Source organism: Bradyrhizobium sp. AZCC 1678 (assembly GCF_036924765.1).
GTDB lineage: Bacteria > Pseudomonadota > Alphaproteobacteria > Rhizobiales > Xanthobacteraceae > Bradyrhizobium > Bradyrhizobium algeriense.
Genome location: NZ_JAZHSE010000001.1, coordinates 1,701,923 through 1,924,598 on the forward strand (window position 1 = coordinate 1,701,923; position 222,676 = coordinate 1,924,598).

221 protein-coding genes, 3 tRNA genes, 4 pseudogenes and 2 riboswitches (2 of these 230 cut by a window edge) are annotated in these 222,676 nt (G+C 63.0%); of the genes and pseudogenes, 134 read left to right on the forward strand and 94 right to left on the reverse strand.

What is annotated here, in order from left to right; all coding sequences use genetic code 11:
* From V1294_RS08050 to V1294_RS08120, 16 genes and pseudogenes are all read left to right on the forward strand, one after another.
* Positions 1 to 86, forward strand: the 3' end of a protein-coding gene (locus V1294_RS08050) for a YebC/PmpR family DNA-binding transcriptional regulator (protein WP_334496237.1). It extends 661 nt beyond the left edge of the window; only the last 86 of its 747 coding nucleotides appear in the window; its start codon lies off the left edge, out of view; the stop codon is at positions 84 to 86.
* 490 nt (positions 87 to 576) lie between these two features.
* A complete protein-coding gene (ruvC, locus tag V1294_RS08055) occupies positions 577 to 1,104 on the forward strand; it encodes a crossover junction endodeoxyribonuclease RuvC (RefSeq protein WP_108514208.1) in 528 nt (175 codons plus the stop codon).
* A complete protein-coding gene (gene ruvA / locus V1294_RS08060; RefSeq protein ID WP_334496238.1) occupies positions 1,101 to 1,718 on the forward strand; it encodes a Holliday junction branch migration protein RuvA in 618 nt (205 codons plus the stop codon). Before ruvC ends, ruvA begins: the two co-directional genes overlap by 4 nt.
* A 53-nt stretch (positions 1,719 to 1,771) precedes the next feature.
* Positions 1,772 to 2,209 (forward strand): hypothetical protein, encoded by a 438-nt coding sequence (locus V1294_RS08065; protein ID WP_334496239.1) that lies wholly within the window; start codon positions 1,772 to 1,774, stop codon positions 2,207 to 2,209.
* A gap of 47 nt (positions 2,210 to 2,256) precedes the next feature.
* Positions 2,257 to 2,325, forward strand: a pseudogene (locus V1294_RS37915) (Holliday junction branch migration protein RuvA); the annotation flags it as partial.
* A gap of 65 nt (positions 2,326 to 2,390) precedes the next feature.
* Positions 2,391 to 2,933 carry a hypothetical protein gene (locus V1294_RS08070; protein WP_334496240.1) on the forward strand — a complete coding sequence of 181 codons (543 nt, stop codon included), beginning with the start codon at positions 2,391 to 2,393 and terminating at the stop codon, positions 2,931 to 2,933.
* Positions 2,934 to 3,061: 128 nt separating this feature from the next.
* Positions 3,062 to 3,481, forward strand: coding sequence for a cytidine deaminase (locus V1294_RS08075; RefSeq protein ID WP_334496241.1), 420 nt, complete (start codon positions 3,062 to 3,064; stop codon positions 3,479 to 3,481).
* On the forward strand, positions 3,478 to 4,032 hold the full coding sequence (locus tag V1294_RS08080; RefSeq protein ID WP_334496243.1) for a hypothetical protein: 555 nt from the start codon (positions 3,478 to 3,480) through the stop codon (positions 4,030 to 4,032). The genes V1294_RS08075 and V1294_RS08080 overlap by 4 nt, the downstream gene beginning before the upstream one ends.
* Positions 4,029 to 5,075, forward strand: coding sequence for a Holliday junction branch migration DNA helicase RuvB (gene ruvB / locus V1294_RS08085; protein ID WP_334496245.1), 1,047 nt, complete (start codon positions 4,029 to 4,031; stop codon positions 5,073 to 5,075). The genes V1294_RS08080 and ruvB overlap by 4 nt, the downstream gene beginning before the upstream one ends.
* Positions 5,076 to 5,492, forward strand: a complete 417-nt coding sequence (locus tag V1294_RS08090) for an NUDIX hydrolase (RefSeq protein ID WP_334496247.1) — start codon at positions 5,076 to 5,078, stop codon at positions 5,490 to 5,492. It begins immediately after the preceding gene.
* An 84-nt stretch (positions 5,493 to 5,576) separates the two neighbouring features.
* Entirely contained in the window at positions 5,577 to 6,446 is an 870-nt protein-coding gene (locus V1294_RS08095; RefSeq protein ID WP_334496249.1) for a DUF6869 domain-containing protein, read from the forward strand.
* 94 nt (positions 6,447 to 6,540) lie between these two features.
* On the forward strand, positions 6,541 to 7,452 hold the full coding sequence (locus tag V1294_RS08100; protein WP_334496251.1) for a metallophosphoesterase: 912 nt from the start codon (positions 6,541 to 6,543) through the stop codon (positions 7,450 to 7,452).
* 56 nt (positions 7,453 to 7,508) lie between these two features.
* On the forward strand, positions 7,509 to 7,661 hold the full coding sequence (locus tag V1294_RS08105; protein WP_334496253.1) for a hypothetical protein: 153 nt from the start codon (positions 7,509 to 7,511) through the stop codon (positions 7,659 to 7,661).
* Positions 7,658 to 8,110, forward strand: coding sequence for a tol-pal system-associated acyl-CoA thioesterase (ybgC, locus tag V1294_RS08110; RefSeq protein ID WP_334496255.1), 453 nt, complete (start codon positions 7,658 to 7,660; stop codon positions 8,108 to 8,110). Before V1294_RS08105 ends, ybgC begins: the two co-directional genes overlap by 4 nt.
* 68 nt (positions 8,111 to 8,178) lie before the next feature.
* Positions 8,179 to 8,646, forward strand: a complete 468-nt coding sequence (locus tag V1294_RS08115; protein WP_334496257.1) for a nuclear transport factor 2 family protein — start codon at positions 8,179 to 8,181, stop codon at positions 8,644 to 8,646.
* 4 nt (positions 8,647 to 8,650) lie between these two features.
* Positions 8,651 to 9,217 carry a TetR/AcrR family transcriptional regulator gene (locus tag V1294_RS08120; RefSeq protein WP_334477054.1) on the forward strand — a complete coding sequence of 189 codons (567 nt, stop codon included), beginning with the start codon at positions 8,651 to 8,653 and terminating at the stop codon, positions 9,215 to 9,217.
* A 104-nt stretch (positions 9,218 to 9,321) separates the two neighbouring features.
* Here the strand turns inward: V1294_RS08120 and V1294_RS08125 are convergent, their stop codons facing one another.
* Positions 9,322 to 9,966 (reverse strand): glutathione binding-like protein, encoded by a 645-nt coding sequence (locus V1294_RS08125; RefSeq protein ID WP_334496259.1) that lies wholly within the window; start codon positions 9,964 to 9,966, stop codon positions 9,322 to 9,324.
* Between the two features lie 109 nt (positions 9,967 to 10,075).
* Here V1294_RS08125 and V1294_RS08130 point away from each other — a divergent pair, with 109 nt between their 5' ends.
* A complete protein-coding gene (locus V1294_RS08130) occupies positions 10,076 to 10,729 on the forward strand; it encodes a TetR/AcrR family transcriptional regulator (protein WP_334496261.1) in 654 nt (217 codons plus the stop codon).
* A 320-nt stretch (positions 10,730 to 11,049) separates the two neighbouring features.
* Here the strand turns inward: V1294_RS08130 and V1294_RS08135 are convergent, their stop codons facing one another.
* The gene (locus V1294_RS08135; protein ID WP_334496263.1) at positions 11,050 to 12,201 is read right to left on the reverse strand and encodes a LysR family transcriptional regulator; all 1,152 of its coding nucleotides are present in this window, start codon (positions 12,199 to 12,201) and stop codon (positions 11,050 to 11,052) included.
* Between V1294_RS08135 and V1294_RS08140 the strand changes: the two genes are divergently transcribed.
* Positions 12,142 to 13,239, forward strand: coding sequence for a mandelate racemase/muconate lactonizing enzyme family protein (locus V1294_RS08140; protein WP_334477059.1), 1,098 nt, complete (start codon positions 12,142 to 12,144; stop codon positions 13,237 to 13,239). The two genes, V1294_RS08135 and V1294_RS08140, sit on opposite strands and share 60 nt — an antisense overlap.
* A gap of 29 nt (positions 13,240 to 13,268) precedes the next feature.
* Positions 13,269 to 14,252 (forward strand): Bug family tripartite tricarboxylate transporter substrate binding protein, encoded by a 984-nt coding sequence (locus V1294_RS08145; RefSeq protein WP_334496265.1) that lies wholly within the window; start codon positions 13,269 to 13,271, stop codon positions 14,250 to 14,252.
* Positions 14,253 to 14,299: 47 nt separating this feature from the next.
* On the opposite strand, the gene V1294_RS08150 is transcribed toward V1294_RS08145, so the two are convergent.
* On the reverse strand, positions 14,300 to 15,265 hold the full coding sequence (locus V1294_RS08150) for a 2-hydroxyacid dehydrogenase (RefSeq protein WP_334504552.1): 966 nt from the start codon (positions 15,263 to 15,265) through the stop codon (positions 14,300 to 14,302).
* A 108-nt stretch (positions 15,266 to 15,373) separates the two neighbouring features.
* On the opposite strand from V1294_RS08150, the gene V1294_RS08155 reads away from it, so the two are divergent.
* From V1294_RS08155 to V1294_RS08185, 7 genes are all read left to right on the forward strand, one after another.
* Entirely contained in the window at positions 15,374 to 15,673 is a 300-nt protein-coding gene (locus V1294_RS08155) for a hypothetical protein (protein ID WP_334496267.1), read from the forward strand.
* Positions 15,670 to 15,885, forward strand: a complete 216-nt coding sequence (locus V1294_RS08160) for a hypothetical protein (RefSeq protein WP_334496269.1) — start codon at positions 15,670 to 15,672, stop codon at positions 15,883 to 15,885. The genes V1294_RS08155 and V1294_RS08160 overlap by 4 nt, the downstream gene beginning before the upstream one ends.
* 92 nt (positions 15,886 to 15,977) lie before the next feature.
* Entirely contained in the window at positions 15,978 to 16,346 is a 369-nt protein-coding gene (locus V1294_RS08165) for a YciI family protein (RefSeq protein ID WP_108514193.1), read from the forward strand.
* The gene (locus V1294_RS08170) at positions 16,343 to 17,614 is read left to right on the forward strand and encodes an RNA polymerase sigma factor (RefSeq protein WP_334496271.1); all 1,272 of its coding nucleotides are present in this window, start codon (positions 16,343 to 16,345) and stop codon (positions 17,612 to 17,614) included. Before V1294_RS08165 ends, V1294_RS08170 begins: the two co-directional genes overlap by 4 nt.
* Before the next feature lie 261 nt (positions 17,615 to 17,875).
* Positions 17,876 to 18,289, forward strand: a complete 414-nt coding sequence (locus V1294_RS08175) for a DoxX family protein (protein WP_334496273.1) — start codon at positions 17,876 to 17,878, stop codon at positions 18,287 to 18,289.
* A gap of 28 nt (positions 18,290 to 18,317) precedes the next feature.
* Positions 18,318 to 18,854 (forward strand): SRPBCC family protein, encoded by a 537-nt coding sequence (locus V1294_RS08180; RefSeq protein ID WP_334496275.1) that lies wholly within the window; start codon positions 18,318 to 18,320, stop codon positions 18,852 to 18,854.
* 37 nt (positions 18,855 to 18,891) lie between these two features.
* Entirely contained in the window at positions 18,892 to 19,305 is a 414-nt protein-coding gene (locus V1294_RS08185; protein WP_108514189.1) for a VOC family protein, read from the forward strand.
* A gap of 136 nt (positions 19,306 to 19,441) precedes the next feature.
* Here V1294_RS08185 and V1294_RS08190 read toward each other — a convergent pair whose 3' ends face one another.
* Both V1294_RS08190 and cobT read right to left on the reverse strand, forming a co-directional pair.
* On the reverse strand, positions 19,442 to 19,879 hold the full coding sequence (locus tag V1294_RS08190) for a hypothetical protein (protein ID WP_334477070.1): 438 nt from the start codon (positions 19,877 to 19,879) through the stop codon (positions 19,442 to 19,444).
* Between the two features lie 66 nt (positions 19,880 to 19,945).
* The gene (gene cobT / locus V1294_RS08195; RefSeq protein ID WP_334496277.1) at positions 19,946 to 20,962 is read right to left on the reverse strand and encodes a nicotinate-nucleotide--dimethylbenzimidazole phosphoribosyltransferase; all 1,017 of its coding nucleotides are present in this window, start codon (positions 20,960 to 20,962) and stop codon (positions 19,946 to 19,948) included.
* A gap of 60 nt (positions 20,963 to 21,022) precedes the next feature.
* Between cobT and cobS the strand changes: the two genes are divergently transcribed.
* Both cobS and V1294_RS08205 read left to right on the forward strand, forming a co-directional pair.
* Positions 21,023 to 21,781 (forward strand): adenosylcobinamide-GDP ribazoletransferase, encoded by a 759-nt coding sequence (gene cobS / locus V1294_RS08200; RefSeq protein ID WP_334496279.1) that lies wholly within the window; start codon positions 21,023 to 21,025, stop codon positions 21,779 to 21,781.
* Complete coding sequence (locus V1294_RS08205) at positions 21,778 to 22,356, forward strand: histidine phosphatase family protein (protein WP_334496281.1); 579 nt, start codon at positions 21,778 to 21,780, stop codon at positions 22,354 to 22,356. The genes cobS and V1294_RS08205 overlap by 4 nt, the downstream gene beginning before the upstream one ends.
* A gap of 74 nt (positions 22,357 to 22,430) precedes the next feature.
* Here the strand turns inward: V1294_RS08205 and V1294_RS08210 are convergent, their stop codons facing one another.
* The 4 genes from V1294_RS08210 to V1294_RS08225 all read right to left on the reverse strand — a co-directional run bounded on the left by V1294_RS08210 (position 22,431) and on the right by V1294_RS08225 (position 26,340).
* Complete coding sequence (locus V1294_RS08210) at positions 22,431 to 22,721, reverse strand: hypothetical protein (protein ID WP_334477076.1); 291 nt, start codon at positions 22,719 to 22,721, stop codon at positions 22,431 to 22,433.
* Positions 22,722 to 23,001: 280 nt separating this feature from the next.
* The gene (locus V1294_RS08215; protein WP_334496282.1) at positions 23,002 to 23,790 is read right to left on the reverse strand and encodes an SDR family NAD(P)-dependent oxidoreductase; all 789 of its coding nucleotides are present in this window, start codon (positions 23,788 to 23,790) and stop codon (positions 23,002 to 23,004) included.
* 163 nt (positions 23,791 to 23,953) lie between these two features.
* Complete coding sequence (locus V1294_RS08220) at positions 23,954 to 25,630, reverse strand: methyl-accepting chemotaxis protein (RefSeq protein ID WP_442895325.1); 1,677 nt, start codon at positions 25,628 to 25,630, stop codon at positions 23,954 to 23,956.
* Between the two features lie 212 nt (positions 25,631 to 25,842).
* On the reverse strand, positions 25,843 to 26,340 hold the full coding sequence (locus V1294_RS08225; RefSeq protein WP_334496285.1) for a winged helix-turn-helix transcriptional regulator: 498 nt from the start codon (positions 26,338 to 26,340) through the stop codon (positions 25,843 to 25,845).
* Positions 26,341 to 26,451: 111 nt separating this feature from the next.
* Between V1294_RS08225 and V1294_RS08230 the strand changes: the two genes are divergently transcribed.
* From V1294_RS08230 to coaA, 11 genes are all read left to right on the forward strand, one after another.
* Positions 26,452 to 26,997 (forward strand): dihydrofolate reductase family protein, encoded by a 546-nt coding sequence (locus V1294_RS08230; protein ID WP_334496286.1) that lies wholly within the window; start codon positions 26,452 to 26,454, stop codon positions 26,995 to 26,997.
* A 64-nt stretch (positions 26,998 to 27,061) separates the two neighbouring features.
* The gene (locus tag V1294_RS08235; protein WP_334496288.1) at positions 27,062 to 27,715 is read left to right on the forward strand and encodes a glutathione S-transferase family protein; all 654 of its coding nucleotides are present in this window, start codon (positions 27,062 to 27,064) and stop codon (positions 27,713 to 27,715) included.
* 13 nt (positions 27,716 to 27,728) lie between these two features.
* A complete protein-coding gene (locus V1294_RS08240) occupies positions 27,729 to 28,103 on the forward strand; it encodes a nuclear transport factor 2 family protein (RefSeq protein ID WP_334496290.1) in 375 nt (124 codons plus the stop codon).
* 75 nt (positions 28,104 to 28,178) lie between these two features.
* The gene (locus V1294_RS08245; protein WP_334496292.1) at positions 28,179 to 29,372 is read left to right on the forward strand and encodes a serine hydrolase domain-containing protein; all 1,194 of its coding nucleotides are present in this window, start codon (positions 28,179 to 28,181) and stop codon (positions 29,370 to 29,372) included.
* A 128-nt stretch (positions 29,373 to 29,500) separates the two neighbouring features.
* Positions 29,501 to 29,914, forward strand: a complete 414-nt coding sequence (locus V1294_RS08250; RefSeq protein WP_334496293.1) for a YciI family protein — start codon at positions 29,501 to 29,503, stop codon at positions 29,912 to 29,914.
* Between the two features lie 72 nt (positions 29,915 to 29,986).
* Entirely contained in the window at positions 29,987 to 30,412 is a 426-nt protein-coding gene (locus tag V1294_RS08255) for a YciI family protein (protein ID WP_334496294.1), read from the forward strand.
* A 61-nt stretch (positions 30,413 to 30,473) separates the two neighbouring features.
* On the forward strand, positions 30,474 to 31,121 hold the full coding sequence (locus tag V1294_RS08260) for a glutathione S-transferase family protein (RefSeq protein ID WP_334496296.1): 648 nt from the start codon (positions 30,474 to 30,476) through the stop codon (positions 31,119 to 31,121).
* 90 nt (positions 31,122 to 31,211) lie between these two features.
* Complete coding sequence (locus tag V1294_RS08265; protein WP_334496297.1) at positions 31,212 to 31,577, forward strand: hypothetical protein; 366 nt, start codon at positions 31,212 to 31,214, stop codon at positions 31,575 to 31,577.
* A 114-nt stretch (positions 31,578 to 31,691) separates the two neighbouring features.
* Positions 31,692 to 32,417: a TetR/AcrR family transcriptional regulator gene (locus V1294_RS08270; protein WP_334496299.1), complete on the forward strand. Its 726-nt coding sequence runs from the start codon at positions 31,692 to 31,694 to the stop codon at positions 32,415 to 32,417.
* 108 nt (positions 32,418 to 32,525) lie between these two features.
* Positions 32,526 to 33,011: a DUF2852 domain-containing protein gene (locus V1294_RS08275; protein WP_334496300.1), complete on the forward strand. Its 486-nt coding sequence runs from the start codon at positions 32,526 to 32,528 to the stop codon at positions 33,009 to 33,011.
* Positions 33,012 to 33,400: 389 nt separating this feature from the next.
* Positions 33,401 to 34,357 carry a type I pantothenate kinase gene (gene coaA, locus V1294_RS08280; protein ID WP_334496302.1) on the forward strand — a complete coding sequence of 319 codons (957 nt, stop codon included), beginning with the start codon at positions 33,401 to 33,403 and terminating at the stop codon, positions 34,355 to 34,357.
* A gap of 40 nt (positions 34,358 to 34,397) precedes the next feature.
* Here the strand turns inward: coaA and V1294_RS08285 are convergent, their stop codons facing one another.
* Positions 34,398 to 35,321: a LysR substrate-binding domain-containing protein gene (locus V1294_RS08285; RefSeq protein ID WP_334496303.1), complete on the reverse strand. Its 924-nt coding sequence runs from the start codon at positions 35,319 to 35,321 to the stop codon at positions 34,398 to 34,400.
* 105 nt (positions 35,322 to 35,426) lie between these two features.
* Between V1294_RS08285 and V1294_RS08290 the strand changes: the two genes are divergently transcribed.
* The 9 genes from V1294_RS08290 to pal all read left to right on the forward strand — a co-directional run bounded on the left by V1294_RS08290 (position 35,427) and on the right by pal (position 45,895).
* Positions 35,427 to 36,812 carry an MFS transporter gene (locus V1294_RS08290; RefSeq protein WP_334496305.1) on the forward strand — a complete coding sequence of 462 codons (1,386 nt, stop codon included), beginning with the start codon at positions 35,427 to 35,429 and terminating at the stop codon, positions 36,810 to 36,812.
* A gap of 96 nt (positions 36,813 to 36,908) precedes the next feature.
* Positions 36,909 to 37,658 carry a serine O-acetyltransferase gene (locus V1294_RS08295; protein WP_334496306.1) on the forward strand — a complete coding sequence of 250 codons (750 nt, stop codon included), beginning with the start codon at positions 36,909 to 36,911 and terminating at the stop codon, positions 37,656 to 37,658.
* A gap of 390 nt (positions 37,659 to 38,048) precedes the next feature.
* Positions 38,049 to 38,762: a protein TolQ gene (gene tolQ, locus V1294_RS08300; RefSeq protein ID WP_108514169.1), complete on the forward strand. Its 714-nt coding sequence runs from the start codon at positions 38,049 to 38,051 to the stop codon at positions 38,760 to 38,762.
* 37 nt (positions 38,763 to 38,799) lie between these two features.
* Complete coding sequence (locus tag V1294_RS08305) at positions 38,800 to 39,273, forward strand: biopolymer transporter ExbD (protein WP_334496308.1); 474 nt, start codon at positions 38,800 to 38,802, stop codon at positions 39,271 to 39,273.
* A gap of 47 nt (positions 39,274 to 39,320) precedes the next feature.
* On the forward strand, positions 39,321 to 40,259 hold the full coding sequence (locus V1294_RS08310; RefSeq protein WP_334477098.1) for a protein TolA: 939 nt from the start codon (positions 39,321 to 39,323) through the stop codon (positions 40,257 to 40,259).
* Between the two features lie 87 nt (positions 40,260 to 40,346).
* The gene (gene tolB / locus V1294_RS08315) at positions 40,347 to 41,678 is read left to right on the forward strand and encodes a Tol-Pal system beta propeller repeat protein TolB (protein ID WP_334504554.1); all 1,332 of its coding nucleotides are present in this window, start codon (positions 40,347 to 40,349) and stop codon (positions 41,676 to 41,678) included.
* A 181-nt stretch (positions 41,679 to 41,859) separates the two neighbouring features.
* On the forward strand, positions 41,860 to 44,190 hold the full coding sequence (locus tag V1294_RS08320; RefSeq protein WP_334496309.1) for a putative bifunctional diguanylate cyclase/phosphodiesterase: 2,331 nt from the start codon (positions 41,860 to 41,862) through the stop codon (positions 44,188 to 44,190).
* A gap of 140 nt (positions 44,191 to 44,330) precedes the next feature.
* Positions 44,331 to 45,071: an N-acyl amino acid synthase FeeM domain-containing protein gene (locus tag V1294_RS08325; protein WP_334496310.1), complete on the forward strand. Its 741-nt coding sequence runs from the start codon at positions 44,331 to 44,333 to the stop codon at positions 45,069 to 45,071.
* A 332-nt stretch (positions 45,072 to 45,403) separates the two neighbouring features.
* Positions 45,404 to 45,895: a peptidoglycan-associated lipoprotein Pal gene (gene pal, locus V1294_RS08330; RefSeq protein ID WP_108514164.1), complete on the forward strand. Its 492-nt coding sequence runs from the start codon at positions 45,404 to 45,406 to the stop codon at positions 45,893 to 45,895.
* Positions 45,896 to 45,941: 46 nt separating this feature from the next.
* On the opposite strand, the gene V1294_RS08335 is transcribed toward pal, so the two are convergent.
* A complete protein-coding gene (locus V1294_RS08335; protein ID WP_334496312.1) occupies positions 45,942 to 46,814 on the reverse strand; it encodes an alpha/beta fold hydrolase in 873 nt (290 codons plus the stop codon).
* A 181-nt stretch (positions 46,815 to 46,995) separates the two neighbouring features.
* On the opposite strand from V1294_RS08335, the gene ybgF reads away from it, so the two are divergent.
* The 4 genes from ybgF to V1294_RS08355 all read left to right on the forward strand — a co-directional run bounded on the left by ybgF (position 46,996) and on the right by V1294_RS08355 (position 52,807).
* Positions 46,996 to 48,144: a tol-pal system protein YbgF gene (gene ybgF / locus V1294_RS08340; protein ID WP_334496314.1), complete on the forward strand. Its 1,149-nt coding sequence runs from the start codon at positions 46,996 to 46,998 to the stop codon at positions 48,142 to 48,144.
* A 50-nt stretch (positions 48,145 to 48,194) separates the two neighbouring features.
* Positions 48,195 to 49,229 (forward strand): tRNA lysidine(34) synthetase TilS, encoded by a 1,035-nt coding sequence (tilS, locus tag V1294_RS08345; RefSeq protein ID WP_334496315.1) that lies wholly within the window; start codon positions 48,195 to 48,197, stop codon positions 49,227 to 49,229.
* A 266-nt stretch (positions 49,230 to 49,495) separates the two neighbouring features.
* Positions 49,496 to 51,418 (forward strand): ATP-dependent zinc metalloprotease FtsH, encoded by a 1,923-nt coding sequence (gene ftsH / locus V1294_RS08350; RefSeq protein WP_108514160.1) that lies wholly within the window; start codon positions 49,496 to 49,498, stop codon positions 51,416 to 51,418.
* 183 nt (positions 51,419 to 51,601) lie between these two features.
* On the forward strand, positions 51,602 to 52,807 hold the full coding sequence (locus V1294_RS08355) for an ABC transporter substrate-binding protein (RefSeq protein WP_334496317.1): 1,206 nt from the start codon (positions 51,602 to 51,604) through the stop codon (positions 52,805 to 52,807).
* Positions 52,808 to 52,827: 20 nt separating this feature from the next.
* On the opposite strand, the gene V1294_RS08360 is transcribed toward V1294_RS08355, so the two are convergent.
* The 6 genes from V1294_RS08360 to V1294_RS08385 form a co-directional block, all read right to left on the reverse strand.
* Positions 52,828 to 53,025, reverse strand: coding sequence for a hypothetical protein (locus V1294_RS08360; RefSeq protein WP_108514159.1), 198 nt, complete (start codon positions 53,023 to 53,025; stop codon positions 52,828 to 52,830).
* Between the two features lie 196 nt (positions 53,026 to 53,221).
* Positions 53,222 to 55,606 carry a 5-methyltetrahydropteroyltriglutamate--homocysteine S-methyltransferase gene (gene metE, locus V1294_RS08365; RefSeq protein WP_334496319.1) on the reverse strand — a complete coding sequence of 795 codons (2,385 nt, stop codon included), beginning with the start codon at positions 55,604 to 55,606 and terminating at the stop codon, positions 53,222 to 53,224.
* A 110-nt stretch (positions 55,607 to 55,716) separates the two neighbouring features.
* Positions 55,717 to 55,931: riboswitch (cobalamin riboswitch) on the reverse strand.
* Positions 55,932 to 56,034: 103 nt separating this feature from the next.
* Positions 56,035 to 56,955 carry a methylisocitrate lyase gene (prpB, locus tag V1294_RS08370; protein ID WP_334496321.1) on the reverse strand — a complete coding sequence of 307 codons (921 nt, stop codon included), beginning with the start codon at positions 56,953 to 56,955 and terminating at the stop codon, positions 56,035 to 56,037.
* Between the two features lie 10 nt (positions 56,956 to 56,965).
* The gene (gene prpC / locus V1294_RS08375; RefSeq protein WP_334496322.1) at positions 56,966 to 58,138 is read right to left on the reverse strand and encodes a bifunctional 2-methylcitrate synthase/citrate synthase; all 1,173 of its coding nucleotides are present in this window, start codon (positions 58,136 to 58,138) and stop codon (positions 56,966 to 56,968) included.
* A gap of 11 nt (positions 58,139 to 58,149) precedes the next feature.
* Complete coding sequence (locus tag V1294_RS08380) at positions 58,150 to 59,703, reverse strand: MmgE/PrpD family protein (protein ID WP_334496324.1); 1,554 nt, start codon at positions 59,701 to 59,703, stop codon at positions 58,150 to 58,152.
* Positions 59,700 to 60,131: an acyl-CoA thioesterase gene (locus V1294_RS08385; RefSeq protein ID WP_334496326.1), complete on the reverse strand. Its 432-nt coding sequence runs from the start codon at positions 60,129 to 60,131 to the stop codon at positions 59,700 to 59,702. Before V1294_RS08385 ends, V1294_RS08380 begins: the two co-directional genes overlap by 4 nt.
* 134 nt (positions 60,132 to 60,265) lie before the next feature.
* Between V1294_RS08385 and V1294_RS08390 the strand changes: the two genes are divergently transcribed.
* The 6 genes from V1294_RS08390 (at position 60,266) to V1294_RS08415 (ending at position 69,150) form a co-directional block, all read left to right on the forward strand.
* Entirely contained in the window at positions 60,266 to 61,687 is a 1,422-nt protein-coding gene (locus tag V1294_RS08390) for a short-chain fatty acyl-CoA regulator family protein (protein WP_334496328.1), read from the forward strand.
* A gap of 138 nt (positions 61,688 to 61,825) precedes the next feature.
* Positions 61,826 to 62,041, forward strand: a riboswitch (cobalamin riboswitch).
* A gap of 116 nt (positions 62,042 to 62,157) precedes the next feature.
* On the forward strand, positions 62,158 to 65,061 hold the full coding sequence (locus tag V1294_RS08395) for a ribonucleoside-diphosphate reductase subunit alpha (RefSeq protein ID WP_334496330.1): 2,904 nt from the start codon (positions 62,158 to 62,160) through the stop codon (positions 65,059 to 65,061).
* A gap of 26 nt (positions 65,062 to 65,087) precedes the next feature.
* Positions 65,088 to 66,218 (forward strand): ribonucleotide-diphosphate reductase subunit beta, encoded by a 1,131-nt coding sequence (locus tag V1294_RS08400; protein WP_334496331.1) that lies wholly within the window; start codon positions 65,088 to 65,090, stop codon positions 66,216 to 66,218.
* A gap of 251 nt (positions 66,219 to 66,469) precedes the next feature.
* The gene (locus tag V1294_RS08405; protein WP_334496333.1) at positions 66,470 to 67,693 is read left to right on the forward strand and encodes a glycosyltransferase family 87 protein; all 1,224 of its coding nucleotides are present in this window, start codon (positions 66,470 to 66,472) and stop codon (positions 67,691 to 67,693) included.
* Between the two features lie 272 nt (positions 67,694 to 67,965).
* Positions 67,966 to 68,640 (forward strand): TetR/AcrR family transcriptional regulator, encoded by a 675-nt coding sequence (locus V1294_RS08410; RefSeq protein ID WP_108514149.1) that lies wholly within the window; start codon positions 67,966 to 67,968, stop codon positions 68,638 to 68,640.
* Positions 68,641 to 68,724: 84 nt separating this feature from the next.
* On the forward strand, positions 68,725 to 69,150 hold the full coding sequence (locus V1294_RS08415; protein WP_334496335.1) for an OsmC family protein: 426 nt from the start codon (positions 68,725 to 68,727) through the stop codon (positions 69,148 to 69,150).
* A gap of 54 nt (positions 69,151 to 69,204) precedes the next feature.
* Here the strand turns inward: V1294_RS08415 and pyk are convergent, their stop codons facing one another.
* Positions 69,205 to 70,641 carry a pyruvate kinase gene (gene pyk, locus V1294_RS08420; protein ID WP_334496337.1) on the reverse strand — a complete coding sequence of 479 codons (1,437 nt, stop codon included), beginning with the start codon at positions 70,639 to 70,641 and terminating at the stop codon, positions 69,205 to 69,207.
* Positions 70,638 to 71,219, reverse strand: a complete 582-nt coding sequence (locus tag V1294_RS08425) for a DUF1036 domain-containing protein (RefSeq protein ID WP_108514147.1) — start codon at positions 71,217 to 71,219, stop codon at positions 70,638 to 70,640. The genes pyk and V1294_RS08425 overlap by 4 nt, the downstream gene beginning before the upstream one ends.
* A 207-nt stretch (positions 71,220 to 71,426) precedes the next feature.
* Between V1294_RS08425 and V1294_RS08430 the strand changes: the two genes are divergently transcribed.
* The 3 genes from V1294_RS08430 (at position 71,427) to V1294_RS08440 (ending at position 74,169) form a co-directional block, all read left to right on the forward strand.
* On the forward strand, positions 71,427 to 71,729 hold the full coding sequence (locus V1294_RS08430; RefSeq protein WP_334496340.1) for a DUF1244 domain-containing protein: 303 nt from the start codon (positions 71,427 to 71,429) through the stop codon (positions 71,727 to 71,729).
* 538 nt (positions 71,730 to 72,267) lie between these two features.
* The gene (gene ltrA / locus V1294_RS08435) at positions 72,268 to 73,788 is read left to right on the forward strand and encodes a group II intron reverse transcriptase/maturase (RefSeq protein ID WP_334496342.1); all 1,521 of its coding nucleotides are present in this window, start codon (positions 72,268 to 72,270) and stop codon (positions 73,786 to 73,788) included.
* A 108-nt stretch (positions 73,789 to 73,896) separates the two neighbouring features.
* Entirely contained in the window at positions 73,897 to 74,169 is a 273-nt protein-coding gene (locus V1294_RS08440; protein ID WP_108514145.1) for a DUF2312 domain-containing protein, read from the forward strand.
* Positions 74,170 to 74,280: 111 nt separating this feature from the next.
* Here V1294_RS08440 and V1294_RS08445 read toward each other — a convergent pair whose 3' ends face one another.
* From V1294_RS08445 to V1294_RS08465, 5 genes are all read right to left on the reverse strand, one after another.
* Entirely contained in the window at positions 74,281 to 75,903 is a 1,623-nt protein-coding gene (locus V1294_RS08445) for a DUF882 domain-containing protein (RefSeq protein WP_442895326.1), read from the reverse strand.
* A 254-nt stretch (positions 75,904 to 76,157) separates the two neighbouring features.
* The gene (locus V1294_RS08450; protein WP_334496346.1) at positions 76,158 to 78,287 is read right to left on the reverse strand and encodes a L,D-transpeptidase family protein; all 2,130 of its coding nucleotides are present in this window, start codon (positions 78,285 to 78,287) and stop codon (positions 76,158 to 76,160) included.
* 354 nt (positions 78,288 to 78,641) lie between these two features.
* Entirely contained in the window at positions 78,642 to 80,141 is a 1,500-nt protein-coding gene (locus V1294_RS08455; RefSeq protein WP_334496348.1) for a sigma-54-dependent transcriptional regulator, read from the reverse strand.
* A gap of 104 nt (positions 80,142 to 80,245) precedes the next feature.
* Positions 80,246 to 80,890, reverse strand: a complete 645-nt coding sequence (locus tag V1294_RS08460; protein ID WP_108514141.1) for a TerC family protein — start codon at positions 80,888 to 80,890, stop codon at positions 80,246 to 80,248.
* A gap of 119 nt (positions 80,891 to 81,009) precedes the next feature.
* Positions 81,010 to 81,351, reverse strand: a complete 342-nt coding sequence (locus V1294_RS08465; RefSeq protein WP_334477128.1) for a hypothetical protein — start codon at positions 81,349 to 81,351, stop codon at positions 81,010 to 81,012.
* Between the two features lie 78 nt (positions 81,352 to 81,429).
* Here V1294_RS08465 and V1294_RS08470 point away from each other — a divergent pair, with 78 nt between their 5' ends.
* From V1294_RS08470 to V1294_RS08535, 14 genes are all read left to right on the forward strand, one after another.
* Entirely contained in the window at positions 81,430 to 81,762 is a 333-nt protein-coding gene (locus V1294_RS08470) for a helix-turn-helix domain-containing protein (RefSeq protein ID WP_334477129.1), read from the forward strand.
* Positions 81,759 to 82,202, forward strand: coding sequence for a hypothetical protein (locus tag V1294_RS08475; RefSeq protein ID WP_334496350.1), 444 nt, complete (start codon positions 81,759 to 81,761; stop codon positions 82,200 to 82,202). The genes V1294_RS08470 and V1294_RS08475 overlap by 4 nt, the downstream gene beginning before the upstream one ends.
* 45 nt (positions 82,203 to 82,247) lie before the next feature.
* Entirely contained in the window at positions 82,248 to 84,110 is a 1,863-nt protein-coding gene (locus V1294_RS08480; protein ID WP_334496352.1) for a M3 family oligoendopeptidase, read from the forward strand.
* Positions 84,111 to 84,211: 101 nt separating this feature from the next.
* Positions 84,212 to 84,799, forward strand: a complete 588-nt coding sequence (locus V1294_RS08485) for a dioxygenase family protein (RefSeq protein ID WP_334496354.1) — start codon at positions 84,212 to 84,214, stop codon at positions 84,797 to 84,799.
* A gap of 83 nt (positions 84,800 to 84,882) precedes the next feature.
* Complete coding sequence (locus tag V1294_RS08490; protein WP_334477136.1) at positions 84,883 to 85,155, forward strand: AbrB/MazE/SpoVT family DNA-binding domain-containing protein; 273 nt, start codon at positions 84,883 to 84,885, stop codon at positions 85,153 to 85,155.
* On the forward strand, positions 85,152 to 85,538 hold the full coding sequence (locus tag V1294_RS08495; RefSeq protein WP_334496356.1) for a type II toxin-antitoxin system death-on-curing family toxin: 387 nt from the start codon (positions 85,152 to 85,154) through the stop codon (positions 85,536 to 85,538). The genes V1294_RS08490 and V1294_RS08495 overlap by 4 nt, the downstream gene beginning before the upstream one ends.
* Positions 85,539 to 85,621: 83 nt before the next feature.
* Positions 85,622 to 85,774, forward strand: coding sequence for an aa3-type cytochrome c oxidase subunit IV (locus V1294_RS08500; RefSeq protein ID WP_108514134.1), 153 nt, complete (start codon positions 85,622 to 85,624; stop codon positions 85,772 to 85,774).
* A gap of 132 nt (positions 85,775 to 85,906) precedes the next feature.
* Positions 85,907 to 87,034 (forward strand): Re/Si-specific NAD(P)(+) transhydrogenase subunit alpha, encoded by a 1,128-nt coding sequence (locus V1294_RS08505; RefSeq protein WP_334477140.1) that lies wholly within the window; start codon positions 85,907 to 85,909, stop codon positions 87,032 to 87,034.
* 11 nt (positions 87,035 to 87,045) lie between these two features.
* Positions 87,046 to 87,363 carry a proton-translocating transhydrogenase family protein gene (locus tag V1294_RS08510; RefSeq protein ID WP_212419221.1) on the forward strand — a complete coding sequence of 106 codons (318 nt, stop codon included), beginning with the start codon at positions 87,046 to 87,048 and terminating at the stop codon, positions 87,361 to 87,363.
* A gap of 42 nt (positions 87,364 to 87,405) precedes the next feature.
* A complete protein-coding gene (locus V1294_RS08515) occupies positions 87,406 to 88,803 on the forward strand; it encodes an NAD(P)(+) transhydrogenase (Re/Si-specific) subunit beta (protein ID WP_334496358.1) in 1,398 nt (465 codons plus the stop codon).
* Between the two features lie 18 nt (positions 88,804 to 88,821).
* A complete protein-coding gene (locus V1294_RS08520) occupies positions 88,822 to 89,628 on the forward strand; it encodes an alpha/beta hydrolase (protein WP_334496360.1) in 807 nt (268 codons plus the stop codon).
* Between the two features lie 54 nt (positions 89,629 to 89,682).
* Positions 89,683 to 90,780, forward strand: coding sequence for a calcium:proton antiporter (locus V1294_RS08525; protein WP_334496362.1), 1,098 nt, complete (start codon positions 89,683 to 89,685; stop codon positions 90,778 to 90,780).
* A gap of 21 nt (positions 90,781 to 90,801) precedes the next feature.
* Complete coding sequence (locus V1294_RS08530; RefSeq protein WP_334477147.1) at positions 90,802 to 91,086, forward strand: cupin domain-containing protein; 285 nt, start codon at positions 90,802 to 90,804, stop codon at positions 91,084 to 91,086.
* A gap of 209 nt (positions 91,087 to 91,295) precedes the next feature.
* Positions 91,296 to 92,375, forward strand: a complete 1,080-nt coding sequence (locus V1294_RS08535; RefSeq protein ID WP_334496364.1) for a hypothetical protein — start codon at positions 91,296 to 91,298, stop codon at positions 92,373 to 92,375.
* Between the two features lie 110 nt (positions 92,376 to 92,485).
* Here the strand turns inward: V1294_RS08535 and V1294_RS08540 are convergent, their stop codons facing one another.
* Both V1294_RS08540 and rpsU read right to left on the reverse strand, forming a co-directional pair.
* Entirely contained in the window at positions 92,486 to 93,151 is a 666-nt protein-coding gene (locus V1294_RS08540; RefSeq protein WP_334496366.1) for a tetratricopeptide repeat protein, read from the reverse strand.
* A 227-nt stretch (positions 93,152 to 93,378) separates the two neighbouring features.
* Positions 93,379 to 93,684 carry a 30S ribosomal protein S21 gene (rpsU, locus tag V1294_RS08545; RefSeq protein ID WP_057838472.1) on the reverse strand — a complete coding sequence of 102 codons (306 nt, stop codon included), beginning with the start codon at positions 93,682 to 93,684 and terminating at the stop codon, positions 93,379 to 93,381.
* Between the two features lie 251 nt (positions 93,685 to 93,935).
* On the opposite strand from rpsU, the gene aqpZ reads away from it, so the two are divergent.
* Positions 93,936 to 94,658, forward strand: coding sequence for an aquaporin Z (gene aqpZ / locus V1294_RS08550; RefSeq protein WP_334477156.1), 723 nt, complete (start codon positions 93,936 to 93,938; stop codon positions 94,656 to 94,658).
* Between the two features lie 35 nt (positions 94,659 to 94,693).
* On the opposite strand, the gene V1294_RS08555 is transcribed toward aqpZ, so the two are convergent.
* Together V1294_RS08555 and purE are read right to left on the reverse strand one after the other, a co-directional pair.
* Entirely contained in the window at positions 94,694 to 95,797 is a 1,104-nt protein-coding gene (locus V1294_RS08555) for a 5-(carboxyamino)imidazole ribonucleotide synthase (RefSeq protein WP_334496368.1), read from the reverse strand.
* Positions 95,794 to 96,282 (reverse strand): 5-(carboxyamino)imidazole ribonucleotide mutase, encoded by a 489-nt coding sequence (gene purE, locus V1294_RS08560; RefSeq protein ID WP_334477158.1) that lies wholly within the window; start codon positions 96,280 to 96,282, stop codon positions 95,794 to 95,796. Before purE ends, V1294_RS08555 begins: the two co-directional genes overlap by 4 nt.
* A gap of 151 nt (positions 96,283 to 96,433) precedes the next feature.
* Between purE and V1294_RS08565 the strand changes: the two genes are divergently transcribed.
* A complete protein-coding gene (locus V1294_RS08565) occupies positions 96,434 to 97,117 on the forward strand; it encodes a GGDEF domain-containing protein (RefSeq protein ID WP_334477160.1) in 684 nt (227 codons plus the stop codon).
* 116 nt (positions 97,118 to 97,233) lie between these two features.
* Here V1294_RS08565 and V1294_RS08570 read toward each other — a convergent pair whose 3' ends face one another.
* The 3 genes from V1294_RS08570 to V1294_RS08580 all read right to left on the reverse strand — a co-directional run bounded on the left by V1294_RS08570 (position 97,234) and on the right by V1294_RS08580 (position 98,160).
* Positions 97,234 to 97,485, reverse strand: coding sequence for a hypothetical protein (locus V1294_RS08570; protein WP_108514122.1), 252 nt, complete (start codon positions 97,483 to 97,485; stop codon positions 97,234 to 97,236).
* A 23-nt stretch (positions 97,486 to 97,508) separates the two neighbouring features.
* A complete protein-coding gene (locus V1294_RS08575; RefSeq protein WP_334504556.1) occupies positions 97,509 to 97,721 on the reverse strand; it encodes a hypothetical protein in 213 nt (70 codons plus the stop codon).
* A 232-nt stretch (positions 97,722 to 97,953) separates the two neighbouring features.
* Positions 97,954 to 98,160, reverse strand: coding sequence for a YdcH family protein (locus V1294_RS08580; RefSeq protein WP_057851906.1), 207 nt, complete (start codon positions 98,158 to 98,160; stop codon positions 97,954 to 97,956).
* Positions 98,161 to 98,504: 344 nt separating this feature from the next.
* On the opposite strand from V1294_RS08580, the gene V1294_RS08585 reads away from it, so the two are divergent.
* On the forward strand, positions 98,505 to 98,690 hold the full coding sequence (locus V1294_RS08585) for a YdcH family protein (protein WP_108514121.1): 186 nt from the start codon (positions 98,505 to 98,507) through the stop codon (positions 98,688 to 98,690).
* 76 nt (positions 98,691 to 98,766) lie between these two features.
* Here the strand turns inward: V1294_RS08585 and V1294_RS08590 are convergent, their stop codons facing one another.
* Complete coding sequence (locus V1294_RS08590) at positions 98,767 to 99,870, reverse strand: NAD(P)/FAD-dependent oxidoreductase (RefSeq protein WP_334496370.1); 1,104 nt, start codon at positions 99,868 to 99,870, stop codon at positions 98,767 to 98,769.
* A 258-nt stretch (positions 99,871 to 100,128) separates the two neighbouring features.
* On the opposite strand from V1294_RS08590, the gene V1294_RS08595 reads away from it, so the two are divergent.
* The 4 genes from V1294_RS08595 (at position 100,129) to V1294_RS08610 (ending at position 107,386) form a co-directional block, all read left to right on the forward strand.
* Positions 100,129 to 102,834, forward strand: coding sequence for a sensor domain-containing protein (locus tag V1294_RS08595; RefSeq protein ID WP_334496372.1), 2,706 nt, complete (start codon positions 100,129 to 100,131; stop codon positions 102,832 to 102,834).
* Between the two features lie 411 nt (positions 102,835 to 103,245).
* Entirely contained in the window at positions 103,246 to 104,772 is a 1,527-nt protein-coding gene (locus tag V1294_RS08600; RefSeq protein WP_334496374.1) for an ABC-F family ATP-binding cassette domain-containing protein, read from the forward strand.
* 113 nt (positions 104,773 to 104,885) lie between these two features.
* The gene (locus V1294_RS08605; protein ID WP_334496376.1) at positions 104,886 to 106,355 is read left to right on the forward strand and encodes a glycerol-3-phosphate dehydrogenase; all 1,470 of its coding nucleotides are present in this window, start codon (positions 104,886 to 104,888) and stop codon (positions 106,353 to 106,355) included.
* Positions 106,356 to 106,369: 14 nt separating this feature from the next.
* Positions 106,370 to 107,386, forward strand: coding sequence for an adenylate/guanylate cyclase domain-containing protein (locus V1294_RS08610; RefSeq protein WP_334496378.1), 1,017 nt, complete (start codon positions 106,370 to 106,372; stop codon positions 107,384 to 107,386).
* A gap of 14 nt (positions 107,387 to 107,400) precedes the next feature.
* Here the strand turns inward: V1294_RS08610 and V1294_RS08615 are convergent, their stop codons facing one another.
* Together V1294_RS08615 and V1294_RS08620 are read right to left on the reverse strand one after the other, a co-directional pair.
* A complete protein-coding gene (locus V1294_RS08615; protein ID WP_334496381.1) occupies positions 107,401 to 108,711 on the reverse strand; it encodes a tetratricopeptide repeat protein in 1,311 nt (436 codons plus the stop codon).
* Positions 108,712 to 108,744: 33 nt separating this feature from the next.
* Positions 108,745 to 109,245 carry a GlcG/HbpS family heme-binding protein gene (locus V1294_RS08620; RefSeq protein WP_334496383.1) on the reverse strand — a complete coding sequence of 167 codons (501 nt, stop codon included), beginning with the start codon at positions 109,243 to 109,245 and terminating at the stop codon, positions 108,745 to 108,747.
* A gap of 168 nt (positions 109,246 to 109,413) precedes the next feature.
* Between V1294_RS08620 and V1294_RS08625 the strand changes: the two genes are divergently transcribed.
* Genes V1294_RS08625 through V1294_RS08635 form a run of 3 tightly spaced genes read left to right on the forward strand, consistent with a single transcriptional unit; the run spans position 109,414 to position 112,333 of the window.
* On the forward strand, positions 109,414 to 110,607 hold the full coding sequence (locus tag V1294_RS08625) for an ABC transporter ATP-binding protein (protein WP_417021091.1): 1,194 nt from the start codon (positions 109,414 to 109,416) through the stop codon (positions 110,605 to 110,607).
* Entirely contained in the window at positions 110,604 to 111,518 is a 915-nt protein-coding gene (locus V1294_RS08630; protein ID WP_334496385.1) for an ABC transporter permease, read from the forward strand. Before V1294_RS08625 ends, V1294_RS08630 begins: the two co-directional genes overlap by 4 nt.
* Complete coding sequence (locus V1294_RS08635) at positions 111,518 to 112,333, forward strand: ABC transporter permease (RefSeq protein WP_334496387.1); 816 nt, start codon at positions 111,518 to 111,520, stop codon at positions 112,331 to 112,333. The genes V1294_RS08630 and V1294_RS08635 overlap by 1 nt, the downstream gene beginning before the upstream one ends.
* A 118-nt stretch (positions 112,334 to 112,451) precedes the next feature.
* Here the strand turns inward: V1294_RS08635 and V1294_RS08640 are convergent, their stop codons facing one another.
* The 5 genes from V1294_RS08640 to V1294_RS08660 form a co-directional block, all read right to left on the reverse strand.
* Positions 112,452 to 113,303, reverse strand: coding sequence for a carbohydrate ABC transporter permease (locus V1294_RS08640; RefSeq protein ID WP_334496389.1), 852 nt, complete (start codon positions 113,301 to 113,303; stop codon positions 112,452 to 112,454).
* Complete coding sequence (locus tag V1294_RS08645; protein WP_334477177.1) at positions 113,300 to 114,172, reverse strand: carbohydrate ABC transporter permease; 873 nt, start codon at positions 114,170 to 114,172, stop codon at positions 113,300 to 113,302. The genes V1294_RS08640 and V1294_RS08645 overlap by 4 nt, the downstream gene beginning before the upstream one ends.
* A 172-nt stretch (positions 114,173 to 114,344) precedes the next feature.
* On the reverse strand, positions 114,345 to 115,730 hold the full coding sequence (locus tag V1294_RS08650) for an ABC transporter substrate-binding protein (protein ID WP_334477179.1): 1,386 nt from the start codon (positions 115,728 to 115,730) through the stop codon (positions 114,345 to 114,347).
* Between the two features lie 632 nt (positions 115,731 to 116,362).
* Complete coding sequence (locus V1294_RS08655) at positions 116,363 to 116,488, reverse strand: helix-turn-helix domain-containing protein (RefSeq protein WP_334489488.1); 126 nt, start codon at positions 116,486 to 116,488, stop codon at positions 116,363 to 116,365.
* A gap of 438 nt (positions 116,489 to 116,926) precedes the next feature.
* Positions 116,927 to 117,106 (reverse strand): DUF3072 domain-containing protein, encoded by a 180-nt coding sequence (locus tag V1294_RS08660; RefSeq protein ID WP_334477181.1) that lies wholly within the window; start codon positions 117,104 to 117,106, stop codon positions 116,927 to 116,929.
* A 97-nt stretch (positions 117,107 to 117,203) separates the two neighbouring features.
* Here V1294_RS08660 and V1294_RS08665 point away from each other — a divergent pair, with 97 nt between their 5' ends.
* From V1294_RS08665 to V1294_RS08675, 3 genes are all read left to right on the forward strand, one after another.
* Positions 117,204 to 117,614, forward strand: coding sequence for a hypothetical protein (locus tag V1294_RS08665; RefSeq protein ID WP_334477182.1), 411 nt, complete (start codon positions 117,204 to 117,206; stop codon positions 117,612 to 117,614).
* A gap of 147 nt (positions 117,615 to 117,761) precedes the next feature.
* Entirely contained in the window at positions 117,762 to 117,989 is a 228-nt protein-coding gene (locus tag V1294_RS08670) for a hypothetical protein (RefSeq protein WP_334477183.1), read from the forward strand.
* A 48-nt stretch (positions 117,990 to 118,037) separates the two neighbouring features.
* A complete protein-coding gene (locus V1294_RS08675) occupies positions 118,038 to 118,328 on the forward strand; it encodes a hypothetical protein (protein ID WP_334477185.1) in 291 nt (96 codons plus the stop codon).
* A 44-nt stretch (positions 118,329 to 118,372) separates the two neighbouring features.
* Here V1294_RS08675 and V1294_RS08680 read toward each other — a convergent pair whose 3' ends face one another.
* Both V1294_RS08680 and V1294_RS08685 read right to left on the reverse strand, forming a co-directional pair.
* Entirely contained in the window at positions 118,373 to 118,591 is a 219-nt protein-coding gene (locus V1294_RS08680; RefSeq protein WP_334496391.1) for a hypothetical protein, read from the reverse strand.
* Between the two features lie 218 nt (positions 118,592 to 118,809).
* On the reverse strand, positions 118,810 to 120,735 hold the full coding sequence (locus V1294_RS08685) for an AsmA family protein (protein WP_334504558.1): 1,926 nt from the start codon (positions 120,733 to 120,735) through the stop codon (positions 118,810 to 118,812).
* A gap of 280 nt (positions 120,736 to 121,015) precedes the next feature.
* Here V1294_RS08685 and V1294_RS08690 point away from each other — a divergent pair, with 280 nt between their 5' ends.
* From V1294_RS08690 to V1294_RS08700, 3 genes are read left to right on the forward strand one after another with little or no spacing between them, the layout of a single operon-like run.
* Positions 121,016 to 121,723 (forward strand): CoA transferase subunit A, encoded by a 708-nt coding sequence (locus V1294_RS08690; RefSeq protein ID WP_334477189.1) that lies wholly within the window; start codon positions 121,016 to 121,018, stop codon positions 121,721 to 121,723.
* Positions 121,724 to 121,744: 21 nt separating this feature from the next.
* Positions 121,745 to 122,395, forward strand: coding sequence for a 3-oxoacid CoA-transferase subunit B (locus tag V1294_RS08695; RefSeq protein WP_334496393.1), 651 nt, complete (start codon positions 121,745 to 121,747; stop codon positions 122,393 to 122,395).
* Positions 122,396 to 122,399: 4 nt separating this feature from the next.
* Complete coding sequence (locus V1294_RS08700; protein ID WP_334496396.1) at positions 122,400 to 123,056, forward strand: GNAT family N-acetyltransferase; 657 nt, start codon at positions 122,400 to 122,402, stop codon at positions 123,054 to 123,056.
* 103 nt (positions 123,057 to 123,159) lie between these two features.
* On the opposite strand, the gene V1294_RS08705 is transcribed toward V1294_RS08700, so the two are convergent.
* From V1294_RS08705 to V1294_RS08715, 3 genes are all read right to left on the reverse strand, one after another.
* Positions 123,160 to 124,806, reverse strand: coding sequence for an ABC transporter permease (locus V1294_RS08705; RefSeq protein WP_334496398.1), 1,647 nt, complete (start codon positions 124,804 to 124,806; stop codon positions 123,160 to 123,162).
* Between the two features lie 103 nt (positions 124,807 to 124,909).
* Positions 124,910 to 125,935 carry a Fe(3+) ABC transporter substrate-binding protein gene (locus tag V1294_RS08710; protein ID WP_334496400.1) on the reverse strand — a complete coding sequence of 342 codons (1,026 nt, stop codon included), beginning with the start codon at positions 125,933 to 125,935 and terminating at the stop codon, positions 124,910 to 124,912.
* 180 nt (positions 125,936 to 126,115) lie between these two features.
* Positions 126,116 to 127,072: a threonine/serine dehydratase gene (locus V1294_RS08715; protein ID WP_334496402.1), complete on the reverse strand. Its 957-nt coding sequence runs from the start codon at positions 127,070 to 127,072 to the stop codon at positions 126,116 to 126,118.
* Positions 127,073 to 127,146: 74 nt separating this feature from the next.
* On the opposite strand from V1294_RS08715, the gene V1294_RS08720 reads away from it, so the two are divergent.
* Complete coding sequence (locus tag V1294_RS08720; protein ID WP_334496404.1) at positions 127,147 to 127,464, forward strand: ArsR/SmtB family transcription factor; 318 nt, start codon at positions 127,147 to 127,149, stop codon at positions 127,462 to 127,464.
* Between the two features lie 281 nt (positions 127,465 to 127,745).
* Here the strand turns inward: V1294_RS08720 and V1294_RS08725 are convergent, their stop codons facing one another.
* The 3 genes from V1294_RS08725 to V1294_RS08735 form a co-directional block, all read right to left on the reverse strand.
* Positions 127,746 to 129,134, reverse strand: coding sequence for an MFS transporter (locus tag V1294_RS08725; RefSeq protein ID WP_334496406.1), 1,389 nt, complete (start codon positions 129,132 to 129,134; stop codon positions 127,746 to 127,748).
* A gap of 72 nt (positions 129,135 to 129,206) precedes the next feature.
* Complete coding sequence (locus V1294_RS08730) at positions 129,207 to 130,736, reverse strand: aldehyde dehydrogenase (RefSeq protein ID WP_334496408.1); 1,530 nt, start codon at positions 130,734 to 130,736, stop codon at positions 129,207 to 129,209.
* Positions 130,733 to 131,383 (reverse strand): GntR family transcriptional regulator, encoded by a 651-nt coding sequence (locus V1294_RS08735; RefSeq protein ID WP_334496410.1) that lies wholly within the window; start codon positions 131,381 to 131,383, stop codon positions 130,733 to 130,735. Before V1294_RS08735 ends, V1294_RS08730 begins: the two co-directional genes overlap by 4 nt.
* 201 nt (positions 131,384 to 131,584) lie before the next feature.
* Here V1294_RS08735 and V1294_RS08740 point away from each other — a divergent pair, with 201 nt between their 5' ends.
* Together V1294_RS08740 and V1294_RS08745 are read left to right on the forward strand one after the other, a co-directional pair.
* On the forward strand, positions 131,585 to 132,385 hold the full coding sequence (locus V1294_RS08740) for an alpha/beta fold hydrolase (RefSeq protein WP_334496412.1): 801 nt from the start codon (positions 131,585 to 131,587) through the stop codon (positions 132,383 to 132,385).
* A 112-nt stretch (positions 132,386 to 132,497) separates the two neighbouring features.
* Positions 132,498 to 132,983, forward strand: coding sequence for a Crp/Fnr family transcriptional regulator (locus tag V1294_RS08745; protein WP_334496414.1), 486 nt, complete (start codon positions 132,498 to 132,500; stop codon positions 132,981 to 132,983).
* Here V1294_RS08745 and V1294_RS08750 read toward each other — a convergent pair.
* Positions 132,922 to 133,758 carry a metallophosphoesterase family protein gene (locus V1294_RS08750; RefSeq protein WP_334504560.1) on the reverse strand — a complete coding sequence of 279 codons (837 nt, stop codon included), beginning with the start codon at positions 133,756 to 133,758 and terminating at the stop codon, positions 132,922 to 132,924. The genes V1294_RS08745 and V1294_RS08750 overlap by 62 nt on opposite strands.
* Before the next feature lie 488 nt (positions 133,759 to 134,246).
* Between V1294_RS08750 and V1294_RS08755 the strand changes: the two genes are divergently transcribed.
* From V1294_RS08755 to V1294_RS08765, 3 genes are read left to right on the forward strand one after another with little or no spacing between them, the layout of a single operon-like run.
* A complete protein-coding gene (locus tag V1294_RS08755; protein ID WP_334496416.1) occupies positions 134,247 to 135,269 on the forward strand; it encodes a catalase in 1,023 nt (340 codons plus the stop codon).
* Positions 135,270 to 135,273: 4 nt separating this feature from the next.
* Entirely contained in the window at positions 135,274 to 135,999 is a 726-nt protein-coding gene (locus V1294_RS08760; RefSeq protein ID WP_334496418.1) for a hypothetical protein, read from the forward strand.
* Positions 136,000 to 136,004: 5 nt separating this feature from the next.
* Positions 136,005 to 137,417 (forward strand): Dyp-type peroxidase, encoded by a 1,413-nt coding sequence (locus V1294_RS08765; protein WP_334496420.1) that lies wholly within the window; start codon positions 136,005 to 136,007, stop codon positions 137,415 to 137,417.
* Between the two features lie 48 nt (positions 137,418 to 137,465).
* Here the strand turns inward: V1294_RS08765 and V1294_RS08770 are convergent, their stop codons facing one another.
* The 4 genes from V1294_RS08770 to V1294_RS08785 form a co-directional block, all read right to left on the reverse strand.
* Positions 137,466 to 140,687 (reverse strand): ATP-binding protein, encoded by a 3,222-nt coding sequence (locus tag V1294_RS08770; protein WP_334496422.1) that lies wholly within the window; start codon positions 140,685 to 140,687, stop codon positions 137,466 to 137,468.
* Positions 140,688 to 141,196: 509 nt separating this feature from the next.
* Positions 141,197 to 142,696: a tripartite tricarboxylate transporter permease gene (locus V1294_RS08775; protein WP_334496424.1), complete on the reverse strand. Its 1,500-nt coding sequence runs from the start codon at positions 142,694 to 142,696 to the stop codon at positions 141,197 to 141,199.
* A complete protein-coding gene (locus V1294_RS08780; RefSeq protein WP_334496426.1) occupies positions 142,696 to 143,181 on the reverse strand; it encodes a tripartite tricarboxylate transporter TctB family protein in 486 nt (161 codons plus the stop codon). Before V1294_RS08780 ends, V1294_RS08775 begins: the two co-directional genes overlap by 1 nt.
* Positions 143,178 to 144,146: a Bug family tripartite tricarboxylate transporter substrate binding protein gene (locus V1294_RS08785; RefSeq protein ID WP_334496428.1), complete on the reverse strand. Its 969-nt coding sequence runs from the start codon at positions 144,144 to 144,146 to the stop codon at positions 143,178 to 143,180. Before V1294_RS08785 ends, V1294_RS08780 begins: the two co-directional genes overlap by 4 nt.
* Positions 144,147 to 144,304: 158 nt before the next feature.
* On the opposite strand from V1294_RS08785, the gene V1294_RS08790 reads away from it, so the two are divergent.
* The gene (locus V1294_RS08790; protein WP_334496430.1) at positions 144,305 to 145,024 is read left to right on the forward strand and encodes a glutathione S-transferase family protein; all 720 of its coding nucleotides are present in this window, start codon (positions 144,305 to 144,307) and stop codon (positions 145,022 to 145,024) included.
* A gap of 35 nt (positions 145,025 to 145,059) precedes the next feature.
* Here V1294_RS08790 and V1294_RS08795 read toward each other — a convergent pair whose 3' ends face one another.
* Entirely contained in the window at positions 145,060 to 148,182 is a 3,123-nt protein-coding gene (locus tag V1294_RS08795) for a PAS domain-containing protein (protein ID WP_334496433.1), read from the reverse strand.
* Positions 148,183 to 148,472: 290 nt separating this feature from the next.
* Here V1294_RS08795 and V1294_RS08800 point away from each other — a divergent pair, with 290 nt between their 5' ends.
* The 3 genes from V1294_RS08800 to V1294_RS08810 all read left to right on the forward strand — a co-directional run bounded on the left by V1294_RS08800 (position 148,473) and on the right by V1294_RS08810 (position 149,867).
* Positions 148,473 to 148,856 (forward strand): phasin family protein, encoded by a 384-nt coding sequence (locus V1294_RS08800; protein WP_334477215.1) that lies wholly within the window; start codon positions 148,473 to 148,475, stop codon positions 148,854 to 148,856.
* A 253-nt stretch (positions 148,857 to 149,109) separates the two neighbouring features.
* Positions 149,110 to 149,544 carry a phasin gene (locus V1294_RS08805; protein WP_108522595.1) on the forward strand — a complete coding sequence of 145 codons (435 nt, stop codon included), beginning with the start codon at positions 149,110 to 149,112 and terminating at the stop codon, positions 149,542 to 149,544.
* 246 nt (positions 149,545 to 149,790) lie between these two features.
* Positions 149,791 to 149,867, forward strand: a tRNA-His gene (locus tag V1294_RS08810).
* 47 nt (positions 149,868 to 149,914) lie between these two features.
* Here V1294_RS08810 and V1294_RS08815 read toward each other — a convergent pair.
* Complete coding sequence (locus V1294_RS08815; protein ID WP_334496435.1) at positions 149,915 to 150,679, reverse strand: hypothetical protein; 765 nt, start codon at positions 150,677 to 150,679, stop codon at positions 149,915 to 149,917.
* A 214-nt stretch (positions 150,680 to 150,893) separates the two neighbouring features.
* Here V1294_RS08815 and V1294_RS08820 point away from each other — a divergent pair, with 214 nt between their 5' ends.
* The 3 genes from V1294_RS08820 to V1294_RS08830 all read left to right on the forward strand — a co-directional run bounded on the left by V1294_RS08820 (position 150,894) and on the right by V1294_RS08830 (position 152,521).
* A complete protein-coding gene (locus V1294_RS08820; RefSeq protein WP_334496437.1) occupies positions 150,894 to 151,220 on the forward strand; it encodes a hypothetical protein in 327 nt (108 codons plus the stop codon).
* A 99-nt stretch (positions 151,221 to 151,319) separates the two neighbouring features.
* Positions 151,320 to 151,649, forward strand: a complete 330-nt coding sequence (locus tag V1294_RS08825; RefSeq protein WP_334477219.1) for a hypothetical protein — start codon at positions 151,320 to 151,322, stop codon at positions 151,647 to 151,649.
* A 191-nt stretch (positions 151,650 to 151,840) separates the two neighbouring features.
* Positions 151,841 to 152,521, forward strand: a complete 681-nt coding sequence (locus V1294_RS08830; protein WP_108522570.1) for a ParA family protein — start codon at positions 151,841 to 151,843, stop codon at positions 152,519 to 152,521.
* A gap of 73 nt (positions 152,522 to 152,594) precedes the next feature.
* On the opposite strand, the gene V1294_RS08835 is transcribed toward V1294_RS08830, so the two are convergent.
* From V1294_RS08835 to V1294_RS08845, 3 genes are all read right to left on the reverse strand, one after another.
* Positions 152,595 to 152,735: a hypothetical protein gene (locus V1294_RS08835; RefSeq protein ID WP_334496439.1), complete on the reverse strand. Its 141-nt coding sequence runs from the start codon at positions 152,733 to 152,735 to the stop codon at positions 152,595 to 152,597.
* Between the two features lie 88 nt (positions 152,736 to 152,823).
* A complete protein-coding gene (locus tag V1294_RS08840) occupies positions 152,824 to 153,492 on the reverse strand; it encodes a hypothetical protein (protein WP_334496441.1) in 669 nt (222 codons plus the stop codon).
* Positions 153,493 to 153,738: 246 nt separating this feature from the next.
* Positions 153,739 to 153,876: a hypothetical protein gene (locus V1294_RS08845; protein ID WP_190242140.1), complete on the reverse strand. Its 138-nt coding sequence runs from the start codon at positions 153,874 to 153,876 to the stop codon at positions 153,739 to 153,741.
* 233 nt (positions 153,877 to 154,109) lie between these two features.
* Between V1294_RS08845 and V1294_RS08850 the strand changes: the two genes are divergently transcribed.
* Positions 154,110 to 154,250 (forward strand): hypothetical protein, encoded by a 141-nt coding sequence (locus tag V1294_RS08850; RefSeq protein ID WP_334477220.1) that lies wholly within the window; start codon positions 154,110 to 154,112, stop codon positions 154,248 to 154,250.
* Between the two features lie 63 nt (positions 154,251 to 154,313).
* On the opposite strand, the gene dapA is transcribed toward V1294_RS08850, so the two are convergent.
* The 3 genes from dapA to trxB all read right to left on the reverse strand — a co-directional run bounded on the left by dapA (position 154,314) and on the right by trxB (position 157,807).
* On the reverse strand, positions 154,314 to 155,243 hold the full coding sequence (dapA, locus tag V1294_RS08855) for a 4-hydroxy-tetrahydrodipicolinate synthase (protein ID WP_334496443.1): 930 nt from the start codon (positions 155,241 to 155,243) through the stop codon (positions 154,314 to 154,316).
* A gap of 672 nt (positions 155,244 to 155,915) precedes the next feature.
* The gene (locus V1294_RS08860; protein WP_190242137.1) at positions 155,916 to 156,839 is read right to left on the reverse strand and encodes a LysR family transcriptional regulator; all 924 of its coding nucleotides are present in this window, start codon (positions 156,837 to 156,839) and stop codon (positions 155,916 to 155,918) included.
* A gap of 2 nt (positions 156,840 to 156,841) precedes the next feature.
* Positions 156,842 to 157,807: a thioredoxin-disulfide reductase gene (gene trxB / locus V1294_RS08865; RefSeq protein WP_334496445.1), complete on the reverse strand. Its 966-nt coding sequence runs from the start codon at positions 157,805 to 157,807 to the stop codon at positions 156,842 to 156,844.
* A 278-nt stretch (positions 157,808 to 158,085) separates the two neighbouring features.
* Here trxB and V1294_RS08870 point away from each other — a divergent pair, with 278 nt between their 5' ends.
* Positions 158,086 to 158,565, forward strand: coding sequence for an Lrp/AsnC family transcriptional regulator (locus tag V1294_RS08870; RefSeq protein ID WP_028350193.1), 480 nt, complete (start codon positions 158,086 to 158,088; stop codon positions 158,563 to 158,565).
* A 102-nt stretch (positions 158,566 to 158,667) separates the two neighbouring features.
* Here V1294_RS08870 and V1294_RS08875 read toward each other — a convergent pair whose 3' ends face one another.
* The 5 genes from V1294_RS08875 to V1294_RS08895 form a co-directional block, all read right to left on the reverse strand.
* Positions 158,668 to 159,078: a DoxX family protein gene (locus V1294_RS08875; RefSeq protein WP_334496447.1), complete on the reverse strand. Its 411-nt coding sequence runs from the start codon at positions 159,076 to 159,078 to the stop codon at positions 158,668 to 158,670.
* A 376-nt stretch (positions 159,079 to 159,454) separates the two neighbouring features.
* Complete coding sequence (gene greA / locus V1294_RS08880) at positions 159,455 to 159,928, reverse strand: transcription elongation factor GreA (protein WP_212419807.1); 474 nt, start codon at positions 159,926 to 159,928, stop codon at positions 159,455 to 159,457.
* Positions 159,929 to 160,147: 219 nt separating this feature from the next.
* Positions 160,148 to 163,612 (reverse strand): carbamoyl-phosphate synthase large subunit, encoded by a 3,465-nt coding sequence (gene carB / locus V1294_RS08885; protein ID WP_334496450.1) that lies wholly within the window; start codon positions 163,610 to 163,612, stop codon positions 160,148 to 160,150.
* Positions 163,613 to 163,855: 243 nt separating this feature from the next.
* Positions 163,856 to 163,931, reverse strand: a tRNA-OTHER gene (locus V1294_RS08890).
* A gap of 82 nt (positions 163,932 to 164,013) precedes the next feature.
* Positions 164,014 to 164,718: a class I SAM-dependent methyltransferase gene (locus V1294_RS08895; RefSeq protein WP_334496452.1), complete on the reverse strand. Its 705-nt coding sequence runs from the start codon at positions 164,716 to 164,718 to the stop codon at positions 164,014 to 164,016.
* 123 nt (positions 164,719 to 164,841) lie between these two features.
* Here V1294_RS08895 and V1294_RS08900 point away from each other — a divergent pair, with 123 nt between their 5' ends.
* Complete coding sequence (locus V1294_RS08900; RefSeq protein WP_334477228.1) at positions 164,842 to 165,375, forward strand: Dps family protein; 534 nt, start codon at positions 164,842 to 164,844, stop codon at positions 165,373 to 165,375.
* A 235-nt stretch (positions 165,376 to 165,610) separates the two neighbouring features.
* Positions 165,611 to 165,910: a hypothetical protein gene (locus V1294_RS08905; protein WP_334496454.1), complete on the forward strand. Its 300-nt coding sequence runs from the start codon at positions 165,611 to 165,613 to the stop codon at positions 165,908 to 165,910.
* Between the two features lie 13 nt (positions 165,911 to 165,923).
* On the opposite strand, the gene V1294_RS08910 is transcribed toward V1294_RS08905, so the two are convergent.
* The 7 genes and pseudogenes from V1294_RS08910 to V1294_RS08940 form a co-directional block, all read right to left on the reverse strand.
* A complete protein-coding gene (locus tag V1294_RS08910; protein ID WP_334477230.1) occupies positions 165,924 to 166,625 on the reverse strand; it encodes a Crp/Fnr family transcriptional regulator in 702 nt (233 codons plus the stop codon).
* A gap of 706 nt (positions 166,626 to 167,331) precedes the next feature.
* Positions 167,332 to 168,774, reverse strand: a complete 1,443-nt coding sequence (locus tag V1294_RS08915) for a DUF1254 domain-containing protein (protein ID WP_334496455.1) — start codon at positions 168,772 to 168,774, stop codon at positions 167,332 to 167,334.
* Positions 168,775 to 168,863: 89 nt separating this feature from the next.
* Positions 168,864 to 170,327 (reverse strand): DUF1254 domain-containing protein, encoded by a 1,464-nt coding sequence (locus V1294_RS08920; RefSeq protein ID WP_334496456.1) that lies wholly within the window; start codon positions 170,325 to 170,327, stop codon positions 168,864 to 168,866.
* A gap of 346 nt (positions 170,328 to 170,673) precedes the next feature.
* A pseudogene (locus V1294_RS08925) lies at positions 170,674 to 171,196 on the reverse strand (hypothetical protein).
* Between the two features lie 158 nt (positions 171,197 to 171,354).
* The gene (locus V1294_RS08930) at positions 171,355 to 171,855 is read right to left on the reverse strand and encodes a PaaI family thioesterase (RefSeq protein WP_334496457.1); all 501 of its coding nucleotides are present in this window, start codon (positions 171,853 to 171,855) and stop codon (positions 171,355 to 171,357) included.
* A gap of 193 nt (positions 171,856 to 172,048) precedes the next feature.
* Positions 172,049 to 173,239: a glutamine-hydrolyzing carbamoyl-phosphate synthase small subunit gene (gene carA / locus V1294_RS08935; protein WP_334496459.1), complete on the reverse strand. Its 1,191-nt coding sequence runs from the start codon at positions 173,237 to 173,239 to the stop codon at positions 172,049 to 172,051.
* Positions 173,240 to 173,473: 234 nt separating this feature from the next.
* The gene (locus V1294_RS08940) at positions 173,474 to 173,854 is read right to left on the reverse strand and encodes a hypothetical protein (protein ID WP_334496461.1); all 381 of its coding nucleotides are present in this window, start codon (positions 173,852 to 173,854) and stop codon (positions 173,474 to 173,476) included.
* Positions 173,855 to 173,934: 80 nt separating this feature from the next.
* Between V1294_RS08940 and V1294_RS08945 the strand changes: the two genes are divergently transcribed.
* Positions 173,935 to 174,390 carry a GatB/YqeY domain-containing protein gene (locus V1294_RS08945; protein ID WP_334496463.1) on the forward strand — a complete coding sequence of 152 codons (456 nt, stop codon included), beginning with the start codon at positions 173,935 to 173,937 and terminating at the stop codon, positions 174,388 to 174,390.
* Positions 174,391 to 174,573: 183 nt separating this feature from the next.
* Here V1294_RS08945 and V1294_RS08950 read toward each other — a convergent pair whose 3' ends face one another.
* Positions 174,574 to 174,885: a hypothetical protein gene (locus tag V1294_RS08950; protein ID WP_334496465.1), complete on the reverse strand. Its 312-nt coding sequence runs from the start codon at positions 174,883 to 174,885 to the stop codon at positions 174,574 to 174,576.
* Between the two features lie 98 nt (positions 174,886 to 174,983).
* Positions 174,984 to 175,721 (reverse strand): protein-L-isoaspartate(D-aspartate) O-methyltransferase, encoded by a 738-nt coding sequence (locus tag V1294_RS08955; RefSeq protein ID WP_334496466.1) that lies wholly within the window; start codon positions 175,719 to 175,721, stop codon positions 174,984 to 174,986.
* 289 nt (positions 175,722 to 176,010) lie between these two features.
* Between V1294_RS08955 and V1294_RS08960 the strand changes: the two genes are divergently transcribed.
* Together V1294_RS08960 and V1294_RS08965 are read left to right on the forward strand one after the other, a co-directional pair.
* Entirely contained in the window at positions 176,011 to 177,549 is a 1,539-nt protein-coding gene (locus V1294_RS08960; protein WP_334496468.1) for an FAD-dependent oxidoreductase, read from the forward strand.
* A gap of 140 nt (positions 177,550 to 177,689) precedes the next feature.
* Positions 177,690 to 179,300: an acyl-CoA synthetase gene (locus V1294_RS08965; protein WP_334496469.1), complete on the forward strand. Its 1,611-nt coding sequence runs from the start codon at positions 177,690 to 177,692 to the stop codon at positions 179,298 to 179,300.
* Positions 179,301 to 179,551: 251 nt separating this feature from the next.
* Here V1294_RS08965 and V1294_RS08970 read toward each other — a convergent pair whose 3' ends face one another.
* The 3 genes from V1294_RS08970 to V1294_RS08980 are packed head-to-tail and all read right to left on the reverse strand — an operon-like array spanning position 179,552 to position 180,871.
* Positions 179,552 to 180,064 (reverse strand): SRPBCC family protein, encoded by a 513-nt coding sequence (locus V1294_RS08970; protein WP_334504562.1) that lies wholly within the window; start codon positions 180,062 to 180,064, stop codon positions 179,552 to 179,554.
* 26 nt (positions 180,065 to 180,090) lie between these two features.
* Entirely contained in the window at positions 180,091 to 180,564 is a 474-nt protein-coding gene (locus tag V1294_RS08975) for an SRPBCC family protein (RefSeq protein ID WP_334496470.1), read from the reverse strand.
* Positions 180,557 to 180,871: an ArsR/SmtB family transcription factor gene (locus V1294_RS08980; protein ID WP_108522591.1), complete on the reverse strand. Its 315-nt coding sequence runs from the start codon at positions 180,869 to 180,871 to the stop codon at positions 180,557 to 180,559. The genes V1294_RS08975 and V1294_RS08980 overlap by 8 nt, the downstream gene beginning before the upstream one ends.
* Positions 180,872 to 180,990: 119 nt before the next feature.
* On the opposite strand from V1294_RS08980, the gene V1294_RS08985 reads away from it, so the two are divergent.
* The 4 genes from V1294_RS08985 to V1294_RS09000 all read left to right on the forward strand — a co-directional run bounded on the left by V1294_RS08985 (position 180,991) and on the right by V1294_RS09000 (position 184,911).
* Complete coding sequence (locus V1294_RS08985; protein ID WP_334496471.1) at positions 180,991 to 182,436, forward strand: LVIVD repeat-containing protein; 1,446 nt, start codon at positions 180,991 to 180,993, stop codon at positions 182,434 to 182,436.
* Positions 182,437 to 182,447: 11 nt separating this feature from the next.
* On the forward strand, positions 182,448 to 183,002 hold the full coding sequence (locus V1294_RS08990; RefSeq protein WP_334496472.1) for a hypothetical protein: 555 nt from the start codon (positions 182,448 to 182,450) through the stop codon (positions 183,000 to 183,002).
* Between the two features lie 246 nt (positions 183,003 to 183,248).
* Complete coding sequence (locus tag V1294_RS08995) at positions 183,249 to 183,866, forward strand: LysE family translocator (protein ID WP_108522592.1); 618 nt, start codon at positions 183,249 to 183,251, stop codon at positions 183,864 to 183,866.
* Between the two features lie 67 nt (positions 183,867 to 183,933).
* Positions 183,934 to 184,911: a DUF3592 domain-containing protein gene (locus V1294_RS09000; protein WP_334477251.1), complete on the forward strand. Its 978-nt coding sequence runs from the start codon at positions 183,934 to 183,936 to the stop codon at positions 184,909 to 184,911.
* Here the strand turns inward: V1294_RS09000 and V1294_RS09005 are convergent.
* Positions 184,908 to 185,657, reverse strand: coding sequence for an N-formylglutamate amidohydrolase (locus V1294_RS09005; RefSeq protein WP_417021092.1), 750 nt, complete (start codon positions 185,655 to 185,657; stop codon positions 184,908 to 184,910). The two genes, V1294_RS09000 and V1294_RS09005, sit on opposite strands and share 4 nt — an antisense overlap.
* Before the next feature lie 153 nt (positions 185,658 to 185,810).
* Between V1294_RS09005 and V1294_RS09010 the strand changes: the two genes are divergently transcribed.
* The 3 genes from V1294_RS09010 to V1294_RS09020 all read left to right on the forward strand — a co-directional run bounded on the left by V1294_RS09010 (position 185,811) and on the right by V1294_RS09020 (position 188,038).
* Positions 185,811 to 186,722: a transglutaminase family protein gene (locus tag V1294_RS09010; protein ID WP_334489494.1), complete on the forward strand. Its 912-nt coding sequence runs from the start codon at positions 185,811 to 185,813 to the stop codon at positions 186,720 to 186,722.
* A 2-nt stretch (positions 186,723 to 186,724) separates the two neighbouring features.
* A complete protein-coding gene (locus V1294_RS09015) occupies positions 186,725 to 187,537 on the forward strand; it encodes a transglutaminase-like domain-containing protein (RefSeq protein WP_334496473.1) in 813 nt (270 codons plus the stop codon).
* A gap of 102 nt (positions 187,538 to 187,639) precedes the next feature.
* Complete coding sequence (locus tag V1294_RS09020; RefSeq protein WP_334496474.1) at positions 187,640 to 188,038, forward strand: gamma-glutamylcyclotransferase family protein; 399 nt, start codon at positions 187,640 to 187,642, stop codon at positions 188,036 to 188,038.
* Between the two features lie 60 nt (positions 188,039 to 188,098).
* Here the strand turns inward: V1294_RS09020 and V1294_RS09025 are convergent, their stop codons facing one another.
* Complete coding sequence (locus V1294_RS09025; protein ID WP_334489496.1) at positions 188,099 to 188,665, reverse strand: chlorite dismutase family protein; 567 nt, start codon at positions 188,663 to 188,665, stop codon at positions 188,099 to 188,101.
* Between the two features lie 242 nt (positions 188,666 to 188,907).
* Here V1294_RS09025 and dnaG point away from each other — a divergent pair, with 242 nt between their 5' ends.
* Together dnaG and rpoD are read left to right on the forward strand one after the other, a co-directional pair.
* Entirely contained in the window at positions 188,908 to 190,917 is a 2,010-nt protein-coding gene (gene dnaG / locus V1294_RS09030; protein ID WP_334496475.1) for a DNA primase, read from the forward strand.
* Positions 190,918 to 191,310: 393 nt separating this feature from the next.
* The gene (gene rpoD / locus V1294_RS09035) at positions 191,311 to 193,419 is read left to right on the forward strand and encodes an RNA polymerase sigma factor RpoD (protein WP_334477256.1); all 2,109 of its coding nucleotides are present in this window, start codon (positions 191,311 to 191,313) and stop codon (positions 193,417 to 193,419) included.
* Positions 193,420 to 193,599: 180 nt separating this feature from the next.
* Here rpoD and V1294_RS09040 read toward each other — a convergent pair whose 3' ends face one another.
* Entirely contained in the window at positions 193,600 to 193,836 is a 237-nt protein-coding gene (locus tag V1294_RS09040) for a hypothetical protein (protein WP_057849867.1), read from the reverse strand.
* 131 nt (positions 193,837 to 193,967) lie between these two features.
* Here V1294_RS09040 and V1294_RS09045 point away from each other — a divergent pair, with 131 nt between their 5' ends.
* Positions 193,968 to 194,936: a DUF817 domain-containing protein gene (locus tag V1294_RS09045; protein ID WP_334504564.1), complete on the forward strand. Its 969-nt coding sequence runs from the start codon at positions 193,968 to 193,970 to the stop codon at positions 194,934 to 194,936.
* Here the strand turns inward: V1294_RS09045 and V1294_RS09050 are convergent.
* Complete coding sequence (locus V1294_RS09050) at positions 194,899 to 195,462, reverse strand: hypothetical protein (RefSeq protein ID WP_334496476.1); 564 nt, start codon at positions 195,460 to 195,462, stop codon at positions 194,899 to 194,901. The two genes, V1294_RS09045 and V1294_RS09050, sit on opposite strands and share 38 nt — an antisense overlap.
* Before the next feature lie 7 nt (positions 195,463 to 195,469).
* Positions 195,470 to 196,468, reverse strand: coding sequence for a hypothetical protein (locus tag V1294_RS09055; protein WP_334496477.1), 999 nt, complete (start codon positions 196,466 to 196,468; stop codon positions 195,470 to 195,472).
* 297 nt (positions 196,469 to 196,765) lie between these two features.
* Between V1294_RS09055 and V1294_RS09060 the strand changes: the two genes are divergently transcribed.
* From V1294_RS09060 to V1294_RS09070, 3 genes are all read left to right on the forward strand, one after another.
* A complete protein-coding gene (locus V1294_RS09060) occupies positions 196,766 to 197,716 on the forward strand; it encodes a dienelactone hydrolase family protein (RefSeq protein ID WP_334496478.1) in 951 nt (316 codons plus the stop codon).
* A gap of 94 nt (positions 197,717 to 197,810) precedes the next feature.
* Positions 197,811 to 198,608, forward strand: a complete 798-nt coding sequence (locus V1294_RS09065) for a lytic murein transglycosylase (protein WP_334496480.1) — start codon at positions 197,811 to 197,813, stop codon at positions 198,606 to 198,608.
* 204 nt (positions 198,609 to 198,812) lie between these two features.
* Complete coding sequence (locus V1294_RS09070; protein ID WP_334496482.1) at positions 198,813 to 199,619, forward strand: lytic murein transglycosylase; 807 nt, start codon at positions 198,813 to 198,815, stop codon at positions 199,617 to 199,619.
* A gap of 223 nt (positions 199,620 to 199,842) precedes the next feature.
* Here the strand turns inward: V1294_RS09070 and V1294_RS09075 are convergent, their stop codons facing one another.
* Positions 199,843 to 201,102, reverse strand: a complete 1,260-nt coding sequence (locus tag V1294_RS09075; RefSeq protein ID WP_334494766.1) for an IS110 family transposase — start codon at positions 201,100 to 201,102, stop codon at positions 199,843 to 199,845.
* 327 nt (positions 201,103 to 201,429) lie between these two features.
* Positions 201,430 to 202,275 carry an SDR family NAD(P)-dependent oxidoreductase gene (locus V1294_RS09080; protein ID WP_334496483.1) on the reverse strand — a complete coding sequence of 282 codons (846 nt, stop codon included), beginning with the start codon at positions 202,273 to 202,275 and terminating at the stop codon, positions 201,430 to 201,432.
* A gap of 167 nt (positions 202,276 to 202,442) precedes the next feature.
* Here V1294_RS09080 and V1294_RS09085 point away from each other — a divergent pair, with 167 nt between their 5' ends.
* The 4 genes from V1294_RS09085 to V1294_RS09100 all read left to right on the forward strand — a co-directional run bounded on the left by V1294_RS09085 (position 202,443) and on the right by V1294_RS09100 (position 206,065).
* Positions 202,443 to 202,856 (forward strand): response regulator, encoded by a 414-nt coding sequence (locus V1294_RS09085; protein ID WP_334496485.1) that lies wholly within the window; start codon positions 202,443 to 202,445, stop codon positions 202,854 to 202,856.
* 55 nt (positions 202,857 to 202,911) lie between these two features.
* Complete coding sequence (locus V1294_RS09090) at positions 202,912 to 203,529, forward strand: LysE family translocator (RefSeq protein WP_334496486.1); 618 nt, start codon at positions 202,912 to 202,914, stop codon at positions 203,527 to 203,529.
* Between the two features lie 647 nt (positions 203,530 to 204,176).
* Positions 204,177 to 205,406: a GGDEF domain-containing protein gene (locus V1294_RS09095; RefSeq protein WP_334496487.1), complete on the forward strand. Its 1,230-nt coding sequence runs from the start codon at positions 204,177 to 204,179 to the stop codon at positions 205,404 to 205,406.
* Positions 205,407 to 205,438: 32 nt separating this feature from the next.
* Positions 205,439 to 206,065, forward strand: coding sequence for a peptidoglycan recognition protein family protein (locus V1294_RS09100; RefSeq protein WP_442895434.1), 627 nt, complete (start codon positions 205,439 to 205,441; stop codon positions 206,063 to 206,065).
* 298 nt (positions 206,066 to 206,363) lie between these two features.
* Here the strand turns inward: V1294_RS09100 and rpoH are convergent, their stop codons facing one another.
* Entirely contained in the window at positions 206,364 to 207,263 is a 900-nt protein-coding gene (gene rpoH / locus V1294_RS09105; RefSeq protein ID WP_334477275.1) for an RNA polymerase sigma factor RpoH, read from the reverse strand.
* A gap of 215 nt (positions 207,264 to 207,478) precedes the next feature.
* Positions 207,479 to 208,507, reverse strand: coding sequence for an RluA family pseudouridine synthase (locus tag V1294_RS09110; protein WP_334496489.1), 1,029 nt, complete (start codon positions 208,505 to 208,507; stop codon positions 207,479 to 207,481).
* Here V1294_RS09110 and V1294_RS09115 point away from each other — a divergent pair.
* From V1294_RS09115 to V1294_RS09125, 3 genes and pseudogenes are all read left to right on the forward strand, one after another.
* Positions 208,506 to 208,845 (forward strand): annotated as a pseudogene (locus tag V1294_RS09115) (hypothetical protein). The gene V1294_RS09110 and the pseudogene V1294_RS09115 overlap by 2 nt on opposite strands.
* A gap of 133 nt (positions 208,846 to 208,978) precedes the next feature.
* Positions 208,979 to 209,053, forward strand: a tRNA-Glu gene (locus tag V1294_RS09120).
* Between the two features lie 176 nt (positions 209,054 to 209,229).
* On the forward strand, positions 209,230 to 211,047 hold the full coding sequence (locus V1294_RS09125; protein ID WP_334496490.1) for a DEAD/DEAH box helicase: 1,818 nt from the start codon (positions 209,230 to 209,232) through the stop codon (positions 211,045 to 211,047).
* Between the two features lie 113 nt (positions 211,048 to 211,160).
* Here the strand turns inward: V1294_RS09125 and V1294_RS09130 are convergent, their stop codons facing one another.
* The 3 genes from V1294_RS09130 to V1294_RS09140 all read right to left on the reverse strand — a co-directional run bounded on the left by V1294_RS09130 (position 211,161) and on the right by V1294_RS09140 (position 214,151).
* Complete coding sequence (locus V1294_RS09130; protein ID WP_334496491.1) at positions 211,161 to 212,477, reverse strand: carboxymuconolactone decarboxylase family protein; 1,317 nt, start codon at positions 212,475 to 212,477, stop codon at positions 211,161 to 211,163.
* A gap of 136 nt (positions 212,478 to 212,613) precedes the next feature.
* Entirely contained in the window at positions 212,614 to 212,841 is a 228-nt protein-coding gene (locus tag V1294_RS09135; RefSeq protein ID WP_442895327.1) for an integrase core domain-containing protein, read from the reverse strand.
* Positions 212,842 to 212,972: 131 nt separating this feature from the next.
* Positions 212,973 to 214,151, reverse strand: coding sequence for a hypothetical protein (locus tag V1294_RS09140; protein ID WP_334496492.1), 1,179 nt, complete (start codon positions 214,149 to 214,151; stop codon positions 212,973 to 212,975).
* A gap of 353 nt (positions 214,152 to 214,504) precedes the next feature.
* Between V1294_RS09140 and V1294_RS09145 the strand changes: the two genes are divergently transcribed.
* Positions 214,505 to 215,041 (forward strand): addiction module antidote protein, encoded by a 537-nt coding sequence (locus V1294_RS09145; protein ID WP_334496494.1) that lies wholly within the window; start codon positions 214,505 to 214,507, stop codon positions 215,039 to 215,041.
* Positions 215,042 to 215,067: 26 nt separating this feature from the next.
* Here the strand turns inward: V1294_RS09145 and V1294_RS09150 are convergent, their stop codons facing one another.
* The 3 genes and pseudogenes from V1294_RS09150 to V1294_RS09160 form a co-directional block, all read right to left on the reverse strand.
* Positions 215,068 to 215,334, reverse strand: coding sequence for an HGGxSTG domain-containing protein (locus V1294_RS09150; RefSeq protein WP_334496496.1), 267 nt, complete (start codon positions 215,332 to 215,334; stop codon positions 215,068 to 215,070).
* Positions 215,331 to 215,993: a hypothetical protein gene (locus tag V1294_RS09155; RefSeq protein WP_334496497.1), complete on the reverse strand. Its 663-nt coding sequence runs from the start codon at positions 215,991 to 215,993 to the stop codon at positions 215,331 to 215,333. Before V1294_RS09155 ends, V1294_RS09150 begins: the two co-directional genes overlap by 4 nt.
* Positions 215,994 to 216,292: 299 nt before the next feature.
* Positions 216,293 to 217,202: pseudogene (locus tag V1294_RS09160) on the reverse strand (PaaI family thioesterase).
* Between the two features lie 800 nt (positions 217,203 to 218,002).
* On the opposite strand from V1294_RS09160, the gene V1294_RS09165 reads away from it, so the two are divergent.
* Both V1294_RS09165 and V1294_RS09170 read left to right on the forward strand, forming a co-directional pair.
* On the forward strand, positions 218,003 to 219,493 hold the full coding sequence (locus tag V1294_RS09165; protein WP_334496498.1) for an amidohydrolase family protein: 1,491 nt from the start codon (positions 218,003 to 218,005) through the stop codon (positions 219,491 to 219,493).
* Between the two features lie 2 nt (positions 219,494 to 219,495).
* Positions 219,496 to 220,440: a CobW family GTP-binding protein gene (locus tag V1294_RS09170; RefSeq protein ID WP_334496499.1), complete on the forward strand. Its 945-nt coding sequence runs from the start codon at positions 219,496 to 219,498 to the stop codon at positions 220,438 to 220,440.
* A gap of 54 nt (positions 220,441 to 220,494) precedes the next feature.
* On the opposite strand, the gene V1294_RS09175 is transcribed toward V1294_RS09170, so the two are convergent.
* Positions 220,495 to 221,457 (reverse strand): TRAP transporter substrate-binding protein, encoded by a 963-nt coding sequence (locus V1294_RS09175; RefSeq protein WP_334489499.1) that lies wholly within the window; start codon positions 221,455 to 221,457, stop codon positions 220,495 to 220,497.
* 41 nt (positions 221,458 to 221,498) lie between these two features.
* Positions 221,499 to 222,676, reverse strand: partial view of a TRAP transporter large permease gene (locus tag V1294_RS09180; RefSeq protein ID WP_334496500.1) — the 3' portion only. Its footprint extends 130 nt past the window's final position; the window shows 1,178 of its 1,308 coding nt (coding positions 131-1,308); its start codon lies beyond the right edge, outside the window; the stop codon is at positions 221,499 to 221,501.

Genomic DNA, 222,676 nt, shown 5'->3' on the forward strand with positions numbered 1-222,676 from the left:
ACCTGTTGAACGAGCACGACGATGTCCAGAACGTCTACGCCAATTTCGAGATTTCCGACGCGCTGGTCGCGAAGATGGGCGGGTGATCTGTCGTCCCTGCGAACGCAGGGCCCCATACCGCGTGATCTATCAATCATGGCACGGCGGCAAAGAACTTTCGCCCAACAGAGGCCGCCAACTGAGGCGGCCTTACTTTTTTGGGAGGAGCCCCAAGACCATCCACTGAACAGGAAAGAGCGGAAAGAACAGGGCGCCCCAGAGGAACCAAGCGCGTGTAGAGCGCCCCTTCTCTGCCGCGTATTTGGCAGTGAAGCGTCCGCTCAAGAACGCTACGGTGAGAACGGGAATCGTGATGAAAACGACCCAGGAGAACATGACGGCTCCTATCGATGCTTCTCTTTGAGCATATAGGATTGGGCTCACGGACGCGACAGAGACAATTCGGACCAAAATCGAATTGGGACGCTCCGAAACTCTACTTGGGACACTTGGGGTTAAATACGGACAGTACGGTTTCGCGGGGATTTCCGTTCTCTTTATGTTTCGTTCACCCGGCTCTGGCGTTATCACTACGCCATGACACCCCCACCGATTCGCCAACCCGTCCGGATCATCGGCATCGACCCCGGCCTGCGCCGCACCGGCTGGGGCGTGATCGAGACCGAGGGCAACCGGCTTGTCTTCATCGGCTGCGGCTCGGTGGAGCCGCCGGACGATCTGCCGCTGGCCAGCCGCCTCTTGGCGATCCATGAGGGGCTCGCCACAGTCCTCGGCGATTTCAGGCCGGCGGAGGCCGCGGTGGAGCAGACCTTTGTCAACAAGGACGGCGTCGCCACGCTGAAACTCGGCCAGGCCCGCGGCGTCGCCATGCTGGCGCCCGCGATGTTCGGCATATCGGTCGCGGAATATGCGCCCAACCAGGTCAAGAAGACCGTGGTCGGCGCGGGACATGCCGACAAGAACCAGATCGCCGTGATGCTGAAGATTTTGCTGCCCAAGGCCGAGCCGAAATCCCCCGACGCCGCCGACGCGCTGGCAATCGCCATCACGCACGCCCATCACCGCCAGGGCGCCGCGCTGCGGCTGAAGGTAGCCAGCCTATGATCGGCAAGCTCAAAGGCCTGATCGATTCCTACGGCGAGGATTACGTGATCCTCGACGTCGGCGGCGTCGGCTATCAGGTGCACTGCTCCTCGCGCACGCTGCAGGCGCTGCCGTCGCCCGGCGATGCGGCGGTGCTTTCCATCGAAACCTATGTCCGCGAGGATCAGATCAAGCTGTTCGGTTTTCGCACCGATACTGAGCGCGAATGGTTTCGCCTGCTGCAGACCGTGCAAGGTGTCGGCGCCAAGGTCGCACTCGCGGTGCTGTCGACCTTGCCGCCGGCCGAACTCGCCAACGCGATCGCACTGCGCGACAAGGCTGCGGTGTCGCGCACGCCCGGGGTCGGTCCGAAAGTCGCCGAACGCATCGTCTCTGAATTGAAGGACAAGGCGCCGGCGTTTGCCAATGTCGATTCGACCGTGGTGCATCTTGCTGGCGCGATCGACAACGACCGCGCGCCGCGACCGGTGACCGATGCGATCTCGGCGCTGGTCAATCTCGGCTACGGCCCGCCGCAAGCGGCGGCCGCCATCGCCGCCGCCTCGCGCAGTGCGGGTGAGAACGCGGAGACGGCGCAGCTTATTCGGTTGGGGCTGAAGGAGCTCGCGAAGTGAGCGACGCGGCGGACAATGTGAGCGATGCGGTGGGGTTTACGCCGAAGACGGCGTTGGCGTTCCTGATCTTTCTCGCAGCCGGCCCGCCGCTCGGCTTCCTGTTGATATGGGCAACGGGAATGATGTTCGGGTATGGCCAGCCTGCCGCAAGCTACGGTCTCTCGGCTTATTTGTGGACGTTCGGCTTCTTTGCGATCGCTTCCTATATTGCCGGCGGTGCGCAGGCGCTGTTTCTGGCCTTCGTGGCTTCGATTGCCCAGGCCGTATCGCGAACCGGATTGGTGCCCTTCCGCCCGGTCTTTCTTGGATCGCTGTTCGTAACCGTGGCATACGCCGTCTTCGTGATGGTAAAAAGCGCGAGTCCGCCGGCCTGGGAAAGGTTGTCGATATTCATCGTCCTGCATGTTGGCAGCACGATATGGTGCTGGCTGATCTGTAACACGGTGCTGTGGCCGTTTCGCCGCCGCTCAGACCAGCAGGTTCTGGCATGAACGCAATGCTACGCCTGAGCGCCGCTCCGACGACGTTGGCGACACAGCACAGCGCGGGAGAGAATGCCGAGACCGCGCAACTGATCCGGCTAGGCTTGAAGGAATTGGCGAAGTGAGTGTGGATACCGTAGGGTGGGCAAAGCGACTTGTCCGCCGTAGCTCCACGAGCGAAGGCGGAAGCGTGCCCACCATTCAGTGGCGCAACCGGATAGACGGTGGGCACGGCGCAAAAGCGCGCCTTTGCCCACCCTACGATCTCAAAGGAGCCGGCGAAGTGAGCGGAGCCACATTCTTCCGTGATGAAGCGGGAATGCTGTCGCCGTTCTGGCGTTCCGTGCTCATTGTCGCGATTTTTCTACTGGTCTGGCCGCCCATCTTCGGCAACGTGGGTTGGTGGATGAAGTTTGACCACGGCCCACTGCTCCTTGTTGGGGTGGCAATCATAGCGATGTGGTCCTATTTCTTCGCCCCCGCAGCACTATTCGTAGGCATCATTCATGCCGTTGCAGCTATCAGGTTTCACCATAATTCGGTATGGGTGCCTATGCTGGCAGCGGGGTGTGCAGCAATCCTGATCATGTTCTCGATCTCAGCGATGGCGCCTGAACCAACGCACAACCTGCTCAATATACCGCTCGAAGGCTACTTCATTTTTGTTGTTCCCTCACTGATTGCGTCGCTCATCTGCTGGCGTCTGACGCGGCGGTTCGCGAGGCCCGCATGACCATCCTCTCCCGCATCGTCACTCCAGGGCGACGTTCCGACGATGTCTGCGACACTGCGCAGGGCCTGAAGAAACTGACGAAATAGACTATGTTCGCCACTGGCTGACGAAGGAACGTATTCTCCACCATGCTGAGCAACAAGGACGAAGAGCTGATCGCCGCCGCCACTGACGCGATCAGCCGGCGTTATCGCAACGACTGGCAGGAGGTCGGCGCCGCCTTGCGCACCCGCGACGGCCGCATCGTCACCGGCGTGAATATCGACGCCTATATAGGCCGGATCGCGGTCTGCGCCGAAGCGATCGCCATCGGCCGCGCCATCACCGAAACCGGCGACCACGGCATCGAAACCATCGTCGCCGTGCGTCACCCCAAGCCCGGGGAGCCCGGCAAGATCGCGGTGGTCTCGCCCTGCGGCATCTGTCGCGAGCTGATCCACGACTATGACGCCAACGCGCGGGTCATCGTCCCCGACAACGGCCGTGCGCCGAAGGTCGTGAGCATCGGCGAACTCCTGCCCAACAAGTACAAGCGGGGCAATGAGTGAATACGCCCTCCCGCATCGTCACCCCGGACCGACGCGACTATTCAGCCGGCGCCATAGTCGGCCGTTTCGCGCGTGCGATCGGCATCGTCCTGATTTTCTCCATTGCGGGACCGTTTTCGATCGCGGCGCTGATTTCGCTGATCGTGGTGGCGTTCGGCGCAGCGCTGCTGCAGATGTTTCTCGCACTTCTCGACCTCGACGCGCTGCGCACCATGGTCTCGGTTGCGCTAGGGCTGCTTGCATTCGTGACGGCGCTCGCGGCGTTCCTGCCGTCGGTCGCGGCCGGACTGATATTCGCGCTGGCTGCGGTCTATGGCGGCATCAACATGATCTGGATGGCGTGGCTGGCCGCCGCCGTTGCCATCGCCGGCTTCGTCGTGCTCGGCATGTTCGTCATGCCCTCGGAATCATCGGCCGTGATTTTGCCGGATGTCCGGTCGGCGCGCGCCGCCCTTACGCTCTCGGCGATGCTCGCCGTTCTTGCGATCGTGCCGACGTCCCTGTGCTGGTGGCTCGCGAAACCGCTGCATCGTGGTAGCATCGCCGCATGAACCCGCCCTCCCGCATCGTCACGCCCGAGCGCCGTTCCGACGATGTCGGCGACACCGCGCTGCGTCCGCAACTGCTGTCCGAATTCGTCGGGCAGGCGCAGGCGCGCAAGAATCTCTCGATCTTCATTGAGGCCGCGCGCAAGCGGGGCGAGGCGCTGGATCACGTGCTGTTTGTCGGCCCTCCCGGCCTCGGCAAGACCACGCTGGCGCAGATTGTTGCGCGCGAGCTCGGCGTCGGCTTTCGCGCCACCTCAGGCCCGGTGATAGCAAAAGCCGGCGATCTCGCCGCGCTGCTCACCAATCTCGAAGAGCGCGATGTGCTCTTCATCGACGAAATTCATCGTCTCAGCCCGGCGGTCGAGGAAGTGCTCTATCCGGCGATGGAGGACTTCCAGCTCGACCTGATCATCGGCGAGGGGCCCGCAGCGCGTTCGGTCAAGATCGATCTGGCAAAATTCACGCTCGTCGGCGCCACCACGCGCGCCGGCCTCTTGACCAATCCGCTGCGCGACCGCTTCGGCATTCCGGTGCGGTTGAATTTCTACACCGTGGAAGAGCTGGAGAAGATCGTCACCCGCGGCGCCCGCGTGCTCAACATCGGCATGACGCCTGATGGCGCCAACGAGATCGCGCGCCGCGCCCGCGGCACGCCCCGCATTGCCGGACGACTGCTGCGCCGCGTGCGCGACTTTGCATCCGCCGCGGATGCAAGCTCCGTCGACCGCGCCATCGCTGACCACGCGCTGAGCGCGCTGGAGGTCGATGCCGCGGGCTTGGATGCCATGGACCGGCGCTATCTCACGACGATTGCGCTGAACTACGGCGGCGGCCCGGTCGGCGTCGAGACCATGGCGGCGGCGCTGTCGGAGCCGCGCGACGCCATCGAGGACATCATAGAGCCGTTCCTGATCCAGTGCGGCTACCTGCAGCGCACCCCGCGTGGCAGGCTTTTGACCTCGCATGCCTTCCGCCACCTCGGCCTCGCCGAGCCTTCGCGCGATCCCGCGCAATTCGGGTTGTTCGGGCAGACTGAGGAGGAGTGATTGACCGATACGATTGAGATCGTCGCGGCGCTGATCCGGGATGGAGCCGGTCGGGTGCTTCTGGTCCGCAAACGCGGGACCGTGGCGTTCATGCAGCCGGGCGGCAAACGCGATTGCCGAGAGGACGACGTCACGGCGCTGGCGCGCGAAATCGACGAGGAGCTTGGCTGTCGCCTGGTTGCGGATTCGATCCGTCCTCTCGGCTCGTTCGATGCGATCTCGGCCAATGAGCCCGGTTTCCGGGTGCGCGCCGCGCTCTACGAGGTCGAGGTGACCGGCGAGATCGCGCCGAAAGCCGAGATCGAGGCAATGATGTGGATCGACCCGGCGGCGCCTGCTGACATCGCGCTGGCGCCGTTGACCCGCGACCATGTGTTGCCGCTGGCGTCGCGGAACAGCGTCGCGGACAACGCCTGAACCGGATGAGCACCATCCTCCACTAAGGGCAGATACCGCGCCAGCCGCGACGACGGCCGGCGTCCTGCCGTGGAGTGCAACAAAATGAGTGAGACCGAAGACGCGGATATGCTGGCCCTCATTGCGGCGGCGCCGGAACTGGCGACGCCCGATGACACCGAAATCTTCCTCGACGCCATGCCGATAGCAGAACTGGCTTCGGTATGGGGGACGTTGCAGCGCCTGAGCCGGCGCGACAAGACGGGCGCCGCCTGGTCGGCGTTCCTCTATTTCGATCATCTGCCGCACAAGCAGCCGGATCGCGCGTTCGATCTTGCGCTGGAAGTGTTGCGCTCTGAGTCCGACAAGGCGACCGTGATGCAGCTCAACGACAAGTTCATGCTGTCGCTGCTCTATGCGCATGGCGCGGCCGTGATCGACCGCATCGAATCCGAGGCAAAACAGAATGCCGGGCTGCGCTGGCTGCTCGGCGGGATTTACTTCGGGCCCGATGAGCCCTTCAAACGTCGAATCGAGGCGATTGCCGACAGCAAGGGCTGGCGCGCCGACGATCTCGCGCGCCGAAGGCCGAAGCGTCCGCTTGAGTGCGCGGTGATGTCGGTGCCGGAGCTGGCGCGCGCCTGGGTTGAGCAATATTCGAAATCCGATCGCGACCGCGATGACAATTTCTTCGCGATGATGGATTACGAGCGCGATCTGCGGGAGGAGTACCCCGATAAGGCAATCGACCTCATCGTCGAGATCCTTAAGATCGAGACCAACCCGGTGATGCTGTCGCTGCTCGCCGCCGGTCCGCTCGAGGACGTCATCAGCATGGAGACCATCGACCGCATCGAGCGCGAGGCGTCTGCCGACAAGCGTTTCCACGATCTGCTCGGCGGCGTATGGTATTACCGCGCGCCCGATGAGCTGAAGGCGCGGCTGGATGCGCTGGTGGGGCAGAACCGCTGGTGAGAAGCTGCTTGAGCTCTGCTGACCATCTGCACAAACGTACCGCAATTCAGGCTCAATCCGCCACCATGTTTGCACTGCATCACGATTGGATCACATGTTAACTCGCCGTCATTTTCTGAAAGCCATGGGTGGATTGGGCGCGCTGGGCGTCTCGACCACCGCTTACGGGTTCAGTGCGCCGGTCGTCCGGCTTCGCGTCGTGCGGTACAACATCTCACCGCCGCAATGGCCGGCAGGTCTCAAGCTCAGGATCGCTGTGATCGCCGACCTCCACGCCTGCGATCCCTGGATGTCGCTCGATCACATCGAGGAGATCGTCGAGCGTACCAATGCGCTCAAGCCTGACATCGTCGTCATGCTCGGCGACTATGTGGCCGGACATCGCAAAGTGACGCGCTTCATTCCCGATGCCGAATGGGCGGCCGTGCTGGCCGGCCTGAAGGCGCCGCTCGGCGTGCACGCCGTGCTCGGCAATCACGATTGGTGGGAAGACAAAGAAGTGCAGCGCCACGGGCAGGGATTGCCGTCCGCAGGCCGAGCGCTGGAGGCTGCCGGCATTCCGGTTTACGAGAACGACGCCAAGAAACTCAGCAAGAACGGCCATTCGTTCTGGCTGGCAGGTCTCGGCGACCAGCTCGCCTATATGCCGGCGCGCCGCTTCAGGCCGCTCAAGCGCATCGGTGTCGACGATCTCGGCGCGACACTGGCAAAGGTCACCGACGACGCACCGGTGGTGCTGATGGCGCATGAGCCTGACGTCGCCCGGCGCGTGCCTTCGCGCGTCGCGCTGCAGCTCTCCGGGCATACGCATGGCGGCCAGGTGCGGATGCTCGGCTGGTCGCCGATTTCGCCGTCCGGACAGCAGCTCGCCTACGGCCACATCCGCATGAACTGCGACGTCGTGGTCTCCGGCGGCCTCGGCTGCAGCATCATGCCGTTTCGTCTCGGGGTGCCGCCGGAAATTGTGCTGGTGACGCTGGGCGCGGCGAGGCCGGCGGTGGCGTAGGTTGTTGCTCTGCGCCGTGGTTGTGCATTCGGCGCCAAAGCTGTTAGTCTGCCTTCATGGATTTACCCGCCGAACAAGCTGAGAAGCTCGCTGCCCTCAAGCGCCTTATTGAAGAGGGATTGGCTGACGAGGAAGCGGGCCGCGTTGTGCCTTGGGACTTCAAAGAATTTCTCAAGCGCGCTCACGAGCGATCAAATCAATCAAAATGACTTTTCCCCTCGACGGCGAGATCCGCGACGGCCGCCATCACATGCAGGTCCGTGTCTACTACGAGGACACCGATTTCTCCGGCATCGTCTACCATGCCAACTACCTGCGCTTCATGGAGCGCGGGCGCACCAATCATCTCCGTCTCATGGGCGCGTCGCAGCATGCGCTGTTCGAACAGGCGCAGGAGGAGACGCCGGGCTTTGCCTTCGTGGTGCGCTCGATGCAGCTCGATTTCCTGCGCCCCGCGCGCATGGACGACGTGCTCGACGTCGTGACATGGCCGATCGCGGTGAAGGGCGCCTCGATCACGCTGGCGCAGGAGGTGCGGCGCGGCGACGAGGTGCTGATCAAGGCCGCGGTGCGCGTTGCCTTCATCAGCGAGGGCCGGGCGAAGCCGATCCCGAAATCGCTGCGGCAATTGATGAAGGCCGATCTCGCGCCGGATTGATCTTTCCGGATTGACTCTGTGTACCGATCGGTACAATGATCTCAGGATCGCCAATCCGGAGAAGCCTCATGTCGCGTCCGCCGCTGCCGCCCTTCACCCGCGAAACCGCCGCCCAGAAGGCGCGCATGGCGGAAGACGCCTGGAATTCGCGCGATCCGGTCAAGGTGTCGCTCGCCTATACCGAGGACAGCCGCTGGCGTAACCGCGCCGAATTCTTTGAAGGACGCGATGCGATCGTCGAATTCCTCACCCGCAAATGGGCTAGGGAATACGACTATCGCCTGATCAAGGATCTCTGGGCGTTCGATCAAAACCGCATTGCCGTGCGCTTCCAGTATGAGTGGCACGACGAGGCCGGGCAGTGGCATCGCTCCTACGGCAACGAGCAATGGGAGTTCGACGAACACGGCCTGATGCGGCGGCGCGAGGCCAGCATCAACGATATCGCCATCAAGGAAAGCGAGCGCCGCTTCCACTGGCCGGCCCCGGGACCGCGCCCGGCCGATGTCGCGGGCTTAGGCGAGAACCCGCTGTGACGCCATGCTGAAGAAGGGCGTCGAGCGCAGGCAAGTGTTGCGCGCGCTCGGCGAGGTGTTTCGCGCGCATGGCTATGAAGGCGCCTCGCTGACGCTGATCACAGAGGCCACCGGGCTCGGCAAGGGCAGCCTCTATCACCTGTTCTCCGGCGGCAAGGAGCAGATGGCCACCGAGGTGCTGGCCGACATCGACGGCTGGTTCGAGCTCAACATCTATGCGCCGTTGCGCGAAGCTGACGACCCCGCGCGCGCGATCGCCGCGATGATCGCGGGCGTCGACCAGTATTTTCATTCCGGCGATCGCGTCTGTCTGGTCGGCCTGGTCGCGCTCGGGGCGGCGCGCGATACGTTTGCCGAAGCGGTCGATAGCTATTTTGCCCGCTGGCAGGTCGCGCTGGCGCAGCTCTTGCGGCGATCCGGATTGAGCAGGAGCCAGGCGCAGCGCCGCGCGGAGGATGCGCTGCTCACCATTCAGGGTGCGCTCGTGCTGGCGCGGGCGCGCAATGACGCCGGCATATTTCGCCGTGCGCTGAGCGATCTGACGGCGCGGTTGCTCGCGCCGCCAGTCTGACGTTTCGTAACCCGGATGAAGCGCAGCGCAAATCCGGGAACTGTCGCGCAAAATGTGCCGCGCCGTCCCCGGATTGCGCTTCGCTACATCCGGGCTACGCTTGCTTACGCCGCCGCCTTATGCCGCGCGAGTTCGGCCTTATACAATTCGAACTCCTCGGCGGACGCTTTCGCGATGCTGGGGCGGGCGCGCAGCCGTTCGTAATAGGCCTTCACGTTGGGCCATTTCGCCAGCTCGATCGGTGGCGTTGCCATCGTCCAGTTGATGATGGTGACGAGATAGGCATCGGCCACGCTGAAATGATCGAGCAGGAATTCGCGGCCCTTCAGGTAGTTATCGAGATAGTCGAGCCGCGAGAGGTTCTTGGTCAGCGCGTAGGTCTTGGCGTCCTGCGGCGCCGTCTTGTCGAGCAGCGGCACGAACAGCGCCTTGTGCAGTTCGGTGCCGATGAAGCAGAGCCATTGATGCAGGCGGCTGCGCTCCTCTGCAGATGCCGCCGAGATGCCGGCGCTGGGAAAACGATCGGCGACATATTGCAGGATCGCGGCGTTCTCGGTCAGCACCGTCCCATCGTCGGTGCGCAGCGTCGGCACCAGCCCGAGCGGGTTGACCGCGCGGAAGTCCGAGCCGTCCTTCTGCACCACCTTGGTCTTGGGATCGACCTCGAGATAGTTGGCCTCTGCGCCGGCTTCATACAGCGCAATCCGTGTCGCCAGTGAGCAGGCGAGCGGCGAAAAATACAGATCCATGGTTTGCCTCCTTGGCGGTTGATCAATCGGGCCGGCGCTCAGGGCGGGCGGGGATTGATTTTTATACTGTTCCGCATAATATAAGCATGGTCAAGGAATTTATTGCGAAATGGTACAAAAAAGTAAAAAGCCGCCCGTGACGAAGATCGATGATCCCGTGGCGCCCAGGCGCCGCGGCCGGCCGCGCGCCTACCAGCCGGACATCGCGCTCGGCAAGGCGCTCGATCTGTTCCGCAAGGATGGCTTCGCGGCGACCTCGCTGGACGATCTCTCTGCCGCCACCGGCATGAACCGGCCGAGCCTTTACGGCGCGTTCGGCGACAAGCGCGAACTATTCATCAAGAGCTACCGCCGCTATCGCGAGGACGCGCGCGCGGCCATGGGCGACGTCTTCCGCGACGAGCTGCCGGTCCGCCGGCGGCTGGAGCGGATCTATGCGGTGGCGCTCGACATTTATCTTTCCGGGGAATCCGGTCCGCGCGGCTGCTTCACGGTGATGACCGCGGCCTCCGAGGCGGTGCACGATCCTGATATTCGCGCCATGGTGCTGGAAGGCTTTACCGAACTCGACAAGGCCTTTGCGGCCTGTTTCCGGCTCGCCAAGGAGAAGGGCGAGCTATCCAACAGCGCCGATCCGGTCGTGCTGGCGCAACTCGCCTCCGCCACCATTCACACCATCGCGATCCGCGCCCGCGCCAGGACGCAGCGCAAGGAGCTGGAGGCGATCGTGAACGGCGCGCTCGATGTGATGCTCGGGGCCTAGTTCCGCTTGCTCCCCTTTCGTGTCCCGGCCTTGAGCCGAGGCCCAAGCCCCCCGCGATTTCACTTTAGCGAAGTGGCAGTCCCCTTCCAAAGCGATCATGTCCGGTTGGCTATAGGTCTCGGCTCAAGGCCGGGACACGATCTTTTCGGGACGATCTTTCTTTTCTGATCGCTGTCGGTTTCCGGTTTCCTCGCTCGTCTTCATGACGTTGTCCTAAATCAGGAGCTTAGACATGGCCGACCCCGTCCAGATCGTCACCCCTCATCTCGTCGTCCGCGACGCGTCCTCCAGCGTTGTGTCCGGGCTGGGAAGCGCCAACCTTACGAATTCTTTTCGCTGACGGCCCGGGATATCGTGACGCTTTCGGCGGTATCGGCGCAACTATCCTGGGTTTTTATGACGTCACTCAGAGTGTCGATAAAATCGCGGGTCAACCGAGACTGCAGCAGGTGGCGCGGTCGGACGAGCCTGCCCATTACCTTGACGGAAGGATGGAACGGCCGCATGACCAGATCTGCTGCCGGCATCCCCATCGTTCCGAGCCCGTCCAATAACGCCAGACCTGCACCGGCTCGCACCAGCGCGCATGCGACTGTGGACTGTGATACCTCGATTGCAGTCTTCAACGGGACGTCTGCATCTGCAAAAACGCGTACGGCGAGGATTCCCAAAGGGAGCTGCCTGCTCAGACATATCAACCTTTCATGCTCGAGATCAGCGGGCACGACATGAAGCGTTGACGCCAACGGATGCGTGCGCGGCATGACGCATCCGAAGTCGGTGGCCCAGAGATCGCTCACAGACACGCCCGGCGCCGCGATGGAATCGATGACGAACCCCAGATCTGCCTGGTGATTGGCGACGTGCGTGGCGACTTGCAGCGCGCTCATCGACTGAAGCGTGACAACGACATCAGGCCGCGATTTGCAGAATGTTGCGACGGCCTTCGGAAGCAACGCATTTGCGAAGGCCGAAATCGCCGCGATATTGAGCCCGCCCGCGCGCCCCGCTCCGAGGTCGGCAGCGCGCTTCTGGACGACATCGAGGGCAGCGAACGCCCTGACTGTTTCCGAAAACAACGACTGGGCCTCCGGCGTTGCCAGCAATCGCTTCCTCCGGCGCAAAAATAGCGAGAATCCGAGCCGTCGTTCCGCCTGCTGGAGGGTCCGGCTGACGGCCGGTTGGGAAATATGAAGTGCCTCGGCGGCCGCGGTAACGGTGCCCAGCTCCATAACGCGGCGAAAGACCTCCAACTCCCGAACGCTCAACATCATAACCCCAAGACATGATTGGTGCAGCTTTTGGTATTTTGAACACATGCATCTTGCGGCGACAATCGCTTCGGACGGCCAACCAGGCCGTATTTGCCGGCCTCGTCGAAGGGCAAGCCGGATCGTCGAAGGTTCCATTCCATGAGCGCACCAACGATCGCGGCAATCACGGCATTCGCGCTGCGAATTCCATTTGACCATTGGGGGCCCTCACCGGCCTTCGCAGGCCAGCCACGCACCACGCTCGATACCGTTCTGGTACGGGTCACGACCGATCGTGGCACGGTGGGCTGGGGCGAAGCCTATGGCGGCTTTTGGTCGGCGGTCGTTCCGGCGATCGACCAATGGGTCGCTCCACTGGCGATTGGCCAGAAAGTCGACGATGTGGAGTTGCCGGCGCGGATTGAGCGAACTCTGCATAATCTGGGTCGCGCGGGCGCCACCATTCACGCCATCAGCGGTCTCGACATCGCTCTATGGGACATCCGAGGCAAACTTGCCGGAGTGCCGGTTGCGACTTTGCTTGGCGGTCGCAGGCGCGATCGCATTGGGGTTTATGCGTCCCTGCTGCAGTACAATGGCGACCTGGATCGGGTTCGGCGCATCGTCGACCGCGCGCTCGGTGACGGTTTTCAACAGATCAAATTGCACGAGCGCACGGCCGAAGCGGTCGCAGCGGCCCGCGACGTCGCGGGGCCGAACGTGCCGTTGATGGTCGATACCAATTGTGCGTGGTTGCCCGCGGATGCAGCCGATGCTGTTACCGAAATGGCGCCTTCCGATCTTCTGTGGATCGAAGAACCGATCTGGCCGCCGGAAGATTTCGCATCGCTAGCCGCGCTGAGGCATACGACTGGCGTTGCGACCGCCATCGGAGAGAACGCCGGCAATGCTCTCGATTTCAAAAAAATGCTCGCAGATGATTGCGTCGACTATGTTCAACCCAGCGTGATCAAGATCGGCGGCCTTACACCGCTCTGGCGGATCTGCACCGAGTCGGAAGCGGCCGGAGCAACTTGCGTCCCCCACTCGCCATTCTTCGGCCCGGGCTATCTCGCGACGATCCAGGTGCTGGCAGCCAAGGAGCAAGCGAGCGCCCTGGAACGATTTTATTGCGATCTTGCCTTCGATCCCTGCGGCAGCTTCGCGCCGATTGCGGACGGTTTTATCGATATTCCCGATGGGCCGGGTCTCGGCGGCGATCCGGATATGGACCTCATCGATCAATATCGCGCCTGACGACTGACCAGAAACCGGGACACGAAATCATGATCCGTATAGATCGACGCTCTCTTTTGACCGGCTTGACATCCGTCGCGGCGACATCGCTCGCTGGACGACTCGCACAGGCGCAACAATATCCGCAGCGTCCCATCCGTGTCGTCGTCCCTTACGCCGCCGGCGGCGCATCGGACATCGTCGCACGCCTCGTCGCCGGTGCGATGGGCGAGAAGCTCGGCCAATCGCTCTTTATCGACAACCGGGGAGGCGGTGCGAGCATCATCGGTACCCAGGCGATTGCGACTGCCGCGCCCGACGGCTACACGATCGGCGTCGTCGACAGCGCATTCACGATCAATCCCAGCCTATTCGGGAACAAACTGCCGTACGATACGAAAAAGAATTTCACGCCGGTATCTCTGCTGGCCCGCACCTCTTTGCTGCTGGTGGTTTCGGAATCTCTTCCAGTCAGCAACGTAAAGGAGCTGATCGCACTCGCCAAGTCGAAGCCCGGCACGCTGAGCATGGCGACCGCCGGCCTCGGCACGGCTGTTCATCTCGGCTGTGAACAATTCCGGCAGGAAACCGGCATCGACGTTGTCCCGGTGCCTTATCGCGGCGGAGGCCCATCCATTATTGATCTGCTCGGCGGGAAGGTTGATTTCACTTTCAGTACGATCCCCGCCGTTCTCGAGCATGTTCGAGACGGCAAGTTGCGGGCGTTGGGAAGCACGACGGGACGGATCCCGCAACTGCCCGACGTGCCCAGCATGGCAGAGGCCGGTCTGCCGAAGATAGACGCAGCGCCCGACTTTGGAATCGTTGCACCTGCCAGTTTGCCGGAAGCCATCGTCACTCGACTCGGCACGGTGGCACAGGCCGCACTAAAATCCGGCGACCTGCGCCGGCGTCTCGACGAGATCGGCTACGAACCGATCGGTTCCACACCGCAGCAATACATGGCCCATATCGATACTTCGATTGAGAAATGGCGCCACGTCGTCACTGCTGGCAACATCAAACCTGAATGAGGCTGGGCTCCAGGCGCCATGCAGCACCGGCAGAGACGACCAAATCATCAATACCCCCGGTTGCGATCCACCACATTCTCCAGCGCGTCGCCCGCCTCGAAGCGCGCGATCTGCTGCGCGACGTATTTGGATATCTCGTCGGCATCGGTATCGGCGGCGTTGTGCGGGGTCAGCACCACTTTTGGGTGGGTCCAGAACGGGCTGTCCACGGGCAGCGGCTCGGTGGCGTAGACGTCGAGCGAGGCGCCACCGAGCGTTCCGTCATCGAGGCATTGCAGGATGTCGGCCTCGTTCTGCAAGCCCCCGCGGCCGGCATTGATCAGCACCGGCGCGCCGAGCGGGCTCGTGCGGTTCAGCTTTTCAAACAGCGCGCGGTTGAGAATGTGCCGCGTCTCCGGCGTCAGCGGCAGCAGGCAGACCAGGATGTCGGTCTGTCGCAGGAACGCGTCGAACTGCGCTTCGCCGTGAAAGCAATCGATGCCGTTGATCGCCCTGGGACTGCGGCTCCAGCCGGAAACGCGAAAACCGAGACGCTTGAGCGCATTGGCCGCATCAGCCCCGAGCATGCCCAGCCCCATGACGCCGACCGAGATCGCGCTCGCCGCCCATTGCAATTTCGGCGCCCAGCGCTTGGCGCGCTGCGACTCCCGCAAGTAAAGCTCCTGCCGGTGGTGCATCAGTACGTGCAGCACGACATATTCCGTCATCCGCGCGGTGAGATCGGTGACGGCCACGCGCACCAGCGTTACGTCGGGCAATGAGCGGTCCGCCATCAGAGCATCGACACCGGCGCCCAGGTTGAAGATGACACGCAGATTGGGGAAGGCGGCAAGCTCGCCCGGACGCGGCTTCCACACCGCGGCGTAATGCACCTCGGCCGGATCGAACGAGGTATCCGGCACCAGCAGCACGCGGCGGTCCGGGCAGACGTCGTCGAACCGGCTTTTCCAGCGTCGCGGCGACCAGTTTTCAGTCCCGCCATGCACCAGGATAGCGAGCGCACCTTTGTTCACTGTCATTCTCTCAGTCGTCCCTTTCGCATCGTCACCGGCGTGACTTCCATCACTTAATCGATCGAACCGCTTCTCTAGCCTCCTTTCATCCAACAAGGGAGACTTCAAGTGCGCAAACTGGTCCTCATCGCTGCTTTCGCTCTCGCTTCCGTCTCGGCGCAGGCCGCTGAACGCATCGATCGGGTGCCAGCCGGCGACGATGCGCCGGCGGTATCTGCGACGCCCGTTGCCGCGCCGCCCGCCGCGCCATCTGCCACCGTTGACGTCGCGAAGCCGCAAGCCTCCAGGAAGCTGGCCTCCGGGAAGCAAGCCTTCAGGAAGCAGACCTCCCGCTCCGGGACGACCCGGCGCCAGACCGACGAGCAAAAGGCGCGCCAAATCGCCGCGCAGTATGGCATCTCCTGGTGATTCAGGCGGTCATCATCGCGGTGGTGGTGCTTTCGCTGGTGCTTTGCTGGCGAAACTGTCACCGCGACGCTGGCATGACGAGGTTCGAGGCCCTCAGGACCAGGATGAAGATCATCCTTCTGGTCCTCGCCGTATGCGGCCTTTGTTCCAAGGCGGTCGTCCACACCTACCGGCACTTCAATCCGCCACCGCCGCCGATCATCGGTCCCTGACCGGCGACGGAACATTTCCAAAATTTCTTCGACGCACCTGTCGGCTAAAGGCATAATCGTTCGTCATCAAGACAACGGAGATGCTTGGTCCCATGCTTTACGCCATCCTTTGCTATCACGACGAGGACACCGTCGGTTCCTGGACCAAGGAACAGGACGCCGCGGTCATGAAGAAGCTTGCCGTCGTGCAGGACAAACTGACCAAACAGGGCCGGCTCGGCCCGGTGGCGCGGCTGCTGCCGACCACATCGGCGGCCACGCTGCGCAAGGACGATCCGCCGCTGGTGCTGGACGGCCCCTATGCCGAAACCAAGGAACAGTTGCTCGGCTTCTATCTCGTCGACTGCAAGAATCTCGATGAGGCGCTCGATGTCGCCCGCGACCTCGGCGCGGCCAATCCCGGCGGCGCTTACGAGATCCGCCCCGTCGGCCAGTTTGTGCCGGGGAGCGTGCAGCCATGACCGACGCCGCCTGGATCGATGCCGCGCTGACCTCGGCTCGCCCCCAGGCGGTCGGCGCGTTGCTGCGCTATTTCCGCAATCTCGACACCGCCGAGGAGGCGTTTCAGAACGCCTGCCTCCGTGCGCTGAAGAGCTGGCCGCAGAACGGCCCGCCGCGCGATCCCGCGGCGTGGCTGATCATGGTCGGGCGCAATGTCGCGATCGACGATATCAGGCGGAGCAAGAAGCAGGAGGCGTTGCCCGAGGACGAGGCGATCTCCGATCTCGATGACGCCGAGGAACAGCTTGCCGAGCGTCTCGATGGGTCGCACTACCGCGACGACATCCTGCGGCTGTTGTTCATCTGCTGCCATCCGGACCTGCCGGCGACCCAGCAGATCGCGCTCGCGCTGCGCATCGTCTCGGGCCTGACAGTCAAGCAGATCGCGCGCGCCTTCCTGGTTTCGGAAGCCGCGATGGAGCAGCGCATCACGCGGGCCAAGGCGCGGGTCGCCGACGCCAACGTGCCGTTCGAAACGCCGGGCGCGGTGGAGCGCTCTGAACGCCTCACCTCCGTCGCCGCCATGATCTACCTGATCTTCAACGAGGGCTATTCGGCCTCGGGCGATACCGCCGAGATCCGCGCGCCCTTGTGCGAGGAAGCCATTCGTCTGGCCCGGCTGTTGCTGCGGCTGTTCCAGAGCGAGCCCGAGATCATGGGGCTGACCGCGTTGCTGCTGATACAGCATGCGCGCGCTGCAGCTCGCTTCGATGCGGACGGCGCGGTGATCCTGCTCGACGATCAGGATCGCTCGCTATGGAACAAGTCGCTGATCGCCGAGGGGCTGGCGCTGATCGACAAGGCGATGCGCCATCGCCGCAGCGGGCCTTATCAAGTGCAGGCCGCGATCGCGGCGCTGCATGCCCGCGCCGAAAAGCCCGAAGATACCGACTGGACCCAGATCGACCTGCTGTATGGCGCGCTCGAAATCATGCAGCCGTCGCCGGTGGTGACGCTGAACCGCGCGGTCGCCGTATCCAAGGTGAAGGGACCGCAGGCCGGGCTCGACATGATCGAACCGCTGGCGGCGCGGCTGTCGAACTATTTTCATTTCTTCGGCGTGCGCGGCGCCTTCCTGATGCAGCTCGGCCGCAACGACGAAGCCCGCACCGCCTTCGACCGCGCCATTGCGCTCGCGAACACCTCGGCCGAAGCCGCCCACATCCGCATGCATCTCGACCGCCTCCAGCGCGACAGCCAGCCCCGCGGCAAAAAAGCGGGGAAGTAGCTTCTCCCTTCTCCCCTTGCTTCCTTCTCCCCTTGTGGGAGAAGGTGGCGCGAAGCGCCGGATGAGGGGTTCTCCCCGCGGATGCAAACCCCTCATCCGTCTCGAATGAGCTGACGCTCATTCGATCCACCTTCTCCCACAAGGGGAGAAGGGAAGAAGGCCGAACGCCACAAAAAAATTCACTCCCTCTGTCGGCTTCCGCCTCCCGTCGTTCGTCTTGAATTCGAGCAGCCATTCAAGACGACACGACAGGAGCAAGCCATGACAACGATCACCGAGACTACGCCAGTCTCAAATCCCGCGCGCTGGACCGGCCGCATCCTCAGCGCACTCGTCATCGTGTTCCTGATGTTCGACGGCGCCATCAAGCTGGTGCCGTGGCCGATCGTCACCGAAACCATGGACAGGATGGGCTATGGTTCGAGCGAGACGATGGCGCGCAGTCTCGGCCTCATCACCATCGTCTGCACCGTGCTCTATTCGATTCCGCCGACCTCGATCCTCGGTGCGATCCTGCTCACCGGCTATCTCGGCGGCGCCATGGCCTCGCATGTACGGATCGGCAGTCCTCTGTTCACGCACACGCTGTTCGGACTCTATCTAGGCTTGATGGTATGGGGTGGGCTGTGGCTGCGCGACCGGAATTTGCAAACCTTGATCCCGTTCCGCCGTTGATCAGCGGCAATATCTTGTGGAGCCAGACATGTCTGAAGTTCTTGTCATCATCGCTGTCATATTGGCGATCGCCATCGCCGCGGTCCTTATTCTCGCTGCGACCAAGCCGAGCACGCTGCGCGTGCAGCGCTCGACCAGCATCAAGGCGCCGCCGGAAGGGATCTTTCCGCTGATCTCCGACTTTCATCAGTGGCTGAGCTGGTCGCCCTACGAGCAGAAGGATCCGGCGATGAAGCGCACCTATAGCGGCGCGGAGCGCGGCAAGGGCGCGGTCTATGCCTGGGCCGGCGACAAGAATGTCGGTTCCGGCCGCATGGAAATTCTGGAAGCCTCCGCGCCGCAAAAGATCGTCATCAAGCTCGATTTCTTCACGCCGTTCGAAGGCCACAACACCGCCGAGTTCACAATGCTGCCGCAGGGCGATGGCACCCATGTCACATGGCTGATGCATGGTCCCGCGAATTTCATGTCCAGGCTGATTCAGGTGTTCATGAATCTGGACAGCATGATCGGAAAGGATTTCGAAGCCGGTCTTGCCAATTTGAAGAAGCTCACCGAGAAATAACTCGTCACTCGAATTCCAGTTACCCAAGGAGACCGCGATGCAAGTCAATCCCTATCTGTTCTACAACGGCAATTGCGAGGAAGCGCTAAAATACTATCAGAAGGCGCTGGGTGCGCAGATCGAGGCAATGATGCCGTACGGTGACGGTCCCGCCGACATGCCGATGCCGCCGGACTGGAAGACCAAGATCATGCATGCCCGCATCACCGTCGACGGCGAGGTGTTGATGGCGTCCGACGCCACGCCCGGCGATTACCATCAGCCGCAGGGCATCTCCGTCGCACTCGCGGTCGAGGATCCCGCGGACGCCGAGCGTCGGTTCAACGCGCTCGCCGAGGGCGGCACGGTGCGGATGCCGTTCGGCAAGACCTTCTTCTCCAACGGCTTTGGCATGTGCGTCGACAAGTTCGGCATTCCCTGGATGGTGAACTGCCCGAAGGAAGACATGTGATGCGAGACAAGGGTGGGCAAAGCGACTTGTCTGCCGTAGCTCAGCGAGCGAAGGCGGAAGCGTGCCCACCATTTTCGGGCGAGCTAGAAATGGTGGGCACGGCGCCAAGGGGCGCCTTTGCCCGCCCTACGAAGCCCTACTTGCACCGCGGATAGATTGCGGCGAGTTCGCGCCCACGCAACAGCAGCAGCCGCGACGTCAATCCGCCGCGGCGGCCGATCCAGTCCCGCACCGGCGCCGGATAGGCTGCCTCCACATCCCGCGAGGCTTCCGGTTCGGCGTAAATTCGCCCGCGGCCGTCGATCGACCGTGCGGCGTGAAAGCCGAGCACCGCACGGCGCGTCACGCAGATGCGCTCAGTCGGCACCATCATCAGCACCAGTGTGCACGCCGACAGGCATGGCCCGTCGATTACGACCCGCTCGCCGGAGGCGTTCACGCGATCGAACAGCGCGATAAACGGGCCGACCTGTCCGCCCGGGCTCGCGAGAATGCGAACCTCGGCCCGCGCAGGGGCGATCGCCGCGAACAGCGCGGCGGCGACAACGACTACCTTGACGACCGCTGTTCGCATGCGCGGCTCCTCCGTCAGCATTGTCTGCCCTGAGGCAGTTACGCAGACATATGTGGCAAGGTTTCGTCAATCCCCCGCGCCGGAGACGCCAGCCTCCGTGAATGTCGCCATCCCAGCATGGCAAGCCAGCGCGGCGCGTGCCAGCAGGATCGCAACGCCCGCACCGGACGCCTCGCCGAGCCGCATGTCGAGGTCGAGCAGCGGAAGCAGCCTCATTTCGCGCAAGAGGTCGCGGTGGCCGGATTCGGCCGAGACGTGCCCGGCGCGGCAATGATCGAGCGCGGATGCATCGAGACGCGCGAGCGGCAGCACCGCCGCTGTTGCCACGAAACCGTCGAGCAGCACCGGAACGTTATGTTGCCTTGCGGCGAGCCCGGCGCCGGCGATCGCCGCGAGTTCGCGGCCGCCGAGCGCTGCCGCCACCGCCAGCGGATCGCCCAAAATGCCGCGATGGAAATTCAGCGCGGTCTCGATCGCCGCGCGCTTGCGCGCCAGCCCGTCATCGTCGACGCCGGTGCCGCGGCCGGCCCAGCGCGCCGCGCCGCCGCCGAGCAAGGCCGCACACAGCATTGCCGCCGCCGTCGTGTTCGCGATGCCCATCTCGCCGACCGCCAGCAGATCGCAATCGTCAGGCACGGTGCGATATCCGGCGTCGACCGCTTCGAGATATTCCTCCGGGCTCATCGCCGCCGCTTCGGTGAAATCGTGCGTGGGACGTTCGAGTTCGATCGGCACCACGCAGAGCTCGGCGGCAGCCGCTTTTGCGATCTGGTTGATGGCCGCGCCTCCCGCGGCAAAATTCGCCACCATCTGCGCGGTGACGGCCTGCGGATAGGCCGAGACGCCGCGCGAAGCGACGCCGTGATTGCCGACGAACACGGCAATGGTGACGCGCTCCAGTCGCGGCTTCTCGCGGCCCTGCCATTGCGCCAGCCATATCGCGAGTTCTTCGAGACGGCCGAGGCTGCCCGGCGGCTTTGTCAGATTCTGTTGGTGGTGTGCGGCCATGTCAGCGAATCGCTGGTCGCCGCCGGGCAAGTCGCGACAGAAGGCGCGGATGTCGTCTAGACTGTCGAAGGGCATGCGATTCTCTCGGGACGTCGGGGCGGGGCCGCACGCTAAAACGATTCTCCGGACACCGCCATGAATGAATGGTTCGACGATTTCAAAACCGCCGTCGCGTTCCTGACGCGGTTGCCGATGCCGCATCCCGATGGCGCTATCCCTGCGAATTTCGTGCGCGCGCACCGGATGTTCCCGGTGGTCGGCGCGCTGATCGGGGCCGTCGTGGGATTGCTGTGCCTCGGCCTGCGATCCGTCGGCGTGCCTGATTTGGCCGCCGCCGCGTTGGCGCTGGGCGCAAGCGCCATCATGACAGGCGCGCTGCATGAGGATGGCCTTGCCGACGTTGCCGACGGATTCGGAGGCGGCCGCAATCTCGAATCGAAGTTGGAGATCATGCGCGACAGCCGGCTCGGCACCTATGGCGCCATGATCCTGCTGGTGAGTTTTGCCGCAAAACTGTCGGCGCTGGCGGCGATTGCGGACGGCTATGTCATCCCGAGCCTGATCGCCGCGCACGCGCTGGGGCGCGGCATCTTGCCTGCGATGTCGCTGAACCTGCCTTATGCGCGCAAGGATGGGCTGGCCCGCAATGCCGGCCAGCCCGATGCGGCGACGGCGGCCATCGCCGGCGGGCTGGCGCTGCTGATCGCGCTGTTGTCGTTGTCATGGAGCAACGGGTTCTACGCGGCGGCGATGGCGGGCCTGAGCGGGCTCGGCATCGCGTGGCTGGCGCTGCGGCAGGTCGGCGGCCAGACCGGCGACGTGCTCGGCGGCGCCGAGCAGGTGGCCGAGACCGCGATCCTTGTCCTGCTCGCCGCACGGTTGGCGCAGCCGTGAATGCCCAGACAAATCTCTGGCTGATCCGCCACGCGCCGGTCGACGGACCGCGCGGGGTGATTCACGGACCCGACGCGCCGGCCGATCTCGGTGATGCCGCAGCCTTTGCCGCGCTGAAGGCAAGATTGCCGGGAGGCGCATTTGCGGTGTGCAGTCCGGCGCGCCGCACGCGGGAGACGGCCGAGCGACTGGGTCTCGTTGCGGTCGAACAGGCGGCCTTTCGCGAACAGGATTTTGGCGCGTGGACCGGACGGCGTCACAACGAACTCGAACGCGAACTCGGCCCGGCCTATCGCGAATTCTGGAAATCGGCCGCGAGCAACCGGCCGCCCGGCGGTGAAAGTTTTGTCGACCAGATCGCGCGCGCCGGCTCTGGGCTTGCGGCGCTCCCCGCAGGCGATGCGATCCTCGTCGTGCATTCCGGCACCATCCGCGCCGTGCTCGCGATCGCGCTCGATCTCGTGCCCGAGCAGGCGCTGCGCTTCGTGATCGATCCTCTGTCGCTGACGCGGATCGATCGGCTCGAGGAAGGTTGGCGCGTGGTTGCGGTCAACCAGCGCTCGAAAGACCAATAGCGTTTTCAAGCGGACAAATGCGATTTTTTGCAGATGTCCGCCGCCAAATATGCAGGCGTGTGGTCGCGGACCGCTCAGGCCGCCCGGTTCTTGATGGCGCCGACGATCGCGGTGAGAACGGCGCCGGCGACGCCGCCGCCGGCGATCTGGCCGACGATGCTGCCGATATCGGGCGTCGAGGCGCTATTGGCCAGCAGTGGAATCAGCATGCCCAGAAGCTGCCCTCCGGCACCACCGCCGATGGCGCCCGCGATGGTGTTTCCAACCATGCCGAGATCGATGTTCTTGGCAGCGCTCCCTGCGACATTGCCGCCGATGGCGCCGCTGACGATCTGGATGATCAGGTTGATGAGTATTCCCGACATGACACGACACTCCCGCGATCCGGTGTGAAGTTTTTTCCATGGGCAGGGCGCCGGACCATCGCCGGCACAACCTAAGCGTTTGCGACGTGAAGGTCACGCTGCGCCAGCGAAGGGCGCTTTGGCGTTTCGAGTGAAGCGGATTCCGGTTCGCATGGAGAAAACGCGTCAAATCAAGAACCTGGAGCTTCGGTTCTGATTCAATCGGAACCGGTTATGCACCAGCATTTTTTGTTTGCCGCGTTTCCGTCGCCCCACTCACGGGGAGCGGGAAGAAGCAGGCTTACCCGTTCCGCCGCGCGCCGCGCAGCGTCGGCAGGCCGATGCCGGCGGCATCAAAACCGCCGTCGACGGCGAGGACCTGCCCGGTGATGTAGCTTGCGCGATCGCTGCACAGGAAGAAGATCGCTTCCGCCAGTTCCTCCTCGAGGCCGTACCGATTCAGCGGAATGGCGTCGTGATAGTCGGCGCGGATCTCCGGCGTGTGGACCTGCTTTGCCATCGCGGTTTCGACCGGGCCGGGCGCTACCGCATTGACGCGGATGCCGAGCGAAGCCAGTTCGACCGCGAGCTGCTTTGTCAGATGCGCCAGCCCGGCTTTGCTGGTGCCATAGGCCGAGCGCAGCGTGGAGGCGCGCACCGCCGAGATCGAGGTGATGTTGACGATCGCGCCGCCGCCATGTTCGCGCATCAGGGGCGCCGCCGCCTTGGTGCAGATAAACGGCCCGGTGAGGTTGACTTGCAGGATGCGGCTCCAGTCTTCATCCGAGGTGTCGAGCAGAGGTGCGAACACCGCGATGCCGGCATTGTTGACCAGCGCGTCGAGGCGGCCGAAGCACTCGCTCACCGTCGCCATGGCGTTCGCCACCGCGCCCGCATCGGAAACATCGCAATGCAGCGCCAGCGTGTTGTCAGCGTTCGCAAGGTCAGCGACCGCGCCGCGCAGCAATTCACCCTCGATGTCGAGCATCGCCACCCGCCAGCCCTCGGCGAGAAAGCGTTTGGCCGTCGCCAGCCCGATCCCGCGCGCGGCGCCGGTGACGAGAGCAACTTTTTGCGGGGAGGGGGGCATGGGCGGGTCCGTTTCCGAGCGATGAATTTCCCGCTCGTATAACCCATGCCCCGTTCCGTGTCCTGCCCTGCGGTGCAGTGAAATTCAATGCAGATTCGGGCAGGCCCAATGCGATACGGGAAACGTCCCCTATCGGGTCAATGCGCCTGCCGATGGCGAAGCGTTACCGCTGCGAGATCGCCTTCGCTTCCGCGGCGGCGCGCTGCATGCTGGAGGACATCTCGCTGGTGACGGTGCTTTGTTCCTCGACCGCGGCTGCGGTGGCCGTGACATATTCGCTGACGCCCTGGATCGCCTGCCTGATGCTGTCGAGCGCGCCGACGACGTCGCCGGAGATGCCGTTGAGATTTCCGATCTCCGCCCCGATCTTGTCGGTCGCCTGCTTGGCCTGGGTGGCGAGGTTCTTGACCTCGGAAGCCACCACGGCAAAGCCGCGCCCGGCCTCGCCGGCACGTGCCGATTCGATCGTCGCATTCAGCGCCAACAGGTTGATCTGGCCGGTGATGTTGCCGATCAGTTCCACGATGCCGCTCATGGCCTGCGCCGCTTCGTTCAGGCGCTTGGCCTGGGCGTCGGCCGCCTCGACCCGCCCGACCGCGGTCGCCGCCGTCTCGCGCGACTTGGTCATGGCTTCGGAGATTTCCCGAACCGAGGCGTTCAGTTCCTCCGCGCCCGCTGCCACCGTTTCCATCATGCCACGCACGCGCTCGTTGCCCATGCGCACCAGCACCTGCGCGGTGGTGTCGGTGGCGTATTTGACGACCTTGAACGGCTTGCCGTTGAGATCGAGGATCGGATTGTAGGACGCCTGGATCCAGACTTCCTTAGCCCCCTTGCCGATCCGCTTGTATTCGGCGGCCTGATATTCGCCGCGGTTGAGCGCCGCCCAGAATTCACGATAGGCCGCGCCCTCGCGCTCGGACGGATCGACGAACATGCTGTGGTGTCGGCCGCGGATCTCGTCCAGCATGTAACCGACCGTCCTGAGGAAATTCTGGTTGGCGCCGATGATGGTGCCGTCCATGTTGAATTCGATCACGGCTTGCGCTTTGCCGATGGCTGCGATCTGGCCGGCGAGGTCTGCGGTCGAAAGCTTCTGGCTGGTGACGTCGGTGGCGAACTTCACCACCCGGAACGGCTTGCCCTTCTCGTCGAGCACCGGGTTATAGGAGGCGAGGATCCAGACTTCCTTACCGCCCTTGCCGATCCGCTTGTACTCGGCCGACTGGGTTTCGCCGCGGTTAAGCTTTGCCCAGAACTCGCGATAGGCCGCGCTGTTGCGCTCGGCCTGTTCGACGAACATGCTGTGATGCTTGCCCTGGATTTCGGCGAGCGTGTAGCCGAGTGCCTTCAGGAAGTTTTCATTGGCGGTGACGATGGTGCCGTCCATCTCGAACGCAATGACCGCCTGCGCGCGGCTGATTGCGGCGATCTGGCTGGCATCCTCCATGCTCTTGATCTTGCGCGCGGTAATGTCAGTCGCAAACTTCACCACCTTGATGGGCTTGCCGCCGCCGTCAAGCACCGGGTTGTAGGTCGCCTGGATCCAGACTTCCTTGGCCCCCTTGCCGATCCGCTTGTATTCGGCGGCCTGGTATTCGCCGCGCCTGAGCGCCGCCCAGAAGTCACGATAGGCCGCGCCGTCGCGCTCCGACGGATCGACGAACATGCTGTGATGCTTGCCCTGGATTTCGCCGAGCGAGTAGCCGAGGGCTTTGAGGAAATTGTCGTTGGCGGTGAGGATGGTGCCGTCCATGCCGAACTCGATCACGGCCTGTGAGCGCCCGAGCGCATCAGCCAGCGCCTTGTCTGCAGAGGAGTTCTTGAGAAACTGAAACACGGAAAGCCTCATCCGGATCGAGGTGAAATAATGAGGCTGTCGACCAAACGCTTTCGAGCCTCGCTGCCAGGGGCAACGTTTGACCAAAGGAAAAAAGAATGCGTTAACGCTGTTCTCCGTAATATGCCGGATAGCATCGCAAGATAACGCGGACCTTAAGGATATATCTGCGCGTCCCGACCGCTGCGCGAGCAGGGCGGGCGCGATTCGGGCTACCTTCCGTTCACGACGCTTTCGTAAGCCGCCTGCAAGCGTTCGCCGACTGATGGGTCCGTTCGCTTGCGCCGCTTCACGCCGAGATGGCTCTCGCGCAACTCATCCATGAATTCGGCCCACATTTTCGGTCCGCCCTCGCTGAGCAGCCGCGCGCGGATGCCGAGCTCCTCGCTGACGGGAAGATATTTGTAACCCCAGGCCGCCATCTGCGCGAGAACCGGCAGCAGCTCGATGCCCTGTTCGGTGAGCGAATAGATTCCCTTCTGCTTGTGCGTGGGATCGTCCTGGCGGGTGATGATCTTTTCGTCGAGCAGGGTTTTTAGCCGGTCGGCGAGGATATTGGAGGAGATGCCTTCCTCTGACTTTGTCAACAGCTCGCGAAAATGCCGCCGGTTGCCGAACATCATGTCGCGGATGATGAGCAGGCTCCATTTATCGCCGAGCACTTCCAGCGAGAGATTGATCGGGCAGCCCGAGCGGCTGATGTCGGTCATGTTCGGTTCCATACGGGCGGGCAGGCGGCCCAAAAAACTGCTTGCAATATTGCACCGGTTGTCTCACGATACAACCAGTTGCAAACTGCAATCGGTTTAAAGGAGGAAATGATGGCCAAGTTGATCATGTGGAACCTGATGACGCTGGATGGCTTCGTCGAAGGCCCGAACCGCGACATCTCCTGGCATTCCGACGTCTGGGGCGAGGAACTGGAGCAATTGTCGATCGAGCAGTTGACCGCCGCCGGCGGACTGCTGTTCGGCCGGGTCACCTACGAACTGATGGCCAATCACTGGCCGAGCGCGACCGGCGAGGTCGCCGATTTCATGAATGCCGCGCCGAAATACGTCTTCTCGCGCACGGTGAAGAAATCCGACTGGAACAACACGCAAATGTTCAGCGCTGACGTCCCCGAGACTGTCGCCAGGCTGAAGCGCGACAGCGCCAAGGATCTCTTCCTGTTCGGCAGCGCCGATCTCGCTGCCAGTCTGATCCCGCACGGATTGATCGACGAGTTCCGCATCGCGGTGAATCCGATCATTCTCGGCGGCGGAACGCCGCTGTTCAAGCCGGGCGAAAAGCGCAAGCTGAAGCTGATCGACAGTCGGCCATTGTCGACCGGCATCGTGATTCTGCGCTACGTGCCGGCAAGCTGATCGTCTTGCGGGCAAGGCCCGTCAATACCTTGCGGGCAAGGCCCGTCAATACCGGGAGATTTCCATGTCGCTGACGCTGCATTTCCACCCGCTGGCCTCGTTCTGCTGGAAGGCGCTGATTGCGCTGTACGAGAACGACACGCCATTCACGCCGAACCTGGTCGATCTCGGCAATCCCGCCGAGCGCGCAGCGCTGGTGAAGCTGTGGGGAATAGGAAAATTTCCGGTGCTGCGCGACGACGCGCGGAACGAGACCGTGCCGGAGTCCAGCATCATCATCGAATATCTCGACAGGAACTATGGCGGCCGGACGCGGTTCATTCCTGACGATGCCGGCCGCGCCCTGCAGACGCGGCTGCGCGAGCGCTTCTACGATCTCTATGTGCATCTGCCGATGCAGAAGATCATGCTTGACCGGCTGCGGCCTCAAGGGAAACAGGATCCGCGCGGCGTCGAGGAAGCCCGGGCGCAGTTGCGCACGTCCTACGCCATGATCGAGCAGCAGATGGCAAACGGCGGCTGGGCGATGGGCGAGGATTTCAGCCTCGCCGATTGCGCCGCCGCGCCGTCGTTGTTCTACGGCAGCATGGTGGTGCCGTTCGGCGACGCGAACAGGAACCTCGCTGCCTATTTCGAGCGGCTGAAGGCGCGTCGCTCGTTCGCGCGCGTATTGCAGGAGGCGGAGCCGTATTTCCAGATGGTACCCAGGGAGCCGTGAGAAGGAGCGTTGAATGGCGTCCACCAGCAGGGCGGATATGATCCGTGCCATCTTTGCGGCCTATCTGTCTGATGACCGCAAATTCGTCGAGGAAGCGTTCAGCGAGGGGTTTCGCTTCACCAGTCCCTACGACGACAATATCGACAAGCCGACCTATTTCGAGCGGTGCTGGAACAACAGCGACTGGATCGAACGGCATGAGCTGGAGAGGATTTTCGTCGAAGGCGATGAAGCCTTTGTCACCTACCGCTGCGTGGCCAGGGATGGCCGGACGTTTCGCAATACCGAGTTCTTCGGCTTCGAGGGCGACAAGGTGAAGCGCATCGACGTCTATTTCGGCGCGGCTTACCAGAATGGCGCGTTCGTCAGGCAGCAACCCTCGGCATGACGAGTTGTCGGTTCGACGCAGGCCGGTTCGTCCTGCGTGAGATACCGTATTTGAATCAAGGGAAGGAACCGCAGAATGAGCGACGCTCTCTCGCGGCCGCGCCTCGCGCGCATGCATAATGTCATGGCCGGCCATGTCGCCAGCGGCGATATGCCGGGCCTGGTGACGCTGGTCAGCCGCCGTGGCGAAATTCACGTCGATGCCATTGGAAAAATGGCAATCGGCGGCGCGCCGGTGCAGCGCGACACCATCTTCCGCATCGCCTCCATGACCAAGCCGGTCACGGCGGTCGCCGCGATGATCCTGGTCGAGGAATGCAAGTTGCGGCTCGATGACCCCATCGATCCCTTTCTGCCTGAACTGGCCGGCCGCAAGGTGCTGCGCGCCGTCGATGGGCCGCTCGATGATACCGTGCCCGCCCGCCGCGCGATCACGCTGCGCGATCTCCTGACGTTCCGACTTGGTCTCGGCATGCTGATGGTGTTTCCCGATCGCTATCCAATCCAGAAGGCGATCGCCGAAGCCGGCTTTGCGCCGGGGCCGGTATTCCCTTCGTTTCCGCCGGATGAATTGATGCGGCGCTACGGCACGCTGCCGCTGATCTATCAGCCGGGCGAACGCTGGCTCTACAACAGCGGCACCGACATTCTCTCCGTGCTGATCGCGCGCGCGGCGGGCGTGACATTTGCTAAATTTCTTGAAGATCGCATCTTCGCGCCGCTCGGCATGAAGGATACCGGCTTTTACGTGCCCGAAGCCAGTCGCGCGCGTTTCGCGACCGCCTATGCGCGGGACCCCGCAACCAGCGAATTGAAGGTGTTCGATGATCCCGCCACCGGCAAATGGGCAAAACCGCCGGTGTTCGAGAACGGCAGCGCCGGACTTGTATCGACCGCCGATGATTTCAATGCCTTTGCGCAGATGATGTTGAACGGCGGAAGGTTAGGCAGCGAGCGCATCCTGTCGCGGCCGTCGGTCGAACTGATGACGGCCGATCAGCTCACGCCCGCGCAGAAGCAGGGCTCCGAGCTTTTCTTCGGCGACGTCAAGGGTTGGGGCTTTGGGCTCTCTGTGTACACCGGGCGAGACGATCTCTGCAGCGTGCCGGGCCGCTTCGGCTGGTTCGGCGGCTACGGAACCTCGTGGTATTCCGACCCCCGGGAGAGTTTCACCGGCATTCTGTTGACGCAGCGGATGATGGAATCGCCGCAACCGCCGCGTGTGATGACCGACTTCTGGACCTCCGCCTATCAGGCGATCGGCGATTGACGGCCGGCAGTCAAATTAGATCAAAATTAATTTCCACTGACATGTCGGAGGCGTAAAAGCCCGCTCGTCTTGTTGACGAAGGCCGACACGACAGTAGCCGGCCGAAAAGATCACAACGGAGAATAGCGATGCGATTCATGGTGATTGTGAAGGCCAGCAAGGATACGGAAGCCGGTGTGATGCCGAGCACGGAACTGCTCACCGCGATGGGCAAGTTCAACGAGGAGCTGGTGAAGGCCGGCGTGATGGAGGCGGGCGAGGGCCTGCATCCGACCTCGAAGGGCGCACGGATCAAGTATGGCAGCGGGCAGGGCGGCGTCAGCCGCGGGCCGTTCGCTCTCTCGGGCGATCTCGTCGCCGGCTTCTGGCTGATCAACACCAAATCGCTGGATGACGCGATCGATTGGATGAAGCGCGCGCCGTTCCTCGATGGCGACGAGATCGAGATCCGCCAGGTGTTTGCCGCGGAAGATTTCGGCGAAGCGCTCACCCCCGAACTGCGCGAGCAGGAAGAGCGGCTGCGCGCCTCCGCGAAGAAATAACTCTCCTCGTCATTTCGGGTCTGGTCCCTCGGACCATCCCGGAATGACGCCAAACAACAAAGGACACCCACCATGCGATTCATGATGCTGATGATCCCCCTGGGCTATGAGACCGCGCCGCCGGACGTCCAACTCGATCCCGAACGGGTCAAGGCGATGATGAAATACAACGAGGCGCTCAAGGACGCCGGCGTACTGATCGCGCTCGATGGGCTGCATCCGCCGTCGACGGGCGCACGGGTTTCCTTCGCCACCGGCAAGCCTGTCGTCACCGACGGCCCCTTCACCGAGGCCAAGGAAGTGCTCGGCGGCTACTGGATGATCAATGTGAAGTCGCGCGAGGAGGCGATCGCCTGGGCCAAGAAATGCCCGGCCTCCGAGAACGAGATCATCGAAATCCGCCAGGTGCAGGAGATATCCGATTTCTCCGAAGAGGTGCAGCAGGCAGCCAAAGGCTTCGACGAGTTGCAGAAGGGAAATGCGCACAAGGCGCGGTGAGTTTGCCTTGACAGCTTGCCAGCCTCGCAGCTGATGATTCTGGCCAAGGAGGAGCCTCACGATGACCATCACCATTACCGCCTTTGAACGGTCACCCGATGGCGGCAAGGGACTGGCGCGTGATACGCGCGTTCGCTGGGCGCTGGAGGAAGTGGGCCAACCTTACGAGGTTCGTCTTGTTTCGTTCGGGGCGATGAAGGAACCCGCACATCTGGCGCTTCATCCTTTCGGGCAGATTCCGACCTTTGAGGAAGGCGATCTCGGCTTGTTCGAGACGGGCGCGATCGTGTTCCACATCGCGGAGCGCCATGCGGGCCTGTTGCCGGACGATGCGAATGCAAGGGCGCGCGCGATCACATGGATGTTCGCCGCGCTCAGCACGGTGGAGCCGCCGATCCTTGAACTCGTAACCGCCAGGATCCTTGAGGGCGACAAGTCCTGGACCGCGCAATGCATGCCTCTCGTCGAGGATCGCGTCCGTCACCGGCTGGGGCAACTTTCCCGTCGCCTTGGCGATGCCGACTGGCTCGATGGCGCGTTCAGCGCGGGCGACCTGATGATGGTGTCGGTGCTGCTCAGGTTGAAAGCGTCGGGTTTGCTGGGCGAATATTCGAACCTCTCCGCCTATGTGGCCCGCGGCGAAGCGCGGCCCGCCTACAAGCGTGCCTTCGACGCTCAATTGGCGGTCAACAAGCCACCGGCCGGCTGATTGAGGTCCGCTCGAAGCCGACATCCGAGAGTTTATGGGTCCTGACCTACGCCTATCGCGATCCGTCAACCGCAAGAGAGGAGAAACCTCATGAGCACCAACGATACGTTCCTCGCTGTCTTTCTCGGCAGCAAGACCAGTGCGAAAATGGCGGCCTGGAATGCGCTGCCCGAGGCTGAGCGGCGCGCTAAGGAGGCGCAGGGAATCGCGGCGTGGAAGGCTTGGGTCGAAAAGCACCAGGCGGCGATCGCCGCCATGGGAGGCCCGCTCGGCAAGACCAAGAAAGTCGATGCAAACGGTATTGCCGACATCGCCAACGAGATGGGCGCCTTCGCGGTGGTGCGCGCCGGCTCACATGAGGCCGCGGCGAAACTGTTCGAGAACCACCCGCACTTTGCGATCTTTCCCGGCGAGCGCGTTGAGATCATGCCGGTCCTCCCGATCCCGGGCGGTTAGACCCGGGCGGCTCGGAGCGCCCGGTCGCGCCGCACGCCGTTAATCTTGATGAACGCCAGTTAACGGCCTCAAAATAAGTGACCTTTTCACGCGGCTCATGTAAAAGCCTTTCACATGAGCTGGCGAAAGGACCAAGGCCGCAGCGAGCGCGGCTATCATCACGGCAATCTGAAAGAGGCGTTGCTGCAGGCGGCGCTCGGCCTGATCGCCGAGAAAGGCGCGGCCGGCTTCACCTTTGCCGACGCGGCGCGGATGGCCGGCGTCAGCCCCGCCGCGCCCTACCGCCATTTCCGCGATCGCGATGAATTGCTGTCCTCGATCGCCCAGCGCGGTTTTGAGCAGTTCGAGGCGCTGCTGACCCAGGCCTGGGACGACGGCCGGCCGGACACGGTCACGGCGTTTGAGCGGGTAGGGAAGGCCTATCTGGCGTTTGCGCGCAACGAGCCCGCATTCTACTCGGCGATGTTCGAATCCGGCCTTCCGGTCGATGCAAACCCTACATTGATGGCTGCGAGCGAGCGCGCCTTCGCCATCATCCGCGCCGCCGCCGAACGGCTTGCTGCGCTGGCGCCGCCCGGCATGCCGCGGCCGCCGGCGATGATGATGGCGCTGCACATCTGGTCGATGTCGCATGGCGTGGCCTCGCTGTTCGGCCGCGGCGATGCGGCGCGGCGCAAGCTGCCTATGTCGCCGGAAGAACTCCTGGAAGCCGAAGTGCTGATCTATCTGCGCGGCCTCGGCTTCCCGACCGAGCGCCGGCCGGAATCCAAACCGCCGGGTCCGCCGCCAGTGCCGCCCGCCGGTGGTGGACCTTCAGGCCCTTGGGGAACCCCCAAATAATTTTTCGAAGGTGCGGCCAGCCGCCCGCTTGACAAAAATTCTGGATGGTTTAGGTATGTAAATGTTATTTACATTCACAACGGCGTGATCGCCGTCATGGAGAGGGAAATGGCCTACACCGCAGATGTCAATCGATGGCGCGGCCCGACAGAAGAGAACTATCGCCCGCATATGCTTGAGAGCCCCTGGCACCCCGGCTGGATCGCGGTGACCATCCTAGGCTTCATCATCTGGTGGCCGATCGGCCTTGCCCTCCTCTTTTTCACACTAGGGAGCAGAAAAATGGGTTGCTGGAGTCACGGAGATCGCTGGCAGAACAAGATGGAGCGGATGCAGTACAAGATGGACCGGATGCGTAACCGCATGGAGAGCCGCGGCTTTGGCGGCTTCGGCTTCGGCCCGCCGACCAGCGGCAACCGCGCGTTCGACGAGTACCGCATGGAAACCCTGCGCCGGCTCGAGGAAGAGCAGGTCGAGTTCAAGAATTTCCTCGATCGCCTGCGTCACGCCAAGGACAAGGAAGAGTTCGACCAGTTCATGGCGCAGCACAAGACGCGTCCGACCCCGCCGAACGACCAGCCGCAGCAGGGCTGAAGCATAGCGTTTTCAAGCGAAGTGGATACCGGTTCGCGTGAAGAAAACGCGTCGAAAGTAAAGCGCGCGTCGCGAGTGAGAGTTCAGCCTCAGGCGTGATGCCCCCATGATGCCTGATGGCGATACAGCCGCCCATCTGCGAGAGCAGGTGGGCGGTTTGTTTTTAAACACCTGGCGTTCTCGGGAAGCAGCCCGGTCCGGCTTCCGCTTTAACCCGAAACCGACATGCCGCAGCCGTCGCTTCATGTCTGGCCCTGAGGGAAGGAACGGGCATCCTCCAGCTACGCAAGAGGTGCGCTTTCGACCCCGAAGCGGACGATCGAGGCTGACAAGCGTCATCGCGGCGGATAAGTTTCTCCACGAGTATGCGCCCTTTGAGAGACGGCGACATGGATATCCGTGCTCCCGACCAGAGATATAATCCTTACCGCATCTTTTCGCGAGAGCAGTGGGCCGCGCTGCGCAACGACACGCCGATGACGCTGGAGCCCGGCGAATTCTCGCAGCTGCGTTCGATGCATGACCGCCTCGACCTCAAGGAGGTCGAGGAAATCTATCTGCCGCTCTCGCGCCTGTTGTCGATCTATGTCGATGCCGCGCAGCGGCTTTATTACGCTCAGCGCCAGTTTCTCGGCATCCGCGACCGCAAAGTGCCCTACATCATCGGTATCGCCGGCTCGGCTGCAGTGGGTAAGTCGAGCACCGCGCGTGTCCTGCAGGCGCTGCTCGCACGATGGTCGCCGCGGCCCAAAGTCGATCTGGTAACAACCGATGGCTTTCTCTTTCCCAAAGCGGTGCTGGAGCGCGAAGGGCTCATGCAGAAGAAGGGATTTCCGGAGAGCTACGATCGGGCGCGGTTGTTGTCGTTCCTGAGCGACGTCAAGGCCGGACGAAGCCCGGTGCGGGCGCCGGTCTATTCGCATTTGACCTACGATATCGTTCCGAACCAGTGGCAGGAGGTCGACCAGCCCGATATCCTTATTGTCGAGGGCGTGAATGTCCTGCAGACCGCCCCGTTGCCGCACCACGGCAGGGCAGTGCCCGTCGTCTCCGACTTTTTCGACTTCTCCGTTTACATCGACGCGGACGTGTCGGTGCTGCGCGATTGGTATGTGAAGCGCTTTCTGACCTTCCGCGACACCGCGTTCCACGATCCAAGGTCCTATTTCCACCGCTATTCGCTGCTGTCGGACGATGAAGCGATCGCCACTGCAACGGCGATCTGGGAGCGCACAAATTTCGCCAATCTCGAGGAAAACATCCTGCCGACGCGGCCGCGCGCGACGCTGATCCTCACCAAGGGTGCCGATCACGTCATCGAGACGGTGGCGCTGCGACGGCTTTAGCGCTGAGCGTACTTGAGCGAAAGTCGGCGGTGACGCTCCTTCATCGAAGAGAAGTTTTCGCCGCTTCCTTTGCAATCCAGGCGACGAACAGTGCGACCCGCTTGTCGTTGGCGAGCGCCGCGGGCCAGCGGATGATATGCGCTTTGCTGGACGCCATATCCCAGCTTGACGATACGACGCGGCAAAGTCGTCGCTCCGCGAGAGCATCGTGAACCAGCAGTGACCGGCCCACAACGACACCGCTGCCCTGCAGGGCCGCAGCGAGTGCCGTTCCGAGATTGTCGAAGCGAAGCCCGGCCGGAACGGGAGCCGTGATCCCGAGCCGCTCGAACCAGACCGGCCACGACCACTCCGCGCCGTCGTTGCGGCCAACGTAACCCTTGTGCAGGATCGGCAGGGTGCCGAGCGCGCCCGGATCCTTCAACGGCCGCCCGCATGGCAGAAGCGACGGGATGGCAACCGGGAAAACCATCTCGTCGAATAGCAGGCGTTGGGTCGAGGTGGCGCGCGCGCCGGCCTTGGGCAGCCACCGGATCTGCACGTCGAGATCAAGGGCGCGCGCCTGCACATCGCTTTCGATGATGAAGAGTTCGATCGCCACATTTGGATGGGCGGACGCAAACGCCGGCAGACGCCTGACCAGCCAGTAGTCCGCAAGGGCGGAGCCGAGCCCGATCTTGAGCGTCGCCGGCTGCACCGTTGCGCGCGAGCGGGCGCGTAGCTCCGCCATCTCATCGAGCATCCGCCCCAACCCCTCAGCCAAGGTCATGCCGGCCGGCGTCGGCAACAGGCCGACCCCCGTGCGGTTCAACAACGGCGCGCCGACAAAGGCCTCGAGCTTTTTCAGCCGGTGGCTGATCGCGCTCTGCGTGAGCCCCAACTCACCGGCCGCGAGCGTCATGCTGCGATGACGCAACGCCGCGTCGAACGCGATCAGACCATCAAAAGGGGGAAGGGCACGCATATTGAAGCACTATGAAGGAGATTCATGCCGATGTGAACAATTGGCGTTGGCGCATGGCGGCGGCTCAGGACACCAGTAGTCACCACACAGCTCCGAGACCGCCTGATGACACCGCCGACGAACAAGCCCGACAGCGACAATGCTCAGCCTGCGCCATCCATGGCGCCGGCGCTGCTTCTGGGGATGGCGGCATTCCTCGCCAACTTTGACGTGACGGCGGTGGTCACCGCCTTGCCGGCGGTCGCACGTCAGCTCGGGTTCGGCGTGGCTGGATATGCCTGGGTCATGGACGCCTACAGTCTGGCGTTCACAGGCGCTTTGCTCTTTGCGGGAGCGTTGGCGGATCGGTATGGGCGGCGGCGGGCGATGCTCGCCGGCAACGGCATTTTTGCGCTCGCGTCGTTGGCGTGCGGGATGGCCTGGGACGGACCGAGCTTATGGGCTGCCCGCGCCCTGCAGGGCGTTGGCGCAGCATTCCTCGTGACCGGCGGCTTCGCGCTGATCGCAGCGGTCTATGTGCAAGCGCAGGCGCGCACGCGCGCATTCGCCTGGCTCGGCGTCATGTCCGGCATCGCCATGTCTCTCGGTCCGACCATCGGCGGTCTTGTCTCATCGTGGATCGGTTGGCGCTGGATCTTCCTGATCAACCTGCCGGCCTGCGCCTTGATCGCGTGGGGTGTGCCGCGGCTGGTTGCGGAAGCGCGCGAGACGGTGCCCAGGCCGCTCGACTTCGTGGGTGTCATGCTGCTCACCGCTGCGCTCGCTGTGCTGGTGGAGGCGCTGCTGCTTGGCCGCACCTCGACCCCCCATTTGGCCGGCGGGCTCGCGCTGAGTGCGTTGCTGCTCGCGGCATTCGCGATCCAGCAGCGGCGCCTCGACAAGCCGATCCTCGATCCCGGCGTGTTCGTTCAGCGGGCCATGATCGGGATTGCGATACTGCTGTTCGCGGTGTCGATCGGCTATTGGGCGGTGCTGGTCTATTTGCCGCTGTTCTTCGCCACCGCCTTCGACTGGTCTTCGGAGGTGGCCGGGCTTGCGCTCCTGACGGCCACGCTGCCGATGCTGTTCCTGCCGCCGTTGGGTGGCTGGCTTATCGGCCGGGCAGGATGGCGGCTGCATTTCGCCCTGGCCCTTGCGTTCGTGGCAGCCGGCAATGTCGCCATTGTGATCGCGCTCATGTCGGGCGGCGCAGTACCGCCGATGATTCCGATCTTCTGCGGCATGGTCGCCATTGGGGTTGGCGTGGCGCTCGCGCACCCGCAACTGTCCGGCGCAGCCGTCGCGCTGGTGCCTCCCGATCAAGCCGGCATGGCATCTGCCGTGACAGTCGTCATGCGCCAGGCCGGCTTCGCGGTCGGTATCGCCGTTCTCGGCGCGATGCTCCATGCCGAGGGATCGGCGATCAGTTATGTCTGGCTGTTTTCGGTAGCCGCGATTGCATCGGTAGCCGGACTGGTCGCGGCGCTCGCCTTGCTGCCTGCGCAAAAGTAGCAGCGCCAGGCGGGCGGCACGTTTTGAACTGTATCTCTGGCATTGTTCCAGGGCCGGCATATGTTACGAACCAGCGGCTATTTCGGGACGGCTTCCATGAATGCAACGCCATCTGTCGATCAGCTCTGGCGAACGATCCGGCGTGAAGCCGAAAGCGCTATGGCGCGCGACCCAGTATTCGGCGCGGCGCTGTCATCGGCGATTCTCGATCATCCTGACTTCGGTCATGCGCTGGCGCACCAGATCGGCGCGCGGCTCGGCAAAAGTCCGGCGGATCGCGCGCGGTTTGCGCAGCTTGCCCGCGACGCGTTTGGTCGTTCGCCCGATCTGGTCGACGCCGCAAGCCGCGATTTGCAGAGCATTGCCGTTCACGATCCCGCGACGACGACGCTGCTGCCGCCGCTGTTGAACTTCAAGGGTTACGTCGCGCTGCAGGCCTGGCGCGTCTCCAACTTGCTCTGGCGCCAGCGCCGCAACGATCTCGCGCTGCTACTGCAGAGCCTGTCGTCCGATCAGCTTTCCGTCAGCATTCACCCCACAGCATCGATCGGAACGTCGGTGTTTCTCGATCACGCCACCGGCATCATCATCGGCGCCTTCGCCGTGATCGGCGACGAGGTGACGGTTCTGCAGAACGTCACCATCGGCCGAAAACATTCGGAGCCGGACCGCGCCCCGAAAATCGGCAGGGGCGTTTTACTCAGCGCCGGATCGAGCATTATCAGCATCGGCGATTTCGCCAAGATCGGCGCCGGCGCCGTCGTCGAGCATGACGTACCGCCCGGCTGCACCGCGGTCGGCGTTCCCGCGCGGCTAACGAATTGTCGGGAGAAGGTTTCCGTCTGAGTGTAGCCTGGGCGAGCGAAGCGGGGCAGCGGGAGCGGCCGTCGCGAAGGGCGAGGCGACCGGCCGGGCACCACTTCCGAGGGCATGGAACCCGGCCCCCGGCCCCCGTAACCGCCCGGCCTGCCTGGATTTCCGGCAGTCGGATTTCCCTTTGGTAACCTAGTGTTAACCAAGCTTAGCGTCTGGTTAGGGACGGAATGACGCGCTGACAGCCCTCGTTTTGACATGTTGGCAGGGGAAGCAAATACCCGGCTTTCGGCGGGCCCCCATGCGACACCTAGAGAGGCTTTCGCGCTGGCGCATATCGCCGCGCCCGACGCGCGGCTGTGGTACCGGCAGCCGTTTGCTCCCGGAGGAAATAGGGACACTTGCGTTGAGAGGATACCGCTCATGAATCCCGCCGACGTGGCTCCGGCAGCCCTGCCGTTGGTCTCCGCCGACGTATCGCTGATCGCCTTGTTCATGCAGGCCCATTGGGTCGTAAAAACAGTCATGCTGGGGCTGTTGGCCTGTTCGGTCTGGGTCTGGGCGATCGCGATCGACAAGATTTTCCTCTATGGCCGCACCAAGCGCGCCATGGACCGTTTCGAGCAGGCGTTCTGGTCGGGGCAGTCGATCGAGGAGCTCTACCGCGCGCTGTCGGCCAAACCGACGCAGTCGATGGCGGCGTGTTTCGTCGCGGCCATGCGCGAGTGGAAGCGCTCGTTCGAGAGCCAGACACGCTCCTTTGCCGGCCTGCAGATGCGGATCGAGAAGGTGATGAATGTCTCCATCGCCCGCGAGGTCGAGCGGTTGGAGCGGCGGCTCCTGGTGCTGGCGACCGTCGGCTCCGCCGGACCGTTCGTGGGCCTGTTCGGAACCGTCTGGGGCATCATGTCGAGCTTCCAGTCGATCGCGGCCTCGAAAAACACTTCGCTCGCGGTAGTGGCGCCCGGCATTGCGGAAGCGCTGTTTGCGACCGCTATCGGTCTCATCGCCGCCATCCCCGCGACCATTTTCTACAATAAGTTCACGTCCGAGGTGAACCGGCAGGCGCAGCGGCTGGAAGGCTTCGCCGACGAATTTTCCGCGATCCTGTCCCGCCAGATCGACGAGCGGGCGTGAGGACGGCAAATGACGAGCGCATCGTGAGATCAAGATCATGGCGATGAACATGGCAGGTTCGTCCGGTGGCGGTGGACGCCGCGGCCGGCGTCGCGCCGCCGTGATGGCGGAGATCAACGTCACCCCGATGGTCGACGTGATGCTCGTGCTGCTGATCATCTTCATGGTGGCGGCGCCGCTGATGACGTCGAGCATCGATATCGACCTGCCGGTCGCCTCCGGCGGCAAGCAGATCCAGGCCAACGCGCCGCCGTTGACGCTTTCCGTCAAGCGCACCGGCGGAGCCTGCAATTCGAATGTCGAGCTCTATCTCGGGGATACGCTGATTTCGACCAACGACCTGCTGCCCAAGATCAAGGCGATCCGGGAGACCCGGTCGGAGGCCGAGAGCGTGGTATACCTGCGCGGCGACAAGGACGTCTGCTACACGGATATGATGAAACTATTGGGGTATATTAGGACGGCGGGATTCAAGGCGAATATCGTCATCGTGCCGGATCAGGGTTCTTGAGCCATGAAGCGGCACGCGACGGCTGACGGCGGAGCGGGAAGGCTCAAGTGAAGGTCAAGGTCGACAAGACAGTTGTTGCGTCGGTTGTCCTGCACGTGTTCGTGCTGGGGTGGGTGATGCTGTCGTTCTCGACCAAGGCGCTCGAAATGCAGCCGGAAGATTCGGTCGCGGTCGATGTCATTTCGCCTGACCAGCTTGCCAAGGTCATGGCCGGCATGAAGACCGGCAAGAAGGAAAACCCGAAGCCGCTGGTCGAGAAGGTCGCCGAGGCGAAGCCGGTTGACGATACCGTCGGCAAGATCGCCGAGAAGGCGCCGGTTGTGACCGAGACCGCGCCGCCGCCGCAGCCCAAGGCCGAGGAGAAGCCGGTCGAGAAGAAGCCCGACCCGCCGAAGGTCGTCGAGAAGCCGAAGGAAGAGCCAAAGCAAGAGCCGAAGCCGGTCGAGAAAAAACCCGAGCCGGTCAAGCCCGATCCGATCGCCGAGGCGATCAAGAAGGAAGAGAAGAAGCCGCCGCCGAAGCCGGTGCAGGCCGCCAAGCCGCCCGAGCCGCAGAAGCGGATTGTCGAACGGCACTTCGATCAGAACCAGATCGCGGCCCTGCTCGACAAGCGTGACCCGTCGCGTCAGGCCACGACCGGCGACACGCTGAATTCGAACGCAGCGCTCGGCCTTGCGAAGGGCACGGCTGCGGACAATTCCGCAACCTGGGGCGCGATGTTCAAGCAGCAGGTCGAGCGATGCTGGAAGAAGCCCTATGGCGGAATCGAATCGCAGAAGCCTGAAGCTGCGTTTGCCATTCGTCTGAAGCGCGACGGCACCCTTGAAGGCTCGCCGGTTCCGGAAGGCGCTCCGGCGACCCCCTACCTTCGCGTCTATCAGGAGAGCGCGTTGCGCGCGATCATCGAATGCCAGCCGTACAAGCTGCCGGCGGCCCTTTACGAGGAATGGAAATATTTTGCGCCGGTGTTCAAGGAAAAAGTCTAACGGTTTTGTCACGTGGCGGACACCCGTTGGCAATGACAGATATGAGCAAAGTTTGAAGCGATGACTGACAAAGATGGATTGCCGAACATGCTGTATCGCCCGAGCCGCCGTCAGATCATAGCCGGAATGGCTGCGCTTGGCGCGGTCGCCGGCGGTCGCAATGCCTTCGCACAAGCGCCAAAGCGGATCCCCATTCCCGAAGGTGAGTTCGTTCCACAGCCGATCGCGATCCCGAATTTCGTGGCGGGCACGCCCGGCGATGCCGAGGTCGGCGTCGGCGTGGCGCAGGTGATCACCAACAACCTCAAGCGCAGCGGGCTGTTCGCGCCGATCGATCAGGCTGCGTTCATCGAGCGCATCACCAATCCCGACAACCCGCCGACGTTTCAGAGCTGGAAGCAGATTGGCGCGCAGGCGCTGGTGGTCGGCCGCATGACGCGGCAAGGCGACGGCCGTCTGAAAGCCGAATTCCGCCTCTGGGATGTCAATCAGCAGCAGCAGCTCGCCGGCCAGCAATTCCAGACCTCGCCGGAATACTGGCGGCGGATCGCGCACATCATCTCCGACCAGATCTATGAGCGGCTGACCAGCGAGAAGGGTTATTTCGACAGCCGCGTCGTATTCGTCGACGAGACCGGGTCCAAGGAGCGCCGTGTCAAGCGGCTGGCGCTCATGGATCAGGACGGCGCCAATGTCAGATACCTGACCAAGGGAAGCGATCTGGTGCTGACGCCGCGGTTCTCGCCGTCGACCCAGGAAATCACCTATATGGAATTCGGCCAGGGCGATCCGCGCGTCTATCTGTTCAACGTCGAGACCGGGCAGCGCGAGATCGTCGGCAATTTCCCCGGCATGTCGTTCTCGCCACGGTTCTCGCCGGACGGCCAGCGCATCATCATGAGCCTGCAGCAGGGCGGCAACTCGAACCTGTTCGTGATGGATCTGCGCTCGAAATCGACGACGCGGCTGACCGACACGCCGGCGATCGACACCTCGCCGTCCTATTCGCCCGACGGCGCCCGCATCTGTTTCGAATCCGACCGCGGCGGCAAGCCGCAGATCTACGTGATGCCGGCCACCGGCGGCGGCGCGCAGCGCATCTCGTTCGGCGAGGGCAGCTATTCGACCCCGGTGTGGTCGCCGCGCGGCGACTACATCGCGTTCACCAAGCAGGGCGGCGGACAGTTCGCGATCGGCATCATGAAGACCGATGGTTCGGGCGAGCGGATCCTGACCTCGGGCTTCCACAATGAGGGGCCGACCTTTGCGCCGAACGGCCGGGTCGTGATGTTCTTCCGCGAACCCGGCGGCAGCGGCGGGCCCTCCCTGTATACGGTCGATATCTCAGGTCGTAACGAATTGCGGGTGCCAACGCCCGGTTTTGCCTCCGACCCGGCATGGTCGCCGCTGTTGTCATAATGGAACCCGGTTCCGGAAGGGACCGGCTGTTAACCGGCAAACATTGCCTAGCCAACTGATTTTTCATGCATATTTTCGTCGTGCGCCGCAAAAAACAACGTCTCGGTAACGATATTCCCTCAGAAAGACTTCATCTGCAGCGGGTAAAACTACCTACCCGAATAGGATGCGCGCCCCTAAAATGCAGCTTGCAAGTCAAACCGAAGAGCCGGATCAGAAGGTCTCGCCGTCAACTTACTCGGCGCTGATCGATTCGCTTTTCCAAAATCCCGCGCCGCTGTTCGCGGGCGCGGTGATGGTTGCCTTTGCCGCGGCCATGACCGCCGTGAAGACCGGACAAGACCTGCTTTGGCCATGCGTTGCTTTTCTCGTGCTGTCCGGCACCGCCCGCGCCCTCGACATGCACCGCTACAACAGCCGCAGATCCGCTCTGACCGCTGATGAAGCCGCGCGTTGGGAGGTGCGCTATCAGATCGGGGCGATGATCTATGCCGTTGCGCTCGGGCTATGGTGCACGGTGACTCTGCTCGGCAGCGATGATGCAGTGGCCCACATGATTTGCCTGACCGTCACCACCGGGTACGTGGCTGGAGGTGCGGGCCGGACCTATGGAAGGCCGTGGATATTCCACGTGCAGATTGCCCTCGCCTGCGGTCCGACGGCGATTGCGCTGGCGCTTCGCGGCACCCCCTATTACATCGGTATGGCGATCGTCAGCGCGGTGTTTTTTTTGGCGCTGAAGCAGATTTCGACCGACTTGCAGCGGATTTTCGTTCGAGCACACGTCGCGCGCGAGCGCGAGGCGGCGCTGGCTGATCAGTTCGATACCGCGCTGAACAACATGCCGCATGGTCTGTGTATGTTTGGGGCCGACGGCCGGCTTGCGGTGATGAACTATCGTTTCAGCAAAATGATGGAGCTATCCGACGGTCTCGTGCAAAGCGGCGCGAGTGCTTCCGACATCATTGCGGCCTGTGTCAGCGCCGGATCGATCTCGGCGGCGAGCGGCAAGATAATCCTCGCTGAAATCGAGAATTCGCAGGCGAGGGGCGTCGTTACCGCTGATCCCGACTTCGCCAGAAATCGGTCGCTGTCGTGGACCTTCCAGCCGATGGCCGGCGGCGGCGCGGTCGTGCTGCTGGAAGATATTACCGAACGCCGCAATGCAGAAGCCCGGATCAGTCATCTGGCGCGTTACGACGAACTGACGGCGCTGCCGAACCGGGTCAATTTCCGGGATGAGATCGGGCGGCTTCTGGCTGTCCAGCAGGGCGCCGAACAATTGTCGGCGCTGCTGTTCGTCGACCTCGACCAGTTCAAGCAGGTCAACGACACGCTCGGCCATCCCTGCGGCGATCAGTTGCTGTGCGCGGTGGCCGACCGGCTGCGCGAGATGCTGCGGCCCGAGGATTTCGTGGCGCGCTTCGGCGGCGACGAGTTCGTGGTGTTCCAGCAGAACATCCATTCGGCCGATGACGCCGCGGGCCTCGCCCGGCGCATCGTCGATCGCCTGAGCGAGCGTTACAAGATCGACAATCATCTGGTCGAAATCGGCGCCAGCGTCGGCATCGCCATGACCTCGCGCGGCGTCAGCGCCGACACGCTGCTCAAGAACGCCGACATGGCGCTGTACCGCGCCAAGGCCGACGGCCGCGGCACGTTCTGCTTCTTCCGAGAAGAGATGGCGCAGGTCGTCGAATCCCGCCGCATCCTCGAACTGGACCTGCGCAAGGCGCTGGCCAACGAGGAGTTCGAGCTGTTCTTCCAACCGCTCGTCAATCTCAAGTCGGGCCGGATATCCACCTGCGAGGCGCTGCTGCGCTGGAATCATCCGGTTCGCGGCACGGTCTCGCCGACCGATATCATTCCGGTCGCCGAGGACATGGGCCTGATCGTCGATCTCGGCCGCTGGATTCTGCGCAAGGCCTGTATGGAATGCATGAAGTGGCCCGAGGGCGTCAGCGTCGCGGTCAACTTCTCGCCGCAGCAATTCCATCAGCGCGACGTGCTGAGCGAGGTCCGTTACGCGCTTGAGGTCTCCGGCCTGCAGGCCAACCGGCTCGAAATCGAGATAACCGAATCCTCGCTGCTGCGTAACACGCAACTGACGCACGACGTGCTGTCGCAATTGCATTCGCTCGGCGTGCGGATCTCGCTCGACGATTTCGGCACCGGCTATTCGAGCCTGAGCTACCTGCACAACTTCCCATTGCAGAAGGTCAAGATCGACCGCTCCTTCCTGGAAGGTATCGACAGCGACCGGCCGCTGACGCTGCTGCGCGGCGTGGCACGGCTCTCGGCCGACCTCGGAATGTCCGTCGTGGTCGAGGGCATCGAGACCAACGAGCAGCTCGAGTTGATCAGCGCCGATGGTGCGGTAACCGAGGCCCAGGGCTATCTGTTCAGCCCGCCGGTGCCCGCGGTGCGGGTTCGTCAGTTGCTGAATGCCTCGCATGGCCGCCGTCCGCCGGACAGCGTGCTGGTTCCGGTCCCCTCACGGTCCATCGCCTGATCCCCCATCCCCGTGAAAATACGGGAGAATCGGGGCCCGCCGGAGTAACCTTAACTTCTTGAAGCCTTTGCAATCTTGTTAACAAGCTGTTAATCATTCAGCCGCTCGCAGAGGTTGCTTGGAAGCGTAAGGAGTACAGGATGAGGTCCCCGGCCGAAGCACGCCCCATGGCCTTGGGACGGAGTCCCGACCCGCTAGATCAAGTCGACTATCGATTGGCGCAGACTCCCGAAGAAAAGGACGAGATCTACAGGCTCCGCTACCGGGCCTACCTTCGCGAGGGGGCTATCCAGCCTTCGGCTGACGGGCGCGTGATCGATCAATATGAAGATGCTCCCAACGCCTGGACCTTCGGCGTCTATTTTCACGGTGAGCTCTACAGCTCAATTCGCGTGAGCGTGCTGACGTCCGAATGGCGGATGTCGCCTTCAGTCGAGCTGTTTGGCGAGGTCCTCCACCCCGAACTTGACAAGGGAAAGGTCATTATCGATTCAACGCGCTTCGTTGCCGACCCCGAAAAGGCGCGAAACTTTCCAGAGCTTCCCTACGTAACTGTCAGGTTGGGCTCCATGGCCGGCGTCTATTTCAATGCCGACTATGGATTGGCGATCGTGCGTCCCGAGCATCAGGCGTTCTACCGGCGCGTGTTCCTGCATGAAACCTGGTGCGAGCCGCGATCATATCCGGGCCTCGTCAAGCCTGTCGGGTTGATGGCTGCGCATTTGCCGACGGTGCGTGACAGGGTTCTGGCCCGCTATCCGTTTCTGCGTTCGAGCGCTTTCGAACGGCGAACACTCTTCGACCGCGGCGGCGGGCGGCCCTCGTCATTCGATGCGGTGGTTACCTCCTTCGAGCCTGCCTCGATCGTCCCGAGTTCCTGAACCGGTGGGAGGCGGGTAGAAGGAGGCGGGTAGAATCAGCCGCCCCGGGCCCGCTCATCATCAAGGCTCGTCATCGGCTCCTCACCCCGGCGCCGGGCATTTCGCCCCGATGTCCATGACAAAGCCCTAAATCTAGTGACTTCGGCCCGGTGCGCACTTGCCTTCACCGTCGCGCCACATTTACAAACCATTAACTATCGCGGTCGCTTTTCACGGTTTGTCGGCATTTGATCGGGTCTGGCAAGGTTCCATCAAGGTTGACGGAACGTTCGCTTAACCATCGACCTGTAGACCGGATAACAGTCGAAAAACGTGAGCGTGGAGGCTCCGGAATGAAATATCAGATGCGCATCCTCCAGGGATGGAAGCTGGCGGCTGTGGTCGCGGTGGCGCTGTCGATGGGCGCCTGCGCCAAGAACAACGTCGGCGCCGATGGCGCGATGGCGAGCGCGGCAACCCCGGGGAGCCAGCAGGATTTCGTGGTCAATGTCGGCGACCGCGTGTTCTTCGAGAGCGACCAGACCGAACTGAGCCCGCAGGCGATCGCCACGCTGGAGAAGCAGGCGCAGTGGCTGCAGACCTACAACCGCTATTCCTTCACCATCGAAGGCCATGCGGACGAGCGCGGCACCCGCGAATACAACATCGCGCTCGGTGCCCGCCGCGCCCAGTCGGTGCGCAGCTATCTTTCCTCGCGCGGCATCGATCCGAACCGCATGCGCACCATCTCCTACGGCAAGGAGCGTCCGGTGGCGGTCTGTAACGACATCTCCTGCTGGTCGCAGAACCGCCGCGCCGTCACGGTGCTGAACGCCGGCGCCTGAGGTTAGCCACGCAGAGTTCAACAGCCGGCGCCCTCGGGCGCCGGTTTTATTTTGGGCTCATGATGAAGCGGCGGATCGCGGCCAGTGTGGGCTCGGGCGCGTCTTGTATGCAGGCGTGCCGGCAGTCGACGAACCGTTCGAACCGCACCAGATGCGGCGGCAGCGCGGCTGCGATGTCGGCCTGGCTCTCGATCGGGTGAATGGGGTCATCTTCGCCGCCGAGCACCAGCGTCGGACACTGGATGCGATCCAGCTCGGGGAAGAAGTTGTAGCTGTGGCTCTCGCCACCGGGCCGCGTGAACCATTGCAGCACCTCCGGCCGGTTGACGGCGCGGCGCGCCATGTCCGGATCGCGCGGGATGCGCGTGTAATGCGGCATCGCCAGTCGCACCCAGGCCTGCACCGAAGCTTGGTCTGGATGGCCTTGTTCCTCCAACAGGCGACGCCGCGCCAGCGCGCCGACCTCCGGTCCGCCGAAGCGTTCGAACAGCTCGACCCGCCGCTCCAGATATTCGTCGCCGGCGGCCGCGGTGCTGATCAGGATCAGTTTCGAGAGGTGGCTTGGATGGCGCGTGGCGTAGGCCAGTGCGACCATGCCACCGAACGAGGCGCCCAGCACGATCGGATCGACGATGCCGAGCGTGTCGCAGAACGCGCGCACGTCGTCGCCCCATTGGGCCAATGTCCAGCCCTCTCGCGGGCCGTTCTCGCTACGGCCGTTGCCGCGGTGGTCGAGATAGACGATCTGGGCAATGTCGGCCAGGGCGGAATAGGCCGGCCGGTAGATCGAATGGTCGAAGCCGGGGCCGCCATGCAGCATCACCAGCACCGGCTTTTCCCGCATCACCGGCCCGTCCGGAACCAGCTTCGCGCCCTCGATATCGAAGAACAGCCGCACCCCGTTCACGGATACGTGCATGAGCGGATCTCCATCGATTTGTGACCGCTCCGCCGGGCCCGGCGGCTTGTCTTGAAGGGGATACTAAACCATACCGAATTCAGTGAACCGAATCGGAAATGCCAGTCACAATTCTGGCGTACTCCCTATCTCAATAGTGTTCTGCTTTCGTTTGACACGTGATTTTCGTCGTCAGGGCAAAATGTCATCCAGACTCCTCAATGCTTCCGGTGCCGCGGCGATTGCCGCGATGCTGGCTTTGTCTGTGCAGACCGCGTCCGCACAGATCACGTTCCCGTGGGAGCGTTCTCCGCAGGGCTCCCCGCAGGTCCAAGCGCAGTCTGACGACGCCGACCTGGAAATGCGGATCCAGCGGCTGGAAAATCAGCTCCGGCAACTGACCGGCCAGAATGAGGAGTTGCAATACCGCAACCGGCAGCTTGAGGATCGGCTGCGCCAGCTCGGCGCGGCGCCGCCGGCGCCAGGCGGCCAGCCCCCGGGTGCGCAGCCCAACGTGGCCGCGGCGCCGCCTCCGGTTCAGCTTGGTCCGCCGCAGGGGCAGCAGGGCTATCCGCAACAAGGTTATCCGCAGCAGGGGGCTCGCCAGCAGCAGGGTTATCCGCAGGCCCAACCCGGCTACGACCAGCAGCCGCAGATCGCGGCGCCCGCGCCGATCGTGCAGGACCCGGCAGCCCCGCAGGCCGGAGGCCGCCGTCGCGGCGATGCCTTCGATCCCAGCCAGAACCCCAACGCCCCCGGCGCGCCGCGTGCGCTTGGCGGCGGCCAGATGCCGATCGGAAACGAGGCGTCGATCGGCGCGCCGGGCGGGCGCGCGCCAGGCGAGCCGCTCAATCTCGGCGGGCCGCGCGATCCCGGTGGCGCCTTGGCGCCGCCTGCCGCAGCCGCACCGCCACCGCGCGGCCCCGGGCCCGGCGCCAGCGCCGCGCTGACCACGCTGCCGCCCTCGGCCACGTCAAAGGACGAATTCGATCTCGGCATCGGTTACATGCAGCGCAAGGACTATGCGCTGGCCGAAGAGACGATGAAGAACTTTGCGCAGAAATATCCGAGCGATCCCTTGATCGCGGACTCGCAATACTGGCTCGGCGAAAGCTACTTCCAGCGCCAGCAATATCGCGACGCCGCCGAAGCGTTCCTCGGCGTGACCACCAAGTTCGACAAGTCGGGCAAGGCGCCCGACGCCCTGCTGCGGCTCGGTCAGTCGCTGGCGGCGCTGAAGGAAAAGGAAGCCGCCTGCGCCGCGCTCGGCGAGGTGACGCGGAAATATCCGCGCGCATCGGCTGGCGTGAAGGCCGCCGTCGATCGTGAGCAGAAGCGGGTTAAGTGCTAAAGCGGAAGCCGGTCGAGGCCGCCATCGGCCTCGAATAGACTGGCGATGCCATGCCTGACGACGACCACGCGCCGATCTCGGTACAGCAAGCGAAAGACCTGTTCGCACATTGGAAGGCCGCGCCTGCCATCGTGCTGGCGGTCTCCGGCGGCCCGGATTCGCTGGCCCTGATGTGGCTTGCGGCGCGCTGGCGTCGTGCGCTTTCGCGCGGGCCGCGACTGATCGCGGTTACCGTCGACCACGGCTTGCGACCGGAGGCCGCGCGCGAGGCGCGCGACGTCAAGCGTCTCGCACATACGCTCGATGTGCCCCATCGCACGCTGCGCTGGACCGGGCCCAAACCGAAGACCGGCTTGCCGGCCGCGGCCCGCGCAGCGCGCTATCGCCTGCTGGCGAAAGCCGCGCGGGCGAGCGGCGCCACGCACATCCTGACCGCGCATACCCGTGACGACCAGGCCGAGACGCTGTTGATGCGGATACTGCGCGGCAGCGGCATCGCCGGTCTTGCCGCGATGGCGCGCGAGACCGAGCGTGAGGGCGCGTGGCTGGCGCGGCCGTTGCTCGACGTTCCAAAATCCCGCCTCGTTGCGACGCTGGGCAAGGCGAAGATCGCCTTTGCCGACGATCCCACCAATCGCGACATGAGCTTCACGCGGCCGCGGCTGCGCGCGTTGATGCCGGCCTTGATCGAGGAGGGCGGCGACAGCCGAAATTTGGCGCGGCTGGCAACAAGGCTAGCGCGGGCGAATGCCGCGATCGAGGTGCTGGCCGACGGCGCCGAGCGCTATCTCGCCCTGAGAGATCGCGATGATGCCTCGCGCTTCGGATTCGATGCCGGGGCGTTTGCCGGCCTGCCCGAGGAAATCCGGCTTCGGCTGCTCAAGCGCGCGATTGACCGGGCCGGTCACGAAGGGCCTGCGGAACTCGGCAAGGTCGAAGCGCTGCTGGCGGTGCTGGACCGGGCCATTGCGAATGGCGCGAAGCAAACAAGGCTGAAACAGACGCTGGCCGGGGCGGCAATCAGCCTGATCGCGGGCCGAATTCACGTCGATCCAGCACCGCCGCGGAGGGGCAACCGGGCGTGAGAAGCGTTGCCACAGCGCAATATCCGCGATATCGGGACGAAGAGCCTTAACCACCCCGGAAAAACCTCGGCTTTTGCGTCATTTTTTGACCGGGAATCGCGTTAAGATGCGTTAAATAGTCCCGTGTGGTTCCCTTGGCATTGACCCGGGCGCCACCTAGATTGGGTGCAGTGGACCGGGGATTCTCGCCTCACTACCCAAAGAATACTCAAGGGTTACTGCCAAGGATATAAGGCCGCGATCCGCGCGACCACGAAGGAAGATCGATGAACGCCAATCTGCGCAACTTCGCCCTCTGGGTCATAATTGTCTTGCTGCTGTTGGCATTGTTCACGCTTTTCCAGAATCCGGGTCAGCGCACGTCCTCACAGGACATCTCGTTTTCGCAGCTGTTGAGCGAGGTCGACCAGAACCGCGTTCGCGACGTCGTGATCCAGGGGCCGGAAATCCACGGCACCTTTACCAACGGCTCCTCGTTCCAGACCTATGCGCCGAGCGATCCGACGCTGGTCAAGCGCCTGTATGACGGCAAGGTCTCGATCACTGCGAAGCCGCCCGGCGACAACGTGCCGTGGTTCGTGTCGCTGCTCGTCTCCTGGCTGCCCTTCATCGCGCTGATCGGCGTGTGGATCTTCCTGTCGCGGCAGATGCAGGGCGGCGCCGGCAAGGCGATGGGTTTTGGCAAGTCGCGCGCCAAGATGCTGACAGAGGCCCATGGCCGCGTCACTTTCGAGGACGTAGCTGGCGTCGACGAAGCCAAGCAGGACCTGCAGGAGATCGTCGAATTCCTGCGCGATCCCGGAAAATTCCAGCGCCTCGGCGGACGTATTCCGCGCGGCGTGCTCTTGGTCGGCCCTCCCGGCACCGGCAAGACGCTGATCGCGCGCGCGGTCGCGGGCGAAGCCAACGTGCCGTTCTTCACCATTTCCGGCTCGGACTTCGTCGAAATGTTCGTCGGCGTCGGCGCAAGCCGTGTCCGCGACATGTTCGAGCAGGCCAAGAAGAATGCGCCCTGCATCATCTTCATCGACGAAATCGATGCGGTCGGCCGTCATCGCGGTGCGGGTCTGGGCGGCGGCAATGACGAGCGCGAACAGACGCTCAACCAGTTGCTGGTCGAGATGGACGGCTTCGAGGCCAACGAAGGCGTGATCCTGATCGCGGCCACCAACCGGCCCGACGTGCTGGATCCCGCGCTGCTGCGTCCCGGCCGCTTCGACCGTCAGGTCGTGGTGCCGAACCCGGACGTCGTCGGCCGCGAGCAGATCCTGAAGGTTCACGTTCGCAAGGTGCCGCTGGCGCCGGATATCAACCTCAAGACCATCGCGCGCGGCACCCCGGGCTTCTCCGGCGCCGACCTGATGAACCTCGTCAACGAAGCGGCGCTGACCGCCGCCCGCCGCAACAAGCGGATGGTGACGCAGGCCGAGTTCGAGGAAGCCAAGGACAAGGTGATGATGGGCGCCGAGCGCAAATCGCTCGTCATGACCGAGGAAGAGAAACTGCTGACGGCCTATCACGAGGGCGGCCACGCCATCGTCGGCCTCAACGTCGTCGCAACCGACCCGATCCACAAGGCGACCATCATTCCGCGCGGCCGTGCACTCGGCATGGTGATGCAGCTGCCCGAGCGCGACAAGCTGTCGATGTCGCTCGAGCAGATGACGTCGCGGCTGGCGATCATGATGGGCGGCCGCGTCGCGGAGGAACTGGTCTTCGGCAAGGAGAAGGTTACGTCCGGCGCCTCTTCAGATATCGAGCAGGCAACGCGACTGGCGCGCATGATGGTAACGCGCTGGGGTCTGTCCGAAGCCCTTGGCACCGTGTCCTACGGCGAAAACCAGGACGAGGTGTTCCTCGGCATGTCGGTATCCCGCACCCAGAACGCATCGGAAGCCACGGTTCAGAAGATTGACACCGAGATCCGGCGTTTTGTCGAAGAGGGCTATAACGAAGCCACGCGTATCCTCACCGAGAAGCGCCAAGACCTCGAAACCCTGGCAAAGGGGCTGCTCGAGTTCGAGACGCTTTCCGGCGACGAGATCATCGACCTGCTCAACGGCAAGAAGCCGAACCGCGAGTCGGTGCTGGAGCCGAGCACGCCGCGGGCGTCTGCCGTGCCCCCCGCCGGCAAGCCGCGCCCGCGTCCCGATCCGGACCCCGGCCTGGAGCCGCAGCCGCAGGCGTAAGAGCGGACTGCACCTGAATAGAAAACGCGGCGGTGACGCCGCGTTTTTTTATGTCGCGGATGTCATCGTTAGCCATGGCGTGGTTCGGAACGCCATGGCATGTTTGCGCCACAAGAGAGAGCGTCGGCCAAACCGCGCCTGTCGCGGCCATTGGCCCAGCGCCCACGCATGGGAGGCGAAACCATGGGAGGCGAAACGGTGCGTTTGCTCGCAGGATTTGGCGCGCTGGTGTTCCTGGCGCTTCCCGCAACCGCCGCCGAAATGCGCGGCGTCACCGCAACCGAAATCAAGATCGGCCAGACCATGCCCTATAGCGGGCCGGTGTCGGCGTTCGGCGCGCTCGGCAAGGGCGAGGTCGGTTATTTCAAGATGGTCAACGAGCGCGGCGGCATCAATGGCCGCAAGGTCAATCTGATCTCGCTCGACGACAGCTACGCGCCGCCGAAGACGGTGGAGCAGACGCGGCGGCTGGTCGAAAGCGACGAGGTCGCGCTGATCTTCTCCTCGATCGGCACCGCGCATAACACCGCGATCGCGAAATATCTGCAGGGCAAGAATATCCCGCAACTGTTCCTGGCCTCCGGCGCCTCGAAATTCGCCGACATCGCGCAGTTTCCGCAGGCGACCGTCGGCGTGCAGGCGCCGTTCCGCTACGAGGCCCGGCTCTATGCGCGCTATGCGCTTTCGAAGAATCCGAATGCCAAATTCGCCGTGATTTCGCAGAATGACGATTACGGCCGCGATTATCTGTTGGGTCTGAAGGACGTGCTCGGCGACAAATACGATTCCGTCGTCACCGGCGCGACCTACGAAATCTCCGACCCGACCATCGACTCGCAGATCGTGAAGCTGAAGGCCTCCGGCGCCGATGTCTTCTTGATCGCGGCCACACCGAAGTTCGCTGCGCAATCGATCCGCAAGGCGTTCGAGATCGGCTGGCGGCCGATGACCTTCCTCTCCAACGTCGCGGTGTGGATTTCCACCGTGATGGAGCCGGCAGGCGTCGAGGCCGGCACCGGCATTCTCTCCACCGCCTATGTCAAGGATCCCGACGATCCCGCCTGGAAGGACGATGCAGGCGTCAAGGGCTGGCGGGAATTCATGACAAGATACGTTCCGGACGGCGACCAGCACGACACCAACTACGTCAACGCCTATAACAGCGCCATGGTGCTGGAGGCCGTGCTGAAGGCCTGCGGCAACGATCTGTCGACCGAGAACATTTTAAAGCAGGCCTATTCGATCAAGGATCTGGAACTGCCGATGCTGCTGCCGGGCATCAAGGTCAATACCTCACCGACCGACCACGTGCCGGTCGACCAGATGCAGTTCATGCGGTTCAACGGCAAGACCTGGGAGCGCTTTGGGGAATTGCAGACGGGGAATTGAGGTTGCCGCCACCAGGTGAGTTATGCCTTCGCCGGGGCGCCAAGATGCACGGCCAGGATATGCTCCGGCGTCTCTACCACTTCGATCGTCTCCCCGTCGCCGCCGACAAAGGCAAGAACGGTGCGCTCGCCGTCGCGTGACATGCTGCCGACGAGCGCGATATTGATGTGGATGGGTTGCCCCGTCTCGAACCTCGTACATTCAATCCAGAAGCGCATGGCGGTCTCCTTCGATCTCCCGCGATAATCATAAAGAAAGTCGTGCGGTGGGCAAAGCCACCGGGTCGCGCGAATGCGCGCCCGATGACAGGCTCCGCGTGCCCACCATTGCATGCGGAGGGTTGATGGTGGGCACGGCGCGAAGTGCGCCTTTGCCCACCCTCCGCAACCGACTAGAGGCGCGACGCTTCTCGCGCTAGGCCGACGCCCGCAATTCGCGAGCCGCCGCGACCATGTTGACGAGCGCGGGCCGCACCTCTTCCCATTTGCGGGTCTTCAATCCGCAGTCGGGATTGATCCAGATCTGGGCGTCGGAGAGCCGCTTGCGCGCCAGCCTGAGCAGGGCGGTCATCTCGCCGACATCGGGTACGCGCGGCGAATGGATGTCGTAGACGCCGGGGCCGATTTCGTTCGGATAACGGTAGTCCCTGAACGCGTCGAGTAATTCCATCTTCGAGCGCGAAGTCTCGATCGAGATCACGTCGGCGTCCATCGCGCCGATCGCGTTGATGATGTCGTTGAACTCCGAGTAGCACATATGGGTGTGGATCTGCGTCTCGTCGCGCACGCCGGAGGAACAGAGGCGGAAGGCGTCGACGGCCCAATCGAGATAGGCCTTCCATTCGGATTTGCGCAGCGGCAAGCCTTCGCGCAATGCCGCCTCGTCGATCTGGATCATGCCGGCGCCGGCAGCTTCGAGATCGGCCACCTCATCGCGGATCGCGAGCGCGATCTGGCGGCAGGCCTCGCTGCGCGCCATATCGTCGCGAACGAAGGACCAGTTCAGGATGGTGACAGGACCGGTCAGCATCGCCTTCATCGGCTTCTTCGTCAGCGACTGGGCGTACTGCCACCACTCGACTGTCATCGGCTTCGGGCGCGAGACGTCGCCGAACAGCACCGGCGGACGGACGTAGCGCGATCCGTAGGACTGCACCCAGCCGTGGGTGGTGAAGGCGAAGCCCGCGAGCTGCTCGCCAAAGTACTGCACCATGTCGTTGCGCTCGAACTCGCCATGCACGAGCACGTCGAGGCCGATGGTTTCCTGCCACTGCACCGCGCGGGCCGTCTGGTCCTGCAAATAGACCTTGTAGACTTCATCCGTCAGGGCACCGCTGGCGTGCGCGGCGCGGGCTTTCCTGACTTCGGCCGTCTGAGGGAACGAGCCGATGGTCGTGGTCGGGAACGCCGGCAGGTTGAAGCGCTCGTGCTGAACGCCGACACGATCAGTGAATACGCTGGCGCGGCGACGCATCGCGGCGTCAATGCCGGCGATGCGCGCCGCGACCTTCGCGTCGTGAATTCGCGGCGAGGCCTTGCGCGCGGCGGCGGCCTGGTCTGAAGCTTTCAGGCTGGCTTCGACCGCTCCGCGGCCACCGGCGAGCGCCGTTCCGAGCGTGGTCAGTTCCTCGAGCTTTTGCACCGAGAACGCCAGCCAGCTCTTGATTTCAGAATCGAGCCCCGTTTCCAGCGCCAGATCGATCGGGACATGCAGCAGCGAGCAGGAGGGGGCGATCTGCACACGGTCCTTGCCGAGTTTCGCGATCACGGGTTCAAGCCGGTCGAGGATCCGGACCAGATCCGCGCGCCAGATGTTGCGGCCGTCGATGATTCCGATCGACAGCACGCGGTTATCCGGAAAATCGGCGAGGCCGTCGATTTGATCCGGCGCGCGCACCAGATCGAGATGCAGGCCGGCGACGGGCAACGCCAGCGCGGTATCGCGGTTGCCGCCAAGCCCGCCGAAATAGGTCGCCAGCATGATCTTGAGTTGCGGCACCGCGTTGGCGATCTCACTATAGGCGTAATGCAGCGCCTGCTGCGCGATGATGTCGAGGTCGAGCACCATGCATGGCTCGTCGATCTGCACCCATTCGGCGCCCCGGCAGGCCAATTCGCGCAGCACGTCGATGTAAACTGGCAGCAACCGGTCGAGCAGCGACAGCGGATTGAAACCGGTATCCTTGCTTTTCGCCAGCTTGAGAAACGTGACCGGCCCGACCAGCACGGGGCGGGTCTGATAGCCCAGCGCCTTGGCTTCCTCGTATTCCTCGATCGGCTTGCGCGAGGCGAGGGTGAATTGCTGATCCTTCGCTAGTTCAGGCACCATGTAGTGGTAGTTGGTATCGAACCATTTTGTCATTTCTTGCGCGGGCATGCCGTTGGCTGCATCGTGCCCGTGATGCGTATGGCCGCAGCTCGCCTCGTTCGCTTTGCCTTGTGCGCCGCGAGCCATCGCAAAATAGGTCGCGAGCGGGACCGGGCCGCCGTTCCAGCGATAGATTTCAGGGATCGCGCCGACCATCACTGACGTGTCGAGCATCTGGTCGTAGAACGAAAAATCGTTCGACGGGATCACGCTGACGCCGAGCTTTTTCTGTCGCACCCAGTTAGCGGCGCGAAGCCCGGCGCCGGCTTCGATCAGGGCTTTTTCGTCCGAGGCGCCGGACCAGAAACTTTCCAATGCAAATTTCAGCTCGCGGCGCGGGCCGATACGCGGCGTGCCGAGGGAGGCAACGGGAAGCGCAGAAGTGGAGACTGTGGAAGTAGACGATGTAGAAGATGACGATGCAGAAGACATTGGCTTAACCCCAAAAGTTGGGGGCAAAGGCCGAAGTGACACGTCTGGATTCCGCGTGGCGGGAAGCGCGCGCGGAACCGCAACCGCACCACCGGGACACCCCGCCCGAGGACGTGTATGTTGTCGAGGCAGGTCTCCTGGCTCGCGGGTCAGTGCTGCTGTCCGGCCTTCCCGAGACCAATTGTGGTCTCAGTGACTTTGTTGGACAGCGGCTCGCCGCTTACAGTTGCGGGGGCAGCTCCGGCTTTGGCTTTTTCGGCCGCACCGGCTTCCCTCTTAGCTTCGGGCCGAACGAGCCCGAAGAACCACGACGGGTTCAGTTAAGGTCAACGGCGATCTCAGTCAATACGAGATCGGTCGTCCCCCGCTGCGCTCTCTGCCATCATTCGATGAACGTCATTCCGATCGAAGCGCGATAGCTACATGGTTCACCTCTGCGGCATGCCGGTGGGAACGATGGTTTTGACGATGGAGGCGTCGAGCGCCTCGTAGTTGTGCAGCCGGATCGTTGCGTACAGCTCAGCGCGCGTCTGCATCTGGTGGAGCATCTCACGGGTGCTGCCATCGCGTTTGAGGGCGGCGAACAGATTCTGCTGGGCCTTGTTGGCGACGCGGAGCGACGACACCGGCCAGATCACCATGCGATAACCCATCGCCTCGAACTCGGATGCGGTGAAGAACGGCGTCTTGCCGAACTCGGTCATGTTCGCCAGCAGCGGAACGCCGGGAACGCGCCTGGCGAACTCCTCGAACATCTCACGCGAGATCATCGCTTCCGGGAAGATCGCGTCCGCTCCCGCTTCCAGATAGAGTTTGGCGCGCGCCACCGCGCCGTCCATGCCTTCGTTCGCCGCGGCATCTGTTCTTGCGATCAGATAGAGATGACGCCGCGCCTTGGCGGCGGCAGCGACCTTGGCGGCCATGTCGCGCGCGTCCGCCAGCTTCTTGTCGTTGAGATGGCCGCATTTTTTCGGCAGCAACTGGTCCTCGATGTGAACGGCGGCAGCGCCGACGTCCTCGAAGGTGCGCACCATGTTCATCACATTGAGCGCTTCGCCATAGCCGGTGTCGCCATCGACCAGCACCGGCAGGCCGCTAGCGCGCGCCACCTGGCGGATGAAGAAGGCAACTTCCTCGATCGTGATAATGCCGAGATCCGGCAGGCCCATCGACGCCGTCATCGCCGCGCCCGACAGATAGAGCGCGGAAAAGCCGGCGTCGCGGGCCTGCAGCGCGGCCATTCCGTTATGCGCGCCCGGCATCTGGAGAATGCCCGGTTTGTCCAGGAGCTCGCGGAAGCGAGCCCCGGCCGGCTTGTCGGCCAGATCAGCACCCAGGAGATATACCATGCTTGCCTCCTTACGCGGCGCGCGGGGTGGTCGCTGTCTTGCCACGCTCATGCAGCGGCACGAATTTCAGGTTCTCCGGACCGATATAATTCGCCGCCGGGCGAATAATCTTGTTGTTGACGCGCTGTTCCATCACATGCGCCGCCCACCCCGATGTTCGCGAAATCACGAACAGCGGTGTGAACATCGCGGTCGGCACGCCCATCGCGTGATAGGAGACCGCGCTGAACCAGTCGAGATTGGCGAACATGTTCTTGGCATCGGCCATGACGGCCTCGATCCGGTCGGCGATTTCGAACATGCGGGTGCTCTCGCTTTCGATGCTCAGGCGGCGCGCAACCTCCTTGATCACCTTGTTGCGTGGATCGGCGATGGTGTAGACCGGGTGACCGAAGCCGATCACGACCTCCTTGGCCGCGACGCGCCGGCGGATATCGGCCTCCGCTTCGTCCGTATCGCCGTATCGCTTCTGCACTTCGAACGCGATCTCGTTGGCGCCGCCATGCTTCGGCCCGCGCAGTGCGCCGATCGCGCCTGTGATCGCGGAGTAGAGGTCCGAGCCGGTGCCTGCGATCGAGCGCGCGGTGAAGGTCGAGGCGTTGTACTCGTGTTCTGCGTAGAGGATCAGCGAGGTATGCATCGCGCGCTCGTGCGATGGCGGCGGCTTCCTGCCATGGAGCAGATGCAAGAAGTGCGATCCGATCGAATCGTCGTCGGTTTCGACGTCAATCCGGCGGCCGTGGTGGGCATAGTGGTGCCAGTAGAGCAGCATCGATCCAAGCGAGGCCATCAGCCGGTCGGCAATATCGCGCGCGCCGGACTGATTGTGATCATGGGCCTCGGGAAGGATGCAGCCGAGCGCGGAGACGCCGCTTCTCAATACGTCCATCGGATGTGCCGCGGCGGGCAGCAACTCCAGCGTCTGCAACACCGCTGAAGGTAACCCGCGCAACGCCTTCAGTTTGGCCTTGTAGTTTCGAAGCTCCGACAGCGTAGGCAGGCTGCCGTGAACGAGAAGATATGCGATCTCCTCGAACTCGCAGCTTTCGGCGACATCGAGAATATCGTAGCCGCGATAATGCAGGTCGTTTCCGGTGCGGCCAACCGTGCACAGCGCGGTGTCGCCGGCGATCACGCCTGATAGCGCGACCGATTTTTTGGGCGAAGGCTTGATGTCCGTCATCTCAATCTCCCTTATCGGTTGCCGGCGGCGCGCTGGACTGTGACCGGAGCGGCGTCGCGCCAGTCGAAAATGCCGTGCGTCGATGTCGCGCCGAGGAATTTTGGATCGACCGTAAACGTGAGGTCGGTCAGCTCGCCCGCCTTCAACGACGCCAGTCTTTCCACCGTTGCGATGAAGCGATCCTGCTCGGTCGTGGTGATCAGGCCTTCCGCCAGGTTGCGGAATTTCCGGATGTAGTCCGGCCGCCTGAACGGGCGGGCGCCCAGCGGATGCGCGTCAGCCAGCGCAATTTCGTCACTGATGACGGAGCCGCCCTTCAGCTTCACTATGACGCGGCCGCCGAACGCTTTTTCCTTCGGATCGTGGCTGTGGTAGCGGCGGGTCCATGCGGGGTCTTCGACCGTCGAGATCTTGCGCCACAGCGCGGCCGTCGTTTCGCGGCCCGCGCGCTCGGGCGCATAGGATCGCTCGTGATGCCAGCCGCCGTCTTCGAGCGCGACCGCGAAAATATACATGATCGAATGGTCGAGCGTTTCGCGGCTCGCCTTCGGGTCCATCTTCTGCGGATCGTTGGCGCCGGTGCCGATGACATAGTGGGTGTGGTGGCTGGTGTGGATGATGATGCTCTCGATCTTCGAGAGATCGCCGATTTTCGGTCCGAGCCGGCGCGCCAGGTCGATCAGGGCCTGGCTCTGATATTCGGCCGAATGCTCCTTGGTGTAAGTGTCGAGAATAGCGCGCTTGGGTTCGCCCTTTTCCGGCAGCGGCACCGCGTATTCCGCGCTCGGCCCGCCGAGCAGCCAGGCAATAAAACCGTCCTCGCCTTCATAGGCGGGTGACGGCGCGCCTTCGCCGCGCATCACGCGATCGACGGATTCGATCGCCATCTTGCCCGCGAAGGCCGGCGCATAGGCCTTCCAGCTCGAGATCTCGCCCTTGCGCGATTGCCGCGTCGTCGTGGTGACGTGAAGCGCCTGCTGAACGGCCTGATAGATCGTCTCGGCAGGCAAGTCGAGCAGCGCGCCGATCCCGGCGGCGGCGGACGGGCCGAGATGGGCGATGTGATCGATCTTGTGCTCGTGCAGGCAGATGCCCTTTACGAGATCGACCTGGATTTCGTAGGCCGCAGCCAGCCCGCGAACGAGGTCCGCGCCCGTCAGCCCGCAGTGCTGGGCGACGGCCAGCACCGGCGGAATGTTGTCGCCGGGATGCGAATAGTCCGCCGCCAGGAACGTGTCGTGGAAATCGAGTTCGCGGACGGCGACGCCGTTAGCCCAGGCGGCCCATTCCGGCGAAATCCGCTGCGACTGAGCCAATCCGAACACCGTGGCTCCCGGCTGGAACGGATGCGCTTCGGCTTGCGTTCGCGCGCTGACAACGGGACGCCGCGCGACCGAGGCCGCAGCGACGGCGGCGTTGTCGATGATGCGGTTGCCCAGCATCTCTACCACGTCGCTGTCGACGGCGACCGGGTCGGCGGCCACCTCAGCGATCTTCCAGGCCAGTTGCCCCGCGCGCGGCAAATGATCGGCCGATTTGAACGTACGAACGCTATGCTGTTTCAAGACGCAGCTTCCTTCTGGATTGGATCGGTCATGGCTGGTTGCGCGATCGGGACCGGCCGGCCGAATTCGTTCACCGCGACCATTTCGAACGTTCCGCGCACCGCGGATTTCCGCCGGCCGCTGATCAAATCTTCGCGGATCATGTCGACGGCGACCGTCATGGAACTGCGCCCGACCCGTACGACCTGGGCAACGAGCTCGACGAGTTCGCCGACATGGACGGGCTCGTGAAATTCGATTCTGTCAGATGTCGCCATCACCACGCTCTGGCGCGCGTGCCGCGTGGCCGTGACGAATGCCGCCTTGCCCATCAGGCTCAGGGCATGGCCGCCGAACAGCGTGCCGTAATGATTGGCTTGCTCTGGAAACACCATCTCCACGAACCGGGTCTCGTCGGGATGGAGGTTTGGCGACGCCGCTGAATGCATTTTCCTGCTCCGGACGACTTGTCTTTCCGTACCGACTTCGCAATATCTACAAATGTGCGCCGTCGAAATGGCTGAAAAAGCGTAGTCTTGCGAAGAAGAGCCGGTCGATTTGCAAAGTTTGCGAAGGTGGTGCGATGAAAAAGACCTTCATGGGCGTGCGGTTGAAAAGACTGCGTGAGGAGCAGCGCCTGACGCAGGCGGCGCTTGCCGGCAAACTCGGGATCTCGCTCAGCTACCTCAACCAACTGGAAAACAATCAGCGTCCGCTCACCGTGCCGGTGCTGCTGGCGCTCAATTCGGTGTTCGGCCTTGACGTGCAGTCGTTCGCCGAGGGCGACGAGGCGCGCCTGATCTCGGACTTGCGCGAGGCGCTGGCGGATCCTTCGCTAGGAGAGTCGATCGCTATCGCTGAACTTCGCGAACTCGCGCAGAACATGCCCGCGGTCGGGCGCGCGCTGATCAACCTCAACCGCAAATACCGCCATGCCGCCGAGCAATATGCGGCCATCTCCGCGCGGCTCGGCGACGACCGTCAGGCCGCTGCGGCGGTACTGCCGTCTACGCCGTTCGAGGAAGTCCGCGACTTCTTCTATCTGCAGCACAACCACATTGCCGAGCTCGACGATGCGGCGGAAGCGATCGCCGGCCGGTTGGAATTGCCTGTCGGGCGGATGACGCCGGGCCTGGTGTCGTATCTCGAAAGCCGGCATGGCGTGACTGTCCTGATCGACGTGATTGACGAACTGGGATCGGGAACACAGCGCCTGTTCGATGGCCGCACACGAACGCTGCGGCTGTCGCCGAGCCTTGATCCGGGCCAGCAGGCGTTTCAGCTCGCGACGCAGATCGCCATTCTGGAACTGGACGAGGCGATACGTTCGATCGTCGACAACGCCAAGTTCACCAGCGACGAATCGCGCGGCCTCGCCCGCATTGGCCTTGCGAACTATTTCGCCGGTGCGCTGATCCTGCCTTACTCCGTTTTCCTCAACGAGGCGGAGCGGTGTCGTTACGACATCGAGTTGCTCAGTCACCGGTTCGGCGTGGGCTTTGAAACGATCTGTCACCGGCTGAGCACCCTGCAGCGCCATAATGCGCGGGGCGTTCCGTTCTTCTTCATCCGTGTCGATCGCGCCGGAAACATATCGAAGCGCCAATCGGCGACCGACTTCCATTTTTCGCGGGTCGGCGGGACCTGTCCGCTGTGGAACGTCTATGAGGCCTTCGCCAACCCGGGGCGTATCCTGACGCAATTGGCGCGGATGCCCGATGAACGAACCTATCTCTGGATTGCCCGCACAGTGTCGCACGGCAGCGGGGGCTACGGCGCGCCCGCCAAGACGTTTGCGGTCGCCTTGGGATGCGATGTTCGCCATGCGGAGCGAATCGTCTATTCGCAGGGTCTCAAGATCGATCCGTCACTGGCGACGCCGATCGGCATGGGCTGCAAGGTGTGCGAACGGCCGGACTGTCCGCAGCGCGCATTTCCGCCGGTCGGCCGGGCCTTGCGAATCGACGAGACGCGGTCCCGCTTCGCGCCCTATGCGACGTCATGAGCTGAACGCGGCTGGAATAGCGGGGAAAACGTTTTTCAAGCGGAGAAAGAATCAGCTTCCCATGCTTTTCATCCCCCTGCGGAAATTTTTTTTGATCGTCGATCTCCAGCGCCCCATTGACACTCCGGCCCGAATAATACCAGATATAGCCGTCACGGCCCGCCCTATCGCAAGATTTGGTGGCTAAGAGGGAAGTCGGTGTATCGCGTGTTTTGCGAGAATCCGACGCTGCCCCCGCAACTGTAAGCAGTGAGTTGTTCCCGATTTCACGTCACTGATGCGGCCACGCATTGGGAAGACCGGGTACGACGCCGACCTGCGAGCCAGGAGACCTGCCGCGACACCAAAAAACGTCCACGGGCGGGGTGTCCGGCGGCCGCTTGCAGAATCATGCCGGTGCTTTGCCGCCGGGCATCCAATGCAGCGTCGCCCCAAGACATCCAGCCCCAACAACACTACGGGGTCTGCCGATGTCGCAATCTTCTCAACTCGTTTCTCCCGAAGCCAAAGCCGCTCCCTTTCTCGCGTTGCGCTCTGAATCATCAGCCGCGCCTCCAATGCAGGTGATCCGCCGCAACGGCACGGTTTCGAAATTCGATGCCAGCAAGATTTCGGTCGCGATGACCAAGGCGTTCCTCGCGGTCGAGGGGCATGGCGCGGCCGCTTCCCGCCGCGTGCATGAAATCGTCGAGCAACTGACCGACGAAGTCGTCGGCGCGCTGTCGCGCCGGATGAGCGAGGGCCGCACCTTTCATATCGAGGACGTGCAGGACCAAGTCGAACTGGCCTTGATGCGCAGCGAGCACCACAAGGTCGCGCGCGCCTATGTGCTGTATCGCGAGGAGCGAACGCGGCAGCGCGCCGGGCAGGAAGCGGCCAAATCGGCCAAGCCGTCAACCGGACCTTTGTTGCATGTGACGCTGGCGAACGGGACGAAAGTTCCGCTCGACACGGCGCGGCTGGTGTTGATCGTCAACGAGGCGTGTGCTGGCCTCGATGGCGTCGAGGCGGCTCCAGTGCTCACTGAGACCCATCGCAATCTCTATGACGGCATCAGCCAGGATGAATTGGCGCTGGCGTCCGTCATGGCTGCGCGCACGCTGGTCGAACAGGAGCCGAACTACGCCTATGTCAGCGCGCGGCTATTGCTCGACAAGCTGCGCACCGAGGTGCTGTCGTTCGTGCTCGGTGCGCCGACCAGCGCGTCGCAGGCCGATATGGCGGTACGCTACGGCGAATACTTCCCCGCCTACATCAAGACCGGCATCAAGGCCGAGCTGCTCGATCCCGATCTGGCGCGGTTCGACCTGAAGAAGCTCGCCGCGGCGCTGAAGCCGGAGCGCGATCTGGCGTTCCAGTTTCTGGGGCTGCAAACGCTGTATGACCGCTATTTCCTGCATGAACGCGGCAACCGCATCGAACTGCCGCAGGCGTTCTTCATGCGCGTCGCGATGGGCCTTGCGCTGCGCGAGATCGACCGCGAGGCACGCGCTATCGAGTTCTACGACCTGCTGTCGTCGTTCGACTTCATGGCTTCGACGCCGACGCTGTTCAATTCGGGAACGCTGCGACCGCAATTGTCGTCCTGCTTCCTTACCACCGTTGCCGACGATCTTGACGGCATCTTCAAGTCGGTCAAGGACAACGCGCTCTTGGCGAAATATTCCGGCGGGCTCGGCAACGACTGGACCCGCGTGCGCGGGCTAGGCGCCCACATCAAGGGCACCAACGGCGAGAGCCAGGGCGTGGTGCCGTTCCTCAAGGTGGCGAACGATACCGCGATCGCGGTCAACCAGGGCGGCAAGCGCAAGGGCGCGGTCTGCGCCTATCTCGAAACCTGGCATATCGACATCGAGGAATTTCTGGACCTGCGCAAGAACACCGGCGACGACCGTCGCCGCACCCATGACATGAACACCGCGAACTGGGTGCCCGACCTGTTCATGCAGCGCGTCGAGGCCGATGGCGAATGGACGCTGTTCTCGCCGGACGAGACGCCCGATCTGCACGATCTCTACGGCACGGCGTTCGCCGAGCGTTACGCGTTCTATGAAGCGAAGGCGGCGCGCGGCGAAATCCGGGTGTTCAAGCAGGTTCGCGCCACGGATCTTTGGCGCAGGATGCTGACCATGCTGTTCGAGACCGGGCATCCCTGGATCACGTTCAAGGACCCCTGCAATCTGCGCTCGCCGCAGCGCCACGCCGGCGTGATTCATTCCTCGAATCTCTGCACGGAGATCACGCTCAACACCTCCGACGACGAGACCGCCGTCTGCAATCTCGGCTCGATCAATCTGCTCAACCACGTGCGGGAAGGGCGGCTGGATGAGCCGCGGCTGAAGCGCAGCGTGGCCATCGCGATGCGGATGCTCGACAACGTCATCGACATCAATTTCTACACCATCCCGGAAGCGCGCCGCTCGAACCTGCGGCACCGCCCGGTCGGTCTCGGGCTGATGGGATTCCAGGATGCGCTGCAGGCGTTGCGGATCGCGATGGCTTCCGATGCGGCTGTTGCCTTCGCCGATACCAGCATGGAGATGATCTCCTACTATGCGATCTCGGCCTCCGTCGATCTGGCGGCCGAGCGCGGGCGCTATCCGTCGTTTGACGGCTCGCTGTGGAGCCGGGGCATTTTGCCGATCGATTCGATCGAACTGCTGGCGGAAGCCCGCGGCGGCCTTGCGATGGACCGCGGCATGGCGCTTGACTGGGATCACTTGCGCGAGCGCGTCAAATCATCAGGCATGCGCAATTCGAACGTGATGGCGATCGCGCCGACGGCAACGATTTCAAACATCTGCGGCGTGGCGCAGTCGATCGAACCCGCTTACCAGAACCTCTATGTCAAATCCAACATGTCCGGCGACTTCACGGTGGTGAACGAGTTTCTGGTCCGCGACCTCAAGGCGCGCGGGCTGTGGGACGAGGTGATGGTCAACGACCTCAAATATTTCGACGGCAGCGTTGGCACCATCGATCGCATTCCGGACGACCTCAAGGCGCTCTATGCCACAGCCTTCGAGATCGACAGTGCCTGGCTGATCGAGGCGGCCTCGCGGCGGCAGAAATGGATCGACCAGTCGCAGTCGCTTAACCTCTATATCGCCAATCCCTCAGGCAAGAAGCTCGACGCGCTCTATCGGCTGGCCTGGGCGCGCGGGCTGAAGACGACCTATTATCTGCGCTCGCGCAGCGCGACGCATGTCGAAAAATCCACGCTCCGGGGCACCGACGGCAAGCTCAACGCCGTTGCGGCTGCACCTGCGATGTCGGCCGCGCCGATCATCGTCCCGTCCGCCATCACGGCGCCTGACCTGTCCGGCGCGGTGGCATGTTCCATCGACAATCCCGAATGCGAAGCCTGCCAGTAAGCAGACAAGAAGAGAAGGAAACGACAATGCTCGACTGGTCAGAACCCGCTGCGCCCCTGCGCCGGATGCCACTTCCCTTGGTGGCGCAAACCACTGTTGCGGCCGATCAAACCGGCCTCGGCACGATCGACCGCAGCGGCGGCAGGGTGTCCGTGGACGACAAGCGGATGATCAACTGCCGCGCCGACGTCAATCAATTGCTGCCGCTGAAATACAAATGGGCATGGGAAAAGTACCTCGCCGGCTGCAACAATCACTGGATGCCGACCGAAGTCTCGATGCAGGCCGATATCGCGCTGTGGAAATCGCGCGACGGCCTGACCGAGGATGAGCGCCGCGCCATCAAGCGAAACCTCGGCTTCTTCGCGGCTTCCGAAAGCCTCGTCGCCAACAACATCGTGCTGGCGATCTACCGCCATCTGACCAATCCGGAATGCCGGCAATATCTGTTGCGGCAGTCCTTCGAGGAGGCCGTTCACACCCACACCTTCCAGTACATCGTCGAAAGCCTCGGCCTCGACGAGGGAGAGCTGTTCAACATGTACCGCGAGGTGCCGTCGATCACTGACAAGGCGGCGTGGGCGCTGAAGCATACCCAGCACCTCGACGATCCCGATTTCAGGACCGGGACGCCGGAAGCCGACCAGGCGTTCCTGCGCGATCTCGTCGCGTTCTATGTGATCTTCGAGGGCATGTGGTTCTATACCGGGTTCGCCCAGATCCTCTCGCTCGGCCGCCGCAACAAGATGGTCGGGATCGCCGAACAGTATCAGTACATCCTGCGCGATGAATCGATTCACCTGAACTTCGGCATCGACGTCATCAACCAGATCAAGATCGAGAATCCGCATCTGTGGACCAAAGCCTTTCAGGACGAGGTCCGCGCCATGGTGCGTGAGGCGGCCGAACTGGAAGCGGCCTACGGGCGGGACACCATGCCGCGCGGCTTCCTCGGCCTGAATGCGGCGTTGTGCGAGAGCTACATGCACTTCATCGCCAACCGCCGCTGTGCGCAGCTTGGGCTACAGCGGGTGTTCGACGAAACCGAAAATCCGTTTCCATGGATGTCGGAGGCGATGGACCTTAAGAAGGAGAAGAACTTCTTCGAGACGCGGGTGATCGAATATCAGAACGGCGGGGCGCTGAGCTGGGAGTAGGGGTTACTTGTTGCACTCCTCAGAGGTCGTCCCTGCGAACGCAGGGACCGATAACCGCCGAACGTAGTTGTGTAAGCAGGCGTCTGCCATACGGCGTTATCGATAGATCACGCGGTATGGGTCCCTGCGTTCGTAGGGACGACAACAAAAACTGCCGTTGCTGCGTCAAAACTTAAGATTTCCTCAATTCGGCCCGGTCTATTGCTTTAGGGGCGTGCGCTTTGGGACAGGCGCCCGAGCAAGGATCTCGCATGGCCGCCTCTCACTCCACCTTCAGGCCCGCACCGGAGCAAACTGCAATTCCCGCGTGGCTCGTCAGGGTCTGTCTGGTGCTGGCGGTTGCGAACGTGACCCTTTGCCTGTCGGCGTATTTCTCGCACTGGTGGGTTTACAATGCTGACGGCCTCGGCATCCCGACCGACTTCATCAACGTCTGGGCGGCCGGCCGCCTGGTGCTCGATGGTGTCCCGGCTCAGGCCTATGACTGGGACATCCAGAAGCAGGTCGAGGTCGCAAAACTCGGTCAGGATTTTGTCGGCTATTTTGCCTGGCACTATCCGCCGCCGTTCCTGTTCGTCGCTTCGTTGCTGGCACAGCTTCCCTATCAACTCGCCTTTATCGGCTGGGTTGTGGTCAGCTTTCTGCCCTTTGTTGTCGCGATGCGCGCGATCGTCGGCCGCAACTTCGGCTATTTGCTCGCGCTCGCCATTCCGATGGCGTTCATTAATGCGCTGGTCGGGCAGAACGGATTCCTCACCGCGGCGCTGATCGGCGGTACGCTCTATCTGATTCCAATACGCCCGGTGCTGGCAGGCATCTGCCTCGGGCTTCTGACGTACAAGCCGCAATACGGGCTGTTGTTTCCGATCATGCTGATCGCAGCCGGGCATTGGCGCGTGTTCATCAGCGCCGGCGTAACGGCGGTCGTGCTGGCCACCGCTTCCTGGCTCGCCTTCGGCATCGAGAGCTGGCTGGCGTTCTTCCACTGGATGCCGAAATTCTCGCAAGCCTTCCTGACCGAAGGCAAGGCCCCATGGTGGAAGCTGCAAAGCATCTTCTCGATGGTGCGTTACTTCGGCGGCACCGAGCCGCTCGGCTGGGCATTCCAGTGGGTTCTCACCGCCTCCGTGGCCGTGGTGCTGGCGCTGATGTGGCGAAGCCGCGTGCCCTACACGCTGAAGGCCGCAGCGCTTGCCGCCGGTACGCTGCTGACCACGCCCTATCTCTTCATGTACGACATGATGGTGCTGGCGATCCCGATCGCCTTCATGGTCCGCGTCGGACTGAAGACCGGTTTTCGCACCTACGAGTTCCCGGCGCTCGGCGCCGTCGTCGCTCTCATCGGCTGCTATATGTTCACGGGTATTCCGACCGGCTTTGGCGCCACGCTGGTCGTGTCCACGCTGGTCCTGCGCCGAGCCGGATCGTGGTGGCGGCATGAGCCGGTGCCAAAGCTGGTTGCGGCCGGCGCGTGAATGGCGTGAGGCGATGGCGGCAATATCATGCGCAGGGGGCATGAAATCACCGCTGGCTATTTGATGAACGCCGCCCACAACGCGGCATTCGCTAGCGCCTTGGCCGGCAAATCCTTCCCGAAACACGCTGAAAACCGTCTTGTCATCAGCCGTGAATAGTTGTTCACTTCTTCAAAGCGATGAGTACGTTTATCGCTCAAGATGTTGAAGGTGTGCGTGTTCTGGCAGGCTCCACGGGGGCTCGAGAGCGCGCCGGGGACGGACGACGCGCCATGGTCTATCGGCGAACCCATCAGGTCGTAAAGCGGCTGGCGGCGCGGCGTAGCGCCATCCTGGCGGCGGCGCGGGACGCAGCGGCCGAAGGCGGCATGGCGGCGGTGCAGATTGCTCCGGTCGCAGTCCGCGCCAATGTCGCGGCCGGCACCGTCTACCGCTACTTTCCCTCCAAGGCCGAGCTGATTTCCGAATTGATCGCCGAAGTGTCGCGCGACGAACTGGCGGCGATCCGCCGCGCGGCGGATGCCGCTCCCGGGCCGTCCTCGGCACTGGCTGCCGCCGTTACCACGGTGGCCGTGCATGTGCTGTCACAACGCAAGCTCGCCTGGGGCATTCTGGCCGAACCGGTCGATGTCGACGTCTCGGTGTCGCGGCTTGCCAGCCGCCGTGAAATCTCCGGCGAGATTGCCGCCAGAATCGACGCCGCGGTGCGCGCCGGCCATCTGCCGGCGCAGGATACGGCACTTGCCGCCACCGCGCTGCTCGGCGCGCTGCATGAATCGCTGGTCGGCCCGCTGGCGCCCGAGAACCTGGATGATTCCGCGAAGCTGCGCGACGCCGTGCAAACCGTCACGTTGTTGGCGCTGCGCGCCGTCGGCGTGATGGATGCCCGCGCCCGCGGCCTCGTGGTGCAGGCGGTACTGCCGGCGAAAGCGCTGGTCGGGGCCTGAACCCGGCTGTTCGACACGCCTGTGTCGCAACCATTTGCCACGCTGCGGCTTATCGACGGGTTCAACCGCGATCAGGAGCATGCGATGACGACGACATCAGGATCCGCCAAATGGCAGGGCGGCATCAAGGACGGCAAGGGCGCGATCTCGACCAGGAGCGGCGCGCTCAGCGATTACCCCTACGGCTTCGCCAGCCGCTTCGAGGGCAAGCCCGGCTCCAATCCGGAAGAATTGATCGGCGCCGCGCACGCCGCCTGCTTTACCATGGCGCTGTCGCTGATTTTGGGAGAAGCCAAGCTCACCGCCGAACACATGGAAACCAAGGCCGACGTCACACTGGAAAAGCAGGGCGATGGTTTTGCGATCACGTCCGTGCATCTGACGCTGAACGCGAAGATCCCGGGCGCGGACAAGGCGATGTTCGAAGAACTGGCGGGCAAGGCCAAGGCCGGCTGCCCGGTGTCGAAATTGCTGAACACGAAGATCACGCTGGACGCGACGCTGCAGTAATTGGCGTTGTCATTCCGGGTTCGCGCCTGCGCGCGCCCCGGCGCACGTACACCGTCACTTCTTCGCCGCGCCCTCCGGCTCGACATTGGCGATGCGCACCATGTTGGTGGTGCCGGCGATGCCGAGCGGCACGCCGGCGACGATGATCACGCGCTGGCCGGCGTTGGCAAAACCGTCACGAAAAGCAATGGAGCCGGCGCGATCGACCATGTCGTCCTGGTCGTGGGCGTCTTCGGCCACCACGCAATGCACGCCCCAGACGACGGACAATTTGCGGCCGGTGACAAGGTTCGGCGTGATCGCCACCACCGGCAGCTTCGGCCGCTCGCGCGCCACGCGGATCGCCGTCGAGCCCGAGGAGGTCCAGCAGATGATCGCCGACAATTCCAGCGTCTCGGCGATCTGTCGCGCGGCGTCCGCGATGGCATCTCCAACCGTATTCTCCGGGTTGGACCGCTGCGCCGTCAGCACGGAGCGATAGGTCGGATCGCGCTCCACTTCCTCGCCGATGCGGTTCATGGTCGAGACCGCTTCGACCGGGAATTTGCCGGCGGCCGATTCAGCCGACAGCATGATGGCGTCGGCGCCTTCATAGACGGCGGTCGCGACGTCGGAGACTTCGGCGCGCGTCGGTACCGGCGCCTGGATCATCGATTCCAGCATCTGCGTCGCAATCACCACCGGCTTGCCGGCGCGGCGCGCCATCCGCGTCATTTGCTTCTGCAGGCTCGGCACCCGCTCCAGCGGCAGTTCGACGCCGAGATCGCCACGCGCCACCATCAGCGCGTCGGAGGCGTCGATGATTTCGCCGAGCCGGTCGATCGCCTGCGGCTTCTCGATCTTGGCCATCACGGCGGCGCGGCCGCGGATCATCCGCTTGGCTTCGTGAACGTCCTCGGCGCGCTGCACGAAGGAGAGCGCGATCCAGTCGACCCCGGTCACCAGCGCCGCTTCGAGGTCGGCGCGGTCCTTCGGCGTCATCGCCGAAACAGGAAGGTCGGTATCGGGCAGGCTGACGCCCTTGCGGTCCGACATCTTGCCGCCGATCACCACCCGCGTCACCGCGCGTTCGCTCGAAGTTTCCTCGGCGATCAGGCGCACCTTGCCGTCGTCGAGCAGCAGCGCATGGCCCGGTCGAAGCGCGGCGAGGATTTCCGGATGCGGCAACTGCACGCGGCTGTTGTCGCCCGGCGTCTTGTCGGAATCGAGCACAAAACTCTGGCCGTTCTTGAGCTGGGTGGAGCCTTCGGCAAAGGCACCGAGCCGCAGCTTCGGTCCCTGGAGGTCGACCAGGATGCCGATCGGGCGGCCATAGCTCGACTCGACATTGCGGATAGTCGAGACCAGCTCGCGCATCTTGTCGTGCGGCGTGTGGCTCATATTGATGCGGAATACGTCCGCGCCGGCCTCGAACAGCTTCCGGATCATCGCGCTGTCTGACGATGCCGGGCCGAGGGTTGCGAGGATCTTGATACGACGGAGCCGTCTCATTGCTTGGGCGCCGGGGCTGGCGGCAGACCCGGTCCGCTTGGCGGATTGGACAGGCCGGGAACCCCGCCGGGGCCGCCCGGTCCCATTGTTCCCGGAATTCCCGGCACGCGCTGCCCGGGTTGCTCGTTGGCTTCGGTCAGTTGCACGGTCCACGCTCGCTGTTCGCCTGTGTCGACCTCGAAGAACCCGGTGCGGTCGTAGCCGCGCGCCAGGCAATTCTCGGTACCCTTGATGGTGAATTCCTTGTCACGCGAACACATGAAGGCCTGTCCCGACCATTCGCCGCCGCGGTCATAGTCGAGCGCGTAGATGTAATAGTAACGGGCGACAAGAGTTCCGCGCAGCAGCGTCTCGCAACTGCGCGATGACACGTTCCACCAGCCTTCGGTGGTCCAGCCCTCGGGGTCCTTGTAGCCCAGCGCAATGCCGACCCGGCTGGAAGTGTTGTTGCAGAGCCGGAAATCGGCTGCCGCCGGACTGTTCCACAGGCACGTCGCCGCCAACGCGAGCATCGGCATCAGGCCGGCCGTCATGCGAGCGGAGAGGGAGGTCAGGCATCGAGAATCTTTTGCGGTCATGCAGTGAAGCTATATCAAATCATTGACGATTTCGCGTGAGCCGGCGGGACCTGTCAACGGCCGGGCACGCCTTTCCCGCGCTATGGGAAACGGGGACCCCACGTGCGATAGCCGCTTTTGCGCGCAGATATGGCAAAATCTGTGACAATTCCCACCTGATATCAATATGCTCGACCCCATATCACGCAGGACCCAGGACCCAAGGCCATGACGATCGACGACAAAACCAGAACGGAACTGGAAGCCGCCGTTTTCCGGCGCCTGGTTGACCACCTGCGCGCCCGTACCGACGTCCAGAACATCGATTTGATGAATCTGGCCGGCTTCTGCCGCAACTGCCTGTCCAACTGGATGAAGGAAGAGGCCGACGCCAAAGGGGTCGCCGTCAGCAAGGACGAGAGCCGCGAGGCGGTCTACGGCATGCCCTATGAGGAGTGGAAGGCGAAACACCAGGGTACGGCCACGCGGGAGCAGTTGGCCGCGATGAAGAAGGTCCACCCCGGGCATTGAGCCTTACTTCGTAGCCCCGGATGGAGCGCAGCGCAATCCGGGGCGGTGCCCGCCGGGCGAAAGTTTCCCGGATTGCGCGGAGCCTGTCATCGGGCGCGCATTCGCGCGACCCGTTGGCTGTGTGCCGAGTATGAACGACAGCTTGGAGGTGGAAGTCCTCTATCCAGCCTGATGACGGCGAAGGATTAGTGAAGCGCAAGGGCGTCATCGCGAGGTGGGGTCTGAAGAAAGCGTGGAGCAAAGCCGCGGCCCGATGGACAAGCACCGGATAATGAGGCCGTCCCGGCCGGACGAGCGAGCAGCCAATCGCGAAGTCCACGGTCATCAAAGGTCGGGGTGGTAGATCTGGCGGGCGTGCGGTGAAGGCGGTCGGTCTTACCTCGGGAGGTCTGCGCTGTGTCCCGGCAACGGGACTGAGGTCGCCGCAAGGCGGCCTGACCGCAGCGCAGAAGTCAGCAGCGGGCATATTAGGCGGTGGCGTGCCGCCGAAGGCCCAAACGGTGGAAGTGGTCAGTAGAGCGGTGATCTCGCACGAGCCATGCGGCAGAAGAATCAGATCGAGCTGAACTTGGACACCGGAGCGAAGGGTGAAGCCCTGAATGCCGCCGCCCAAGAGTCCGAAGCGCGCGCGGCGACCACCGACCTCGAACGCCCGGCGGCCGCAGGGCCGTCGATGGAAGCAGTTGTCGAGCGTGAGAACCTGAAGAAAGCGTTGGCGCAAGTGAAGCGCAACAAGGGCGCGGCGGGCGTCGACGGGATGACCGTCGGCGAACTACCGGCCTACCTGAAGGAGCACTGGCCCACGATCCGAGTTCAGTTGCTTGAGGACACCTACAAGCCGCAGCCGGTGCGGCGTGTGGAGATACCGAAGACGTCGGGCGGCGTGCGGCTGCTCGGCATCCCGACGGTGCTCGACCGCTTCATCCAGCAGGCAATGATGCAGGTGCTGCAGGCGGATTGGGACCGGACGTTCTCCGAGACGAGCTTCGGCTTCCGGCCGGGGCGCTCGGCGCATCAGGCGGTGGAACGGGCGCAGACGTACATCGCGTCCGGGCACGCCATCGTCGTGGACATTGATCTGGAAAAATTCTTCGACCGGGTCAACCACGACATCCTGATGGGGCTGGTTGCCAAGCGGGTTGCCGACAAGCGCATCCTGAAGCTCACCCGTGCCTTCTTGAATGCGGGGGTGTCGGAAGGAGGGCTGGTCAGCCCGACGGAAGAGGGTACGCCGCAGGGCGGTCCGCTCTCGCCGCTATTGTCGAACCTGATGCTGGACGTGCTGGACAAGGAGCTGGAGAAGCGCGGTCACCGCTTCGTGCGCTACGCCGACGACTGCAACATCTACGTACGCAGTCAGCGGGCAGGCGAACGGGTGTTGGCTGGCATCGAGCGGTTCCTTGAAAAGCGCCTCAAGCTCAAGGTCAACAAGGCCAAGAGCGCGGCCGCCAAACCGAGTGTCCGCAAGTTCCTGGGCTTCAGCTTTACCGGCGGAAGCGACCCACCGCGACGGCGCATCGCGCCGCAGGCGATCGCCCGCTTCAAGGCGAAGGTTCTGGAACTCACGCGACGCACGGGCGGTCGAAGCCTTGCGCAGATCGTCAAGGAGCTGTCGGTCTACCTGATCGGGTGGCGCGGCTACTTCGGCTTCTGCCAGACGCTGTCGGTGTTGCGCACACTTGACGAATGGATCAGGCGACGGTTGCGCGCCATCGTCTGGAAGCAATGGAAGCGTGGACCTGTTCGCTTCGCTGAGCTGCGACGCCGCGGCGTCGGCCGGGACCTGGCGGCACAAGCCGCCGGTAGCCCACGTGGCCCTTGGCGGCTCTCAGCGAGCCCTGCGCTCACCACGGCCTTGCCAAACGCATTCCTCGGGTCACTCGGCGTGGCTTCTGTCGCGCACTGCGGATCGCATAATCCGCCGAACCGCCGTATACGGACCCGTACGTACGGTGGTGTGGGAGGGAGGAGTCGTGAGACTCCCCCCTATCCCGATCCATCCGGCTACGTATCCTCATCTCCTGTGGGCGCGCTGTGGATGAGCGCGATGCTGCCTTGACGCAAGGCGCGGCGATCTTTCAGGTCAATCCTGAAAAAAGCGCCGTGCGGTAACGCGTGCGGCGCTTGATCTTTCAGCATCACTTTCAGTTCCATTCAGGAGTACCCGATGGCCACCTCCGCCGCCGCCGTCCAGGACGAGCCCGCGACAAAATTCGCCAAAGACCAGCTCAAGGCCATCATCGAGCGCATCGAGCGTCTGGAAGAAGAAAAGAAGACGATCTCCGACGATATCCGTGACGTCTATGCGGAAGCCAAGGGTAACGGCTTCGACGTCAAGGTGCTGCGCACCATCGTGCGCATGCGCAAGCAGGACGCCAATGAGCGCGCCGAGCAGGAAACCATTCTGGAGACCTACATGCAGGCGCTGGGGATGCTGTGAGGCGTCGAACGATGTCATACGCGGGCTTGACCCGCGTATCCATCAAACATCAAAGCCCTTCATGCGAAGAGGATGGATTGCCGGGTCAAGCCCGGCAATGACGACGAGCGCCTAGCGCAGCGCGGCGGTGCGCATTACGAACGACTGCGTCGGCAGTTGCGCGGTCGCCGATCCCGTGAAGCGGTCGCAGGTCATGCCCATCATCGGATCTTCCGAGAAGGCCATGGTGATCGCGGCCGGCGGCTTGACGAAGTAGCTGCGCATCTGGGTCATCTCGGTGTCGCCGAGTACCGTCGTCGACATCGCGCTGCTCGCGCTCGGCGCCAGTATCACCACCCGCATCCAGACATCGTTGCCCCGGGCGGCGGCGAGACGGGTCGAGGTCGCGACCACGGCGTCCTGACCCTGCGCGCCCTTGGCGACCACGGTATTGATTTCGGTTGCGGCACCGGCATTGCGCGCCAGACGGGTGGGACGCGGCGGGACCGGCGCGGAGGCAGCGACGACGTTGGCGCGATCGACCGGCGAGGAGGCGGCCGGTGCATAGGCCATCGCCTTGTTGAACGCTTCGGTGACGCTGGCGGTCGGCTGCGGATCGGTGGCGGCGGCGAGCGCCTGGCGTGCGCGCAGCGCTGCGACCTGGGCAGGGGTAGCCTGGTTCGCCGCCCTCGGTACGTCGTCCCAGAAGCCACGGGAGTTAATGATATCCGCCGGCGTCTGCGGTTTCGGCTCGGTGTTGTCGGCGGAAGCCTGTGCGGCCGGTTTCGCGTCAGGCTTAGCCTTGGGCGCCGGCACGATCTGCGCGTCGGCCGAAGCCAATTGGAGCGTGGCTCCGACCTGCGGTTTCGCACGCGGCGTCGGAACGGGATCCGGTGACTTCGCCGGTGACGCTGCGGCCGTCACGCTGGCCGGGGTGGGCTTCTCGTTCTTGACGGGAGCGCTGCCACCTTCGTCGTCCTCTTCGGTCGACTTGCCGCCCCTGAACAGGGCCGCGAACAGGTTCGGCATTTTGCCGACGGTTGCGGCATTGTCGCCATTGCCGCGGCGCTCGATGTCGGCGCGGGCCAGTTCATAGCCCTTCATCGGACCGCCATTGGACGGCAGGTGAACGGTGCGCCCATCCGGGAACACCCTGGCGAGTTGATCGTGGGTCATGCGCGGCCAGTGACGGACGCTGCCGGTGTCGAGATGGACGAACGGCGATCCGGAAGTCGGGTAGAAGCCGACGCCGCCACGCTGCAGGCGGAGCCCGGCGGCGCGGATCTGCTCCAGCGGCACGTCCGGAATGTAGAAGTCCATGGCGTGGCCGAGCATGTGCTGGCTGAAGCGCGCCACGCCGGAAGAGCGGCGGCGGAGCATGGAGTTGGTAGCGGGGGAGCGGTAGGCGGAGATGATCTGGATCGGCTTCTTGCCGTCGACGTCGCGGTAGACTTCCCAGAGGATGTCGAACAGATGCCGATCCATCGTGGTGGAGTCCTGGCTGCGCCAGTCGCGGAGGAAGTGATTGAGTTTCTTCAGCGCTTCTTCGTCGTAGCGACCGTCGCGCTTGAAGGTGACGGTGAGGTCTTCGTCGGAATGGGTGTGGTGGAAGGAGAGGGTGCGGGTTTCGTTCAGCGCCGTCGCATCATGCACCGAGCCGGCACCGGCGAGCAGCAACAGCGAAGTCAGCCCGATCCGATATCCGGCCTTTGGCAGAACAAGCGGATTGAATTGGCGCGCGAAACCAGCCAGCACGTAAGAGCCCACCCAGTCGACGAGCGTTCACGGTGTTTCTTTTGCAAGACCCCGGCAAAAGAGGGTGAACGCTTTCTTAAAGCGGGATGGTTAACCGATGTTTACCGTCCCGCCCCCCAGTTAGACTTAACCTAACCCGTGGACTGTGGCGAAAAAGTGCCCGGTGCCGAATCCTGGATGGATAGGGTTAACGTAAACGAACCCGCCCCGGAGGCGAGGTCGTTGATTTTGTTCGGAAATCCCGTTCGACGGGGTTACCGGGTGAATCGCTGTTGCGGCCGGCGGCCAACCGGGGCGGGCGGCGTCGCGGTCGACGGGCCGCCGAACAGGCGCTCGAAGAACGAGGGTCCGGAGGAAAAGGTGTTGTCGCTGGCGAAGCTGACGCCGGGCGGCAACGCATCCTTCGGGCGCGAATAGTTCGGCTGCGCGTGGGAGACCAGGGTCTCGAGGTCCCGGTTGCGGCCGTTCTTCAGCAAATTGATCATCGTGGCGTCGCGGCCGTAGATGTCCTTGCGGATATGCAGCTTGCCGGCATCGTCCACGAACGCGGTCTGGTAGGTGATGTTGACCGGTATCGGCGTCGGGAATTTCAGGTCGATCTCGCTGCGGCCGTACATGCTGCGGATTTTCTCCGGCGTGTAGCTCGCGTTCGGCATCACGATGTTGAGCAGCGTCGAGGCGTATTGATCCGGATTCTGCACCCGCATGCAACCATGGCTGAACGCGCGCTCTTCCTTGGCGAACAGATTCTTGTCCGGGGTGTCGTGCTGATAGACCAGGAACTTGTTCGGGAAGTTGAAACGGATGCGGCCGAGCGCATTGGCTTCGCCCGGCGGCTGCGAAATATGGATGCTGCCGTCGCGGTTGCGCTCCAGTCGCAGGCCCATGCGATCCAGCACGGTCGGATCCTGCTGCAAGGCGGGCAGATATTCGTTGTAGATGATCGACGGCGGTACGTTCCAGGTCGGGTTGACCGTGATGAACTTCATCGTCTCCGTCAGCATCGGCGTCGCATGTTTGCCCGGCTTTCCGGTCACGACCCGCGTGGTCCAGACCGGGGCCCCGTTCTGCATCACCTTCAGCGTGAAGTCGGGAACGTTGAGAATGACATAGGCGTTGCCGAGCGAGGCCGCGCCGAGCTGGCGCGGCAGCCAGCGTAGGCGCTCCAGATTGACGAGGACGATGTCGATCTGCCGGTCGCGCTTCGGGCTGTTGATCGCCTTCACCGTGCGGTCGTCGAGTACGCCGGTCGGCTTGAGATCGACGCTCTCCTGGAATTTGCGCACGGCGGATGCGACCTTGGCGTCGTAATGCGTGCTGTCGGGATGGTCGGCGATGCCGAGCTTGGTGCGTAGTTGCGGCACACGCGGATCTTCCGGCGCCACCTCACCGAGCTTCTTGGTCGCAGCCTTGTAAGCCAGCGCCGGCCCCTCGGCGATGTGGATCATCGGTCCGTCGCCCTGACCGCGCAGCTCGGCGAGCTTGGCCTTCAATTCCCTGTAGAGCTTGTGCGGCGGGTTGTAGCCGTCGAGCGCCGCGGATGCGTCCTTGGCGGTCGAGATATTGGCGAGCACTTCGGCCGGATCGGTCGGATGCTCGGGATAGAGGATGTCGGCCGCGACCTGCGACCAGTGCATCCGGCCGCTCTGGGCCTGTCGCGCATAGTCGAGCATGCTCGCGGTCAGTTTCAGTTCGGCTTCGGCGAGCTGGTCCGGCGAAGCGGCGGCCGCAAAATCCGGCACCGGATAGTCGGCCGGATTGAGGCCCTCGGAGGCGGCGTCCTTCAAACGGGTGATCACGCCCTTGCCGCTGTCGGTCAATTTGCCGGCTTGCGTCCATTGCGGCGCATAGTCGCGCGCGGAGTAGAACTTCTCGACGGCAGCGCGCTCGTTCTTGCGGTCGAAATAGCGCAGCGACTTGGTGCCAAGCATGTCGCGCAGCCGGTCGGCAACTGGCTGGTCGGCCGGTGCGACGGTGCTTACCTTCACCGACTCCTTGGCGGGTTCGGCGGCGGGCGCGGTGGCTGTCGCAGCCGGCGGCGCGGCGGTTGCGGCGTCGTTGGCTGCAGGCGTGGTGACGACTTCGGCCGGCTTGGGCTCGTTCGCCTTTGCGGCTGGGGCCGCCTCGGCCGGCTTGTCAGTTACCTTGGATGCGTCAGGCACCGTGGCGGTGGTGTCCGTCTTGAAGTCGTCGACGGTGGGAGGCGGAACGTTCGCAGGTTCGGGGCGGGGGACTGCTGCGTCGATCGCGAGCTCGGCGGCGCTGGCGCGCGGCGTGGTCGACTGGGCCGCCAGTGCTGAGGTCGCGGATACCGTGAGGAAGGTTGCCGCGACGGCCATCAGCACGCGGTCAAATCCTGCACGATTCGTCGAACAGTCACGCATCGTCACACCCCCTTGGGCGAACTGCCCCGGCATGGAACAGTCGTTAGGTATCGTTCGTCACGGCTTGCGCGGGAAGCGCCGGCTCGGTCGGTTTCTCAGTCGTACGCCTGCACGCCACGGTTCAAACGCAGACGATACATATGCCCCTCTCATGCAGCCAGCGCCATGCGGGACAACTCACGACAAACTGACCTCAAACAACCCGTTTGCATTCGGGTCTCGCGGTTTTGCCACGCTCCCCGCCGTTTGTCTGTCACCGCCAAGCCACGGTTCAAAAGCTTCCGAACGATGGATGTCGTTGGTTTGCCACGATCTTTGCCATGCGGGCGCCATAATCGCCCGTCGGCCGTCCGCTCAGTTCGCGTCCTGCGCGCCGTCTTCGGCAGGGTCGTTGGCGGCCGCCTCATCGAGCTTGCGGTAGAGCGTGGAGCGGCCGATCTTGAGTCGCCGCGCGACTTCCGACATCTGCCCGCGATAATGCGAGATCGCAAAACGGATGATCTCGTTTTCCATGTCCTCGAGCGGCCGCACCTCGCCGGTGGCGGTCAGCATCGAAAGGTTGCCGGCAGTGGCGAGCGGAGCAATCGGTATATCACTACCCGAAACCATGGCGGGCGCCGTCGATGGCGCGACGATCAACGGCTCGCTGTGCGCCAGCTGGCCGTCGGTTGCGGCGTGGCCGACGGTTTGCGGGAAATCCGACAGGCCGAGCTGGTCGCTCTCGCTCATGACGACGGCGCGATACACCGTGTTCTCGAGCTGGCGGATGTTGCCGGGCCAATCGAGCTGCGCGAGATGGGCCACGGCCTCGCCGCTGATGCCGGTGATGGTGCGGTTTTCCTCGGCGGCAAAGCGCGCCAGGAAATGCCGCAGCAGATGCGGGATGTCTTCGCGCCGCAGCCGCAGCGGCGGGATCGTCAGCGGCAGCACGTGCAGCCGGTAGAACAGATCCTCGCGGAATGCGCCGCTCTTCACGAGGTCGAGCAGTTTGCGGTTGGTCGCGGAAATGATGCGGACGTCGACCTTCACCGGCTTGCGGCCGCCGACTGCCTCGACGGTGCCTTCCTGCAGCGCGCGCAGCAGCTTTACCTGCGCCGCCAGCGGCAACTCGCCGACCTCATCGAGAAACAGCGTGCCGCCGGAAGCTTCGACGAATTTGCCCATATGGCGTTCGGTGGCGCCGGTGAAGGCGCCCTTCTCGTGACCGAACAGGATCGATTCCACGAGATTGTCGGGGATGGCGCCGCAATTGACCGCGACGAACGGTTTCGACTTGCGTTCGCTGGAACCATGGATGGCGCGGGCGAACAATTCCTTGCCGACGCCGGACTCGCCCTCGACCAGTACCGGAATGCTCGAGCTCGCCGCCTTCTGCGCGGTGCGCAGCACGGCTGCCATGGTTTCGCTGCGGGTGATGACGTCGGCAAAGGTCAGCCGGCCTTCGCGGCTGTGGCGGATGCGCTGCAATTCGCCCTTGAGCGCAGAAGTATTGAGTGCGTTGCGCAGCGACACCTGCAGCCGTTCGAAGCCGACCGGCTTGACCACGAAATCCTGCGCGCCGGCGCGCATCGCTGAAACCACATTGTCGATGCCGCCATGGGCGGTCTGCACGATGACGGGGATGCTCAGGCCTGCTTCACGCATTTTTGAAAGTACGCCGAGGCCGTCGAGGCCGGGCATCACGAGGTCGAGCACCACCGCATCGATCACCTGCGCATCAGGGGCGGTCAGCAGGGCCACGGCGGCATCGCCGCTATCGACGACGAGGGGCTCATAACCGCACTTCTGCACCATGTTTTCAACCAAACGGCGCTGCACAGCGTCGTCATCGGCAATCAAAATGGTGGCAGCCATGGTTTTTCCCCGCACGCTACTGGATTGTATCGAATCGGGGCACTTTCGCCGATGCCGATTAACGCACGCTTAATTGTTGGAAATGGCATCCGTGGGGCGGGGAACTAAGCGTTGAGGTGTGGCCACACCTCCAGCGCGCCGCGGTAGCACATGTCGAGAGCTACATAGAGGATGATCGCGAGGCCGACATAGGCGATCCAGCGCTGCTTTTCCAGGAGGCGCGCGATGAAGTTGGCGGCGAGCCCCATCAGTGCGATGGAGAGTGCCAAACCGAATATCAGGATCATCGGGTGCTCGCGCGCGGCGCCTGCGACCGCGAGCACGTTGTCGAGCGACATCGACACGTCGGCGAGCGTGATCTGCCAGACGGCCTGGCCAAGCGTCTTTTGATGGCCCGCAGGGGCTGCCCCATCGAACGTGCTTGCGGCTGAAAGACTCTGCAATTTCGGTTCGTGATGATGCGACGCACGCAGCTCGCGCCACATCTTCCAGCATACCCAAAGCAGCAGGACGCCGCCCGCGAGCAGCAGTCCAATGATTTGCAACAACTGAACCGTGACGGAAGCGAAGCCGATACGCAGGATCGTGGCGGCCAATATGCCGATCACAATCGCCTTCTTGCGCTGCCCCTCGGGGAGGCCTGCAGCTGCGAGCCCGATGACGATCGCATTGTCGCCGGCGAGCACCAGGTCGATCATGATGACCTGAAAAAGCGCTGTCAGGTGTTGCGAGGAGATTAGTTCCAGCATTCGGGCCACTCCGTTGATGGTCCAATCCGACATCGCAGTTCGCTTGAACTGCCAGAGGGGCCCGGGCTTGGACGTCCGTAGAAAAAGACGCAGTCAGACTGCGGAAAAATGCTTCCCCGTTACTCAGGCTGATCCGTGAGGGCGAAGAGCCTGATCATCTGGTCCGGTTCGATCAGAACGGAGAGAACGACGCCGATGAACGTCAGGCTTCCGGCGAGGTCGAACCACATGACGCGGAATCGGTCGCGCCGGCAGAGCAGCGCGAAACCGGCCGTCAATGCCGCAACCGCAAAGAGCAGGGTGACGATCGCGGGTGCCAGGGCGTCCACCGGCACAATGTTCCGGATTCCCACGGTCGCTAACAGCGACACGAGCAGGATGCCGGCAAACAACTCCTTGCCGCGCGCCGCGGGGGGCCGGGGATTTGTCTCAACAATCTGACTGCGGTCTAAGAAAGCCATCTGATTCTTATTCGCGAGCTGAGATTGTGGTAGGGAACATCACCTACCCGGTCATTCACTCTAGATAGTTTAGTAATCATGAAACGAGGAAAACATCAAGACGTTTTCACTGAACGTCTTGCCGGCAAGGCTGTGCCGGAGGCCAAGCAATTGCGGAAATTGGCTGGGGATTGGCTCAAGGCGCGCAGGGCGGATGCCGAATTGTCGCAGGCGGATCTCGCTGCACGTCTTGGCCTGAAGTATTACACTTTCATCTCACAGGTCGAGAACGGCTTCAGCCGGGTTCCAACGGAAATTATGGGGGCATGGGCCAACGAATTGGGGATTGAACAGTCAGCCTTCGCTAAGCATCTGTTAAAGTACTACGAGCCGGAATTGCACCGGCTGCTGTTCGGAGCGGAAAGCAAATGAGCGTCGTGGCGTTCGAGCGTAAACAGAACACCGGCGAATGGAGTGAAAGGGAACTGGGCACCATCCTGGCGACACTGAGCGCGGCGACTGCGCCGGAGACCGGACGCGAATGGGAAACCGGCGTGACGGAAAAGGGCGACGTCCAGTTCTATCTGCTGAGCCCGCTGCCGGATCAGGCCTGCGAGTTGTGCGTGTCCCGGATCGGGGGTCGTTACATCCTGGAAGACGGATCGGGCCGGCTGCTGTTCGAGCATCGCAACCTCGATCTCGTGGCACTTCACGCGAAGGCCGCCGTCCCGTCGACGTCGTGGCTCATGGTCCGCGTGATCACGTTGTGGATTGCGATTCGCAGTGCGACCGACGAAAAGCTCGATTCGATGCTCCTCGAGGGTGAAGAGCTGTTCGTCCAGTTCGTGCCGCAGCTTGTGGCTTTCGCCTGATCTCGCAAACCCATTTCCTGATCACCTCCCAATTTTGAAAGTGTCATGAGCGTGAAATCTGCGACCTCCCGAGCCGGCAAGACGTCCCGCAAATCAGCCACGGGCAGCAAGGCGGCCGCAGCCAAATCCAAAACCGGCAAGCTGCCGGAATGGAATCTGGCCGACCTATATTCCGGCATCGGCGCGGCCGAAATCGCACGCGACCTGCAAACGATGGATGCGGAATGCATCACGTTCGAGACGGATTACAAAGGCAAGCTGGCGGAAGGCGTTGCCCGCGACGATGGCGGCCTTTGGCTTGCCGAAGCGGTGAAGCGCTACGAGGCGATCGACGATCTCGCCGGTCGGCTCGGCTCCTATGCCGGCCTCGTTCATGCCGGGGACAGCGTCGATCCGGCGATTTCCAAATTCTATGGCGACGTCTCCGAGCGGCTGACGGCGGCTTCGGTACATTTGCTGTTCTTCGCCCTCGAGCTCAACCGCATCGACGACGCCGTGATCGAGCGCGCGATGCAGACGGCGGAGCTTGGGCATTACCGGCCGTGGATCGAGGATCTGCGCAAGGACAAGCCGTATCAGCTCGAAGATCGCGTCGAGCAGTTGTTTCACGAAAAATCCCAGAGCGGCTATGCCGCCTGGAACCGGCTGTTCGACCAAACCATCTCCGGCCTGCGCTTCAAGGTCGGCGGAAAGGAACTGGCGATCGAGCCGACGCTCAATCTGCTGCAGGACCGCGCGCCGGAAAAGCGCAAGGCCGCTGGCCAGGCGCTGGCCAAGACTTTCAAGGACAATGAGCGGACGTTTGCGCTCGTCACCAACACGCTTGCCAAGGACAAGGAGATTTCCGATCGCTGGCGCGGCTTCAAGGATGTCGCGGATTCGCGCCACCTGAACAACCGCGTCGAGCGCGAGGTCGTCGATGCCCTGGTCGGTTCGGTTCGCGCGGCCTATCCGCGGCTCTCGCATCGCTATTACAAGCTGAAAGCCGGCTGGTTCAAAAAGAAGAAGCTCGCGCATTGGGACCGCAATGCGCCGCTGCCGTTTGCGGCCACCGGCACGATCGCCTGGCCCGAGGCGCAGAAGATGGTGCTGACGGCGTATCGCGGTTTCTCCGCCGAGATGGCTGCGATCGCGGAACGCTTCTTCACCGATCGCTGGATCGATGCACCGGTGCGGCCGGGCAAGGCGCCGGGCGCGTTCTCGCACCCGACCACGCCGTCGGCACATCCCTATGTGCTGATGAATTATCAAGGCAAGCCGCGCGACGTGATGACGCTCGCCCATGAGCTCGGCCATGGCGTGCACCAGGTGCTGGCGGCCAAAAATGGAGCGCTGATGGCGCCGACGCCGCTGACGCTCGCCGAGACGGCCAGCGTGTTCGGTGAAATGCTGACTTTCAAGCGGCTATTGTCGCAGACCAAAAACGCCAGGCAGCGCCAGGCGCTGCTGGCCGGCAAGGTCGAGGACATGATCAACACCGTGGTGCGGCAGATCGCGTTTTATTCGTTCGAGCGCGCCGTGCACACCGAGCGCAAGAACGGCGAATTGACTGCGGAGCGCATCGGCCAGATCTGGCTCAGCGTGCAGGGTGAAAGCCTCGGGCCGGCCATCGACATCCGTCCCGGCTACGAAAATTTCTGGATGTACATTCCGCACTTCATCCATTCGCCGTTCTACGTCTACGCCTATGCGTTCGGCGATTGCCTGGTGAACTCGCTGTATGCGGTCTACGAAAATGCCTCGGAGGGTTTTGCCGAGCGTTATCTCGCCATGCTCGCGGCCGGCGGCACCAAGCATTATTCCGAACTGCTCAAGCCGTTCGGGCTCGATGCCAAGAACCCCCAATTCTGGGACGGCGGGCTGTCGGTGATTGCCGGCATGATCGACGAACTGGAAGAGATGGGCTGACGGGTGCCCGCGGCCACGAAACGGATTTGTGATGGGCGCTGACACAATTTCAGCCGCCGTCGCCCTCCATGATGACGGTGACGATAGGAGGGGAGTGCCCCATGATCGACACCCCGACGCGGCGCGTTGTACTTGGAGCGGGAGTCTTCGCGGCCGGTTCGCTGCTCGCGATTGATCGCAGTCTGGCTCAGGCCCCGCTAGCCCCGACGCCTGCATGCCACGACGGCGACGAAGTAACACTGTCGCAAACCGAAGGGCCATACTTCAAGCCGTCGTCGCCTGAGCGAACCGAACTGTTCGAAGAGGGCATGGCGGGGCAGCCGATCGAACTGGTTGGCTTCGTGCTCTCCCGCGCCTGCAAACCGCTGGCCGGCGCCTTGCTGGATTTCTGGCAGGCGGACGATAAAGGCCGCTACGATAATTCCGGTTTCCGCCTGCGTGGCCATCAGTTCACTGACGCGGAAGGCCGCTATCGATTGCGCAGCATCGTGCCCGGCGCCTATGTCGGCCGTACTCGTCATATCCACGTGAAAGTGCAGCCGCGCGGCGGCCGCGTGCTGACCACCCAGCTCTATTTCCCGGGCGAAGTGCTGAACCGCTCCGACGGCCTGTTCCGCAAGGAACTGCTGGTGCGCACGGCCAAGAACACGGGCTGGCTCGCCGGACGTTTCGACTTCGTGGTCGGGTAGCGGCGCCGCGCCAGGCGCCGTAAAACATTTGTTGAACGGGTGGCCGAGGTATGTTATACATTTCGTATAACGGAGCTTGCGCCATGAACGAGCAACCGAAAGTTACGCCCGATCCCCGCGGTCAAGTGATCGGAACCGTCGAAATCAAGAAGATTGGTAATTCCTCGGGGATCATCCTCCCGAAGGATGTACTTGCTCGGATGCACGTCAGCGTCGGCGATAAACTCTATGCGACTCTAACGCCCGACGGTGGTTTTCGGCTAACCCCGCATGACCCGGATTTCGAGAAGGCGATGGAAGTCGCCCGGCGTGGCATGAAGCGCTATCACAACGCGTTGGCCGAGCTTGCTAAATGACTGAGCCGTTCTGGCTCACTCGCCAGATGATCGTTGCCATTCACGACGAGCAACTCACGATACACGGCGGTGCGAGCGGATTGCGCGATGAGGGCATGCTTGAATCTGCCCTCGATCGACCGAAGAACAGATGGGCATACGAGCAGGCTGAACTGGCCGAGTTGGCTGCAGCCTATGCTTTCGGCATTGCCCGCAATCATCCCTTCGTCGACGGCAACGAGCGAACGTCACTGCTGGCGCTGTACACCTTTCTCGGCGTCAACGGCGTCGACTTCATTGTGCCCGAGGCAGAGGCGGCCGCCATCATTCTCTCCCTCGCCGCAGGCGAGGTCAGCGAGGAAAGCCTGACCCGCTGGATCCGGGATAATTGGCCTTCCGAATGACCCGATAGGCAGGGGGCCGTTGCCCTGCCAAACGCTTTGCGGTAATTGCACGCGAGAAACGCGGATTTTGACTGGGGATACCGATGGCAGACCATAACGAAGTGGCCTACACGACCGCTGACGGCAATGACTATGAGGCCCATGAGCAGACCTATGAAGGGTTCATCATGCTGGTCAAATACGGCACCATCGCCGTCGTGATCATCGTGGCCCTGATGGGCTACTTTCTGACCTGACGCATCGCTGCCTGCACCGCCACCCCGGCGGTGGCCAGAAAATGCACGCATGCCGGTTGCGAAACCGGTATCCAACTAAGCGAAAAAGACGCTAGTTTGCTTGCGCGCGCGCCTGCCGCGCCGGGAGGCCTCATGAAGATTGCCGTTGCCAAGGAAATCGATCCGTCCGAGCCGCGGGTTGCCGCCTCCCCGGACACCGTGAAGAAATTCAAGGCACTCGGTGCCGAAGTCGCGATCGAGCCGGGCGCGGGCATCAAGTCGGGCCTGCCGGATTCCGAATTCACCGCGGTGGGCGCCACCATCAGCGCGGACGCGCTGAAGGACGCCGACATCATCATCAAGGTGAAGCGGCCTGAAGCGAGCGAACTTTCGCAATACAAGCGCGGCGCGCTGGTCATCGCGATCATGGACCCCTACGGCAATGAAGCGGCGCTGAAGACGATCGCGGATGCCGGCGTCGCGGCGTTTGCGATGGAATTGATGCCGCGCATTACGCGCGCGCAGGTGATGGACGTGCTGTCCTCGCAGGCGAACCTCGCCGGCTATCGCGCGGTGATCGAGGCGGCCGAATCCTTTGGCCGCGCGTTCCCGATGATGATGACCGCGGCCGGCACCGTTCCGGCGGCGAAAGTGTTCGTGATGGGCGTCGGCGTGGCCGGCCTGCAGGCGATCGCGACCGCGCGCCGGCTCGGCGCCGTGGTCACCGCGACCGACGTGCGCCCGGCCACAAAAGAGCAGGTCGAATCGCTCGGCGCAAAGTTCCTCGCGGTCGAGGACGAGGAATTCAAGAACGCGCAGACCGCCGGCGGCTACGCCAAGGAAATGTCGAAAGAGTACCAGGCCAAGCAGGCCGCGCTCACCGCCGAACACATCAAGAAGCAGGACATCATCATCACCACCGCGCTGATCCCGGGCCGCCCGGCGCCGCGGCTCGTCACCTCGGACATGGTGAAGTCGATGAAGCCGGGCTCGGTGCTGATCGATCTCGCGATCGAACGCGGCGGCAATGTCGAGGGCGCGAAGCCTGGCGAAGTCGTCGACGCCGACGGCATCAAGATCGTCGGCTATACGAATGTGGCCGGCCGTGTCGCGCAGTCGGCCTCCAGCCTTTATGCCCGCAACCTGTTTTCGTTCATCGAGACCATGGTCGACAAGCCGAACAAGGCGCTCGCGGTCAATTGGGATGACGAACTGGTGAAAGCCACTGCGCTGACCAAGGACGGCGCCGTCATCCACCCGAACTTCCAGCCGAAAGCCTAAGGAGAGAATCCATGGAGCATGTCGCCCAGGCCGTCGATCCCTTCGTATTCCGGCTGTCGATTTTCGTCCTCGCCGTCTTCGTCGGCTACTTCGTAGTCTGGTCGGTGACCCCTGCGCTGCATACGCCGCTGATGTCGGTGACGAATGCGATCTCCTCGGTGATCGTGGTCGGCGCGCTGCTCGCGGTCGGCGTCCCCATGATCTCAAGCGGCAGCGGCTGGGCGCGCGGCTTCGGCTTTATCGCGCTGATCTTCGCCTGTGTGAATATCTTCGGCGGCTTCCTTGTCACCCAGCGCATGCTGGCGATGTACAAGAAGAAAGCCAAGTGAGCGGCGTGCACCTCGGGGTGACGAAGACAAAGGGGACCTGAGATGAACGCCAATCTGGCTGCAATTCTGTATCTCGTGGCGGGTGTGCTGTTCATCCTGTCGCTGCGCGGTTTGTCCAGTCCAGCGTCGTCCCGCCAGGGCAATCTGTTCGGCATGATCGGCATGGCGATCGCGGTCGCGACCACGCTCGCCATTCATCCGCCGGCGGATGGTATCGCCTGGGTGCTGGTCATCCTCGGCATCGCCATCGGCGGCGGTGTCGGCGCGGTGATCGCGCGGCGGGTGCCGATGACCTCGATGCCCGAACTGGTCGCCGCCTTCCACTCGCTGGTCGGCATGGCCGCAGTGCTGGTCGCCGCCGGCGCCTTCTATGCGCCCGAAGCCTTCGACATCGGCAAGCCCGGCGCCATTCACGCATCCAGCCTCGTCGAAATGTCGCTCGGCGTCGCCATCGGAGCGCTGACCTTCACCGGCTCGGTGATCGCGTTCCTGAAGCTTTCCGCGCGCATGAGCGGCGCGCCGATCATCCTGCCCGGTCGCCACATCATCAACATCGCGCTCGCGCTGGCGCTGGTGTTCTTCATTTTCGGCCTGGTCCGGTCCGGCAGCGCGCTCGACTTCTGGCTGATCACGATCATCGCGCTGGTGCTCGGCGTGCTCATGATCATCCCGATCGGCGGCGCCGACATGCCGGTCGTGATCTCGATGCTGAATTCCTATTCCGGCTGGGCCGCGGCCGGCATCGGCTTCACGCTCGGCAACTCCGCACTGATCATCACCGGTGCGCTGGTCGGCTCCTCGGGCGCGATCCTGTCCTACATCATGTGCCACGCGATGAACCGTTCCTTTATCTCGGTCATCCTCGGCGGCTTCGGCGGCGAAACCGCCGCGGCCGGCGGTGGCGGCGGCGAGCAGAAGCCCGCCAAGCTGGGCTCGGCCGACGATGCGGCCTTCATCATGAAGAACGCGCAGAAGGTGATCATCGTGCCGGGCTACGGCATGGCGGTGGCGCAGGCCCAGCATGCGCTGCGCGAAATGGGCGACCTCCTGAAGAAGGAAGGCGTCGAGGTGAAGTACGCCATCCACCCGGTTGCGGGGCGCATGCCCGGCCACATGAACGTGCTGCTGGCGGAAGCCAACGTGCCCTATGACGAGGTGTTCGAGCTCGAGGACATCAACTCCGAATTCGCGCAGGCCGACATCGCCTTCGTGATCGGCGCCAACGACGTCACCAACCCGGCGGCAGAGGAAGACAAGACCTCGCCGATCTACGGCATGCCGGTGCTGCAGGTCTGGAAGGCCGGCACCGTGATGTTCATCAAGCGCTCGCTGGCCTCGGGCTATGCCGGCATCGACAATCCGCTGTTCTATCGCGATAATACCATGATGTTGCTCGGCGACGCCAAGAAGGTCACCGAGAACATCGTCAAGGGGATGTAGGTCGCGCGCAGGAAATTCATGACCGTACTGAAATGGCTGCTGATCGTCGTCTCAGTCGGTTACGTCTGCGGTCTGCTCGCCCTGTTCTTCGCGCAGCGCGCCGTTCTGTTTCCGGTGCCGACGACCGCGCGCACGGCGCCGCCAGCGGCGGGCTTTCCGGAAGCCGAAGAACATATCCTGACCACGGCTGACGGTGAGAAGGTTATCGTCTGGCACGTTCCGGCGAGGCCGGGCCGTCCGGTCGTCCTCTACTTCCATGGCAATGGCGATTATCTCGCCGGCTTCTTCGGCCGCTTTCGCAGCATCATCGCCGACGGGACCGGGGTCATCGCATTGTCCTATCGCGGCTATGCGGGCTCGACCGGGCAACCGAGCGAGCACGGAGTGCTGCAGGACGCAGCTGTCGCCTATGCCTTTGCGGCCGCACGCTATCGCGCCGACGACATCGTCGTCTGGGGTTTTTCGCTCGGCACCGGCGTTGCGGTGGCGCTTGCAGCGGAGCAGCGCATCGGAAGGCTGATCCTGGAAGCTCCCTATACGTCGATCGCCGATGTCGCCGCGTCGGCGTTCTGGTTCGCACCGGTGCGTCTATTTATGCGGGATCAGTTCCGTTCCGACGCGCAGATCGCAAGCGTCAAGGTTCCGCTGCTCGTCATGCACGGCGCGCTCGATCCCACGATACCCGTTGCCTTTGGCGAGCGGCTGTTTGCGCTGGCGAACGAGCCGAAACGGTTTGTCCGGCTTGCCCGGGGCGGTCATAACGATCTGGATAATTTCGGCGCGATTGAAATCGCGCGAAATTTCATCAACCTTGCGAAGGGGTGATGGCTGCCCTCAGGGACGCATCTTGTGTCCACGACCCATTGGGGAGTTGACCGCATGAGCGCACACGGACCAATGCCGAAATCGGCCTGGATATTCCCGGCGCTGGCGGTGCTGCTGTTTGCCGTGGCCACCGGCCTCGGGCTCGGCTTTACGCCGTCGGCCGGCGGGCTGTTGTTCGCGGCCGTGCTGCTGGCGGTCCTGTTCGGCACGGTGTTCGCAGCCGTGCATCATGCCGAGGTGATCGCCGAGCGGATCGGCGAGCCCTACGGCACGCTATTGTTGACGCTTGCGGTCACCATTATCGAGGTCGCGCTGATCGCCACCATCATGCTCGGCGAAAAGCCGCAGCCCGCGTTGGCGCGCGACACCGTGTTTGCGGTGGTGATGATCGTGTGCAACGGCCTCGTCGGCCTCTGCATCTTCATTGGCGGCCTGCGCTATCGCGAGCAGGATTTCCAGGTTTCCGGCGCCAACCTTTATCTCAGCGTGCTGTTCGTGCTGGCGACCATTACGCTGATCATGCCCAATTATACACTGACGGCGCCGGGGCCGATCTATTCGTCGGCGCAGCTTGGCTTTGTGGACCTGGTCACGCTCATGCTCTACGGCGTGTTCCTTTATACCCAGACGATCCGGCACAGTGATTATTTCATCAAGGGAGGCGCCGGTGCTGCCACCGAAACCTCATCCCTGTCGAACCGGATGCTGGCGCTCAGCATTGCGCTGCTGCTTGTCTCGCTGCTTGCCGTGGTGCTTCTGGCAAAGAAATTTTCGCTCGTAGTCGATGTCGTAACCGCGATGATCGGCGCCCCACCGGCGTTCGCGGGCGTACTGGTCGCGCTCCTCATCCTGCTCCCGGAGGGGGTCACCGCCATTGCAGCCGCGCGCAACAACGATCTGCAGAAGAGTATCAATCTCGCGCTCGGATCGTCGCTGGCGACCATCGGGCTGACTATTCCCGCGGTCGGCCTGGCGACCTACGCGCTCGACAAGGAACTGGTGCTCGGGCTCAACGGCCAGGGCATGGTACTGCTGCTGCTCACGTTCTTCCTGAGCATGCTCACCTTCGGCACCGGCCGCACCAACATCCTGTTCGGACTGGTGCATATGGTGGTGTTTGCCGTATTCGTGTTTATGGTGTTCGTGCCGTAGTTCCCCTGGAGTGAACCCGATATGCTTGCCGCCAAATCCGACGTTCAGGTCGACACCCCCGAAGTCCGCGTCACCGAGTGGCGGCTGGCGCCGGGCAGCGCCACCGGCCATCACACCCACGGGATGGATTACGTGATCGTGCCGGTGACCTCCGGCGAAATGACCATCGTCGCGCCAACCGGCGAACGCACCAAGGCGCAGCTCGGGGCCGGCAAATCCTACTTCCGGAAGGCGGGCGTCCAGCACGACGTGCTCAACGAGACGGCAGCCGAGATCGTGTTTCTGGAGGTCGAACTGAAGCCCTGACCAACCGCCGTGGAGCCGTGGCCCCGGGGGCCGGCCGGCGGCGGGAACCCGTTAACCCCCCTGAAACGAAACCTGGATTTTCCAGATCGATCCAGGCCGGCGTTGCCCGGCCTGCACGGGAACTGCTGAATTGCCACCGATCCGTCGCAGTTGATCCCTCAATGTGCCTCAAAGTTCCTGCAATTGAGGGACCGCGGGGAGTGGCCTGAATGTTGAATTACCTGAAGAAGTTCGCCGTAGACATCTTTCCCTCGGTGGCTGCGACCGTCATCGGGGCCTACATCGTCAACCACTACATCGTGACCAAGCCCAGCGCGGATGCTCCTGCCGCGGCGGCGTCGACTGCCAATCCCAAGGGGGATGGCAAGGCGGAAGCCAAATCCGACGCCAAGTCCGAATCCGCCAAGTCCGAATCCAAGTCGGCCGACACCACGGCCAGTGTCAGCAACCTCCCGGCCGCCGGCGTCAAGGCGAGGGGAATCTCCGAGAAAGCCATCATGGAGAAGACCGCTGCCGAACGGCCGGCGGTGGTCGAAAAGGCCCAGGAAAAGACTGAAGCCAAAGCCGAAGCAAAGGCAGACGCCAAGCCTGACACCAAGTCCTCCGACACCAAGTCCGCCGATTCCAAGTCCGATGCGAAATCGGCCGAAAGTCCGGCCGACGCCGACCAGAGCCGCCATGCAGCGGCGCCGCGCGAAAAGGAAAAGATCAGAGTCATATTGCCGTCGCCCGTGCAGCCCAAGAATTCCTCTCCCGTGAATTCCTCTCCCGTGCATTCCTCGGCGGCGCCGGTTGTGGCGGCCGCGCCGGCTGGCCCGGTCGAGACCGCGGCTGCACCGGATGAACGGCGCGATGCCAACGATCTGGCGCGTGCTGCGATCGAGCGCCTGCGCGCCAACGGCGAAGCCTCTCCGCGCGCCGCGGAGACGGCTCGCGCTCCCGAGGCGCCCAGGGTCGCGAACGCGCCTGTCGCTACGAACGCGCCCGTGGGTGCCAATGCGGCTGCAGCCGCGAATGCGCCTGCGCTTCGTCCGCTGCCGCCGCCGATCATGGTCTCGGGCTCGCCGGCCGGCGAGCCCTATGGTCAAGCTCCGTCACCGGCGCGGCCGCCTTATGCCGACGCCGTCAACCCGAACCGCCCGACCCCGCCCGCCGATATTCCGGTCTCGCGCCCGCTCGATCTGCGTGCCGAAGTGGCCGAACCTTCCGTGCGCGAACGCGCCACGGCGGCTGCCGAGGACGCGCTGTCGACGGCGAAGTCGATCTTCCACGCGGTGCTGCCGAAATAAAGTCTATGGCGTCTTCGGGCGAGGCATGCCCTCGGATTTGATCCGGGGGCTTGTGCTTGGCGCAAGCAAAGCTGCAGCCAGATTCCGATTCAATCAAAACCGGAAAAACCTTAGCCGCCGGTGCGCGCGAGGCCGCTTCGCGCGGCTTCGTCCTTGGGGCGGAGCGCGAGCGCGCGGCCGTAGGAGGTGAACGCCTTGGCCTTGTCGCCCAGACGTTCATAGGTGACGCCGCGAGCCGACCAGGCTTGCGCGCTGTTGGAGTCGGCCTGCACCGCCTCGTCGAGATCGGAAGCGGCTTCCTTTGCCTTGTCGATGGCGAGGTAGCTGGTTGCACGCGCCAGCAGCGGCTCGACCCGTTGTGGCGTCAGGCCGTTGGCTGCGGTGAAATCCGCGATCGCCTGCTCATGCCGCTTGTCGGTCTGATAGATCAGCCCGCGGCCGTACAGGGCCTGCACATTGTAGGGATCGAGTGCCAGCGCGCGGTCGAATTCCGCCAGCGCTTCTTCGGTCTTGCCGGATTTGGCGAGAGTCTGGCCGCGCGTGGCGTAGCCTTGGGCGTCGCCGGCGCCTTGCCCGCTGATCGTGCCGGTCGGCTTCTGCTCGGCGGCCTGTGGCTTCTCCTTGTCCGCCCCCCATGATCCCAGGTCGAACGAACAGCCGCCGAGAGGAAAGGTGAGAACGATCGCCAGCAGCGCGATGGGTACGGCCGTGAAGCGCGAAGCGCAGGGCGTGAAGCGCGAAGCGCAGGGAAAGGCATTGCAATCCGTAACGGCCATGCAGCGGAATACTCTCGCTTGTCCAATGCAGCATAGATAACCCGATGAGTCGCAAAATGCATCGGTCAAAATAGCAGCAATGGCCGAAGGAGATGTGGATCGAGCGCGCTGCTCATACCGGAGCCGATTATTCCATACGGCTGGATCTGCGATGGCGAAAACAAAAACGGCCCAAACAAAAACGCGGGCCCCGAGGCCCGCGTTTTCAATTCAAACCCTGTAGATGCTCAGCGCGGTCCGCGCGGACCTGCGCCCGGGCCACCACGGCCGCCAGCGCCACCACGGTCGCCACCGGGACCAGCGCCGAACACCGGCTTGGGCTTCATCGGCAGCAGGCCTTCGCGCTGCAGCTTCTTGCGGGCCAGCTTGCGCGCGCGGCGCACGGCTTCGGCCTTTTCACGGGCCTTCTTCTCGGAGGGCTTTTCGTAGTGTCCGCGGAGCTTCATCTCGCGGAAAATACCCTCGCGCTGCATCTTCTTCTTCAGCGCCTTGAGGGCTTGATCGACATTGTTATCGCGGACGAGAACCTGCACGCGGCATCCTCTTTCAATTGATCGGATAGGAATTCTGGTAAAGTGAAGGGCCGGCGAAAGGCCTGGCCCTTACCCTGAGCGCGGGCATGTACCAGACAAATCCGCAGATGTCCACCTGGGAAGCCGGTTTCCGGCCCCGGAAAGCCACTAATATCAGCGGGATTCGGCCGGTGCTCCCCGGTTTTTTCAAATAACGAGCCCTTCACGGGCTCTCTCTAGCATCCGGCAACCTAAACATGCAGGAGGCGAGTATGAACACCAAAAAATATACCGCTGAAGCGATCGGCACGTTTTGGCTCACTTTTGCGGGATGCGGCAGCGCGGTCATCGCCGCCGGTTTTCCGCAGGTCGGTATCGGCCTGGTTGGCGTGTCCCTGGCGTTCGGCCTGAGCGTCGTCACCATGGCCTATGCGATCGGCCACATTTCGGGATGCCATCTCAACCCCGCCGTCACGATCGGCCTCGCGGCCGGCGGACGGTTTCCGGCGCAGCAGATCGTTCCTTACGTGATCGCGCAGGTGATCGGCGCGGTCGTTGCCGCGGCGTTGCTCTATGTGATCGCAAGCGGCGCGCCCGGCTTCGATCTGGCCAAGGGCTTTGCCTCCAACGGCTATGACGCGCATTCGCCCGGGCAGTACAACATGATGGTCTGCTTCATCACCGAGGTGGTGATGACCATGATGTTCCTGTTCATCATCATGGGGGCCACCCACGGCAAGGCGCCCGCGGGCTTTGCGCCGCTCGCTATCGGCCTGGCGCTGGTGATGATCCATCTCGTCAGCATTCCCGTCACCAACACGTCGGTAAATCCCGCGCGCAGCACCGGGCCTGCGCTGTTCGTCGGCGGCTGGGCGCTGGCGCAGCTCTGGCTGTTCTGGGTTGCGCCGCTGATCGGCGGTGCGCTCGGCGGCGTGATCTATCGCTGGCTCAGCGAGGAGCCGGCCGGTGTCGTGGAAGGCTTGAAGACGGCCTGATCTTTTAAACGCGCCGGCGAAGCAGGGCAGGCACGCTATTTCTTGCTTGCCGGAGCCACTTCGGTGACATGGCCCATCTTGCGGCCCGGCCGCGGCGCGCCCTTGCCGTAGAGGTGAACCGTGGCGCCGGGCACCGTCAGCCATTGCTCGTAGTCGAGGATGTCGTCGCCGATCAGGTTGGTCATGGTGACCTGGCCGTGACGTACCGGCTTGCCGAGCGGCCAGCCGGCGATCGCCCTGATGTGCTGCTCGAACTGGGAGATCGAGGCGCCGTCCAGCGTCCAGTGGCCGGAATTATGCACCCGTGGCGCAATCTCGTTGACCAGCACATGCGGTCCGCCGTTTCCGGCGACCACGAACAATTCGACTGCAAGCACGCCGACATAGTCAAGCGCGTTGGCGATCTTCTCGGCGACCGCACGCGCGTCTGCGGTCAGCGCATCCGAGATCGCAGCGGGCACGCGCGAGAATTTCAGGATGTGATCGCGGTGCTCGTTTTCGGTGACATCGTAGCATTCGACCTGACCGTCGACTGAGCGCGCGGCGATCACAGAGATCTCGCGCTCGAATGGAACGAAGGCTTCGAGGATCGCGGATTTGGTGCCGAGGTCTTGCCAGACTTGAGCGGGGTCGTCGCCTTCGCGAATGATCGCCTGGCCCTTGCCGTCATAGCCGAAGCGGCGGGTCTTGATCACGGCGGGAAGGCCGATGCGTGCAATGGCGCTCTGCAGCGTTTCCACCGACGACACGTCAGCATAGTCGGCGGTGTCGATGCCGAGCCGCTTGACGAAATCTTTTTCGATCAGCCGGTCCTGCGTGGTTTCGAGGATCCTCTGCGCCGGCAATACCGGACGCCGCGCGGCCAGCACCATGGCGGTGGCGGCCGGCACGTTCTCGAATTCATAGGTGATGACATCGACATCGTTGGCGAACAACTCCAGCGCCTCGACGTCGGCATATTCGGCACAGGTCGCGTTAAGCACCACGTCGAAGGCGGGCGAATCCGGGTCCGGCGAAAACACCTGGCATCTGAGGCCAAGGCGCGCCGCCGCCATCGCCAGCATCCGGCCCAATTGTCCACCGCCGAGAATTCCGATGGTATCGCCCGGCTTCAGCTTCACCTTGCCTGAAGCCGTCACGCCGATCCCTCCGGGCGCTCGTTGACGGCGTCGGTCTGCTGCTTGCGCCAGGCGGCCAATCGCGTTGCCAGCGCCGCGTCATTCAGCGCGAGCACGCTTGCTGCGAGCAGTGCGGCGTTGATGGCGCCGGCCTTTCCGATCGCCAGCGTGCCGACGGGAACGCCGGCCGGCATCTGCACGATCGAGTACAGCGAATCGATCCCCGACAGCGCCCTGGATTCGACGGGAACACCGAACACCGGCAGTTCCGTCAGCGCCGCCGCCATGCCCGGCAAATGCGCCGCGCCGCCGGCGCCGGCGATAATGACCTTGAAGCCGGCCGCCTTGGCGCCCTTGGCGAAGGCGAACAGCCGGTCCGGGGTCCGGTGGGCCGAGACGATGCGCTTTTCGCAGTCGATCCCGAGCGCCGTCAGCGTCTCGGCGGCGTGGCGCATGGTCTCCCAGTCGGACTGGCTGCCCATGATGATGGCGATGGGTGCGGTCATCTCGTCAATTCTGTTCGGGAATCCAGAAACATAGGCCGATTATAGGGTCGACCCGGGGCTCATCCAAGGCGTGGCAAGGGATCAGGAATGGACTATCCTGTCTTGGTGAATCCCGGCAAGCCTTCATAAGCAAGCCTGCACAGGGAAGGCCATGAAGAAGAAAACCAGGGCGACCGCCTCCAGGGCCGGAAAACGCCTCAAAAGCGCGGCTTCCGGGCAAAAAGCCGCACCGCGGCGGTCATCCGCGCCGGGATCCCGGCCGCCGGCAGTGTCTAACGGCACCAAGGCGACGATTCGCCGGCTGAAGGCGGAACTGGCCCGGACGCAGGCGCAGATCGAGGAACTTCAGGCCTCCGCCGATACCGACTTCCTGCTGGGCATCCCGAACCGGCGCGGCTTCGAGCGCGAGCTCAATCGCGCGATTGCCTACATCAAGCGCTATCGTGCCGGCGGTGCCTTGGTCGTGCTCGACGTCGATCGCTTGAAGCCGATCAACGACGCCTTCGGACACGCCGCAGGCGACCAGGTGCTCAAGGCCATCGTCACGACGCTGCTCGCGCAGGTGCGCGCTTCCGATGTGGTCGGCCGGCTCGGCGGCGACGAGTTCGCGCTGCTGTTGTGGAATCTCAGCGAGACCGATGCCAGGGCCAAGGCGGCCGCGCTGGAGGAAGCGATCGATCGCCTCGCCTTCGAGTTCGATGGCCGCACCATTACCGCGGGCGCCTCCGCGGGCGTCTCTGTTCTCGATACCCACTCCGAAGCCGGCCGCGCGCTGGAAGCGGCCGACAGCGCCATGTATGTGCGCAAGGCGCTGCGGCGGCACGAGGCGTCGTGAAGAGCTTGAGATCTGTAGGGTGGGCAAAGGCGCGCTTGCGCCGTGCCCACCGTATATCTGGCAAGCATGATGGTGGGCACGCTTGCGCGTTGCCCACCTACGAATGCCGACGATCCCTACAGCCCGCTGAGATCATCCGGCACATCGCCGAACTTGCGCAGCAACTTCGCGTCGCCGAATTCGCCGATCATCGGATCGCCGCTGCGGCTGAAGGCGACGGCGCCGATGCTGCCGGCCATTCGCGACATCATCTCGGCGCGCCGTAACGCGGTCGTCGGGCTCTGGCATTCTTCCGCGGCTCCCGCCATCGGCGAACCGCTATCGTCCTGCAGGAATGGCATTGCGACGTAATAAGTGACATCGGCCATTGGTTCGCTCCGGGTTTGGTGGATCAGGCAGCGTCGCTCTCCGTATGGGAGGTTCGCGCCGGCACGCAGCCGGCGGCGATTGCCACCTGCAATTCCTCCAGTTCGGTTTCCAGATACTCGTTCGCCATGATCAGCGCCTTGATGGTCGAGCGTAGATTGCCGTCGCACATCGCGATGGCCTGGTCGCAGGCCTGCTCGTAACGGCTGTTGTCGGACAGGGGAGGGGTGACGGACATGGATGATGTGACGGACATGGCGGAACTCCCGAGGCTGGCGGCAGGGTGATATGTTCCCTTTTTGTTCTTGTGAAGTCAAGCCGCATCCGCCCACCGGAAACCTGTTTTTTTCGATTGGCCGTCCGGCAAGATTCTTCGCGACGCCGGGTGGTGTGGATGTCGGGGAAAAATATCTGCCGGAAGGCGGACGATCTTTGCGAACCGAATTGGCCGAACCAGGCAAGCGCAACGATCAGGCGATGATATCGGGCGTGATCTGGTCTTCGATGAAGGCGATGCGGTCGCGCAATTGCAGTTTGCGTTTTTTCAGCCGCTGCAACCGCAGCAAGTCCGGCGCCGGCGACTGATGCAGCGCGTCGATCGCCGCATCGAGATCGCGATGCTCCTGCTGCAGCCGGGCGAGCTCGTTTTCTAGCTCACGCTCATCATCGTCGGTCATGGTGTACGTTAGCTGAAAGCGCGATGAGGTTGTGAACGGATTATTCCTGGAGCGCGATAACTCTTCCTCGAATAGTCATCCCGCTCCAGCTCTTTGATTTGAGCACAATCTCCGCGACAAACGCTGAACGCGTTGGCGCGGAGATCATGCTCTGGGCTGGCAGTGAATATCGTCCCTGCGAGGCCGGTCCGCAAGCTGACCGGGTTCCCATACTCACGTTTGGTTACAGATAAATCCGAAAATATGACAGGCGCGATTCTGGATAACCATCGACAGATTCGCGGTCTGGTGTACACTCCCTCGTCCGGATCGAATCTGAGGTTCACCCACCGAGGAGATTTCGTATGGCACTACAGGCGCATCTTGTTGAACTTGAACGTAAACACAAGATCCTCGAGAATGAATTGCACGAAGCGCTCGTGCACCTCTCCACAGACGACCTGCAAATTGTCGAGTTGAAGCGCCGCAAGTTGATGGTCAAGGATGAGATCGAGCGGTTGAAGCATACCGTCGGCGAAACTCTCCACTAATCAGTCCAGCAAAGTATCGAAAATTCCCACGCGACCGGATGGGCGCCGCTGCGCTCATCCGTCCGCTCGCGGCCTGTTACATCGCCGCCAGCGCGCCGACATGATCGGCGATCGCGAGCGACGATGTCAGTCCCGGCGATTCGATACCGAACAGATTGATCAGCCCGGCGACGCCGTGATCGGCTGGGCCCTGAATTAGAAAATCCTGGGTAGCGACGGCCGGCGGCACGATCTTCGGCCGGATTCCGGAATAACTCGGCACCAGCGCGCCGTCCGGCAGCGTCGGCCAGTAGCGCCGGATCGCAGGATAGAATCGCTCGGCACGGGCAGGATCCACCGCATAGTCGATGCTCTCGATCCATTCCACGTCGGGGCCGAAACGCGCCTGTCCCGCCATGTCGAGCGTCAGGTGCACGCCCAATCCGCCGGGCTCCGGCACCGGATAGATCAGGTGTGAAAACGGGGCCCGCGCGCTGCAGCTGAAATAATTGCCCTTGGCCAGATAGGCGCAGGGGATCAGCCCGATCGGCATGCCTTCGATGCTGCGCGCCAACGCGGGCGCGCCCAGCCCCGCCGCGTTGACGAGCAGGTTGCATGCAAGCGTCATCGGCACGTCGCCGCCGGCTTCGATTTCGATCCGGCCGGCGCCGGCCCGGGCGCTCAACAGCGGCGTGTGGAATGCGTAAGCCGCGCCGGCTTCTTCCGCGTCGCCCCGCAGCGCCAGCATGTAGGCGTGGCTGTCGATGATGCCGGTGGACGGCGAGAGCAGGGCGGCATCGCAGTTGAGCGCGGGCTCCAGCGCGCGCGCCGCCTCGCCCGTCAGCAACTGCAGATCGTCGACGCCATTGGCTTCGGCATGCGCGCGGATCGACTGCAGTTTTTCGGTTTCGCTTGGTGTCGTCGCAACGATCAGCTTGCCGCAATTGCGATGGGGAATGCCGTGGTCGCGGCAATACTGGTAGAGCGCGCGCTTGCCGCTCACGCACATCTGCGCCATCAGGCTGCCCGCGCGGTAATAGATGCCGGCGTGGATCACCTCGCTGTTGCGGGAGGAGGTGATGGTGCCGATGCCCTCAGCGGCCTCGAGCACGATCACTTCGCGGCCCGCCTGGGCCAGCCGTCGCGCGATCGCAAGCCCGATCACCCCCGCTCCGACGACGACGCTATCGACCTTGTCCATGTCAGCTTCGGACCTGAGAATCCGGCGTGGGGATCGGCGCCTGCCACGCACGGCAATCGTCGTTTCGTCCGCCGGAGCAGCCAAACAACCCGTTGGTTTGGTTCGAAATAGGCCGCGAACGCCGTCTTGTTAGTGAAGCATTAATCATGTCAGGCCAATTGCCGTAATTTGGGTCGCATTTTAGAATTGCAGGGGTAGTCATTTACCCGATCCAAACCCGTCAAGCCAGACACTCCGCCCGGAAACCTCGGGTGGGTAATGGCTAACAGGAACCGGCAGGCAGGACGGAAGAATTCGATTCCGGCGCAGGCCCTCGTCTGTCTGCTCGCCATTGCTGCGCCGTGCGGAATTGCGTGGGCTGCCGCGCCTTCCGCGGGCTTTGCCCCGGCGAGCTATATCGGCGAACTCGATCCCAATCTGGTGTGGGAACTCCTGCTCGGGGGGATTGCCGTCGTTTCCTTCCTGGTCGCGATCGGGATCTGGATGCTGGCGGCGTTGCGCGGGGCCAAGAGCGCACAATTGCAGCGTAGCGCATTCATCGGTTCGGCGCTCAACACGCTCAACCAGGGCGTGATGATCACCAACGCGCAAAACCGCGTGGTCTTCTGCAACGACCGCTTTCTCGAAATGTACGGGCTCAGCCGCGCCGAGATTTCGAGATCCATGACCGGCCGCGAACTGGCCGAACTGCGCCTCGCGCGGGGCCTGATCAATCTTACCGTCGACGAGTTCAGCAAGCTTGCCCGCCGCCCGGAAGGCGTCGTCACCGAACTGCCGGGCGGGCGATCGGTGCTATCGAAGATCTTCAACCTGCCCAATGGCGGGACGATCGGAACGCACGAGGATTGCACGGAGCAGCGCCAGCTGTCGCGCAAACTGGCATCGACCACCAAATTTCTGGAATCGGTGCTCGACAACGTTCCGGTCTGCGTCGCCGCCAAGAACATCGACGACGGCCGCTATATCTTCGCCAACCGCGCGTTCGAACGATTCTCGCGCTTCTCCCGCGATCACATCATCGGCAAGCGCGCCGACGAAATCTTCCGGCCGGAAACCGCGAACAGCATCGAGACGGCGGACCAGGCGGCGATAACGGCGCCGGAAGGCTATCATCGCAGTGAATATTCCGTCGAGCGGGGCGACGACAAGCGCGTTCTGTCCTCCAATCGCGTGGTCGCGCGCAACGAGAACAACAAGCCTGAATTCCTGATCTCGCTGTTCGACGACGTCACCGATCGGCGGTCGCTGTCGCGCGAGCTCGAAAACACCAAGAAGTTCCTGGAACTGGTGGTAGACAACATCCCGGTGTCGCTGATCGTGGAGCGCATCAGCGACGGGCGGTATCTGCTCGCCAACCGCAGCGCCGAGACCATTCTCAATCGCCGCCGCGAGGATGCCACCGGCCTTACCGCCGCCGACATCTTCAATCCGCGCGAAGCCAAGCTGATCATCGCGCGCGACGAGGCCGCGATCAAGAAGCGCGGCCTGCTCACCGAAGAGCACCCGATCTCCACCAAGGATGGGCTGCGGCTGTTCCTGACCCGCCGCATGACGGTTCTCGACGAGGCCGGCGAGCCGCAATACCTGATCAAGACCCACGAGGACGTCACCGACCGCCGCCAGACCGAATCGCGGATGGCGCACATGGCCTATCATGACGGCCTGACCGATCTGCCGAACCGCGCCGCCTTCCTGCAGGCGCTGGCGCAGATGATCGAGGCCTGCGCCGGCACCGACGAAGAATTTGCCGTGCTATGCGTCGACCTCGACGGCCTGAAGGAAATCAACGACGTGTTCGGCCATGCGATGGGCGACAAGCTGCTGATCGAGGTCGCCGGCCGCATCCAGGCCTGCGCCCGTGGCGGCGTGGTGGCCCGGCTGTCCGGTGACGAGTTCGGCCTGATCATCGACGGCAAGCAGCCGGAGGCCGGCAACGCGCTCGCCGAAAAACTCGCGCAAACGCTGTCGGACGAATTCGTGATCGACGGCAAGTCGGTGCGCACCGGTGTCACTACCGGCATCTCGGTATTTCCGCATCACGGCTCGGAGGCGGCTTCGCTGCTCGCCAATTCCGGCGCGGCGCTGTTCCGCGCCAAGCAGAAGTCGCGCGGCTCGATCAGCATCTTCGCGCCCGAGATGGATCAGCAGATCCGCGACCGCCGCGTGCTGCATCAGGATCTCTCGATGGCGATCAGGAACGGCGAATTGTCGTTGCACTATCAGCCGCAGGCCGCGTCGGGCGCAACGATCGCGGCCAGCAAGGTCATCGGCTTCGAGGCGCTGGCGCGCTGGATGCATCCGATGCGCGGCTTCGTGTCGCCGGGCGAGTTCATTCCGCTGGCGGAAGAAAGCGGCCTGATCGTCGAAATGGGCGTCTGGATCCTGCGCGAAGCCTGCCGGGAGGCCGCCTCCTGGCCGGTGCCGATGCAGATCGCCGTCAACCTGTCGCCGGCGCAGTTCATGCACGGCGACGTGGTCAGCCTGGTGCATTCGATCCTGCTCGAAACTGGCCTCGCCCCTGACCGGCTCGAGCTCGAAATCACCGAGGGCGTGCTGATCGAGGATTTCGATCGTGGCCTCGCGCTGTTGCGGCGGCTGAAGGCGCTCGGCGTGCGCATCTCGATGGACGATTTCGGCTCCGGCTATTCCTCGCTGAGCTATCTGCAGGCGTTCCCGTTCGACAAGATCAAGATCGACCGCGCCTTTGTCATGAATCTCGGCCGCAACCCGCAATCGGCGGCGATCGTCCGCGCCGTCATCGATCTCGGCCACGGCCTCGAAATGTCGATCGTTGCCGAAGGCGTGGAGACCCAGGAGCAACTCAGCTTCCTCGCGGACGAGGGCTGCGACGCGGTGCAGGGCTATTTCCTCGGCAAGCCCCAGCCGATCGGGCACTACGACGCGCTGGTCGGCCGCAGCGCCGCAAACGGCGTCGAAAGCGAACGCAAGCTCGCCAGCGCCTGATTTCGCGAAATCGCAGCCGCGTTGCATCGGGTGCAAGGCCCACAGATGCGACGGCATGCGTGACATCGGGCTTTTCGCGATTTGATTTCGCGAGAACCTGGCTTGCCTTCCCTTGAGGGCCCGGCTATTTTGGCTCGATACCTGATCGAGATAGGGAGGGCTGCGCGGTGACGACATTTTTGCGGCACTATCGCCAGCTCGGCCCTGTCAACGCCCTGCAAATGAGTTTGCAGGGCTGACCAGAGGCTTTTCCGAAAATCTCTTCCTGGTCTGCCCTCGTGGCAATGCGGCGTCGAACGCCTGATCGTTCGTGCCCGCATTTGTGTAGCTCGCCGCGCTCCAACACGAACATCCGACGATGGCTGTATGCCCCGGACGCCGTGTTTGGCCGGCAAGACCAGGGAAACGATCATGACCCTTATCAATATTCGCAATCTTGGCGTGACGTTGAACGCGCCGCTGTTTTCCCGACTGGACCTTTCCGTCAATCCCGGTGACCGCATCGGGCTCGTCGCAGCCAATGGGCGCGGCAAGACCACGCTGCTGCGCTGCATTGCAGGCATGGCGGAGCCGAGCGATGGCGAGATCATCCGGTCGCGCGGGCTGACCATCGGCTATGTCGAGCAGGATGTACCGTCTGCGCTCGCGGATACGCCGTTCCATGCGGCGGTGCTCGACATGCTTCCCGTTGAACGACGGGCAAGTGAAGGCTGGAGGGTCGACGTTGCCCTGGAATCGCTTGATGTGCCCGAGGCGCTGCGGGAGAGGCCGCTGAATCAACTAAGCGGCGGTTGGCAGCGGTTTGCCATGCTTGCCCGCATCGTGGTGGCCGAGGCTGATGTGTTGTTGCTCGACGAGCCGACCAACCATTTGGACCTCGCCAGGATTTGTCAGCTTGAAGCGTGGCTGAACGCGCTGCCACGGGATATGCCGGTCGTGATATCGAGCCATGACCGCGCCTTTCTCGACGCAACCACGAACCGCACGGTATTCTTGCGGCCCGAGCGGACGCAGATATTTTCGCTGCCCTATACGCAGGCGCGCGCCGCGCTGAGCGAGGCGGATGCCTCGGATGAGCGCCGCTACCGGCGTGACCTGAAGGCTGCCGGGCAGCTTCGTCAGCACGCTGCAAAGCTCAACAATATCGGCGTCAATTCCGGTAGTGACCTTCTGTTGCAGAAGACGAAGCAACTGAAGCAGCGGGCCGAGAAGCTGGAAGATGCGGCAAAGCCCGCCCACCTGGAACGATCCGCAGGGACGATCAAGCTCGCCAACCGCGAAACGCGCGCCAAAGTTCTGATTGCGCTGGACGATGCCGCTGTCGCGGCCCCGGACGGCAGGTTGTTGTTCAAGACCGGCAAGCAGTTCATCTGCAAGGAAGACCGGATCGTGCTGCTGGGGCCGAACGGGGCGGGCAAGACCCGGCTTGTAGCGATGCTGCGTCAAGCGATCGAAAACCCGGAAGCCACGCAAGCCGGCATCAAGGTCTCGCAGTCGCTGGCGCTCGGCTATTGTGAACAGAATCTTGCCGATCTTTCCGATGCCGACACGCCGATGCACACGATCGTCGGCCGTTTCGAGGTCGGCGATCAGCGTGCGCGCGCCTTGCTCGCCGGCGCAGGCCTGTCGGTTGCGATGCAAAGCCGTCCGATCGGCCGGCTTTCGGGCGGACAGAAGGCGCGTCTCGGCATGCTTCTGCTGCGGCTCGCCCAGCCAAACTTCTATCTGCTCGATGAGCCCACCAATCACCTGGATATCGAAGGACAGGAAGCGCTGGAAGACGAATTGCTGGCGCATCAGGCAAGCTGCCTGCTGGTTTCACACGACCGCAACTTCGTGCGAACGGTAGGAAACCGGTTCTGGCTGATCGAAAAGAAGAGGCTGGTGGAACTGGAAGGACCGGAGCGCTTTTTCGCATCGGTCGGCGCAACCGGCTAGCGCGGCGGCTGCCCGGTTTTGCCTGGACTTGATTCATTTCCAGGAGCGACATCCACTTTTGGCCATCATGCCCTAGTGTAGTGATATCAGATTCTCTCTCACTAGCCTTGCGTATGGCGGACTACGATCTCGCGATCATTGGCGGCGGATTGAACGGCGTCAGCATCGCGCGCGACGCCGCTGGACGGGGCTTGCGCGTGATCCTGCTGGAGCAGGGCGATCTCGGCGCGGGCGCCTCCTCGGCCTCGCCGCGGCTGATCCATGGCGATCTCGCAGGCCTGGAGCGCCGGCATTTCCTTCGCGTCCGTTCGGCGCTGGCCGAGCGCGACGTCTGGCTCAGGATAGCGCCGCATCTGGTTCGCCCGATGCGGTTTGCTATCCCTGCCCATTCCGACGAACGCCCGGCCTGGCAGTTGCGCTCATGGCTGCTGTTGTACGACCGGCTGGCCTCGCGCAGCGGTCTGCCGGCCTCGGCGACCGTCGACGTCACCCACCATCCCGTGGGCAACGCGCTGAAGCGCCCGTTCGGCACCGCCTTCGAATATTCTGACTGCGTCGTGGACGATTCCCGGCTGGTGGTTCTCATCGCCGTCGATGCTGCGGCGCGTGGCGCGGTGATTCGCACCGGCGCGCGCTGCACCCGGGCCGAACGCGGCAAGGAATGGCGGCTGGCGACGAAAGATCGCGGCTTTCGCCAGATCGTCACGGCCAGGGCGGTCGCCAACGCTACCGGCGCCTGGACGCCGTCGGTCGCCGAGACGGTGTTGCGCGTGCCGCCGCCTAAGGTGGCCGCCGTACAGATGGACCAGATCGTCGTCCGCCGCCTGTTCGACAGCGACAACGTCTATGTGTTCCAGAACAGCGACGGACAGCTGATTTTCGCCAGTCCCTATGAGCGCGATTTTACCCTGATCGGCACCGCCAGCCATGCCTTCAAGGGCGATCCCGCCATCGTCGCGATGGCGGCTGGCGACGTCGCCTATCTCTGCGATGCGGCGAACCGCTATTTCCGCGAGCGGATCGAGACGGTCGACGTGGTGCGCACGCTTTCGGGCGCCAACATGGTGCCGGCTTCCGCAGGCGGGCGACATCAGCGCGATGGGGCGATAACGCTCGACCATGGGCGCGGCAACGCGCCGCTGCTCAATATTTTCGGCGGCGACGTCACCACCTCGCGGCTGCGCGCGGAGCGGGCGGTGTCGAAGCTGACGCCGTTCTATCCGATGTCGGCGCGCTGGACCGCGAAGGCACCGCTGCCCGGCGGCGATTTTGCCTGGGATTGTTTTGACAACGAGGTGGATGAAGTACGCGAGCGCTGGCGGTTTCTCGGCGAGGACCAGGCGAGGCGTCTGGTCGCCGCCTACGGGTCGAACGCCAAGGAGATCCTCGGTGACGTCAAGGCGCGCAGCGACCTCGGCCCGGCCTTCGGGCCGGAATTGACGGGAGCCGAAGTACGCTATCTCATGCAAAAGGAATGGGCGCGTTTTCCGGACGACGTCTTGTGGCGGCGCACCAAGCTCGGCCTCACCATGCCGCCGGCGGATCGCGAGGCGCTGGCTGCGTTCATGGCGGCGCCCGTGTGAAGAATGGATCGGACATGCGGCGTGTGATCAGGCCAACTGTTTTCCTGGCCATTATCGGCCTGCTCGGGGGCATAGCCTATCGCTACTTCATTGACGATCCGATCGAAGCAACGCTGCCGTACTATCTCCGGAGCAGCTTGCATGGGATGGGCATAACACTGGCCGCCTGGGGTGTTCATCTCTATTTCACGTCGCGACGAAGTGCGTGGATCAGCAAGTGGCCGCTGCTGATGGATCTGGCGGTGCGCTCCGCGACCATGGCTATCGTCGTCGCGAGCACGGCGCTGGTCTTGCAGGTGACGCTGTACGCAGAATGGATCAAGACGAAGTGGCTGATCGAGCAGCTTCCCGGCATCGTTGCGATCAGCTTCTTCCCGTCCCTGCTCGTCTTGTCAGCCTTTGAACTGACACGGCTGATCGGAAGCCGTGTGCTGTTCAATGTGGCGCTTGGGCGATACCGAAGCCCGGTGCGGGAAGCGCGCGTGCTGATGTTCCTTGATCTCGCAGGCTCGACCTCGCTCGCCGAGTCGATGGGAGAATTGCGCGTGCAGGGGCTGCTCACCCGGTTCTTCTTCGACATCGACGGCGCGATCGTCGCGCATGGCGGCGAGGTTCACGCCTATGTCGGCGACGAGGTCATCGTGACGTGGCCGCTCGACGAGCGGATGTCGGGCGGACGCTGCATCGACTGCTTCTTCGCGATTGCCGACAGCATTGCGGAAAAAGCGGACTCGTATCGCCAGGAGTTCGGCATGGTGCCGAGCTTCCGCGCCGGTCTGCATGCCGGTCACGTGGTGATCAGCGAGTGCGGCAGCTCACGCCGACAGCTTGCCTATTTCGGCGATACCGTGAACGTGACGGCGCGGCTGCAGGAGCACTGCAAGGAGGTCGGCCGGAATTTGCTGGTGTCGGCCGAGTTGTTGCGCCACATGAAGCTCAAGCCGGCTTTCGCCGTGGAAGCACTCGGGGAGGCGCGCTTGCGGGGTCGCGCGGCGGCCATCGAGGTATTTGCCGTCGAGCGCCGTAGCTGATCTCACGGACGGCTTCAGTTTCGCTGCGCCTGCTGCGACCAGGCTTCGTCGCGCGCCGAAGGCCTGCAGTCGAGCCGTGCCGAGATGCGCCGGGCGGCCCTGTCGCCGTGACCGGCGCGCATATAGGCGACGATCAGCGTGTCTTCCCATAACTGGCGCTGGGCGCGGCTGCCGCCGATCCGCGCCAGTTCGGAAATCGCAGGTTCGAGCAGGCGGACCGCACCGTCATTGTCGCCTGCCGCAAACGCACCGATGCCGCGACAGAGGTCGATCGCGCAGCCGCCCGGCGCCAGCTTGCCGTCGGCCGCGCGCGCTTCCAGTTGGGCCAGTCGCGTGTCGAGGGCAGCGCTGTCTGTTGTCGCCGCTGCCAGAGCGAAGTGAACGTCAGCAAAATGCGCGCCCGCCTGCGGGAAGTATTTCTCGCCATAAGCGGCTACCTCCCGCCAATGCGGCTCCAGCCCGGCCTTGCCGGCCAGCGACAGCCGCCACAACAGCGAGGCGCCATCGGTGAAGATGTTCAACGGCGGATAGGGCCGGCCTGCCGGCTTGATATGCGCTTCGTAGATCGCCAGCGCACCATCAAGATCGCCTTCGTCGAGGTTGGTCAGCGCGACGTGCCAGGCAAGATGCCCATGCAGAAAACTCTTGCGATCATGCGCGGGCATCCATTGCGCGAGAAACTCGCGGCCCACCGCCATGTCACCTTGCTCGAACATCGCATGCGAGAGGCCATGGGCTGCGTTGGCGTTTTCCGCACGCAGCGCCATTGCGCGCTCGGACAGTGTCCGGCCGGTGGAGAGATTTCCCGCCTCGGTGTGCGACCAGCCGAGGTAACTGACAAACCACCAGTCCTCGCCATAATGCCGCGCGTGGCGTTCGCAGATCGCGAGCTTGGCGGCATCGTGGTCGGGACGACCCGAGAACGCGTAAAGGCCGAACGCGCCAAGCAGGATCGACAGCACCTGCGCATCGCGCGGATATTCTTCGAGATGCGCCTCGGCGCCGGTCACGGCGACTTTCGGCTTGCTCTCGATCACGGCGGCCATGATCTCGACATGGCTTTTTTCGCGGGGCGTCGCGCCGGCGGCCAGTTCACGGGCCTGCGCCGCCATGGCGCGCGCCTTGCCGCCTTCCATGTTGAGCTGATGCAGCCGGGCGCGCCCGATATGCGCCAGCGCGAAGCCCGGATCTTCCGCGATCGCCTTGTCAAAGGCATCCTCGGCGCCATGCCAGGCCGACAGCATGCAGTCGACGCCGTCACGGTAATGCGCCGCGGCGCGGTCCGAGGTGGTGGTCAGCGTGAGGCCATATCTGTCGTGGTTCATTGTTCTTATCCCTGGGCGATAGCATCGTCACGGCTAGAAATCGAGCTTGTCGCGGACGGCGTCGATGCCCGCCTTGGCGCAGGCTTCGTCCGCGTCGCCGCCGGGAGCCCCGGAGACGCCGACGGCGCCCAGCAGCGAGCCGGCCGTTTCAACCGTCAATCCGCCGCCGACGATGACGGCGCCAGGCAGGTGGCGAATTCCGGCCTGCATCATCCCGGGCTGGCTGATGGCGATGAGTTCGGTCGTGCTGGTGCGAAAGCTGGCCGCGGTCCATGCCTTGCCTGAAGCGGTCGACACCGTGTGAGGGCCCGCGAAGCGGTCGCGCAGCAAGACTTGCGTGATGCCGAAGCGGTCGACGACGGCGACCGTCACCTGAAAGCCGCGCTTTCTGCAATCCGCCAACGTCGCGCGCGCCAGGTCGAGCGCCAGTTCGGGGCTCAACGATTTGTAGCTCACGAGGGCTTCCTGTGCGGCGGCCGAGCTGGCGAGCAGGAAGGAAATCGCCGTCGCGGCCAGTAGATTCCGAACAGTCATCAAATCCCTCCCGATGCTTCGTATCGCGCGGCGGCCGGCTTTCTGCGAGCTCCGAACCTTACCAGAGACGGCACCCGCATCCAGAATATTGTGGCTGCTGGTTCCGGGCCGGTTGAGCCGATGCCGATCCGCCGCTAGCGTGCGACCATGACAGGACTGGCAGGTGGCATGACCGGGGAATCGCCTGATATCGATACGCCGAAAATCGATACGGCAGCCGTGCCGGCGAGGCCTGCTTCGTCTGTCGACGCGGCCGATGACATGCCGCTGCTCCGTATCGAGGGAGTCTCTAAGAGCTTCGGGAGTTTTCGCGCGGTGGACCGGCTCTCGCTCGACATCGGGGCGGGCGAGTTCTTTGCGCTATTGGGTCCGAGCGGCTGCGGCAAGACCACGTTGCTGCGAATGCTTGCCGGCTTCGAGACGCCGGACGAGGGCCGCATCCTGCTTGGCGGCCGCGACATTGCGCCGGTGCTGCCGCACGAGCGTCCCGTCAACATGATGTTCCAGAACTACGCGCTGTTTCCGCATCTCAACGTGCGGGACAATATCGCGTTCGGGCTGAAGCGCGCTGGCATGCCGCGCGCCGCCATCGATACCCGCGTGGCCGAGATGGTGGCGCTGGTCAAGCTCGGGGGCATGGAGAAGCGCAAGCCGGACCAGCTTTCCGGCGGCCAGAAGCAGCGCGTGGCGCTGGCGCGCTCGCTGGCGCGGCGGCCCAAGGTTCTGTTGCTCGACGAGCCCCTGGCCGCGCTCGACAAAAAGCTGCGGGAGAGCACGCAGTTGGAGCTGATGGAGCTGCAGCGCCGTCTCGGCATGACCTTCATCATCGTCACCCACGACCAGGAGGAGGCGATGACGATGGCCAGCAGAATCGGCGTGATGGATGCCGGCCGGCTCCAACAGGTCGCGACCCCGCGCGACCTTTATGAGGCGCCGGCCACGCGCTGGGTCGCCGAGTTCGTCGGCGACGTCAACCTGTTCGAGGGCGAGGTCTCCTCGCACGAACATCATCGCCTGACGGTTGCGACCCGGGACGGCGGCGCCATCGTGGTCACGGACCCGCGCCAGCCTATTACCAAGACCAGCGTCACGGTCGCGGTCCGCCCCGAGAAGGTAAAACTGTCGCGCCGCGGCCCGGCGTCGGATGCGGATAATTCGCAGGCGATCAACCGGCTCGAAGGTGTCGTCACCGATGTCGGCTATCTCGGCGGTTCGACCGTCTACAAGATCAAGCTCGATTCCGGCGCGGTGGTGCGCTCGTCGATGGCCAATACCGCGCGGCTCGATATCGATACCCTTCGCGCTGGCCAGCGCGTGCTGGCGTGGTTCACGCCTGATGATTGCGTGGTGCTGGAGCAATGAGCGCGCGCCGCATCTTCGCGCAGCCAGCACGCTATGCCGCGATCGCGCCCTATGTCTGGATGGTGCTGTTCTTCCTGGTGCCGTTCGGCTTCGTGCTGAAGATCAGCCTGTCACAGACCGCGATCGCGCAGCCGCCCTACATGCCGGTGTTCGATTTCACCGAAGGGTGGGCGGCGATCAAGGCGGCCTTCGCGCAGCTCTCGCTGGATAATTTCACGCTGCTGGTCTCGGACAGCCTCTACATCAGCTCTTATTTGCGCAGCCTCGTCGTCGCGGTGACCTCGACATTGATCCTGTTGTTGATCGGCTATCCCATCGCCTATGGCATGGCGCGGCTGCCGCAACGCCGGCAGGCGATTGCGATGATGCTGGTCATCATTCCGTTCTGGACCTCGTTCCTGATCCGCATCTATGCCTGGATCAATATTTTGCAGCATGACGGGCTGTTGAATAAAATTCTGCTCGCGCTGCATCTGGTCTCGACACCGGTGGTGTGGCTCTCGACCGATACCGCGATGTATATCGGCATCGTCTATTCCTACCTGCCGTTCATGATCCTGCCGCTCTATGCGACGCTGGCCAGGATGGATCCCTCGCTGCTGGAAGCGGCAAGTGATCTCGGTGCGTCGCCCGGGAGAGCGTTCTGGCTGGTAACGTTTCCGCTGTCCTTGCCGGGGGTCGGCGCCGGCGCGCTGCTGTGCTTCATCCCGATCGTCGGCGAGTTCGTGATTCCCGATCTGCTCGCCGGCTCCGGGTCGATGATGATCGGTCAGACACTGTGGCTGGAATTCTTCACCAACAAGGACTGGCCGGTCGCCGCAGCGGCTGCTGTCGCGTTGCTGGTGCTGCTGGTGCCGCCGCTGTTGCTCTACGACCGGCTGCAGCGCCGTCAGCTCGGAGGGGCGAACTGATGGCCGGCAAGGTCAACAGGCTGTCGCCGTTCAACATCACCGCGCTCGCGCTCGGGATGGCGTTTCTGTACCTGCCGATCGTGATCCTCGTCATCTATTCGTTCAACGCCTCGCGGCTCGTCACGGTGTGGGGCGGCTGGTCGCTGCGGTGGTACTACGAATTCTTCAACGATCGCGCGATGCTCGACGCGGCATGGATGAGCCTTCGCGTCGCTGCGGTTTCCGCCACGATCGCAACGCTGCTCGGCACGCTGGCGGCGGTCGGGCTGGTTCGCGGCGAGCGCTTCAGGGGGCGTTCGCTGTTTTCCGGCATGCTCTATGCGCCGCTGGTGATGCCGGAGGTGATCTCCGGGCTTTCTCTATTGTTGCTGTTCGTGGCGCTGAACGCCGAGCGCGGCTTTTGGACGGTGACGATCGCCCACACCACGCTGACCATGTGCTTCGTTACCGTGGTGGTACAGTCGCGCCTCGCCTCGCTCGACCGCAGCCTGGAGGAGGCGGCGATGGATCTCGGCTGCGATCCGGTGCAGGCATTTCTTCGCGTGACCTTGCCGCTGATCATCCCGGCGATTGCCGCAGGCTGGATGCTGGCCTTCACGCTCTCGCTTGACGACGTCGTGATCGCGAGTTTCACGACTGGCCCCGGCTCGGCGACGCTGCCGATCCGGATCTATTCCGAGGTGCGGCTGGGGGTGAAGCCCGAGATCAACGCGATCTGCACCATGGTGATCGCGCTGATCGCGGTGGTCATCGTGATCGCTTCGCTCGTCTCGAAACTGTCGAGCTTGCAAGGCGAGAGCGCAGCGCCGCTGTAGCTCCGTCATTCCGGGGCGATGCGAAGCATCGAACCCCAATGTGCAATTGCACATTGTGGAATCTCGAGATTCCGGGTCTGGTCCTGCGGACCATCCCGGAATGACGGGATGGCGACTATCACGACTTCACCGCCCCCGCGGTCAGTCCCCCCACCATATAGCGCTTGAACGCGTAATAGATCGCAGCCGGCGGCAGCGCATAGATGAAGCCGGTGGTCATCAGCAACTCCCACGGCGAGTCGTCGGCGGCCAGGAAGTTGCCGAGCGCCACGGGAAGCGTGATTTCGGTGTCCTTGGAGAGCAGCAGGAACGCGTAGAGATATTCGTTCCACGCCAGCAGGATCGCGTAGGTGCCGATCGCGACCAGCGAGGGCATCATCAAGGGCACATAGACCAGGCGGAACAGTTGCATCGTGGTGGCGCCGTCCATGGTGGCGGCTTCATCGAGTTCGACGGGCAATTTGTCGGACGCCTGCTTCAGCACCCAGATCGCGTAAGGGGAAGCGATCGTCACCATCGCGAGGATCAGCGACCAGTGATTGTTCAAGAGGCCGTAATTGCCCATGGTGCGGTACATCGGCACGGCGAGGAACGCCGCCGGGATAAAATAGGTGAACAGCGCGAGATTCATCACCCAGCGCCCGCCGGGCACGCGAAGCCGCGAGATCGAGAACGCGGCCGCGGTCGCGATCATCAACGTCAGTGCTCCCGCCGAAAGCGCGATCACCACCGAATTGAGGAACTGGATCCAGAAATCGCGCAGGAAGTAATGCTGCTGGTGGAACACGATGTTGAAATTATTCAGCGTCGGATGCGTTGGCCACAGCTTGCCCGAGAACGCATCTTCCTTCGGCGAGATCGCGAACAGGAACATGTGGTAGATCGGCACCATGGTCCAGATGAACACGGGGATGCCGATCAGCAGCAGCTTTGTTTCGGTGCCGACTTCGCGGAGTGTTGGCAGCTTCATCGCGACAACCGTTTCATCATGAAATAGACCAGCGGCAGCACGAACGGCAGCGCGCAGACGATGGACGCCATCGCAAGACTCAGCTGGTCGAGCCTGAGATAGCGGATGCCGAGGGTAGCCAGCACGTGGGTGAGGTCGGCGGGGCCGCCGCCGGTGAGCAGGTAGACGCTGTTGAAATCGCCGAGCGTCCAGATCATCGAGAGCAGCGTGCAGGTGATGTAGAGCGTCTGCATCGACGGCCAGGTGATGTAGCGGAATTTCTGCGACCAGCTCGCGCCGTCGACCTCGGCCGCCTCATAGAGGTCATGCGAGATCGCAAGGCGCCCGGTCATCAGGATCAGCGTCCAGAACGGCAGCGATTTCCAGATGTGCACGCCGATCGCCATGGAAAGCGCCACCGTCGGGTCGTTCAGCCAGTTCGGGCCGTCTTCGCCGGTGAACTTGAAAATCAGCTGGTTGACCACGCCCCATTCCGGATTGAACATGAACCGCACGGAGAGAATGGTCGGAATCGACGGCACCGCCCAGGGCAGGATGAACAGCACCGACAGCCATTTGATCCAGGTGCGCTGCTGCGCGAAGAAGCCGGATAAAAACAGCGCGATCGCCATTTTGAGGTTGATGCCGACCAGCAGGAAAATCAACGTGTTGACGGCGGCGCGCGCGAAGATCGGGTCGTGCCAGAGCGCGACATAGCTCGCCGGATGCCGCGCCAGCCAGAGGCCATAGCCGACCGGATAGACCACGAAGGCGAGGAACACGAGCAGATAGGGCGCCAGCAGCACGATGCCCCAGACCTGCGGTGTGGTCAGCCGGGCTGACAGAGGCGGGCTTGGTATCGCGTGATCGCCCGAAAGCGTAATTGCCATAGTCTAAACTCGTCACTCGAATCTTTGAACCTCGCCCCGCTTGCGGGGAGAGGTCGGATTGCGAAGCAATCCGGGTGAGGGGGTACAGGACTTTCCACGAGCGTCACTCGTGGAGGGAGCCCCTCACCCCGACCCTCTCCCCGCGAAGGGCGGGGAGAGGGAGAGGATAGGACTACCCAGCGACCTGCTTGATGCGGGCGATCAGTTCGTCGACGGCCTTGTCGACCGGCACCTTCTCGCTTACCACGCGGTTCATTGCCTTGGCCCAGACGTTCTCGTTGTTCAAAATCGTGAACTTCCAGTTCTTGGTGAAGTCGAACGGCGTGGTGCCGCCGGTGAACTGATTGTAGACCGCTTTGCGATGCCGGTCAGCCTGCCAGAACGGGCTCTGCTGGCTGGCCGTCGTCACCGGGAACCAGCGGCCGAGCGCGCCCTCGATATAGGGGCGGACGTTCTCTTCCTGCAGCAGGAACTTGATGAACTCCTTGCCTTCGGCCTTGTTCTTGGCGACCGTGAACATCAGCCCGGTCTTGACATCCGAGCGGTACTTGATCGGCGTACCGTCCGGCTTGTTGGGGAACGAGGCGGTGATGATGGTCTCGTCATAGTTCTTCTTGCCGAGCGCGCGCTGTTCCGGCGTCAGCGCCGGGTTGTTGGCGTCGTCGAGCCATTTCGCGGCGATCGAGATCGTGAAGTTATGCGTCATCACGATCGTCTTGTTGTGGAAGGCGACGTTGTTGTCGGGGTCCTTCCAGGTGGTGGAGGAGGGCGGCGAGCAGGTCTTGGTGTAGGTGTCGGTGTAATCCTTCATCGCCTTGATCAGGTTTTCCCGCACCTTGGGATCGTCGACCGTAAGCTTGCCGTCGTCATCGACCAGCTTGACGTTGTGGGCGTCCATGAAGGTGTAGAACGACTGGAAGCTATCAGTGGATTCAACGCCCATCGGCTGGCCGACGGCGTAGACGCGCTGGCCGGTGGCCTTGCGGATCGCCGGCTGCACCTTGTCGCACCAGAACGACCAGTAATCTTCCCACTTGGTCGGGATGTCGCTCTGCTTGAAGCCGGCCTGCTCCAGCATGTCCTGCCAGATCTGGACGTGCATGCTCTGCTGCTTCAGCGGAAAGCCGTAATAGGCCTTCTTCTTGGTGACGTCGTTATAGAGCAGCGCGGTTTCCAGCGTGTTTGGCGCGAAAGCCGATTTCATCGGCGTCAGGATGTCGCCGAGGTCCTCGAGCTTGCCCTCGAATGCCCATTTGCCCTGCGCCTGCACGTCATAGCTGTCGGAATAGGCGACATCCGGCACGGTGCCGGAATCCAGCGCCGCCACCGTCTTCGGGATCATGTCCTGGATGGCGTATTGCGACAGTTCGACCTTGATGCCGGTCTTGGCCTCGAATTTCTTGATCGCCTCTAAAAGCGCGTCGTCCTCGGACTTATAAAAGCCCTTGCCGAACCAGACGGTGATGGTCTTTTGCTGGGCCAGCGCGGGTGCCGTGGCGTAAAACAGCCCGACGGCTGCGACCGCGAGTGAAAGCCCGCCTAATTTCTTGGATATCACGTTGTTCTCCCTGAAAACCGCCGGCTTTTTAACCGGTTGGATAAAAGATAGCGCAACCATGCGGCGCGATCCAGATGGTCGATAGCAGACTTCTGTAGGGGGACATTCCGGGCGCAAATGCGGCAAAGCGCCCGCATATGTCCGGGCGTTACGGTTCAATCATTTTGGTTCAATCATTTGCGCCCTCGGATACCAGAAGCGATCCGGATTGTCGCAGCACGCAAAACCGTCATGCCCCGCCACCGGGTCTCGCCTTCGGCGAGCCCGATGACAGGCTCCGGCGGGGCATCCAGTACGCCGCGGTCTCTCCACGTCATTGCGAGCGAAGCGAAGCAATCCATTCTTTCTTTATGCTGCGACATGGATTGCTTCGCTGCGCTCGCAATGACGGTGGATACAGTTTCGCATTCTCGCGGCGCATAGCGCCCGAGGTTTGCTAGAGACTTCCCGCCCTATTGCTCAGAGGGCGCAGGGAAGACCGGGTGCGCGCTGCACCCGCGGTCTCGTGTGCAATGTGCACAAGGAAGTACGCACACGAGCGGTGCGCGAGTTATTGGGGGTGATTTGGGGGGGAACTGGATAGCGAAGGCGGGAGATGGCGTTGCGATCATCGCGCCATGCTTGGTGATGCGTCAGCCCGCCGATAGCGGTACGCGTACTCGGCTGCCGGTGGCTTCTGCGTAGCGCAGGATCGTCTTGGTGCTCGGAAGCGTCTGGCTGTTTTCAAGCCGCGCGAAAGTGGATTGGCTGGTGCCCATCCGGGCCGCAAGTTCGGCCTGCGACAAGCCTGCGCGCAGGCGAGCGGAGCGGTTCAGCGGCTACCTTAAATTCCGGAGCCAACACATCATGCTCGGGAAATGGAGTTTGTTGCACGGTGAGAATCATTGCCACGCCGTGACGCTCTGCTTCTACTTTCACAACTTCATGCGAATTCAAAAGACATTGGCCGTAACCCCTGCAATCGCTGCAGGAATTGCCGATAAAGTATTACATGAGGTTGGTTGCGCCGCGCTGATGAATGCAAACCAAGCGCCTGCTCTTCGTGGACCTTACAAGAAGCGGGTTACCGAAATCGAAATTTCAAAACTGAGGCAATACCCAATTTGGGTAGTGACTCAGCAAGTAGCCCGCATGAGCGCAGCGCGGTGTGGGATCAAGGCCCGGATATCACTGCGCTCATTCGGGCTACGCTTGCTTCAAAACGAATTCGCCAGCTCGATCTCCGCCTTCAGCGCCGCGATCCGCCGCTCGGCTTCCCGCGCCGTCAGATCCCTCTCGAACAATTTCGGCTGATACGCCTCGGCGCTGAGGGTGCGGAGCGTCGCCAGTTGGCGGGGCGTCATCGGCGCGTCGACCTGGCCGGGGAGGCGGGACATCGGGTAGCTCCAAAGAATCTTTAATCTGGGCTCAACTCTTAACTTGAAATTTGTTCTTTATTTGTTCTTATAGGCTTCAACCCTTGCGAGGTGGCCCATGGACAACAAATTGAATGAAATTCGTAGAAAAATCAGGTTCTTGCGGGCGGAGATGCTGAGCGCGGAGGATAATATTCGCAAACGGGTCAACCGGGATGAGGACTGCTCGGAGGCTGCGGTTCACCTGATGTCCATGCGGGTCGTCATGCTCGGCCTGCTCGGCGAGCGAAACCGGCTTGGCGGCGAAGAGCGGCTGCTCAATGTTGACGAGCGGCTGAAGCTGGATGTCCGCGCGGCCGGCAGAAAACCCGCGAACGGGGCGCCAGCGCGTTTTCCGGCGAAAGCCAGCCCCGGACTTGATCCGGGGTCGAGACCGGTTGGCGTCAAGAAAACGCGTCACATCAAAAATCCAGAGCCCCGTTCCGATTCAACCGGAACGGAAAAGGCTCGAGGCCGCCGTGAGCGATGAGGCGATTCAAGTCCTGCGCCGGCGGATTGGCGAACTGGACCAGCTTGCGCGCCGGCTCGATCAATCCGGCCTCGACAACGCGCGGGCGCAGCTCCTGCTCTCGCGCAAGCGGGCGGAGCTGGAAGACTTCATCAACAGGGGCCAGCGATGTCAGGACCGCTCAGATGGTACGACCACAACGCGGATAACCCGCCATGGATAAAGGCCCTGGCGGAAGTCCGCATCCAGGCGACGCGGGAAGGCTGGTGCCACGCGCATGTGCAGGCGATCATCGTTGCGATCGATCAGTATGCCGAAGCCGCGCTGGGCAACCGGAGTTATTTTCTCAACAAGCCGTATGGGGTGGGGGGTGGCAGGGGCGATAACATTCCCTGAAGGGTCATGTTCCTAGCCCGCATGAGTAATCCAGAAATGGAGTTCGCAGTGTCCAGTTTCTCTCTTGAGTTGCCCACGGACTTTGAGGATTACGAATGGATATTAGAATCCAAGGGGTGGTTTTCCGAGGCGCGGATCGTCGTGGCGGAAAGGCGGTACCAGATCAACTTCTATGATCTGGCGCGTCACACCCAAGCGATTGAAGGTGAGTTCGAGCGTGGCCCAATATTCTTTGAGCCAAACCTGGTGATCGCGCCGTCTGTAACAAGAGCTCACATGGAACGGGCCGCCGAAGAGTTGGTGCAGTCGGGTCAGATCCTATCTCTTGTGGCAGAGTAAGGTCCCGGATGACGCTCCGCTTGTCCGGGCTACGCTACACTTGCCTAGCCGAGGCTGGTGTTCTTGCGATGCAGATTCGGAAACAGGAATATCAATGGCAGCGCCAGCGGCCCGATAAGCGCGGCAATCCACGTCCAGACCGTAAAGCGCCGTCCGCGACGTTCAGCAATCCGACCGGCGAGATACATCGAAGCGATCGTAGCAACCGTCAGCAATACGAAGAGCATGTAGGCGTCGAAGGTAACGTCAACGTTGCTACTCATCCGGGCAAGCTCCAATCCTGCGTTGCGCCAAGCATAGTACGGAGTTGGTCGCCCGGCGACTGGTCCTCAAGCCGCTCTCGTTTAATTGACGTAGCCCGCATGAGCGGCTTGTCCGCGGTAGCTCGAAGAGCGTAGGCGGAAGCGATATGCGGGATTGCAGATAAGACCCCGGATATCGCTGCGCTCATCCGGGCTACGCGTCCGACCGAGACCGAAAGCTAGTTCGCCTTCGCCCCATCCGCCGTTTCCGGCGCCGCCGGCTTCTGCCCACCGCCGGTAAATCGCTCGATCACCGAGCGCACCGCATCGCGCGTCTTGCGGTCCTTCACGGCATCGAGCAACGGCGCAGCCCCCGGCGAGCGGCGGATCAGGCTTTCGGGATCGGGAAATACCAGCGGATCGTCCCATGGGCCCTGAACCACGAAGGGGAGTTCAAATCCCTTGTCGCCGCTGTTGGCCGCAGGCGTCAGGCTGGCGACGCCCTTGAGGTCGTATTCGCGGGCCGGCACGGAGGCCGTGCCGGTTAGCGTCAGGCGCGTCGTCGGGCCGTCGACGCGGACGTCCTCGACGGTGGCGATGCCGTCGTTGAAGCGCACCGAAACGTTAAGATTATCGTAGGGCGTCGAACCCGAGCGCAGATTGCCGCCGCCGGCCAGCGGCCGGCGCTCCAGGCGCTTGAGGAGTTGTTCGACATTGAAGCCCGCAATCGCGCCGTCATGGCCGATCAGCGTGGCGGTGCCGTCGAGCGAGGAGGCGAGGCCGAACGGGCTCGAGCCGGAGGCCATCAGCGAAACCCCGAGATTGCCGCGGCCGGAGAGTTTTGTGATCCCGAACAATTCGCCGGCGCAGGCCTGCAGATCGACATCGGTGAACTGGAATTGCGCCTTGACGTCGGCGATCGCATCGGAACGCGCGATGCCGATCGAGCCCTTGGCGATGCCGCCATACATCTGCGCTTCGCCGATCGAGAGCGCCAGCGCGCCGCCGCGCAAATTGGCGCCGAATGCCGTGCGGCCGAGTTTTGTGGGGCCGACCGTCACCCGCGCCGCCGACAGGCGCATGTCGAGATCGGTGGCGGAAAGCGAAGTGAGGTCGAACAATTGCCGGTTCCAGTCGCGCGCGCCGCTCGCCAGCAGGCGCACGGTGGAGATGTAGGGCGTGAAATCCAGATTGCCCGCGGCGAGCGTCGCCTGCAGCGTCTGGCGGCCGTTATTGGCCACCGTCATCACGCCCTCGGCGGCATTGCCGTCGAGTTCGACATTCACGTTGGTCAGCGCGACCGAGGCGCCCACGACATTGGCGCGGGCTCTCAGCGTAAAGCGGCCGAACCCTCCGCTGCCGGGCACCGGTTGTCCCATCCAGCGCATCGCATTGCGCAGCGACAGGCTGTCGACGGTCACCGTGCCTTCCATCATCAGGTTGGTGCGGTTGGCGACCGAGCCGTCGAAGGCCAGTTTCAACGGCGCGCTGACGATGCGCGCCTTCAGGCCGGAGCGGTCGCCCGACAGCATCGCGACGAAGTCGCTGGCCGAGATCGAGCCGTCAACGCGCTCTCCGCGCCAGTCGAATTGCCCGGTCGCCGCGAACGACCGCGAGATCGACGGCCACGCCAGCGACAGATCGATGTCGCCGAGCTGCTCGGTGACATGATTGGCCGCGTCCTCGTATTTGAGCACGCCGTCCTGAATCCTGATTTCGGAAAACGACACCTGGTTTTCAGCGCCCGGCTTCATCGTGCGCGCGATCCGTTCGACGAACGGCGTCCAGTTGCTCTCGCCGCCCGCTTCCCTGATGACGCGGATATGCGGCCGCAACATCATGACGTCGGCGATTTCAAAGCGGCGGAGCAGCAATGGCAGCAAGCGCAGGTTCGCGGTCAGCACATCGACCTGCAGCGCGGGGTCGGTGGTGCCGCCGCCCTTCAGCCCGACATTGTGAAAGGAGACGTAGCTGCCCGGAAACACCGAAACGTCGATCGCGCCTGACACGATCAGATCGAGCCCGGTGACCTCGCGGATCTGCGCCTCGACGGCCTGGCGCAGCGCATCGCGGTTGAGGAACCAGGAGGTTCCGATCAGGGCGAGCACGGCCGCGCCGAACAGCGCCGCAATCGGCATCCCGAGGCGCTTCATTCCTTGGGGCATCGTCAATGACATATCCGGATCTGGCTAAACCGAACTCGGGTTGATGCTACGGGGACTTGTTGATTAAGGGTCTATGTTGTTCAGGCAGGCGGCGCACTGGTTAAGCCCGTGCCAACCCACACAACTTGAAGGGTTTTCTTGACGCTTTCAAGGCCGAGGTGGCGCCCGGTGGGCGGTTCGGCGGCATAATCCCCGCGTCATTGACGCACCGCGAAGAATTCGCCTAATAATTCGGAGATAATGCCGGCTTACGGCGGTTCCCTCCATCAGGTCATATTCCATGAAAAAGGTTTACCCCGACGCCAAATCGGCACTCGATGGCGTTCTCAAGGACGGCATGATGATCATGTCCGGCGGCTTCGGCCTGTGCGGTATCGCCGAAACCCTGTCGGACGCGATCCGCGATTCCGGCGTCAAGGGTTTGACTGTTATCTCCAACAATGCGGGCGTCGACGGCATCGGCCTCTCCAGGCTGCTGGAGACGCGGCAGATCAAAAAGATGATCTCGTCCTATGTCGGCGAGAACAAGCTGTTCGCGCAGCAATACCTCGCCGGCGAGCTGGAACTCGAATTCAACCCGCAGGGCACGCTGGCCGAGCGCATCCGCGCCGGCGGCGCAGGTATCCCGGCTTTCTTCACCAAGACCGGCGTCGGCACGCTGATCGCCGAAGGCAAGGAAGTGAAGGAATTCGACGGCGAGAAATACATCATGGAGCGCGGCCTGTTCGCTGATCTGGCCATCGTCCACGCCTGGAAGGGCGACACCGCCGGTAACCTGATCTACCGCAAGACCGCGCGCAACTTTAACCCGATGATGGCCACGGCTGCGAAGATCACCGTGGCCGAGGTCGAGCAGCTGGTTCCGGCCGGCGAACTCGATCCCGACCACATCCACACCCCCGGCATTTTCGTCAAACGCATCATCGAAGTGGGCACGGCCAAGAAGCGGATCGAGTTCCGCAACACCCGCCCGCGGCCCGCAGCATAAGCGCGACACAGGAGAACTGACATGGCCTGGACCCGTGAACAGATGGCTGCGCGCGCCGCGAAAGAGTTGCGCGACGGCTATTACGTCAACCTCGGCATCGGCATTCCGACGCTGGTCTCGAACTACATCCCCGAGGGCATCGACGTCAGCCTGCAGAGCGAGAACGGCATGCTCGGCATGGGACCGTTCCCTTATGAGGATGAGGTGGACGCCGACCTGATCAACGCCGGCAAGCAGACGGTCAGCGAACTGCCTGACACCAGCTATTTCTCCTCGGCCGATTCCTTCGGCATGGTGCGCGGCGGGCATATTGATCTCTCAATTCTCGGCGCAATGCAGGTGGCGCAGAATGGCGATCTCGCCAACTGGATGATCCCCGGCAAGATGGTGAAGGGCATGGGCGGCGCGATGGACCTCGTCGCCGGCGTCAAGCGCGTCGTCGTCGTCATGGAGCACTCCGCCAAGGACGGCCCGAAACTCCTGAAGACGTGCAACCTGCCGCTGACGGGCGAGCGCGTGGTCGACATGGTGGTGACGGATCTCGCCGTCTTCACCATCGACAAGCACGGCAAGGACGGCATGGCGCTGATCGAGCTCGCCGACGGCGTCACGCTGGATGAGGTGAAGGCGAAGACCGAAGCCGAATTCCGCGTCGCGCTGAAGAACGCCTGACGTCATGGCGGCGGGGCGGTCGCAACCTGCGATCCGTCCCGCGCGCGCTGACGACGTAAGTTTCATTGCCCGTAATATCCTGGCCTCGCAGCGCGGTCCGTTCCCGCGCGGCTGGTTCGACATCGCGCTTGGCTGGGACGAGCCGCAATGCCTGGCGTTCGTCGAATGCATCGCGATCGCGCCAACGCAATCGTGGTGGCACATCACCCAATTCATCGTAGCCGAGGTCGAGGGTGAGCCGGCGGCATCGCTCTGCGCGCTGCCTGCTGCCGGCACCGAGGCCGCCGCGCGGGCGGCGATCGGGGAGGTGGCGACCGCGATAGGGCTGAGCGCCGCCGATCAGAAGGCGATCTTCCGGCGTGGCGCCTATGGAGCGAATTGCTGGGTGCAAGGCGGCGAGGGCGAATGGCTGATCGAACATGTCGCCACGCTGCCGGCGTATCGCGGGCGCGGGCTGGTGCAGGCGCTGATCGAGCACGCGCTCGCGGCCGGAAGGCAAGCAGGCTTCGAGCGGGCGTCGATCTCGTTCCTGATCGGCAACGAAGCGGCGGAGCAGTGTTATGCCAAGGCTGGCTTCGCATTCGCCGAAGAGAGGCGCGATGCCGCGTTCGAGGCGATCACGGGTTCACCGGGCTTCCGGCGATTTGTGCGCGCGATTTAGGAAATTCGTGGGGTGGGCAAAGCGAAGCGTGCCCACCATCTATCCCTCGATTTCCGTCCTGAATGGTGGGCACGCTTCGCTTTGCCCACCCTACGGCGTCAACTCACGCCGGCCCGCTCGGTATGTCCGAAAACCGCGTCAGCCACGCCACCGGGCCGATGCTGGCGGCGACGATCAATAGCGCCGCCAGCGCGCCTTCCTCAAAACTGCCGCGGCTGGCGTATTGATAGATCGAGGTCGCCAGCGTTTCGACGTTGAGCGGCCGCAGTAGCAGCGTTGCCGGCAACTCCTTCAGGCAATCCACGAACACCACGATGACGGCGCCCAGCATGGCGGGACGCAGCAGCGGCAGGTGGATCAGCCGCATTGTCGTGGTCTGGCCGGCGCCGACGGCGCGCGCGCTGTCGTCGTAATCGAGCGGGATCCGCTCGAACCCTGCCTTGATGAATCCGGTCGGCACCGCCAGAAAGCGGATCACATAGGCGATGACAACGGCGGCGCCGGAGCCGACCATGATCAGTCCCGGCAGCGATTGTCCGAGCGATGCGGCGAGCGTGTTCAGCGCGTTGTCGATGGCGAGCACGGGCGCGAGCAGCCCGAGCGCCAGCACGAGCCCGGGCAGCGTGTAACCCAGTTGCGCGATGTTCATCGCGACGAAGCGCAGCCTGTTCGGCCGCCAGCGCCAGGCCAGGATGGTCGCAAAGCCGAGCAGCAGCGCGGTCAGCGTGGCAAGGCTCGCGAACGCTATCGAGTTGAAGGCATCGCGCCACAGCGCGATGTCGAAATTCGCAAACAGCCCGCGCTTGAAACTCTGATGCGCGAGAAACAATAGCGGCACCAGGAATCCGAGGCAGACCGGCAGCAGGCAGGCTGCGAATGCCAAACCGCCCTTGATGCCGGCAAGCGGCGTCCGTTGCGTCAGCCGCGGGCTTTCGGCGGAAAACTCTGTCGTGACGTTGCGCCGTCCGTAGCGTTCAATTGCGATAAGTCCGGCCACGATCGCCAGCATGAAGCAGGACAGTTGCGCGGCGCCGGCAAGGCTGCCGCGGTTGAGCCAAGTCGTGAACACCGAGACCGTGAGCGTGCGGACGCCGAGATATTCGCTGGCGCCGATGTCGTTCAGCGTTTCCAGCGACACCAGCGCTGTGCCGACCGCGAGCGCGGGACGTGCCATCGGCAGCGAGATGCGCCAGAAGGTGGTCCAGCGCCCGGCGCCGAGCGTCTTCGCGGCTTCAGCGAACTCCGCGCTCTGGAACTGGAACATCGTGCGCGCCGAAAGATAGACGTAAGGATAGAGCACCAGCGCGATTACGATGATGGCGCCGGGCAGCGAGCGCAAATTCGGGAGCGCGCGCACCGCGTCCTGCAGCGGAAGCCAGACCGCGAGCGTCCGGTGGACCAGGCCGAGCGGCTCGAACAAATCGACATAGACGTAAGCCGCGAGGTAGGTGGGGATCGCGAGCGGCAGCGGCACCAGCCAGAGCAGCATCGCCCGGCCGCGGAATTCATGCAGCGAGATCGCCCACGCCGTGCCGGTGCCGATCGCAAGCGACAGGGCGCCGACGCCGCCGAGCAGGAGCGCGGTGTCGAGAAGGCTCCGCGGCAGCACATATTCGATGAGGGGCTGCCAGACGTCAGGCGCCGGCTGCATCGCCAGCGCGATGATGGAGATGACGGGGGCGGCGACGAGGATGGCGGTCGCAACCGCGATCACGGCGGCGATCCGGCCCGCGTGCGTGGTTCGGGTCACGCCGGCTCACATCGGCAAGAAGCCGGAAGCCCATGCAGCATTATGCCCTCTCCCGGGGAGGGAGAGGGCATGTTCGCGCAAATACTATCGCGACTTGGTGCGATCAATTATCGAACCCGACCTTGTCCACCAGCGTCGAGGCTGCCTTGCGGTTGGCGGCGATCTTGGCGATCGGGAGCGGATCGGCGGTGAGCTTGCCGTAGCCCGCGATCGTCGGGTTGACGGCGACGCCGGCACGGATCGGGTATTCATAGTTGGAATCGGCGTAGATCTGCTGCGCCTTATCGCCGACGAGCCACTCGATCAGCTTGACGCCATTGGCCTTGTTGGGCGCGTTCTTCGCCAACAGGACGCCCGAGAGATTGACGTGGGTGCCGCCGCCTTCGAAGGTCGGCAGGATCACCTTGGTGGCTTCCGCCCACGGCTTCTTCTCGGGATCGTTGTTCATCATCAGCGCCCAGTAATAGGTGTTGCCGATACCGATGTCGCACTTGCCGGCCGCGACGTCGCGCGCGGCTTCGCGGTCGCCGCCCGAGGGCTTTTGCGCCAGGTTGGCCTTCACGCCGCGCAGCCATTCCTCGGCCTTGGCCTCGCCGTACTTGGCCGTGTAGGCCGCGAACAGGCCGTTATTGTAGATGTGCTGGCCGGAGCGGATGCAGATCTTGCCTTTCCACTTGGGGTCGGCGAGCTCTTCGTAGGTGATCTTGTCCTGCTTGACGCGGTCCTTCGAGGCGTAGATCACGCGCGCGCGCATCGAAATGCCGGCCCAGTGTCCGTCCGGATCGCGATATTGCGCCGGCACGATTTCGTCGATCACCATGGACTTGATCGGCTGCGTGACCTCGGCCTTCACGGCCTCGTCCATGCGGCCGATATCGACCGTCAGTAGTACGTCGGCGGGGCTGTTGGCGCCCTCCGCCTTCATGCGCTGCTCGAGGCCCGAGCTCGCCGAGACGACGTTGACCTTGATGCCGGTGTCCTTGGTGAAGGCGTCGAACAGCGGCTGGATCAGCTTGGTTTCGCGATAGGTGTAGACGTTGACCTCGCCGTCGGCGGACGCCGGCGCGGCCCCGAACGCGGTAAAACAAAGCAACGCTGCGGTTGCGGCGGTAGCGCGAAGGTTGATCATGAGAGATGCCCGGCAATGGTTGTGGAGATGCCAGTTTCAGTAGCGCAGCGGCTGCCATGCCGTCAGCGACTGGATGTCGCGAATGGGTCGATTTAGAAGGATTCCAGCGTTATGATTTAGAGCGATTCCAAAGTGGGGGCGAGCTACTGCCGCTCTGCGCGGGGGCGCAACCATCGGCGCTCAACGGGTGAAGTCGAAATTGACGGCGGCGGTGTTGCCGCCGCTGATGATGACGGCAACGCGCTCGCCCGCGACGGGCCTGTAGGCGCCCGACAGGATCGCCGAGAATGCCGCGGCGCCACCCGGTTCTGCCACGATGCGCAAGCCGCGCCAAAGCGTCGCCTGCGCCTCGGCGATCGCCGCGTCGGAAACCAGCACGGTCTGCCGCGCGTATTTTTGCACGATCGGAAAGACCTGTTCACCGACGCGCCGCGGCGCCAGCGAATCCGCCGCCAGACCGCCGGCCTCCGCATCGATCGGACGGCCGGCTTCAAAGGCCCTGGTCAGCGTCGGCGATGCCAGCGGCTCGACGCCGATCACCTTGATACGGCCGGCGTACCAAGCGGCAATCCCTGCGATCAGCCCGCCGCCGCCCACCGATACCAGCAGCGTGTCGATATCCGGCGCCTGGCCGGCGAGCTCGAGGCCGAGCGTTCCCTGTCCCATGATGGTTTCGTTCTGATCGAAGGCCGGCACTTGCAGTGCGCCGGTTTGCTGCGCCCAACTCTCGCTGGCCGCGAGTGCGTCGGCATAACGGTCGCCCTCGATCGCGAGGTCGGCGCCATAGTCGCGGATCCGCTGCAGCTTCGCCGGCGAAGAGATGTTTGGCACGAAAATCTTGGCCGGCTTGCCAAGCTTCATCGCGGCATAGGCGACCGCCGCGCCATGGTTGCCGCCCGACGCTGCGACCACGCCGGCCTTCGGTACGGCGCGGGTCAAGAGATTGGCGAACGCGCCGCGCGCCTTGAACGAGCCGGAATGCTGAAGAAGCTCCAGCTTGAGCGTCAGCGTATGGCCGGGAAGGTCGAACTCGGCCGCATCGACGTCGATGACCGGCGTTCGTCGAATGAAGGGCCGAATGAGCCTCTCGCATTGTGCGATCGTTTCCGAAGTTACTGCATCCACCGGCGCGTTCATTCCAAGGTACTCCAAGGCTTGTTGTTGACAGAAAGGCGTGTTGACAGGAATTAGTCATTTAGCTAATTAGCAATATGACTTCATTGGGAGACGACGTCGAGTCTGCTTTTCGCGCGCTCGCCAGCGATCGGCGGCTCCTGATCCTGGAATGGCTGAAACGCCCTCGGGCGCATTTTCGCGAACAGGTCGACGGCGATCTGGTCAAGGACGGGGTCTGCGGAGCGTTGATCGCCGAAAAGCTCGGCGTCAGTCAGCCTACCGTGAGCGAGCACTTGAAGATATTGTCACAAGCCGGGCTGCTGAGCGCCAAGCGCGTCAAGCAGTGGACGTTCTACAAGCGTGACGAAGCGCGCATCGCGAAGCTGAAAACGGCAATGCTCGCGAAGATCTGAAGTTCGGCCTGGCGCGCGGCCGCCGGACTTGCCATGCCGACATTTTAAGCAGCGAAGCGCACTTCATTTGTTCGATCTTGGCATCATCGGTGCCTAGCTAGAGCATGATCCGGAAAAGTGGGTACCGGTTTTCCCTCGCGACAAACGCGGAACGCGTTTGCGCGGAGATCATGCTCAAATCAAAGAGATAGAGCGGGATGACGATTCGAAGAAGAGTCATCACGCTCTAGTCTTGGCCGATAGCGAGATAATTCCATCGGAACGAAAAGGCTCCGGAAGGACTAATCCCCGCTCGCCTTCAACCGCCCCAGTCCCTTCAGCACTGCCGGCGCCGTCTCGTCGCGCTTGAGTTCTTCCAGGCTACGGTGCCGCGGTTCGATGCCGAGCGCCCACACCGTGATGATCTGCACGACCAGCAGGCCGATCATCAGCGCCATCACGCCGGCGACGCCGCGGGCCTCGAACAGCATCACGACCAGGAACGGCGTGACGATGGTGGCGCCGCGGCCGAGCGTGTTGACGATCCCGGAGGCGCGCAAGCGTACTTCGGTCGGGAACAGTTCGGGGATGTAAATTCCGAACAGCAACGCCACCAGCACGTAGATGGGCACCGTCAGCGCGAACCCGACCGCCGGCAGCAGCATTGGGTCAGATATCATCGGGTAGATGATGCCGAGCACGACCGAGATCAGCGATGCGCCGATGATGGTCGGCTTGCGGCCCCACCGGTCTGCGGTAAGCGCGCCGATGGCCGATCCGATCGGCGCGCCAAGCGCCATCACCAGCGAATATCCGAACGACGTTGCAACCGTCAGTCCCTGCTTGATGAAGAACACCGGTAGCCAGGTCACGAAGCCATAGAGCAGCGTATTGATCGTGATCAGGCAGACCGAGCCGACGATCATGCGTGCCAGCAGCGGCGCCGTGAACAGCGTGGCGAGATCGGGCGACGCCGGAATGCTCGCTGCGGCAGCGGGGGCCGGCAGCGGCTGCCCCTGGGCTGCTTCCTTCTCAATCGACTGCATCAGCGCTTCGGCTTCTTCGGTGCGGCCGACGGCTTCCAGCCAGCGCGGCGACTCCGGCAGGCTCTTGCGCATGTACCAGACGATCAAGGCGCCGATGCCGCCGATGACGAACATGGCGCGCCAGCCGAATTCAGGCACTACGAGGGATGCGACCAGCAAAGAAATCGGCAAGCCGGTCACGACGCAGACCGCCATCAGGCCGAGCCATTTTCCGCGCGTTTTTGCCGGCACGAATTCGGTCATGGTCGAATAGCCGACGACGTTTTCGGCGCCCAAGCCAAAACCCATCACGAAGCGGCACGCGATCAGCACCGTCATGTTGGGGGCGAACGCCGCCGCCAGCGAGGCGATGCCGAACACCAGGAGATTGAATTGGTAGGTAAACCGCCGCCCATAGCGGTCGCCGAGGAAGCCGGTGGCAAATGAGCCGAGCATCATTCCGACGAAGGTCGCCGAAATGAACAGGGCGTTTTGCGGCAGCGTCGAGAAGCCGGTCTTCAAGGTTACGCCGAGCACGGTGCCGGCGAGATAGATATCGAAACCGTCGAAGAACATTCCAATGCCGATCAGAGCCATGATGCGGCGGTGGAATGGGCCGATCGGCAGCCGATCGAGACGGCTGCCGGTATTGACTGACATTGCCATACGCGTTTCTCCCCTTTGCTTTTTCGGTTACGGCGCCGGTCTTCTATGGACGCGGTGTCGCCTTGCTATGCGTTAGTTCAATCGTCGCTGGGTTGCCGTGTCGCGATACCAGTCGAACGGCTGGTCGTGGGTCGCGACCATCACGCTCTTGGTGTTGAAGTGATCGTCGAAACTTTCGGTGCCGAACTCGCGGCCGATGCCGGAATCATCGACGCCGCCCCAGGGCGAGGCCGGATCGAGGCGATGGTGATCGTTGATCCAGACAATGCCGGCCTTGACCGCTGAGGCCGCGCGATGCGCGCGGCCGACGTCGCGGGTGCGGATCGCCGCCGCCAGCCCGAACGGTGAATCATTGGCGAGCCTGAGCGCGTCCGCTTCGTCCTTGAATGGCGTCACTGACGTGAACGGACCGAACACTTCCTCCTGGAAGATGCGCATGTCCGACTTCACATCTGCGAACACCGTTGGCTGGACGAAGAAGCCGTTCTCATGGCCGGGCACTCTTGCCGCAACACCGCCGGTCACCAGCCGCGCGCCATCCTCGCGGCCGTATTGGGAATAGGACAGCACGCGGTCGCGCTGCCGCGCCGAGATCACCGGCCCGAGCTGGGTTATGGGATCGAAGGGATCGCCGATGCGGATGCTCAGCGTCTTCGCCTTCAGCTTCTCGACGAATTCGTCATAGATCGAGGCCTGCACGATATGGCGTGATGCGCAGACGCAAGTCTGGCCGGCGCCGATAAAGGCGCCGAACGCGGCGTAGTTGACGGCCTGATCGACGTCGTAATCGTCGAACACCATGACCGGCGTCTTGCCGCCGAGCTCCATGGTCTGGTGCGCGAACACTTTTGCCGCCGCCCCGCCGGCGATGCGGCCGGCTTCGGTGCCGCCGGTCAGCACCAGCTTGTTGATGTCAGGGTGTTCGGCCAGCATCTTGCCGGCGCTCTGGCCAAGGCCGAGCACGACATTGAACACGCCGGGCGGCAACCCCGCCTCGGTGAATATCTGCGCCAGTTTCAGCGTCGTCAGCGGCGTGTATTCCGACGGCTTGACCACGGTGACGCACCCACTCGCCAGCACCGCCGCCAGCGATTTGCACATGATCATCAGCGGATGGTTGAACGGCGTGCAGTTGGCGACGATACCGATCGGCGTGCGCAGCGTGTAGTTCAGATACGAACCTTCGACCGGGATCACGGAATCGCGGCGCGCTAGTGCAAGCCCCGCGAAGTAGCGAAAGAAATCCGGCAGCCGCGAAAGCTGTGCGCGTGTCTCGTTGACGGGCCGGCCATTGTTCAGCGTCTCCAGCCGGTACAGTGTATCGAGATTGGCCTCGAAGGCGTCGGCGAGGTGATTGACGAGTCTTGCACGCGAACGCGTGTCCATGCCGCCCCACGCCTTGCCTTCGAACGCGGCGCGGGCGCTCTTCATCGCGCGGTCGATATCTTCTGCGGTTGAATTCGGAATCCGCGCGATCACGTCGCCGGTGGCGGGATTGCGGATATCGAGCATTTGGCCGGCGCCGGCCTCGATCTCTCGGCCGTCGACAAAGTTGCCGTGGACTTCGACTTCGATAGCGGAATGTTTGGCTGATATATTCATAGGTCTCTTCCTTCGACGATCACTGCGTTGCGCTTCAGCGCGGGCAGCACGCGTTTTTCGGTTTGCGCGATATGCGCCTTGATGATGCGGGCCGCGGTTCGCCCGTCGCGCCGCTGCATCGCCTCGATCAGAGCGACGTGCTCGGCAACCAGCTGCGTCGGGTCATGCCCCTTCACGTTGGCGACGCTGACGCGCACCAGACGGTCGGCCTGTCCGATCAGGTCGCACAGCGCCGCCGCCATGCGCCGGTTGCCCGAGGCATGGGCCAGGGCCGAGTGGAAGGCGCGGTTGTAGGCGATGAAGTCTTCATGGTTTCCCGCGAACAGGCGGAATTCGTCCAGCGACTTCAGGGCGCCGTCGCTTGCGTTCTCGATCGCTTCCGCGACGCAGGCCGGCTCCAGTGCGAAGCGGAACCGCAAGAGGTCGCGGGCATCCGACAGCGAGATCGGGTTGACCCGGTAGCCTTGGCGCGGCTGCACCGTGACCAGATGCTCGCGCTCCAACCTCAGCAACGCCTCGCGAACTGGCTGGCGGCTGACGGCATAACGCTCGGCCAGCTCCTGCTCCCGCATATCATCGCCTGGCGCCAAGCGGCAGGTTAGAATATCAGAGCGGAGGTTTTCGTAGACGTTATCCCGTAAAAGCATCGAAATTCCCTTGGCTGATATCAATAATCTCGCATTCGTGAAATATCACGTCAAGTGACGAAGGCTTGAAAAGACTGAATTTTGATTTATCAAGAGGGTGGGCTGACAACGGACGCTCCAAATAGGTGTCTTGTCCTGAAAGCCCCGCAAACTCGAAGCCCCGCAAACTCGAAGCCCTGCAAACCTGAAAGAGAACTCGGAATGGATCGGCTTTTCGCCAGCGGCACAGTCAATGCGGTAGAGGTCGGCGAGGGTCCCCCGCTCTTCCTGTTTCATTCGCTGCTGTCGGATCGCGCCAGCTTCGATGCCATCGTTCCCAGGTTGTCGCGATCGTCCCGGGTGATCATTCCGGAACTGCCGGGTTTCGGCCGATCGCGGGCAGTCAGCGGCGGTCTTGCGGAGGTCGCCGACCGGATGGCGGAAGCGGTGAAGGACGCGGCCGGAGGTGATGAGGCCATCGTGCTCGGCAACGGCTATGGCGGTTTCGTCGCCCTGCAGATGGCCATTCGCCATCCCGGTATTGCGACAAAACTCATTCTCGCCGATTGCGGCGCGGCGTTTTCAGAACCCGGACGCGAAGCCTTCCGCACGATGGCGGCCGCCTCCAGGGAGAAGGGGCTGGCGGCGATTACAGATGTCGCGATGCGCCGGCTGTTCGCGCCGGCGTTTCAGGCCGATCATCCGGACCTGATGGCCGATCGCCGCGCGGCATTCTTGAAAACCGACCCCGAGGTGTTCCGCGCCGCCTGTGAGGCGTTGGCTGGCCTCGATCTGCGCCCCGAACTTGACAAGGTAAAGCTCCCCGTCCTCGTGCTGGTCGGCGAGCATGACGAGGCGACGCCGCCGCCGATGTCGCATGAATTGGCGGCCGGGCTGCCGCAAGCGCATCTTGAGATCATTGCGGGCTGTGCGCATGTACCGCAGCTGCAATCGCCCGAAATCTTCCTGGATGCGATCGGCGATTTCCTCCCCTCGCCAAAGCTACGCGCCGTGGCGACCTGATCCACGCAGCCTCCACCGATGCCGACAATTTAAGCAGGCGGAATACATTATCCGTTCGACGATCGTCGTCGGCCTGCTAGTCTTGCGCCAGGGCTTGGGATGGTGGTGCTGGATGCGCGCGGTTCTGGATTATTGCACCGGAGGAATTCAGCGAGCCGTGCCGGCGGGCACGCTCGTGCTTCATGAGGGCAGCAAGACCGGACATCTGTTCGTGCTGCTCGAAGGACGGCTGGAGGTCATCAAGGGCGATAGCGTCGTCGCCGTTCTGTCCGAGCCGGGGGCGATGCTCGGCGAAATGTCGGTCCTGCTCGATCAGCCGCACACCGCGACCGTTCGCGCCGCGTCCGATTCGATGATCTACGAGTTCGACGACGCGGCGGCGTTCCTGCGCGACCAGCCGGCGATGGCGCTATTGATCGCGCGCCTGCTGGCGCAACGCCTCAACGTCGCCAACACCTATCTGGCCGACCTGATGCATCAATATGCCGGTCAGGGTAACCATCTCTCGATGGTCGGCGAACTGCTGCAAAGCATGATCAACCTGCCGCCGACGCAGGTCTCGCCAGGCTCGGATCGGCAATCCGACCCAAGGATATGAGCCAGGGCGGCGGGTTCTCGATTTCCGCCGCCGGCCGAGCCAAGGGCGCGCGCAGGTCGATGCGTTGTGCTTCGCCGGCCGCGAGCCAGAAAGCTGTGTCCTCATCGAGGTCGAGCACGATATAGACCGGCGGACGGCCGTGCTGCAGGCCGGTGTTGAAGACCCAGGTGGTGCCGAGCCGGTCGAACCACGAGCCGTCGGGGATGAAGGGCGACTGATGCACGTGGCCCGAGATCACCATCGATGGCTGGTACTGCGCGATCCATTGCACCAGTTCGACGTCGCCGAAGAACCGCTTGCCGCCCCAGCTCGTCGGTGAATTCGCCGGCGGCGCGTGATGCACCCAGATCCAGCGTTGCGCCGGCTCGGCGGCTGCGTCGCGAAGCTGGGCTTCGATGCGGCTTTTGACCAGCGGTCCGTCCCACCACGGACACACCGTGAAGCGGACGTCGCCCACGGTGAGGCTGTCGCCGTCGCAGGCGATGCCGAGTTCTCCGACGTCGCCGACCCAGCGCGCGATCTTTTCGCCTTCCGCGCTGCGTTCGTCGAGGTCGTGATTGCCCGAGCAGAAAATGACCCGCGTCATGCCTGACAGCAGCGACAGGTATTTTTTCACGACCAGAATCTGCGCGCGGAAATCGACAAACGATCCGATGTCGAGCGCATCGCCGGCGAAAATGACGACGTCGAATTCGGGAGCGGCCGCGAGCAGCCAGTCGAATTGCGGCAACGAATAGTGCAAATCGAATAGTGCAAATCGGCAACGACAAGGCAGCGCATAATAATCAAATCCAAAAATGCCCGGGAAACAGGCGATCCGCAGGCGGATGCATTTCAGGCAGGCGGATTCGAGCAAGAATTGTGCCGGGCGAGACTTCAAACAGGATCCATCGCCCCGCTTGAAGAACCAGGGCGGGTGCCCCTAAATCGAGATTGATGGCTACTCGATATCCGATATGCGCGCGGACCACATTCCGCATCGCAGCGAAACGACGCTAAGTGCCACATCCGGCCTCTTGCACCGCAACAAGACACGCACTCAGCCGATCGCTCTATCGGTGCGCGCGAGCACCATCGGGAGTGTCGGACCTTGCCATTCGATTCGAATTGCGCGGCGCTTCATTCGGCTAACTTTGTGAACGACATCACACATCCGACCGGCGATCGAATGTAATTTAGGCAAATGGGCTGAATTCGATCGACAAGCACAAGAGGCGCCAACGGCACCCTGAGATTGCCGGTCCATCCATGATGGAGAGGGGCATGGTCGATGCATCAGTGGCACAGCGGCTCGTCGACGAGATGATTTCCAATCTGCCGAGGCATGACCCTAGGCAAAGGCCGGTTCACACGATCGGCGTAGGCGTGGACGCCTATTTCACGGCGTCGGATGTGGCGCACAAGTATTGCATCGCCGAGCACTTCAGCGGACAGCGCATTTGCGCGAAGGTGAGATTCTCCAACGCGTCCGGGGGGCCGGAGCAGCATGATGGATGGTCCGACGTCCGGGGAATGGCGACACGCTTCCTCCTGCCGAGCGGGGCGGCAACCGACCTGATCGCCACGACACTCCGCGAATTCTTCGCCCGCAATGTCGAGGACTTCTTGGAGTTCACCAAGCTCGACAAGCATGAATCATATCAAAGGGAATCCCCGTGGCGAAAGATTCTCGACATGCTGCAGCTCAAGGTTCCTCGTCGCGACCCGTATCCGGGAGAAAAAACGAACGCCAGTGCGGGAATATTGAGTTACGCCAATCGGCACCGGTTCGCCCAGCTGGGGGTGTTCGAGTTCAAGATGATCGGCGCCCCGGTGAGTTATGCCCGCGCGGCCTATCACGCCATCCACACCTTCATTGTGGAAGGTGAAGATGGAGTTCGCCGCCCCGTTCGTTTTTCCTGGCAACCGGCCGCAGGCGTCCGCAACACCAATTCCGATGCTCTGCCGGACGATAACTATCTGCGCCAGGAACTTGACGACCGGCTGCGGCGGTGGCCGGCCCGGTTCATGCTGATGATGACAATCGGCGAAGCGGGCGATGCGATCGATGATCCCACGCGGCCCTGGCCTGCCAGGCGAGTCCGGGTCGTCATGGGCACCCTTACGCTCACCAGTGTCCCCAAGGATCAGGCCGCCGCGGGCGAACACATCAGTTTCAATCCGTGGCGACTCGTGCCTGGTATCGAACCATCCGGGGATCCGATCCTCCATGCCCGTCGGGACGCCTACGAAGTCTCGCGTGAAATGCGCGGCGGCATTGCGTGCCCGTTCTTCAACCGGAGTTGAGCTGATGCCAAATGGCGGAGGGCGGTTCGATAGATTTGTAAACGAGCTGCACGATAAGCCCTGGTTCAAGTACTTGGGGGCATGGATATTGGTGCCCATTTGGGCATGGCTCACGCCGGTGAAGCGTCTGCCCGGCGGTCCTGGCCCATCCGCCCGGCCTGGCGATAATCTGCAGAGCATGATGAACCTGATCATGCCGTTGAAGAAGGAGAACAGGTCGCCGCTCGGCCGCGCGAAAGCAGCCCTGGCGATCGCGAAAAACAGGGATCAGATATTTGCCGGATTGGACAATGTCGGCACGGTGCACTTTGCACGCTTCGTAATCGTCAACGACAATATTTGCATGTTCTCCGTCTATGACGGGGATTTCACCAACTACATTCGCGACTTTATCGCCACGATCGGCAGCGTGTTCAACGCCGTGGTCGAGCTCGTCGAAGGAGGAGATGCCGTGATCCCTTGCGAGAAGAATGTCGAGGCGTTCATCCAATGGATACACGAGCACGACCTGTACCAGGTGCCGGACACCGCTACCGATTTTCTGAGAGACCAGGAAGCCTTGAATGGAGACAGGGCCGTATCGCCCGTCAATGACGATCTGACACTGCTTCCGCGCAAGCTCGTGTTGCAGCTTCGCGCCAATGCGAACGTATCGCTGGGCAGCGGCTACCGTGCCTATCCCGGATTTTCGGTGGCTCAGGTCCGCAAACAACTCGGATTAGGCTGGTGAGTGCCATGTTCAAGCTCGCTGATCTGCAGGGCAACATCCTGCGCGGCTACACCAACAAGCCGCACGTGCGCTACCTCATCCTGGAAGTCGTCGAACGCAGCGCAGCCCGGCGCTGGCTCGCCGACTCCGTATCGGGCCGCAACGGTGTCCCGCAGATCACGAGCGGGGACTGGGGGGAAAAGAAGCCGGATACCTGTTTCAACATTGGCCTGACCTATGAGGGATTATGCGCCCTCGGCACGCCCAGCGCTTCGCTTAAAATGTTCCCGAACGAATTCATCGAGGGCATGACCGCCCGCGCCGTGAAGCTCGGGGACGTCGGGCGGAGCGCGCCGGAAAACTGGCCAGCTCCGTTCAACGAGCCCAAGCGGATCCATCTCATCGCGACGATCTACGCCGAGAAGGTCGAGCAGCTGGACGTAGTCCAGGAACGCGCGCTTACCGACGTAAAGGCCTTCAAACTGCTCGACACTCGCGAGGGATATAATTTCCCGGGCGACTTTGTTCACTTCGGGTATCGCGACAACATCACGCAACCGAGGTTCGAGGGGGTTCCCGACTCGCAGCGCTATCCCGACCGACAACCCAAGGCGCCGCTCGGCACTGTGTTGCTGGGACATCCGACCAACCTGGAAGGCTTGATGTGGCGGGTTCCTCACCCCGTAGCGTTGGGACACAACGGCACCTTCAACGCCTTTCGCGTGCTGAAGCAGGATGTGGCAGGCTTCGAGAAGTATCTCGATCACGCCGCATCCGATTTGCTTGAGGACCCGCAAGGCGGCAAGTTGTTGCCGCACGGCGAAGAAGAGAAAATCGGCAAAGGCCCTTCACGTCACGCGGCCCTGCGCGAGATCGTCGCCGCCAACCTGTGCGGCCGGTGGCGCGATGGCACGCCGCTGGCACTGTCTGCCGATGCACCTGACCCCAACGCGGATCTCACGGACTTTGACTACGTTGGCGTTGGCGATGCCCGCTGTCCCCATGGAGCCCATATCCGCCGGTGCAACCCGCGAGGCGGGCAGATCGTGCAACGGATAGCGAACAACAGCCGGCGCCTTGTTCGCCGCGGCGTGCCCTATGGACCGCCCTATACCTATGATCCGGCGAAGCCTCGTGATCAGGACGAGCCGGAACGGGGCCTGCTCGGCAACTTCATAGGGGCGAGCCTCGGCGCCCAGTTCGAGGCCATGTCCTGCGATTGGCTGAATCTTGGCCTGCAGGATCCGCGCATCACCGGCTCCAACGATCCGATCTCAGGCGCCAACGATCCCGGCACGAGCTGGTTCGACTTGCCGCTCAAATCCGGCGGCACGATCCGGTTGCGGGGATTGCCGGAGTTTGTCTCGACGCGGGGCGGCGCCTATACGTTCCTGCCGAGCCTCAAGGCGATCGACTATTTGGGATCGCAGATGATGTGAGTCGACCAAACAGGCCAAGGTCGTTCGGCGGCCCTTGCAAGGCGTGATTCACTGGTTCAACACTCTCACCAGGTCATCAGCCTCGCGCAGATCGCGGGAAGTTTCCGCGGACGCAAATTTCGCCCGGGTCGATATCAGCAGGTCTCGTGCTTCGGCGCGTCCGGATGCGCTCTCGTCGGCGCTGAGCAAGCGCGCGATGCTGATCGCCGTGCGCAATTCCCAACCGACCGCCCCGAGCTTCCTGGCAGAGGCAAGCGAGCGCTTGAACAAGCGCATGGCAGCCCGGTCGTCTCGCAATGGTTCGCGACACAGCAGCGAGCCGTGGATCCGATAAATTTCGGGAGCAGCCCAGCGCTCGCCGGTTTGCTTCACCAGGGACTCAGCCGAAGCAGCGAAGCTTCGAGCCCTTTCTATCTGCCCGATCCGTCCGAATTCTGTGGCGAGCAGAATTCGATAGAGCGGCATCTGAATGCACCGATTCTCGGCGGGTAGCTTGCCGAGCAAGCCGCTTAATTGTTCGAGCACTTCCGGCGCGGGGCCTCGTGCCGCCAACGCAGCGGTTGCCCATAATGGGCCGATGACCCGGTACATCGGATAGCCATACTCATCAGCGACCTTCAGACCGCGCTTTACGCTGGCAAGGTTAGCCGCAAGATCGCCCTCATACCAGTGATCGGAGACGCCAAGAATGGAGGCAAAAGCCAGCATGAACGGATGCCCGATCTCGTTCGCGAGCTGCCGCGCCGTCTCACAGCACTCTCTGGCCCGGCCGGGCCGGCCCAACAGCCATTCGATGTGTCCGGAATAGACGAGCGATACGATCAATGGATCATGCTGATAAATCTGGACCAGCTTGCCGTGCTCACGCGGATTGTAGCGAGCGCTGACTAGTGCCGCGAGCTCACTCGCCTGCTCCAAACGACCCAGAAAAAAATTGGCGATTACGGCAGCGGTGTACGCCATGAGGACGGCCTCGTCGTCGCGCCACTCCTCGGCCCGCCGGACGAAATCCTGCGCATGCTTGAGGCCTTTGGTGAGCTCGCAGTTGACCAGTTTGGCTATGGTGCTTCCCCACAGGACCGTCACTTTCTCGCGAATGGTGCCATGGCTCTCGCAAAGTTTGAGTGCGCGACTATAGGGTCCGTAGACGTGCGGATCGGACCATCCCGCGTTGGCAGTGTACGCCATCGCCAGGTTGGACTGCAGGGCGATTTCGGCTTCGAAACGCTGTGGTGACGCGGGCAGCTTCGGTATCAGTGAGAGGCCCTCGCGAAGATGGGCCACGGCCTCCTTGGTGGCCGATCGGCGGAGCGCGGATTTACCCGCCTGAAGCCAGGCCTCGATCGCTTCCGGAATGTTGCCTGCGCGTGCATAATGATAGCCTAACAACGCCGGCTGGCTACTTTCTCCAATGGCGGCTTCCTGGAGCAGCCACGATGCGACGCGCGCATGGAGCTCACGCCTTTCCTCCATGAGCAAGGAGGCATAGGCGACTTCCTGTATCATCGCGTGCTTGAACGTGAAGATCGTGCCTTGAGACTCCTCGCTGCGATACACAATCCCGGCGCTCTCGAGTGCCCGCAACGCGTCTTTCAGCGTTTGGCCTCTACCTGGAAGCACGCTGAAAATGCTTTCATAGTTGAAGCGCCTTCCGAAAACAGAAGCGATCTGGGCGACGCGTTTGGCAGGACCGAGACGATCAAGGCGCTCCATCAGTGAATCTTGAATACTTGCCGGCACCAGAGGCGGCAACTTCCCGCTCGGCACAGGGCTCTCAGCGGCCTGCGGGACCGCACCGGAATCGACGACGGCTCGCGTAAACTCCTCGACAAAGAGTGGCACGCCGTCGGTTCGTTCCACGATCTGGCTGGTAATCCGGCGCGGCACGAAATCGCTGCCCGCGACGGCTGCGACCATCTGCTCGCATTCATGCACTGCCAGCTTTTGCAGAGCAATCCGCCGAATTGCCGGGCCGGACAACCAGTCGGCCCTGTAATCATCGCGATGCGTGATCAGGACCATAATCCGCTCGCCAGGAGAGTTAGCTACCACGCGTACCAGCAGTTCGATGGTGGTCGGGTCCATCCACTGGACGTCCTCGACGATTACGAGGATCGGCCGCTTGCGCGAGGCGGCGACAAGAACATCGATGAGCACCTGAAAGCCACGCTCGCGCTCCGAAGGAGATCCGAAATCCGCGGGCTCGTATCCCGAGCATGCGGGTATCGACAGCACCGCCCCGTAGTAACGAAGCGCCGGCTCGACTTCGGTGACGGCTCTTGCCAAAAGCGATCGCAATTTTGCCAACGCGAGGTCCGCGTCGTCGGTCTCCTGGATGCCGGTGGCGCGCGTGAGCCGCTCGATTTCCGGGGCAAGCGGCGTATTGAGGTGGAACGGCGAACATTGCAGCGACAGAACTTCACGTGGAGAGGCATCAAGGGAGCTGCGGAACTGGCGGATCAAACGCGACTTGCCGATGCCGGGTTCACCGGAAATAACGCCGACCTGTCCCGAGCCGGCGAGACTCTGCTGCCACATCTCGGCAAGCAACGCACTTTCGCTGGTTCGGTTTATCATCGGGGCAAGAGGCGACCTTCGCGCGCGGTCGAACCTGCTTTCGCTCGACGCAAGCGCCTCTGCACGCCAGGCCTCGACCGGCTCCTCCACGCCCTTGAGAGATCGCCGGCCAAGCGGCGCATAGCTGAACGTTCCGCGGGTCAGCTCGTAAGTGCTCGAACCGACCACGACACCGTTCTCACTGGCGAGCCCTTGCAGGCGGGCAGCGACATGTGCGGAGCTGCCGAACACTTCCCGCCGATCGGGGGGCTCGCCGGGCACGCTGCCGACGACGACCACCCCGGTGTTAACCCCGATGCGCACGCCCAGGCGAACGAAGCTACCGTCCGACAGCAGAAACTTGTGTTCCTTGATCGCCGCGGCAATCGCCAGAGAGGCGCGGACCGCGCGTTCAGGATCATTTTCATGGGCTTGCGGGACGCCAAAAAATGCGAGCAACCCGTCACCAATCATTCTGGCGATATGACCGCCGTAGTGGCGAATCTGCTCGTCGCAGATATCGCGGTAAGCTCTGATAACCGCGAAGAACTCCTCGGGATCGATCCGCTCACTCAGGGGTGTCGAGCCGACGATGTCGATAAATGCCACGGTGAGCTGCCGGCGTTCGGCATGCAGAGCTTCATTCTCGACATTCGGCGGCGCCTGCGTGCGCTGAAGTCCGCCCGAACGATCGGGCTTCGGCTCGCTGTTCATGACCCACCATGTTCAGTTTCCGCCATACCTGCCGCGAAGCAAGATAGACAGCAAGGCGCATCCGGTTGACGCTGCCAAGCGGCCTGTGCTCGGGCAGGCAGTTCCAAGGATTGAACACCATGTGCTCGCAGTCGTACAGCGCATTTCTGCGTCAAAAAACTCTGCCCTGGAATGGCAATGCTTCCCAGCCGCACTATTCTCTCTTGAGGACGGGTCCACCACCGCGAAGCGTCTTCGACGTCATCCGACGTGGCGGCGTGCCGCAGCCGTATGGAAAGCTCTTCGATGGGCCCAAAACGCAAACGTCCACCATCTGGTGTCCTCATTTTGACCACCGGGAGGACCGACCAAATAGCGCACGACCTTATGCTCGCCGATCTTCGGCTTCGGGTCATTCGCTACAGGGGCGACCCAGGGGCAAGTCCAGAAATGTCCGCAGTGACGCCGAAAGCGGAAGTCAATTCAAACTCGCCTCAATCCGAATTTGGCCGCGCGCCAATGGTCCACGCCTAATCCTCGCTCGCCCTGAACCGACCGAGTCCTTTCAGCACGAACGGCGCCAGCAGGGCAATCAGCGCAATGCCGAGCAGCGTCGCCGACATCGGACTTTGCAGCAGCACGATGGGATCGCCCAAACTGATGGCGAGCGCGCGGCGCAACTGGCTTTCGGCGATAGGGCCCAGGATGAGACCGACGACGACAGGCGCGATCGGAAAATCGAACCGGCGCATCAAAAAGCCCAGCACGCCAAAGCCCGCCAGCATCGACAGCTCGACGACCGATGGCTTCGCCGCGATGGTGCCCATGGTCGCGAACACGAGAATGCCGGCGTAGAGCCACGGCTGCGGGATCGCGAGCAGTTTCACCCACAGGCCTACCAGCGGCAGGTTGAGCACCAGCAGCATCACGTTGGCGATGAAGAGACTCGCGATCAGGCCCCACACCAGGTCGGGCCGCTCGGCAAACAGCAGCGGTCCCGGGTTCAGGCCGTATTGCTGAAAGCCCGCCAGCATCATCGCAGCCGTTGCCGAGGTCGGAAGGCCCAGCGTCAGCAAAGGCACCAGCGTGCCGGCCGCAGAGGCGTTGTTGGCGGCTTCCGGCCCTGCGACGCCCTCGATCGCGCCCTTGCCAAATTCTTCCGGATGTTTCGATAGCCGCTTCTCGGTCGAGTAGGACAGGAATGTTGGAATCTCCGCGCCGCCAGCCGGCAGCGCGCCGATCGGAAAGCCGAACATCGTGCCGCGCAGCCATGGCTTCCACGACCGCTTCCAGTCAAGTTTCGTCATCCACAGCGAGCCGCGCACCGGCTCGATCTTTTCCTCGGCGTGATGGCGGCGCGATGCGACGTAGAGCGCTTCGCCGAGGGCGAACAGGCCGACCGCAAGCGTCGTCACCTCGACGCCGTCGAGCAGTTCGGGAATGCCGAACGCGAGCCGGGCCTGGCCGGTGAGTTTGTCGATGCCAACAAGCCCGAGCGTCAGCCCGATGAACAGGCTGGTCAGGCCGCGGATCGGCGAATCTCCGAAGGTGGCGGACACCGTGACAAAGGCCACGCACATCAGCGCGAAGTAATCCTCGGGCCCGAAGCGCACCGCGAAATCCACCAGCCACGGCGCCAGAAAGGCGAGGCCGATGGTGGCGATGGTGCCCGCGACGAACGAGCCGATCGCAGCCGTCGCCAGCGCCGGCCCGCCGCGGCCGGCCTTGGCCATCTTGTTGCCCTCGAGCGCGGTCGCCATCGACGCGCTCTCGCCGGGCGTGTTTATCAGGATGGCGGTGGTCGAGCCGCCATACATGCCGCCGTAATAGATTCCGGCAAACATGATCAGCGAGCCGCCGGGATCGAGCTTGTAAGTCACCGGCAGCAGCAATGCGACCGTGAGCGCCGGACCGATGCCGGGCAGCACGCCCACTGCAGTACCGAGGAACACGCCGATCAGCGCGTAGAGCAGGTTCATCGGCTGCACGGCGACAGCCATGCCATGCGCGAGCGCGGCGAAGGTTTCCATTACAGCAGTCTTTCCAGGGGGCCGGCGGGGAGGCTCAACGTCAGCAGCCGATCGAACGCGAGATAGATCAGGGTGCTCATCACGAGCGCGATGGCGGAGTCGGCAAGAATGGCACGTCGTCCAAAGGCCGCCGACGTGGTGACGAACAATGCCGAGGTCGCAAGGATGAAGCCGCCGCCAAGGCCGATGATGGCGATCAAGAGCGCCAACCCGCCGAGGATCAGCAGCACAGCCCTGGGATCGGCGCTCTCGCGCGGCGGCAGGTTGCCGCGCAGCGCGTCAATCAGATTGCCGATCGCAAGCAGACCGAGCCCGATGGCGATGACGACCGGCATCACCTCGGGGCCCATGCCATACATCGTGGTGGATGGCAGTTGACGCGAGTCCCATACCAGGACCACCGCAAGCGCTGCGAGCGCTGCGGCAATGACGACACCGGCGCGATCGACGCGCCGCGACGCCGAACCTTGCGGAAGCTCCGTCATGATTTGACGAGGCCGACCGATTTTAGCACGTCGGTGACACGCGCGGTTTCCTTCTTCAGGAAGTCGGCGAACGCATCGCCGGAAAGATAGGCGTCATCCCAGCCCTTCTGCTTGAGGATGTCCTTCCAGGCGTCCGACTTGACCATGTTCTCCACCGCGGCGCTCAGCGTCTTGCGCTGTTCCGGCGTGATGCCGGGAGGTGCTACCACCGAGCGCCAGTTGGCTATCACGAGGTCGATGCCCTGTTCCTTGAAGGTCGGAATGTCGCTGCCGGCGATGCGCTTCTCCGACGTCACGCCGAGCGCACGCAGCTTGCCGGACTTGATCTGTCCTTCGTATTCGCTCATTCCCGAAATGCCCGCGGTGACCTTGCCGCCGAGAATAGCCGCCAGCGACTCGCCGCCGCCGGAGAACGGGATGTAGTTGACCTTCTTGGCGTCGGCGCCGATCGTTCCCGCAAACAACGCCGCCATCACATGGTCGACGCCGCCGGCCGAGCCGCCGGCAAATGTGACCTTGGCGATGTCGGCCTTCACGGCAGCGGCAAGATCCTGCGCCGTCTTGATCGGCGAATTCGCCGGCACCACGATCACCTGGATCTCCTCGGTGAGGCGGGCGATCGGCGTCACCTGTTCGAGCGTCACCGGCGACTTGTTCATGGCGAGCGCGCCCACCATGACGAACCCGTTCACCATCATCTGGTTGCCGTCGCCCTTGGCGCCGTTGACGAACTGCGCGATGCCGACGCTGCCGCCGGCGCCGGCCACGTTGGTGACCTGGACGCTGCGGGCGATCTTGGCGGCGACCAGCGCCTGCTGCATCGAGCGGGCGGTCTGATCCCATCCGCCGCCGGGTGCCGCGGGCGCCATGATCTTGAGCTCGAGCTGCTGCGAGAGGGCAGGTGCTGCGGCTGCAAGCGTCAACGCGACGACCGCGCCGAACAGGCGCGTATGAAACGGGATCATGGGGTCTCCTCCAGGCTCACGCGGAGCCGTTATGTGTCAATTCGTCGCATATCAGCCGGAAAACGTGCCGCTGTCCAGAAGGACCTTTACGTGTCCGAACGGGATCCGGAAGTTTCGCTAGGATCCCGCCCGTGGTGATGATTGAGGAGGGGAAATCGATGCCCGAGAACGTTCAATCCGGCGGAGAGGCGCATCGAAGCGGCAATCGCAAAATGCGGCTGTTCTCCGGCCCCCTGAGCATGTTCGGCGCAAAGGCTCAGATCGCGGCGCACGAGAAGGACATCGATTTCGAACTGATCATGGTCCCCTTCACCATGAAGGAGGGTTACGCGCCAAAGCATCCGGAAGTCCTGCGCATCAATCCAAAGCGGCAGGTCCCGGTGCTGATCGACGGTGACCTCGAGATCTTCGATTCCACCCAGATCTTCGAGTATCTTGAAGACATCAAGCCGCATCCAGCGCTGTGGCCTGCGACTACTGCAGCAAGGGCCTGGTCTCGCCGCCTGGAGCATGAATCAGATGAGGTCTATTTCCCTCATATCATCAAATTGATGCAGCTCGGGAAAGCGTCGCTCGATCCCGCCGCGGAGCCCGCGCGCGCGGGCGCTGCCGCCTATTATCGAACAATGGAGAGCGCGCTGGGTGATCGCGAGTTTCTCGGCGGCGCGTATTCCTTTGCCGATATCGCGTTCTATATGGCCCAGCTCTTCGGCGCGCGCTGGGGCGCCGACATGACCAGCGAAACGCCGAGGCTTCTGCAATGGCGGCAGCGCATGACGGCAAGACCGGCGGTCCTCAAGGTCGTCGGACCGATGGCCGATTACCTGCGTGGCCAAGGCCTCGGCGTTCCAGCGTTTCTTCCGTCAAGAGCTATGTGATCGACCTGTGGGTACGCGCGCCGGTTTGTCTCCGGTCAGGCCCGCGCGACTGCGTGCGGAAACACGATCTCGATCAGGGTGCCGGAGCGGCCGCCGGTCTTGATCTGGAATTTGGCGCGGTTGGCTTCGACAAGGGCTTTGGTCAGCGACAGGCTGACGGCCGAACTCTCGGCCCGATCCGACGGCGCCGCGGTGCGGAACGGCTGCAGGGCTGCGGCAACCTCATTGTCGTTGAGGCCATGGCCGGTGTCGCGGACCCGCAGCATCACCTCGCCGAAATCGGACAACGCCGTGGAGACGATGACCTGGCCGCCGGCATTGGCGAGATGGATCGAATTGCCGATCAGGTTCAGCGCGATCTGGCGCAAGGCGCGTGCGTCCGCGATCACCGGCGGCAACATGTGCGCCAGCGACGTGCGGATGATGATGCGCTCGCGATTGGCCTGCGGCTGCAACACCGCAACGCAGCTCTCGACCAGTTCGTTGAGGTTCTGGTTGGTGAAGGCGAGATCGAGCTTGCCGGTTTCGATCCTTGAGAGGTCGAGCAGGTCGTTGATGATGGCGATCACGCGTTCGCCGGAGGCGCGGATGTCCTTCATGTATTCGAGGTAGCGCTCGTTGCCGAGCGCGCCGAACCGCTCGGCGATCATCACTTCGGAAAAGCCGATGATGGCGTTCAGCGGCGTCCGCACCTCGTGGCTGATTCGGGCCAGCACGTCGGCCTTGGCATTGGCGGCGCGTTCGGCCAGCCGCCGCGCCTCGCGCAATTCGCTCTCGGTCTTCCTGGCCTGCGAGAGATCGCGGAACACCGCGAAGAAATTCGGCCCCTCAGGACGGGTGCGGCCCATGGTCATCGACAGCGCGATGATGCCGCCCTTGCTTTCGCGCGCCAGCACCTCGCGGCCGTGATCGAGCAGGCTGGCGACGCCTGATACCTTGATGCCGGCGAGATATTCGAACACGCCGTGCCGGCTTTCGGGCGCAAACAGATCGGCGAGATTGCGCCTGGCGAGTTCGTCGCCGTCATGGCCGAACAGCGCTTCGGCGCTGCGGTTGGCTGCATGGATGTTGCCCTCGGCGTCGAACATCAGGATGCCTTCGGCCGTGGTGTCGAGGATGGCGGCGAGGTCTTCGGCGTTGGCATGGCCGACGTCAGACGGTTCGGAGGCGTCAGGCTCTGACGGTTCGAAGACGTCGGGCTCCGATGCGGCCGGTTCGGACTCCGATACCGGCTCGGCTCGCGCGATGGCGGCCGCGATTGCCGCGCTCTCATGTTGCGTGCCCGAGAAGATCAAGGCCAATGCGGAATCGCCGTTCCATGAAATCGTGTAGAGGCGGGCCTCTGCCGCCGATGACGGCGCGTCTGCGTCTTCAGGCTGGCTTGCGGAGATCGTCACCGGTTTGCCGGTGTCCGACGTCGAGGAGGCGTTGGAGGTCCCGGGTTCGACATAGAGCGCGTCGAGGCCGCCGACATCTTCCAGCGCGTGCAGGCTCGGATAGCCCATCTGCGTCAGGAAGGCGGGGTTGGCATAGAGCAGCCGGTCGAGCCGGTAGATCAGGATGCCGACCGGCAGCAAATCGAGCAGCGCCTTGTCGCGCGCCGTTTCGCCACGCGCCGGCGGCTCGGGTGGCGCCAGCCATTCGGGCGGCGCGGCCAGCGGCTCGAAGATGGCTTCGCCGACGGCGTCCGCCTCGTTGCCGTTCTCGGTGTCAAGCCGCGCCGACAATTGCCGCGCGAGTTCGTCGAAGGCGATGTTTTCAACCGGCGACAGCGATAGCGGCTTCGCTTCGCCCGGGGCGCGGAACGGCAAGACGTTTGCGGCAGCGTCTGCCGGCAACTCCGTTGCGGTTTCCGTCAGCGCGTCCTCGACGCTCTCCTCTAAGCTTTCCTCGACGCTTTCCTTGGGAGTTTCCACGGGCGGTTCCAAATCTTTTTGATGTGAAGGCTCTGCAGCAGAAGTCTCTTCAGTGGAAGCCTCTGCAGCGGAAGTTTTGGCAGCAATCGGTTCAGGCAATTCATCAGGCGAAGGCAATGCAACGCCGGCCGGCTCGGCAGATGGCGCAGCGGGCACTTCTTGCGGCGTCACCATCTCGCCGGACAATTCCGCCAGGCGCAGGGCGGCGAGCCGGGCGATGGCGTCGAAATCGCGGCAGACGCCGAAGCCGCGATAGCCAATGAAGTTTCGCGCCGCATCGAAGGCCGGCAGGCCGGACAGCTCGACGGGCAGCGTGCCGCCGCCGTCCACCGGCCAGTTCAGCGTGATGCCGCTCCAGGTCGTGCCCGTCGCAAAGGCCTGCATCATCCGGCCGGTGGGATCCAGCCCGAAGGTCTCGGCGATCTCGCGCCATGGCCGGCCGAAAGCGGCCGCGGTGCGCGGGCCGATCAGGCCGAGGAATTCGTCGCTGCCGAGCGTGAAGCGGCCTTCCCGATCCATCTGCCAGGTGAAGCGCAGCGGCAGGCTGCGCGCCCGTTCGGCAAATGCTTCGAGGGCAGGGGGTGGCGCGCGCGAAATGGTTTCGGCCGCGGGCGGCTCGTCGGCGGCAGGTTCGGCAAACGCATCGAACAACGCAAATCCGGCAGGCGCATCGCCCGCCTGCGCCGGCTGCTGGTCATCGGCGGCCGATTGCGGCGCGACCGGTTGCTCGATGACGGGCGCGCCCGGCTGCCGGGCTGGCCCTGACGAAGATGGCTCTGATGAAGGCGGCTCTGATGAAGGCGGCTCTGATGATGCGGTGGCTGGCTGCATCTCGTGATCAGGCTGCACCTGCGCCGGACGCGGCGCGATCAGCGCGATGTTGCCGGCGGCGATCAGAACGCCGTGGCTGCCATTGGGAAAGTCGAACCGCGAGCAGCCGCAGGTCGCAAGCCCGCCGTGCGCCGCGCCAAACCCCTGCAAGCGCTCCAGCCGGATGGCGCCGTTGGCGAGCAGCCGGCCTGCGAGCCGCGCGATCTGCCGCCGGTGCCGGTCGGCCGGCCCGAAGGTTTTTTCGGCAAGGGCTGCGGCACTGGCTGCGCCGAACAGGCTGACGCCGGCCGCATTGGCCCACAGGATCCGCCGGCCATCGGCCGTCCACAACCAGGCGGGCAGGCGGCTCGCCGCGTAGGCCGCCAATCGCGGATTGCCGTGCACCCGCCACTGAAATTCCGCATCCTGCATCGCGACTACATGACCGTCCGGCTTCAAAATCGGCAGCCCAAACGCCGAAAGCGTTAAGGGAACATTACTATCGCAAGCCGGCGGCGGCAGGTCCACGGTCCGGCCGGCCGGCGGTAATTTAACCCATGGATAACCTTAATCCGGCTGGACCCTTTGGCCGGCCGCCGCGTTGGGGGGTTGCAAACGGCCGTCAAGGGTTCAACGGAGAACCTCCCCGGCGCCGCATCCGTCCAGGATGCGGCCCCTGACGGTATCCGGGCGCAATCCCAGCCAAGACAAAGGAACGCACCATGAGTGACGAAGTGCGAGACCGATTCGAGATACCCAAGGAAATGCGATCGATAGCGGAAGCAAGCGTCGAGCAGGCCCGCAAGACTTTTGAAAAATTCGTTGGCGCCGCGCAGACCGCCGCCGACTCCATCGAGGAGCGCAATGCCACGGTTCGCGCCAGCGCCAAGGACGTCAGCAGCAAGGCCATGGCCTATGCCGAGAAGAACGTGCAGGGCTCGCTCGATCACGCGCAGTCATTGCTGAAGGCCAAGGATCTGCCCGAGGTGATGCGGCTGCACAGCGAATATGTGCAGGCGCAAATGCGCGCGCTGGCGGAGCAGGCCAGCGAAATGAGCCAGACCGTCGGCAAGGCCGCCATGGACGCGGCGAAGCCGAAAGTGTGAGTGGCCGCCATCGGCGATAAGTCCGGCACTAGGCTAGCCGGGATTGGAACCCGTATCCCGGGTTAAGTATGCGGCGATGCATCAGAAATTGCAGTGCGCTGCACAAATTTGACATGATATTGGTTCTAATTGGGCGAGCCCGTGGATGGGCACTTTCCGTGAGTGTGTGTGCGTAACCTTTCGGTCCGCCCTGCCTGCCCGGCGGTCCGCAAGGGGGAATGCCGTTTTAACCCCATTGTGAAGGATGCAAGCCGTGACCAGTTCCACCGATCCCTTCTCTGCCTCCATCATTCCCTTCGAAGTCCCCGAGCAGATGCGCGCGCTTGCCGAAAAGGGCGTCTCGCAGGCCCGCGACAGCTACGCCAAGTTCAAGGATGCCGCCGAGACCCACAACGGCACCATCGAGGCCGTGTTCACCTCGGCCAGCAAGGGCGCCAGCGAGTACAACGCCAAGCTGATCGAGTTCTTCAAGGCCAACACCACGTCCTCGCTCGATTTCGCGCAGGAGCTGTTCGGCGTGAAGACGCCGGCCGCCGCCCTCGAGCTGTGGACCTCGCACGCCAAGAAGCAGTACGAGACCTTCACGGTGCAAGCCAAGGAGCTCGCCGAACTTGGCCAGAAGGTCGCGACCGAGACCGTTGAGCCGATCAAGGCCTCGGCCTCGAAGCTTTACAAGCCGGCCGCCTGATCGTTTTCGGTATTGATCACGAAAAGCCCGGGCGAAGCGGCCCGGGCTTTTTGCTGCCAAGGTTTTTGCTGCCAAGGGGCGATTTGGCAGGGCCGCCGGGGCCCGGCCGAAGGTCCCGGTAAATGAACCCAAAATGCCCCCGGGACGACTATAATCCGTCACTCCGCGGCCTTGCCAAAGCGAGGCGTTGCACCTAGTTTCCGGCCCATTCGCGACCCCTCTTTTTGGGGCCATCGCGTGAAGGATGCAGTTGTAGCTCAGTTGGTTAGAGCGCCTGTCTGTGGAACAGGAGGTCGGTGGTTCGAGCCCACCCAACTGTACCAGCCCTTCACCGCCGCTAATTCGGAAAATGTCCGGCGCTGCTGCCGGCTCATTCGCCCGCCTCAGGCCCGCTGCGCTTCACGCGGTCGCCGATCTTCATGAAAAGCCGGGCTGAGACGATCGCGCAGCAGGTCCAGACCAGAAATCCCAGCGCACCGGAAAAAACGTTTGCTGCCAAAGACCCAATGCCGGAACGGATGTCATGTGCGCCGCCAAGCCATGCGAGCCCTGCAATCGAAATGATGATCAGGATGAAGGGCAGCGCCGTAATGAAGTACGCCTTGATGATAAGCCAGGCGTGGCCGCCTGTATCTGCGAAAGCGTTTCGGACCAAAGCGCCCGGCGCGTCTGCAGCGACGGCGGGCAGGAAAATCGTCAGTCGCAGCACGGCAAAGACGACCAACGCAAACGAGACGATGCTGATGATGACTTCCGCGCCATCGGATGGTGCGACGGCGCCCGGCAGATGAAGCGGGATGTCCGTAAGCACCCAAAAGCCGGCAGTCCAGCCGAGCATGCGCCGAAACCGAACAGTCGATATATCGAAACGGTATCCGGAGGCAGCTTCACCTAATATCAGCAGGCGATAGATCGCGATTTCGAACGGCACGAGCACAAATGCGCCGATCAGATCGAGGACCTCCGCAAGCATGCGATTGTCCGATATCGCCGGAATTGCGCCGATCAACGCGAAGAAGGCGGCGCTCGCACAGGCAATGATGGACTGACTGCGCAGCCGCACCGATAGTTCGCCAAGGTCATCCCACACCGTTCGGAGAATCGTGCTGACGGGCAGGGAAGAAGTGATGGTCACGGTGTTGTGTCGCCTTTCCGCGGGAGTGAATTAAAATCAGTTATGGACGGCGACCGGCCCGCGTCAAAAGGCCAATACCCGCTCTGCTTGCCAATCTCCTAACGTTCACCCACAATTCCAGGGGAATCGGGCGCACGCAGCAATAAAGCCCGGTCGTTCCGTCGGGGTGGGGGAATCTATGTTGGCTGTCGCATCAAGGAGGGGCCAGCTCGGAATGTTGCTGGCTACCGTGCTCGGGGTTTCGATCCCGCCCGCCGCCGGTCAGACCTACACGCCCGAACAGGAGCAGGCCTGCACCGGTGACGCGTTCCGGCTGTGCAGCTCCGAGATTCCCGATGTCGGCCGCGTGACGGCCTGCATGGTCGCCAAAAAATCCCAGCTTTCGCCGCCCTGCCGCGCCCAGTTCGGGCCAGATCCCGAGCCCCGCGAGGCTGCGGCCAGACCGGCCGGCCGGCCGACCGTGATCCGGCCGGCAACGCCGCGCAAGGCCGTGAACGCCAAGGCGCGCAAGGCCAAAAAACCGGCGAAACCGGCAACCTGACCGCATTACATCATTTTAAGATTCCCCAGCGCGCCAGGCTGACGCCTTGTTTGCGCCATCTGTAATGAACATCTCCTTTGGGCAAGAGGAGAGGGTTCATTGAGCGCACATCAAAAGGAGCTCGACCGGCATTTTGCCTGGTTTGAGAAAAAGCTGCCGCCTGGGCCGGCGAAGTTCGTTAGCTGGGTACGTAAGCCGTCATCGATCTACGTCCGGATTCCGCTCGCTTTTCTCCTGGTCGTCGGCGGCTTTCTCAGCTTCCTGCCGGTACTGGGACTCTGGATGCTGCCGCTCGGACTCCTTTTGTTCGCGCAGGACGTGCCGCCGCTGCAGAAGCCGATGGCGCAGGGGCTCGGATGGATAGAGCGCAAATGGCTTGAACGGCAGCGCGCAAAGCTCGAGCGCGAGCGTGCAAAAGGCGCGCAATGAGCCGATCACTTCACGCTGCAAGGCATTCAATCGATTCCGTTTTCGATTCCGAGCGTGCTTATACGGTGTGACTCAAAAACCAGCCTTGTTGGCAATTACGTGGCTTCATCGCGGCATCCCTTAAATTTTTCTTTCGCGAATCAGCCCGCTGATTCATTTTCAGCTTCTGGGGTCAACTTGGAGGCCAAGGTATGAACGTAATAGTATTTGCATCACGTAAGGGGGGCTCGGGAAAGAGTACCCTGGCTGCTCACCTCGCTGCCCATGTTCACAAGGCAACGAAGCCCATCCTTCTGGTCGATGCCGACCCGCAGGGCTCGCTTACTCTCTGGCACAAATTGCGCGGTACCAACGAACCGCCGATCAAGGCCGCGGTGAATTCCGTCAGCGGCATCGTCGCTGCCGCCAAGCGCGACGGCATCGAATGGGTGTTCATCGACACGCCGCCGAATCTTTCGGCCGTCGTCGACGACGCGATCCGTAACGCCACGATGGTGATCATTCCGGCGCGGCCCGGCGTGTTCGACGTCAACGCGGTGCAGGAAACGATTCAGACCTGCCGCTCGGCGCGCAAGCCCTACGCGGTCGTGGTCAACGGCGCACCTGCCGAACGCGACGGCGTCGAGAGCCGCATCGTCACCATCGCGCGCGAAGCGCTGGCGAAGTTCCGCGCGCCGGTGTGGAGCGGCCAGATCACCAACCGCGCCGATCTGATCATGGCGCTGAGCCAGGGCGAAGGCGCCCGCGAATATTACGCGGAAGGCCGGGCCGCGGCCGAGATCACCAGGCTGTGGGGCGCGATCGAACGTTCGATCAAGGCGATCCGCGGGTCGGCGTCGGCATCGGGCGCCATGCACAAGCAGGCGGCGTAACAACGCCGCTTTTCTTTCTGACAAAGACGCGCGGCGCTCCGCGCGTTTTTCTTTTGTGGGTGGGGCAAAATGCCTACGCTTGAGCTCGTTCTCGGGGATGCTCGTTACCGCCATTACCGATCAGCGTGTCATTGCCATCGCCGCCGAGCAGGATGTCGGCAACATTGCCGCCGGTGACTCGGTCGTTACCGGTCCCACTCCTTGTCCTCAGCACTCGTGCCCGCCAGGAATCCGAGCGAACCGGATTTCGGCGAGCAGATCGTTACTGGTGTCGCCAGGGAGACAAGCCATTCATATTATGGTCAGGCGCTGAAATCCGCGCTTGTGCCGGCCTGTGCCTGTGACGCGAGGTAGGACGATTGGCGTTGCGCAGTGGCCTTTTGGCCCTCAGCCAACATTGCCTGGAACGCCGCGTCGAGTTGATCGCGGCTATAGGTAGTGGAGCTGCTTTCGTGCGTCGTCCATTGAGACTGCGTGATTGCGGTGGGAGCTTTCTCGACTGTTCCGCCAAGCAGTCTTGCATAGCTGTCGGCTCGCCACTGCGCTAGGTTTGGTCCGCTGAAACCCGGTGGGTCCTGCAGGTCGCCGAGCTTCACCGCCGCCTCGTTGGTTATCGTCGAGGATCCGCCGTTGTACAGGGTGGCGACTACCTTGCCGTCGACCTTCACCTGCGCGTAGGTGTTCTGCGGCGCATCGTCTGAGACGAACGATTGCGTTGCGCTCGCACCATGCGTCGTCAGCCAGTTTGTCGCCAACAAGTCGTGCAAAACGGGATCGTCGGCCGCTGATATGAACCTGGCTCCATGCAGCGGCTTGAGTTGAGAGACGTTGATCCGGAGGCTGCCTGTCCCCGCATCCGTCGGGGCCGACGCATCCGACTGGACGTCGGCCGGTGTCAATGTCGGATTTGAAGTGAACGTCGATGCGGGGCGTAAATAACTCGACGCGACGTTAGACATACCTGAAATCATCGAACCTTCCTTTCCTCGGCACTCAACTAGATTCCCCAGTACTCAACCTAAAGGCAAGTCCTGGGCCAAGGGAAAGAGGTTTGAAAATACTGATGCTTCCGTGACCAACGCACGGCAAGGGATCGGCAAGTCCTGCCGGAGAAGGCAGGGCTTGCCGATCCCAGCCGTCATTGCCTGCGACAAGCGCGAAGCGTTTGCACAAGGGAGCTTCGCTGCGCTCGCAATGACGTGTGGTGAGAGTGCGGCTTACGCCACCATCAGCACGTAGAGCACGACGACCGGCGACAGCGTCAGGATCACCGACCAGATGCCGACGCCCCACAGAATGTCCTCGGTGCTAAAACTCTGTTCCCGAGGCATGGTGTTCTTGTATTCGAAATGCACGACGCGGCCCCGCGTTGCTGTTGTTGTGGAACTATCGATACGCAACCAGTTTTAAAAACCCGGTTGCGATTTCGCTTGCATTTGACCGCGTCTGCTACCGCCGATTAACCACCGCGCTATCCTGGTTAATGGCTGGTGAGTGCGAAGCCGCAACTTCGAGCGAAGGCCCGGCCGCGACATTAAAATTTTATCAGTAGGTTTCTCCTCAAGGAACATCACCGGGGGGAATCACGATGATCACGCACGACAAGAAATATCCGACCGGCGAACTCGCCCAGCGAGCGCATGACGTTCTCTTGGTGTCGTCGTTCGCGATCTGGGCGATGGTGCTCGGCTTCGCGCCGGTGCTGACCTATCGCCTGCTGGTCAGCTAAGGCGCATTGCTTCCGCTCGCCATCCAGGGCGAGCGGGGCCGGCCATCTCTCTTGGCGCGATGTTCAGGCCTGACGCAACAGCGGCAGCCTGCGCCGCTCGATTTCCTCGTCCAGCAACGCTGCGAGCTCCGGGCTCACCTCCACCATCGGCAGGCGAACCTCGGCGCTATCGATCAGCCCGCTGCGCTTAAGCCAATACTTTGCCGGCGCCGGGCTGGGCTCGGCGAACAGCAGCCGGGTCAGTCCGGAAATGGCCTTCCAGCACGCCAGTGCGCCGCCACGATCGCCCTGCTTCATGATCGTCTGCACCGAGGCGAACGCTTCGGTCTCCAGATGCGCCGACAGCAGGATCGCTCCGTCGGCGCCGTCGGCGAGCGCTTCGTGATACAGCGCGTCTTCGCCGGTCAGCACGCGAAAACCGGGCGGCCGCCGGCTCAGGAAATCGATCGACTGCGCGCGGTCGGCGCCGCAATCCTTCATGCCGGCGATGTTCGGATGCAAGGCGAGCTGAAGCAGCGTTTCGTTGGTTAGGCTGACGCCGGTCCGGTAGGGGATGTTGTAGAGCACGATCGGCCACGAGGCGTGATCGGCGAGCGCGGTGAAGTGCTGCACCAAGCCGCGCTGCGAGGGACGGATGTAATAGGGGCTCGCGATCAGATAGCCGTCGATCGGCCAGGCCGCTGTCTCATCCAGCGCATCCAGCACCTTCGCGGTAGAGGCGCCGGACAGGCCCAACAGGACCGGCAGGCGGCGGCCGCTGCCGGATAGCTCGCTGCGCGTCACCATCACCAGCCGCTCGAGCTCGTCCACGCGGAGCGACATGCCTTCGCCCGACGTCGCCGCGAGAATGAAGCCGTCGACCGGGCCGGCCGCATAGTGCCTGACGAGCCGGCGTAACGACGCCTCGTCGAGTTCGCCGTCGCGAAACGGCGTGATGAGCGGCAGCCACAGGCCCTGCAGGCGGCTTGCCAGATCGTTGGTCGGGTCAGTCATCGTTCCATCTCCTCATGGGGGTAAGCCGGAGACGGGACCAATAAAAAAACCCCGTCCAAACGGCGGGGCTTTCGGGATCGCGGGTTGCGGCAGAGTCTAGCGCGCGCGTCGATCTCGGGTCCCCAGGCGGGGACCTTTTTTCGACGACAAAGCTGCGCACGAACGCGTGATCATGTGCGGATGATGGTGGCAGCAGACCTCAATGTCAATCCGGCGCAACGATATGGCCGGTCGATGAAAGGCTTGTCGATGAAGGGCTTGCGGACGAAAAAAAAGCCGGGCCCAAAGGAGCCCGGCTTGAGGTATTGGCCACGTGAGGCCGACACAATCACCTTCCAAGAGGGATTACTGAACTGCCGCGCCACTGGAGGAGGGGGACATATGCGCGACGCGGCCGCTCAGCATTTAAGCACTATGATCCTCATCAGTGCTGTGCGGCAACCGTCCGAGCCGCATGTCAGTCATGCGGTGAGCGGGCCCTTTATAAAATAGGCTAATCCGCAAAGCCGGACGGCGAAACATTACTGGCTGCTGCTATCGCGTTTTCGAGCGAAGTGGCCACCGGTTCGCATAGCAATCTTGTGCAGATTGCCTAGACTTTTCTGCGGTAGAAAAACCGCGTCAAAACAAGAATCTAGAGCTTCGGTTCTGATGCAATCAGAACCTGATGCTCTAGGAGGGCCAGCGCTGCGCCTTGCTCACCACGAAGTCGCGGAACACCTGCACCCGCGCCACCGTCTTCAACTCTTCGGGATAGACAAAATACGTGTCGATCTGGATCGAGTCGGTCTCGCCGAACAACTGCACCAGGCGGTTGTTCTCCTCGACCAGATAGTCGGGCAGGGCGGCGATGCCGAGCCCCTGCTGACAGGCGCGGACCAGCCCCAGGATATTGTTGACCTTGAAGTAGGCCTCGCGCGGACCCGAGCCGTTACGGCCGGCGTCGATCAGCCAGGAGCGGTTCTGCAGATGCGTCGGAACCTGCGCATCGCTCAGCATGATGATGCGATGCGAGTCGAGGTCGTCCAGCGTGCGTGGCGTGCCGAAGCGCTTGATGTATTCCGGCGAGCAATAGGCGTGGAAGCCGATCGAGAACAGCTTGCGCTGGATCAGGTCCGGCTGGGTCGGCTTGCGGGTGCGGATCGCGACGTCGGCCTCGCGCATCGACAGATCGAGATCTTCGTCGGTCACGATCATGGAGATCCGGATGTCCGGGTAGAGCGCGGTGAACTCGTCGAGCCGCGGGATCAGCCAGTTGATGCCGAGCGCCGGCGGCGTGGTGATCTTGAGATCGCCACTCGGCCGCTCGCGGCTGTCGGTCAGCTTGGCGCGCGCCGCCTGCAACTGCATGAACACGTCATGCGCGGTGCGAAACAACAGGTCGCCCTGTTCGGTGAGGATCAGCCCGCGCGCGTGGCGGTGGAACAGCGATACCGCGAGCTCCTGCTCCAGCGCGCTGACCTGCCGCGATACCGCCGATTGTGAAAGCCCGAGCTGTTCGCCGGCGTGGGTAAAGCTTCCCGCCTCTGCAGCCGCGTGAAAGACTTTCAGCTTGTCCCAATCCATGTCCGATGATCCGTCCCGTGTTCTAGGCATGATTACTCCGCCGCCGCGCGATCGGTCGCGCGCAAAGCCAGGAAGCGTTCAGCCTCGAGGGCCGCCATGCAGCCGAGGCCGGCGGCCGTGACCGCCTGCCGATAGGTTTCGTCCGCCACGTCGCCGGCGGCGAACAGGCCGGGAATAGACGTGGCGGTCGAGTTCGGCGCCACCTCGACATAGCCGGAGGATTTCAGCTTGATCTGGCCTTTGACGAGGTCGGTTGCGGGCGCGTGGCCGATCGCGATGAAGACGCCGTCGGCCGGCACATCCGTAAGGCTGCCGGTCTTGACGTTCTTCAGCCGCACATGGGTGACCTTGCCCGGGTTTTCGGTGCCGCAGATCTCGTCGATCGCACTGTCCCAGATCACCTTGATCTTGGGGTTCTTGAACAGGCGATCCTGCAGGATGCGTTCGGCGCGGAAATGATCGCGGCGGTGCACGATCGTTACTTGCGAGGCGAAATTGGTGAGGAACAGCGCTTCCTCGACCGCGGTGTTGCCGCCGCCGACGACCATGACGTCCTTGCCGCGGTAGAAGAAGCCGTCGCAGGTCGCGCAGGCCGAGACGCCAAAGCCCTTGAATTTTTCTTCGGAAGCGATGCCGAGCCAGCGCGCCTGCGCACCGGTGGCGAGGATCACGGTTTCCGCCAGATAGACGTCGCCGCTATCGCAGGTCAGTCGGAACGGCCGCTGCGCCAGTTCGAGCTTGTTGACGAAATCAGTGACGATCTTGGTGCCGACATGCGCCGCCTGCTTCTCCATCTGCTCCATCAGCCACGGGCCCTGGATGACGTCGGCGAAGCCCGGATAGTTTTCCACGTCGGTGGTAATGGTGAGCTGCCCGCCGGGCTGGATGCCCTGGATCAGCACCGGCTCCAGCATCGCGCGCGCCGCGTAGATCGCCGCGGTGTAACCGGCGGGGCCGGAACCGATAATGACGACCTTGGCATGGATAGGCGCGGGCATCGGCGGATCCCTCTCTTATTCGGGGGTTTTGTTGACTGAGCAGAAAGCGCCCCGGAAGGACGTCGCGGGGCGCCGAAAGTGTCAAATCCAAGTCTAAGATATCTGGGTAGCTATGCAAGAATTGCAATTCATCCCAGCGAATTTTCCCCGGAACTGAAGTAACAATCGCGAAATGTGGCGCTGCACGCGCAATAAAATTGCGCATGTTGCGCCGCCTGCGCTAAGAGAGTTGCCAGGAAGGCTGCTTAAGCGAACCAAAACCAGGGAACCCGACGCGCGTGTCGAAGAATCTTGACGAAATCGACCTCAGAATCCTTGCCGAAATCCAGGCCGACGGCCGAATCACCAACGTCGAACTGGCCAAACGCGTCGGCATTTCGCCGCCACCCTGCCTGCGCCGGGTCCGCACGCTGGAGGAAGAGGGCTACATCCAGGGCTACCGCGGCCTGTTGGATCCGCGCCGGCTCGGTTTCGACGTCACGGTGTTTGCGTCCGTCCATCTGTCCAGCCAGGCGGATGCGGATCTGCGCGCGTTCGAGGACTTTGTTCGTGCCGAGCCCCTGGTGCGCGAGTGCTGGATGCTGTCCGGCGAGGTGGATTTCATTTTGAAATGCGTCGCGCCCGACATGGCGACGTTTCAGGATTTCGTCACGCACCTGACGGCAGCACCCCACGTGCGCAACGTCAGGACGTCGCTGGTGCTGCACAATTCGAAGTACGAAGCGGCGGTGCCGCTCGATGTGAAGGTGGCGGGCTGAGGCGAAGCGTCATTCCGGGGCGCGCAAAGCGCGAGCCCGGAATCTCGAGATTCCGGGTCTGGTGCTTACGCACCATCCCGGAATGACTGAGCTGACGCTCAGTTACTTCTTCCGCATCTCGTCGACGCTGTACGGCCCGCCGCCCGCGGTCGCCAAATAGAGGCAGGCGAAGCAGAACAGAATCGCGGAGGTGCCGGCATTGAGCAGCGGCAGGAACACCGGATTGGCCGGATCCTTGAACATGTGGCCGAGGAAATAGGCGAAGGCCATTTCACCCGAGAGGATGAACGCGCTGATGCGCGTGAATAGCCCGATCATCAGCAGCGCGCCAAGCACAAGTTCGAGCGCGCCGGCCGCCGTGATCAGCGGCGGGATATTGGCGAAATAGGGCAGTACCGGAAACTTGAAGATCTTGGCTACGCCGTACTGAAACAGCAGAAGCCCGGTGATGAAGCGAAACAGGCTCAGAGCCGTCGGCTGCCATTTAGCGAGCATCTTGTCGAATTGGTCCATGTCATCGTCCCCCTTGTTTGGCACACTAGAAAACTTAGCGTCACAACATTACACGGTGTTGGCCGATTGCGTGTGATGCCGACACAACACCCCAGAAATTGAATCATTCCCATCTTCGCGACATTCGTCGCGATTGCAGCGCAACAAGATGCCGTCCCGAAGCACCGGAGCTTGCCGTTCACCGCGCGCCTTGCGGCGAAAACGCCAAGACCTGATGCGCCGGCGCTCGGTCCATTTAGTTATGATTTATAAGCATTGTCCGGAAGTCGGATATTATGGAATCCTCCGCAGCTCCACTCACAATGCTGTCAGCATGCGGCCAAACAAAAAAGCCGCGTCGAAACGCGGCTTTGTCGCAACGGTAACTCGCAAGTGACTATCGCCACTCGACCTTGGTGATCTCGTAGGCCTTGGCGCCGCCCGGCGCCACGACTTCCACCGTCGAGCCCTTTTTCTTGCCGATCAGGGCGCGGGCCAGCGGCGAGGTGATCGAGATGCGGCCTTTCTTGGCGTCGGCTTCCGGCTCGCCCACGATCTGCCACACCGTTTTCTTCTCGGTGTCTTCGTCGACCAGCGTGACGGTGGCGCCGAACTTGACGGTGTCGCCGGAGAGCTTGGAGATGTCGATAATGTCGGCGCGCGCGAGCTTGTCTTCGAGCTCGGCGATGCGGCCTTCGTTGTGCGACTGCTCTTCCTTGGCGGCGTGATATTCCGCGTTTTCGGAAAGGTCTCCATGCGAGCGCGCCTCGGCGATATGCTCGATGATGCGCGGACGCTCCACCGACTGGCGCTGCTTCAACTCAACCTCCAGGGCGGCATAGCCGCTCGCGGTCATCGGAACCTTTTCCATCATCATCTCTTCTGTCCTTCGATCGTGCGAACCGCCAAAATGGTTGCGCGCACGAGCCACTCTTTCGATTTCGATCAGGCCTTTCGGCTCGACACGCGAGCCTGCCAGCCTATTGATTTCCGGCCCCGTCAGGGGCCGACAACATCCAAACCAACGGTGGGTTCCAGCCTACCGGCTTTGTTGCCAATCGTTTAGCGGGCATTTGAGGCCGGCTGACGATCAGTTTTCGGAAAAGTAGCTCTGCAGGGTGCGGACCTCAAGGTCCCCGCCCAGATAGGCGCGGATGCCCTGCGCGGCCGCCACGGCACCTGAAAGAGTGGTGTAGTACGGCACTTTATGCAAGAGGGCAGCCCGCCGCAATGAACGGCTGTCGGCCAGCGCCTGCGGCCCCTCGGTGGTGTTGAAAACGAGCTGGATGTCGCCATTGGTGATGGCGTCGACGATGTGCGGCCGTCCTTCCAGCACCTTGTTAACCTTCTCGGTCGGAATGCCGTTGTCGGTGAGGAAGCGCTGGGTGCCTGATGTGCCCATCACCTTGAAGCCGAGCGAGTGCAGCAGCCGCACCGCTTCCGCGATGCGGTTCTTGTCGATCTCGCGCACCGAGACGAACACCGTGCCCTTGCGTGGCACGCGGGTGCCGCCGCCGAGCTGGCTCTTTGCGAACGCCACCTCGAAGGAGCGGTCGATGCCCATGACCTCGCCGGTCGAGCGCATCTCCGGACCGAGCACAGTGTCGACGCCGGGGAAGCGCGCGAACGGAAAGACCGACTCCTTGACGCCGACATGCTCGAGCTTGCGCTTCTTCAACTTGAAGTCCGTAAGCTTCTCGCCGGCCATGATCCGGGCCGCGATCTTCGCCACCGGCATGCCCATCACTTTGGCGACGAATGGCACCGTGCGTGACGCCCGTGGATTGACCTCGAGCACGTAGATCTCCCCGTCCTTGATCGCGTACTGCACGTTCATCAACCCGACGACGTCGAGGCCGAGCGCGAGTTCGCGGGTTTGCCGCTCCAACTCGGCGATCATCTGGGCGTCGATCGAATGCGGCGGCAGCGAGCAGGCGGAATCGCCGGAGTGAATGCCGGCTTCCTCGATATGCTCCATGATGCCGACGATGAAAGTGTCCTTGCCGTCGCACAGGCAGTCGACGTCGATCTCGATGGCGTCGGATAGATAGCGGTCGAACAGCAGCGGATTGGTGCCGAGCACGGTATTGATCTGGCCGGTCTTGTCGTTGGGATAGCGCGCCTTGACGTCACCCGGCACCAGTTCCGGCAAGGTGCCGAGCAGGTAATCGCTGAGCTGGGTGTCCTCGCGGATGATCTGCATCGCGCGACCGCCGAGCACATAGGACGGACGCACCACCAGCGGCAGGCCGAGATCGGCGGCCACCAGCCGCGCCTGCTCGACCGAATAAGCGATACCGTTCTTCGGCTGCTTAAGGCGCAGCTTGTCGAGCACGCGCTTGAAGCGGTCGCGGTCTTCGGCGAGGTCGATGGCGTCGGGCGAGGTGCCGAGGATAGGCACGTTGGCGGCTTCCAGCGCGCGCGCCAGCTTGAGCGGCGTCTGGCCGCCGAATTGCACGATCACGCCGTGCAGGGTGCCGTTCTGCCGCTCGGTGGCGATGATCTCGAGCACGTCCTCCGATGTCAGCGGCTCGAAATACAATCGGTCCGCGGTATCGTAGTCGGTCGATACCGTTTCCGGATTGCAGTTGATCATGATGCTTTCATAGCCGGCGTCGTGCAGCGCGAAGCAGGCATGACAGCAGCAGTAGTCGAATTCGATGCCCTGGCCGATCCGGTTCGGTCCGCCGCCGAGAATAATCACCTTGCTCTTGTCGGACGGCGCGCTCTCGTCGGCGAGCTTGCCTGCGAACGGCGCCTCATAGGTCGAATACATGTAGGCAGTGGGGGAGGCGAATTCCGCGGCGCAGGTGTCGATGCGCTTGAAAGCGGGGCGGACGCCGAGCGCGTGACGTTTTGCGGTGATCTCGGCCTCGGTGGACTCAGACAGCACGGCCAGCCGCGCGTCCGAAAAGCCCATCGCCTTCAGCATGCGCATGCCGTAGCCGTTCGGCGGCAGGCCGTTCGCCTTGATCTTTGCTTCCATGTCGACGATGCCGCGCATCTCGCTGAGGAACCAGGGATCGATCTTGCAGGAATTGAAGATCTCTTCATTGGACCAGCCGAGCCGCATCGCCTGCGCCACCTGCAGGATGCGGTTCGGCGTCGGCGTGCCCAATGCGGCGCGGATCGCGTTCTTGTCGTCGCCGCGGCCGAGCCCCTCGATCTCGATCTCGTCGAGCCCGGTCAGGCCGGTCTCGAGACCGCGCAACGCCTTCTGCAGGCTCTCCTGGAAGGTCCGGCCGATCGCCATGACTTCGCCGACCGACTTCATCGAGGTCGTCAGCGTGGTGGAGGCGCCGGGAAATTTCTCGAACGCAAACCGCGGCACCTTGGTGACGACGTAATCGATCGTCGGCTCGAACGAGGCGGGCGTCGCGCCGCCGGTGATGTCGTTGGCGATTTCATCGAGCGTGTAGCCGACCGCGAGCTTGGCGGCGACCTTGGCGATCGGGAATCCCGTTGCCTTGGAAGCCAGCGCCGAGGAGCGGGACACGCGCGGGTTCATCTCGATCACCACCATGCGGCCGTCGTCGGGGTTGACGCCGAACTGCACGTTGGAGCCGCCGGTCTCCACCCCGATCTCGCGCAGCACCGCCAGCGAGGCGTCGCGCATGATCTGGTATTCCTTGTCGGTCAGCGTCAGCGCCGGCGCCACTGTGATGGAATCGCCGGTGTGCACGCCCATCGGATCGAGGTTCTCGATCGAGCAGACGATGATGCAATTATCCTTCTTGTCGCGCACCACCTCCATCTCGAACTCTTTCCAGCCGAGCACGGATTCCTCGATCAGCACTTCGTTGGTCGGGGAGGCGTCGAGGCCGCGTTCGATGATGTCGAGAAACTCTTCCTTGTTGTAGGCGATGCCGCCGCCGGTGCCGCCCATGGTGAAGGAGGGGCGGATGATCGCGGGCAGCCCGATTTCGGACAGCGCCATCAGCGCTTCGCCGAGCGCGTGCTCCTGGTAGCGCTTGCGGCGCTCGTTCTCTCCGAGCGTCCATTGCCGCTCGCACTCTTCCAGCGCGGCGCCCGACAGCTTCTCGCGCTCGGCCAGGTATTTGTCGCGGTAGGACTTCTTCAGCGCCGAGGCGTTGGCGAGCCGCGATTTCGGCGTCTGCAGGCCGATCTTCTCCATCGCGTTGCGGAACAGCTGACGGTCCTCGGCCTTGTCGATGGCATCCGCGGTGGCGCCGATCATCTCGACGTCGAATTTGTCGAGCGTGCCCTGCCGGCGCAGCGACAGCGCGCAGTTCAGCGCGGTCTGGCCGCCCATGGTCGGCAGCAGCGCAAAGCCGCCCGGAATGACATGGCGTTCCGCCTCGATGATCTTGGCGACAATTTCGGGGGTGATCGGCTCGATATAGGTCGCATCCGCCAGTTCCGGGTCGGTCATGATGGTGGCCGGATTGGAATTGACGAGGACGATGCGGTAGCCCTCTTCCTTCAGCGTCTTCACCGCCTGGGTGCCGGAATAGTCGAATTCGCAGGCCTGGCCGATCACGATGGGACCGGCGCCGATGATCAGGATGGTGGAGATATCTGTTCTTTTGGGCATCAGCTCTCAGACTGGATTTTGGGCACAAAAAAAGGGCGCGCAGCCGCGCGTCCCCTAAGCCAAGAGCGCGGGTCACCCTCGCGCGCGGGTGGTCTTTAGACCAGATTCCGCACCCGCGAAACCCCCAAAAACGGGCCATCAACGGGGAAATTCAGGGATTTGGCGCTCGGTCCGCCTTCGCTCTACTTTGCCCCGCCGGTCTCCGGCGTGGCTGCGCCACGCGTAGCCCGTCAGGGCGAAGCGTGGAGGCCCGGCCTGGATTTGAACCAGGATAAGGAGCATTGCACTGCTCCCGCGTCGTCGCTTCCGCCACCGGGCCGAGGCAATCATTGCTCATCACGGCGCGGTGAACCACCCCCTACCGCGCTTTAGGGTTAACAACCTTGGCGCGCGATTAGAGCTTAACTGCGCTGGAACGCGTGCCGCGCCACGAACGTCATCCGCCACGGGTTGTGGCCGATATTGAATGGGGCGCGCGAGGCGGTAAAGCCGGCGGCCGCGAGTTTGTCGATCATCTCATCTTCGCGGTAGCGCTGCAGCCCGACACGGGTGCGCAGTTGCCGGTAGTCCGACAGCGCCGTGCTGGCGAGCCCGTACAGGGCGTCTTTCAGGAAGCCGTGGGCGGAAGCGAATTTCAACAGCGCCAGCACGTCCCTGGCCATGCCGACTTCGGGCCGCAAAATATCGCCCAGCACCAGGCGGCCGTTCGGCTTCAACAACCGGCGAATGACGGCGAACGCCGCATCCAGTTCGTCCGGCGTCATGTATTGCGCGACCGAATTCATGACGGCGAGATCGACCGAGTTTTCCGCCATTCGGCTGAGATCCTCGAGCGAGCGAACGCGGATCCTGGTGTTCGGCGCAAAGCGCGCGATCAGCCGGCCGCGGACACCGGGGGCGGGTTCGGCCAGATAGAGCTGGGCACAGGCGTCGGCTACCTTGGCGGCGGACAGCGCCTCACCGCAGGCATAGTCCAGCACGACGGAGTCGGGCGAGGAGATGTAGCCGATGATGTCGCGCGCGATGATCTGGAAATGCAGGTCGCGATGCAGCTTGCTCGCATAAATCGTATGCGTGGAATCGTAATAGTCGATCCATTCATCCATGCGTGCAGCGCCCGGCAATACTGCGGTTCCTGTGCCGGAACCGGCGTGAAAGTGATGCGTTAGGTCGTCCGACGGCCAATGTCCACTGCCGCCGCAGTCCGGTTCCTAACAGGAAGGTGCAATGTGAGCAAAACCAACAACAAATCCGACAAAGTATCCGCCGAACTCGATACACCGACCGACCTGCCGCAGGCCGCGGTGGACAAGATCTCAGCGTCGCTCAATACGTTGCTGGCGGATGCATTCGCCCTCTATCTGAAGACCAAGAATTTCCACTGGCATGTCAGCGGCCGGCATTTCAACGACTATCATCTGATGCTGGACCAGCAGTCGGAGGCGATTTTCGCCACCACCGACCAACTCGCCGAACGGGTGCGCAAGCTCGGCGGCATTACGCTGCGCTCGATCGGGCAGATCGCCAAGCTGCAGACCATCCAGGACAACAACGAGGCCTATGTGCCGCCGCGCGAAATGCTGCGCGAGCTGATGGAAGACAACAAGAAGATGGCCGCGGCGATGCGCAAAGCCCACAAGCTTTGCGACGACCATGAGGATTCCGGCAGCGCAAGCCTGCTCGAAGTCTTCATCGACGAGACCGAGCGCCGCACCTGGTTCCTGTTCGAGGCCAGCCGTCAGGAAGGCGCCAACGCGGCGTAAAAGCCGGCAAGGGAGCGAAGGGCGGCGGCTCCGGTCGAGACGGGGGGCGCCGTTCCGGTCAAAGATGCGTGAAAAAAGCGCACGTCTTTAGGTGGTACTGCAAGATTCCGATAATCAATTTAAGCGAGCCTGCGTGAGGCGTCGCTATGATGAAAGCCGCCCGGTTGGTCCGTGCAGAATGATGCGGATGCTACCGGGCCGTGTATTGCCGGCTGTTCTGGTTTGGAATCGATCGATGCAGAAAGTAATTGAATTTCGTGGCCCGAAGACTGAGGCCGTTGCGGAGCCGTTGGCGGCGCCGCCGTCCATGGAACGGATATTGGCGGTGGTCAATTCATTGTCCCGCACGCTTGATTGCATCAAGACCATGTGCGCGACCGAGCCGAACGGGCCGGTCCGCGACAAGCTGGAGACGGAACGGGCAAATCTCGTCATCGGGCTTTTCGTCGCCCGGGTCGCCGCGATGCGGGTTTCCTCAGGCGAGCCCGTATCGGATTCAGCCAGTTCAACCTTGCCGACCGCCAGTCGCCGTTGAATACCGCAATGCTCTAATCGTCGAGCGGGCCCAGCAGCTCCTCGTACCGCTTCTCGATGCGCTCGTAACAGTCGCAGGAGACGGCGTGCAGCCCCTTGGCGTCGATGATGGAAATGCGGCCGCGGCCGATCTGGATGAGGCCCGCATTCTGCAGCGTGCGTTCGACCAGATTGATGGTGGTGCGCTGAACCCCGAGCATCTGCCCGAAGAACTCCTGGGTCAGGCGGATGTCGTTGCTGCCCAGCCGTCTCCGGCACTGCATGAGCCAGCGCGCGGCCCGGTTTTCCACCTGGTGCAGCGCCTGGCAAGCAGTCGATTGCTGCGACTGCGCGAGCAAGGAGAGATCGAACAGCGCAACGGTCTTTCGAAAACTTTCGTTCTCCCGTCCGGCCCGATGAACTTCCGCGGCAGGGATGCGGACGGCTTCGCCGGCGACCTGCACGATCGAATCTGCAAACGACGTCGTGATGCCATGGATGGTGGAGGATCCGATCATGCCCTCGCGGCCGACGATGGAGGTCTCGGCTGTCCCGCCCTGGTCGGTGCCGGCGAGAACGGAAATGATGCAGGAGCGCGGGAAATAGGCGAACTCGATTTCCGACGATGAGCCGTGGAGCAGTTCGCCGTGTTCGACTGATATCGTCCGCATGTGCGGTTTCAGCAGGGCAAGCGCTGAAGCATCCAGCTTGCTCAAAATGTGATTTTCAGCGGCCACGAGGAACTCCAGCGCGAGTTAGGCGGGAGCTTCAACTCTCTCTGTCGCCGATGCCCAAGGCTAAAAGCCGGCGATAGACCCACAATGGGCGCAACCAACGGCAATAGCTAATTAATTCTGGGTTGATAGTCGGGTATCGGACAGTTCGGCTGATATATTTGGACTATTATGTGAAGTGTCGGGTATTGGACGGATCTAACAGCGTTTTCGTAGGTTAAGTAGCGCCTTGTGAATGGCTGTCGGCGTGCGAAATACAAGCGCCGATAGGTTCAACCCAACGCTGGGTGAGTGTCATGCTAGCCCCGGAAAGACCCCCTCCAGAGCTTCTGCCGATGCGGCCGCGTTGCCCCGATTGCGAGGCGCGGATGATCACGACTGCCGTTTCGGATGGGCCGGAAGGTTTGGAGCAGCGTACGTTTGAATGCGCACAATGCGGCCACACCGAAACCAGGACGATGGCGTACGATCCGCTCAAATCCAACGCCGTTGGCTGGCTCGAAAGCGAATTGCGGCGCCCCAAATGACGGCCGGGTTCGCTTAAGCCGTGCTGCGCTTCCATAGCTTCACCGGCGGGCCATCTTCGCCACGCACCGGGTCGGTCGTGCGAGCGGTCGCCGACAATATCTCCGCACGGGGCGGTGAGGGTCTTTCTCCGCGAAAGACCCCCCTTGGCTTTGGTCCTGCCTTCACACCGCGCCGGCTGGCATCATTTCGCGGCGGCGATTGCCGGCGGCTTCCACGTGCCTTCGCCCGCAGGCAGGACCGACGGTGCTTCGGTCCTCGGCCAGTAGAGGCGCATCACCAGATAGATCGGACCGTCTGGCGCGGGCAGCCAGTTGGCCTCCTTGTCGGCGCCGGGCGATTTGTTCTGGACGTAAAGCGTCAGCGACCCGTCGGCGTTTGTCTTCATGCTCGGCAGCATCGGCGAATTGACCAAATAGCGGTTGATCGGATTTTCGATCAGCAACTGGGTCTTGCCGTCATACATGGTCAGCGACCAGAAGGCGTTCACGGGCGGGAGTTGGCCCGGCGGGAATGTCAGCGTGTAGTTCTTTTTGCTGCCGTCGAGGGTTTGACCCTCACCGTCGACGCGCGTGAGCGGATACATTGCCTCCGCTGCATCGTTGCCGTAAATGCCCGCCTGTGCGGCGACGGCGCGCTTCAACCAGTCCCCGTTGTAATGGGCGCTGTCGCCGGGCAGCGAACTGATCCGCCAGCCGTTGACCTCCTTGCCGACGTTGGCGACGGCCTCGTCGACCTTGCGCTGGCCTTCTTTCATGCCGAGGCCGACCTCCAGTTTGTCCTCCAGCGAGAGGTCCTTGAAATTGAAGGTCTTGCCCGGGCCGACGCCAATGCGTGCAAGCTGGGCGCGCATTTCCTTCTCGTTCTCTTGCGGAGGTGAAAACTGCAGCGCGAAGTCGAGAAACTCGAAGAAGTTCGTCTTCACGAGTTGCTTGTCGATTTTCGGAAAGTCGATGGCCGCCGCGCCAATCGTTGCCGGCTCTTTCAGATAGGCGGACAGCGTCTGCACCTTGTAGCCGTCCTGCACCTTGCTGACGTTGCCGAGGTCGTCCGGGTTGAAAAGCTGGGTGCGATATCCCGCCACCGAAAATTGTGTGCCCGACCTGAACACCTTCTTGATCCCGGGTGGGGTTGCCCCTTTCCAGTCCGGCCCGACCACCATGTAGTCGCCTGCCTCGCTTCCCGTGGCACGGCTGCCGATATAGCCATAGTTGTAGGTGTTGCCGTCGCAGAGCATCACCGAGTAGTAGCGCTTGGGGTCGATCGCCGGGACCGAAAGGACAATCGGCTCCGCCCGCAGGTCCATCCATACGAACGAATAGGGCGTGTCGCTGTTCGGTGTTACGATGGCGGTATCTTTATAGGTGAATACGTTGGGTTCATTCTTGATCTGATTGAACGGCGCCTTGAATTGCCCGGAGTTACGATCGATGGCGTATTCATGCATCACAGCGTAGTTCATCACGATGGGCAGGCCATAGATGAAGCCTGCCTCGGCAATGTCTTTTGCTTTCAGGAAGCCCGGGCGCTCGGCGCCTGTCTGCACTTGTGCCAGCGCCGAATTCGCCGTTGAGGCGGTAATTGCCGCCAAGGCGACGGAACGAAGAAGATCGCGTTTCGTCAGCATTTTGAATGTCTCCCAGAGATCGGGTGTGAGATTTCAAGTCTGAAGCGATGCAAGCCGGCGGCCGGCAAAAGGTCGGCCGCCGCACTGTCTTACTGGGCCGAAAGGCCCACCGTTGTCGGCGTCTTCACGACCGGCGGGGGATTCCATTTTCCCGTCAGCGCTTCCGACTTCGGACTGTAGAGGCGCATGGTCAGGTTGAAGGCTCCCTTCGGCGCCGGAAGCCAGTTGGCTTCCATGTCCTTGCCAGGACTTTCGTTCTGAATGTAGAGCTCAAGCGAGCCGTCGGCATTTTGCTTGAACGGCATCCAGCTGGAGACCGCAAACCGGTTCAGCACGTTGCCGACCTGGAATCCTTGGGGATCGTAGAGGGTGATCGACCAGAACGCATTGGTCGGCGGGGCGGCGCCCTTCTCGAACGTGATGGTGTATTTGTTCGCGCCGTCGAGCGGCTTGCCGGACTCGTCGCCGAGATTGAGCGGATAGATGGCGTCCTCGGGCAGGTTCGCACCGAGTCCGAGTTGAGTGACGATCGCCCGCTTCAAATAGTAGTTGCCGTAGACGCCCATCGTATCGGTGTTCATCGACCAGCCATTGGCAACGCGCGCCAGCGTCGGCACCTTCCAGGCCATCAGCTTCTGCGCGTCCTGCGGCGCGGCCTCCAAGGCTCGTTGCACGACCGGATCGAGCTTGCCGATGTCGAAGCTCTTGCCCGGCTCGATGCCGATTTTCTTCATCTGCGCGATGATCGGCTCGTCGGTGACATGCGGCGGATGAAGCTTGAGCAACTCCGCGGCATAAGCGAAATACACGCCCGCCGACATGGTATCGACCTGAGTTTTTGGCGGCGTCTTCATGTCGACGCTGGGGTCGATCTTGACCTCGACCGGCTTCGGCGTCTTGCCGAATTCCGAAAGCGGGGTGACCTTGTAGCCGGCCTGGATCTTGTGAACCGCAGCGTAATCCGCCGGGCCGTCCGTCTTGGTGCGGCCGATCACCCAGACATAGGGCGTTGGCGCTTCGATCCGCTGCGTGTCCTTTGGAAGCTTGAACTCCTCGGCGAACCTGTCACGCAGATCGGGCCGCCAGCCCGCGGGCGTTATCAGAAAGGTCCCCGCCCTGGTGCCCGTCGTCCGCCAGCCCGGTGACGCAAAGACATCGGTCCACATGTCGAGCATCGGCAGCAGGTAGTAGCGTCCGTCGGTATCCGGAACCGAAATGACGACGGGCTCCCTGGTCATGTCCAGCCATGAAGAGGAATACAGCGTGTCGAAATTGGTTCGCACGACACCTTTGAAATCGGCAGGCGGGTATTCGCGCACGTTGACGAACGTGTTCATCGGGCCCTTGAAGGCGTCCTTGCCTTGTTCGACGTTTGTGAACTGCTTGCGGGACAGATCCATCGACATGATGGAGTAGAAGTAAACATAGGCGTCGACCGCAATGGCGTGCGCCTCCTGTTCGGTGACGGGCGCCGTCGATTGCGCGAGCGCCACCGGCGCAGCCGCGGCGCCGAGGCAGAGAGACAATGTCAGCGTCAGAATTCCTCGAAACATGTCGAATCCTCCTCTTCTGATGTCTGCTGTGGTTGTTTGTGAGAAGCTTGGAGCAGCTGATGCCGTCAGGTGATGCGTATGACCTCCATTGCCTTTGCAGGAATGCAGCAGCGGACACGGAAGCGCTGTCGCTCCCTGCGATGAATTGAATCACGTGTCTTGACGGGTCATCGGCAGCTAAAACGCCGCGGCGTATGCTGACTTAAATCAAGGTTCTTGGAAAAGTGATGCCAGCAGGCTTAACGAATGGTATCCAAACTACCTCCACGTGCGACACCTTAGCACGGGCAGGAGATAGTGGTAAGTCGTGGCAGTCATTCGTGGCGGTGGCGGACAGGCCGAATGGTCAGCTGCGCTTCCACAGTCTGACCAGCGGGCCGTCCGCGCCCATGACCGGATCGGTCTTCGGCAGCTTCACTTCCGGAATCGTCTTCAGCGCCTTTGCATGGTTCTCCGGCGTCGGCCGCGTGATCTGCATCGGTGGTCCCGGCGGATAGGCGCCGACCACGCAAAAGTCTTCGCTTGCCGAGATCAGCTGGTGGCCGGTCCCCGCGGGCAGGATCGCGACGTCGCTGGCCGAGATATCGAGTGCCTTGCCGTGGTCGCCGCCGAACTGCACGCGCGCGTGCCCACGGGCGACGCCGAGCGTCTCATGCACCGTCGAATGGTAGTGCAGATAGTCGTAGACGCCGTTGCGCCACATCGCGCCCCAGCCGTTGGCGCCGAACAGCCCCTCGATGGTCTTTTCGGGGTGATCGTTCGCCCACATCCACCGCACCCTTGTAGACCAGGAACGGCATCGGGTTGTTGGGAACGAGGCCGTCATTGGCGAAGACGAAAGCGAGCGGTTCGATGTCGGGCATGATCATTCTCCGAAATCGCAAAAATCGTAGGGTGGGCAAAGCCACCGGGTCGCGCGAATGCGCGCCCGATGACAGGCTCCGCGTGCCCACCATTGCTTGCGGAGTGCTGATGGTGGGCACGCTTCGCTTTGCCCACCCTACAAATTCAAACCGTTGTCCGCCGCTCACGTTCCCTTCGGAATCTCGAAAACCAGGCACGTCGTCGTCGCATGCGCGAGGAGGCGGCCCTTGGCGTCGGTGATGCGCGCCTCGGCGGTGGCGGCGCGGCGGCCGACGCTTAGCGTTTTGCCCTCGCTGCGAACGGGGCCGGTATCCTCGGTCATGCCCTTGATGAAGGAAATCTTGAATTCGAGCGTGGTGTAGCCGGTGCCGGCGGGAAGCGGGGTGTGGACCGCAAGCCCCATCGCGGAATCCAAGAGGATCGCGGCATAGCCGCCATGCACCGAGCCGATCGGATTGTAATGCCGGAAGCCCGGCACGCTGTGGAACACGACGTGGCCGGTCTCGGCGGTGGAATCGAACGGCTCCACGTTCTGCATGATCGGCGGGCAGGGCAATTTGCCGTCGAAGATGGCGCGGACGAAATCCAGCCCTGACATCGAGGCCATCACATGCGTCGGCGTCACGCCGTATTCGACCTTGGCGACGGTGGGCTTGACGTCCATGGCAATTCCTTTTTAAATTATGATAATCATATAATGGGATCGAATGGATTGCCAGTGGTTGCCCCGTGCGTCATTGCGAGCGCAGCGAAGCAATCCATCAAGCGGCAAAGTAAGTATGGATTGCTTCGCGGAGCCTGTCATCCGGCGGCGCTACGCGCCGACCGGGTGGCTCGCAATGACCGGGAGGGCGATCTTACGCCCGCCTGTTCGCCCGCATCAGATCCGCGAACCGCTTGAACAGATAGTGCGAGTCGCGCGGGCCCGGCGAGGCTTCGGGGTGGTACTGCACCGAGAATACCGGCTTGCCCTTGAGCTCGATACCGCAATTGGAGCCGTCGAACAGCGAGATGTGGGTTTGCGTCGCGCCCTCCGGCAGCGTCGCCTGATCCACGGCAAAGCCGTGGTTCATGGAGGTGATCTCCACCTTGCCGGTGGTTTCGTCCTTGACCGGATGGTTGGCGCCGTGATGGCCCTGGTGCATCTTAATGGTCTTGGCGCCGACGGCCAGCCCCAGCATCTGGTGGCCGAGGCAGATGCCGAAGGTCGGCGTGCCCGAGGAGATCACCTGCTGGATGACAGGCACTGCGTATTTGCCGGTCGCGGCCGGATCGCCCGGGCCGTTGCTCAGGAAGACGCCGTCCGGCTTCATCGCCAGAATGTCTTCGGCCGAGGTCGTCGCCGGCACCACCGTGACCTTGCAGCCTTCACCGGCGAGCAGCCGCAGAATGTTGCGCTTGATGCCGTAGTCGATCGCAACCACGTTGAACTCCGGCTCGCTCTGCCGGCCAAAACCCTTTTCCCAGGCCCATGGCATCTCGTCCCAGGTGAAACGCTGGGCTGATGTCACCATCGGCACGAGGTCCATGCCTTCGAGGCCGGGCCATTCGCGGGCTTCTTCCTTCATCCCGTGCAGGTCGAACTCACCATTTTTGGCGTGGGCGATGACCGCGTTCGGCATGCCCTTGCTGCGGATCAGCGCGGTCAGCGCGCGGGTGTCGATGCCGGAGAGGCCGATGATGCCGCGGGCGCGCAGCCACTGGTCGAGATGTTTTGTGGCGCGGTAGTTCGAGGGATCGGTGATCGCCGTGCGCAGGATCACGCCGCGCGCGCCCGGCGTCGCCGCCATGTTCACCGTCTCGATGTCTTCCTCGTTGGTGCCGACATTGCCGATATGCGGGAAGGTGAAGGTGATGAGCTGGCCGGCATAGGAGGGATCGGTGAGGATCTCCTCGTAGCCGGTCATCGCGGTGTTGAAGCAGACCTCGCCGACGGCGTGGCCTTCCGCGCCGAGGCCAAAACCCTCCAGCACGGTACCGTCGGCAAGCACGAGGAGCGCGGTCGGTTTGTGGTCCGGCCAGGCTGAGGCGTTTTCAGAAGTTGTCATGAGCGCACTTCATAGTCGCAAGCGCCCCCGCCCGTCAAAGCCGGAAGACGTGGATTCACATGCGTTTGCCGCATATTTGCCAGCCGGTTCCGCCGCGTCAGCGTTTTTTGGCCAAATCGGCCCGAATCGGGCGGCCCGAGCCTGGACAATTCAATGCCGATCGTTGCCCGTCCCGGGCCTCGTCAGCTCGCCGGACTGATGTCCCAGCCCGCGCCGGTCGGCATAGCCGGCTGGCTAGCCGCAGTAGGCGACTTTTGTCCACCAAGGCAGCAGGAAGAAGATCACGGCAGCTAGATCAAGCGGGTAGAACAGGAGCAACTTGGTCTTCAGGGACATTGACCGCGCGTTCGGCGCAGGAGGGTCGCCCGGATAGACCTCGAGATGATCGAAGCTTCCCTTCCAACCCAGCCGGTATGTCAAGAAAGAAACCGCGTCGTAGGCAAGCAGATACATAAATCCGGTCAGGAGTACGCCCGCTCCGACGATGGCCAGCCACGACGATGCGGCTTCTACGTGCATGTTGCGAAGACCTTCGCACGAATAGGGCGCAAAGCGGCTTGCCCAAAGCACCGCAAGACACAATGCCAGTGCAGCAAAATGCTTTTCGACTTTCATGCCAGTCCTTATATAGGCCGGAGGATTAACCGAGCGTCTCTGGGCGAGACCTAATTCTCTGCATTCTCAGCGAGGAAACCATGCTGCGCGACGACATCAACAACGCGGTCAAGGACGCCATGAAGGCCAAGGACGAGCGCAAGCTCTCCACGCTGCGCATGGTCAATTCGACCATCAAGAACGCCGACATCGCCGCGCGCGGGGAGGGCAAGCCGCCGCTGTCGGACGCCGACCTGCTTGGCGTGTTTCAGAAAATGATCAAGCAGCGCCAGGAATCGGTCGAGCTCTACGACAAGGGCGGCCGCGCTGAACTGGCCGCGCAGGAGCGCGAGGAGATCGCGATCATCTCGGCCTATCTGCCCAAGCAGATGTCGGAGGACGAGATGAAGGCGGCGATCACGGCCGCGATCGCCGAGACCGGCGCCGCCGGCATGAAGGACATGGGCAAGGTGATCGGCGTGCTGCGCGCAAAGTTCGCCGGCCAGATGGATTTCGGCAAGGCCAGCGGCATGGTGAAGGCGGCGCTGGCGGGATGAGTTCTTTCCGCACGAGCCCTCAGTCTTCGCTTGGCCCCCTTCGCATCCGCTTTAGGCTGCACATCGTACTGAAAGCAGACGTCGGAGATCCGAAAAGTGCCCCCGAAGACCGCGAGGCGCCGGATCAGTGGCGGTTCCGGGTCATTCACGCCCTTGAACAATTATCCTTTGTTGCTCGCAGTCTTAGTCGCAGACGCGCTCCCTGCGCGTGATCCTGCGGCCGTCGTCCCGTTCGATCGTGGTAGTCTCCATGCGGCAGCGTTGTCGCGGGCCGACGGTGACACCACCTGGGCCGACGCCAACTGTAGTGTCGGAGTCGTACCGGCGACGGTCCCTATAATAGCGGTCGTCGCGGTCCCGCCCGACCTGAACATCGACGCCGACTTGGGCCATCTTGACGCCTTGCTTGACGTCTTGGGCCTTGACCGGAGTAACGAGCGGGGCAGTCGTCAGCACGGCTGCGGCTGCCGCCACGGCAAGAGCGATCTTCATCATGTGGGGTCCTCCCTGGCTTGATTTGGAGGTTCAACGGGCACGAACACCGAGGGTTCCATGGGCGACAAGTCTGGCCTGTTCCGCGAAGAACCGGACCGCTACCGGCCCTGTGAACCCGTAAAGGGCACGAAGCGCACGGGGGCGACGGCGCGCGTTGTCGTCTTGTCAGGGGCGATTTTCTCGACGACCGTAAGGTGCTGAGTGCCGTAATCGGCTCCCACCGGCATGACGAGCCGGCCACCCACTTTAAGCTGCTCGATCAGCGGCGGCGGTACCTGCCCGAGCGCGGCGGTCACCACCACGGCGTCAAACGGACCGCATTCGGGCCAGCCAGCATAGCCGTCGCCAAGCCTGGCGCTCACATTGTCATACGCGAGGTCTTTGAGTGTTTTCGCGGCGGCCTCGGCCAACGCCGGGATAATTTCGATGGTGCAGACCTTTCGCGCCAGGCGCGCGAGGATGGCGGCCTGATAGCCCGAACCCGTACCGATTTCGAGCACGACATGATCGGGCGCGACCTCGGCCAACTCTGTCATCAAGGCCACGATGAACGGCTGCGATATGGTCTGGCCGCGGCCGATCGGAACCGGCATGTCCGCGTATGCGATCGAGCAGGATCGCTCGGGAATGAACAGATGGCGTTTCGTTTGCCCCATGGCCTCAAGCACCCGCTCCGAAAAACCCTGCTGTCCCGAAACAATGGCGCGGGACCGGGCGTAGTTCTTGATGGTTTCGACCATGGCGGCGCGTTCGCGGACGCATTGTGCGTCCTCCTGAGCGGTCGCCCCCCGCGCGGCGGCGACCATGGAAAGCACCAGCAGCAGCATGGTCTTCATGATTGTGCTCCCGTCGATCCACGCTTGGCGTCGACCGCTTGAGCGCAACGAGAAGATTCGACCGATCAGCCGTCAAGCGAAACACGGCGTCCAGCGAATGACCGCAATGCGTTCAGGCGGTCCTCCAGCAAGCCTTGATACCATGCCGGCACCTGCCCGGTAAGCTGACTTCTCCGCACACACCATCCATGACGCCGTATCAATGACGCCGTGGAACCGCAGGGTGCCGGCGCAATTATCAAGGCGTCGCACCACTGCATGACGACGCCCAACGAGAGCGGAGGAAGATATGGCCGATCAGCAAGCGCCTCCCGCCGGTCCCGATCTGTCAAAGGGCATAACCCCGTCCGAATTCGCCGGCGAGACCTTGCTCGGCCATGTCGGCGACGATGAAGTGTTGCTGGTGCGTTCGGGCTCGGAGATCTTCGCGATCGGCGCGCATTGCAGCCATTATCACGGGCCGCTCGCCGAGGGCCTCGTGACCGGCCAGGACATCCGTTGTCCCTGGCATCACGCCTGTTTCGATCTGCGCACCGGCGAAGCCACCCGCGCGCCGGCGCTTAGTCCGATTGCGGTGTGGAAGGTCGACCAGCAAGACGGCCGCATCCTCGTTGGCGAAAAACGTGAACAACCCAAGCCACGGGTCAAGCCGCGGGTGAAGGGCGCCACCGACGCGCCCGGCCGGATCGTGATCGTCGGCGGAGGCGCGGCGGGCTTTGCCGCAGCCGAGATGCTGCGGCGGCAGGATTATCGCGGGAGCATCGTGATGCTGAGCAACGAGGCTGCAGCGCCGGTTGACCGGCCGAACCTGTCTAAAGACTATCTCGCCGGCAGCGCACCGGAGGACTGGCTGCCGCTGCGGCCGGATGATTTCTACGCCGAGGCGAAGATTGACCTGCGGCTGAAGACCGAGGTGACGTCAATCGACACCAACGCACGCCACGTGGTCACGGCAGGCGGCGAGACCTTCTCCTACGACCGTTTGCTGCTGGCGACCGGCGCCGAGCCGGTGCGCCTGCCGATCCCGGGTGCGGACCAGCCCCATGTGCACGTGCTGCGCTCGCTGGCCGATTCTCGCGCTATCATCGCATTGGCCGATGGCGCGCGGCGCGCGGTGGTGATCGGCGCGAGCTTTATCGGGCTCGAAGCCGCGGCGTCGTTGCGCGCCAGAAATGTCGAGGTCCACGTCGTTGGCCTGGAGCAGCGGCCGATGGAGCGCGTGCTGGGGCCTGAGCTGGGCGACTTCGTCCGTGCGCTGCATGAAGAGCATGGCGTCAACTTTCATCTCGGCGACACCGTGACTGCGATCAGCGGCAAACGCGCGATGCTTAAGAGCGGCACTGCGATCGAGGCCGATATCGTGGTGGTCGGCGTCGGCGTGCGCCCCCGCCTTGGATTGGCGGAGCAGGCGGGACTGGCGATCGATCGGGGCGTCACCGTCAACGCCTATCTGGAAACCAGCGTCCCCGGCATCTACGCCGCGGGCGATATCGCGCGCTGGCCCGATCCGCATTCCCTCGAGACCATTCGCGTCGAACATTGGGTGGTGGCCGAGCGCCAGGGCCAGACCGCCGCGCGAAACATGCTTGGGCAACGCGAGCCATTCCACGCGGTGCCGTTCTTCTGGAGCCAGCACTACGATGTGCCGATCAATTATGTCGGCCACGCCGAGAAATGGGACGAGATCACCGTCGACGGCGACATCGCGGGCAGGGACTGCCTGCTGCAGTACAAGAGCCGTGGCCGCGTGCTCGCCGTCGCCTCGATCTATCGCGACGTTGCAAGTCTCGAGGCCGAGCTTGCGATGGAGAAGGCGCGGTCGCCTTGAGTCAGGTGACAAAAACGCCTCTCCTCGTCATGGCCGGGCTTGTCCCGGGCATCCACGTCTTTAAACTCGCGGCAAGCAAACAAGAACGTGGATGGCCGGGACAAGCCCGACCATGACGAGGGACGGAAATAACAAACGCCATGCTCACCGAAGCCTCAACCTACGACGAGCTCTACCGCAACTTCCGCTGGGACATTCCCGAGCGCTTCAACATGGCGACCGCGTGCTGCGACCGCTATGCGGATGGCACTGACCGTCTGGCGCTGATCTACGTCGATGAGGACGGCGCGACCACACGCACCTCGTTCGACGAGGTCGCAGAGGCCTCGCGCCGTTTTGCCAATGTGCTGAAGGCTGACGGCCTGTCGCGCGGCGACCGCGTCGCGGTGTTCCTGTCGCAATCGCTGGAATTGCCGATCGCCCATCTCGCGGCATTTCGTTCAGGCATGATCTCGATCCCGCTGTTTGCGCTGTTCGGCGAGGATGCGCTCGAATTCCGCCTGTCGAATTCCGAGGCCAAGGCGATCGTTACCGACCAGAGCGGCTGGGAGAAGCTCAAGAAAATCCGCGACCGTCTTCCGGCGCTCAACAATATCTACGTGATCGGCGATCGCGCGCCCGCCGGGACGAAACCGTTCTGGTCTTCCCTGAAGGCGGCATCGTCGGATTTTACGACCGTCGACACCTCTCGCGATGATCCCGCCCTGATCATCTACACCTCGGGCACCACAGGAAATCCCAAGGGCGCGCTGCACGCCCATCGCGTGGTGCTCGGCCATCTGCCGAATGTCGAGATGTGCCACAACTTCCTGCCCCGCCCCGGCGACCTGATGTGGACGCCGGCCGACTGGGCCTGGATCGGCGGGCTGATCAACGCCCTGCTGGCGTTCTGGTATCACGGCATTCCGCTGGTCGGCCATCGCGCGCGCAAATTCGAGCCGCAGGCGGCGATGGCGATGATGGCGGAACTTTCCATCCGCAACACGTTCCTGCCGCCGACCGCGCTGAAACTGATGCGGCAGGCCGGCGTGAAAAATCCCGGCGTGAAGCTGCGCAGCATCTTCACCGGCGGCGAATCGCTCGGCGGCGAGCTGCTCGGGTGGGTGCGCGAAACGTTTGGCATCGATGCGCATGAAGTGTTCGGCCAGACCGAGTGCAACCTCGTGATCGGCAGCAATTCGAATCTGTTTCCGCTTCGGCCCGGCTCGATGGGCAGGGCGACGCCTGGCTTCGATGTGCGTATCGTCAACGACAAGGGCGAGGAATTGCCGCGCGGTGAGCGCGGCGTCATCGGCGTGCGCCAGCCGTGCCCGTGCACCATGATCGAATATTGGAAGAACCCGGAAGCGACCGCGAAGAAATATGCTGGCGAGTTTCTCCTGACCGGCGATCTCGGCGTGCAGGATGCGGACGGCTATTTCTGGTACGTCAGCCGCGAGGACGACGTCATCACGAGCGCCGGCTATCGCGTTGGTCCCTCCGAGATCGAGCACACGCTGATGAAGCATCCGGCGGTGGCGATGTCGGCGGTAGTCGGCATTCCCGATCCGATCCGCACCGAGTCGATCAAGGCGTGGATCGTGCTGCGTCCGGGCTTTGCGGCGAGCGACGAACTGGCGCGCGAGATTCAGGAGTTCGTCAAGGTGCAGCTCGCCGCCCACGAATACCCGCGCTTCGTGCAGTTCGCGGACACGCTGCCGATGACGGCGACCGGCAAGGTGCTGCGGCGCGAATTGCGGGCGCTGGGGTAGGGGCACCGCTTAGTGTCGTCGCAAACTCTCACCGTCCCTGCGAACGCACGCTTCTTCATTGCCGGCGTGAGCTTGATACCCTCGATTTCGCTGATCTTGGCAAAGCGATCATTTCCGAGCACGAACCGGCCAGACTTTGCACCTTTTGCAACGTTCTTCTGTTTCGCCATAGCTGGAAGGTTACCATGAATCGTCGTCAATAGCACGCATGTCGTGCACTGGTGATGATTGGAAGAGGGGAGGTCAGCTCCCTACGGCGTCCCGATGCCCATTTCCTTCAACGCGGCCAGCATCCGTTCCGGCGGCTGCATCTGGATCGTCAGTGCGTTGCCGGTCTCCAGCAGGCTCTTCAGGCTGGAGAGGATCGCGGGCCAGCCGGTGCGGCCGCCGGACAGGATGTCGTCGCTGATGTCGCGGTCGTGCGACTGCAGCATCGTCAGCTTCACGGCGTCGCCCGCCTGCTCGATCTCGTAAGTGACGAGCGTCGGCCCGAGTTTTTCCACCAGCGCCGGCCAGTTGACGTTGAAGGTAACGGTGAGCTTCCTTGGCGGTTCGCACTCGATCACCTCACCCGAAATATGCAAGGCGCCGTCCGGCGTTCGCATGATGAAGGCGCCGCCGATCCTCTGATCGACCTCGACCGCATGGCCGGAAAAATACTGCCGGCTGAACTCGGCGCTGGTCAGCGCCTCCCACACCTTCTCCGGCGTGGAAGCGATGTAGATCGTGTAGACGATCGCTGGCTTGAACTGCTCGATCTTCATGTCAGGTCTGGTCCTTCGATAGATCTTCATGACCGGGTGAATTCTTCCTTGCCGAGCGCCGCGCGCGGGATCGCAAGTGGCTTTCCGGTCTCAAGCATACTCTTCAGGCCGGACAGGATCGCCGGCCATCCCGTTGAGATGGCGCCAACCAGCTTGCTGCCCTCGACAAAACCTTCATGGGTCACCGTAAGCTTCACGAGACTGCCATAGGGTTCGATCGTGAACGCGACCTTCGTCGCGGGCTCCTCGCGCATGGTCTCGTTCAGCTCATGTTTGAACGTGTAGGACAGGCGCCGCGGGCGATCCGCTTCGAGGATCTTGCCGGTATCGGTGGTCTTGCCGTCAGTGACCAGCGCAAAAGGCGAACCGACCTTCCAGTCCGACTTCACTTCGGTGCCAAACCAATAGCGCTTTGAGAACTCGCTTTTGGTCAGCGCATCCCACAATGCCTCGGGCGTGGTCTCGATGTACGTCACGTAGACGAATTCCGGCTTACTCATCACGCTTCTCCAACTTTCGTTTCAACTCGCTGAGGGCGCCAAGTTTCCCGCGCTCGAATTTCCTGATCCAGCGTTCGCCGATCTGATGGATCGGAACCGGATTGAGGTAGTGCAGCTTCTCGCGGCCATGCCTGAGCGTGGTGACGAGGCTGGCCGCTTCCAGAATCCCAAGGTGTTTTGTGACCGCCTGCCGCGTCATGGCGAGGCCGTCGCAGAGTTCGTTCAGCGTCTGTCCGTTTTTGGCGTGAAGCCTGTCCAGCAGCGAGCGCCGCGACGCATCGGCAAGCGCCTTGAAGACCTCATCCATGGTTCGGATAATAGGCAACCAAAAGGTTGCATGTCAAGGGCGTGTTTTGGGCGCGGCCCACCACCTGTGTTACCGTGCGCTCAGCCAGCGCAGATTGGCCTTGAACAGTGGGGTGGAACATGAGCGATCGCCTTAAACTCGCAGCCTCGTTCTCGATCCTTTTTCTCGCAGGCCCAGGCATCGCTTGCGCGCAGCAACAAGTGGTCGGCGCGCCGCCCGAAGCCCTCAACATGAAGCTGGTTGGAACCAGCGACCTGCAGGCGCGCAGCGCCTATCAGCCGACCATCCATCATCAAGGCGACCGCTGGATCGCCTATATCGGCCATCACGGCGGCAGCGACGATATCCCGGCGCCGGTCAATCTGCAGACCGGCAAGGCCGAGCCGAACGGCACCTCGATCGTCGACGTCACCAATCCCTCGCAGCCGAAATATCTGCGTCACCTCCCGGGCCAGGAAGGCAAGTATGAAGCCGGCGGCGCGCAGATGGTGCGGATCTGTGACGGCAAGGCGCTGCCGAAGGGCGACCGCAACGCGGTCTACATGCTGCGGACCTTTGGCGGCGAGGCGCATGAGATATGGAGCGTCGCCGATCCCGCCAACCCCGTGCTGATCACGCGGATTGCCGGATTAAAGGACACGCACAAGAACTGGTGGGAATGCGACACCGGCATTGCCTTCCTGGTATCAGGCGCACCGGACTGGCGCACGCGCCGCATGACGCAGGTCTACGATCTCTCCGATCCCGCGCATCCGCAGAAGATCCGTGATTTCGGCCTTCCCGGCCAGGAGCCCGGCTCGACCGGCGCAGTGCCGACCGAACTGCACGGACCGGTCTCGACGGGTCCTTCCGGCAACCGGGTCTATTTCGGTTACGGTACCAACAAGGGCGGCATCCTGCAGATCGTCGATCGCGAGAAACTGCTGGGCGGCCCCAAGGAGCCGACGCTGGACAATCTGCGTTCGCCGGAAATTGCGCGGCTGGCAATGTCGGCTTTCAATGGCGCGCACACGGTGTTTCCGATGCCGGGCATGCCGATTGCGGAATTCACGCGCGACAAGGACGGCAAGACCCGCGACATCGTGATGATCGTCGATGAGGCGATTTTGAACGAATGCAACGAGCCGCGGCAGATGGTGTGGTTTGCCGATATCACGGTCGAGAACCGGCCGATGATGATCTCGAGTTACACGGTGCCGGAGGCGAGCGGGGCGTTCTGCGAACGGGGCGGGCGGTTCGGCGCGCATTCCTCCAACGAGAGCATGGCGCCGGTCTTCTACAAGAAGATGGCGTTTATATCCTTCTTCAATGCGGGCGTGCGGGCGCTCGACATTCGCGATCCCTATCATCCCACCGAGGTCGGCTATTTCATTCCGTCGATCACGGCGGCGACCGACAAGCGCTGCGTCAAGATCGACGGCAAGGATCGCTGCAAGGTCGCGATCCAGACCAACAATGTCGAAACCGACGAGCGCGGCTACATCTACATTGTCGATCGCGCCAATACCGGCCTGCACATTCTGGAACTGACCGGGCCGGCGCGCGCTGTCGCCGGCATTCAGTGAGGATGCGAGCGATGCGTCGCTGGCCGGTCATTGCGTCAGCCATTGTAGTGCTCGGTGCGCTGTCGGGCGCCGCGGCCTACCAGCATGCGGGGCTGCGCCATCACGAACAGAAAGGTGAGTGGCAGGAGATCGCCTGGCCGTTTCCCCGCGACGGCTGGCCCGCCGGCAAGGCCTTCCGCTGCGGCGCGGCTGCGTGCGGCGGCGAGGTGGAGCTTTTCGTGCGGCCGAAGATGGGTTTCTGCAATTGCGACCGTGGCGTCGCCGACGATGATGAGGTCGATAGCGTCGCCGATCTCGATCTGCTGAGCGAGCATTTTGCACCGCTGGCGCCGGGCCAAATGGTCCGGCTTGCCGATATGCAGGGGCGGATCAGGGCCTATGACCTCAAACTGTCCGGCGGTTTGCGGCACGCCGCGATCGGCGTTGCGGTCTCGCGCCGCTGCGATCTCCTTGTCGCGGTTGCGCGCGGCCGGGGTGATGAGCCCGGGATGCGGCGCGCGGCACTGGCGTTTCTGGCGACCAGCGAAATGACGCGCTGGATGACGGTTGCGATGGAAGGGCGGTAGCTCTTCTCTTAACCTCGCCCCGCCTGCGGGGAGAGGTCGGATTGCGAAGCAATCCGGGTGAGGGGGTACAGGTCCATCGATGGGGTTCGTTAGTGGAGAGAGCCCCTCACCCCGACCCTCTAAGAGCGAGCTTCGCTCGTCTCGACCCCGTAAAGAACGGGGCGAGGGAGCAACGAGCACGCGCGCCTTCCATCTGCCAGCCTCACATGCATAATGACCAAATCGCTCGCCCACCGGAGTTCCCCCATGTCCCTTCAAGCCTATCTCGCCTTTGTCGCCGCCTGCATCGCGCTGGCGCTGCTGCCGGGTCCGGTGGTGACGCTGCTGATCGCCAACGGCCTGCGGCACGGCACCCGCGCGGCGCTGATCAATTGCGCCGGCGCGCAAACCGGCCTCGCCATCGTGATCGGCATCGTTGCCGTCGGCCTGACCTCGCTGATGGCGACCATGGGCTACTGGTTCGACTGGGTGCGCTTTGCAGGCGCCGCCTACCTGATCTGGCTCGGCATCAAGCTGATCCGTTCGCCGGTCGAAGGCGTCAACGCCGACGAACCGCCACCGCCGCCGCGGGGCGGGTTCTTCCTGCAGGGCTTTCTGGTGCTGCTCTCTAACCCCAAGGTGCTGGTATTCTTTGGCGCGTTCATTCCGCAGTTCATGGACATGGAGAAGGATCACTTGCCGCAGGTGGCGCTGCTCGGCATCACCTTTATGGTGATCGCCGCATCGACCGACGCGGTCTACGCGCTGTTGGCCGGCCGGGCGCGATTGTTTTTCTCCAAGCAGCGCACGCGGCTGCTGTCGCGCATCTCCGGCGGCTTCATGATCGGCGGCGGCATCTGGCTGGCGCTGACGCGGGCGAAGTAACCGGCAATCGTTGAACCCGCGGCGGCGGCAGCGCGTCTAACTGCGAGCCGCCTCTGGGGAACAAGCCGTGCTGCCCGATCTGCCGTGGTTCGTCTATGCGATGCTGCTTGCCCCGCTTGGGCTGCTCCTCGCCGCCGCCACCTATAAGTCGCTGCAGGTGCGTGCTGCGCGCGAATGGCCCTCGACTGCGGGCAAGGTGGTGGTCTCGAAGGCCGAGGTGCGCAAGGTCAAGGTGATCGACAGCGAGCGGGAGGAGGGGCATCGCTTCGAGGAGCGCAACTTCGCCGACATCGTCTACGAATATTCGGTCGCGGGGAGGAAGCTGCGCAACAACCGCGTCAGCATCGGCGAGGACCTTGGAAATTTCCAGGTTGCCGAAACTATCGCCAAATATCCGGCCGGCGCCGTCGTCACCGTCTATTACAACCCGCGGCATCCGGACCAGGCGGTGCTGGAGCGCGACCTGCCGAAGGGCATGTGGGGCTGCCTCGGCATCGGCACGGCAATCGTGCTGGCGATCGTGTTCGGTTCGGCGATCGGCCTGCATCAGTTGACCGAATTCGCATCGAAGCATCTCGCGAATCCCAAAGTGTCGCCGTTTGTCGTCGCCATGAGCGCGTTCGGATTTCTGATTGCACTGTTCGGGCTGGCGCTGCACCGCCAGGCTTCGCTAGCGAGGAAATGGCCGGTCGTGCCCGGCACCATCAAGTCATCGGGCCTTGAACAATTCATGTCCGCGCCGTCGGAGCCCACCGAACGCAGCCAGCTCACATTCCAGTCCAAGGTCTCCTTCGCGTATCGCTTCAACGCGATCGATTATGTCAGCCAGCACGCCAGCCTCGGCGGCAAGGTCTCGTCGACATCGAGGGGCCTGGTGGAGCGCTTCGCCCGAAAATATCCCAACGGCGCCAAAGTCAAAGTTTACGTCAATCCGCTTAATCCGTCGGAAGCCGTGCTGGAGCCCCGTGCTAGCCACATCTGGATACTCTGGGCGTCCGTCACGTTTATCTGGGGCGTCGCGTATTATGTGGCTTTCCACGGCTAGGCGGACAGCAATTGCTGCGCGCGCAGCATTGGCTCGATCTCACCCAGAATCCGCGCCAGCCGTTCCGCCCACGCCTTCTCCCCGGCAGGATCGCCAATCAAATCCTGGCGGATCTCGATCCCCGTATTCATCAACCCGCGCGCCTCGCCGTGCACGGGGATGGTGTAGTCGGTCTCGTCGCTGACCGCATAGGGCTCGTTGTCGCCGACCACGAGATCGCCCTCGGCGCGCAACAGCTTTAACAGCAGGGGCGGCAGATGCGTGTCGCGGTGATAGAGCGTGCCGATATGCCAGGGCCGCGCGATGCCGGCATAGACGGGCGTAAAACTGTGCAGCGACACCAATACCGTCGGCATGCCGGCGCTGCCGCGCTGGTCGATGATCTCGTCGATGCGTCGGTGATAGGGATCGAAGACCTGCGCGCGCCGCATCTCGGCCGCCTCGCGCGAAATGCCCTCGTTACCTGAAATCGTCGTGGCCTCGCTGATGCGCGGGATCGAGCTTGCGACATCGGGCGGGCGGTTGCAGTCGATGACGAGCCGCGAGTAGCGCTGCACGATCAGATGGGCATCGAGATGCTTCGAGAGCGCCTCCGCGACGCCGGCAATGCCGATGTCCCAGGCGATATGGCGCACCAGTTCGCTTTCGGGCAGGCCGAGATCGCCGAGCACGCGCGGGATCAGCCTTCCGTAATGGTCGCACGTCAACAGGAACGGCGACCGTCCCGCGGCGTTGAATTCGTGCACTGGGGGAACATCTTCGGAGCTGAGAAGTAGGGTTGTGGCGGCGGCGTCCAAAGCGTTTTCCTTAAAGCAGTGCCTATCGAATCGGCACCCCGATCTACAATTGAGCAGGATTCGGCCTAGATTAGTCGTACCAGAATCGATGATTGTTTGACGATGCCGCTCCTGACCATCAACCACAAGACCGTTTATCGCTACGCCCGTCCGGTTGCGTTCGGCGAGCACCGCATCATGCTGCGCCCGCTGCCGGGCCATGATTTGCGGATACGCGCAAGCCACCTCAAGATCGAACCGAAGCCGATGCAGCTGCGCTGGATCCACGACGTGTTCGGCAATTCCGTGGCGATCGCGACCTTCGATGAGCGCGCCGACACTCTGTCGTTCACGGCGACCGCCACCGTCGAGCACAATCCGGCGGAAGAGTTCGCGCTGACACCGGACGATCCCGCCTATTTCTATCCCTTCCTCTATGACGACGAGGAGTTTCCGGACCTGCTGCAGTTCGTCACGCCGCAATATGGCGATCCCCATGGCGAACTGTCGGCCTGGGCGCGGAAATTTCTCGACGCCGAGGGACCGACGCCGACCTTCAAGATCCTGAGCGGCATGACGCATGGCATCCGCGAGGCCTTTACCTATCGCAAGCGCCACGAGCAGGGCACCCAGCATCCGCTCGACACGCTGCAGACCGGCTCGGGCACCTGCCGCGACTATGCGCTGTTCATGATCGAGGCGCTGCGCCGGCTCGGCATCGCCGCGCGTTTCGTCTCCGGCTATGTCTTCATTCCCGGCGATCGCGCGCATGGCTATGTCGGCGGCGGCTCGACCCATGCGTGGGTGCAGGTCTATCTGCCGAGCGCGGGGTGGATCGAGTTCGATCCGACCAACGGCATCGTCGGCACCCGCGATCTCATTCGGGTGGCGGTGGCGCGCGATCCGCGTCAGGCGATCCCGCTGCACGGCAGCTATCTCGGCTCCCCCGATGCCTTCGCCGGCATGGAGGTGCATATCGACGTCGTCTCAGAAGGCGACGAGCAACGCGAAGCGCCGCAGGCGGAGGAAGTCTGATCATGGAGATCAAGGTCGGCTTCGAGATTTCCTATGCGGCCGCCCAACCGACGCCGATGGTGATCATGCTCTCGATCCATCCGTCGCGCTTTGCCGACATCGTCGGCACCGAGCGGATCACAGCCGGGCCTGACGTGTCGATCGGCTTCTACCGCGACGGCTTTGGCAATGTCTGCGGCCGCCTCGTCGCGCCCGCCGGCGGCGTGACGCTGCGGGGCGATGCGCTGGTCCGCGATTCCGGCCTGCCTGATGCGGTGGTGCCGACCGCGCAGCAATTGCCGATCGATCAGTTGCCGGACGACGTGCTGCAATATCTGATGCCGAGCCGCTATTGCGAGACCGACAAGCTCACCGATATCGCCTGGTCGCTGTTCGCCAACACGCCGCAGGGGTGGGCGCGGGTGCAGGCGATCGTCGATTTCGTGCACAGCCATGTCAGCTTCGGCTACGAGCATGCGCATCACATGAAGTCGGCGCACGACGTCTACGCCGAGCGCGCCGGCGTCTGCCGCGACTTTGCGCATCTGGCGCTGACCTTCTGCCGCTGCATGAATATCCCTGCCCGCTACTGCACCGGCTATCTCGGCGACATCGGCGTGCCCCGCGATCCCGCGCCGATGGACTTTTCGGGTTGGTTCCAGGCCTATCTCTCCGGCCAGTGGTACACTTTTGACGCGCGCCACAACGCCCCCAGGGCCGGCCGCATCCTGATGGGCACCGGCCGCGATGCCGCCGATGTCGCGTTGACCACGAGTTTCGGGCGGATGGATCTGGTGAAGTTTCTTGTCATTAGCGACGAGGTGGTGCCGGCGTAGGTCCCCGCCGCATCCGTCATTGCGAGCGAAGCGAAGCAATCCATGTCTCGGCGCGCGGCCCTATGGATTGCTTCGCTTCGCTCGCAATGACATAGAAAGCCCATGATTTCAGATCGTCTCTTCGTCTACGGCACGCTGATGCGCGGCTTCGACCATCCGATGGCGCAGCTTCTGTCGCGCAGCGCGGATTTTCTGGGCGGTGCCACCTGCCGCGGCCGGCTCTACCTCATCAAGCATTATCCGGGGCTGGTACTCTCGGACGATCCCGCCGACATCGTGTTCGGCGAACTGTATCGCCTGCGCGACCGCGACGCGCTGCTCGGCGAGTTCGACATGTATGAGGCCTGCGGCGCCGGCTTTCCGGAACCGACTGAGTATGTCAGGCGGATGCTGCAGGTGACGCACGAAGACGGCGCGGCCGGCGAGGCGTGGACCTATATCTACAACTGGCCGGTCACCGGCCTGCCGCAGATCGCCTCGGGGAAATTTCTGGAGAACTAAAGCGTTTTCAAGCGAAGTGGATACCGGTTCGCGTCAAGAAAACGCGTCAAAACAAAAACTCTAGCCCGCGTCCAGCCGCTCACGCTCCACGCGGATATCCACCTCGCGCTCGACATAGCGCCATTCCTCGGTGGCGCGCAGCGTGCGGACCAGTTCCTCGAACGCATCCGCATCGGCGGGCGCGTATTCGAACCAGGTCAGGAAGTCGAAGGTCTCGCCGAGATCGCGGCTGTGATAGAGCTGGCGGGCGATCGCCGGCAGGTATTTCAGGCTCGCCGCAATGTGGTGCGATCGGTCTTCAAAAATCTGCCGCCGCTCCTCCTGCGTCAGCTCCCACCACGTCGCCGATTTCTTGATCGGGATCAGCGCGGCATAGGTTGCCTCCGGGCGGCCGATCTCGGCTTGTACGGCATCAAGCCGTTTCTTTTCGTCACGCTCGGTATAGCGCAGATGGCTGGCGACCCCGGCCAGCCGCCACGAAGTTGCCGAGGGCAGCATCGGCAGCGCGATCGACAGCGAATGCACGACCGACAGCGATGGCGTCGGCGAAAGCGACGCGCCCTTCACCGGCGCGAACCGCGTCACCCGCCACGCCCCGCTCTTGCCACCCCGGAACACCGTGAACATGCGGGTATGGAAGCGCGGAACCGGTGGGGATTCAAGCGGCGTGTGCCGCACTCCGCCGTCATACCCGGGCTTGACCCGGGCATCCACGTTTTTTTGCAGGCGGTGGCATGGCGAGGAGAGATTTTGCCGCTTCCCGGCTGTGAATAGTGGCGAGAAACCCGCCAATCTTCGTATTTCGTCGACCGGTCCCTGTATCGCTAATCGGTTGGCACGGCCCCACGACTCTGGCAGCTACCTGATCCATGCGCTTCACGCCCCAATTCCTCGAAGAGCTGCGCGCCCGGCTTCCGGTCTCGGAAGTCGTGGGCCGCCGCGTCAAGCTCAAGAAGGCAGGGAGGGAGTTTAAGGGGCTGTCGCCGTTCCAGCAGGAAAAGTCGCCCTCGTTCACGGTCAACGACCAGAAGGGCTTTTACCACGACTTCTCCTCCGGCAAGCACGGCGACATCATCTCGTTTTTGATGGAGACCGAGGGCGTCGGCTTCACGGAAGCCGTCGAGCGGCTGGCTTCCATGGCCGGCATGGCGCTGCCGGCGGCGACGCCGGATGCCGCGCGGCACGAGCAGCGCCGCAAGACGCTGCACGACGTGATGGAACTCGCCGCCAAATTCTTTGCCGACACGCTGGCCTCGCGCAACGGCGCCAAGGCGCGCGGCTATCTCGGCGACCGCGGCATTTCGCCGGCGACGCAGCTGCAGTTTCGCTTGGGTTATGCGCCACCGGATCGCTTCGCGCTGAAGGAGCATCTCGGCGCGCAGGGCCTTTCGACCGAGGACATGGTGGAAGCCGGGCTGCTCGTGGCGGGCGAGGACAAGCCCGTTCCGTTCGATCGGTTCAGGGATCGCGTGATGTTTCCGATCACGGATTCCAGAGGCCGCGTCATCGCCTTTGGCGGCCGCGCGCTGGAAAAGGACGTGCCGGCAAAATATTTGAACTCGCCGGAAACGCCACTGTTTCACAAGGGCGACAATCTCTACAACCTCTCGACCGCGCGGCAGGCGACGCATAACGGCACGCCGCTGATCGTGGTGGAAGGCTATGTCGACGTCATCGCCATGGTCACCGCGGGCTTTGCTGGCGCGGTGGCGCCGCTTGGCACGGCTTTGACGGAAAACCAGCTCGCGCTGCTGTGGAAGATGGCGGACGAGCCGATCCTCTGTTTCGACGGCGACCGCGCCGGCCAGAAGGCGGCGTATCGCGCCGCCGATCTGGCGCTGCCTGCGCTGCTGCCGGGAAAGAGCCTGCGCTTTGCGCTGCTGCCCGAAGGGCAGGATCCTGACGACCTCGCGCGCTCCGGCGGCCGCGTCGCGATCGAGGAAGTGATTTCAGCCGCGCGTCCGCTCGTCGACATGCTCTGGTCGCGCGAGATCGAGGGCGGCAGCTTTGCTACGCCTGAGCGGCGCGCCGCGCTGGAGGCACGCATCAACGAGCTCTCCAAGGGCATCCGCGATGAGGTGGTGCGTCGCCATTATCGCGACGATCTCGCCGATCGCCTGCGGCGCGCCTTTGCGCCGCAAGGTGGGGGCGGCGGCTATGGCCGGGGTAATTTCCGGACCGGGCAGGGCGAATCACCCCGCGCGTTTGCCCCGCGCGGAGCAGGCCAAACCGGCCGATTCGCCTCCCGGGGTGGGCGCGGACCGGGGGCGGGCACAAGCCCCGCGATCGCCTCGGGCCCCTACCAGGCGGCCAGCCCCCAACTCGCGACCAGCCCGATCATGCGCGGCCAGCGCAGCGCGATGTCCCGCCGTGAGGCACTGATCCTGCAATCCCTGATTAACCACCCCTGGCTGCTGCACGACCATCTGGAGGAAGTGGCCGCCCTGGAACTGGCCCATCCCGAGGCAAATAAGTTGCGCGCCGGCATTATCGCGGCCTTCGCCAACGACCATCACCATTCCCCCGATGTCGAGGAGCAGGCCGAGAAAATGCGGGCCGATCTCGAGGCGCGCGGATTAAACGAGGTTCTTCAAAGGGTTGAGCGGGCGATCACGACCTCGGCCGTGTGGGGCACCAAGCCCGGCGCGGCGCGGGAGGATGTTTTGGCCACCTGGCAGCAACTCGTTGTCTTGCATCAGAAAACGCACGCCCTACTTAGGGAGAAGAAAGATGCCGAGCTGGCGCTGGGTGATGAGCCCACGGACGCCAACATGGCATGGCTGAAGGACGTGAGCGCCCGGCTGGAGTCGCTCGACGGCACGGAAGCCCTGATCGAGGGTTTTGGCGAGCTTTCGGGCCGGTTCCGGAAGAGCGTGTGATAAAAAAATGATGCGGACGGCGGCGGCCGTGCCCGCAAAAAGACTCGCCAAATCCATGGTTTGGCGGCAAAAACAGGGTTAAGCGAAGCTTAATAGTCCGAGGGTTACTAAAAGCAAAGACGTCCGAGGGCTATTGGCATAACACCGACGATGGCGGGTGAAAGGGGTGGCGACGTCTGCGCCGCCCTTTCCGCGTCGTGCATGCGGAATACTCAGGGGCACGAGCGTGATCCGGAAAAGTGGCTATCCGGTTTTCCGAATCGATCACGCGTAAAGAGCTAAGGATCTAGCGGGTTGGCTTTTCGAACAAAAGACATCCCGACGACTTCAGTAATTCAGAGGCGGATGGCGCTGCACGCCATTCCGCACGAGCGCGTTTCGGGAGCTTGATGAATGGCCACCAAGGCAAAGACGCTGCAGGTTAAGGACAAGGAAAAAGACGACAAGGCAGCGGACGCCCCTGAGAAGGATAGCCCCGACGCGCCGTCGCCGTTGCTTGACCTCTCGGATGCCGCGGTCAAGAAGATGATCAAGCAGGCCAAGAAGCGCGGCTTCGTGACCTTCGATCAGCTCAACGAAGTGCTGCCCTCCGACACCACGTCGCCCGAACAGATCGAGGACATCATGTCGATGCTCTCGGACATGGGCATCAACGTGTCGGAAGCCGAAGAGGCCGACGCCGACGAGGAAAAGGAAGAGGCCGACGACGACACCGACAACGAGCTTGTCGAGGTCACGCAGAAGGCCGTCACCGAGGTCAAGAAATCCGAGCCCGGCGAGCGCACCGACGATCCCGTCCGCATGTATCTGCGCGAGATGGGCACGGTGGAATTGCTGTCGCGCGAAGGCGAAATCGCGATCGCCAAACGCATCGAGGCCGGCCGCGAGGCGATGATCGCAGGGCTTTGTGAAAGCCCGCTGACCTTCCAGGCCATCATCATCTGGCGCGATGAACTCAACGAAGGAAAGATCTTCCTCCGCGACATCATCGATCTCGAAGCCACTTACGCCGGCCCCGACGCCAAGAACAACATGAACCCGGCGATGATCGCCGCGCCTGCCGACGGCCAGGCCGCCAATGGCGAGGCTGCGCCCGCGCATGTCGCTCCGCCCGCCGCTCCGCCGTCGGCGACGCCGTTCCGCGCCGCGCCCGCGCCTGGTGCGGACACCGAGGAGAAGGATCCGGCGGAAGCTGCCGCCGAAGGCGACATGGATGACGACGAGTTCGAAAACCAGATGTCGCTCGCCGCCATCGAGGCCGAGCTGAAGCCGAAGGTGGTCGAGACGTTCGACAAGATTGCCTCCGAATACAAAAAGCTGCGCCGTCTTCAGGAACAGGATATCGCCAACCAGCTTCAGAGCGAGTCGCTCTCGCCCTCGCAGGAGCGCAAGTACAAGAAGCTGAAGGATGAGATCATCGTCGAGGTGAAGTCGCTGCGGCTCAACCAAGCGCGCATCGATTCCCTCGTCGAGCAGCTCTACGACATCAACAAGAAACTGGTCTCGTTCGAGGGCCGCCTGCTTCGTCTGGGTGACAGCCACGGCGTCGCGCGCGAGGACTTTTTGCGCAACTATCAAGGCTCGGAGCTCGATCCGCGCTGGCTCAACCGTGTCTCGAAGCTTTCCGCCAAGGGCTGGAAGAATTTCGTCCATCACGAAAAGGACCGCATCAAGGATCTGCGCCACGAGATCCAGTCGCTGGCGGCGCTGACCGGTCTTGAGATCGGCGAATTCCGCAAGATCGTGCACGGCGTGCAGAAGGGCGAGCGCGAGGCGCGCCAGGCCAAGAAGGAAATGGTCGAGGCCAACCTGCGTCTCGTGATCTCGATCGCCAAGAAGTACACCAACCGCGGCCTGCAGTTCCTCGACCTGATCCAGGAAGGCAACATCGGGTTGATGAAGGCGGTTGATAAATTCGAGTATCGCCGCGGCTACAAGTTCTCGACCTACGCGACGTGGTGGATCCGGCAGGCGATCACGCGCTCGATTGCAGATCAGGCGCGCACCATCCGCATCCCCGTGCACATGATCGAAACGATCAACAAGATCGTGCGCACCAGCCGCCAGATGCTCAACGAGATCGGCCGCGAGCCGACCCCCGAAGAGCTCGCCGAAAAGCTCGGCATGCCGCTGGAGAAGGTCCGAAAAGTCCTCAAGATCGCGAAAGAGCCGCTCTCGCTCGAAACGCCCGTCGGTGATGAAGAAGATTCACACCTCGGCGATTTCATCGAGGACAAGAACGCGATCCTGCCGATCGATGCCGCGATCCAGTCCAACCTGCGCGAAACCACCACGCGGGTTCTGGCCTCGCTGACGCCGCGCGAAGAACGCGTGCTCCGCATGCGCTTCGGCATCGGCATGAATACCGACCACACACTGGAAGAAGTCGGCCAGCAGTTCAGCGTGACCCGCGAACGTATCCGCCAAATCGAGGCGAAGGCGCTGCGCAAGCTGAAGCATCCGTCACGGTCGCGGAAGCTGCGGTCGTTCCTCGATAACTGATCGCGGATAGCTGATCCAAATGAAAACGGCGGCCCTTGGTCCGCCGTTTTTGTTTTGGGCTGGCTCTCGCGTCGTCATTGCGAGCGAAGCGAAGCAATCCATCGCGCGGCAAGCGGAGGCATGGATTGCTTCGTCGCTATCGCTCCTCGCAATGACGCGGAGAGAGCCGAGTGCAATGAGCTATTTCTTCTTCGCCCCGACCCGGCTGATGCTCTTGATCGCCAGCGGCGTGCGGCCGGATTTTTCGGCGATCTCGCGGTCCTGCTCCATGATGTATCCGCGCGCCGGCTCGTCGCCGTCAAGGCCGCCGAGCAGTTCGGACGGCACGCGCCGGTTGGAGCGCTGGGAATCGTCTTCATAGACGACGTTGAAAAAGGCGAACTCGCCTTTGGGATTGGTCCCGGGTTTCTTGGCCATGGGCGGGCTTTTCGTCGATCTAGGCGTTGCTGTCAAAGAAAATTGCGCTGCGCAAGAACAGCGCAAAGGCTGAGCGGAATCTGCAAATATTTGCCAATTTTGCACCGCGTTCCGCCGCCACCGTCGATGGCATGCATCGTCCGCCTGACCAACAGCCAGACAGCCCCAAATTCGAGCCGAGCGCCGCGGCCATCTGGCCGCCGCTGCGCCCCTTCATCGCTGGCGAACATCGGCTAGGCCGCTTCATGGCCCGGCGCCGCTGGACGTCGGCGCTTTATGAATTCGTCCGCTTCGGCCTGAAGCAGGGCTGGGCCTGCCTGTTCGGCGGGATCGCCGTTTTCCTGATGATCGCAACCTGGTGGTTCTATCCGGCGACCGCGTGGCTTCCGCGCTACGACTTCCTGTTTCTCTGCATGATCACAGTTCAGATCGCGCTGCTCGCGGGGAAACTGGAGACAGCGGACGAGGCGAAGGTGATCCTGATCTATCATGTCGTCGGCACCGTGATGGAGATCTTCAAGACGCAGGTCGGCTCCTGGATCTACCCGGAGCCGAATTTCTTTCGGATCGCCGGCGTGCCGCTGTTCTCCGGCTTCATGTATGCCTGCATCGGCAGCTATCTCTGCCGCGCGTGGCGGCTGTTCGATCTGGAGTTTTCCGGTCACCCGCGGCGTCTCGGCCTGGCCGCGCTCAGTGTCGCGATCTACGTCAATTTCTTCAGCCACCACTTCATGCCGGACCTGCGCTGGCTGCTGTTCGCTCTTGCCGGCTGGCTGTTTTTTCGCACCCGCGTCTATTTCAGGGTCTGGCATGTCAGCCGCTCGATGCCGCTATTGCTCGGGTTCGCCTTGGTGTCGCTCTTCATCTGGTTCTCGGAAAACATCGGCACCTTCACCAAAACCTGGCTCTATCCATCGCAGCGGCACGGCTGGTCGATGGTTTCCATCGACAAGTTCGGCTCCTGGTTCCTGCTGCTGATCATCAGCTACACGCTGGTGAGCCTGGTCAATGCGCCGCGGGAGAAGTGCATGGACGGGCGTACGATCGCCGTCCGGAAGAAATTCAATCGCATGCCGGATTTTTGGCTTCCCCGACTGTGAGGAAAGTGATCGTGGCCGGTCCGATCTCGACCGAACCGGGCGGCGATGTCACCGCGGCAAACTGCGGAAGCTCGTCATTCGGACCGAGCTCCAAAGCCGTTCCATTCAGCTTCACTTCGACGCCTTGCAGATCATCCGCCGACAGCGTGTAACGCTCGCTGGTCACGGGCAATCGCAAGGTTGCACCGTTCGTCCGGTCCGTGTTGATGGCGAGCAGTGTGACCGCTCCACGCGCCCCTCGCCGGCAATGCGCGTAGAGGTGCATCCCATGATGGGTGCCGGCGTCGAGAACAATTGTGCCCATCAGCCTGCGCCACAGCAGCGCCGCCCAGTAGCTTGGCCGCGGCCGCAACGTCTTTTCGTCAAGCAGGCCGTAATCGCTTGCGGCCAGCGTGTTGTGCGCGACCATCTGGACGCCGGCTTTGGCAAGCCGGCCAAGCTGATCGAGATATCGGAACGTATCGAGGAACGTGGAAGCCCAGGGATTGCCGCCGCAGGCTGCCTCGGCGGTTTCGGTAAGCCACATCGGCTTATCAGGTGCGAACTCGTCCCTGAGCGATCGGTAATACGCGAATGTTCGATCTGTGCTCGCCAGCCATGCTTCTGAAAGGGCGGCCTCGGGCGTGGTTTGACCCGGCGAGCATCGTTGCGAGACCCGCGCCGTAGTGATGATAGGAAAAAGCGTTGATGCCGGGCCCGGATGCTGCAAGCAGGTTCCGCGTACTGATGAAATCGGTGCTCGATTGCGATGCTGTTGTCTCGCCGATCGAACCGGGGCCCAGAACCATCACATCCGGTTCGCTCGTCCTGATGAACGCAACAAAGGCTTTGAAGTCCCGCCCGTACGCTGCCGCGTCGTACCCTTTCGGTGCACCGCCCATCGCGGCCAGCGTCGGCTCATTCATGAACTCGACGGCGGCAATCCAGCCGCCGATGGATCTGGTATAGGCGAACAAGCGACGCGCCTGATCGCTCCGCCATAGACCTGCTGCGTCCCGGGCACCGGGACTTGTCGCCATCGACGTCACGATCTCAGCGCTGGCGGCGCGGGCAAAGTCGATGACGCCTTTCCAGCGTTCGCGACTGAGCACCGCGCTGAAGCCGCCGGGCGGCGTGGCGGGCGTTTCATCGCTTTCGGCAAAGTAGGTGCTGTTGGCCCAGGTGCCGCTGACGCGCATGTAGGCTGGCGCCAGCGCGGCAGCTAATATGCGCAGCCGGCGGTTCGACAGGTCGATAGGCTCCCGATACGCGAAGAGGTCGGGATTGCCGCCCGCAGGCATATTCCCGGCGTTGTCAGCACCGCGAGCCGACGGCGCTGAGGCACTTGGGTTGTAAGGCTTCCAGAACCGTCCGCCGGTGACCTCGACCATTTCCACATTATACGATTGAAAGCGCGCGTCGATGGTGCCGAGACGGAGTAGTCGTGAAGGGTCGAGGGAAAGCGGCGGCGCCTGGGCGGCAGCTTTCTGAATTCCCACGAGCGCGGTGATCGCGATTCCGATTCCGACTTTGAAACCACTGGACCTGGTCATAGCCATTGTCCTTTGAGAAGCCGAAACGTCGGGAGCGGCGGGAGGCAACGTGGCCCGGGTAGCGCAGGTGACCGACAGAACAGCCGGTTCAGATTAGCCGCGATGATGGCTGTTTTCGAGATGGCTAAGGGCCGGCAGGTTCTACCCATGCGTTTGTCGTCACGCCGTCCGGCGTGCGTGGTCCTGACAAAACACGGATACGCGCGGCGGCATTGCGAGGCTGTGTCTGCTTTGACGCTGTGCCGTCCCGCATGGCAGAATTGAGCCGCCGCACAACTTTTCATATGGAATTGAGCGATGAGCTTGGCCAAGCGTCCCTTTATGATTGTCGGACTTGCCGCCACTCTCGCCGTTGTAGCGAGCGCCGCAAGCGTGTCCGCCCAAGACAAGCCGGCCGAAGCGCCCGTCGCGGAAGCAAGGCGCGAGGCGCCCGTCGAGCTACCACACGTGGATTTCCCCTCGCTCGATGGCAAGACGACGCTGATCACACATTTGTTTCGTCCGCCCGGCGATGAGCCGCGGCCGGCCGTGGTGATGATGCATGGCTGCTCGGGGCTCTTGGCCAAGAATGGCCGGTTCTTTCCGCTCTATCGCGCCTGGGCGCGCGAGTTTCTGCAGCAGGGTTACGTCGTCCTTGTCGTCGACAGTGCAAAATCACGCGGCTTTGGGCAGACCTGCTCGGCGAGCGAAGCACGCAAGGTCATGTGGCGCGACCGGCCCAAGGACGCCTACGCCGCGCTCCGCTATCTGCAGGCGCAACCCGTTGTGCGTCCGGATCGGATCGCGTTGGTCGGCTGGTCGCAGGGCGGCGGTGTGGTGCTGCTGACGATCTCCGACAAGAGCATCGGTCGCCCGGCAGGGCTTGCCAGCGACTTCGCCGCGGCGGTCGCGTTCTATCCCGGCGCCTGCGCTGAGAAATTCCAAACGCAACCCTTTACCAATGTTTCACCGCAGGGCTGGACCACGCATGTACCTCTGCTCGTGCTGTTCGGCGAAGACGATGTCTGGACCGAACTTGGGCCATGCGAGGCGTTCCTGTCGGCTGCCAAAGCGCGCGGCAATGCGGTTGAGCTGAAGAGCTACGCAAATGCCGTGCACGCTTTCGACGCCCCCGGCCTGCCGCGCATTGAGCTGCCGCAATATCGCGAACGCGACGGCCGCATTCCCGTGATCGGCACGGACAAGGAAGCCCGCGGGGATGCCCTGGCGCGCGTGCCGGCATACCTCGCGGCAAGATTCGGAAAATGATGGCGTTCCCATGGCGTGATCGCACAAAGGGTTGTTGGATCGCGCGCCGTTTCGGCTAGGGTAGTGCGGTTATGCAGTTTCCAGGGAAAGTCCGATGAACACGAGCAAGCAATTGACGGTCGCCTTCGTCGCTCTGTCCACACTCACCTTCCTGTCCCCCCAGGTCCACGCCGCCCAATGCGGCAGCTCGTCCGCCGGCTATTTCGCCTGGAAGCAGGAGTTCGCCGGCGAAGCCCGCGCCAAGGGCATCAGCGCCCCGACCATCCAGGCGCTGATGGCGACGAACTACGCGCAAGCGACCATCAATGCCGATCGCGGCCAGCGCAGTTTTAATCTCTCGCTCGATCAGTTTCTCGCCAAGCGCGGGGCCACGACCATCGTCGCGAAGGGGCGGCAGCTCAAGCAATCGCAGGGCGCGCTGTTCGCGTCCATTCAGAGCCGCTACGGCGTGCCGCCGGGTCCGCTGCTCGCGATCTGGGGAATGGAGACCGGGTTCGGCAGCCAGCGCGGCAACCAGAACATGCTCGCCTCGATCGCGACGCTCGCCTATGACTGCCGGCGCTCGGCCTATTTCACCGAACACCTTTACGCGGCGTTGCAATTGATCGATCGCGGCGCGCTCTCGCCCTCGCAGCGCGGCTCGATGCATGGCGAAGTCGGCCAGACCCAGTTCATGCCCAAAGCCATTCTGGCCTACGGCACCGGCAATCTCGAAAACGCGGCCAACGCGCTGACCTCGACCGCGAACTTTCTGAAAGCCCATGGCTGGCGCACGGGCGCGGGCTATCAGCCGGGCGAGCCGAATTTTGCCGCCATCCAGGCCTGGAACGCCGCGGGCGTCTATCAGAAAGCGATCGCGCTGATGGGCCGCCAGATCGACGGCGGGGAGTAGGGGGTCTCTGCTGTCGTCCCTGCGAACGCATGCGAACGCAGGGACCCATAACCACAGGCGGCAATTGTTGAAGCAAAGCCGTCAGCCAATCCACTCTAACAACATCGGCCGCGGCGTATGGGTCCTCGCGTGCGCGGGGACGACGAGGTTTCGCACGCCGTTTTCCCATGGCATGATCGGCCCCAGAATGAACAAGGGATTCGCATGCGCATACTTCACTGGGCCATTTTAATCAGCGCCGTCATCTGCTCCAGCCCCACTTACGCCGCCCGCTGCGGCGGCGATTTCAACACCTTCGTGGCGGCGATGTCGCAGGAAGCCGCCGCGGCTGGCGTTTCGCAGGCCGTGATCAGCCAGGCGCTTTCAGGCGTCACGCAGGACCCGGCAGTGCTCGCCTTCGACCGGCGACAGCGCGGCACCTTCAACAAGACGTTCGAGCAATATGTCCCCACCCGCGTCGGTCCGGGGCGGATCAACATCGGCCGGCAGATGCTGCAACGGCACGGCTCGCTGCTGGCGCGCATCGAGCAGAAGTTTGGCGTGCCGCCGGAAATCGTGGTCGCGATCTGGGGGCTGGAGTCCGATTACGGCAAGGGCGACATCGGCAAGATGCCGGTGATCCGCACGCTCGCTACCATGGCGCATGATTGCCGCCGCACCGAACTGTTCCAGGGCGAGTTGCTGGCGGCGCTGAAGATCGTGCAGCGCGGCGATCTCCCCTTGCGCGATTTGATCGGCGCCTTCGCCGGCGAAATCGGCCAGACGCAATTTCTGCCGTCGTCCTATATCAAATACGGCGTCGATTTCGACGGCAACGGCCATGTCGATTTGCGCCACAGCGTGCCCGATGTTCTGGCCTCCACCGCGAACCTGCTGCACACGAGCGGCTTCAAGGGCGGCGCACCGTACGGCGAGGGCACCGCGAATTTCGAAGCTATGCGCGAATGGAACAGGGCGACGATCTACCGCAAGACGATCGGGTATTTTGCCGACAGGCTGGTGGGGCGGTAAGAGCCTCGTCGCTTCCTTACTTCGTAGGACCTCCTAGCTTTCGTCAAGGAGCTGGGCGTCCTTGAATGACGAGCGTAGCGCCGTGCTCGCCGCCGTCCAGGACGCTCCGCGCCGGCTACGCCGGTGCCGATGGCATCCTGGACAGCGTCTGCGCGCGTCGCTGTCGGGTTCGGCAGGTCGGGACGAAGGAATGGTCGCAAGCGGCCGAACCAAGGAATGAGGCTTACTGTTTGACGGAGATCTGCGAACTCCCGCGGTTGGCATCATACAGGGTCCGGCTCTTGAGGGTCGAGCATAGAGCCGAGAGCAGGCGATCGCCCACGCTACGCAACGCACGTGCATGGCCGTGGCCGCGCTGCCGCAAGGCATCATAGCGGCGCCGCGCGGCAGCATCGTGCTGGATGGCAACGCGCGACCAATGATGAACGGCGGTCTGCAGCCTCCTGTTGCAGGCGTGGCGGCGGATCACGAAGCGTTGTTTGCCGCTTTGCCGCGTCACCGGAGCAACCCCTGCCAGCGCACGCAAGGCGTGATAATCTCGGGCCTGCAGCGGCTGCGCTGCCTCGGTGAGCAGTGTGGCGAGAACAATCCTGCCGATTCCCGGCCAGGAGCGAAGGATTGCCACGTCACACTGCTCACGGCTCTGCCCCGACGGGCTCTCCTCGTCCGGTGCCGCGAGCCCGGCGCAGAGGCCGTCCAGGGCGTTGTGGGCTTCCTTGATCTGCTGATTGACCAGGTGCATGCGCGCCGCGAGACTGCGGATATGCACGCAAGCGGCCTCCGTCGTGCCTGGGGCGACGAACAAGGCCGTCTTGCGCAAGGTCTGCAGCACGGTGGCGGCATCGAGACGCCGGATGCGGTGGTCCTTGAGGATGCGCGCAACCGTCTTCTCCGTTACCTTCGCGGCGGCGGCGGGGGTCGGCACCTTTTGCCACAGCGCCAGGAACCAGTCGTCCCCGACATCATCGGCTAGTTCGGTCGCCTGCGGATAGTAGCGCCACAGCTGCTGACGCAGACGATTGGCCAGACGCGTCCGTTCCTGCTGCAACTCGTCCACGAGGCGCGACCACTCGCGCAGCTCGATCACCACCGGATTGTCGATCGCAAGCTGCCGGAAGGCTTTCCGATCGGTACGCAGTGAGTCTCCAAGGACAAGGGCGTCTCGGCTGTCATCCTTGGCGCCTGCGACTGTGAAGCGATCGCGGAAACGATCGAGCTGCTTGGGATTGATGGCAAAGACCACAAACCCGTGCTCGAGCAGCATCTCCACCACGGGACCATGCGGCATCTCGATCGCGACGGCGATCTGCCCCGGCGCAGCCCCGGTCTTCTGCAGCAACCAATCTCGCAGTTCCGTCAGTCCGGCTCCGCCATGGGCGAACTCCCGCTCGCCCATGCGTCCTCCTTCGCTATCAAGCAGGCAAACGCGGTGGCTCTGTGTTGCCCAATCGATCCCGACAAACCAACGCACATCCTCAACCATTACTGGACCTCCTCGCTTCTCAAAGCGGGCCCACTGCGATCCCGATCGATCCCTGTACTGGCGCTCTTGGCGCAAACCTCCTAGTGGATATTGATCGCAGCCGCTCCACCGGGGCGCAGGTCCTACGAAGGTGGCTCATAGCACGGGTGGGTCAGGCAGCTCCCGGCAGATCGGCCCGTGCAGCCAGTCTACATCAACGACTGGTGCCGAACGCCAGAAGGGTACAGGGTGGGTAGAGCGAAGCGAAACCCATCATCAAGCGCCGGCATTGATGGGTATCGTTTCGCTCCACCCATCCTACGAAGGGACGCCATCCGCACGCCAGCCTCACTTCCCCTTCTTCTCCGCCGTCTTCCCAATCCGCTTCGCCAGCGCCGCCCAATACGTCGCCGGACGAAACCGTTGCAACAGATCCATGAACCACGCGTCGTTGCCGATCAGAATGCGTGGCTGGTTTTTCTCGATGCCGGTGATGATGCGCTGGGCTGCAACCGGCGGCGTGGTCTTGGCGATCGCATCAAACCGATCGATCGATTCGGCGCGGCGCGCATTGTCGGTGATGCCGGCGCCGGTGCGGGAGTTGCGCACGATGTTGGTCAGCACGCCGCCGGGATGCACCACCGACAGCTTCACCGGGCTGTTCGCGACAGCCAGTTCATGCCGCAGGCTTTCCGAAAAGCCCCGCACCGCGAACTTGGCCGCGCAATAGGCGGTCTGGCCGGGCGGGGCGATGATGCCGAAGATCGAGGAGACGTTGACGATATGCGCCTCCGGCTTGAGCGACAGATGCGGCAGGAACGCGCGCGTGCCGTGCACCACGCCCCAGAAATTGATGTTGATCAGCCATTCCATCTGCGCCTGGTCGACCTCGTTGAAGGCGCCAAGGAGTGCGACGCCGGCATTGTTGATGACGATGTTGAGCCGGGGGTGGGCGGCAATGGCGGCTTGCGCGAATTGCTGGATCTGGGCGGGCTCGCCGACATCGACGCGGTGGATCGATACCTTGCGCGTGGCCACTTTGGCGATCTCGGCGGCCACCTGCTGCAGCCCGGCCTCGTCGCGGTCGGCGAGCGCCAGGTCGCAGCCGCGCGCGGCCAGTTCCAGCGCGAGCGCGCGGCCGATGCCGCTGGCGGCGCCGGTCACGGCGGCCGCGCTTCCGGATATTGCAGTCATTGGGATGGGCTCCATAAGGATCGAGAAAGAAGGCGGGTTCCGCAACTTTCGCAAATTGGAACTGAACAATAAAGCGCTTCGAGCCTTAACGTCGACTAGCCGACATAGTCGACTAGCCGACATAAAAGACGCCCTTAACCGGCACGATCATTTTCGAGGAGGCCACCATGGGACAATCAAAACCATATCGCGCGACGGCCCTCATCGTCGAAGACGATCCGATGCAACGGGATATGATTTGCCTGCTGCTGGAAGAGAGCGAGGTCGATGTCATCGAATGCGAGAGTGCGGAGGCTGCCGAGCTGGTGCTGGAGCGCGTCGCCGATAGCCTGGTCCTGATGATGACCGACGTGCAGCTTGCCGGCAACATGGACGGGGTCGAGCTCGCGCACATCGCCAGGAAGTACAATCCCGAGATGGGGGTGATCGTCACCTCAGGCAAACCGCTGCATCAGGAATTGCCCGATGGCGTCCAGTTCTGGTCCAAGCCGTGGGCGCCGCTCGACGTGATCCGCGAAGCGGAACGGATGGTGTATGAAAGGCGCCGCCACAACGAGGCCGAGCGGCGCCCGCGTTCGTAAGCAGCCGCGGGTGCCCGTGCTTCCACGTCGGATGCCGCCGTGGTAATGGCAGGGCATGACGCTGTCGTTTCTGTTGACCTCGCTGATCGTAGTCGCCTCGCCCGGCACCGGCGTGCTCTATACGCTCGCGGTGGCGCTGACGCTGGGAGCGCGGCCGAGTGTTGCGGCGGCCTTCGGCTGCACGCTCGGCATCCTGCCGCACATGCTGGCCGCCATGCTCGGGCTTGCCGCGGTGCTGCATACCAGTGCCCTGGCGTTTGCCGCGCTGAAATGGTGCGGCGTGGTCTATCTGCTCTACATGGCCTGGCAGGCGTTGCGCGAGACAGGCGCGCTGTCGATCGACACGCGCCCGGCGGCGGCCACCCGCTCCAGCCGGCGCGTCATCGTGACCGCGATCCTGATCAACATCCTCAATCCGAAATTGTCGATCTTCTTCCTGGCCTTCCTGCCGCAGTTCATAGCCGTCGACGAGCCGCACCCGTTGGCGCGGATGCTGGAATTGAGCGCGGCCTTCATGGCGATGACGTTTGCGGTGTTCGCGGTCTATGGCCTGTTCGCAGCCTCGCTGCGCGACCGCGTCATCACGCGCCCGAAGGTGATGGCCTGGCTGCGCCGGAGTTTTGCGGCGGGATTTGCCGCACTCGGCGCCAAGCTGGCGCTGGCGGAGCGCTGAAATTTTCCCGTGGCTCCATCCGGGCTACGCGTTCGCGTGTACCAAAACCAAAAAGGCGGGCCTGCGGCCCGCCATTCTCCAAATTGCACCCGGAGTTGGGAGCCCGGGCGGAGCTGAGCACTCCACCCGGGCCAAAATTCACTTCTTCTTCGACTTCTTGGCCTTCTTCGCCTTGGCCTTCTTCGCCTTCTTCGCTTTCTTAGCCATAGTATCCTCTCAAGGTTTTCATGGATTGAAACGCGACACCGAGGCATGCTTGGCGGAGGGCCAGCCTCGCAACATCCTCGATGACAATCCCAGCAGATTCGCAGGCCCATGCCGCGTGCTGTCATGGCGTTGTCATCACGTTATCCACAGTTGTTATGCATTTTGATGCGATTTTTTGCCGAAACGCGCCTCGTCACCGCCGTTCGCATCGCGCGCATCATGCTTAACGATGTCCCAATTTCGACGATCTTCATCAATTCAAAACCACGGTTTGGATTGGCCGGCGGCAGTCAGGGTCCGTTAAGCGTCGCGGATGCACCTTGTCCCGCAAGACGACGGGACGAGACAACAACGATCGTCGTGGGAGAAAGCCCGAGGCGGAAGTCTTGAGCGGTCGTTAGGCAACTGGGGAGACGGGACGCGCGCGTCCCGGGGTCGCGATGCTGAGCGTTCCGACGCTTTGGACGGTGTTCGTCATCAATTTTCTCGCGCTGGGCCTGATCTGGGCCTACGTCATGCGCAGCTATCCGTCGTTCGAAGCCGCGCGGTTCTGGACCGGTTCGGCATTCGTTGCGGCGGCCGGCGCGGCAATGGCGATGCTGCGCGTGACTTTCCTGGATTCACTGGTGCCGCTGCTGTTTGCCGGCACCGCGTTGATCCTGGCGATCTGCCTGGCTGCGATGGGTATCCGCAAGTTCTTCGATCAACCGGTTTCCTGGCGCCTCACCGTGCTGGTCACCGGGCTTGGCGCAGCCGGATTGTGCTTTTTCACTTTCGTCTACGACAGCGTGCCCGCGCGCATGACCGTCTTCACGATCGCCCAGGCGCTGCCGATGGTGCTGAGCCTGAAGCTGTTGCTCGGCCGGCACGAGGGGCGCGTCAATCCGGGCGCGCGGCTCGCCGGCGTCGTCACCATTCTCATCATGGCCATTTTCGTCGCCAGGTGGATCGGCGCGGTGACCAGCGCGGGCGGCGGATTCTCCTATATGCATTTCAACCCGGTGCAATCGGTCGTCATCCTGGTGCTGGTGTTCCTGTCGATGTCGCTGAATTTCGGCTTCCTGCTGATGGCGATGGACCGCCTGCGCAACGAGGTCGCGGATCTTGCGCTGCTCGACGATCTCACCGGCGTCGGCAACCGCCGCTATCTGCTGCAGCGCCTCACGGAGGAATGCACGCGCTCCGAACGCTCAGGTCAGCCGTTCGCGCTGCTGGTGATCGATCTCGACGGCTTCAAGGGCATCAACGATACCCACGGCCACGCCGCGGGCGATGCCTGCCTGCAGCATTTCACCCTGATGGCGCAAACACGCCTGCGGCCCGGCGACATGCTGGCGCGGACCGGCGGCGACGAGTTCTGCATCGTGCTGCCGTCCTCGACGCTGCGCGAAGGCGCCATGATCGCGCGCCGCGTGCTGGAGGTCTGCCGTGTGGACGCCGAGCAATGCGCCGGCAACGACATTCCGATCGCGGTCTCGATCGGCGTCGCGCAATGGGCCCGCGAGATGGGCGCCTATCCCGACCGCCTGATTGCGGCCGCCGACCATGCGCTGTACGACGCCAAGAAGGCCGGCCGCAACGGCTTTGCGACCTACGACCCGGCGCCGCCACTGGCGCCCGAACCCGCAACGTCGGGAATAGCGGATATCGGCCTGCGCCAGCGGGCCTGAGACGTGCTACTCAGGTCCGTCACTGGACCTCGATCATGAATTTTCGTCTCGTCGCGGCCGCACTGTTCACCCTTCTGTTTCCGGCTTGCGCCGCCGCGCAAACGCCCGACCTCGCCGCGATCGCGCGCGCGTCCGGCACACCCGATATTCCCGGCCTGAAGATGGTATGGCTCGCGCCATGGGGCGACCTCGCAAAATCTCATCCCTGGCGCAACATCATCGTGCACCAGACCGAAGGGCCGGCAGGCTCCGCGCGCGGCGGCGCGCAGGCGCAGTCGAAGAACCCGACCCGGCGCGGCGTCATGGTCTGGGTCGAAACCGACGGCACGGTGTACTGGGCGGTCGCCGAACATCTCGTTCCGACCCATGGTGACGGCGCGAACCGCAACGACAACAAGTATATCGACAACGGCCCGACCTATCGGCAGGTGATCGGCAACAATTCGGTCGGCGTCGAATTCGCCGGCAATTTTCCCGACGTGACGCGCGTGCCTACCGAAGCGCAGGTCGCGGCGTGGCGAATTCTGGTGAAGGTGCTGCGCGCGCGTTACGGCATTCCGCTCGATCGCGTCTATGCGCACAACTGGATCGACTACAAGGACGCCCGCTATTGCGAAGGCTGCGCGCTGGCAAAGATGGCGCGGGAGTGGGGGGAGTAGCGATCGTCCGATTGATTGACCGCCGGTCGGTGTTCTTATCCTCCCCTGGAGGGGGAGGATCGGGTCGCATGCAATGCGAACCGAGGTGGGGTGACGGTCTCTCCACCCGTACACTGTCGGACGTGGAGAGACCGTCACCCCGCCCCGTCTCACATTGCGCTACGCTCCATGTGAGCCGACCCGCCCCCTCAAGGGGCGGGTGGAGCTTCGCCCGCAAGTCGCTTGCAAACGCATCCCCCCAAAAACAAAAAGCCGGCGTTGCCGCCGGCTTTCGTCAACTGTTACCTCGATCGCGCGATCAGAGCGCGGCTTCGAGCGCTTCCGCTTCCTGCCGGGCAATCGTGCCCTTGACGGCCGACTGCACCTTTTCGAAAGCGCGCACTTCGATCTGCCGCACGCGTTCGCGCGAGACGCCGAATTCGGCGGCGAGGTCTTCCAGCGTCATCGGCTCTTCCGCCAGGCGCCGCGCCTCGAAGATGCGGCGTTCGCGCGGGTTGAGCACGCCGATGGCGCCGTTCAGCGCCTGACGGCGATGATCGAACTCCTCATGCTCGGCCATCACGGCTTCCTGGTTGGGCGAGTTGTCGACCAGCCAGTCCTGCCATTCGCCGGCTTCACCGTCGTCGCGGATCGGCGCGTTGAGCGACGCGTCGCCGCCGAGGCGGCGGTTCATGTCGACCACGTCCTGATCCGTCACGCCGAGGCGCTTGGCAATCAACTTCACCTGGTCGGGGCGGAGATCGCCCTCGTCCAGCGCGGAGATCTTGCTCTTCGCCTTGCGCAGGTTGAAGAACAGCTTCTTCTGGTTCGCGGTGGTTCCCATTTTCACGAGTGACCAGGAACGCAGAATGTACTCTTGTATCGACGCCTTGATCCACCACATGGCGTAGGTAGCGAGACGAAAACCCTTCTCGGGCTCGAACCGCTTGACCGCCTGCATCAGGCCGACATTGCCTTCCGAGACGACCTCGGAAATCGGCAAGCCGTAGCCGCGATAGCCCATGGCGATCTTGGCCACGAGCCGGAGATGGCTGGTGACAAGGTGATGTGCCGCGTCGCGATCGTCATGTTCGCGCCAACGCTTGGCGAACATGTATTCCTGCTGGGGCTCCAGCATCGGGAATTTGCGGATCTCGGCGAGGTATCTGGAAAGGCCGGATTCTCCATTGAGAACCGGCAACGTAGCTGTACGGGCCATTTGAGCGCCCTCCAGTGGTTCAGGCCCCCGATAGCGGCGGGCCCGGCAGGTGATCGCTGTGTTAAAGCCGACCAGGCTGCGATGTTCCGCGCTGGATATTCAGCGCAGGTGCAACATACCCGAAAACGAACAAATAGGGAAGGAATACTGACGTCACGTCACCGTGTGGCAGCTATAACCTGTTGGTATAGCTTGTCTTTTCAGAATGGCCTGCGTCATAGCGCCGCTTCCAGCGCCCTTTGCAGGAGGAGCAAATCCTCCGGCAGGGCCGCCTCCCAATGCAAAAATTCCCCGGTTCGGGGGTGTTCCAGGGCGAGCAGGTAGGCGTGCAGCGCCTGCCGGCCGAGGGCGGTGAGTGCATCCTTACCTTGGGGTCCGAGCTGCCCGGCCTTGGTCTTGAAGTGCGGGCCATAGACGGCATCGCCCATCAGGGGGTGGCCGATATGGGCGAGGTGCACCCGGATCTGATGGGTCCGCCCGGTCTCGAGCTGGCAGGCCAAAAGCGAGGCGACCGGCTTGCCGTCGCGCCCCTGATACGCCGCCTGCAATTCCCAATGCGTGACCGCCTCGCGTCCGCCCGGGCGCACCGCCATTTTTTCGCGCGCATAAACATGCCGGTCGATCGGCGCGTCGACCGTGCCGCGCTGGCGGTTGGGCACGCCCCAGATGAAGGCCATGTAGCCGCGCTGCATCGGGCCGGTACGGCCGTGATCGGCGAATTGCGCGGTCAGCGACTGATGCGCCTGGTCGTTCTTGGCGACCACCATCAGCCCGGTCGTGTCCTTGTCGAGCCGGTGCACGATACCCGGCCGCCGCACGCCGCCGATGCCGGAAAGGCTCGCGCCGCAATGGGCGATGAGGGCGTTCACCAGCGTGCCGGTCTCGTGCCCCGCGGCCGGATGCACGACGAGGCCCTTCGGCTTGTCGATGACGATGATGTCGTCGTCCTCAAAGACAATATTAAGCGCGATATCCTCGCCCACAGGCTCCGGCGCCACCGCTTCGGGCACGTCGATTGTGATCGTATCGCCGGCAGTGACATGATAAGCGGGGTCGCGGATGGGGGCGCCTTTGGCGGTGACGGAACCGGCCAAGATCAGCGCTTTCAGCCGCGAGCGCGACAGTTCCGGGCGGAGCACCGCGAGCACGCGGTCGAGGCGGGGCGATCCCTCGTCGCCGCCGACGATAACCTCCAGCCTTTGACCGCCGTTAGATAAGCCTTGTTCCAAAGCAGAGCCTTGCATGACCGATACCGTTGCGCCCGAACCGACCCCCGACCAGGCCGCGCTGATCGCGCGGGTGCGGCGGATGATGCTGATCGCGGGCCTCGACCTCGGCCCTCGCGGTGGCCGTGGTCCTGATCGCCGTCGGGTACCGTCTTTACCGGGGAGAGGGAAGCCCCGCGGCAGCCGCGACGGACATTATCGCAACCCTGCCCAAGGGCGCCCGCATCGTCTCGACGGCGGTGGCCGGCGAGCGGCTGGTGCTGACGCTGGATATAGCCGGGGTGACCGAAATCCGCACCTTCGACGCCAAGACGCTGAAACCGGCCGGAAAGCTCAAATTCGCCAACGAGCCCTGAAGCCTGCGCGATCGGCCCGAAATGCCCGGGGGGCCGGCCAGAGGACGCCAGGCAACAGGTTTACCCAACCGTGCGAAGGCCGTCAGACTTGCCTTGCCCACCGCACATTTCGCGGCTATTCCCTCTGGCACACGCTCCCTTCGTCTAGCGGTTAGGACGCGGCCCTCTCAAGGCTGAAACAGGGGTTCGATTCCCCTAGGGAGCGCCACGGGCTTCAGGACGCCGTCGCACGGGTGTTGAAGTCGCCCCTGCCCAAATTGGTCTTCCTGAAAAAGTCGCTGGGAGAACGATTGATTTGCGAAGGGGCAGGCCCGTCAGCATTGGTCCAAAGCGTGTTGAGGTCACGTTAAGCTCCGAGCCGGCTGTCAACTTCTCGGCCGTTACATGGCAATCCTGATTCCCAGCCTCGGCTTCGCGCGCTTCGACACCCGCGGCGAGCTGAGACTCGCTGAGCGCCTCAAGGACTTCCTCGAAGAGAACGCTGTCGTTTGGCACAATCTCCCGGTAGGCCCGCGCAGCCGGCATCCGGACTTTATCATCGTTCACCCAGCAAATGGCCTGCTCGTGCTTGAGGTGAAGGACTGGCGCCTGGAGTCAATCGTCTCGGCCGACAAGGCAAAAGTCGAACTGCTGACGAGCCGCGGCATCGTGCGGGAGAGCAACCCCCTGGAGCAGGCTCGCAAGTACACGTTCGAGGTCGTGCGCACGCTGGAGCGCGATGGCCAACTACTGTTCCCGGCCGGTCACCGCTGCATGGGCAAATCCATCCTTCCGTTCGGCTTCGGGGCCGTATTCACCAATATCACGCGCAAGCAGTTCGATCAGACTAATCTCAAGGAGGTACTCGCCGAGCATCTATGTGTGTTCAAGGATGAAATGACGGAGGGCGCGGACCCTGAAGAATTCCGGTCCAGATTGTGGCGCATGGTTTATCCGCGTCTCGGAGAGCCTCTGTCGATGCCGCAGTTCGACCGGCTGCGCGCGCTGCTCTTTCCCGAAATCCGCATACGACAGATTGCCCTGCCTCTGGACGAACCGATGGTGCCCGATCCATCCGACCGGACGCTTGCAGTGATGGACATGCATCAGGAGCAGATCGCACGCAGCTTGGGAGAGGGGCATCGAATTATTCGCGGCGTTGCTGGATCGGGCAAGACGCTGATCCTTGCCTTTCGAGCCGAACATCTGGCGCGTGCGGCGACAAAGCCGGTACTCATCCTGTGCTACGCCAATGGCATCGCTGGGCGACTTGAGGACACCATGCAGAATCGGGGCGTGGAGGACCGTGTTCAGGTCCTTACCTTTCATGCCTGGTGTTATCGGATGCTGCGGACTTATGGGATTCCCGCTCCATCGGAGCGAGAATATCCAGACTACGCAAAGCGACTGGCTGCGAGCGTTTCAGAGGTCGTAAAGGCTGTGGATCAGGGGCATATCCCAACGGAACAGTATGACGCTGTCCTGATCGACGAGGCGCACGACTTCGAGCCGCAATGGCTCGCGCTTGCGGCCAAGATGGTGAACCCGCGCACGAAGGCGCTGATGGTCGTCTACGACGATATACAGGCTATCTACAAGGGACGTGAGCGCCCGGTGTGGAAACAGCTCGGAATTGAAGCGACGGGCAGAACGACCGTACTGAAAGTCAACTACCGCAACACGGCCCAAATCGTTGCCTTTGCGCGACGCTTCGCTTCAGACGTGATCGGCGCTCCGGGCACGACGGCCGATGATGAGCACCCGATCTTGTTGCCCGAAGATGCGGGTCGGCAGGGACTGGTGCCAGACGTGCGGCAGTGTGTGAGCATCGACGCAGAAGCTCACTGCGTCGCCGAGTGGTTTCTCGGGCGGAAAAAGGCGGGGTACGAGTGGCCGCAAATGGCTTGCCTTTATCCGGAGCACTGGATTGGGGAGCGGGTCGCTCAGGTACTCACCAAGCATGAAGTGCCGATCGATATGGCCAAGAACAACAAGAACAGAGTTTCGACGAAGCGTGTAGCCGTGCGGTTGTTGAGCATGCACACCGCGAAGGGGCTCGAGTTTCCGTGCGTCGCTATTGCAGGGTTGGGCTTGCTCGGCCGCCATGGCGAGGCGGTCGAGGAATGTGTTCGACTGACATATGTTGGGGTTACCCGGGCGACCCACGAGGCGCTTTTGACCTACTCAAGTGACTCGGCGCTGGTGCAGCGTTTGATCGCGTAGACTGCGATGTTTAAATTCAATGTATCAACGTACTATTCAGAACCCATTACAGTGACAGTGCACAAACTCTCACCCTCAGTTGAGTGCACTGCCACCGTAATCCCCCAAGCTCTTCATTCGGGACGCTTGGCGAATTCCTCGCCGGCAATTTGCACCGCCCGTTGCACGACGGGATAGCCGCTATAGGGAACGAGGTTGAGAAGGATTTCGAGCACCTCCTTACGGCTCGCGCCCGCATTGAGTGCCGCATTGATGTGGACACGCAGCGGGACTTCCGCCGTCTTGGTCGCGACCGCAGCCAGGGCCGCGCAGGCCGTCAGCTCGCGGGTCTTGGGATCGAGGCCTGGTCTTGAGAAAACGTCGCCATACGAGTGCTCGACGATCATCCGACCGATATCCGGTGCAATGTCGTCGAAGCTGCGGATGACCGCTTCACCGGATGCTCCGGAGGTCTGTGCAAGTGTCGCGAGCCCGCGCTCCCGGCGCAGCTCCCGGCTCTCGGACAACTGCGCCGCCGCAGATGGCGCCGTGATCGCTGTAGCGCCACGGTCTGCCGAAAAGGCCCGTTGGGCGAGACCGAAAGCGTTGTGTGCGGCGGGAAATCCGGCATAGACGCTGAGCTGCATCAGCGCCTCGGCAATCTCTATGGGCGACAGGCCCTGCTTGAGGGCGGCTTTGAGATGGAAATCGAGAGCTTCGTCGCGGTTGCCGATCGCCGCCAGCATCGAGATGACGGCGAGGTGCTTGGCCTTCGGTTCCAGCCCTTCGCGCGACAAGGCCTCGCCGACGGCGAATTCAATCGACCAGCGTGCGAGGTCCGGCGAGACCGCCTCGAGAGGCAGCAGATGGCCTTCGCCGTTGACCGCCAAGAGGGCTTCGAGGCCGCGCCGGTATCGCTGCGTTCCGTCGTCGCTTGCCGGTGGCGGGGCCTCGAAGGCGATGTGTCGCTCCTGGAATATCTCGCGCGCCAGGAAGATCGAGTCGATGGCGGAGGGGAAGCCGAGGATCGCCACGGATACGAACAGCAACTCCACCAAATCCTGCGGTCTCCCCCCGGCGTTGAGGAAGCCCGTCATATGAAACTTGAGCTGCGGCTGGACGCTGCCCAACGCCATCAAACAAGAGACGGTGCAAATCTGCCGCAGCGGCAAATCCAGTCCCGGACGGGAGAGAATATCGCCATAAGGGTATTCGATCGTAAAACGCGCCAAGTCCGGCGACGCCTCTGCAAGGCGTTTGATCGGCAAGTCAAAACCCTCGCCGCCGATCTGCTGGAGAACCTCCATGCCGCGTTCGAAACGCTCGCCGTTCGCTTCTTGAGTCATGGTCTGTTGGATGCTCCCTGAAGAGGTTTCGGGCGTTTCATGACTTCGGCCATGCAACGCGATAGATATTGCCGCTGCCCAATGTCCCGACCAGAAGATCGCCATTGGCGGCCCGGCCCAATGCGACGGCGCTGCCTGATAGGTCATAGACGACCGATTACCGATTACGGCGACAGTGCTGGACTGCACCCCCTCAAGTGAGACACGATAATCTCGGTGACAGTGCGGTTGCCACGACGGGTTATCGTGCCTTGTTTTGCGCGAACGCGGCTTCGAACTCAAGGGGTGATTGATAGCCGAGCGCCGAGTGCAGGCGTTCCTTGTTGTAGACGTCCGCGATGAAGCTATCAATCCGACGGCGAGCGTCCCTGATGTCGGAGAACGCCTTGCCGTTCACCTTTTCGGCCTTGAGCGTCTTCATGAAGCTCTCAGCCTTGGCGTTGTCGAACGGGTTGCCCGGCCTGCTCATGCTGATTGTGATGGCGAAGAGGGCCAAAGGCTGACGTCAGCGAGGCGCAGCCCGCGATTGCCTGACGAACGTCGCGGGACAAGCAGCCTCACGCATACGCAAAAACGGCAACTGTCCCCTTCATAGGAAAGCTATTGAGCCGCCGTCACTCGCAACGATTTCCTCAGAGCCCGTGTGGGGCTCGATTCCGGATCCGCGATCGGGCGGCGGTAGGTCGCGACGCGGCGCAGCCAGCCGACCTCGAAGACACGGTTGGATGGAAGGTTGCGAACCCTCTGCTGCAGGACGAACTGCGCCGCATCGGCGAATTCGGCGCGCACGGCCTTCGGATCGCCGGTCACGCCGTTCATCTTGAGCAGCACCTGCTTGAGACCCCAGCCCTGCCGTCGCCCGGTCTCCCGGTTCATGGCGGCTTCGTTCGGGTTGGTGCCCTCGCCCTTGAAGTTGATGTAGTCGATCAGCGGATAAAAATCCTCGGAGGCACGAATGACGCGCGTGAACTGGATGACGATATGTTCGCGCTCCGTGCCGTCGGGCGTCGTCTTGAGGATCTTCTCCATCGCACCTTGCGCCCGCGTCACCATGAATTGCGTCTGCTCCGCCACGGTGTCGAGCAGAAACTGCCTCAACTCTTTCATCTGCGGTGAGTTGGCGTTCCTCCTGAACTCAGCCCGGCTTGTCCACGGGTTGGCCGGAATTTGCGTCTGGTCCAGCCAGGCGGGCAAACGCACGTTCTTCTTGCGCATGAATTCGAGCAGGGCCGGAAAGCTCTCCTCGAAAGGCAGCCATTTGCCAACAGGAAACCAGATGAAATGACCGATGCCCAGGGAAGCGAATTCCTCGTTCGCACTCCATGCCGTGATCGCATCAGTTTTTCCGCCTGTTTCATTCAGCCAGATCTTCTGGCCAATCTTCTTCGCCAGATCGCCCGGCAAGACGAGCTGTGGTACAGGTAAATCCTTGGCCTCGGGGCTCGATTTCCGTGCCTCCGGCATTTGAACGGCAGCTTCCGGCGCTGGCTTCTGCACCTCATTCTGCCGCAGAACTGTTTCGGGTTCCGACTTCTGCGTGCGGGATGCTTGCGCGACGCCAGGGCCTCCCTGCTCTTTTTCGTTATCAGCGACGCGTGTCGCGGCCGGCGCGGCTGTTTCCGCCAATGCCGTTTGCGTCGCCATGCCAGCGACGATGACACACGAGAGCAGCCATGAGCCGCAAGCAAGCACCTTCGCGCTGTACTGTCCGGCTTTCGCTCGCCGTGCCGTTCTCCTGCCGCCACCCGCACGCCAGCGGCCAATGAAATCACCGCCCATGTCCATGTTTCCGAAGGCTAGCCTGACGGGAAGGGTCGTGCGGGCGAACAACACGATGCGTATGGCGAAATCGTGGGGTCATAGTGGCGGCCCGGTGCCGGCGCCACATGGGCGACAATCCTGCGCATCGCGCCGACGAGGGGGCGAGAAAGCGGTCCCTACGCGGCTTCTTCGTGACAAACTGTATCCAGTTAGATACATTTGGCCATGAGCACGCTCATTCGGTCATCCGTCTTCGATTGGCTGAATAGCTTGAAAGATCAGAAGGCCAAGGCGCGGATACTGCACCGGTTGTCGCAAGCCTCCCTGGCAATCTCGGGGATTGCGAACCGGTGGGCGAAGGCGTCTCGGAAATGCGTATCCACCATGGTCCGGGATTCCGTGTCTATCTCGTGCGTCATGGTGCCGCCGTCTATGTGCTGCTTTGCGGTGGCGACAAGTCCAGCCAGCGCCGGAAATATCGCCGGGGCAAAGCGCATGGCGAGGGAATTGAAGGAGAGCGGGCGATGAAGAAGGCCAAAGCCAAGGAAAACGCCAAGGGAAACATCAAGGAAAACGTCAAGGCAAAGGTCACTTACGCGCCATTCGAGGTCGCTGACTATCTCGATAGTGAGGAAGCGATTGCGGAATATCTTTCGCTCGCCGCCCGCGACGAAAACCCCGGCGTATTGCTCAAGGCGCTTGGTGACGTGGCCAAGGCGCGCGGCATGGCGGAGGTCGCGAAGGCGTCCGGTCTCGGCCGCGAAAGCCTCTACAAGACGCTGGCACCGGGTGCCAAGCCGCGTTTCGAAACGATTGCCACCATCATGCGGGCGCTGAATGTCGGGTTTTCAATCGAAAGCAGGTTGCCAGTGCGAGCGAAGAAGGCCCGCAAGTTGAAAGCGGCGTAGGTGGCCAGCGAGGCTGCGAAACGCACTCACTTCATCTCCCCCAGCAGCTTCCGCGTTTCACCCAACAAAGCCCGAATCTGCCTTCGCTCGGCGATCGCATCCCTGGTGAACAGGCCGTGCTTGCGCGCGTTCTGGTTTGCTCTTGGCGCGCCGGACCCCTGTGCTCCGCCATGCATGCGGCAGCGCTTTTTGTCGTGCACCGCCGGCGAGCGGCACGCGCCGCCGAAACGGGTTTTGGCGCCGCAACGCGGGCTCGCCAGCATCGGGCCGGTATTTCTGATGTAATCGCTCATGCCTGTGCTTCCCGCTTGGCATCAGCGGAATCGCGCTTTCGCCTGGAGCCCGCGGCCTTCGGTGCCTTCCGCGCCGCGGATGCCGGGTTCTTGTCCGACACGATCACGCGCGCATGCTGCGTGACGTTGCCGACGATGGCCTTGCCGCCGTCCCCGACCGACACGTTCTGCACGGTGATCGCAGGCTCGCCATGGCTGCGGTAGCGGTTGAGCGCCTCGATCTGTGCGGGAAACGTGCGGGCGAGCCTGCCCAAGGCGCGCGCGGCGCTGTCGTGCTGGGCGAGGTCGTCCGCATTCGCAAGGTGATGGGCACATCGCATCGCCATCACGTGAACGGAAACCATCTGCGCCACCAGCATGGCTTCGATGGAATCCCGGGGCTTGATGCTCTTCACCATCGAAATCATGAAGGAGAGGTTGACCTCGTCAGGACTCTCGCCGCTCACGCTGGCCTTTACCAATTGCCTGATAATGCCATGCATCGCTTCGCGATCGGCAACCCCCAGGGTGTCAGCCATCAGCCGTTCGCCGAGCTCCTGATCGGGATGGTCGATGGCGAAGCCGTGCGACTGAAGCTTTATTCGCGGGGCTGCGGCAGCTTTGGTCTGGTCAGTTGCGGCGATCGTCGCTGGCACAGTGAGGTCCGGTGCGGTGTTCATGTCGAGATTCCTTGAGGAATGCGCGCGGGCCGAGCGCGCGGTTCGGCCACGCGCAGGCGATCGTTCGCCGCGGCGTAGCGAGAGCAATTTCAATTGTGGGTGAAGATTTGAGCCGCAATCGCACCGACCAGCCCGCTATTGCGGGGCGACGGGGATTTCAGAGGTTGCGGGATGATGAAGGAATGCCGCTGATTTGCCCGACGTGTCAAGTTGCTTCTTCGAATGACGGCGGCCGGCTGCTACTTTGCATGAGGTTGTTTTCGATATTTTGGGAGTGTGCATGTCGGAAGCGCAGCTTCCTATTCCTTCTCCCCGGACTGCCTCAGCTTGAAATGCCCGAACGCGGTAGCGATCGGCTTCGCTGCATCCTCCTGCCAGGCCTGCGCCTGGAAGGCTACGATACGCAGGCCTTGCTTGACGATCGCGACATTCGCAAAGCTGTCGAGGGCACGTCCCGAACGCAAATAGTTGATGGTCAAACCGATCGGCTTTGGCGGCGTTGCAATGCCGAGTTCGCGCGCCACACCGACAATCGCAGTCGTTTCCAGGAAGGCGCCGGTGATGCCGCCGTGGATGGCGGGCAGCACCGGATTGCCGATGATCTTCGGCGAGAAAGGCATGTGCAGTACGCCGTCTTCAGCGAGGCCGATGCCGAGGCAGCGGGCAAACGGGCTTTTGGCGAATGGGCCTGAGTTGTCTTCGGGCGCGTCGAGGACCGGCGCCTCATACGCTTCCCAGTCCTGCAGCATGTTCGTGCGGTTGGCGCCGATCATGAAGCACGCGGCGGCGGTCGCGACAGGATCCTGCTCGGTCTCCTGATAGGCGGTCGAGCGCACGAAGGCGATGGAATGCGTGACGTGGTAGCAGATCGAATGCGCTTTGATGTCGAGACCGGGCTTGGCCGGCCTCTGGTAATCGATGCGCAGATCAAGCGTCGCGATCGCGCGGTTGCCGTCGAGCGCCAGCTGCACCGCCATGCCGCAACTCTCGTCGAGCATGGCGGTGACCACGCCTCCGTGGATCACGCCGGTTTCCGTGTCGCCGGCGAAGACGGATTGGTAGGGCAGGCTGGACCAGGCCTCGCCGCGCTCGGCGCGATGCGATGCGAAGTCCGCTGGCGCGGCCATAGAGAGACCGGCGTTCCGCGATCGCCTTCGCCAGTTTGTCGAACGGCAGCGGCTGCCCCTCATCTGTCGAGATTTCAGACATGCTGCCGGTTTAGCATGCCGCCGAGATGAATTGTGCAGCAATATGCATGAGGTGCCGGCATCGCGGGAGGTGGTTGCCGGTTCGAAGATCTGCCTCTGTTTAACCCGACCTTCGAAAATTTTGATTGCAGGTTGGGTGCGCTAAGACCGCAAAACGTCTTGAATGCAATCATCACCCCTGGATGTATCGCGACCCGCTACCGTCGCTTGACTTGAGGCCGGCCTCGATGATCTTTCGATGGACTCAATGTCTTCTCGTAATTTCTTCAGCTCGAAATACGCTTTGACGAAGTTGAAATCAGCTGAAGTAGCCGTAGCGGGACGTTTGCGCATTTCAATCCCTCCGCTCTCTCCAAGAATCTATAGATCGTAGCGTGTGCGCTCGAAGAACGGAGCGTGCGGACTCGTAGAGGTCAAACCACGTAGCCCTCGACGAGCCCGCAACCACCGCGCCGCTTTGGTGGCCCCCGTCGTGCACACTTGCTGATGGTTTGCGCAGAGTCTGTAGCGCCGCGAGCACAACAACACTGAACTCGCGAATGTGGTAACGGAGTTACAGCTGGTTCCCGCTGTTGGCCGCTTACCCAAAATCGTCCCGTCCCCTCTGAAGAGGCTACCGTCGCGATGAGTGCCAAAGATGTGGAGCGATACGCATGATGCGTCGGCATCGGTGGAGGTGGTCGTCGACCCGAAAATCTGCCTCTATTGGAAAGACGGCCTGCACGTAGCCGGCCCTAGGTGTCTGCGGAGTGGCTGCCGGCCTTGCCGGAGCCTAAAGTTTTTGCGTGGGAGAGTGGCGATATGGGTGGTTTGGTGATCAGTGGCGGCCGGGTGGTGGATCCGGCGAGCGGGCTGGACGCCATTGGCGATGTGGCGGTGGTGGATGGCCAGGTCTCCGCTGTCGGCACCGGGCTCGGCGGCGCCGAACGGGTGATCGACGCGACCGGGCTGGTGGTGGCTCCCGGCTTCATCGACCTGCACGCGCACGGCCAGTCGATCCCGGCCGACCGCATGCAGGCGTTCGACGGGGTGACGACGACGCTGGACCTCGAGGCGGGCGTATTGCCGGTCGCATCCTGGTATCGGCGCCAGGCCGCGCATGGGCGCGTGCTGAACTACGGCGCCGCCGCCAACTGGGCTTTTGCGCGCATCGGCGCAATGACCGGCTCCAACGCGGAAAGCTCGCTGGAGGCGTTCGGCAATGCCATGCGCGATCGCCGCTGGATCGACAACGTGGCCAGCGACACGGAGGTGGCCGGCATCCTCGACCGCCTTGCAATCGGATTGAACGAGGGCGGCATCGGCATCGGCATCCTCAACGCCTATGCCCCGGGCGCCGGCGTGCAGGAGCTGACCGCGGTGTGCCAGCTCGCGGCGGCGCATGATGTCGCGACCTTCACCCACGTCGCCTACATGTCCCGCATCGACCCGGAAAGCGCCGCCGAGGCCTATATCCGCCTGATCGGCTATGCCGGCGCCACCGGCGCGCACATGCACATCTGCCACTTCAACTCTTCCAGCAAGACGGACGTGGAGCGTTGCGCCGTGCTGGTGGCCAAGGCGCAGGCGCAGGGCCTGCCGATCACGGTGGAGGCCTATCCGTACGGCACCGGTTCGACGGTGCTGGCGGCGGCCTTCTTCAGCGATCCGGATTTCGAGGCGCGCAATGGACTAGGCTACGATTCGGTGCAGCGGGTGACCGACGGGCGGCGCTTCCGCGACCGCAAGGAGCTGCTGGCAGCGCAGGCGGAGGAGCCCTCCACGCTGGTATTGTGGCATATCCTGGATACCGAGAACAATCCGCACCATCGTGACCTCCTGGACATATCGGTGCTCTATCCCGGCGGCGCGATCGCGTCCGACGCGATGCCCTGGACGCTGTCGGACGGCAGCGCTTACACCGGCGACGCCTGGCCGCTGCCTGACGACGCCACCTCGCATCCGCGCTCGGCGGGTTGCTTCACCCGTTTCATCCGCGAGTGGGTGCGTGAGCGCAAGACGCTGTCGCTGCTGGAAGGCGTCCGCAAATGCGCGCTGATCCCGGCGGAGATCCTTTCCCACAGCACGCCCGCGATGCGTACCAAGGGAAGGCTGCAGCCAGGCGCGGATGCCGACATTGTCGTGTTCGATTTCGAGGCGCTGTCGGACCGGGCGACTTTCTCGGCGATGAACCGTCCGTCAGAGGGCGTCCGGCATCTGGTGGTCAGCGGCGAGCCGCTAATCAGCGATGGCGTGCTGGATGTGGCGGCGAGGCCCGGCCGGCCGGTGCGCCGGCCCGTTGCCGAGAGTTGATTGTGCCGGTCCCGATCCTGCTGGTCACCGGTTTCCTCGGGGCAGGCAAGACCACGGTCGTGAACCACCTGCTGGCGCACGCCGAGGGGCGGCGGATCGCCGCCGTGGTCAACGATTTCGGCGCTGTTAACATCGATGCGGAGCTGATCGCGGGCGCCAGCGATGGGGTGGTCAGCCTGAGCAATGGCTGCATCTGTTGCTCGCTGGAAGGCGATCTCTTGCGCACGCTCGCCGCCCTGCTGCGGCGTGATCCGCGGCCGGAGTTCATCGTGATCGAAACCAGCGGGATCGCCGATCCCTCGGATATCGTGCGCAACCTGATGGATCCGATGATCTGGCGGGAGGCGCCGCTGGAAACGGTGCTATGTGTGGTGGACGCGACGACAACGGAAGAAGCGTTGAACGACGCGTTGCTGCGCTCTCAGCTGCGGGCAGCCGACGTGGTGGCGCTGAGCAAGGTGGACCTGGTGGACGCGGCGGGTCGCGCAAAGCTGCGCGATGTCGTCCGGGCACTGCGTCCGGCGGCGGTGGTGGTCGATGCCCTGCATGGCGAAGTCCCCGCAGCGCTGCTGTTCCCCGCGGATTTGGACCGCGTGCCCGCGCCGCGCGAGATGGGGCCGCGACGGCCGACGGCTGACCGGTTCGAGACGCTGAGCTGGACATCGGAACATCTGGTGTCGCTCCCGCGGCTGCAGCAGGCGATCGGCCGGCTGGCGCCGAAGCTCGCCCGGGCGAAGGGGTTGTTCGAGACCGTGGAGCAGCCGGGGCGGCTGACGGTATTTCAGCTCGCCGGCGGGCGCGCGACGTTGGCACCGGGCGGGGCGCTGCCGGCCGGGGCACTGCCGGCCGGGGTAGCGCGTGCGCGGATGGTATTCATTGCCGAGATTGGTGTTCTCTCGACCGCCGAGATCGACAGGGTCATGGAAGCGTGCATCGAAGCCGGCTGAAGTCGTGTCCGGCAATCGAATGCCGGACGCGACTGGAGCGCAATAACGATCGTCTTACTTCTTGTAGGCGGCGATCACGGCTTCACCGTCGGGGCCGGCCTTCTTGAGCCAATCGGCCGTCAACTGCTCCCCGATCTTCTCAAGACCCGTCTTCAGCGCCGGAGGCGGCGGCAGCACCTTCATCTTGTTGGCCTGAAGCTGTTCGAGATACCACTTCGCCTTTTCTTCCGCGAGTTTCCAGCCGCGTTCTTCGGCGACCGCCGCCGCCTTGAGGATCGCGTCCTGGGTCGGCTTGTCGAGCGCGTCAAAAGCCGCCTTGTTCACGAAGGTGACGTTCTTCGGAATCCAGGCCTGCGTATCATAGAAATGCGTCATGGTTTCCCACGCCTTGCTGTCGTAGCCGGTCGAGCCTGACGTCATGAACGCGTTCACAACGCCGGTAGCCAATGCTTGCGGCAGTTCTGCCGCCTGGATGGTGACAGGCTGCGCGCCGACAAGCTCGGCGATGCGCGAGGTGCCGACATTATAGGCGCGCCACTTCAAGCCTTTCATATCCTCAACGGTGGCAAGGTCCTTCTTGGCATAAATGCCCTGCGGACCCCACGGCACCGCGAAGAGGAGCATCAAGCCTTGCGATGCGAGCTTCTTTTCGATTGCAGGTTTCGACGCGAGCCACAGCTTCTTGGCTGCCGGGTAACTCGTCGACAGGAACGGGATGACATCGATGCCGAACATCGGATCTTCGTTCTCATGCAGCGAGATCAGAACCTCGCCGGCCTGCGCCTGTCCGGTGGCGACCGCACGCTTGATTTCCGGCGCCTTGAACAGCGAGGCGGCGGCATGCACGGTGATCTGCAGCTTGCCGCCGGTGGCGTCACCGACGTCCTTGGCGAACGCGATCAGGTTCACCGAATGCGGATTGTCCGCCGGATAGGCGGCCGGGAGATTCCATTTGGTCTGCGCCGCTGCTGGAACGACAAGTGCGGGAGCGGCAAGCGCCGCCACGCAGGCGGCCATAGCGCACGTCTTAATTAGCCTGAACATGACAATACCTTTCTCTAGCCAGGGAATGCTATCCGCGGCAGCAGCATCACGATAGCAGGAAAGACCGTGATGATGGCAACCGCCAGAACGAGCAAAAAGAAGAACGGCAGGGCGGCCTTGGCGACCGTGTTGGAATCCTTGCCGCTCATGGTCTGCAGGACGAACAGATTGAAACCGACGGGCGGAGAGACTTCCGCCATTTCCACCACCAGCACCAGGAAAATGCCGAACCAGACCAGGTCGAAGCCGGCCTGCTTCACCATCGGAATAACGATGGCGGTGGTCAGCACGATCATGGAAATGCCGTCGAGTGCCGTGCCGAGCACGATGTACATGACGGTCAGCGCCGCGATCAGTGCATAGGGACTGAGCTGGAGGCTGTTCACCCAGTTTGCGAGCGCCAATGGGATGCCGGTATAGGCCATCGACGTGCCCATGTAGGAGGCGCCCGCGAGGATCAAGAGGATCATGCAATTGACCCGCGTCGCGCCCATGACGCTCGCCCAGAACGATTCCCAGCTCAGCGCGCCTTGCCACCATGCGATGGCGAGCGAGCCCAGCACGCCCCAGGCCGCGCATTCCGTTGCCGTCGCCCAGCCCATCAGCAATGACAGAAAAACGAAAACGATCAGCAGCAGACAAGGAATAAGATTGAGCGATTCTGCGATGCGCCTGCGAAGGCTCATCGGCGGATCGGCCGGCGGCGTGCGCGTCGGATTGGCGAGCGACCAGATCGCGATGTAGCCGGAATAGAGCATCATTACCAACAGGCCCGGCAGAAATCCGGCGAGGAAAACCTGAATGATGGAGACGTTCGCCTGCACGGCGTAGACCACCATGGTGATCGACGGCGGGATGAGAATGCCGAGCGTGCCCGCACCGGCGAGAGAGCCGAGGCTCAGGTTTTCGTCATAGCCGCGCTTCTTCAATTCCGGTAGCGCAATCTTGGCAACCGTGGCGCAGGTCGCGGCCGATGATCCCGATACCGAACCGAATACACCGCAGGCGAGCACATTGACGTGCATGAGCCGGCCCGGCAGCCAGTTCAGCCAGGGCGCAAATCCACGAAACATTTCCTCCGACAACCGCGTGCGGAACAGAATTTCGCCCATCCAGATGAAGAGTGGCAAGGCCGCGAGCGACCACGACGCGCTATTGCCCCACACCGTTGTCGCAAGCACGCTGCCCGCCG

Excerpts from the sequence above, each read along its gene's own strand:
- V1294_RS08765 (WP_334496420.1), top strand. The coding sequence starts at position 136,005 with ATGTTCAAGCTCGCTGATCTGCAGGGCAACATCCTGCGCGGCTACACC.
- V1294_RS08325 (WP_334496310.1), top strand. The coding sequence starts at position 44,331 with ATGAGGTCCCCGGCCGAAGCACGCCCCATGGCCTTGGGACGGAGTCCC.
- rpoD (WP_334477256.1), top strand. The coding sequence starts at position 191,311 with ATGGCCACCAAGGCAAAGACGCTGCAGGTTAAGGACAAGGAAAAAGAC.
- V1294_RS08715 (WP_334496402.1), bottom strand. The coding sequence starts at position 127,072 with ATGAACGCGCCGGTGGATGCAGTAACTTCGGAAACGATCGCACAATGC.
- V1294_RS08535 (WP_334496364.1), top strand. The coding sequence starts at position 91,296 with ATGTTGAATTACCTGAAGAAGTTCGCCGTAGACATCTTTCCCTCGGTG.
- purE (WP_334477158.1), bottom strand. The coding sequence starts at position 96,282 with ATGACCGCACCCATCGCCATCATCATGGGCAGCCAGTCCGACTGGGAG.
- V1294_RS08575 (WP_334504556.1), bottom strand. The coding sequence starts at position 97,721 with ATGTCCGTCACCCCTCCCCTGTCCGACAACAGCCGTTACGAGCAGGCC.
- V1294_RS09165 (WP_334496498.1), top strand. The coding sequence starts at position 218,003 with ATGGGTGGTTTGGTGATCAGTGGCGGCCGGGTGGTGGATCCGGCGAGC.
- V1294_RS08995 (WP_108522592.1), top strand. The coding sequence starts at position 183,249 with ATGTCCCTTCAAGCCTATCTCGCCTTTGTCGCCGCCTGCATCGCGCTG.
- V1294_RS08270 (WP_334496299.1), top strand. The coding sequence starts at position 31,692 with ATGAGCTGGCGAAAGGACCAAGGCCGCAGCGAGCGCGGCTATCATCAC.
- V1294_RS08405 (WP_334496333.1), top strand. The coding sequence starts at position 66,470 with ATGGCCGCCTCTCACTCCACCTTCAGGCCCGCACCGGAGCAAACTGCA.
- V1294_RS08455 (WP_334496348.1), bottom strand. The coding sequence starts at position 80,141 with ATGGCTGCCACCATTTTGATTGCCGATGACGACGCTGTGCAGCGCCGT.
- tolB (WP_334504554.1), top strand. The coding sequence starts at position 40,347 with ATGCTGTATCGCCCGAGCCGCCGTCAGATCATAGCCGGAATGGCTGCG.
- V1294_RS08105 (WP_334496253.1), top strand. The coding sequence starts at position 7,509 with ATGGATTTACCCGCCGAACAAGCTGAGAAGCTCGCTGCCCTCAAGCGC.
- V1294_RS09080 (WP_334496483.1), bottom strand. The coding sequence starts at position 202,275 with ATGACTGCAATATCCGGAAGCGCGGCCGCCGTGACCGGCGCCGCCAGC.
- V1294_RS08950 (WP_334496465.1), bottom strand. The coding sequence starts at position 174,885 with ATGATGAAGATCGCTCTTGCCGTGGCGGCAGCCGCAGCCGTGCTGACG.
- V1294_RS08640 (WP_334496389.1), bottom strand. The coding sequence starts at position 113,303 with ATGAAGCTGCCAACACTCCGCGAAGTCGGCACCGAAACAAAGCTGCTG.
- V1294_RS08240 (WP_334496290.1), top strand. The coding sequence starts at position 27,729 with ATGGCGTCCACCAGCAGGGCGGATATGATCCGTGCCATCTTTGCGGCC.
- V1294_RS08945 (WP_334496463.1), top strand. The coding sequence starts at position 173,935 with ATGCTGCGCGACGACATCAACAACGCGGTCAAGGACGCCATGAAGGCC.
- tilS (WP_334496315.1), top strand. The coding sequence starts at position 48,195 with ATGCCTGACGACGACCACGCGCCGATCTCGGTACAGCAAGCGAAAGAC.
- V1294_RS08580 (WP_057851906.1), bottom strand. The coding sequence starts at position 98,160 with ATGACCGACGATGATGAGCGTGAGCTAGAAAACGAGCTCGCCCGGCTG.
- V1294_RS08710 (WP_334496400.1), bottom strand. The coding sequence starts at position 125,935 with ATGATCAACCTTCGCGCTACCGCCGCAACCGCAGCGTTGCTTTGTTTT.
- V1294_RS08840 (WP_334496441.1), bottom strand. The coding sequence starts at position 153,492 with ATGATTTCAGGTATGTCTAACGTCGCGTCGAGTTATTTACGCCCCGCA.
- V1294_RS08385 (WP_334496326.1), bottom strand. The coding sequence starts at position 60,131 with ATGCATTCAGCGGCGTCGCCAAACCTCCATCCCGACGAGACCCGGTTC.
- V1294_RS08265 (WP_334496297.1), top strand. The coding sequence starts at position 31,212 with ATGAGCACCAACGATACGTTCCTCGCTGTCTTTCTCGGCAGCAAGACC.
- greA (WP_212419807.1), bottom strand. The coding sequence starts at position 159,928 with ATGGAAAAGGTTCCGATGACCGCGAGCGGCTATGCCGCCCTGGAGGTT.
- pyk (WP_334496337.1), bottom strand. The coding sequence starts at position 70,641 with ATGAGACGGCTCCGTCGTATCAAGATCCTCGCAACCCTCGGCCCGGCA.
- V1294_RS08635 (WP_334496387.1), top strand. The coding sequence starts at position 111,518 with ATGGCCGGCAAGGTCAACAGGCTGTCGCCGTTCAACATCACCGCGCTC.
- V1294_RS09015 (WP_334496473.1), top strand. The coding sequence starts at position 186,725 with ATGGAGATCAAGGTCGGCTTCGAGATTTCCTATGCGGCCGCCCAACCG.
- V1294_RS09135 (WP_442895327.1), bottom strand. The coding sequence starts at position 212,841 with ATGAGCAGGCCGGGCAACCCGTTCGACAACGCCAAGGCTGAGAGCTTC.
- V1294_RS09130 (WP_334496491.1), bottom strand. The coding sequence starts at position 212,477 with ATGGCGATCTTCTGGTCGGGACATTGGGCAGCGGCAATATCTATCGCG.
- V1294_RS08260 (WP_334496296.1), top strand. The coding sequence starts at position 30,474 with ATGACCATCACCATTACCGCCTTTGAACGGTCACCCGATGGCGGCAAG.
- V1294_RS08180 (WP_334496275.1), top strand. The coding sequence starts at position 18,318 with ATGTCTGAAGTTCTTGTCATCATCGCTGTCATATTGGCGATCGCCATC.
- V1294_RS08990 (WP_334496472.1), top strand. The coding sequence starts at position 182,448 with ATGCGTCGCTGGCCGGTCATTGCGTCAGCCATTGTAGTGCTCGGTGCG.
- V1294_RS08960 (WP_334496468.1), top strand. The coding sequence starts at position 176,011 with ATGGCCGATCAGCAAGCGCCTCCCGCCGGTCCCGATCTGTCAAAGGGC.
- cobS (WP_334496279.1), top strand. The coding sequence starts at position 21,023 with ATGAATGAATGGTTCGACGATTTCAAAACCGCCGTCGCGTTCCTGACG.
- V1294_RS08760 (WP_334496418.1), top strand. The coding sequence starts at position 135,274 with ATGCCAAATGGCGGAGGGCGGTTCGATAGATTTGTAAACGAGCTGCAC.
- V1294_RS08295 (WP_334496306.1), top strand. The coding sequence starts at position 36,909 with ATGAATGCAACGCCATCTGTCGATCAGCTCTGGCGAACGATCCGGCGT.
- V1294_RS08510 (WP_212419221.1), top strand. The coding sequence starts at position 87,046 with ATGGAGCATGTCGCCCAGGCCGTCGATCCCTTCGTATTCCGGCTGTCG.
- V1294_RS08740 (WP_334496412.1), top strand. The coding sequence starts at position 131,585 with ATGGATCGGCTTTTCGCCAGCGGCACAGTCAATGCGGTAGAGGTCGGC.
- V1294_RS09140 (WP_334496492.1), bottom strand. The coding sequence starts at position 214,151 with ATGGGCGGTGATTTCATTGGCCGCTGGCGTGCGGGTGGCGGCAGGAGA.
- V1294_RS08955 (WP_334496466.1), bottom strand. The coding sequence starts at position 175,721 with ATGAAGACCATGCTGCTGCTGGTGCTTTCCATGGTCGCCGCCGCGCGG.
- V1294_RS08695 (WP_334496393.1), top strand. The coding sequence starts at position 121,745 with ATGGCCTGGACCCGTGAACAGATGGCTGCGCGCGCCGCGAAAGAGTTG.
- V1294_RS08470 (WP_334477129.1), top strand. The coding sequence starts at position 81,430 with ATGAAACGAGGAAAACATCAAGACGTTTTCACTGAACGTCTTGCCGGC.
- V1294_RS08460 (WP_108514141.1), bottom strand. The coding sequence starts at position 80,890 with ATGCTGGAACTAATCTCCTCGCAACACCTGACAGCGCTTTTTCAGGTC.
- V1294_RS08100 (WP_334496251.1), top strand. The coding sequence starts at position 6,541 with ATGTTAACTCGCCGTCATTTTCTGAAAGCCATGGGTGGATTGGGCGCG.
- V1294_RS08690 (WP_334477189.1), top strand. The coding sequence starts at position 121,016 with ATGAAAAAGGTTTACCCCGACGCCAAATCGGCACTCGATGGCGTTCTC.
- V1294_RS09040 (WP_057849867.1), bottom strand. The coding sequence starts at position 193,836 with ATGGCCAAGAAACCCGGGACCAATCCCAAAGGCGAGTTCGCCTTTTTC.
- V1294_RS08390 (WP_334496328.1), top strand. The coding sequence starts at position 60,266 with ATGAAAAAGACCTTCATGGGCGTGCGGTTGAAAAGACTGCGTGAGGAG.
- V1294_RS08275 (WP_334496300.1), top strand. The coding sequence starts at position 32,526 with ATGGCCTACACCGCAGATGTCAATCGATGGCGCGGCCCGACAGAAGAG.
- ruvB (WP_334496245.1), top strand. The coding sequence starts at position 4,029 with ATGAACCCGCCCTCCCGCATCGTCACGCCCGAGCGCCGTTCCGACGAT.
- V1294_RS08245 (WP_334496292.1), top strand. The coding sequence starts at position 28,179 with ATGAGCGACGCTCTCTCGCGGCCGCGCCTCGCGCGCATGCATAATGTC.
- V1294_RS08755 (WP_334496416.1), top strand. The coding sequence starts at position 134,247 with ATGGTCGATGCATCAGTGGCACAGCGGCTCGTCGACGAGATGATTTCC.
- V1294_RS08140 (WP_334477059.1), top strand. The coding sequence starts at position 12,142 with ATGAGCGCACCAACGATCGCGGCAATCACGGCATTCGCGCTGCGAATT.
- rpoH (WP_334477275.1), bottom strand. The coding sequence starts at position 207,263 with ATGGCCCGTACAGCTACGTTGCCGGTTCTCAATGGAGAATCCGGCCTT.
- V1294_RS08590 (WP_334496370.1), bottom strand. The coding sequence starts at position 99,870 with ATGGACAAGGTCGATAGCGTCGTCGTCGGAGCGGGGGTGATCGGGCTT.
- V1294_RS08895 (WP_334496452.1), bottom strand. The coding sequence starts at position 164,718 with ATGGATGAATGGATCGACTATTACGATTCCACGCATACGATTTATGCG.
- V1294_RS08395 (WP_334496330.1), top strand. The coding sequence starts at position 62,158 with ATGTCGCAATCTTCTCAACTCGTTTCTCCCGAAGCCAAAGCCGCTCCC.
- V1294_RS09010 (WP_334489494.1), top strand. The coding sequence starts at position 185,811 with ATGCCGCTCCTGACCATCAACCACAAGACCGTTTATCGCTACGCCCGT.
- V1294_RS08820 (WP_334496437.1), top strand. The coding sequence starts at position 150,894 with ATGTTGCTGGCTACCGTGCTCGGGGTTTCGATCCCGCCCGCCGCCGGT.
- V1294_RS08250 (WP_334496293.1), top strand. The coding sequence starts at position 29,501 with ATGCGATTCATGGTGATTGTGAAGGCCAGCAAGGATACGGAAGCCGGT.
- V1294_RS08600 (WP_334496374.1), top strand. The coding sequence starts at position 103,246 with ATGACCCTTATCAATATTCGCAATCTTGGCGTGACGTTGAACGCGCCG.
- V1294_RS08515 (WP_334496358.1), top strand. The coding sequence starts at position 87,406 with ATGAACGCCAATCTGGCTGCAATTCTGTATCTCGTGGCGGGTGTGCTG.
- V1294_RS08975 (WP_334496470.1), bottom strand. The coding sequence starts at position 180,564 with ATGAGTAAGCCGGAATTCGTCTACGTGACGTACATCGAGACCACGCCC.
- trxB (WP_334496445.1), bottom strand. The coding sequence starts at position 157,807 with ATGCCCGCGCCTATCCATGCCAAGGTCGTCATTATCGGTTCCGGCCCC.
- V1294_RS09075 (WP_334494766.1), bottom strand. The coding sequence starts at position 201,102 with ATGGTTGAGGATGTGCGTTGGTTTGTCGGGATCGATTGGGCAACACAG.
- V1294_RS08415 (WP_334496335.1), top strand. The coding sequence starts at position 68,725 with ATGACGACGACATCAGGATCCGCCAAATGGCAGGGCGGCATCAAGGAC.
- V1294_RS08530 (WP_334477147.1), top strand. The coding sequence starts at position 90,802 with ATGCTTGCCGCCAAATCCGACGTTCAGGTCGACACCCCCGAAGTCCGC.
- V1294_RS08120 (WP_334477054.1), top strand. The coding sequence starts at position 8,651 with ATGCTGAAGAAGGGCGTCGAGCGCAGGCAAGTGTTGCGCGCGCTCGGC.
- V1294_RS08725 (WP_334496406.1), bottom strand. The coding sequence starts at position 129,134 with ATGGCAATGTCAGTCAATACCGGCAGCCGTCTCGATCGGCTGCCGATC.
- V1294_RS08730 (WP_334496408.1), bottom strand. The coding sequence starts at position 130,736 with ATGAATATATCAGCCAAACATTCCGCTATCGAAGTCGAAGTCCACGGC.
- V1294_RS08565 (WP_334477160.1), top strand. The coding sequence starts at position 96,434 with ATGAAGAAGAAAACCAGGGCGACCGCCTCCAGGGCCGGAAAACGCCTC.
- V1294_RS08135 (WP_334496263.1), bottom strand. The coding sequence starts at position 12,201 with ATGGTCAAATGGAATTCGCAGCGCGAATGCCGTGATTGCCGCGATCGT.
- V1294_RS08670 (WP_334477183.1), top strand. The coding sequence starts at position 117,762 with ATGTCAGGACCGCTCAGATGGTACGACCACAACGCGGATAACCCGCCA.
- V1294_RS08620 (WP_334496383.1), bottom strand. The coding sequence starts at position 109,245 with ATGACTGTTCGGAATCTACTGGCCGCGACGGCGATTTCCTTCCTGCTC.
- V1294_RS08645 (WP_334477177.1), bottom strand. The coding sequence starts at position 114,172 with ATGGCAATTACGCTTTCGGGCGATCACGCGATACCAAGCCCGCCTCTG.
- V1294_RS08505 (WP_334477140.1), top strand. The coding sequence starts at position 85,907 with ATGAAGATTGCCGTTGCCAAGGAAATCGATCCGTCCGAGCCGCGGGTT.
- V1294_RS08940 (WP_334496461.1), bottom strand. The coding sequence starts at position 173,854 with ATGAAAGTCGAAAAGCATTTTGCTGCACTGGCATTGTGTCTTGCGGTG.
- V1294_RS08700 (WP_334496396.1), top strand. The coding sequence starts at position 122,400 with ATGGCGGCGGGGCGGTCGCAACCTGCGATCCGTCCCGCGCGCGCTGAC.
- V1294_RS08235 (WP_334496288.1), top strand. The coding sequence starts at position 27,062 with ATGTCGCTGACGCTGCATTTCCACCCGCTGGCCTCGTTCTGCTGGAAG.
- V1294_RS09155 (WP_334496497.1), bottom strand. The coding sequence starts at position 215,993 with ATGAACACCGCACCGGACCTCACTGTGCCAGCGACGATCGCCGCAACT.
- V1294_RS08305 (WP_334496308.1), top strand. The coding sequence starts at position 38,800 with ATGGCGATGAACATGGCAGGTTCGTCCGGTGGCGGTGGACGCCGCGGC.
- V1294_RS08490 (WP_334477136.1), top strand. The coding sequence starts at position 84,883 with ATGAACGAGCAACCGAAAGTTACGCCCGATCCCCGCGGTCAAGTGATC.
- V1294_RS09095 (WP_334496487.1), top strand. The coding sequence starts at position 204,177 with ATGCTGAGCGTTCCGACGCTTTGGACGGTGTTCGTCATCAATTTTCTC.
- V1294_RS08430 (WP_334496340.1), top strand. The coding sequence starts at position 71,427 with ATGACGATCGACGACAAAACCAGAACGGAACTGGAAGCCGCCGTTTTC.
- V1294_RS09065 (WP_334496480.1), top strand. The coding sequence starts at position 197,811 with ATGAACACGAGCAAGCAATTGACGGTCGCCTTCGTCGCTCTGTCCACA.
- V1294_RS09045 (WP_334504564.1), top strand. The coding sequence starts at position 193,968 with ATGCATCGTCCGCCTGACCAACAGCCAGACAGCCCCAAATTCGAGCCG.
- V1294_RS08570 (WP_108514122.1), bottom strand. The coding sequence starts at position 97,485 with ATGGCCGATGTCACTTATTACGTCGCAATGCCATTCCTGCAGGACGAT.
- V1294_RS08475 (WP_334496350.1), top strand. The coding sequence starts at position 81,759 with ATGAGCGTCGTGGCGTTCGAGCGTAAACAGAACACCGGCGAATGGAGT.
- V1294_RS08655 (WP_334489488.1), bottom strand. The coding sequence starts at position 116,488 with ATGGGCACCAGCCAATCCACTTTCGCGCGGCTTGAAAACAGCCAGACG.
- V1294_RS08985 (WP_334496471.1), top strand. The coding sequence starts at position 180,991 with ATGAGCGATCGCCTTAAACTCGCAGCCTCGTTCTCGATCCTTTTTCTC.
- V1294_RS08145 (WP_334496265.1), top strand. The coding sequence starts at position 13,269 with ATGATCCGTATAGATCGACGCTCTCTTTTGACCGGCTTGACATCCGTC.
- metE (WP_334496319.1), bottom strand. The coding sequence starts at position 55,606 with ATGTCTTCTGCATCGTCATCTTCTACATCGTCTACTTCCACAGTCTCC.
- V1294_RS08320 (WP_334496309.1), top strand. The coding sequence starts at position 41,860 with ATGCAGCTTGCAAGTCAAACCGAAGAGCCGGATCAGAAGGTCTCGCCG.
- V1294_RS08605 (WP_334496376.1), top strand. The coding sequence starts at position 104,886 with ATGGCGGACTACGATCTCGCGATCATTGGCGGCGGATTGAACGGCGTC.
- V1294_RS08165 (WP_108514193.1), top strand. The coding sequence starts at position 15,978 with ATGCTTTACGCCATCCTTTGCTATCACGACGAGGACACCGTCGGTTCC.
- V1294_RS09110 (WP_334496489.1), bottom strand. The coding sequence starts at position 208,507 with ATGCAAGGCTCTGCTTTGGAACAAGGCTTATCTAACGGCGGTCAAAGG.
- tolQ (WP_108514169.1), top strand. The coding sequence starts at position 38,049 with ATGAATCCCGCCGACGTGGCTCCGGCAGCCCTGCCGTTGGTCTCCGCC.
- V1294_RS08115 (WP_334496257.1), top strand. The coding sequence starts at position 8,179 with ATGTCGCGTCCGCCGCTGCCGCCCTTCACCCGCGAAACCGCCGCCCAG.
- ruvC (WP_108514208.1), top strand. The coding sequence starts at position 577 with ATGACACCCCCACCGATTCGCCAACCCGTCCGGATCATCGGCATCGAC.
- V1294_RS08290 (WP_334496305.1), top strand. The coding sequence starts at position 35,427 with ATGACACCGCCGACGAACAAGCCCGACAGCGACAATGCTCAGCCTGCG.
- V1294_RS08920 (WP_334496456.1), bottom strand. The coding sequence starts at position 170,327 with ATGTTTCGAGGAATTCTGACGCTGACATTGTCTCTCTGCCTCGGCGCC.
- V1294_RS08225 (WP_334496285.1), bottom strand. The coding sequence starts at position 26,340 with ATGACCGACATCAGCCGCTCGGGCTGCCCGATCAATCTCTCGCTGGAA.
- V1294_RS08860 (WP_190242137.1), bottom strand. The coding sequence starts at position 156,839 with ATGCCTAGAACACGGGACGGATCATCGGACATGGATTGGGACAAGCTG.
- V1294_RS08335 (WP_334496312.1), bottom strand. The coding sequence starts at position 46,814 with ATGCACGTATCCGTGAACGGGGTGCGGCTGTTCTTCGATATCGAGGGC.
- V1294_RS08400 (WP_334496331.1), top strand. The coding sequence starts at position 65,088 with ATGCTCGACTGGTCAGAACCCGCTGCGCCCCTGCGCCGGATGCCACTT.
- V1294_RS08660 (WP_334477181.1), bottom strand. The coding sequence starts at position 117,106 with ATGTCCCGCCTCCCCGGCCAGGTCGACGCGCCGATGACGCCCCGCCAA.
- V1294_RS08075 (WP_334496241.1), top strand. The coding sequence starts at position 3,062 with ATGCTGAGCAACAAGGACGAAGAGCTGATCGCCGCCGCCACTGACGCG.
- V1294_RS08665 (WP_334477182.1), top strand. The coding sequence starts at position 117,204 with ATGGACAACAAATTGAATGAAATTCGTAGAAAAATCAGGTTCTTGCGG.
- V1294_RS08585 (WP_108514121.1), top strand. The coding sequence starts at position 98,505 with ATGGCACTACAGGCGCATCTTGTTGAACTTGAACGTAAACACAAGATC.
- V1294_RS09090 (WP_334496486.1), top strand. The coding sequence starts at position 202,912 with ATGACGCTGTCGTTTCTGTTGACCTCGCTGATCGTAGTCGCCTCGCCC.
- aqpZ (WP_334477156.1), top strand. The coding sequence starts at position 93,936 with ATGAACACCAAAAAATATACCGCTGAAGCGATCGGCACGTTTTGGCTC.
- dapA (WP_334496443.1), bottom strand. The coding sequence starts at position 155,243 with ATGACTGACCCGACCAACGATCTGGCAAGCCGCCTGCAGGGCCTGTGG.
- V1294_RS09055 (WP_334496477.1), bottom strand. The coding sequence starts at position 196,468 with ATGACCAGGTCCAGTGGTTTCAAAGTCGGAATCGGAATCGCGATCACC.
- V1294_RS08965 (WP_334496469.1), top strand. The coding sequence starts at position 177,690 with ATGCTCACCGAAGCCTCAACCTACGACGAGCTCTACCGCAACTTCCGC.
- V1294_RS08735 (WP_334496410.1), bottom strand. The coding sequence starts at position 131,383 with ATGCTTTTACGGGATAACGTCTACGAAAACCTCCGCTCTGATATTCTA.
- V1294_RS08095 (WP_334496249.1), top strand. The coding sequence starts at position 5,577 with ATGAGTGAGACCGAAGACGCGGATATGCTGGCCCTCATTGCGGCGGCG.
- V1294_RS09150 (WP_334496496.1), bottom strand. The coding sequence starts at position 215,334 with ATGAGCGATTACATCAGAAATACCGGCCCGATGCTGGCGAGCCCGCGT.
- V1294_RS08625 (WP_417021091.1), top strand. The coding sequence starts at position 109,414 with ATGACCGGGGAATCGCCTGATATCGATACGCCGAAAATCGATACGGCA.
- V1294_RS08610 (WP_334496378.1), top strand. The coding sequence starts at position 106,370 with ATGCGGCGTGTGATCAGGCCAACTGTTTTCCTGGCCATTATCGGCCTG.
- V1294_RS08425 (WP_108514147.1), bottom strand. The coding sequence starts at position 71,219 with ATGACCGCAAAAGATTCTCGATGCCTGACCTCCCTCTCCGCTCGCATG.
- V1294_RS08930 (WP_334496457.1), bottom strand. The coding sequence starts at position 171,855 with ATGGACGTCAAGCCCACCGTCGCCAAGGTCGAATACGGCGTGACGCCG.
- V1294_RS08215 (WP_334496282.1), bottom strand. The coding sequence starts at position 23,790 with ATGCCCCCCTCCCCGCAAAAAGTTGCTCTCGTCACCGGCGCCGCGCGC.
- V1294_RS08770 (WP_334496422.1), bottom strand. The coding sequence starts at position 140,687 with ATGAACAGCGAGCCGAAGCCCGATCGTTCGGGCGGACTTCAGCGCACG.
- V1294_RS09050 (WP_334496476.1), bottom strand. The coding sequence starts at position 195,462 with ATGTGGCTTACCGAAACCGCCGAGGCAGCCTGCGGCGGCAATCCCTGG.
- V1294_RS08465 (WP_334477128.1), bottom strand. The coding sequence starts at position 81,351 with ATGGCTTTCTTAGACCGCAGTCAGATTGTTGAGACAAATCCCCGGCCC.
- V1294_RS08720 (WP_334496404.1), top strand. The coding sequence starts at position 127,147 with ATGACTTCATTGGGAGACGACGTCGAGTCTGCTTTTCGCGCGCTCGCC.
- V1294_RS08540 (WP_334496366.1), bottom strand. The coding sequence starts at position 93,151 with ATGGCCGTTACGGATTGCAATGCCTTTCCCTGCGCTTCGCGCTTCACG.
- ltrA (WP_334496342.1), top strand. The coding sequence starts at position 72,268 with ATGCGGCAGAAGAATCAGATCGAGCTGAACTTGGACACCGGAGCGAAG.
- V1294_RS08285 (WP_334496303.1), bottom strand. The coding sequence starts at position 35,321 with ATGCGTGCCCTTCCCCCTTTTGATGGTCTGATCGCGTTCGACGCGGCG.
- V1294_RS08520 (WP_334496360.1), top strand. The coding sequence starts at position 88,822 with ATGACCGTACTGAAATGGCTGCTGATCGTCGTCTCAGTCGGTTACGTC.
- pal (WP_108514164.1), top strand. The coding sequence starts at position 45,404 with ATGAAATATCAGATGCGCATCCTCCAGGGATGGAAGCTGGCGGCTGTG.
- V1294_RS08450 (WP_334496346.1), bottom strand. The coding sequence starts at position 78,287 with ATGCGTGACTGTTCGACGAATCGTGCAGGATTTGACCGCGTGCTGATG.
- V1294_RS09175 (WP_334489499.1), bottom strand. The coding sequence starts at position 221,457 with ATGGCCGCCTGCGTGGCGGCGCTTGCCGCTCCCGCACTTGTCGTTCCA.
- V1294_RS08525 (WP_334496362.1), top strand. The coding sequence starts at position 89,683 with ATGAGCGCACACGGACCAATGCCGAAATCGGCCTGGATATTCCCGGCG.
- carA (WP_334496459.1), bottom strand. The coding sequence starts at position 173,239 with ATGACAACTTCTGAAAACGCCTCAGCCTGGCCGGACCACAAACCGACC.
- V1294_RS08495 (WP_334496356.1), top strand. The coding sequence starts at position 85,152 with ATGACTGAGCCGTTCTGGCTCACTCGCCAGATGATCGTTGCCATTCAC.
- V1294_RS08780 (WP_334496426.1), bottom strand. The coding sequence starts at position 143,181 with ATGACGGAGCTTCCGCAAGGTTCGGCGTCGCGGCGCGTCGATCGCGCC.
- V1294_RS08360 (WP_108514159.1), bottom strand. The coding sequence starts at position 53,025 with ATGCGCTTCTGGATTGAATGTACGAGGTTCGAGACGGGGCAACCCATC.
- V1294_RS08185 (WP_108514189.1), top strand. The coding sequence starts at position 18,892 with ATGCAAGTCAATCCCTATCTGTTCTACAACGGCAATTGCGAGGAAGCG.
- V1294_RS08800 (WP_334477215.1), top strand. The coding sequence starts at position 148,473 with ATGAGTGACGAAGTGCGAGACCGATTCGAGATACCCAAGGAAATGCGA.
- V1294_RS09025 (WP_334489496.1), bottom strand. The coding sequence starts at position 188,665 with ATGTTCACGGTGTTCCGGGGTGGCAAGAGCGGGGCGTGGCGGGTGACG.
- V1294_RS08255 (WP_334496294.1), top strand. The coding sequence starts at position 29,987 with ATGCGATTCATGATGCTGATGATCCCCCTGGGCTATGAGACCGCGCCG.
- ybgF (WP_334496314.1), top strand. The coding sequence starts at position 46,996 with ATGTCATCCAGACTCCTCAATGCTTCCGGTGCCGCGGCGATTGCCGCG.
- V1294_RS08915 (WP_334496455.1), bottom strand. The coding sequence starts at position 168,774 with ATGCTGACGAAACGCGATCTTCTTCGTTCCGTCGCCTTGGCGGCAATT.
- V1294_RS08970 (WP_334504562.1), bottom strand. The coding sequence starts at position 180,064 with ATGAAGATCGAGCAGTTCAAGCCAGCGATCGTCTACACGATCTACATC.
- V1294_RS09070 (WP_334496482.1), top strand. The coding sequence starts at position 198,813 with ATGCGCATACTTCACTGGGCCATTTTAATCAGCGCCGTCATCTGCTCC.
- V1294_RS08850 (WP_334477220.1), top strand. The coding sequence starts at position 154,110 with ATGATCACGCACGACAAGAAATATCCGACCGGCGAACTCGCCCAGCGA.
- V1294_RS08875 (WP_334496447.1), bottom strand. The coding sequence starts at position 159,078 with ATGGACCAATTCGACAAGATGCTCGCTAAATGGCAGCCGACGGCTCTG.
- V1294_RS08480 (WP_334496352.1), top strand. The coding sequence starts at position 82,248 with ATGAGCGTGAAATCTGCGACCTCCCGAGCCGGCAAGACGTCCCGCAAA.
- V1294_RS08175 (WP_334496273.1), top strand. The coding sequence starts at position 17,876 with ATGACAACGATCACCGAGACTACGCCAGTCTCAAATCCCGCGCGCTGG.
- V1294_RS08355 (WP_334496317.1), top strand. The coding sequence starts at position 51,602 with ATGGGAGGCGAAACGGTGCGTTTGCTCGCAGGATTTGGCGCGCTGGTG.
- V1294_RS08680 (WP_334496391.1), bottom strand. The coding sequence starts at position 118,591 with ATGAGTAGCAACGTTGACGTTACCTTCGACGCCTACATGCTCTTCGTA.
- V1294_RS08485 (WP_334496354.1), top strand. The coding sequence starts at position 84,212 with ATGATCGACACCCCGACGCGGCGCGTTGTACTTGGAGCGGGAGTCTTC.
- V1294_RS08210 (WP_334477076.1), bottom strand. The coding sequence starts at position 22,721 with ATGTCGGGAATACTCATCAACCTGATCATCCAGATCGTCAGCGGCGCC.
- V1294_RS08615 (WP_334496381.1), bottom strand. The coding sequence starts at position 108,711 with ATGAACCACGACAGATATGGCCTCACGCTGACCACCACCTCGGACCGC.
- V1294_RS09020 (WP_334496474.1), top strand. The coding sequence starts at position 187,640 with ATGATTTCAGATCGTCTCTTCGTCTACGGCACGCTGATGCGCGGCTTC.
- V1294_RS08685 (WP_334504558.1), bottom strand. The coding sequence starts at position 120,735 with ATGCCCCAAGGAATGAAGCGCCTCGGGATGCCGATTGCGGCGCTGTTC.
- prpB (WP_334496321.1), bottom strand. The coding sequence starts at position 56,955 with ATGGTATATCTCCTGGGTGCTGATCTGGCCGACAAGCCGGCCGGGGCT.
- V1294_RS08595 (WP_334496372.1), top strand. The coding sequence starts at position 100,129 with ATGGCTAACAGGAACCGGCAGGCAGGACGGAAGAATTCGATTCCGGCG.
- V1294_RS08775 (WP_334496424.1), bottom strand. The coding sequence starts at position 142,696 with ATGGAAACCTTCGCCGCGCTCGCGCATGGCATGGCTGTCGCCGTGCAG.
- carB (WP_334496450.1), bottom strand. The coding sequence starts at position 163,612 with ATGCCCAAAAGAACAGATATCTCCACCATCCTGATCATCGGCGCCGGT.
- cobT (WP_334496277.1), bottom strand. The coding sequence starts at position 20,962 with ATGCCCTTCGACAGTCTAGACGACATCCGCGCCTTCTGTCGCGACTTG.
- V1294_RS08830 (WP_108522570.1), top strand. The coding sequence starts at position 151,841 with ATGAACGTAATAGTATTTGCATCACGTAAGGGGGGCTCGGGAAAGAGT.
- V1294_RS08785 (WP_334496428.1), bottom strand. The coding sequence starts at position 144,146 with ATGATCCCGTTTCATACGCGCCTGTTCGGCGCGGTCGTCGCGTTGACG.
- coaA (WP_334496302.1), top strand. The coding sequence starts at position 33,401 with ATGGATATCCGTGCTCCCGACCAGAGATATAATCCTTACCGCATCTTT.
- V1294_RS08130 (WP_334496261.1), top strand. The coding sequence starts at position 10,076 with ATGGTACAAAAAAGTAAAAAGCCGCCCGTGACGAAGATCGATGATCCC.
- V1294_RS09145 (WP_334496494.1), top strand. The coding sequence starts at position 214,505 with ATGCGTATCCACCATGGTCCGGGATTCCGTGTCTATCTCGTGCGTCAT.
- ruvA (WP_334496238.1), top strand. The coding sequence starts at position 1,101 with ATGATCGGCAAGCTCAAAGGCCTGATCGATTCCTACGGCGAGGATTAC.
- V1294_RS08500 (WP_108514134.1), top strand. The coding sequence starts at position 85,622 with ATGGCAGACCATAACGAAGTGGCCTACACGACCGCTGACGGCAATGAC.
- V1294_RS08630 (WP_334496385.1), top strand. The coding sequence starts at position 110,604 with ATGAGCGCGCGCCGCATCTTCGCGCAGCCAGCACGCTATGCCGCGATC.
- V1294_RS08440 (WP_108514145.1), top strand. The coding sequence starts at position 73,897 with ATGGCCACCTCCGCCGCCGCCGTCCAGGACGAGCCCGCGACAAAATTC.
- V1294_RS08125 (WP_334496259.1), bottom strand. The coding sequence starts at position 9,966 with ATGGATCTGTATTTTTCGCCGCTCGCCTGCTCACTGGCGACACGGATT.
- V1294_RS08190 (WP_334477070.1), bottom strand. The coding sequence starts at position 19,879 with ATGCGAACAGCGGTCGTCAAGGTAGTCGTTGTCGCCGCCGCGCTGTTC.
- prpC (WP_334496322.1), bottom strand. The coding sequence starts at position 58,138 with ATGACGGACATCAAGCCTTCGCCCAAAAAATCGGTCGCGCTATCAGGC.
- ftsH (WP_108514160.1), top strand. The coding sequence starts at position 49,496 with ATGAACGCCAATCTGCGCAACTTCGCCCTCTGGGTCATAATTGTCTTG.
- dnaG (WP_334496475.1), top strand. The coding sequence starts at position 188,908 with ATGCGCTTCACGCCCCAATTCCTCGAAGAGCTGCGCGCCCGGCTTCCG.
- ybgC (WP_334496255.1), top strand. The coding sequence starts at position 7,658 with ATGACTTTTCCCCTCGACGGCGAGATCCGCGACGGCCGCCATCACATG.
- V1294_RS08170 (WP_334496271.1), top strand. The coding sequence starts at position 16,343 with ATGACCGACGCCGCCTGGATCGATGCCGCGCTGACCTCGGCTCGCCCC.
- V1294_RS08790 (WP_334496430.1), top strand. The coding sequence starts at position 144,305 with ATGCCCGAGAACGTTCAATCCGGCGGAGAGGCGCATCGAAGCGGCAAT.
- V1294_RS08745 (WP_334496414.1), top strand. The coding sequence starts at position 132,498 with ATGCGCGCGGTTCTGGATTATTGCACCGGAGGAATTCAGCGAGCCGTG.
- V1294_RS08230 (WP_334496286.1), top strand. The coding sequence starts at position 26,452 with ATGGCCAAGTTGATCATGTGGAACCTGATGACGCTGGATGGCTTCGTC.
- V1294_RS08980 (WP_108522591.1), bottom strand. The coding sequence starts at position 180,871 with ATGGATGAGGTCTTCAAGGCGCTTGCCGATGCGTCGCGGCGCTCGCTG.
- V1294_RS09060 (WP_334496478.1), top strand. The coding sequence starts at position 196,766 with ATGAGCTTGGCCAAGCGTCCCTTTATGATTGTCGGACTTGCCGCCACT.
- V1294_RS09085 (WP_334496485.1), top strand. The coding sequence starts at position 202,443 with ATGGGACAATCAAAACCATATCGCGCGACGGCCCTCATCGTCGAAGAC.
- V1294_RS09125 (WP_334496490.1), top strand. The coding sequence starts at position 209,230 with ATGGCAATCCTGATTCCCAGCCTCGGCTTCGCGCGCTTCGACACCCGC.
- V1294_RS08905 (WP_334496454.1), top strand. The coding sequence starts at position 165,611 with ATGCAGAAAGTAATTGAATTTCGTGGCCCGAAGACTGAGGCCGTTGCG.
- V1294_RS08410 (WP_108514149.1), top strand. The coding sequence starts at position 67,966 with ATGGTCTATCGGCGAACCCATCAGGTCGTAAAGCGGCTGGCGGCGCGG.
- V1294_RS08795 (WP_334496433.1), bottom strand. The coding sequence starts at position 148,182 with ATGCAGGATGCGGAATTTCAGTGGCGGGTGCACGGCAATCCGCGATTG.